209 protein-coding genes, 3 tRNA genes and 1 pseudogene (1 of these 213 cut by a window edge) are annotated in these 227,883 nt (G+C 70.6%); 75 read left to right on the forward strand and 138 right to left on the reverse strand.

The genetic code is table 11. From position 1 onward, the window contains the following. Positions 1–164: 164 nt before the first annotated feature. Positions 165–1,916, reverse strand: coding sequence for an acid phosphatase (locus BBA86_RS10520; RefSeq protein ID WP_223247070.1), 1,752 nt, complete (start codon positions 1,914–1,916; stop codon positions 165–167). A gap of 237 nt (positions 1,917–2,153) precedes the next feature. Here BBA86_RS10520 and BBA86_RS10525 point away from each other — a divergent pair, with 237 nt between their 5' ends. Next, the gene (locus BBA86_RS10525) at positions 2,154–2,582 is read left to right on the forward strand and encodes a MarR family winged helix-turn-helix transcriptional regulator (RefSeq protein ID WP_018185507.1); all 429 of its coding nucleotides are present in this window, start codon (positions 2,154–2,156) and stop codon (positions 2,580–2,582) included. Positions 2,583–2,651: 69 nt separating this feature from the next. On the opposite strand, the gene BBA86_RS10530 is transcribed toward BBA86_RS10525, so the two are convergent. Then, entirely contained in the window at positions 2,652–3,101 is a 450-nt protein-coding gene (locus tag BBA86_RS10530) for an Hsp20/alpha crystallin family protein (protein ID WP_065571520.1), read from the reverse strand. A gap of 139 nt (positions 3,102–3,240) precedes the next feature. Between BBA86_RS10530 and BBA86_RS10535 the strand changes: the two genes are divergently transcribed. Next, positions 3,241–5,292: a prolyl oligopeptidase family serine peptidase gene (locus BBA86_RS10535; protein WP_065571521.1), complete on the forward strand. Its 2,052-nt coding sequence runs from the start codon at positions 3,241–3,243 to the stop codon at positions 5,290–5,292. A 45-nt stretch (positions 5,293–5,337) separates the two neighbouring features. Beyond that, positions 5,338–6,768 carry a DUF3459 domain-containing protein gene (locus BBA86_RS10540; protein WP_065571522.1) on the forward strand — a complete coding sequence of 477 codons (1,431 nt, stop codon included), beginning with the start codon at positions 5,338–5,340 and terminating at the stop codon, positions 6,766–6,768. A 12-nt stretch (positions 6,769–6,780) separates the two neighbouring features. Here BBA86_RS10540 and BBA86_RS10545 read toward each other — a convergent pair whose 3' ends face one another. Together BBA86_RS10545 and BBA86_RS10550 are read right to left on the reverse strand one after the other, a co-directional pair. Next, positions 6,781–7,203, reverse strand: a complete 423-nt coding sequence (locus BBA86_RS10545) for an organic hydroperoxide resistance protein (protein WP_020097977.1) — start codon at positions 7,201–7,203, stop codon at positions 6,781–6,783. Positions 7,204–7,216: 13 nt separating this feature from the next. Beyond that, positions 7,217–7,639, reverse strand: coding sequence for a MarR family transcriptional regulator (locus BBA86_RS10550; RefSeq protein WP_065571523.1), 423 nt, complete (start codon positions 7,637–7,639; stop codon positions 7,217–7,219). A gap of 94 nt (positions 7,640–7,733) precedes the next feature. Here BBA86_RS10550 and BBA86_RS10555 point away from each other — a divergent pair, with 94 nt between their 5' ends. Next, on the forward strand, positions 7,734–8,384 hold the full coding sequence (locus BBA86_RS10555; protein WP_065571524.1) for a DUF6584 family protein: 651 nt from the start codon (positions 7,734–7,736) through the stop codon (positions 8,382–8,384). Continuing rightward, positions 8,385–9,014, forward strand: a complete 630-nt coding sequence (locus BBA86_RS10560; RefSeq protein ID WP_065571525.1) for a ThuA domain-containing protein — start codon at positions 8,385–8,387, stop codon at positions 9,012–9,014. A 63-nt stretch (positions 9,015–9,077) separates the two neighbouring features. Here BBA86_RS10560 and BBA86_RS10565 read toward each other — a convergent pair. From BBA86_RS10565 to BBA86_RS10585, 5 genes are all read right to left on the reverse strand, one after another. Continuing rightward, positions 9,078–9,150, reverse strand: a tRNA-Arg gene (locus BBA86_RS10565). Between the two features lie 64 nt (positions 9,151–9,214). Continuing rightward, positions 9,215–9,865, reverse strand: a complete 651-nt coding sequence (locus BBA86_RS10570) for an asparagine synthase (protein ID WP_223247072.1) — start codon at positions 9,863–9,865, stop codon at positions 9,215–9,217. 43 nt (positions 9,866–9,908) lie between these two features. Then, positions 9,909–11,384: a serine hydrolase domain-containing protein gene (locus BBA86_RS10575; protein WP_065571526.1), complete on the reverse strand. Its 1,476-nt coding sequence runs from the start codon at positions 11,382–11,384 to the stop codon at positions 9,909–9,911. 26 nt (positions 11,385–11,410) lie between these two features. Further along, the gene (locus BBA86_RS10580) at positions 11,411–12,367 is read right to left on the reverse strand and encodes an aldose 1-epimerase family protein (protein ID WP_065571527.1); all 957 of its coding nucleotides are present in this window, start codon (positions 12,365–12,367) and stop codon (positions 11,411–11,413) included. Next, positions 12,364–13,398, reverse strand: a complete 1,035-nt coding sequence (locus BBA86_RS10585; RefSeq protein WP_065571528.1) for a zinc-binding dehydrogenase — start codon at positions 13,396–13,398, stop codon at positions 12,364–12,366. The genes BBA86_RS10580 and BBA86_RS10585 overlap by 4 nt, the downstream gene beginning before the upstream one ends. Positions 13,399–13,450: 52 nt before the next feature. On the opposite strand from BBA86_RS10585, the gene BBA86_RS10590 reads away from it, so the two are divergent. Further along, positions 13,451–14,695: an NAD(P)/FAD-dependent oxidoreductase gene (locus tag BBA86_RS10590; RefSeq protein WP_065571529.1), complete on the forward strand. Its 1,245-nt coding sequence runs from the start codon at positions 13,451–13,453 to the stop codon at positions 14,693–14,695. Here BBA86_RS10590 and BBA86_RS10595 read toward each other — a convergent pair. From BBA86_RS10595 to BBA86_RS10605, 3 genes are all read right to left on the reverse strand, one after another. After that, positions 14,686–15,528 carry a sulfurtransferase gene (locus BBA86_RS10595; RefSeq protein WP_065571530.1) on the reverse strand — a complete coding sequence of 281 codons (843 nt, stop codon included), beginning with the start codon at positions 15,526–15,528 and terminating at the stop codon, positions 14,686–14,688. The genes BBA86_RS10590 and BBA86_RS10595 overlap by 10 nt on opposite strands. A gap of 189 nt (positions 15,529–15,717) precedes the next feature. Beyond that, a complete protein-coding gene (locus BBA86_RS10600) occupies positions 15,718–16,263 on the reverse strand; it encodes a hypothetical protein (protein ID WP_065571531.1) in 546 nt (181 codons plus the stop codon). A gap of 257 nt (positions 16,264–16,520) precedes the next feature. Continuing rightward, a complete protein-coding gene (locus tag BBA86_RS10605) occupies positions 16,521–17,141 on the reverse strand; it encodes a TetR/AcrR family transcriptional regulator (protein ID WP_065571532.1) in 621 nt (206 codons plus the stop codon). A gap of 66 nt (positions 17,142–17,207) precedes the next feature. Here BBA86_RS10605 and BBA86_RS10610 point away from each other — a divergent pair, with 66 nt between their 5' ends. From BBA86_RS10610 to BBA86_RS10620, 3 genes are read left to right on the forward strand one after another with little or no spacing between them, the layout of a single operon-like run. Continuing rightward, on the forward strand, positions 17,208–18,242 hold the full coding sequence (locus BBA86_RS10610; protein ID WP_065571533.1) for an agmatine/peptidylarginine deiminase: 1,035 nt from the start codon (positions 17,208–17,210) through the stop codon (positions 18,240–18,242). After that, entirely contained in the window at positions 18,239–19,951 is a 1,713-nt protein-coding gene (locus BBA86_RS10615) for an amidase (RefSeq protein WP_065571534.1), read from the forward strand. The genes BBA86_RS10610 and BBA86_RS10615 overlap by 4 nt, the downstream gene beginning before the upstream one ends. Next, entirely contained in the window at positions 19,948–21,309 is a 1,362-nt protein-coding gene (locus BBA86_RS10620; protein WP_065571535.1) for a pyridoxal phosphate-dependent decarboxylase family protein, read from the forward strand. The genes BBA86_RS10615 and BBA86_RS10620 overlap by 4 nt, the downstream gene beginning before the upstream one ends. 15 nt (positions 21,310–21,324) lie before the next feature. Here the strand turns inward: BBA86_RS10620 and BBA86_RS10625 are convergent, their stop codons facing one another. Genes BBA86_RS10625 through BBA86_RS10635 form a run of 3 tightly spaced genes read right to left on the reverse strand, consistent with a single transcriptional unit; the run spans position 21,325 to position 25,516 of the window. After that, a complete protein-coding gene (locus BBA86_RS10625; protein WP_065571536.1) occupies positions 21,325–24,186 on the reverse strand; it encodes an ABC transporter permease in 2,862 nt (953 codons plus the stop codon). Continuing rightward, positions 24,183–24,902: an ABC transporter ATP-binding protein gene (locus BBA86_RS10630; protein WP_065571537.1), complete on the reverse strand. Its 720-nt coding sequence runs from the start codon at positions 24,900–24,902 to the stop codon at positions 24,183–24,185. Before BBA86_RS10630 ends, BBA86_RS10625 begins: the two co-directional genes overlap by 4 nt. Then, positions 24,899–25,516, reverse strand: a complete 618-nt coding sequence (locus BBA86_RS10635) for a PadR family transcriptional regulator (protein WP_065571538.1) — start codon at positions 25,514–25,516, stop codon at positions 24,899–24,901. Before BBA86_RS10635 ends, BBA86_RS10630 begins: the two co-directional genes overlap by 4 nt. A gap of 93 nt (positions 25,517–25,609) precedes the next feature. Here BBA86_RS10635 and BBA86_RS10640 point away from each other — a divergent pair, with 93 nt between their 5' ends. Then, positions 25,610–26,185, forward strand: a complete 576-nt coding sequence (locus BBA86_RS10640) for a DUF1992 domain-containing protein (protein ID WP_065571539.1) — start codon at positions 25,610–25,612, stop codon at positions 26,183–26,185. A gap of 3 nt (positions 26,186–26,188) precedes the next feature. Here the strand turns inward: BBA86_RS10640 and BBA86_RS10645 are convergent, their stop codons facing one another. The 3 genes from BBA86_RS10645 to BBA86_RS10655 all read right to left on the reverse strand — a co-directional run bounded on the left by BBA86_RS10645 (position 26,189) and on the right by BBA86_RS10655 (position 29,446). Continuing rightward, entirely contained in the window at positions 26,189–27,172 is a 984-nt protein-coding gene (locus tag BBA86_RS10645; protein WP_065571540.1) for a Gfo/Idh/MocA family protein, read from the reverse strand. Positions 27,173–27,302: 130 nt separating this feature from the next. Beyond that, positions 27,303–28,460, reverse strand: a complete 1,158-nt coding sequence (locus BBA86_RS10650; RefSeq protein WP_065571541.1) for a cystathionine gamma-synthase — start codon at positions 28,458–28,460, stop codon at positions 27,303–27,305. After that, positions 28,457–29,446: a pyridoxal-phosphate dependent enzyme gene (locus BBA86_RS10655; protein ID WP_065571542.1), complete on the reverse strand. Its 990-nt coding sequence runs from the start codon at positions 29,444–29,446 to the stop codon at positions 28,457–28,459. Before BBA86_RS10655 ends, BBA86_RS10650 begins: the two co-directional genes overlap by 4 nt. 223 nt (positions 29,447–29,669) lie before the next feature. Between BBA86_RS10655 and BBA86_RS10660 the strand changes: the two genes are divergently transcribed. Next, positions 29,670–30,215 carry a flavin reductase family protein gene (locus BBA86_RS10660; RefSeq protein ID WP_065571543.1) on the forward strand — a complete coding sequence of 182 codons (546 nt, stop codon included), beginning with the start codon at positions 29,670–29,672 and terminating at the stop codon, positions 30,213–30,215. Positions 30,216–30,233: 18 nt separating this feature from the next. Here the strand turns inward: BBA86_RS10660 and BBA86_RS10665 are convergent, their stop codons facing one another. Both BBA86_RS10665 and BBA86_RS10670 read right to left on the reverse strand, forming a co-directional pair. Next, complete coding sequence (locus BBA86_RS10665; protein WP_065571544.1) at positions 30,234–30,740, reverse strand: MarR family winged helix-turn-helix transcriptional regulator; 507 nt, start codon at positions 30,738–30,740, stop codon at positions 30,234–30,236. Positions 30,741–30,773: 33 nt separating this feature from the next. Beyond that, a complete protein-coding gene (locus tag BBA86_RS10670; protein WP_065571545.1) occupies positions 30,774–30,998 on the reverse strand; it encodes a hypothetical protein in 225 nt (74 codons plus the stop codon). Positions 30,999–31,108: 110 nt separating this feature from the next. Between BBA86_RS10670 and BBA86_RS14600 the strand changes: the two genes are divergently transcribed. Both BBA86_RS14600 and BBA86_RS10675 read left to right on the forward strand, forming a co-directional pair. Continuing rightward, positions 31,109–31,264: a hypothetical protein gene (locus BBA86_RS14600; protein WP_189318456.1), complete on the forward strand. Its 156-nt coding sequence runs from the start codon at positions 31,109–31,111 to the stop codon at positions 31,262–31,264. A 35-nt stretch (positions 31,265–31,299) separates the two neighbouring features. Continuing rightward, positions 31,300–31,653, forward strand: a complete 354-nt coding sequence (locus tag BBA86_RS10675) for a hypothetical protein (protein WP_065571546.1) — start codon at positions 31,300–31,302, stop codon at positions 31,651–31,653. Between the two features lie 191 nt (positions 31,654–31,844). Here BBA86_RS10675 and BBA86_RS10680 read toward each other — a convergent pair whose 3' ends face one another. After that, positions 31,845–32,168, reverse strand: a complete 324-nt coding sequence (locus tag BBA86_RS10680; RefSeq protein WP_065571547.1) for an ATP-dependent DNA ligase — start codon at positions 32,166–32,168, stop codon at positions 31,845–31,847. 59 nt (positions 32,169–32,227) lie between these two features. Here BBA86_RS10680 and BBA86_RS10685 point away from each other — a divergent pair, with 59 nt between their 5' ends. Beyond that, on the forward strand, positions 32,228–32,557 hold the full coding sequence (locus BBA86_RS10685; RefSeq protein ID WP_065571548.1) for a hypothetical protein: 330 nt from the start codon (positions 32,228–32,230) through the stop codon (positions 32,555–32,557). A gap of 78 nt (positions 32,558–32,635) precedes the next feature. Here BBA86_RS10685 and BBA86_RS10690 read toward each other — a convergent pair whose 3' ends face one another. The 4 genes from BBA86_RS10690 to BBA86_RS10705 form a co-directional block, all read right to left on the reverse strand. Next, positions 32,636–33,184: a Dps family protein gene (locus BBA86_RS10690; protein WP_065571549.1), complete on the reverse strand. Its 549-nt coding sequence runs from the start codon at positions 33,182–33,184 to the stop codon at positions 32,636–32,638. A gap of 108 nt (positions 33,185–33,292) precedes the next feature. Continuing rightward, entirely contained in the window at positions 33,293–33,532 is a 240-nt protein-coding gene (locus BBA86_RS10695) for a hypothetical protein (RefSeq protein ID WP_065571550.1), read from the reverse strand. Between the two features lie 69 nt (positions 33,533–33,601). Continuing rightward, the gene (locus tag BBA86_RS10700) at positions 33,602–33,919 is read right to left on the reverse strand and encodes a hypothetical protein (protein ID WP_065571551.1); all 318 of its coding nucleotides are present in this window, start codon (positions 33,917–33,919) and stop codon (positions 33,602–33,604) included. Between the two features lie 103 nt (positions 33,920–34,022). Further along, the gene (locus BBA86_RS10705) at positions 34,023–34,313 is read right to left on the reverse strand and encodes a hypothetical protein (RefSeq protein ID WP_065571552.1); all 291 of its coding nucleotides are present in this window, start codon (positions 34,311–34,313) and stop codon (positions 34,023–34,025) included. Between the two features lie 380 nt (positions 34,314–34,693). On the opposite strand from BBA86_RS10705, the gene BBA86_RS10710 reads away from it, so the two are divergent. After that, positions 34,694–34,882, forward strand: coding sequence for a hypothetical protein (locus BBA86_RS10710; protein ID WP_065571553.1), 189 nt, complete (start codon positions 34,694–34,696; stop codon positions 34,880–34,882). A 46-nt stretch (positions 34,883–34,928) separates the two neighbouring features. Here the strand turns inward: BBA86_RS10710 and BBA86_RS10715 are convergent, their stop codons facing one another. Continuing rightward, on the reverse strand, positions 34,929–35,735 hold the full coding sequence (locus BBA86_RS10715; protein WP_065571554.1) for a lytic transglycosylase domain-containing protein: 807 nt from the start codon (positions 35,733–35,735) through the stop codon (positions 34,929–34,931). 145 nt (positions 35,736–35,880) lie between these two features. Here BBA86_RS10715 and BBA86_RS10720 point away from each other — a divergent pair, with 145 nt between their 5' ends. Further along, the gene (locus BBA86_RS10720) at positions 35,881–36,624 is read left to right on the forward strand and encodes a manganese catalase family protein (RefSeq protein ID WP_223247121.1); all 744 of its coding nucleotides are present in this window, start codon (positions 35,881–35,883) and stop codon (positions 36,622–36,624) included. A gap of 42 nt (positions 36,625–36,666) precedes the next feature. Here BBA86_RS10720 and BBA86_RS10725 read toward each other — a convergent pair whose 3' ends face one another. The 16 genes from BBA86_RS10725 to BBA86_RS10800 all read right to left on the reverse strand — a co-directional run bounded on the left by BBA86_RS10725 (position 36,667) and on the right by BBA86_RS10800 (position 53,121). Continuing rightward, complete coding sequence (locus tag BBA86_RS10725) at positions 36,667–36,993, reverse strand: ATP-dependent DNA ligase (protein ID WP_065571555.1); 327 nt, start codon at positions 36,991–36,993, stop codon at positions 36,667–36,669. A 186-nt stretch (positions 36,994–37,179) separates the two neighbouring features. Continuing rightward, on the reverse strand, positions 37,180–37,755 hold the full coding sequence (locus BBA86_RS10730) for a hypothetical protein (RefSeq protein ID WP_065571556.1): 576 nt from the start codon (positions 37,753–37,755) through the stop codon (positions 37,180–37,182). Positions 37,756–37,768: 13 nt separating this feature from the next. Beyond that, positions 37,769–38,914, reverse strand: a complete 1,146-nt coding sequence (locus BBA86_RS10735; RefSeq protein WP_065571557.1) for a zinc-dependent alcohol dehydrogenase — start codon at positions 38,912–38,914, stop codon at positions 37,769–37,771. A 79-nt stretch (positions 38,915–38,993) separates the two neighbouring features. Next, positions 38,994–39,695: a response regulator gene (locus BBA86_RS10740; RefSeq protein ID WP_065571558.1), complete on the reverse strand. Its 702-nt coding sequence runs from the start codon at positions 39,693–39,695 to the stop codon at positions 38,994–38,996. Beyond that, complete coding sequence (locus BBA86_RS10745; RefSeq protein WP_065571559.1) at positions 39,692–42,175, reverse strand: ATP-binding protein; 2,484 nt, start codon at positions 42,173–42,175, stop codon at positions 39,692–39,694. The genes BBA86_RS10740 and BBA86_RS10745 overlap by 4 nt, the downstream gene beginning before the upstream one ends. Positions 42,176–42,177: 2 nt before the next feature. Continuing rightward, on the reverse strand, positions 42,178–42,792 hold the full coding sequence (gene kdpC, locus BBA86_RS10750) for a K(+)-transporting ATPase subunit C (protein ID WP_065571560.1): 615 nt from the start codon (positions 42,790–42,792) through the stop codon (positions 42,178–42,180). A 17-nt stretch (positions 42,793–42,809) separates the two neighbouring features. Continuing rightward, positions 42,810–44,957, reverse strand: coding sequence for a potassium-transporting ATPase subunit KdpB (gene kdpB / locus BBA86_RS10755; protein ID WP_065571561.1), 2,148 nt, complete (start codon positions 44,955–44,957; stop codon positions 42,810–42,812). Positions 44,958–44,960: 3 nt separating this feature from the next. After that, a complete protein-coding gene (gene kdpA, locus BBA86_RS10760) occupies positions 44,961–46,634 on the reverse strand; it encodes a potassium-transporting ATPase subunit KdpA (protein ID WP_065571562.1) in 1,674 nt (557 codons plus the stop codon). Next, entirely contained in the window at positions 46,634–46,723 is a 90-nt protein-coding gene (gene kdpF, locus BBA86_RS10765) for a K(+)-transporting ATPase subunit F (protein WP_065571563.1), read from the reverse strand. The genes kdpA and kdpF overlap by 1 nt, the downstream gene beginning before the upstream one ends. 318 nt (positions 46,724–47,041) lie before the next feature. Continuing rightward, positions 47,042–47,641 carry a DUF1349 domain-containing protein gene (locus BBA86_RS10770; RefSeq protein ID WP_065571564.1) on the reverse strand — a complete coding sequence of 200 codons (600 nt, stop codon included), beginning with the start codon at positions 47,639–47,641 and terminating at the stop codon, positions 47,042–47,044. 22 nt (positions 47,642–47,663) lie between these two features. Further along, positions 47,664–48,641 carry a Gfo/Idh/MocA family protein gene (locus BBA86_RS10775; RefSeq protein ID WP_065571565.1) on the reverse strand — a complete coding sequence of 326 codons (978 nt, stop codon included), beginning with the start codon at positions 48,639–48,641 and terminating at the stop codon, positions 47,664–47,666. Between the two features lies 1 nt (position 48,642). Next, positions 48,643–49,029: a DUF1304 domain-containing protein gene (locus BBA86_RS10780; RefSeq protein WP_065571566.1), complete on the reverse strand. Its 387-nt coding sequence runs from the start codon at positions 49,027–49,029 to the stop codon at positions 48,643–48,645. 12 nt (positions 49,030–49,041) lie between these two features. Next, positions 49,042–49,971 carry a glycoside hydrolase family 68 protein gene (locus BBA86_RS10785; protein ID WP_065571567.1) on the reverse strand — a complete coding sequence of 310 codons (930 nt, stop codon included), beginning with the start codon at positions 49,969–49,971 and terminating at the stop codon, positions 49,042–49,044. A gap of 1 nt (position 49,972) precedes the next feature. Then, entirely contained in the window at positions 49,973–50,797 is an 825-nt protein-coding gene (locus BBA86_RS10790) for a carbohydrate ABC transporter permease (protein ID WP_065571568.1), read from the reverse strand. Further along, positions 50,794–51,753 (reverse strand): carbohydrate ABC transporter permease, encoded by a 960-nt coding sequence (locus BBA86_RS10795; RefSeq protein WP_065571569.1) that lies wholly within the window; start codon positions 51,751–51,753, stop codon positions 50,794–50,796. The genes BBA86_RS10790 and BBA86_RS10795 overlap by 4 nt, the downstream gene beginning before the upstream one ends. Before the next feature lie 3 nt (positions 51,754–51,756). Further along, positions 51,757–53,121 (reverse strand): ABC transporter substrate-binding protein, encoded by a 1,365-nt coding sequence (locus BBA86_RS10800; RefSeq protein WP_065571570.1) that lies wholly within the window; start codon positions 53,119–53,121, stop codon positions 51,757–51,759. A gap of 213 nt (positions 53,122–53,334) precedes the next feature. Between BBA86_RS10800 and BBA86_RS10805 the strand changes: the two genes are divergently transcribed. Together BBA86_RS10805 and BBA86_RS10810 are read left to right on the forward strand one after the other, a co-directional pair. After that, positions 53,335–54,363, forward strand: coding sequence for a LacI family DNA-binding transcriptional regulator (locus BBA86_RS10805; RefSeq protein ID WP_065572266.1), 1,029 nt, complete (start codon positions 53,335–53,337; stop codon positions 54,361–54,363). Between the two features lie 83 nt (positions 54,364–54,446). Then, complete coding sequence (locus BBA86_RS10810) at positions 54,447–55,430, forward strand: alpha/beta hydrolase (RefSeq protein ID WP_065571571.1); 984 nt, start codon at positions 54,447–54,449, stop codon at positions 55,428–55,430. A 65-nt stretch (positions 55,431–55,495) separates the two neighbouring features. Here BBA86_RS10810 and BBA86_RS10815 read toward each other — a convergent pair whose 3' ends face one another. From BBA86_RS10815 to BBA86_RS10850, 8 genes are all read right to left on the reverse strand, one after another. After that, positions 55,496–56,089 carry a fasciclin domain-containing protein gene (locus BBA86_RS10815; RefSeq protein ID WP_223247074.1) on the reverse strand — a complete coding sequence of 198 codons (594 nt, stop codon included), beginning with the start codon at positions 56,087–56,089 and terminating at the stop codon, positions 55,496–55,498. Positions 56,090–56,204: 115 nt separating this feature from the next. Next, positions 56,205–57,593, reverse strand: a complete 1,389-nt coding sequence (locus tag BBA86_RS10820) for an LLM class flavin-dependent oxidoreductase (RefSeq protein WP_065571573.1) — start codon at positions 57,591–57,593, stop codon at positions 56,205–56,207. A 38-nt stretch (positions 57,594–57,631) separates the two neighbouring features. After that, a complete protein-coding gene (locus BBA86_RS10825; RefSeq protein WP_065571574.1) occupies positions 57,632–58,825 on the reverse strand; it encodes an acyl-CoA dehydrogenase family protein in 1,194 nt (397 codons plus the stop codon). Next, the gene (locus BBA86_RS10830; protein WP_065571575.1) at positions 58,822–60,003 is read right to left on the reverse strand and encodes a hypothetical protein; all 1,182 of its coding nucleotides are present in this window, start codon (positions 60,001–60,003) and stop codon (positions 58,822–58,824) included. The genes BBA86_RS10825 and BBA86_RS10830 overlap by 4 nt, the downstream gene beginning before the upstream one ends. Beyond that, positions 60,000–60,665, reverse strand: coding sequence for a methionine ABC transporter permease (locus BBA86_RS10835; RefSeq protein WP_065571576.1), 666 nt, complete (start codon positions 60,663–60,665; stop codon positions 60,000–60,002). Before BBA86_RS10835 ends, BBA86_RS10830 begins: the two co-directional genes overlap by 4 nt. After that, positions 60,658–61,716, reverse strand: a complete 1,059-nt coding sequence (locus BBA86_RS10840; RefSeq protein WP_065571577.1) for a methionine ABC transporter ATP-binding protein — start codon at positions 61,714–61,716, stop codon at positions 60,658–60,660. Before BBA86_RS10840 ends, BBA86_RS10835 begins: the two co-directional genes overlap by 8 nt. Positions 61,717–61,758: 42 nt before the next feature. Continuing rightward, entirely contained in the window at positions 61,759–62,745 is a 987-nt protein-coding gene (locus BBA86_RS10845) for a MetQ/NlpA family ABC transporter substrate-binding protein (protein ID WP_065571578.1), read from the reverse strand. Positions 62,746–62,934: 189 nt separating this feature from the next. Beyond that, positions 62,935–63,639, reverse strand: a complete 705-nt coding sequence (locus BBA86_RS10850) for a TetR family transcriptional regulator (protein WP_065572267.1) — start codon at positions 63,637–63,639, stop codon at positions 62,935–62,937. Between the two features lie 68 nt (positions 63,640–63,707). On the opposite strand from BBA86_RS10850, the gene BBA86_RS10855 reads away from it, so the two are divergent. After that, entirely contained in the window at positions 63,708–64,022 is a 315-nt protein-coding gene (locus tag BBA86_RS10855) for a hypothetical protein (protein WP_065571579.1), read from the forward strand. 95 nt (positions 64,023–64,117) lie between these two features. On the opposite strand, the gene BBA86_RS10860 is transcribed toward BBA86_RS10855, so the two are convergent. From BBA86_RS10860 to serS, 5 genes are all read right to left on the reverse strand, one after another. Continuing rightward, positions 64,118–64,209: transfer RNA gene (locus BBA86_RS10860), tRNA-Ser, on the reverse strand. 74 nt (positions 64,210–64,283) lie between these two features. Further along, positions 64,284–65,606 (reverse strand): LCP family protein, encoded by a 1,323-nt coding sequence (locus tag BBA86_RS10865; RefSeq protein ID WP_065571580.1) that lies wholly within the window; start codon positions 65,604–65,606, stop codon positions 64,284–64,286. Positions 65,607–65,626: 20 nt separating this feature from the next. After that, positions 65,627–65,711 (reverse strand) — tRNA-Ser (locus BBA86_RS10870). 100 nt (positions 65,712–65,811) lie between these two features. Then, the gene (locus BBA86_RS10875) at positions 65,812–66,681 is read right to left on the reverse strand and encodes an HAD family hydrolase (protein ID WP_065571581.1); all 870 of its coding nucleotides are present in this window, start codon (positions 66,679–66,681) and stop codon (positions 65,812–65,814) included. Continuing rightward, the gene (gene serS / locus BBA86_RS10880; protein WP_065571582.1) at positions 66,678–67,943 is read right to left on the reverse strand and encodes a serine--tRNA ligase; all 1,266 of its coding nucleotides are present in this window, start codon (positions 67,941–67,943) and stop codon (positions 66,678–66,680) included. Before serS ends, BBA86_RS10875 begins: the two co-directional genes overlap by 4 nt. Positions 67,944–68,045: 102 nt before the next feature. Here serS and BBA86_RS10885 point away from each other — a divergent pair, with 102 nt between their 5' ends. Next, complete coding sequence (locus BBA86_RS10885) at positions 68,046–69,215, forward strand: diacylglycerol/lipid kinase family protein (protein ID WP_065571583.1); 1,170 nt, start codon at positions 68,046–68,048, stop codon at positions 69,213–69,215. A 74-nt stretch (positions 69,216–69,289) separates the two neighbouring features. After that, entirely contained in the window at positions 69,290–70,654 is a 1,365-nt protein-coding gene (locus BBA86_RS10890; RefSeq protein WP_065571584.1) for a cryptochrome/photolyase family protein, read from the forward strand. 78 nt (positions 70,655–70,732) lie between these two features. Here the strand turns inward: BBA86_RS10890 and BBA86_RS10895 are convergent, their stop codons facing one another. From BBA86_RS10895 to BBA86_RS10910, 4 genes are all read right to left on the reverse strand, one after another. Beyond that, positions 70,733–72,070, reverse strand: coding sequence for an extracellular solute-binding protein (locus tag BBA86_RS10895; RefSeq protein ID WP_065571585.1), 1,338 nt, complete (start codon positions 72,068–72,070; stop codon positions 70,733–70,735). An 80-nt stretch (positions 72,071–72,150) separates the two neighbouring features. Then, the gene (locus BBA86_RS10900) at positions 72,151–73,050 is read right to left on the reverse strand and encodes a carbohydrate ABC transporter permease (protein WP_065571586.1); all 900 of its coding nucleotides are present in this window, start codon (positions 73,048–73,050) and stop codon (positions 72,151–72,153) included. Then, positions 73,047–73,982, reverse strand: a complete 936-nt coding sequence (locus BBA86_RS10905; protein ID WP_065571587.1) for a carbohydrate ABC transporter permease — start codon at positions 73,980–73,982, stop codon at positions 73,047–73,049. The genes BBA86_RS10900 and BBA86_RS10905 overlap by 4 nt, the downstream gene beginning before the upstream one ends. Further along, positions 73,979–75,994, reverse strand: coding sequence for a beta-galactosidase (locus tag BBA86_RS10910; RefSeq protein WP_065571588.1), 2,016 nt, complete (start codon positions 75,992–75,994; stop codon positions 73,979–73,981). Before BBA86_RS10910 ends, BBA86_RS10905 begins: the two co-directional genes overlap by 4 nt. Before the next feature lie 224 nt (positions 75,995–76,218). Here BBA86_RS10910 and BBA86_RS10915 point away from each other — a divergent pair, with 224 nt between their 5' ends. The 3 genes from BBA86_RS10915 (at position 76,219) to BBA86_RS10925 (ending at position 81,020) form a co-directional block, all read left to right on the forward strand. After that, positions 76,219–77,253: a LacI family DNA-binding transcriptional regulator gene (locus BBA86_RS10915; protein WP_065571589.1), complete on the forward strand. Its 1,035-nt coding sequence runs from the start codon at positions 76,219–76,221 to the stop codon at positions 77,251–77,253. Between the two features lie 196 nt (positions 77,254–77,449). After that, positions 77,450–79,924, forward strand: coding sequence for an alpha/beta hydrolase-fold protein (locus BBA86_RS10920; protein ID WP_141677861.1), 2,475 nt, complete (start codon positions 77,450–77,452; stop codon positions 79,922–79,924). Between the two features lie 52 nt (positions 79,925–79,976). Then, a complete protein-coding gene (locus BBA86_RS10925; protein WP_065571591.1) occupies positions 79,977–81,020 on the forward strand; it encodes an LLM class flavin-dependent oxidoreductase in 1,044 nt (347 codons plus the stop codon). Between the two features lie 9 nt (positions 81,021–81,029). On the opposite strand, the gene pheA is transcribed toward BBA86_RS10925, so the two are convergent. Both pheA and BBA86_RS10935 read right to left on the reverse strand, forming a co-directional pair. Further along, positions 81,030–81,992: a prephenate dehydratase gene (pheA, locus tag BBA86_RS10930; protein WP_065571592.1), complete on the reverse strand. Its 963-nt coding sequence runs from the start codon at positions 81,990–81,992 to the stop codon at positions 81,030–81,032. Next, entirely contained in the window at positions 81,989–82,912 is a 924-nt protein-coding gene (locus BBA86_RS10935; protein WP_065572268.1) for an EamA family transporter, read from the reverse strand. Before BBA86_RS10935 ends, pheA begins: the two co-directional genes overlap by 4 nt. Before the next feature lie 73 nt (positions 82,913–82,985). On the opposite strand from BBA86_RS10935, the gene BBA86_RS10940 reads away from it, so the two are divergent. The 3 genes from BBA86_RS10940 (at position 82,986) to galE (ending at position 86,664) form a co-directional block, all read left to right on the forward strand. After that, positions 82,986–83,921: a LysR family transcriptional regulator gene (locus BBA86_RS10940; RefSeq protein ID WP_065571593.1), complete on the forward strand. Its 936-nt coding sequence runs from the start codon at positions 82,986–82,988 to the stop codon at positions 83,919–83,921. A 63-nt stretch (positions 83,922–83,984) separates the two neighbouring features. Then, complete coding sequence (gene pgm / locus BBA86_RS10945; RefSeq protein WP_065571594.1) at positions 83,985–85,625, forward strand: phosphoglucomutase (alpha-D-glucose-1,6-bisphosphate-dependent); 1,641 nt, start codon at positions 83,985–83,987, stop codon at positions 85,623–85,625. A gap of 61 nt (positions 85,626–85,686) precedes the next feature. After that, on the forward strand, positions 85,687–86,664 hold the full coding sequence (galE, locus tag BBA86_RS10950; RefSeq protein WP_065571595.1) for a UDP-glucose 4-epimerase GalE: 978 nt from the start codon (positions 85,687–85,689) through the stop codon (positions 86,662–86,664). A gap of 84 nt (positions 86,665–86,748) precedes the next feature. On the opposite strand, the gene BBA86_RS10955 is transcribed toward galE, so the two are convergent. Continuing rightward, a complete protein-coding gene (locus BBA86_RS10955; protein ID WP_065572269.1) occupies positions 86,749–87,687 on the reverse strand; it encodes a LacI family DNA-binding transcriptional regulator in 939 nt (312 codons plus the stop codon). Positions 87,688–87,806: 119 nt separating this feature from the next. Here BBA86_RS10955 and galT point away from each other — a divergent pair, with 119 nt between their 5' ends. From galT to BBA86_RS10970, 3 genes are all read left to right on the forward strand, one after another. Then, a complete protein-coding gene (gene galT / locus BBA86_RS10960) occupies positions 87,807–88,991 on the forward strand; it encodes a galactose-1-phosphate uridylyltransferase (RefSeq protein ID WP_065571596.1) in 1,185 nt (394 codons plus the stop codon). Beyond that, entirely contained in the window at positions 88,988–90,166 is a 1,179-nt protein-coding gene (galK, locus tag BBA86_RS10965; protein ID WP_065571597.1) for a galactokinase, read from the forward strand. The genes galT and galK overlap by 4 nt, the downstream gene beginning before the upstream one ends. An 80-nt stretch (positions 90,167–90,246) precedes the next feature. Continuing rightward, complete coding sequence (locus tag BBA86_RS10970; protein WP_065571598.1) at positions 90,247–91,908, forward strand: ABC transporter ATP-binding protein; 1,662 nt, start codon at positions 90,247–90,249, stop codon at positions 91,906–91,908. Positions 91,909–92,118: 210 nt separating this feature from the next. Here the strand turns inward: BBA86_RS10970 and BBA86_RS10975 are convergent, their stop codons facing one another. The 3 genes from BBA86_RS10975 to BBA86_RS10985 all read right to left on the reverse strand — a co-directional run bounded on the left by BBA86_RS10975 (position 92,119) and on the right by BBA86_RS10985 (position 95,835). Beyond that, positions 92,119–93,078: an ABC transporter permease gene (locus BBA86_RS10975; protein ID WP_065571599.1), complete on the reverse strand. Its 960-nt coding sequence runs from the start codon at positions 93,076–93,078 to the stop codon at positions 92,119–92,121. Beyond that, positions 93,075–94,079 (reverse strand): ABC transporter permease, encoded by a 1,005-nt coding sequence (locus tag BBA86_RS10980; protein WP_065571600.1) that lies wholly within the window; start codon positions 94,077–94,079, stop codon positions 93,075–93,077. The genes BBA86_RS10975 and BBA86_RS10980 overlap by 4 nt, the downstream gene beginning before the upstream one ends. Before the next feature lie 85 nt (positions 94,080–94,164). Beyond that, positions 94,165–95,835 (reverse strand): ABC transporter substrate-binding protein, encoded by a 1,671-nt coding sequence (locus BBA86_RS10985; RefSeq protein ID WP_065571601.1) that lies wholly within the window; start codon positions 95,833–95,835, stop codon positions 94,165–94,167. Positions 95,836–95,983: 148 nt separating this feature from the next. Between BBA86_RS10985 and BBA86_RS10990 the strand changes: the two genes are divergently transcribed. The 3 genes from BBA86_RS10990 to BBA86_RS11000 all read left to right on the forward strand — a co-directional run bounded on the left by BBA86_RS10990 (position 95,984) and on the right by BBA86_RS11000 (position 97,995). Next, entirely contained in the window at positions 95,984–96,847 is an 864-nt protein-coding gene (locus BBA86_RS10990) for a spermidine synthase (RefSeq protein ID WP_065571602.1), read from the forward strand. An 88-nt stretch (positions 96,848–96,935) separates the two neighbouring features. Beyond that, entirely contained in the window at positions 96,936–97,463 is a 528-nt protein-coding gene (locus BBA86_RS10995; RefSeq protein WP_065571603.1) for a hypothetical protein, read from the forward strand. A gap of 43 nt (positions 97,464–97,506) precedes the next feature. Beyond that, positions 97,507–97,995 (forward strand): SprT-like domain-containing protein, encoded by a 489-nt coding sequence (locus BBA86_RS11000; RefSeq protein ID WP_065571604.1) that lies wholly within the window; start codon positions 97,507–97,509, stop codon positions 97,993–97,995. On the opposite strand, the gene BBA86_RS11005 is transcribed toward BBA86_RS11000, so the two are convergent. Continuing rightward, complete coding sequence (locus BBA86_RS11005; protein ID WP_065571605.1) at positions 97,982–98,641, reverse strand: 2-phosphosulfolactate phosphatase; 660 nt, start codon at positions 98,639–98,641, stop codon at positions 97,982–97,984. The two genes, BBA86_RS11000 and BBA86_RS11005, sit on opposite strands and share 14 nt — an antisense overlap. Next, a complete protein-coding gene (locus tag BBA86_RS11010; protein WP_065571606.1) occupies positions 98,638–101,097 on the reverse strand; it encodes a glycoside hydrolase family 3 C-terminal domain-containing protein in 2,460 nt (819 codons plus the stop codon). Before BBA86_RS11010 ends, BBA86_RS11005 begins: the two co-directional genes overlap by 4 nt. A 91-nt stretch (positions 101,098–101,188) precedes the next feature. Between BBA86_RS11010 and BBA86_RS11015 the strand changes: the two genes are divergently transcribed. Further along, entirely contained in the window at positions 101,189–101,695 is a 507-nt protein-coding gene (locus BBA86_RS11015) for a hypothetical protein (RefSeq protein WP_065571607.1), read from the forward strand. Between the two features lie 54 nt (positions 101,696–101,749). Here the strand turns inward: BBA86_RS11015 and BBA86_RS11020 are convergent, their stop codons facing one another. The 6 genes from BBA86_RS11020 to BBA86_RS11045 form a co-directional block, all read right to left on the reverse strand. Next, the gene (locus BBA86_RS11020) at positions 101,750–103,216 is read right to left on the reverse strand and encodes an ABC transporter permease (RefSeq protein ID WP_065571608.1); all 1,467 of its coding nucleotides are present in this window, start codon (positions 103,214–103,216) and stop codon (positions 101,750–101,752) included. Then, positions 103,213–103,974, reverse strand: a complete 762-nt coding sequence (locus BBA86_RS11025) for an ABC transporter ATP-binding protein (RefSeq protein WP_065571609.1) — start codon at positions 103,972–103,974, stop codon at positions 103,213–103,215. Before BBA86_RS11025 ends, BBA86_RS11020 begins: the two co-directional genes overlap by 4 nt. An 89-nt stretch (positions 103,975–104,063) precedes the next feature. Then, positions 104,064–104,705: a response regulator gene (locus BBA86_RS11030; protein ID WP_065571610.1), complete on the reverse strand. Its 642-nt coding sequence runs from the start codon at positions 104,703–104,705 to the stop codon at positions 104,064–104,066. After that, a complete protein-coding gene (locus tag BBA86_RS11035; protein WP_065571611.1) occupies positions 104,702–105,901 on the reverse strand; it encodes a sensor histidine kinase in 1,200 nt (399 codons plus the stop codon). Before BBA86_RS11035 ends, BBA86_RS11030 begins: the two co-directional genes overlap by 4 nt. Positions 105,902–105,959: 58 nt before the next feature. Beyond that, a complete protein-coding gene (locus BBA86_RS11040) occupies positions 105,960–106,901 on the reverse strand; it encodes a diacylglycerol/lipid kinase family protein (protein ID WP_065571612.1) in 942 nt (313 codons plus the stop codon). Positions 106,902–106,966: 65 nt separating this feature from the next. Beyond that, on the reverse strand, positions 106,967–107,425 hold the full coding sequence (locus BBA86_RS11045) for an Lrp/AsnC family transcriptional regulator (protein WP_083199544.1): 459 nt from the start codon (positions 107,423–107,425) through the stop codon (positions 106,967–106,969). 118 nt (positions 107,426–107,543) lie between these two features. On the opposite strand from BBA86_RS11045, the gene BBA86_RS11050 reads away from it, so the two are divergent. Further along, on the forward strand, positions 107,544–108,953 hold the full coding sequence (locus tag BBA86_RS11050) for a DUF6421 family protein (protein ID WP_065571613.1): 1,410 nt from the start codon (positions 107,544–107,546) through the stop codon (positions 108,951–108,953). A 71-nt stretch (positions 108,954–109,024) separates the two neighbouring features. On the opposite strand, the gene BBA86_RS11055 is transcribed toward BBA86_RS11050, so the two are convergent. After that, the gene (locus BBA86_RS11055) at positions 109,025–110,452 is read right to left on the reverse strand and encodes an MFS transporter (protein WP_083199546.1); all 1,428 of its coding nucleotides are present in this window, start codon (positions 110,450–110,452) and stop codon (positions 109,025–109,027) included. Positions 110,453–110,517: 65 nt separating this feature from the next. On the opposite strand from BBA86_RS11055, the gene BBA86_RS11060 reads away from it, so the two are divergent. Next, positions 110,518–111,585, forward strand: coding sequence for a threonine aldolase family protein (locus BBA86_RS11060; RefSeq protein WP_065571614.1), 1,068 nt, complete (start codon positions 110,518–110,520; stop codon positions 111,583–111,585). Positions 111,586–111,599: 14 nt separating this feature from the next. Here BBA86_RS11060 and BBA86_RS11065 read toward each other — a convergent pair whose 3' ends face one another. Further along, positions 111,600–112,226 carry an NUDIX hydrolase family protein gene (locus BBA86_RS11065; RefSeq protein WP_065571615.1) on the reverse strand — a complete coding sequence of 209 codons (627 nt, stop codon included), beginning with the start codon at positions 112,224–112,226 and terminating at the stop codon, positions 111,600–111,602. A gap of 96 nt (positions 112,227–112,322) precedes the next feature. Here BBA86_RS11065 and BBA86_RS11070 point away from each other — a divergent pair, with 96 nt between their 5' ends. The 4 genes from BBA86_RS11070 to BBA86_RS11085 all read left to right on the forward strand — a co-directional run bounded on the left by BBA86_RS11070 (position 112,323) and on the right by BBA86_RS11085 (position 120,575). Next, positions 112,323–112,982 carry an alpha/beta hydrolase gene (locus BBA86_RS11070; RefSeq protein WP_083199548.1) on the forward strand — a complete coding sequence of 220 codons (660 nt, stop codon included), beginning with the start codon at positions 112,323–112,325 and terminating at the stop codon, positions 112,980–112,982. Between the two features lie 282 nt (positions 112,983–113,264). Beyond that, positions 113,265–115,043, forward strand: coding sequence for an ABC-F family ATP-binding cassette domain-containing protein (locus BBA86_RS11075; protein ID WP_065571616.1), 1,779 nt, complete (start codon positions 113,265–113,267; stop codon positions 115,041–115,043). A 59-nt stretch (positions 115,044–115,102) separates the two neighbouring features. Continuing rightward, positions 115,103–119,809: an ATP-dependent helicase gene (locus tag BBA86_RS11080; protein WP_065571617.1), complete on the forward strand. Its 4,707-nt coding sequence runs from the start codon at positions 115,103–115,105 to the stop codon at positions 119,807–119,809. Then, positions 119,802–120,575: a DNA-formamidopyrimidine glycosylase family protein gene (locus BBA86_RS11085; RefSeq protein WP_065572273.1), complete on the forward strand. Its 774-nt coding sequence runs from the start codon at positions 119,802–119,804 to the stop codon at positions 120,573–120,575. Before BBA86_RS11080 ends, BBA86_RS11085 begins: the two co-directional genes overlap by 8 nt. A gap of 12 nt (positions 120,576–120,587) precedes the next feature. Here BBA86_RS11085 and BBA86_RS11090 read toward each other — a convergent pair whose 3' ends face one another. Then, the gene (locus BBA86_RS11090) at positions 120,588–120,887 is read right to left on the reverse strand and encodes a putative quinol monooxygenase (RefSeq protein ID WP_223247075.1); all 300 of its coding nucleotides are present in this window, start codon (positions 120,885–120,887) and stop codon (positions 120,588–120,590) included. After that, positions 120,887–121,534 (reverse strand): YitT family protein, encoded by a 648-nt coding sequence (locus BBA86_RS11095; RefSeq protein WP_065571619.1) that lies wholly within the window; start codon positions 121,532–121,534, stop codon positions 120,887–120,889. Before BBA86_RS11095 ends, BBA86_RS11090 begins: the two co-directional genes overlap by 1 nt. 114 nt (positions 121,535–121,648) lie before the next feature. Here BBA86_RS11095 and BBA86_RS11100 point away from each other — a divergent pair, with 114 nt between their 5' ends. From BBA86_RS11100 to BBA86_RS11115, 4 genes are all read left to right on the forward strand, one after another. Beyond that, positions 121,649–122,056, forward strand: coding sequence for a UDP-3-O-(3-hydroxymyristoyl)glucosamine N-acyltransferase (locus BBA86_RS11100; RefSeq protein WP_018185630.1), 408 nt, complete (start codon positions 121,649–121,651; stop codon positions 122,054–122,056). Positions 122,057–122,136: 80 nt separating this feature from the next. Next, positions 122,137–122,649, forward strand: a complete 513-nt coding sequence (locus BBA86_RS11105; protein WP_065571620.1) for a thermonuclease family protein — start codon at positions 122,137–122,139, stop codon at positions 122,647–122,649. A 59-nt stretch (positions 122,650–122,708) separates the two neighbouring features. Then, positions 122,709–123,443 (forward strand): LysR family substrate-binding domain-containing protein, encoded by a 735-nt coding sequence (locus BBA86_RS11110; RefSeq protein ID WP_065571621.1) that lies wholly within the window; start codon positions 122,709–122,711, stop codon positions 123,441–123,443. A 42-nt stretch (positions 123,444–123,485) separates the two neighbouring features. Continuing rightward, positions 123,486–124,211 (forward strand): glutamine amidotransferase-related protein, encoded by a 726-nt coding sequence (locus BBA86_RS11115; RefSeq protein ID WP_065571622.1) that lies wholly within the window; start codon positions 123,486–123,488, stop codon positions 124,209–124,211. A gap of 3 nt (positions 124,212–124,214) precedes the next feature. Here the strand turns inward: BBA86_RS11115 and BBA86_RS11120 are convergent, their stop codons facing one another. Beyond that, positions 124,215–125,033 carry a hypothetical protein gene (locus BBA86_RS11120; RefSeq protein ID WP_065572274.1) on the reverse strand — a complete coding sequence of 273 codons (819 nt, stop codon included), beginning with the start codon at positions 125,031–125,033 and terminating at the stop codon, positions 124,215–124,217. Positions 125,034–125,236: 203 nt separating this feature from the next. On the opposite strand from BBA86_RS11120, the gene BBA86_RS11125 reads away from it, so the two are divergent. Continuing rightward, complete coding sequence (locus tag BBA86_RS11125) at positions 125,237–126,553, forward strand: HNH endonuclease signature motif containing protein (protein ID WP_065571623.1); 1,317 nt, start codon at positions 125,237–125,239, stop codon at positions 126,551–126,553. Positions 126,554–126,583: 30 nt separating this feature from the next. On the opposite strand, the gene treZ is transcribed toward BBA86_RS11125, so the two are convergent. The 6 genes from treZ to BBA86_RS11155 all read right to left on the reverse strand — a co-directional run bounded on the left by treZ (position 126,584) and on the right by BBA86_RS11155 (position 135,189). Further along, the gene (treZ, locus tag BBA86_RS11130) at positions 126,584–128,302 is read right to left on the reverse strand and encodes a malto-oligosyltrehalose trehalohydrolase (protein WP_065571624.1); all 1,719 of its coding nucleotides are present in this window, start codon (positions 128,300–128,302) and stop codon (positions 126,584–126,586) included. Then, entirely contained in the window at positions 128,299–130,647 is a 2,349-nt protein-coding gene (treY, locus tag BBA86_RS11135; RefSeq protein ID WP_065571625.1) for a malto-oligosyltrehalose synthase, read from the reverse strand. Before treY ends, treZ begins: the two co-directional genes overlap by 4 nt. Next, positions 130,647–132,857, reverse strand: coding sequence for a glycogen debranching protein GlgX (gene glgX, locus BBA86_RS11140; RefSeq protein WP_065571626.1), 2,211 nt, complete (start codon positions 132,855–132,857; stop codon positions 130,647–130,649). The genes treY and glgX overlap by 1 nt, the downstream gene beginning before the upstream one ends. A gap of 69 nt (positions 132,858–132,926) precedes the next feature. Continuing rightward, a complete protein-coding gene (locus tag BBA86_RS11145; RefSeq protein ID WP_189318457.1) occupies positions 132,927–133,394 on the reverse strand; it encodes a glutaminase in 468 nt (155 codons plus the stop codon). A 2-nt stretch (positions 133,395–133,396) separates the two neighbouring features. Further along, positions 133,397–134,080, reverse strand: coding sequence for a GTP pyrophosphokinase family protein (locus tag BBA86_RS11150; protein WP_065571628.1), 684 nt, complete (start codon positions 134,078–134,080; stop codon positions 133,397–133,399). 47 nt (positions 134,081–134,127) lie between these two features. Next, complete coding sequence (locus BBA86_RS11155; protein WP_262981984.1) at positions 134,128–135,189, reverse strand: LacI family DNA-binding transcriptional regulator; 1,062 nt, start codon at positions 135,187–135,189, stop codon at positions 134,128–134,130. Positions 135,190–135,304: 115 nt separating this feature from the next. Between BBA86_RS11155 and BBA86_RS11160 the strand changes: the two genes are divergently transcribed. From BBA86_RS11160 to BBA86_RS11175, 4 genes are read left to right on the forward strand one after another with little or no spacing between them, the layout of a single operon-like run. Next, a complete protein-coding gene (locus BBA86_RS11160) occupies positions 135,305–136,576 on the forward strand; it encodes an ABC transporter substrate-binding protein (protein ID WP_083199550.1) in 1,272 nt (423 codons plus the stop codon). Between the two features lie 2 nt (positions 136,577–136,578). Continuing rightward, on the forward strand, positions 136,579–137,592 hold the full coding sequence (locus tag BBA86_RS11165; protein WP_065571631.1) for a carbohydrate ABC transporter permease: 1,014 nt from the start codon (positions 136,579–136,581) through the stop codon (positions 137,590–137,592). An 8-nt stretch (positions 137,593–137,600) separates the two neighbouring features. Continuing rightward, positions 137,601–138,476 carry a carbohydrate ABC transporter permease gene (locus BBA86_RS11170; protein WP_065571632.1) on the forward strand — a complete coding sequence of 292 codons (876 nt, stop codon included), beginning with the start codon at positions 137,601–137,603 and terminating at the stop codon, positions 138,474–138,476. Between the two features lies 1 nt (position 138,477). After that, entirely contained in the window at positions 138,478–140,775 is a 2,298-nt protein-coding gene (locus tag BBA86_RS11175; protein ID WP_065571633.1) for a glycoside hydrolase family 3 N-terminal domain-containing protein, read from the forward strand. Here BBA86_RS11175 and BBA86_RS11180 read toward each other — a convergent pair. The 3 genes from BBA86_RS11180 to BBA86_RS11190 are packed head-to-tail and all read right to left on the reverse strand — an operon-like array spanning position 140,765 to position 147,497. Next, positions 140,765–143,218 carry a glycoside hydrolase family 3 C-terminal domain-containing protein gene (locus BBA86_RS11180; protein ID WP_065571634.1) on the reverse strand — a complete coding sequence of 818 codons (2,454 nt, stop codon included), beginning with the start codon at positions 143,216–143,218 and terminating at the stop codon, positions 140,765–140,767. The genes BBA86_RS11175 and BBA86_RS11180 overlap by 11 nt on opposite strands. Continuing rightward, positions 143,218–145,491 (reverse strand): alpha-xylosidase, encoded by a 2,274-nt coding sequence (yicI, locus tag BBA86_RS11185; RefSeq protein ID WP_065571635.1) that lies wholly within the window; start codon positions 145,489–145,491, stop codon positions 143,218–143,220. Before yicI ends, BBA86_RS11180 begins: the two co-directional genes overlap by 1 nt. Continuing rightward, positions 145,488–147,497 (reverse strand): beta-galactosidase, encoded by a 2,010-nt coding sequence (locus BBA86_RS11190; protein WP_065571636.1) that lies wholly within the window; start codon positions 147,495–147,497, stop codon positions 145,488–145,490. The genes yicI and BBA86_RS11190 overlap by 4 nt, the downstream gene beginning before the upstream one ends. A gap of 183 nt (positions 147,498–147,680) precedes the next feature. Between BBA86_RS11190 and BBA86_RS11195 the strand changes: the two genes are divergently transcribed. Continuing rightward, positions 147,681–148,673, forward strand: coding sequence for a LacI family DNA-binding transcriptional regulator (locus tag BBA86_RS11195; RefSeq protein WP_065571637.1), 993 nt, complete (start codon positions 147,681–147,683; stop codon positions 148,671–148,673). Between the two features lie 3 nt (positions 148,674–148,676). Next, positions 148,677–149,291 carry a YesL family protein gene (locus tag BBA86_RS11200; protein ID WP_065571638.1) on the forward strand — a complete coding sequence of 205 codons (615 nt, stop codon included), beginning with the start codon at positions 148,677–148,679 and terminating at the stop codon, positions 149,289–149,291. A gap of 45 nt (positions 149,292–149,336) precedes the next feature. Here the strand turns inward: BBA86_RS11200 and BBA86_RS11205 are convergent, their stop codons facing one another. The 9 genes from BBA86_RS11205 to xylA form a co-directional block, all read right to left on the reverse strand. Further along, complete coding sequence (locus BBA86_RS11205; protein ID WP_065571639.1) at positions 149,337–150,194, reverse strand: hypothetical protein; 858 nt, start codon at positions 150,192–150,194, stop codon at positions 149,337–149,339. Further along, positions 150,187–150,330 carry a hypothetical protein gene (locus BBA86_RS14605; protein ID WP_189318458.1) on the reverse strand — a complete coding sequence of 48 codons (144 nt, stop codon included), beginning with the start codon at positions 150,328–150,330 and terminating at the stop codon, positions 150,187–150,189. The genes BBA86_RS11205 and BBA86_RS14605 overlap by 8 nt, the downstream gene beginning before the upstream one ends. Positions 150,331–150,724: 394 nt before the next feature. Next, positions 150,725–152,476 carry an ABC transporter substrate-binding protein gene (locus tag BBA86_RS11210; RefSeq protein WP_065571640.1) on the reverse strand — a complete coding sequence of 584 codons (1,752 nt, stop codon included), beginning with the start codon at positions 152,474–152,476 and terminating at the stop codon, positions 150,725–150,727. A gap of 37 nt (positions 152,477–152,513) precedes the next feature. Beyond that, positions 152,514–153,452 carry a carbohydrate ABC transporter permease gene (locus BBA86_RS11215; protein WP_065571641.1) on the reverse strand — a complete coding sequence of 313 codons (939 nt, stop codon included), beginning with the start codon at positions 153,450–153,452 and terminating at the stop codon, positions 152,514–152,516. A 16-nt stretch (positions 153,453–153,468) separates the two neighbouring features. Continuing rightward, positions 153,469–154,452 carry an ABC transporter permease gene (locus tag BBA86_RS11220; RefSeq protein WP_065571642.1) on the reverse strand — a complete coding sequence of 328 codons (984 nt, stop codon included), beginning with the start codon at positions 154,450–154,452 and terminating at the stop codon, positions 153,469–153,471. 202 nt (positions 154,453–154,654) lie between these two features. Then, the gene (locus BBA86_RS11225) at positions 154,655–155,758 is read right to left on the reverse strand and encodes a Gfo/Idh/MocA family protein (RefSeq protein ID WP_065571643.1); all 1,104 of its coding nucleotides are present in this window, start codon (positions 155,756–155,758) and stop codon (positions 154,655–154,657) included. Beyond that, a complete protein-coding gene (locus BBA86_RS11230; protein WP_065571644.1) occupies positions 155,737–156,435 on the reverse strand; it encodes a ThuA domain-containing protein in 699 nt (232 codons plus the stop codon). Before BBA86_RS11230 ends, BBA86_RS11225 begins: the two co-directional genes overlap by 22 nt. After that, positions 156,432–157,832, reverse strand: coding sequence for a xylulokinase (locus tag BBA86_RS11235; RefSeq protein WP_189318459.1), 1,401 nt, complete (start codon positions 157,830–157,832; stop codon positions 156,432–156,434). Before BBA86_RS11235 ends, BBA86_RS11230 begins: the two co-directional genes overlap by 4 nt. A 1-nt stretch (position 157,833) precedes the next feature. Next, positions 157,834–159,021 carry a xylose isomerase gene (xylA, locus tag BBA86_RS11240; protein WP_065571645.1) on the reverse strand — a complete coding sequence of 396 codons (1,188 nt, stop codon included), beginning with the start codon at positions 159,019–159,021 and terminating at the stop codon, positions 157,834–157,836. A 95-nt stretch (positions 159,022–159,116) separates the two neighbouring features. Between xylA and BBA86_RS11245 the strand changes: the two genes are divergently transcribed. After that, positions 159,117–160,286, forward strand: a complete 1,170-nt coding sequence (locus BBA86_RS11245; RefSeq protein WP_065571646.1) for an ROK family protein — start codon at positions 159,117–159,119, stop codon at positions 160,284–160,286. 170 nt (positions 160,287–160,456) lie between these two features. On the opposite strand, the gene BBA86_RS11250 is transcribed toward BBA86_RS11245, so the two are convergent. The 8 genes from BBA86_RS11250 to BBA86_RS11285 all read right to left on the reverse strand — a co-directional run bounded on the left by BBA86_RS11250 (position 160,457) and on the right by BBA86_RS11285 (position 167,503). Beyond that, positions 160,457–160,894, reverse strand: coding sequence for a GNAT family N-acetyltransferase (locus tag BBA86_RS11250; RefSeq protein ID WP_223247078.1), 438 nt, complete (start codon positions 160,892–160,894; stop codon positions 160,457–160,459). Between the two features lie 11 nt (positions 160,895–160,905). Continuing rightward, on the reverse strand, positions 160,906–161,601 hold the full coding sequence (locus BBA86_RS11255; RefSeq protein WP_065571648.1) for an SDR family oxidoreductase: 696 nt from the start codon (positions 161,599–161,601) through the stop codon (positions 160,906–160,908). A gap of 27 nt (positions 161,602–161,628) precedes the next feature. After that, entirely contained in the window at positions 161,629–162,204 is a 576-nt protein-coding gene (locus BBA86_RS11260; protein ID WP_065571649.1) for a TetR/AcrR family transcriptional regulator, read from the reverse strand. Next, positions 162,201–162,992 (reverse strand): HpcH/HpaI aldolase/citrate lyase family protein, encoded by a 792-nt coding sequence (locus BBA86_RS11265; protein ID WP_065571650.1) that lies wholly within the window; start codon positions 162,990–162,992, stop codon positions 162,201–162,203. The genes BBA86_RS11260 and BBA86_RS11265 overlap by 4 nt, the downstream gene beginning before the upstream one ends. Then, the gene (locus BBA86_RS11270; RefSeq protein ID WP_065571651.1) at positions 162,989–163,480 is read right to left on the reverse strand and encodes a MaoC family dehydratase; all 492 of its coding nucleotides are present in this window, start codon (positions 163,478–163,480) and stop codon (positions 162,989–162,991) included. Before BBA86_RS11270 ends, BBA86_RS11265 begins: the two co-directional genes overlap by 4 nt. Beyond that, positions 163,477–165,450, reverse strand: coding sequence for an acetyl-CoA carboxylase biotin carboxylase subunit (locus BBA86_RS11275; protein ID WP_411267692.1), 1,974 nt, complete (start codon positions 165,448–165,450; stop codon positions 163,477–163,479). Before BBA86_RS11275 ends, BBA86_RS11270 begins: the two co-directional genes overlap by 4 nt. A gap of 5 nt (positions 165,451–165,455) precedes the next feature. Next, on the reverse strand, positions 165,456–167,018 hold the full coding sequence (locus tag BBA86_RS11280; RefSeq protein WP_065571653.1) for a carboxyl transferase domain-containing protein: 1,563 nt from the start codon (positions 167,016–167,018) through the stop codon (positions 165,456–165,458). An 89-nt stretch (positions 167,019–167,107) separates the two neighbouring features. Next, positions 167,108–167,503 carry a polyketide cyclase gene (locus BBA86_RS11285; RefSeq protein ID WP_065571654.1) on the reverse strand — a complete coding sequence of 132 codons (396 nt, stop codon included), beginning with the start codon at positions 167,501–167,503 and terminating at the stop codon, positions 167,108–167,110. A 58-nt stretch (positions 167,504–167,561) separates the two neighbouring features. On the opposite strand from BBA86_RS11285, the gene BBA86_RS11290 reads away from it, so the two are divergent. Then, a complete protein-coding gene (locus tag BBA86_RS11290) occupies positions 167,562–168,137 on the forward strand; it encodes a nitroreductase family protein (RefSeq protein WP_065571655.1) in 576 nt (191 codons plus the stop codon). A gap of 18 nt (positions 168,138–168,155) precedes the next feature. Here BBA86_RS11290 and BBA86_RS11295 read toward each other — a convergent pair whose 3' ends face one another. The 4 genes from BBA86_RS11295 to BBA86_RS11310 all read right to left on the reverse strand — a co-directional run bounded on the left by BBA86_RS11295 (position 168,156) and on the right by BBA86_RS11310 (position 171,502). After that, positions 168,156–169,262, reverse strand: coding sequence for a fatty acid desaturase family protein (locus BBA86_RS11295; RefSeq protein WP_065572276.1), 1,107 nt, complete (start codon positions 169,260–169,262; stop codon positions 168,156–168,158). 155 nt (positions 169,263–169,417) lie between these two features. Next, positions 169,418–170,398 (reverse strand): cation diffusion facilitator family transporter, encoded by a 981-nt coding sequence (locus tag BBA86_RS11300; protein ID WP_065571656.1) that lies wholly within the window; start codon positions 170,396–170,398, stop codon positions 169,418–169,420. Continuing rightward, positions 170,395–170,889 carry a transporter substrate-binding domain-containing protein gene (locus BBA86_RS11305; protein ID WP_065571657.1) on the reverse strand — a complete coding sequence of 165 codons (495 nt, stop codon included), beginning with the start codon at positions 170,887–170,889 and terminating at the stop codon, positions 170,395–170,397. Before BBA86_RS11305 ends, BBA86_RS11300 begins: the two co-directional genes overlap by 4 nt. A 73-nt stretch (positions 170,890–170,962) precedes the next feature. Then, positions 170,963–171,502, reverse strand: coding sequence for a YaeQ family protein (locus BBA86_RS11310; protein ID WP_065571658.1), 540 nt, complete (start codon positions 171,500–171,502; stop codon positions 170,963–170,965). A gap of 91 nt (positions 171,503–171,593) precedes the next feature. Here BBA86_RS11310 and BBA86_RS11315 point away from each other — a divergent pair, with 91 nt between their 5' ends. Beyond that, complete coding sequence (locus tag BBA86_RS11315; RefSeq protein ID WP_065571659.1) at positions 171,594–171,965, forward strand: hypothetical protein; 372 nt, start codon at positions 171,594–171,596, stop codon at positions 171,963–171,965. After that, positions 171,965–172,771 carry a hypothetical protein gene (locus BBA86_RS11320; protein WP_065571660.1) on the forward strand — a complete coding sequence of 269 codons (807 nt, stop codon included), beginning with the start codon at positions 171,965–171,967 and terminating at the stop codon, positions 172,769–172,771. The genes BBA86_RS11315 and BBA86_RS11320 overlap by 1 nt, the downstream gene beginning before the upstream one ends. On the opposite strand, the gene BBA86_RS11325 is transcribed toward BBA86_RS11320, so the two are convergent. Next, positions 172,732–173,553: a methyltransferase family protein gene (locus BBA86_RS11325; RefSeq protein WP_223247122.1), complete on the reverse strand. Its 822-nt coding sequence runs from the start codon at positions 173,551–173,553 to the stop codon at positions 172,732–172,734. The two genes, BBA86_RS11320 and BBA86_RS11325, sit on opposite strands and share 40 nt — an antisense overlap. 122 nt (positions 173,554–173,675) lie before the next feature. Beyond that, complete coding sequence (locus tag BBA86_RS11330; RefSeq protein WP_065571661.1) at positions 173,676–173,978, reverse strand: DUF1540 domain-containing protein; 303 nt, start codon at positions 173,976–173,978, stop codon at positions 173,676–173,678. A 310-nt stretch (positions 173,979–174,288) separates the two neighbouring features. Here BBA86_RS11330 and BBA86_RS11335 point away from each other — a divergent pair, with 310 nt between their 5' ends. After that, the gene (locus BBA86_RS11335; protein ID WP_065571662.1) at positions 174,289–176,742 is read left to right on the forward strand and encodes a helix-turn-helix transcriptional regulator; all 2,454 of its coding nucleotides are present in this window, start codon (positions 174,289–174,291) and stop codon (positions 176,740–176,742) included. Between the two features lie 250 nt (positions 176,743–176,992). On the opposite strand, the gene BBA86_RS11340 is transcribed toward BBA86_RS11335, so the two are convergent. After that, positions 176,993–178,741: a DUF4012 domain-containing protein gene (locus BBA86_RS11340; RefSeq protein ID WP_065571663.1), complete on the reverse strand. Its 1,749-nt coding sequence runs from the start codon at positions 178,739–178,741 to the stop codon at positions 176,993–176,995. Further along, positions 178,738–179,436, reverse strand: a complete 699-nt coding sequence (locus BBA86_RS11345; RefSeq protein ID WP_065571664.1) for an LPXTG cell wall anchor domain-containing protein — start codon at positions 179,434–179,436, stop codon at positions 178,738–178,740. The genes BBA86_RS11340 and BBA86_RS11345 overlap by 4 nt, the downstream gene beginning before the upstream one ends. A 633-nt stretch (positions 179,437–180,069) precedes the next feature. On the opposite strand from BBA86_RS11345, the gene BBA86_RS11350 reads away from it, so the two are divergent. The 5 genes from BBA86_RS11350 to BBA86_RS11370 all read left to right on the forward strand — a co-directional run bounded on the left by BBA86_RS11350 (position 180,070) and on the right by BBA86_RS11370 (position 185,457). Further along, on the forward strand, positions 180,070–181,509 hold the full coding sequence (locus BBA86_RS11350) for a sugar transferase (RefSeq protein WP_065571665.1): 1,440 nt from the start codon (positions 180,070–180,072) through the stop codon (positions 181,507–181,509). Further along, positions 181,509–182,357, forward strand: coding sequence for a WecB/TagA/CpsF family glycosyltransferase (locus BBA86_RS11355; protein ID WP_065571666.1), 849 nt, complete (start codon positions 181,509–181,511; stop codon positions 182,355–182,357). The genes BBA86_RS11350 and BBA86_RS11355 overlap by 1 nt, the downstream gene beginning before the upstream one ends. 154 nt (positions 182,358–182,511) lie before the next feature. Beyond that, entirely contained in the window at positions 182,512–183,171 is a 660-nt protein-coding gene (locus BBA86_RS11360) for a hypothetical protein (RefSeq protein WP_065571667.1), read from the forward strand. 1 nt (position 183,172) lies between these two features. Beyond that, complete coding sequence (locus tag BBA86_RS11365; protein ID WP_083199555.1) at positions 183,173–184,432, forward strand: MFS transporter; 1,260 nt, start codon at positions 183,173–183,175, stop codon at positions 184,430–184,432. Then, on the forward strand, positions 184,429–185,457 hold the full coding sequence (locus BBA86_RS11370; RefSeq protein ID WP_141677862.1) for a hypothetical protein: 1,029 nt from the start codon (positions 184,429–184,431) through the stop codon (positions 185,455–185,457). The genes BBA86_RS11365 and BBA86_RS11370 overlap by 4 nt, the downstream gene beginning before the upstream one ends. Here BBA86_RS11370 and BBA86_RS11375 read toward each other — a convergent pair. Next, positions 185,411–185,854, reverse strand: coding sequence for a VanZ family protein (locus BBA86_RS11375; protein WP_065571669.1), 444 nt, complete (start codon positions 185,852–185,854; stop codon positions 185,411–185,413). The genes BBA86_RS11370 and BBA86_RS11375 overlap by 47 nt on opposite strands. Before the next feature lie 63 nt (positions 185,855–185,917). Here BBA86_RS11375 and BBA86_RS11380 point away from each other — a divergent pair, with 63 nt between their 5' ends. From BBA86_RS11380 to BBA86_RS11400, 5 genes are read left to right on the forward strand one after another with little or no spacing between them, the layout of a single operon-like run. Then, positions 185,918–186,874, forward strand: coding sequence for a glycosyltransferase family 2 protein (locus tag BBA86_RS11380; RefSeq protein ID WP_065571670.1), 957 nt, complete (start codon positions 185,918–185,920; stop codon positions 186,872–186,874). Further along, positions 186,868–187,563 (forward strand): polysaccharide deacetylase family protein, encoded by a 696-nt coding sequence (locus BBA86_RS11385; RefSeq protein WP_083199557.1) that lies wholly within the window; start codon positions 186,868–186,870, stop codon positions 187,561–187,563. Before BBA86_RS11380 ends, BBA86_RS11385 begins: the two co-directional genes overlap by 7 nt. Further along, the gene (locus BBA86_RS11390) at positions 187,560–188,726 is read left to right on the forward strand and encodes a hypothetical protein (RefSeq protein ID WP_141677863.1); all 1,167 of its coding nucleotides are present in this window, start codon (positions 187,560–187,562) and stop codon (positions 188,724–188,726) included. The genes BBA86_RS11385 and BBA86_RS11390 overlap by 4 nt, the downstream gene beginning before the upstream one ends. Continuing rightward, positions 188,723–189,502 carry a PHP domain-containing protein gene (locus BBA86_RS14465; RefSeq protein ID WP_065571672.1) on the forward strand — a complete coding sequence of 260 codons (780 nt, stop codon included), beginning with the start codon at positions 188,723–188,725 and terminating at the stop codon, positions 189,500–189,502. Before BBA86_RS11390 ends, BBA86_RS14465 begins: the two co-directional genes overlap by 4 nt. Next, complete coding sequence (locus BBA86_RS11400; protein ID WP_065571673.1) at positions 189,499–190,401, forward strand: glycosyltransferase; 903 nt, start codon at positions 189,499–189,501, stop codon at positions 190,399–190,401. Before BBA86_RS14465 ends, BBA86_RS11400 begins: the two co-directional genes overlap by 4 nt. Positions 190,402–190,412: 11 nt before the next feature. Here the strand turns inward: BBA86_RS11400 and BBA86_RS11405 are convergent, their stop codons facing one another. Genes BBA86_RS11405 through BBA86_RS11425 form a run of 5 tightly spaced genes read right to left on the reverse strand, consistent with a single transcriptional unit; the run spans position 190,413 to position 195,508 of the window. After that, entirely contained in the window at positions 190,413–191,813 is a 1,401-nt protein-coding gene (locus BBA86_RS11405; protein WP_065571674.1) for an O-antigen ligase family protein, read from the reverse strand. Next, on the reverse strand, positions 191,813–192,721 hold the full coding sequence (locus BBA86_RS11410) for a hypothetical protein (RefSeq protein ID WP_065571675.1): 909 nt from the start codon (positions 192,719–192,721) through the stop codon (positions 191,813–191,815). The genes BBA86_RS11405 and BBA86_RS11410 overlap by 1 nt, the downstream gene beginning before the upstream one ends. Beyond that, positions 192,718–193,410, reverse strand: coding sequence for a hypothetical protein (locus tag BBA86_RS11415; RefSeq protein ID WP_065571676.1), 693 nt, complete (start codon positions 193,408–193,410; stop codon positions 192,718–192,720). Before BBA86_RS11415 ends, BBA86_RS11410 begins: the two co-directional genes overlap by 4 nt. Further along, a complete protein-coding gene (locus tag BBA86_RS11420; RefSeq protein WP_065571677.1) occupies positions 193,407–194,444 on the reverse strand; it encodes a glycosyltransferase family 4 protein in 1,038 nt (345 codons plus the stop codon). Before BBA86_RS11420 ends, BBA86_RS11415 begins: the two co-directional genes overlap by 4 nt. Beyond that, positions 194,441–195,508 (reverse strand): glycosyltransferase family 4 protein, encoded by a 1,068-nt coding sequence (locus BBA86_RS11425; RefSeq protein WP_065571678.1) that lies wholly within the window; start codon positions 195,506–195,508, stop codon positions 194,441–194,443. Before BBA86_RS11425 ends, BBA86_RS11420 begins: the two co-directional genes overlap by 4 nt. 194 nt (positions 195,509–195,702) lie before the next feature. On the opposite strand from BBA86_RS11425, the gene BBA86_RS11430 reads away from it, so the two are divergent. Next, positions 195,703–196,920: a glycosyltransferase gene (locus BBA86_RS11430; protein ID WP_065571679.1), complete on the forward strand. Its 1,218-nt coding sequence runs from the start codon at positions 195,703–195,705 to the stop codon at positions 196,918–196,920. A 5-nt stretch (positions 196,921–196,925) separates the two neighbouring features. Further along, positions 196,926–198,011, forward strand: a complete 1,086-nt coding sequence (locus BBA86_RS11435; protein WP_065571680.1) for a glycosyltransferase family 2 protein — start codon at positions 196,926–196,928, stop codon at positions 198,009–198,011. A 28-nt stretch (positions 198,012–198,039) separates the two neighbouring features. On the opposite strand, the gene BBA86_RS11440 is transcribed toward BBA86_RS11435, so the two are convergent. From BBA86_RS11440 to BBA86_RS11480, 9 genes are read right to left on the reverse strand one after another with little or no spacing between them, the layout of a single operon-like run. Continuing rightward, positions 198,040–199,464, reverse strand: a complete 1,425-nt coding sequence (locus tag BBA86_RS11440) for a lipopolysaccharide biosynthesis protein (RefSeq protein ID WP_065571681.1) — start codon at positions 199,462–199,464, stop codon at positions 198,040–198,042. Beyond that, positions 199,457–200,662 (reverse strand): glycosyltransferase, encoded by a 1,206-nt coding sequence (locus tag BBA86_RS11445; RefSeq protein WP_065571682.1) that lies wholly within the window; start codon positions 200,660–200,662, stop codon positions 199,457–199,459. The genes BBA86_RS11440 and BBA86_RS11445 overlap by 8 nt, the downstream gene beginning before the upstream one ends. Next, positions 200,659–201,798: a DegT/DnrJ/EryC1/StrS family aminotransferase gene (locus BBA86_RS11450; RefSeq protein ID WP_065571683.1), complete on the reverse strand. Its 1,140-nt coding sequence runs from the start codon at positions 201,796–201,798 to the stop codon at positions 200,659–200,661. The genes BBA86_RS11445 and BBA86_RS11450 overlap by 4 nt, the downstream gene beginning before the upstream one ends. Then, positions 201,795–202,433: a NeuD/PglB/VioB family sugar acetyltransferase gene (locus tag BBA86_RS11455; RefSeq protein ID WP_065571684.1), complete on the reverse strand. Its 639-nt coding sequence runs from the start codon at positions 202,431–202,433 to the stop codon at positions 201,795–201,797. Before BBA86_RS11455 ends, BBA86_RS11450 begins: the two co-directional genes overlap by 4 nt. Then, complete coding sequence (locus tag BBA86_RS11460) at positions 202,430–203,584, reverse strand: DegT/DnrJ/EryC1/StrS family aminotransferase (protein WP_065572280.1); 1,155 nt, start codon at positions 203,582–203,584, stop codon at positions 202,430–202,432. The genes BBA86_RS11455 and BBA86_RS11460 overlap by 4 nt, the downstream gene beginning before the upstream one ends. A gap of 16 nt (positions 203,585–203,600) precedes the next feature. After that, a complete protein-coding gene (locus BBA86_RS11465; protein WP_065571685.1) occupies positions 203,601–204,629 on the reverse strand; it encodes an NAD-dependent epimerase/dehydratase family protein in 1,029 nt (342 codons plus the stop codon). Further along, positions 204,626–205,696, reverse strand: coding sequence for a Gfo/Idh/MocA family protein (locus BBA86_RS11470; protein WP_065571686.1), 1,071 nt, complete (start codon positions 205,694–205,696; stop codon positions 204,626–204,628). The genes BBA86_RS11465 and BBA86_RS11470 overlap by 4 nt, the downstream gene beginning before the upstream one ends. Positions 205,697–205,743: 47 nt before the next feature. After that, positions 205,744–210,699, reverse strand: coding sequence for a DUF4082 domain-containing protein (locus BBA86_RS11475; protein WP_141677865.1), 4,956 nt, complete (start codon positions 210,697–210,699; stop codon positions 205,744–205,746). After that, entirely contained in the window at positions 210,696–211,655 is a 960-nt protein-coding gene (locus BBA86_RS11480) for a glycosyltransferase (protein ID WP_223247079.1), read from the reverse strand. Before BBA86_RS11480 ends, BBA86_RS11475 begins: the two co-directional genes overlap by 4 nt. 188 nt (positions 211,656–211,843) lie before the next feature. Between BBA86_RS11480 and BBA86_RS11485 the strand changes: the two genes are divergently transcribed. After that, complete coding sequence (locus BBA86_RS11485; RefSeq protein WP_223247080.1) at positions 211,844–212,473, forward strand: acyltransferase; 630 nt, start codon at positions 211,844–211,846, stop codon at positions 212,471–212,473. A gap of 12 nt (positions 212,474–212,485) precedes the next feature. Here the strand turns inward: BBA86_RS11485 and BBA86_RS11490 are convergent, their stop codons facing one another. Next, a complete protein-coding gene (locus BBA86_RS11490) occupies positions 212,486–213,742 on the reverse strand; it encodes a glycosyltransferase (protein ID WP_065572283.1) in 1,257 nt (418 codons plus the stop codon). Continuing rightward, entirely contained in the window at positions 213,739–214,773 is a 1,035-nt protein-coding gene (locus tag BBA86_RS11495; RefSeq protein WP_065571688.1) for a hypothetical protein, read from the reverse strand. Before BBA86_RS11495 ends, BBA86_RS11490 begins: the two co-directional genes overlap by 4 nt. Positions 214,774–214,922: 149 nt before the next feature. On the opposite strand from BBA86_RS11495, the gene BBA86_RS11500 reads away from it, so the two are divergent. The 5 genes from BBA86_RS11500 to BBA86_RS11520 are packed head-to-tail and all read left to right on the forward strand — an operon-like array spanning position 214,923 to position 219,671. Beyond that, positions 214,923–216,044, forward strand: coding sequence for a glycosyltransferase (locus BBA86_RS11500; RefSeq protein WP_065571689.1), 1,122 nt, complete (start codon positions 214,923–214,925; stop codon positions 216,042–216,044). Further along, a complete protein-coding gene (locus BBA86_RS11505; protein WP_065571690.1) occupies positions 216,041–217,147 on the forward strand; it encodes a glycosyltransferase in 1,107 nt (368 codons plus the stop codon). Before BBA86_RS11500 ends, BBA86_RS11505 begins: the two co-directional genes overlap by 4 nt. After that, the gene (locus BBA86_RS11510) at positions 217,144–218,139 is read left to right on the forward strand and encodes a glycosyltransferase (protein ID WP_065571691.1); all 996 of its coding nucleotides are present in this window, start codon (positions 217,144–217,146) and stop codon (positions 218,137–218,139) included. The genes BBA86_RS11505 and BBA86_RS11510 overlap by 4 nt, the downstream gene beginning before the upstream one ends. 17 nt (positions 218,140–218,156) lie before the next feature. Then, on the forward strand, positions 218,157–218,945 hold the full coding sequence (locus BBA86_RS11515; RefSeq protein ID WP_223247123.1) for a glycosyltransferase family 2 protein: 789 nt from the start codon (positions 218,157–218,159) through the stop codon (positions 218,943–218,945). Between the two features lie 42 nt (positions 218,946–218,987). Continuing rightward, positions 218,988–219,671: a hypothetical protein gene (locus BBA86_RS11520; protein WP_141677866.1), complete on the forward strand. Its 684-nt coding sequence runs from the start codon at positions 218,988–218,990 to the stop codon at positions 219,669–219,671. A 22-nt stretch (positions 219,672–219,693) separates the two neighbouring features. Here the strand turns inward: BBA86_RS11520 and BBA86_RS14315 are convergent, their stop codons facing one another. The 7 genes and pseudogenes from BBA86_RS14315 to BBA86_RS11550 all read right to left on the reverse strand — a co-directional run bounded on the left by BBA86_RS14315 (position 219,694) and on the right by BBA86_RS11550 (position 225,004). Beyond that, entirely contained in the window at positions 219,694–219,819 is a 126-nt protein-coding gene (locus tag BBA86_RS14315) for a hypothetical protein (RefSeq protein WP_317614749.1), read from the reverse strand. Between the two features lie 9 nt (positions 219,820–219,828). After that, on the reverse strand, positions 219,829–221,028 hold the full coding sequence (locus BBA86_RS11525) for a glycosyltransferase family 4 protein (protein WP_065571694.1): 1,200 nt from the start codon (positions 221,026–221,028) through the stop codon (positions 219,829–219,831). A gap of 35 nt (positions 221,029–221,063) precedes the next feature. Beyond that, entirely contained in the window at positions 221,064–221,399 is a 336-nt protein-coding gene (locus tag BBA86_RS11530; RefSeq protein WP_065571695.1) for a hypothetical protein, read from the reverse strand. 62 nt (positions 221,400–221,461) lie between these two features. Continuing rightward, positions 221,462–221,920: a GNAT family N-acetyltransferase gene (locus BBA86_RS11535; RefSeq protein ID WP_065572284.1), complete on the reverse strand. Its 459-nt coding sequence runs from the start codon at positions 221,918–221,920 to the stop codon at positions 221,462–221,464. Between the two features lie 32 nt (positions 221,921–221,952). Next, a pseudogene (locus BBA86_RS11540) lies at positions 221,953–222,882 on the reverse strand (APC family permease); the annotation flags it as partial. Positions 222,883–222,890: 8 nt separating this feature from the next. After that, complete coding sequence (locus BBA86_RS11545) at positions 222,891–224,279, reverse strand: cytochrome P450 (RefSeq protein ID WP_065571696.1); 1,389 nt, start codon at positions 224,277–224,279, stop codon at positions 222,891–222,893. A gap of 71 nt (positions 224,280–224,350) precedes the next feature. Beyond that, complete coding sequence (locus BBA86_RS11550; protein ID WP_223247081.1) at positions 224,351–225,004, reverse strand: hypothetical protein; 654 nt, start codon at positions 225,002–225,004, stop codon at positions 224,351–224,353. Positions 225,005–225,095: 91 nt separating this feature from the next. Between BBA86_RS11550 and BBA86_RS11555 the strand changes: the two genes are divergently transcribed. Next, positions 225,096–226,340 (forward strand): maltokinase N-terminal cap-like domain-containing protein, encoded by a 1,245-nt coding sequence (locus tag BBA86_RS11555; RefSeq protein WP_065571697.1) that lies wholly within the window; start codon positions 225,096–225,098, stop codon positions 226,338–226,340. A gap of 25 nt (positions 226,341–226,365) precedes the next feature. Here the strand turns inward: BBA86_RS11555 and BBA86_RS11560 are convergent, their stop codons facing one another. Both BBA86_RS11560 and treS read right to left on the reverse strand, forming a co-directional pair. Continuing rightward, positions 226,366–226,623, reverse strand: coding sequence for a DUF3072 domain-containing protein (locus tag BBA86_RS11560; protein WP_065571698.1), 258 nt, complete (start codon positions 226,621–226,623; stop codon positions 226,366–226,368). Positions 226,624–226,678: 55 nt separating this feature from the next. After that, positions 226,679–227,883, reverse strand: partial view of a maltose alpha-D-glucosyltransferase gene (gene treS / locus BBA86_RS11565; RefSeq protein WP_065571699.1) — the 3' portion only. 1,084 nt of this gene lie beyond the right edge of the window; only the last 1,205 of its 2,289 coding nucleotides appear in the window; the start codon falls outside the window, past its right edge; it ends in the stop codon at positions 226,679–226,681.

Below are 227,883 nucleotides of genomic sequence, written 5' to 3' on the forward strand. Positions count from 1 at the left end.
TGATAACAGGAATCTCTTGCCACCGTTATCTCGTCGTTATACAGTCATTGCACGGTAGTTGTTTTGCTGTGGCAGCTACCGACATGTGATTGCAGGACACTCTTGGTGCAAAGGGACAAGGGCCGGCTGGATGCCTCTCCAGCCGGCCCTTACTGCGTGACGCGTCAGGCGGTTCCGCTCCGGCGACGACGAATCGTCAGCACTGCACCGAGGGCGAGGAGAGCCGTTCCGACGCTTCCCGCGATCCACAGCGGAGCCGACTGACCTCCGGCCGAGGCTAGCTCCCGGTCGACGATCGCGGCAGCTTCGCCGTCGGCGACCGTCACCGCAGCCCAGCCGACGAGCTCGCCGGACTCATCGACGACCGCGACGCGATGCGTCCCCGCTTCGAGGTCGGCCGGCAGCGCGAAGGTAACGGAACCCGAGGCATCCGCCGTCACCTGTCCGAGTGCAGTCGGTGTCGAGTAGATGAACCCGTAGTACTTCTCGCCCGCCGTCAGCCCGGAGACCACGATGCGATCGCCGCGCACGGATGCCCGGATCCGCCCCTCCGCCGCGGTGGGGAGGTTGTCCCCGTTCGCGACGGGGGCGCTCGGCGCGCCTCCGGCCGAGGGCAGCGTGGGCTGAGGGGCAGGGGTCGGCTCCGGTTCCGGTGCGGGATCGGGGTCCGGGGTCGGCTCGGGGTCGGGGGTGGGCTCGGGATCCGGCGTGGGCTCGGGGTCGGGCGTAGGGGTGCCGTCGCCTTTTACGATCACGACGGAACCGTCCTCGCGAACGGTGACCTTCGCGGCCATGGCGGCGGCGAGGTTCATCCGCTGCCAGCTCTCCTGCTCACCCACGTCGAGCGGGTTGCCCGAGTCCGTCGCGGTCAGGGCGAGCACCTGGCGGCGCTGCTCCGGGGTCAGTCCGGGGTGGGCCGAGACGAGCAGCTCCTCCGCACCCGCAGGCACGACGACGGGAACGCCCTTCGGGCCGGTGGCGGGGAATCCGTAGCCCAGGTGCTCCTGGTAGTAGGCGAGAGCCTTGTCGGTCGTCAGGTACGGGACGTCCTTCGAGATGCAGTTCGCGAGAGTGTCGCCGCAACCGCGCTCGAGGACGCCGCGGAGCTCGTCGGCGGCCTCGTCCACGAGCTTGCGCATCGCGGGGTCGGCGAGACGGAGTGCGATGATCTTCTGGCCCATCATGCGGCCGCTGATGACGTCGAGCGGATAGTGAGCCGCCATCACGATGCGGTTGTTGCCGGCCTCGGCCGTGCGCGCGAGGATCTGCGGCGCGAGCTCGGGCAGCATCTCGGCGAGCGCCGTGCCCTGCCAGTACGCCTGCGACGTGTGCCCCGACGGGAACGACCCGCTCTTGGAGCCCCACGCGTCGCCGCCTTCCTTGTCCCGGTAGACGAGGTCCTTCGTGGTGTCGAGCCGCAGATAGGGACGCTTGTAGTCGAAGTAGTTCTTCGGCGGGTTGCTCGACGAGGTCGATCCGAGCTTGCCGCCTTCCTTGTTCAGGAGCCACGTCAGCTTCGGCAGCTCGCCGTCGGCGATGGCTTCGGCGTAGATCGCCCCGAGCTTCTCGCCGAAGGCGTCGCCCATGCTGACGGACATGTCCTGGTACTGGTCGACGATGGCGCGCTGCACCTGAGCATCGGATGCGGTGAGGTTGATCTCGCTCGTCAGCTCGTCGTTGTAATCCATGACGGCTGCGTTGCCGCCCTCGCCGCGATCCGTGCGGAGATCCTCGAAGACGTCCATCATCTGCACCGACCAGTTGTCGGCGCTGGGTGCCTTCGAATCGCCGGTCGACGCGGTGGCGTCCGACGCGTAGGTCGCGGTCTTCTGCTCTTCGGTGAAGCCGGCGGCCGCGAACGCGGGCCCGGCCGTCAGGGTGCAGGCGACGAGGACGCCGAGTCCGCCGATCGCCATTCCGGCACGAGTGCCTCGTCGTCTTGTCTGTGTCATCACGCTCACGGGCGCGCCTCACTTCCATCGGTTGCGGGAGTCGTCGCAGACTATCGATGACAGGGGTATTTGTCAGGACATAGCTACAACGCGGTTCATGAGAATGCTCTCCTCAAGGGGGAAACGCGATGTGACGTGCGAGTGACCGCGAGGCGACCGATGGCGCTCGTCGCGGGGGCACGCGGCGATACAGTTGACGCCATGACCGATCGACGCCTCGCCATCGCCGCGTGGGAGAGCCTCTTCCGCGCGCAGCACGAGGTCATGGCCGAGATCTCCCGGGACTTCGACGACGATCAGCTGTCCGGTGCCGAGTACGACGTCCTGCTGACGGTGACGCGCTGCGATGAGCACACCGCACGCCTGCGCGACGTGACCGCCAACATGCTCATCAGCCAGCCCAGCGTCTCGCGGCTGGTCGACCGGATGGTGGCACGCGGGCTCGTCTCCAAGCAGCCCGACCCGCAGGACGGCCGCGGCGCGATCCTCCGCGCTACCGACAAGGGCGCGACGATGTTCCGTCGGCTGGCGACGGTGCACGGCCGGACGATCGCCGAACGGATGTCGGTCCTCACCGACGACGAACTCGCACAGCTCGAGAAGCTGACCGCGCGCCTCCGCGGCGTGTGACGCACGCGAATCGCCCCGCATCCGAGACGGGATGCGGGGCGATTCGTCACAGCGGGAGCGCCGAACCGATCACTGGTCGATCGGCTGCGGCTCGCTCTCACGGGCGGCGATGGTCGGGGCAGAGCCCTCGGCGACCACCTCGACCTTGCGCGGCTTGGCCTTCTCGCTCACCGGGATGGTGACGGTGAGCACACCGTTGCTGTAGGTCGCCGTGATGGCGTCGGTGTCGATGCCCTGGCCGAGGTTCAGCTGGCGCAGGAAGCTCGCGGTCTCACGCTCGCGCGTGATCCACTTCACCCCGTCGGCCGCCCCCACGGTGCGCTCGGCGCGGATGGTGAGCAGCTGGCCGTCCACGTCGATGTCGACCGAGCCCGGGTCGATGCCCGGCAGGTCGGCGTTCAGGACGTAGTGGTCGCCGTCGCGGAACAGGTCCATCGGCATCCGTCGCGGGCCGCGGCGCGTGTCGAAGAGGGTCGACGCCAGGCGGTCGATGTCACGGAACGGGTCGTAGGTCGCCATGATTCTCTCCTTCGGTGATGTGGTCTTAAAGTTGAGCCCCTGCGGCTCAAGTACGTTCAGATTAGCACTCTGACCCTCCGAGTGCCAACGGTTCTCGCACGGCGAACGCCCACGTCGGAGACGGCCTTAGGCTGGCGACATGAGCGCCCACGAGACCGCCCCCGAGCCCGCCGACCCGTTCCTCTGGTTGGAGGAGATCGACGGACCCGAGGCCCGCGCCTGGGCAGCCGAACGGACCGCCGAGACCGAGGCGGCCTTCTCGGGCGACACCCGCACCGCGCTCGAGCGCCGCTTGACAGGCATCCTTCAGGACCCCGATCGACTCGTCGTCCCGAGCCGCCACGGCGATCTCATGTACGACCTGTGGCGGGATGCCGCGAACCCCCGCGGCCTGTGGCGTCGAGCTTCGCGCGCCTCGTTCGCGGCGGGAGCCCCGGTGTGGGAGGTCCTGCTCGACGTCGACGCGCTCGGCCGCGAGGAAGGCGTCGCCTGGGCGTTCGCGGGCGCGGCTCACGGACCTGCGGGCAGCGGCCGAGCGCTCGTGCGCCTGAGCCCCGACGGCGGCGACGCCGCGGTGGTGCGCGAGTTCGATCTCGAGGCGGGTCGCTTCGTCGACGACGCCCCCTTCGTCCTCGACGCGGAGAAGTCCATGATCGCGTGGGTCGACCGCGACACGCTGCTCGTCGCCACCGCCCTGCACGGCGGCGGCGTCACAGACTCGGGCTATCCGATCAGCGCCCGTGCGTGGCGACGCGGTGAGTCCCTCGATGACGCACCGCCCATCGTGACGGGCGTCGCGTCGGACGTGGGCGTGTTCGCGCACGTCGACCACACCGGCGGCACGGCGACGCCGATGGTGGTCGTCGCGCACGACTTCTTCCGCTCCGAGTCCTGGGTCTGGCACGGCGATGAGCCGCGGCTCATCGCCGTGCCGCAGGATGCGAACGTCGACGTCCACGGTGAGCTCGTCACCGTTCGCACGACGACCCCATGGCAGATCGGCGACACGACGCATCCATCGGGCACCCTCCTCATCGGACCGCTCCACACCGTCACGGAGGGCGACGGATCGGGACTCCGCGTCGCGTTCGCGCCCACCGACACCGCCGTCCTCGAGACGTGGACCTGGACGCGGAACCGACTCGTCCTGACGATCCTCGACCGCGTGCAGAGCCGCCTGGTGTCGCTCGACCCCGACACGCTCGTCGGTGTCGACATCGATCTGGGTCTCGGCGACGCCGACCTGTTCAGTGCGACGATCGCGACCGCCGACGACGACGAGGACGACGAGCTCTGGGTGGTCGCCCGCGGCTTCCTCACTCCCCCGACACTCCTGGTCCTCGCGCCCGGTGCGCAGCCCCGCGTCGTCGACCGCAGCCGTCCCACCTTCGACGCGTCGGGGCTCGTCGCGGAGCAGCACTGGGCGACGTCGGCCGACGGCACGCGTGTGCCGTACTTCGAGGTCGGCCCGCGCGAGCGCTCCGGCGCCCTCCCCGTCCTCATGAACGGCTACGGCGGGTTCGAGCACGCGCTGACGCCCGAGTACCCGACGATCGTCGGCCCGGCCTGGCTCGAGGAGGGACGCGTCTACGTCGTCGCGGGCATCCGCGGCGGGGGCGAGTTCGGTCCGGAATGGCACCTCGCCGCCCTGCGCGAGAACCGCCATCGTGCGTACGAGGACTTCGCCGCTGTCGCGCGCGACCTCGTCAGCCGGGGCGTCTCGACGTCCGACCGCATCGCCTGCCACGGCCGCAGCAACGGCGGGCTGCTCGTCGGAAACATGCTGACCCAGTACCCCGACGACTTCGGTGCGATCGTCTGCGGCGTGCCCCTCCTCGACATGAGGCGGTACACGCGGCTGTCCGCGGGGGCCAGCTGGATCGCGGAGTACGGCGACCCCGACGACCCGGCCGACTGGGAGTTCGTGAAGACCTTCTCGCCGTACCACCTGATCGAGCCCGGGCGGCGGTACCCGGCATCCCTCATCTACGCGGCCGCAAGCGACGACCGGGTCGGTCCCGTGCAGGCGCGCAAGATGGCGGCGCGGTTGGCGGACGAGACGGATGCCGAAGTGCACTACCTCGAGCCCATCGAAGGCGGACACTCCGGGGCGATCGACGCGGCCTCGACCGCCGCACTGCACGCGACGATCCACGCGTTCCTCGACCGCACGGTGGCGCGCGCCGACTGAGCGGCGGGGGCCCGCCCTCTACGCTGGGGGCGGGAGGTCCACCGCATGAGCACCATCGGGGCCGTCGAGGATGACCTCGCGGCGACGCTGTCCGCCGTCGCGGAGCGCGTCCGCATCGACGACGCCGCGGCCGAGCGGATCCGCCGGCACGTCCCGGATCTGCGCACGGCGCTGGCCCGACGCGGATCGTCTGCCGATCTCGTCGACCTCGTGACGGCGGCGGTCATCGCCGCGAACGGTCGCTCCCTCGACCTCAAGGTGCACGGCGAGCAGCGTGCCGCGAACCCCGCGCGCACGAGTTCGCGGTTCGCCCTCGGTGCCGCCTGCTACGCCGACCGGTACGCCGGCAACCTCGCCGGTCTCGGTGACGAGATCCCCGCGCTCCGCGACCTCGGCGTGAGCGTCCTGCACGTGCAGTCGCCGTTCGCCCGCCTGGAGGACGGCACGATCGACCTCCGCCGCGGCGACCCGGGCCTCGGATCGATCGACCGCCTCTCCGACCTGACGGGCCGGCTTCGGCTGTCGGGCATCTCGCTCGCGGTCGACGTCCCCGCGCGCGACGATCTCGCAGGGCTCGTGGACGATCTCCTCTTCCTCGCCGGACGCGGTGTCGAGGTCTTCCTCCTCCCGGCTCGCGACACGGTGGACGTCCTCGCCCCCGTGCTCGCGATCGGTGCACCGGGGGTCGATGTGCTCCCGGCATCCCCCGGTTCCGCTCCCCTCTGGCACGCGCTCGCCACGGGCGACGCGGCACCCCTGCAGCGCGCGCTCGAGGCACGCGACGGCAGTCTCGACGTCGCCGCGGTGCGGGATGCGGACGCGGTCGTGTGGCAGACGGATGCCGCCGAGCTCACCACCCGCTACACGGACGGCTCGTCGTTCGGCCGCGGCCTGCCGACGGCGGACGGCGTGGCCGGGACGACCGCGTCGCTCGCCGGGGTCGAGGCCGGCGACCCGCTCGGCGAAGCTCGCGTGGCCCTCGCGCACGCGTTCGTGCTGAGCGTGCCGGGCCTGCCCATGCTGTGGCTGGGCGACGAGGTCGGGCAGCTGAACGACCCGACGTTCCGCGACGATCCGGAGCGTCGTGACGACCCGCGATGGACGCACCGAGGTCAGAAGCCGCGCGATCGCTACGCGCAGCGGACGGATGCCGCAACCTCGGCCGGCCGCATCCACCGCGACCTCACGAAGCTCATCGCCGTCCGGCACACGACCCCGGAGTTCGACGGGTCGCGCCTGGTCGGTTTCGGGGTACCCGCGGCATCCGTCATCGGGTACCAGCGCCCAGGGAACGGCACCGTCGTGCTGGTGCTCGCGAACGTCGGCGCAGAGCCGGCGCACGTCCCCGCGGTGACACTGTCGGGCTTCGCCCATGTGGCTCTCGACCTGGTCGAGGGTGTCGAGGTCGGAATCGACGAAGGGCTCACGCTGCCCGCCTGCGGTTTCCGCTGGCTGCGCGTGAGCCCTGTCGTCTGAGTCAGGCGGAGGTCAGTCCTCGACGACCGTGACGGTGACCTCGATGTTGCCGCGCGTGGCGTTCGAGTAGGGGCACACCTGGTGTGCGGCGTCGGCGAGCGCCTGCGCCTGGTCGTGCGGGAGGTTCGGGATGACGACCTCGAGCTGGACGGCGAGACCGAAGCCACCCTCGCCGTTGGAGCCGATGCTGACGCGCGAGCCGACGCTGGTGTCCTCGAGGGTCACCTTCTGGGCGCGGGCGACGGACTGCAGGGCGCTGTGGAAGCACGCGGCGTAGCCCGCGGCGAAGAACACCTCGGGGTTCGGAGCGCCACCGGCGCCGCCCATCTCCTTGGGGACGCGCACGTCGGTGTCGACGAGGCCGTCGACGGTGCGGACGTGACCGTTACGGCCGCCTCCGGTAGCGAGTGCTTCTGCGGTGTAGAGAGCTTCCATGATGTCCTTCGGGTCAGGAGGCGATTGCCTCGTCGGTGGTACGCATGACGCGGTTCAGGTCGTGGACCACGTCGAGCAGCATCCGCGCCTTCTCCTCGTCGAGTCCGGTGCAGCGCGCGATCTCCGCGCCGACGACGGACAGCTCCGAGCGGAGCGCACGGCCGTCGTCCGTCAGCGAGACCTCCACGACGCGGTCGTCGTGAGGGCTGCGCGAACGGGAGACGATGCCGCGCGCCTCGAGGCGGCGGATGAGCGGCGACAGGGTGCCCGAGTCGAGGAAGAGCTCTGCGCCCAGCTCCTTGACCGACCGGGGCTCCTTATCGCCGAGAGCGACGATGACGAGGTACTGCGGATACGTCAGCTTCCACGGCGCGAGCACGCGCCGGTACGCCTGCCCGAAGGCGTGGCTGGCCGAGTACACCCCGAAGCACACCATCTGGTCAGTCGCTCTCATACCGATATGGTTGCACGCAATCGAGTTGCTCACAACTTAACTGAGGGTGAACGACGGTCGCGGCCATACTGAGGTCATGGGGACGACGGATGCCGCGATGGCCGACGCGTTTAAACGGGCGGAGATCGTCGGCACCGGCCGCGCTGCCCGGCCGTTGCGGTCCGCCCTCGAACGCGACCCTCACGACGCCGACCTGAGAACCGCGCTGGTGGTGCTCTACCGCGCCGGCGGAGCGCGCGAGCAGGCCGGTCGATACTCCGTCGCCGCACCCGACGCGGACCCCGACGAGGTGTCCGCCTACCTGCGCTGGGCGATCGCACAGGGAGCCGATGAGGCGCGCGTCCGGCGCCTCAGCCTCCTCGATGACAGCCAGCCGCTGCCGGAGGGCTTCGTCGCGGATCTCGCGGCCGGCAGGGCACGACGCACGCCCGCCGAGGCGTGGGACGCGCAGGGCGGTACCGGGATGTTCGTTTTCGGAGCACTGATCGCCGTCACGTTGGTCGCGACGTTCGCGGCCGTGATCTTCTGGGCACCGGCCGCGCCCTTCATCGCTCATCTGGGGTCGCGCCTGGTCGCGCTGGCGTGGGCCGTCGCCTTCGCCTGCTTCACTGTCGGCGACGCCCTCCGACACCGGAGGTGGGATGCCGCGTGGAAGGGCGTCGCATCCGTGGTGCTGTTCACCTTCGGCGCGGCGGGTCTGGTGAGCCTGTTCACCGGTGGGGTCTGAGTGAGCCGCGTCCTCGTCTTCTCGGGCGGAACGGATTACGCCGACCCGTGGCATCCGTTCGCCGAAACGAGTGCGATCGTCGCGGACGTGCTCCGGGAGGAGGGTGACGCCACGGTCGTCGACACGCTCGAGGACCTCGCCGCGCGGATCGACGCTGCGGACCTGCTCGCGATCAACGCGGGCGGCGGCACCGCGCCGCATCCGCTCGACGCGCGCCTCGCCGAGATCCTCGTGCGCTACAGCGGTCCGCTGCTCGCCCTGCACGTCGCGGCGACGCTGCTGCCGGAGCACGCGGCGTGGGAGGCGCGTCTCGGCGGACGCTGGGTGCGCGACGTGACCTTCCACCCCGAGCGTGGACCGCTGCGCGTGCGTGCCGTCTCGGCATCCGTGGCGGATCTCACTGCTCTCGACACGGTGGACGAGGCGTACACGGCACTGCGGGTCTCCCCCGAGGCCGAGGTCCTCCTCGTGCACGACGACGCCAACGGGGTCGCGCACCCGCTCGCCTGGACGCACGAGAACAACGGATGCCGCGCCGCCTACAGCGCGCTCGGTCACGACGCAGAGGCCTACGCGTCGCCGCTCGCGCCGGAGATCGTCCGACGGCTCACCCGCTGGCTACTGGGCTAACGGGCGGAGAACAAGAAAAGCCCCGCCGAAGCAGGGCCTTTCTCAGACTGTCTCAACACAGTGTGCGCCCGAAGGGACTCGAACCCCTAACCTTCTGATCCGTAGTCAGATGCTCTATCCATTGAGCTACGGGCGCATGGCCTGTTTCCGGGCCGAGGAAAAGCATACGTCACGACCGGCCCCAATCCGAAATCGAGCCGCTACTCCAGTTCGCCCGGGTCGATCCCGGCGGGATCGGACTCGAGGATCGGCTCGGGTTCGGCGCCGCCGTCGCGGAGCGCCTGCTGCTTCGCGACGCTCCGACGGTGCGCGCGGAGCTTCGGCAGGTCGACGAGGCGCAGCGCCTGCATCCGGGCCACCCGCATCCGCTCGTAGTCGGCGTCGAGGTCGGGACGGGCGGCAGCGATCCGCAGCGAGCGGTCGATGTTCTTCGACACCTCGGCCCAGGCGGCATCGCGTGCATCGGCGATGAGCTTGCGCAGCTCGTCCTGATCCTCTGATCGGGCGCGCAGCTCCTTCGCGACGTGGAGCGACTGCTTGCGGCGTCGGCGCAGGTTGCGGACGTCTCGGCTGCGGTAGTCGTGCGTCCCGCTCGAGTCGGAGTACCGGTTGCGGGCGGCCTTGCGCTCGCGCTCGGTGCGCGCGGCATCCGCTTCGGCTTCTTCGGCGAGCGAGATGAGGATGTCGCGGGCATCACCGAGGAAACGATCCGAATCGAAGTCGTCGCCGTCGACGAGGATGTCGACGAGGATGCGGTTCTTCAACGCCAAACGTGTCGCCGCGGACGCGATGTAGAGCCCCTCGGCGACGACCTCTCGGGTCTTGACCCGTTCGTTGTCCGTCACGCTCACCCCTCGCCTCCCAGTCTATCGAGACAGGGGTGTCGGATGCCGGTCAGCCGAGCGTCGGCAGCGCGTGACCCGCCGGCCCGTCGCCGCGCAGCGGCGGGAACCGCCAGGCGAGGGATGCCGGGCCGTTCGGAGCGATGTCGACGTGAAGGGTGTGCGGGGTCTGGATCATGCGCAGCCGTGCGTGCCACGCGCCGTCGGCACCGACGCCGGCGACAGAGCGGAACGGCACCGCGTCGAGCCCCTCGGCGGGCGCGGGCCACTCCCCCGCGGCCCAGTCACCTCGCCCGACCGGCAGCGTCACGTCGACCCCGGCGCCCAGGAATCGGACGTTCCAGCCTCCGTCCGCCTCGGACACCTCGACGCGCTCAGCGCCGGGAACCGGCCCGTTGCTCGTGAAGGGTCCGGGAGGGTAGACGGCCGCGTCCACGTCGAACGTTCCCGAGAAGCCCGTGCCGCTGTCATCGGGCAGCGGCAGCGCCAGCGACGACAGCCGCTCCGCGAGGGCGGCATCCGCGTCCGCGGACCCGGCACCGGCCATCGCCGGACGCAGGTGCTCCGTGATGAGGTTCAGGAGCGTCTGCATGTCGATCGTCTCGGCCGTCGTGATGATGACGGCATCCTCTTCGGGCCACACGACGATGAACTGCCCGTACGCGCCGTCGCCGCGGAAGCCGTTCCGGTTCATCCAGTACTGGAAGCCGTAGCCCTGCTGCCAGTCGATCGGATCGGGGGCTCCGGGACCGCGGTGCGCCGTGTCGTTGTCCATCTGCTTCGACGTCGCGGTCGCGACCCACTTAGGGTCGAGGATCTGCTCGCCCTGCCAGCGGCCGCCGTCGAGCATCAGCTGCCCGGTCTTCGCGAGCGACTCCGTGAACACGTGGATGCCGCTGAAACCCATCTCGACGTCGCCGAGCATCATCCACTGGGCCTCGTGGATGCCGAGCGGCTCGAGCAGCCGCGGCCGCAGGTAGTCGAGGATCGTGCCACCGGTCGTCTTCGCGACCAGACGCCCGACGCCGTAGATCGTCGGCTGACTGTAGGCGAAGACCGTACCGGGCTCGCGGTCGGGCGCGACGCGGAAGAACCCGCCGAGCACGTCGCCGCCGACCTCGCGCGAGGCGGCAGCCGCACGATCGAGCGCTTCGCTCTCGTGGCCGCTCGCCATCGTCAGCGCATGACGGACGAGGTAGCGGCGGTACTTGTCGTCGAGGTCATCGGGGACGAGCTCGGGGAAGTGATCGACCATGACGTCGTCGAGCCCGAAGCGGCCCTCCGAGATCGCGAGGCCCGCGGCCGCCGAGGTGAACGTCTTCGACAGCGAGTAGACGAGGTGCTTCAGGTCGGGCGCGAACGGCGCCCACCAGCCCTCTGCGATGACGTGCCCGTGCCGGAGCACCATGAGGCTGTGCATCTCGGTGTCGGTCTGACCGATCGCGTCGATGAGGCGGTCGACACCGGCGGCATCCACCCCCTGCGCGGACGGAGTGGACCGGGGCAGGGAGGAGGACGTCGACGTCATGCGTCCATCGTAGGGACGGCGGGCTATCAGACCGCCGAGATCCGCCAGGATGCCGCGAACGTCGCCCCGGGCGCCAGCACGAGCAGTCCCGCGTCGTAGTCGTAGGCGCTCGCGTTGAACGCATCGGGCGCGCACGTCATCGGCTCGACGGCGAGTCCCTTCCGGTGTCCCGGGTGGGCGGCTCCGGTCGGCTTGTCGGCGGTGTGCACCTGCACCCACGGGCACTCGGCGCCCCACGAGACCTCGACGCCGACACCCGACGGGTCGGTGACGCGGACCGTCGCGGTGCCGTCGGCATCCGTCTCGATGCCGGTGAACGCGTGGTCGAGCTCCACCTCGCCGAGGACGCGCGGCGAACGACGGTCGAACCGGTCCGGCTCGTAGTCGGTGACGGCGTGAACGGCGACGGGGCTGAGCCGGTCGGGCGTGACCTCGAGGACGGATGCCGCGGGCAGCGCGAGCGTCCATTCGTCCAGTGGCGCCGGGCCGGCGACGACGTAGGGGTGCGGGCCGGTGCCGAACGGCGCCGGCGACGTGCCGAGGTTGCGCGCCCGGACGGTCTGGGTCAGGCCGTCGGCGGCGAGCGCGTACGTCGTCTCGACGCGGACCCGCCACGGATAGCCGGTCTGCGGCTCGATGACCGCGGCGAGCGTCACGCTGTCCTCGGAGCGCTCGACCTCGGCGAACTCGAGCCACGCGACGAGCCCGTGGAGCGCGTGCGAGCGGTTCGGCTCGGTGAGCGCGGTGACGAACTCCTCGCCGTCGAAGGTGTAGGTGCCGTCGACGATGCGGTTGGGCCAGGGCGCGAGGGTCGCACCCCGGTAATCGGGTCGCACCTGGTCGGCCTCGAACGGAACGACGAGGTCACGGCCGTCGTGGCGCAGCTCGCGGAGCGTCGCTCCCACCGAGGCGATGACGGCGTCGTAGGCGCCGGAGCGCAGCGAGAACTGGACGCCCGAGAGCGGGGCGGGGGCTGAGGTCACGGGCGGAGCATCACTTTCAGGGCGGCGCGGTCATCCATCAGGCGGTAGCCGTCGGCGGCCTCGCCGAGGCCCAGCTCGCGATCGAAGACGGCCCCGGGGTCGACTGTACCGTCGAGGACTCCGGGCAGGAGGCGGTCGATGTAGGCGCGGACCGGAGCGACGCCGCCGGTGACGGTGATGTTCTTCTCGAACTGCACGCGCTGCAGCGGAGCGTCGGCGTACTGCGGCACACCCACCCGCGTCACAGTGCCCCCGGCGCGCACGGCGCCGAGCGCCTGCTCGTAGGCGGGGAGGTGCCCGACGGCGTCGATGACGACGTGCGCCCCGAGGCCGCCGGTGAGCTCGCGGACGGCGGCAACACCCTCGTCACCGCGCTCGGCGACGACGTCGGTCGCGCCGTACCGGCGGCCGAGGTCGGTGCGCGCCTCGTGCCGCCCCATGAGGATGATGCGCTCCGCGCCGAGTTGCCGCGCCGACAGGACGGCGAGCAGGCCCACGGCGCCGTCGCCGATGACGACGACGTCCTTGCCGGGGGCTGCGCCGCCCGTGACGGCGGCGTGCCATCCCGTGCCGTACACGTCGCTCAGAGTGAGGAGCCCCGGCATCCGCTCGTCGTCCTCGGCGACGTCGACGCGGTAGAGCGTGCCGTCCGCGAAGGGCGCGCGGCGGCGCTCGGCCTGCGCACCGCCCGCGCCGGTGGGCTTCGTGGTGCCCGCGTGGACGCAGGAGGTCTGCAGACCCGCGCGGCAGAACTCGCACTCACCGCACGAGAAGACGAACGGGACGATGACGACGTCTCCGGGCGACACGGTGCGGACCTCCGCACCGACCTCTTCGACGACACCGACCATCTCGTGCCCCATCGAGCGGCCCTTCTCGCTGGGGTTCATCGAGTGGTACGGATGCAGGTCGCTGCCGCACACGCAGGCCACGACGGTGCGGAGCACGGCGTCGGTGGGCTGTTCGATCCGGGGTTCGGGTGCGTCGACCACTCGGACGTCGCCGGGGCCGTACATGTAAGCAGCTCGCATCCTCCGATTCAACTACGGATGCCGCTTGCGCGGGCTGTGCGAGTCTGTCGCCATGACCGCTCCCCACGATGTCGCGATCGTCGGTGCGGGCCTCGCGGGGCTCCGCGCCGCGACCCTGCTCGCCCGTGCCGGACGCGACGTCGTCGTGCTCGAGGCCGGCGACGACGTCGGCGGACGGCAGCGGACCGACGTCGTCGACGGTTTCCGTCTCGATCGCGGGTTCCAGGTGCTGAATCCCCGCTATGACGCGCTGGCGCGAGCGGTGGACCCCGCAGACCTCGATCTGCGCCCGTTCCCCGTCGGCGTCCGCGTGGTGCGCGGTTTACGCTCGGACGTCCTCGCGCACCCGCTGCGGCATCCCGGGATGCTGCCCGCCACCGTCGCGGGCGCGTTCTCAGGACTCGTGTCGTCGGCGGACGTCGTGGCCGCGGCGCGGTGGCTGCTGCCCGCGATCGTGCGACCGGCATCCGTCGTGAACGGACCGGACAAGACGCTGCACGAGGCGTGGGACCGCGCCGGTCTCACCGGGCCGCTCCGCCGTGCGGTGCTCGAGCCGTTCCTGACCGGGGTGCTCGCCGACGACGGCGACGCGACCTCGGCGGCGTACGCGACACTGCTCGCGCGGCTGTTCGCGCTCGGACGGCCGGGTGTTCCGACGGCGGGCGTCGCCACGCTGCCGCGGCGGCTCGCCGAGCTCGCCCGCGCGGCGGGTGCGGACATCCGGCTGTCACGGCCGGTCGAGAGTGTGACGGTGCGCGGCGACCGCGTCGACCTCGGCGGAGCGGAGCCTCTGTCGGCGCGCGAGGTGATCGTCGCGGTCGGCGGCGAGGCCCTCTCGGGGCTGACGGGCGAACCGGCGCCGCCGATGCGTGGGCTGCAGACGTGGTGGTTCGGAACGGGGGCGGAGGCACCGGCATCCGCTCTGCTCACGGTCGACGGCGAGCGCTCGGGTCCGATCGTGAACAGCGTCGTGATGTCGCGCACCGCTCCCGGGTACGCACCCGCGGGGAGGCACCTCGTCGCGGCGAGCTGTCTGCTGCGGGATGCCGCCGATGAGAGGACCGTGCGGGCGCAGCTCACGCGCATGTGGGGCGGCGAGGCCGCGTCGTGGGAGCTGCTGCGCCGCGACGACATCCCGCACGCGCTGCCCGCGCTCGCGCCGCCGATGCGGCACGCGTCGCCGGTGAGACTGACGGAGCGGGTGGTCGTCGCGGGCGATCACCGCGAGACGCCGTCGATCGCAGGCGCGCTCGTGTCAGGCGAGCGGGCGGCCGCAGCGGTGCTCGGTCAGGGCTGATCGCCGGTCGCGACGGGTCGGTCGGGGTGGTTCGACCACTGGCTCCACGAGCCGCCGTACAGCGCGGCGTCGATGCCCGCGAGGCTGAGCGCGAACGCCGCCTGCGCGGCCGAGACCCCCGAGCCGCAGCTCACGCCTACGGCGGTGTCGCCGGCGACCCCGAGCGCCTCGTAGCGCGCACGGAGCTCGTCGGGTGAGCGGAACCGCCCGCGCTCATCGACGTTGCCGCCGGTGGGCGCGTTCACCGCGCCGGGGATGTGGCCCGCACGCGGATCCATCGGCTCGACGTCGCCCCGGTACCGCTCCGGCGCGCGGACGTCGAACAGGATGCCGGTGGTCGGCAACGCGGCGGCCTCGTCGATGTCGAGGCGGGTGAGGTGTCCCGGGGTGAGGGCGACGTCGCCGCGGGCGGCGTGGACGGGTCCCTCCTCGAGCGGCAGACCGGCGTCGCGCCAGGCCTGCAGACCGCCGTCGAGAACGCGGACGTCGGGCACACCGGCATCCGTCAACACCCACCAGGCACGCGCGGCGCCGAACGTCTGCCAATCGTCGTAGACCACGACGGTGTCGCCCTTGTCGACGCCCCACCGCCTCGCCGCCGTCTGCAGGTCGGCGATCTCGGGGAGCGGATGCCGCCCGTCTTCCGGCGCGCCGTGGGCGGCCAGTTCGTCGTCGAGACTCACGTACACCGCGGTCGGGATGTGTCCCGCCTCGTAGTCGTCGCGTCCGTCGGGTCGGTCGAGGCGCCACCGGACGTCGAGGACCGTGAGCGCAGCGGCATCCCGGATCAGGTCGTCGAGCTCTGCGGGGGTGATCAGTCGCGCACGCGTCATGCCCCGACCCTACGTCGGCGGCCATCGACGCGGCGGTTCGGCTCGGCTCGGGAACCTCGACACGTCTCGGATGGTCGCTCCCGGCCCGGCGCGGCGACCACCTGCGACGTCTCGGCGACATGACGATGCCGGGACCCCGATAGCGGGGCCCCGGCATGTCGGGGATGCGGGATCACCGCATACGGGTGATCAGTTGCCCAGGACGCCGTCGACCAGGTCGTTCACGCTGGAGGACACGTCACCGACCGTGCTGTCGACATCGCTCGTGATGTCCTTGACGAGGTCACCGGTCTTCGACGAGACGTCGGTCTTGGGAGACACGTCCGTGTTCGGCGAGACGTTCGTGTCGTTGCCCGAACCCACGTCGTTGCCGTTGCCGACCTCGTTGCCCGAACCGACGGGTGCGTCGACCGAGGTGTCGTTGCCCGAACCGACCGGCGCGTCGACGCTGTTGCCGGATCCGATCGGCGCGTCGTTGCCGGAGCCGATGTCGCCGACCGACAGGTCACCCGTCGACACGTCGCCCAGCAGCTGGCTGTCGAGGAGCGACGAGACCGACGCCGCGAGATCGTTGTTCGCGTTGAGGAAGTCGGTGAAGCCCTCCGCAGCGGTGGTGGTCGTGGTGGTGTCCTCGCTCTGCGCGGCGTTCGCCGGAAGGGCGAATCCCGCGGTGAGGGCGACGGCCGCGAGGCCGGTCGAGCCGAGGACGATCGTCCGCTTCAGGTTGGTACGCATGATCTGTTTTCCTTCCTTGAGTGCGGCTTTCGCACGATGGGTTGTCCGGACAGCCCCCGAGATCGGATTGGATCGGATGCCGATTCATCGCCCGCTGAGCTCGTCGCACGCCCCCGCGATCCGCGTCGAATCGGGGCTGAACGGGGAAACCTGGAAGGTTCTTATGAGTGCCGTCGGGCGGCATCCGTCGACCCGACGCGATGTGCGCGAACGGATGCCGAATGACAGCAGTTCGCGTCGGGTCGAGACGTCGCAGGTCAGGCGAGCGCGCCGGGCGACACGCCCAGCAGGGCCGCGAGCGCGCGGCGGGTGAGGTCGGTGCGGGCCGGATCGGCGCGCCACCGCACGAGCCCCTGAGCACCGAGCCCATCGATGACGGCGAGCAGGTGCCAGGCGATCGCGTCGGCGTCGACGGCACCGAACTCGCCGCGCTCGCGCCCCCGCTCGATCTCGGCGGCGAGCGCGCGCTGCCACGCGTCCATCTCGGCACGCACGCGCGTGGCGAGCTCCTCGTTGCGGGTACCCAGCGCCCACCCCTGCACCCAGACGAGCGTGACGTCGTTCGGCTCCTCACCGAACACGGTGTCGAGCAGGATGCCGAGACGCGTCGTCGCGGCATCCGTCACCCGCATCGCGGCCAGCACCGTCCGCAGCTCCTCGGCGACGACAGCACCGAACGTGTCGGCCACGAGCGAGTCCATGCCGCCGACGTGGTGCGCGACGAGCCCCGGGGCGACGCCCACGCGGGCGGCGACGGCGCGCAGAGTGACGGCGTCGAGACCCTCGATGAGGGCGATCTCGCGCGCGGCGACGGCTATCTCATCGCGCCGCTCGGCGGGGCTCTTACGGGCCCGGCGGACGGTTGACGCCTGCGTCATGGACTCGATACCCTCCCCTTGTTGATCAAACGATCAATAAACTACCCGACACCCGAGGGGGACGCCATGGCCTGGCGCATGCCGAGCGAGACCGCCCCTCACGAGCGCACCTGGATGGCCTTCCCCCGCGAGGGCTTCACCCTCGGCGGCACCGACGCCGCCCGCGACGAGGGCTACGCCGCCTGGACGGCCGTCGCCGCCGCGGTCGCCCGCTTCGAGCCGGTCACCATGGTCGTCGATCCGACCGAGACGACCCGCGCGCGTCGCATGCTCCCGGGCGACGTGACGATCGTCGAGGCTCCCGTCGACGAGTTCTGGATGCGGGACCACGGCCCCACCTTCGTCGTCGACGACGAGCGGCCCGGCGCCCTGGGCGCCGTCGACTGGATCTTCAACGGCTGGGGAGCGCCCGACTGGGCCGAGTGGCAGAAGTCCGCCGCGCACGCGCGCCTGATCGCCGGCGAGGTCGGCGCGGAGCTGATCCCCTCCGACATCGTCAACGAGGGCGGCGGCATCCACGTCGACGGTGAGGGCACCGTCCTGCTCACCGAGACCGTGCAGCTCGACCCGCGCCGCAACCCCACCGCCGACCGCGCCCGCATCGAGGCCGAGATGGCCCGCACCATCGGCACGACGCGAGCCGTCTGGCTGAGCCGCGGCCTCACCCGCGACTACGACGACCTCGGCACCAACGGCCACGTCGACATCGTCGCGACGATCCCCTCACCCGGCCGAATGCTGCTCCACGATCAGCGCGACGCATCGCACCCCGACCACGCCGTCACCGCGCAGCTGCGCACCGAAGTCGAGGCGCAGACGGATGCCGTCGGCCGCCGCTTCGAGATCGTCGCCCTCCCCGCACCCGAGGCCCTCACCGACGCCCACGGTCCCGTCGACTGGAGCTACGTCAACCATCTCGTCGTGAACGGCGGGGTCATCGCGTGCGGTTTCGGCGAGAAGAAGGCCGACGCGCGGGCCCGCGCGATCCTCGCGGAGGCGTACCCGGGACGCGAGGTCGTGACGGTCGACGCCCGTCCGCTGTTCGATCGCGGCGGCGGTATCCACTGCATCACGCAGCAGCAGCCGAAGGTCACCCGATGATCGACGTCGTGGAGGCGCCGATCGCCGACCTGCGCGCCGCCCTCGAGTCCGGCGAGGCCACGGCGGTCGAGCTCGTCGACGCCTACCTCGCGCGCATCGACGCGTACGACGGGCCCGCCACCGAGACGGCGTTGAACGCCGTCGTGGTGCGGAACCCTGACGCGCGCGCCGAGGCCGCGGCATCCGATGATCGTCGTGCTCGCGGCGAGACCCTCGGACCCCTCGACGGCATCCCCTACACGGCGAAGGACAGCTACCTCGTGCGCGGACTGACCGCCGCGGCCGGGTCGCCCGCCTTCGCCGACCTCGTCGCGCAGCGCGACGCGTTCACGATCGAGCGCCTGCGCGCGGGCGGCGCGATCTGCCTCGGCCTCACGAACATGCCCCCGATGGCGAACGGCGGCATGCAGCGCGGGGTCTACGGCCGTGCCGAGAGCCCCTACAACGCGAACTGGCTCACCGCTCCGTTCGCGAGCGGCTCGTCGAACGGCTCGGGCACCGCGACGGCCGCGAGCTTCGCCGCGTTCGGTCTCGGCGAGGAGACCTGGTCGTCCGGCCGCGGCCCCGCCTCGAACAACGCGCTCTGCGCCTACACACCCTCGCGCGGTGTCATCTCGGTGCGCGGCAATTGGCCGCTCGTCCCGACGATGGACGTCGTCGTGCCGCACACCCGCACGATGGCCGACCTGCTGGAGGTGCTCGACGTCGTCGTCGCCGACGATCCCGAGAACCGCGGAGACTTCTGGCGGGCGCAGCCGTGGGTCGAGCTCCCCGCAGCCTCGCAGGTGCGGCCCGCGTCGTACCCGGCGCTCGCGCAGGACGCCTCGCTCAACGGGGTGCGCCTCGGCATCCCGCGCATGTACGTGAACGCCGATCCGGATGCCGGGACCGGCACAGGCATCGGCGGCCCGACCGGTCAGCGCATCGAGACCCGGGAATCGGTGCTCGAGCTCTGGCGCGCGGCGCGCGAAGACCTCGAGGCCGCCGGAGCGACCGTCGTCGAGGTCGGCTTCCCCGTCGTGAGCGACTACGAGGGCGACCGATCCGGTGCGCCGACGATCGCCGACCGCCTGCCCGAGGGCTACCTCGACCGCGAGATCCTCGACCTGTCGGCCTGGGCGTGGGAGGACTTCCTCGCGGCGAACGGCGACCCAGCACTGTCGACCCTGGCGGGCGTCGACGGCGCGACGATCTTCCCGCTTCCGTCCGGCACCCTGCCCGACCGGTACACCGGCTTCGATGACGACATCTCCGAGTACCCCGACTGGGTGCAGTCGCATCCGGACGCCACGCTCGACGACATGCCCGAGCTCGCCGACGGCCTCCGCGCCCTCGAGAACATCCGCCGCACCGACCTCGAACAGTGGATGGATGCCGCCGGCCTCGACGCCGTCGTCTTCCCCGCCGTCGCCGACGTGGGCGCCGCCGACATGGACGTGAATCCCGCCTCGGCCGACCTCGGGTGGCGCAACGGCGTATGGATCGCGAACGGCAACCTCGCGATCCGACACCTCGGCATCCCCACCGTCACCGTCCCGATGGGCACGATGACCGATATCCGGATGCCGGTGGGCCTCACCTTCGTCGGGCGCGCCTACGACGATTCCGCCCTGCTCCGCCTCGGCGTAGCCTTCGAACGTCTGGGTACCCGCCGGACGCCGCCGCCGCGCACACCCGCGCTCCCCCGCACCACCTCGGAGACCCGATGACCCAGCCTGCACGCATGCACGACGTGACCGACGAGACCCGTCAGATCGTCGACCTCGTCCTCGACTACTCCCGGCAGCGGCTGCTCACAGACGACAACCCGCTCGACAAGCCGCTGCCCCCGGCCGAGCTCGCCCGCCTCGCGGGTGTGACGATCAGCGAGCAGGGAATCGGCGCGCGCAAGGCGCTCGGCATCTTCGAGCACGTGCTGGCGCCGGCGTGCATCACGACCGACGATCCGCGGTACCTGTCGTTCATCCCGAGTGCGCCGTCGAAGGCCGCAGCCGCATTCGACCTCGTCGTCTCGGCGAGCGCGCTCTACGGCGGATCCTGGCTCGAGGGCGCGGGCGCTGTCCACGCCGAGAACGAGGTGCTCCGCTGGCTCGCGAACGAGTTCGGTCTCCCGGCGACGGCGGGTGGAGTGTTCGTGCAGGGCGGGACGCTCGGCAACCTTTCGGCGCTCGTCGCCGCGCGGGAGACCGCCCGGGAACGCGGCATCCGTCCCGACCGCTGGCGTGTGGTCTGCTCGGCCGAGGCGCACTCCTCGATCGCGTCGGCGGCCCGCGTCATGGATGTCGAGGTCGTCCCCGTCGCTCCGGATGCCGGGGGTGTGCTGCGCGGAGATGCGGTGCGCGCCGCGCTCGAGGAGCACGGCGACAGCGTGTTCGCCGTGGTCGCGACCGCCGGGTCGACGAACTTCGGGATCGTCGACGACATCGCGTCGGTCGCCGAGGCGACCCGGGAGTTCGGCGTGTGGCTGCACGTCGACGGCGCCTACGGACTCGCGGCAGCGCTGTCGCCCGAAGCGCGGCACTACTTCGCCGGGTTGGAGCACGCCGACTCGCTCATCGTCGACCCGCACAAGTGGCTGTTCGCGCCGTTCGACGCGTGCGCGCTGCTCTACCGCGACCCCGAGCTCGGCCGCCGCGCGCATACGCAGCACGCCGAGTACCTCGACACCCTCACCGAGACGAGCGACTGGAGCCCGTCGGACTTCGCCGCGCACCTCACGCGCCGAGCACGCGGCCTGCCGCTGTGGTTCTCGCTCGCGACCTATGGCGCCGAGGTCTACCGCGAGGCGATCACGTCGTCGATCACCCTCGCCGAACGGATCGCCGCCGAGATCGAGTCGCGCGACGAGTTCGAGCTCGTGCGGCATCCTCAGCTGAGCGTCGTCGTCTTCGAACGGCGCGGGTGGACGAAGGACGACTACACGGCCTGGTCGAACCGCCTGCTCGACGACCAGCACGCCTTCGTCACGCCGTCGAGCCACGCCGGCCGCACCAACGCCCGCTTCGCGATCCTGAACCCCCGCACGACGTTCGAGGACCTCGTCGGGATCCTGAACACGATGCGCTGAGCGGAACGACTCGGCTCAGGCGATGACGTTGCGGCGCGTGAGCTCGGGCTCGCGCGGAGGCACGAGCCAGTTCACCGCCGCGATGCCGAGCGGCAGCGCGACGGCGAGCGCCGCGAGCAGCCACCACGGGATGTCAGCGAGATCCAACGGAAGCCCGGCGGTCTGCGACTGCAGCCAGAACCCGATGGGCGGAAGGATGCCGGCGGCCGCCCCCGCGAAGGTGCCGAACCCCGCGATCACGAGACCCTGCCACAGTCCGATCCGGCGCCGAAGCCCCGGCGTGCCGCCGACCGCGGCGAGCGTCGCATCATCGGGCCGCCGCTCGAAGCGGGCAAGACCGAGGGCCACGGCACTCGCGCCGAGGACGAGGACGGCGACGGCAGCCAGGAGCGGGACGAGCCAGACTGCCGGACTACCGGGTCCGGTTTCGCGCCAGAGTGAGACCTGATAGTCCTCAACCATGAGACCGTCGGAGAGCTCGTACAGATGGTCGTTCGAGTTCATCTCCGATCCCTCGGGGAACGCGGCGAGCACCCGCCTCGGCACTACGTCCACGCCCCAGGCTCGGGCGGTCTCCGGGGTGATGGCCGCGACGATGCCCTGATGAGGCGCGGTGACCGCGATCGCCGGGGCCGTGCGTTCCCATTGAGGGTCGGAGACGCCGTCTTCGGCCCGCCAGATGTTACTAGGCACTTTGCCTTCGAGGTACTCGCGCGCCCTCCAGGACGCCGCGGTGATCCGGCCACCGGTGATGTACCTGCTATCACTGACGATCACCGCACCAGCGACGTAGTCGGCGCGCTGAGCCGGATCCAGAGTTACGTGCATCGCTGTCTCGAGATCGTCCACGGCCACGATCGAGAGGTTCTCAGAGGGGTAGCCGTTGTAGGAGACCGCTCGCCCGTCGTCCTCGCCGGGCGGCAGCAGCGATTGTTCGGGCGCGACGAGCATCGCGCGATCGAGATCGGCAGGGAGGTCGGAAGGCGCCCCGACGTAGATGTCCGGCTGTGCGCTTACCAGTGCCGTGGATGTCGCACCCGACGCGATGAACATGCGCTCGACGTCGTTTGCGGCCTCCTGGCCGACTTCTGCGGTCAGGAGTGGTTCGGACATAGGGGAGATATCGCCGACGATTGTGCCCGAGGGTGCGGTGTACGTGTAGCTCCGGGCCCCCTGCTCAGCCGACATCGTGCCCATGGAGACCGCGAAGACAGCGACGAACACGGTCGCCCCGATAGCGGCGAAAGCGGGGACGGTGCGAGCCCCATTCGCGACGGCGTCCCGAGAGGCGAGACGGGCAGCGAGTCCTACGCGCGATAGTGCCCGTGACGCGAGCCAGAGCAGCCAGCGACCGGAGAGGAGGATACCGATCTGGGCGAGCACCGGGCCGCCGATGATCCCCACGATCGGAATCCAACGGAGCGCTGAGTCCCAGGCGATCGTTGAGCTGACGGCCACGGCGCCCGCCGCGATGCCCGAGACGACTGTCAGTGCCACGCCGACCAGGATCAGCAGCGACCCCCACAACGGCCGCGAGGCTGTGACAGTCAGGGGGCGGCGCGCTCCGCGCAGAGCAGAGATCGTGTCCGACTTACCGACCGCACGTGCGGGCATCCAGGCTGACGCCGAGCCGACAACGACCGCGAACATGAGGACGCCCCCCAGCAGTAGCCACGGCACATGGAATCCCCAGAACCTCGTCGCGGAACCATCATCGAAGACAGGAATCAACACGGCGGCAAGCCCGACACCGAGCCCCAGGCCCGCACACCCGCCGACAAGCCCCAGAACCGCCCCCTGGAGGAGGACGACTCGGCGAAGGTCGCGCGGCTCCGCGCCGACGCTCGCGGCGATAGCGAGGGCTCGCTGTTGACGCCGAGCGCTGACAGCAAAGGCCGCGCCAGCGAGCAGGACCACCATGTACCCCGAGGCGAGACCGCCGGCCCCGATGGCGCCCGCTAGAGCGAACTTTTGTTGCTGCTCCTGCTCCGCCGCGGTGGGACTTCCGTAGTCGTCCCCCACGGGAGAAGTGAACGGCGGTGGGGTCAACACGAGCTGCCGCGAGTAGACGCCGAAGCCCGACGCATTCAGCGCCTTGAGCTGCGAGATCCCGATGTCGGCTTCGGGCAGATAAAAACGCACAGGGGCGTATCGATCGGAGTCGGCGAACGCGAGGGCGACCTCGTCGGCGGCCACTTCGGCATCGCGGAACGTCCCCGTGATCGTGAACTTCTGACCACCGGCGAGCGACAGCGTCTCGCCGATGCCGACGCCCGCGCGGGTCAGAGTGGCGGGCGTGACGAGCACCTGTCGGTCATCAGTCGGCGCACGTCCCTCAGCGAGAGCGAAATGCCCCACGAAGCGTGGGTCCGTGACGTCGCCCGCCCACGCCTTCACTCGGGCGATCCCCGCGACGGTCTCGACACGTTCCTCCCCTGAGGAGAGGGGCACGATCTCCGTCCCCGCAGCCAGCGCATTCGTGGGGTCCGTCGGCATCTCCCCCGTCTCGTCACCCATCGCCCCAGAGCCCCAGGTGGACTCGTTGCCGTGCGTGTACGGATCGTCCGGCACCTGCCAGAACCCGGACTCGGCCGGCCACATCGGTTCGACCCAAGCCGACATCCGCCCGAGTTCGACATTCACCCGCTCGGCAGCGGTCGAAAACGTGCTCGAGACCAACACCGCCATCCCCGCCATCCCGGCGATCGGCAGGGCGATGAGCGACATGATCAGCAGCGATGACACCCACGCCCGGCGCACCTGACGCCGCGCGATACGGACGGACACCCGCACGCGCGCCGCGCGCGAGGGCTTCGGCTTCTCGGCGCGACGCCGCGCCCCGGCATCCGCTCGGGGTCGGTCATGCACCGCGGTCATCGCACGTCCGACAGGAGCGCGTCGGCGCCGCGGCGCTGGGACTCGTCGACGATCCGGCCGTCGCGGAGGAAGACGATGCGGTCCGCCCACGCCGCGTGCCGTGGTTCGTGTGTGACGAGGATGCCGGCTGCCCCTTGGTCGACGCGGTGCCGGATCATCTTCATGACCGCCTCACCCGTCACTGAGTCGAGGGCGCCCGTCGGTTCGTCGGCGAGGATCAGCCGGCGGCCGCCGACCACGGCACGGGCGATCGCCACGCGCTGCTGCTGGCCTCCCGACAGGTCGTCGGGGTAGGAATCGAGCTTGTCCTCGAGCCCCACCGAGGCGAGGGCATCCCGACCCGCACGGCGCGCCACCCGGGCTCGGAAGCCGTCGAGCTCGAGCGGCAGCGTCACGTTCTCGACCGCCGTGAGGGTCGGGATGAGATTGAAGTCCTGGAAGACGAACCCCAGGGAGCGCCGCCGGAGCTGCGCGAGATCGCGACGTGTCGCCGTCGAGAGGTAGGTCCCCTCGACGACGACTTCGCCGCTGGTGGGCTTCTGCAACCCGCCTGCGATCGACAGGAGCGTGGATTTGCCCGAACCGGACGCTCCCATGATCGCGACGAGCTCACCCTTGTCGACCGTCAGATCGACGCCCGACAGTGCTGAGACGCTCGTCTCGCCCTCGCCGTACTGCTGCGTGACCCCCACCAGCTGCAGGACGGCGGCGCTCATCCGACGACCGCCTCGGTGTCGCTCGCCTCGGATTTGGCGGGCCTCCCCCGTTTGGGAGTCTCTGTGGACAGCTCGAGCCCCATCGTGCGGTGCGGATGCCGCGCGAGGCGCTGCTCGGTGTGATCGAGCCATCGGGTCTCGGCCTCGGCCGCGAAGATCATCGAATCGACGACGAGCGACCAGGCGAGTTCTTCGGGACCGTCCGGATTCGAACCGGCGTACTTCGCCCGGTTCAACTCCTGGAGCTGGCGCAGCGACGCGGAACGCTGTCGCTGGATGACGGCGCCGAGGTCGACGCCGGGCAGGGTCGCGGCGACCGCGAGCTTGATCGCGAGTTCGTCGCGGGTTCCCTGCGCACGCTCGACGGGCGCGTCGAGCCAGGCCTGCACCTCGGCGGATCCGGCATTCGTGATCTGCCAGTAGACGTGGCCCTGCTCGTCGACGTCGCCCTTCTCGACGAGGCCGTCGCGCTCGAGTCGGTCGAGGGTGTTGTAGATCTGACCCACGTTGAGGGGCCAGGTCGACCCGGTGCGGCGGTCGAACTCCGCGCGCAGCTGGTAGCCGTAGCAGGGACCCTGATCCAGGATCGCCAGCAGGCTCTGTCGTACCGACATCGGAACTCCTCGCTGCATACCGGGTATGTGTTTTCTGAGTATATGCATACCGAGCAACATCCACGCAACGCCGTGCCGCCCTACGCTGGAGGCATGGCCGATGACCGCGCCGCGAGCGACGACCCCCGCCTCCGTGCGGCGCGGTATCGCGTCGAGCAGGCGGCACAGGAGAACGGCGAGGAGCCGCCTGTCGAACCGGAGCGTCACACAGGGACGCCGACCGGCACGGAACGGGCGATGTACGTCGAGACTGCCATCCAGCAGGCGATCCGTCGCGGCGAGTTCGACGACCTGCCCGGCGCCGGGAAGCCCCTCGAGGGCCTCGGCGGCTCGCACGATCCGGACTGGTGGATCAAGCGCAAGATCCAGACCGAGCAGCTCTCGGGCCTCGGCCCACCGGCGCTGCGTCTGCGCATCGAGCACGCCGAGTTCGAGGACCGGGTCGACGCCCTCCACCGCGAGGAGGACGTCCGCGAGTACACCGCCGACTTCTCCCGCCGCGTCGTCGAAGCGCGTCGGCAGCTGCAGGGCGGACCGCCCGTCGTCACCCCGACGCGCGACCCCGACACCGAGGTCGCCGCGTGGCGGGAACGCCGCGCGGTGCGGGCCGCGGCATCCGCTCCTCCCGAGGAGACCGCGAAGCCGCGCCGTCGCTGGCGGCGTCGGTGAGACTCAGCCGATAGCGGCGCGCCACTCGGCAAGCAGCCGCGCGATCGTCTGGGTCTCGGCCCAGGGCACTTCGGGCGCCTCGGTGCGCCCATCGCGGAGCGCGCGGATCGTGGCATCCGCCTCGGCCGCCATCGGCTGCACCGTCGGCACCTCGATCTCCTCGCGCGTGCCGTCGGTGCGGATGAGGGTCGCCGCCTCGGTGCTGTCGGTGCGACTCCCCCACACGTTCGGGATCTCGAGCGTCGCATCGCGCCCGACGATGCGCGTCAGCCGCGGGAGGTCGTGCACGATCGCGGTGCGGATGTTCGCCGACGCGCCGCCCAGATCGATGGATGCCGCCGCGCTCACGTCGACGCCGGTCTCGCCGATCGTGCCCGCCGCCGCCGGCACGGCCAGCTCCGACAGGTCGCGCCCCGTCCAGGCCGCGACGCCGACGACGAGCGACAGCGGGTAGCAGCCGACGTCGAGGATCGCACCGCCCGCCGTCGCGGGGTCGAACAGCCTCCCGGTGTGGGACCCGGCGGCAAACCCGAGCGAGGACTCGATCTCGACGAGGTCGCCGAGCGCACCCCCGCCGACGAGGTCGCGCAGACGGTCGGCGAAGGGGCCGAAGCGGTACTTGAACGCTTCGACGAGCGGGAGTCCCGCGTCGCGCGCGGCGCGGATCGCGGCATCCGTCTCCGCCGGCGAGACGCCGAGCGGTTTCTCGCAGAGGACGGCTTTGCCTGCGGCCAGGGCCTGCTGCACGAGCTCGGTGTGCGTCGTGTGAACCGTGCCGATGTAGACGGCGTCGATGTCGTCGCGGTCGAGGATCTCGTCGTACGTGCCGACGACGGCTGCGCCGTGAGCTGCGGCGAACTCCTCCGCCCGCGAGATGTCACGCGCGCCCACGGCGTAGAGACGCCCGAGCTCCGAATCGGGGAGCGCGTGGGCGAAGTCCCCGCTGATCGCTCCGGCACCGAGGATGGCCCAACGTGCGTGTGTCATCCGGCCACGCTATCGCTCGCGCGGCGGACCGAATGCAGGTTCAGGAGCGCTTCGGATGCCGGTGGCGCCGCGATCACACCGTTCTCCCTGCACTCGGCACACGTGGCACCACGCCGCCGCGCCGCCGTCGTCAGGCCTCGAGCGCCTGCTGAATGTCGGCGAGCAGGTCGTCGATGTCCTCGATGCCGACCGACAACCGGACGACCTCGACAGGTACGGCCGCCTCGGTGCCGCGCACCGAGGCATGGGTCATCGCATCGGGATAGTTGACGAGCGACTCGACGCCGCCGAGCGATTCGGCGAGAGTGAACAGCCGCAGCGACTCAGCGAAGCGCCGCGCCGCCTCGCCCGATTCGAGCGCGAGCGACACGATTCCGCCGAAACCCGACATCTGCCGCGCCGCGAGCTCGTGGCCGGGGTGCGACGCCAGGCCCGGGTAGTAGACCTTCGCGACCCGGTCGTGTCCGTCGAGGAAGGATGCCACCGCCATGCCGTTCTCGCTGTGACGCTGCATGCGCACGGCGAGCGTCTTGATGCCGCGCGTCGTGAGCCACGCGTCGAGCGGGCCCGACACGGCGCCGACGGCGAACTGGATGAAGCCGACCTTCTCAGCCAGCGCGTCGTCGTTCATGACGAGCGCGCCGCCGACGACATCGGAGTGACCGCCGAGGTATTTCGTGGTCGAGTGCACGACGACGTCGGCGCCGAACGAGAGCGGACGCTGCAGCGCGGGCGTCGCGAACGTGTTGTCGACGACGACGAGGGCTCCGACGGAGTGGCCGACCTCGGCGAGGCCGGGGATGTCGGTGACGCGAAGCAACGGGTTGGACGGCGTCTCCACCCACAGGATGCGAGGCGCCTTCTCGGCGACGGCGGCACGGACGGCGTCGAGGTCGCTCATGTCGACGACGCGGAGCTTCACTCCCCAGTCGCCGAGGACGCGCGAGATCAGGCGGAAGGTGCCGCCGTAGACGTCGTTGCCGAGGAGGACCTCGTCTCCCGGGCGCAGCACGGCGCGCAGCAGCGCGTCCTCAGCCGCGAGGCCGGAGGCGAACGACAGGGCGTGCGAGCCGCCCTCGATCGCGGCGAGCTGCGTCTGCAGCGCCGTACGGGTCGGGTTGCCGCTGCGGCCGTACTCGTACCCGCCGCGGAGGCCACCGATGCCGTCCTGCGCGTAGGTCGTCGAGAAGTGAACCGGGGGGATGACGGCGCCGGTGGCGGCGTCGGGCTCCTGACCGGCGTGGACGGCGAGGCTCGCGAAGCCGCGAGCGGAGGACTGTGCACTCATGCGAGGCTCCCTGTGGTCTCGGTTTCGGTGGCGACGGAGAAGCCGTGGGAGGTCATCCACTCGTCGTCGTAGATCTTGCTGAGATAGCCGCGGCCGTGGTCGGGCAGGAGCACGACCAGGACGTCGTCGGCGCGCAGGTCGCGGGCGACGCGGAGCGCCGCCACGACCGCCATGCCCGACGAACCGCCGACCATGAGCCCCTCTTCACGGGCCAGTCGTCGCGTCATGGCGAACGCCTCGGCATCCCCCACCCGCTCGTACGCGTCGACGACGGTCGGATCGAAGGTTGCGGGCATGAAGTCCTCGCCCACCCCTTCGACGAGGTAGCCGTGGATGTCGCCGCCGGAGTAGATCGACCCCTCCGGGTCGGCTCCCACGACAGTGACCCGCCCCGACGACGCCTCTTTGAGGAACCGCCCGGTGCCGCTGATCGTCCCGCCCGTGCCGACGCCGGCGACGAAGTGGGTCAGTGCGCCGTCGGTGTCGCGCCAGATCTCGGGTCCGGTCGTCTCATAGTGTCCGCGCGGCCCGTTGAGGTTGGCGAACTGGTTCGGCTTGAACGCGCCGGGAATGGATGCTGCGAGCCGATCCGACACGCTGTAGTAGGAGTCGGGGTGCTCGGGCGGAACGCTCGTCGCCGTCATGACGACCTCGGCACCGTACGCCTTGAGGACGGCGACCTTCTCGCCGGCGAACTTGTCGGGGACGACGAAGATCATGCGATAGCCGCGCTGCTGCGCGATGAGGGCGAGGCCGACACCGGTGTTGCCGCTCGTCGGCTCGACGATCGTGCCACCGGGTTTCAGATGACCGTCACGCTCGGCGGCGTCGATGATGTTCCGCGCGATGCGGTCTTTCGCCGAGCTACCGGGGTTGAAGTACTCGACCTTCGCGAGGACCGTGGCGGCGATGCCCTCGGTGACCTTGTTCAGGCGGACGAGCGGTGTGTTGCCGACGAGATCGGCGATGGAGGTGGCGTAACGCACGAGTTTCTTCCTGACGGGATGCCGCACGCGCAGAGGTGCGGTCGCTGTGTGGGGTCGCGGATATCGCCGGGGATCCGGCGGTCAGCGACGACAACAGCGAAGGGTCAGCACCCGACCAGAGTAGCGGACCCCCGGCATCCGCGGCGGTCGTCATCTGCCGCAACAGAAGGAAAGGTTCGGACACATGACCCTCGCTGCCGCTGCGCGAACGTAGGTTCGTCGTATGACTTCTCCCGCACACGCCGCACCGGACGACCGGGCCGTCTCCGGGTTCTCGGAGTCGCTGTCCCCCGACGAGTTCAAAGCCGTGTTCCGCGGTCACCCGGGCGGCGTCGCCGTCATCACCGCTGACGCCGGGGACGGTCCCGTCGCACTCACGGCGACGTCGGTGTCGTCGGTCAGCGCCGACCCGCCCCTGCTCATCTTCTCGGTGTCCGCGCAGTCGTCCGCCGCGCCCGTACTGGCCGCGGCGGAGACCGTCGTCGTCCACCTCCTCGATTCGGACGACCTTCGGGTCGCCGAGGTGGGCGCCACGAGCGGGATCGATCGTTTCGCCGAACTCCCCTGGTCGCGCCTCGTGACGGGCGAGCCTGTGTACAACGGGGTCCGCGCATGGGTGCGGTGCGCCGTCATCGATCGAATGGATGCCGGTGGCTCCACCGTTATCGCGGCTCACGCCATCCAAGCCAACATCGCGCGCGAGACGTCGGCGCCGCTCGTCTACCACAGCCGCACCTGGCACCGGCTGGGCCCCGACACCGCCCTGTGACCGGGCCCTAGGCCGTCGTCACGAGCGTCGTGCGAGCTCCTCGAGAGCCGCGGCGATCCGGCGAATGGTGTCCGCCGTCGTCGCGGCGTCCTTCTCGTCGAGGTTGTCGATCACCGAGACGACGGCCGCATGGTGGGCGCCGTACACCTCGTCGACGAGATCGCCTGCCGACTCGGTCGGCACGAGGTAGTGTGCCCGGCGGTCGGTCGGGTGCTGCTCGCGCAGGACGTATCCCTTGCCGACCAGACGCTCGATCACGTTGGTGACGGTGGCGCTCGACGTACCGAGCATCACGATGAGGTCCTTCGGGCTGATCTCGCGCTCTTCGCGACGGGCCTGCACCAGATAGCGGAGCGCTGTGAGGTCGATCCCACCGAGACCGGAGATCCGCTGCGACCTGTCGGCTTGGACCTGCTCGGCGTGGCGGAGCTCGAGGATGGCACTGCTGAGACGCCGGCCCGACTCTGTCTGAGGCTGGGCAGCGTAGAGGTGGGTGTGCTCGTGTCGCACGATGGATTGAGGCATGTCAGCTCCTCGGCTCGTGACGGGTGTCCAACATCATCCGATCGCCGCCCGAGCCTCGGCCGCGTCCGGATATGTTCCCACGAGCCCCCCGGCGTGATCGCGGGCGATCCAACCGGTACGACCTTTCTCGACGGTTCCTACGAACCGTCCGTGGGTGTTGCCGACCCAGAAGCCCTTCTCCACTTCGTGCCACGTCGCGGTCTCCTCACTGACGTCCACGGAGCTGAACAAGTCGAGCACCTCCATCGGCTTCACCACCTTACATGTCTAAGTCTGTGACAGTTCGTGTCCTTGTCGAAATCAATGATAGACATGACTTATGAAATCTACTAGATGTATTGTTTAGCTAGTAAATAAGGAACGGATCGATGACACCCACACCCGCACACCCCATCCCGGCGCCGTTCGCGGCGATCGGCGTCGCGCTCATCCCCGAGCCGCGTACGGGCCTGCGGGACCGCATCTTCGATGCGCTTTCACGACAGCGCCCGCACCGCACAACGGCTCGGGCCGTCGACCACTAACCCTCACCCACCCGCACCCACACCAGGAGAACGTCATGGGAAGCCTCTACTACGGGAACGTCGAATCCCCCATCGTCATGCCCGACCGCATCCTCGCCCACCTCGCCGCGATCGCGACGACCAAGCTGCGCCGGAGCGAGAGCTTCGTGGTCTCCTGGAAGGGAACCGGGGACGACGGCGAGGGACGCACCACGCTGTGGTTCCAGCCCGCTATCCCCCTGCGTTTCGTCTACGAGCAGTCGGCAGCGATCGCTCTGAACCCTGCGACGCTGCGAGAGATGGCTGACCAGGCGACATCCAACGGCGGACTCGTCCTCGACGCCGATCTCGACATTCCCGAGATCTCCGCGGCGCGCGCCGAGACGCGACGCGCGGTGGTGGCCGCATGAGCCATCCCGACCTCACCGACGAGGCGGATGCATACGAAGACGCGCTCGCCGCGGACTTCACCGAGCGATTCGGAACTCCGCCGCTACTCGTCTGACCCGGTCGTCGGCCAATGACTCGTGCCGCCCCGTCCACCGCCCCCCCACGGTGTCGACGGGGCGGCATGTTTTTTACGCGAAGCGGATGCCGCGCCTCAGGCGCCGGCGTCTGCCTCTCCCGCGTCCGCGGGCTCGGGCACCAGATGAAGACCCGCCGGTGAGTTGGCTGCGTACATGAGCGCCTCGGACCACGCGCGGTTGATGCGCGACTGACGGCTGCCGTAGTACTTGAAGACGAGCGACGCGTGCGGGTGAAGCCAGACGGAGGTGCGCCCCTCGCCGATGCTCTTGTCATCGCGCCACGTGAAGTGGAACGACTCGCCGCGACGGAGCTTGTTGCCGATCACCTGCTGCAGGTGCGCCAGCGTGCGGTCTTCGAAGTCCACCTTGATGGAATCCTCATAGATGAACTTGCCCACAACGGCTCCTGTCTTGTCATCTCGATCGCGAGACGACGCCCTCCCATTATGGTGTCCCCATGGGCCTGATCTACTACGGCGGCTCGGCGATGCCCATCCGCATCAACGACCGGGCGCTCGCTCACCTGAAGGTCGTGGTGGCGACCAAGCTCCGCCGCGCGGAGAGCTTCACACTGTCCTGGCAGCACCCGGACGACTCGCCGGTCGGGCGGACCACCATATGGCTGCATCCGGCGATCCCGCTCCGGTTCGTCTTCGACGAGGCTGAGCCGCCGACACTCGACCGTGCGTGGATCGAGGAGCTCGCGGCCTCGGCCAGTTCTTCCGGGGGAATCCAGCTGACATCGCGGATGTTCGACGACGAGGCGGACACCAGTCGCACGGAATGACAAAACGCCATCGCGGCGAGTCCCCGTGCGGTGGGGGCTCGCCGCGATGTGAGTGCTACAGGCCGTGGAGTCCGGGGGTCACCGGGGCGTGCGGTTCTCCGCACTGATCATCCACGCGAACTGCTCGAGGCTCTCGAGGATGCTGTGCAGGATGTCCGCGCTCGTGGGGTCTTCGTCGTCGACCTCGTCGTGCACCTCACGGCATGTGCCGATGACGGCCTCGAGGCGCTCTGTCACCAGATCGATGACGTCGGCGGTCAAGACCTCGCCGTGGGGGAACTCAGGAAGCGTGGTCGTCTCGGCGACCGTGTCGCTGCGACCGTCGGGAACGGCGTGGAGCGCCCGCATCCGCTCGGCGACCGTGTCGCTGAACTCGCGCGCCGCGTCGATGATCTCGTCGAGCTGGAGGTGCGTGTCGCGGAAGTTCTTGCCGACGACGTTCCAGTGGGCCTGCTTGCCCTGGATCGCCAGTTCGAGGAGGTCTACGAGGACTGCCTGCAGGTTGTCGCTCAGCTTCTTCGAGGCGGTGAAGCCGCGTTCGGCGTTCTGCTCGTCGGTCAGCTGCGCACCCGACTTCGCGGGGCGGCGCTTGTTTCGGGTGGCGGGCTTCGTCTGCGTGGTCGTCATGGGACACACCCTTCTGTCGCGGAACGTGGTGATCCCACGCTAGATCGAAGGCACGGGGTCGTCAGCGGGTTGCGCGGCCTCGGAACCGGTGATAATTCGGAGTCTGGATCAGGCCTGGACGCGGGCGACGGCGGCAGCCATCTCGTCGTCGGTGAGGTCGAGGCCGGCATCCTCAAGCCGCTGTACGAGCACGCTCGCACCATCGAGCCCTTCCTGACCGGCGAGGTCCGCACGCGTCTGGACGACGATGCCGTCGAGCTTCTGCGCGGCGTCAGCGGGGTTCTGCGACATGGCGGGCTCGGATTGGACCGCTTCGCCGGGACGACCGGCGTCTTGTGGATCGCTCATGACGCCAGTGTGGGCGTAGGCATGAGCAGCGGTCATCCCCTTGACCGGTGCCGTGGAGGTGGATATGCCTCAGTGGAGGCGGGGCCGGTCGGGGTGGATGGTCGGGCCGTTCCACAGCGGCGCGAACCCTTCGTGCTCCGTGTCCTCGAAAGCGGCGACGTGTCCCTCCGCGGGGGTCTCGCGGGATTCCGGCACGGGGATGACCGCGATGGGTACGCCGGGGGTGATGAACAGGTAGGCCGGGCTGGCGCTTCCTTCACCGTCGTTGACGGCCAGCCAATGCTGGCCATCGCGAGCGCCCTCTTGAATCTCACGGTGCACGTCCTCGAGGGTCCGGTCGCCGACGCTGTACCACTGGCCGCCGTAGGAGATGTCGATGCGGGTCATCTCGTCCTTTCGGCTTCCGTCGGGTTTCCGGCATCCAGCTTCCGGCCTCTCCGGCCGCGTGTCACCTTCTTGACAGGTCACGGGGCTCGGGGTTAGGGCGACCTCACAAGGCCGCGAGAGGCGGCCGATGAGCGATCGGCTTCGGCTTCCGTCGTCGCGACGCGCAGGCGGCGAGGTGCTGGGCCGCACCCACCAACAGCTCGTCCATCCCGCGGAACCATGCGGTTCCTGCACCGCCGTGGACCCATGTGACGTCGTAGCCGCCGCGTTGCGACTCCTCCACGTAGGCGAGCACACTCGTGGCGTCGGAACGGGCGACACGCGTGTCGCAGAGACGCCACGTCGTCGGCGACAGCGGCTCCAGAGAAAGGTGAGGGACGGGGTCCGCACTCATGATGCACCTCCGAGGTGACGCGCGCAGGGGTCGACGATGACCACCGCAGGGCGAGGCTTGTATGGCCCTCACCATCTCCCCGCATCGCACGGGAACTGAGGGGCTTGACACCGCGCGAGAGCGGGGTTAGCTGCGCGGATGAACTAGCAGATTGCTGCTGCCGGAGTCAATGGCCCCGTCGGGATTTCCTGGCGCACGTACGGTGATAACCGCAAGGTAAGTAGGCGAACGGTCGAGACGTGAGGTGTTCGGGTCACCGATCCTCTCCCGCGCTTATGACAGGCCCCGGCGATCGGGCTTATCGCCGGGGCCTCACCTTCGCAAGGCCCTCCGCCTCGAACGCTCCGCCGCATACGTTCGGGGGAACGAGAGGAGCACTCATGACCGATCACGAGGCCGTGCCCGACCCGGACGCCCCCATCCCGGGCGGCGACCTGCCCGACGAGGATCCCATCGAGGCCGTGTCGCACGCCGCCGCGAACGACGACGCCGTTCCGATCGAGCAGGTGGAGCCGGGGGTCGACCCCGACTCGGCGGACTCGAGCAGATCACTCAACCGCAGAGACTGACGACCTCGACCGAAGGCCGCACCTCGAAGGTGCGGCGTTCGGCGCGTCAGCTGACGGCGACGCTCTGCGCGTACTGGTTGGCGCGGGTCGCGACGTCGTCGATGTAGCGGGTCAGCGGGTTGTACGTGAACACGGCATCCCGCCATGCGGCCTCGGTCGTCATCGGACCTCGGCGACAGAGATAGCGCGCGGCGGCGAGCGCAGCGTCGTCGATCTGGTTCGGGTCCCGAACACCGTCGGCGTTACCGTCCGCGCCCCATCGGCGCCAGGTCTCCGGGATGAACTGCAGCGGGCCGACGGCCCGATCCCACTGGTCGTCGCCGTCGAGGTCACCGCCGTCGGTGTCGTCGATCGCCGCCACCCCGTCGCCGGTCAGGCGCGGCCCGAGGATGCGCGGCGACACCAGGCCGTCCTCGCCGAGCCGAGCACCTCCGTAAGACCCGTGCCGGGATTCCACCGACCCGATTCCGGCGAGGGTGTTCCAGGCGATGGCGCACGAGGGCTGTTCGTGCGCGACGGTGAGATCAGCTGCCGCGTAGGCGATGACGGCACGACGGGGGATGCCGGTGACCTCCGCGACCCGCGACGCCCACGCTCCGTCGACGAGGTCGACCGCCGGCGCGTGTGAGGGGTCCGCTCCCGTGACCGCGAGCGCCGGGGACGGGGTGTCGGCCCACCGCGAGGACACCGGCGGGAGCGGGGTTCCCTGCGGTTCGGATGAGCCCCCCGCTGCGGGCAGGCACGCGGCGAGGAGGATGATGATCGTGGCCGGCGCGACGCCGATTCCGACGGCGAGCGCCGCGAGTCGTCGCCTCCCCGTGCGCGCAGAGGAGCGCGTCCGGCGTCGTGCCATGCGCGTCCTCCCCGGGTTCGATGCCCGTCAACGCTAACCCGCATCCCTGTGCACGCGTCGCACGCGACGGTTAGCCCGCCAAGGCCCCTCACCGACTTTGTCGCGGGTGCCTACGGTCCCGAAACGCGACGTCGATGCATCCGGCATCCTCCTGCGTCGCTCGGACCGGACAGGAGACCGCGACCTGCTCTACGGCATCGGCGCGGAGGAGTTCGGACACGTCGAGATGCTCGCGATCATGATCGCGCAGCTGCTCGAGAAAGCCCCGGTCGAGCAGAGCGAGGCCGCTGCGGCATCAGACCCGGTTCTCGGCGCCGTGATCGGCGGCATGGATGTGCAGGCGGCCATCGTCGCGGGCGCAGGCGTCAGGCCGGTGGACAGCAACGGCAACCCCTGGCAGGCGTCGTACGTCACGGCGAGTGGCAACATGCTCGCCGACTTCACGGCGAACGCGAACGCCGAGATGCAGGGTCGCCTGCAGGTCGCGCGGATCTACAACATGACCGACGACCACGGCGTCCGCGAGATGCTCTCATTCCTGCTCGCACGCGACACGATGCACCAGAACCAGTGGATCCGGGCCGCGCAGGAGCTCCGCGAGGAGGGGGTCGAGGACATCCCCGTGCCCCTGAACTTCCCGCTCTCCAACGAGGCGCGCGAGCACTCGTACGAGTACATCACCTTCTCCGACGGGCATGCGGCCGCGGAAGGCTCGTGGGCGAGCGGCCCGACCCCCGACGGCAAAGGCGAGTTCACCTACCTCGACGGTCCCGATACCTCCGCGCCGATGCCGCCGCCGACGCAGCCCGACCCGCGCTTCTACGGAACGGACGCGAAGCCGAATCTCCTCGACAAAGCCGAGGGCGTCATCAAAGACAAGCTGTCCTGAGGCGTCAGGGATGCCGGGCGGCGTGGCCCGGCATCCCTCGGCTCAGATCGTCTCGATCGCGCCCGTGCCTTCGTCGTGCGGTTCGGACATGATGAACAGCCCGCCCGTCGAGTTCGCCGCGTGCGCCAGCTTCTCGAGCCACGTCCGGTTCAGGGCCGGCGCGCGGGACCCGTAGTACTTGAAGTCGAGGTCGGCGGACGGGTGGATCCAGACGGATCGTCGTCCGTCGCCGATGCTCGCGTCGTCTCGCCACGTGAAGAAGAAGGATTCGCCGCGGCGGAGCTTGTTGCCGATGACGACCTGGAGGTGGGCGAGCGCCCTGTCCTCGACTTCGGCCTTCACCTGGCTGCTGTAGTTGAATCGGCCCATGGGCGGCCCTCCGGCCGAGGAGCCCTCTACCGACCGCGAACACACCGCGCCAGCAGCGCTGCGGATCCGCGGGGCGGCGCTCCTCCGTTGAACAGCCACGTTCCTCGCCTCCGGCGCACCCCGCAACCCCCGGCGCGTCATGCGCCGGGAGTTGATGTCGGCCCGGGCGTGTCGCCCGGGCCGGCGTCAGCGGCGGGATGCCGGTACGAACGCCGCGCGCGCGATCCGGACGACGACGACTGCGGCCACAACCCACGGACCCACGACGAGGAGCGGGTCCATCCAGGTGTGCTTCACGTCGACGCGGCGTCGCCCGAACCTCGACGCGATCGGGCGCCGCCCGCGTTCGCCGAACACCCCCGACTGGGAGAACGGATCATCGGGATGCCGCGAGAACAGCGATCTCACGTGCGCACCGGCCGACTCGACGCGATCGCCGAGGATCAGCAGCATCCAGTGCGGGGTCTGCCCCTCGCTGTAGCGCGCGTACGCGATGCGACGGATGACGCCCGACAGACCGTGGAGCGGTTGGGCGGTGCCGAACACCGGCGTGAGGCGTCGGTGTTCGATCGAACGCTCGCGACCGGCACCGCCGGGCTGCTGCTCGGGGATCTCCCAGTGCGCGCCCGTCTCGATCCCGGGCTGCTCGCGCGGGAAGGCGGGTCGGTCCGCCGGGTCGAGGTCCGCGCCCCACCCGGGGATGCGACGACTGAGCTCGTCAGGATCGGGGGTCTGGCCGGGCTTGTCTGCGGTGTACGGCATGGTTCCTCCTCGCTCAGGCGCCGAACGTGACGACGGGCTTGACGATGCCGTCGAGTTTGGACGAGAACACGTGGTACCCCTCGGCGATGTCCTCGAGGTCGAAACGGTGGGTGATGAGTTCGCGAGGGGCGATGTGACCCGCTCGGATGTGCTCGAGCAGCCGTGGCCACTGCCGCTTGACCGGCGCCTGATTGGCTCGGATCGTGAGTCCCTTGTTCATCGCGTCGCCGAATTTGATGGCGCTGAAAAGCGGACCGTACGCCCCCATGACCGAGACGGTACCGCCCTTTCGGACCGCGTCGATCGCCCAGTTGAGCGCCACGGGCGAACCGCCCTGGAGCTTGAGCTTCGCGGCCGTGACGTGCTGCAGGACGTGTCCGTCCGCCTCGGCGCCGACGGCATCGATGACGGCGTCCGCGCCGAGCCCGTCGGTCATCTTCTTCAGCGTCAGCACGATGTCGTCGACCTCACCGAAGTGCACGGTCTCGGCGAACGCGAACTCGCGTGCCTTCTGGAGGCGGTAGTCGAGGTGGTCGACGACGATGACGCGTCCGGCGCCCATCAGCCAGCACGAGCGAGCGGCGGCGAGACCGACCGGGCCCGCTCCGAGCACGACGACGGTGTCACCCTCGACGATGTCGGCGAGCTGCGAACCGAAGTACCCGGTCGAGAACGCGTCGGTGAGCAGCAGAGCATCCTCTGACGCGATGTCGTCGGGGATCACCTGGGGGCCGACGTCGGCGAAGGGCACGCGCACGAGCTCCGCCTGACCGCCGTCGAACCCGCCGGTGGAGTGCGAGTACCCGTAGATCCCGCCGATCGCCGTCGCGTTGGCGTTGACGTTGTGGCAGTTGGAGTACAGCCCACGCGCGCAGAAGAAGCATGAGCCGCAGTAGATGTTGAAGGGGACCATGACCCGGTCGCCGGGCTTGAGGGTCTGCACGGAGGACCCGACCTCCTCGACCCACCCGATGAACTCGTGCCCGAAGGTGTGGCCCACCCGGGTGTCGGGCATCATGCCGTGGTACAGGTGCAGGTCGGAGCCGCAGATCGACGCGAGCTCGACGCGCACGATGGCGTCGTTCGGATGCGCGATCACGGGGTCGGGCTTGCGGTCGACGCGGATCTTGTACGGTCCGCGATAGGTCATGGCCTTCATCGGTCCTCCTCAGGTTCCGGGCGAGCCTGGTCGCCGGGCACGCGAGGAGGGAGGGGGTTGCGCAGTGCGCGCGGACGTGTCAGCCCGCCGAGTACGCCCCGAGCTCGAAGCGGTATCCCATGCCGGCCTCTGTGAGGATGTGCCGCGGCTGGGCCGGATCCTCCTCGAGCTTGCGCCGCAGCTGCGACACGTACAGGCGGAGGTACCCGGTGTCGCTCACGTGCTCGCTCCCCCAGATCGTCGTGAGGATGGTCTGCCGGGTGACGAGCTTGCCGGGGTTGCGCAACAGGATCTCCAGCAGTTGCCACTCCGTCGGGGTCAGTCGAACGCGCTCCGTGTGATCGCCTGTCGTCTTCGTGACGCTGCGCGCGGCGAGGTCGACCGAGATGGCACCGAACTCGGTGATCGGGTCGGGCTCCTGCTGCGGCGCCCGGCGCGTCAGGGCGCGGATGCGCGCGAGCAGCTCATCGATCGAGAAGGGCTTCGTGACGTAGTCGTCGGCGCCGGCATCGAGAGCGTCGACCTTGTCGGCTGCTCCGGTGCGGCCCGAGACGACGAGGATCGGCGCCTCGGACCAGCCTCGGATCGCGTGGATCACCTCGATGCCATCGAGCTGCGGCATGCCCAGATCGAGCAGGAAGATGTCGGGATGGTGATCCACGGCGGCGGAGATCGCCTGCGCGCCGTCGGCTGCCGCGAACACCTCGTAGCCGCGGGCCGAGAGCGTGATGCGGAGCGCCCGGACGATCTGCGGATCGTCGTCGGCGATGAGGATTCTCATGCGTGCTCCTCCTCGGCGGCGAACGGCAGCGAGACCACCATCGTCAACCCTCCGCCCGGCGTGTCCTCGGGGGTGAGAGTACCGCCCATCCCCTCGACGAATCCCTTCGAGAGAGCGAGACCCAGACCGAGACCGGTGCTGTTGTCCGTGTCACCGAGACGCTGGAAGGGCACGAAGACGTCATCGCGCCGCTCGGGCGGGATCCCCGGGCCGTGGTCGATGATCCGGATCTCGACGACGCCACCGAAACTGCTGGTCGCCACCCGGACCTTCTCCCCCTCGGGAGAATGGCGGAGCGCGTTGGCGAGCAGGTTCACCACGACGCGCTGCAGCAGGACGGGGTCGGCGAGGACGGCGGCATCCGGTTCGAGATGTATGTCGACGGATGCCGGGCCGGCATCCAGCTCCTCGAGAGCCGGGAGGATCGCGTCGGCGGGATCGATCGCGAACAGCGAGACGGCGAGCGCTCCCGCCTGCAGGCGGCTGACGTCGAGGAGGTCGGTGACGAGCGAGGCGAGCGTGCCGAGGGACTCGTCGGCGGTCTGCAGCAGCTCGTCGCGATCACGGTCGCTGTAGGTGCCGCTGCGGAGACCGCCGACGGCGGCTGTCGCGGCCGCGAGGGGACGGCGCAGGTCATGGCTGAGGGCGGACAGCAACGCGCTTCGCACCCGGTCGGACGCCTCGAGGGGCGCGAGGCCGCTCGCGACCTCGGCGAGATCCTGACGCTGCAGCGCGGCATCGAGCTGAGAGACGATCGCGGCGATGATGCGGCGCTCGGAGGCCTGCAGATCGTGCCCGTGCAGCTCGAGCACCGCCCGCTCACCGATCGGCAGCGCGGTGTGATGTCCGTCGCGCAACGGCTCTCCGCTCGACGCGAGCGTCGTCTCGCCCGCCACCAGGCGGACCCCGGCCAATCGGAACGCCTCCCGGGTCCACTCCACGAGCGCCTCGATCGCGCCGCCGCCGCGCAGGACGCTGCCGGCGACGGCCTGCAGGAGCTCGGCCTCGGCCGCCGCCCGTCGCGCGACGCGTGTCGTCCGGGCGGCCCGGTCGACGACGACGCTCACGAGGATGCCGATGATGACGTAGAGAGCGAGGGCGAGCACCTCGCGCGGCGATTTCACCTGCACCGTGTAGAGCGGGTCGACGAAGAAGTAGTTGAGGGTCACGCCGCTGAGCACGGCGGCCCACAGAGCCGGCCACATCCCGCCGATGAGGGCGACCACGACGACGAGCAGCTGATAGCTGAGCACGTCGCTCGTGATCGACTCGGCCGAACGGAACGTCACGAGGAGCCACGTGAGCAGCGGCCCGCCGAGGAAGGCGAGCGCGAAGCCGGCGACCCGTCGGCGCATCGAGAGGGCGCCGCCCAGCCGCGGCAGAGCGAACCGGCCGCCCGCGGCGGAGTGGGTGACGATGTGGACGTCGATGTCGCCGGATTCGCGGATGACGGTGGCACCGATGCCCGGACCGGTGACGAGCGCCGCGAGTCGACTGCGGCGGCTCACTCCGAGGACGAGTTGCGTCGCATTGACCGACCGCGCGAACTCGACGAGCGCCGTCGGCACGTCGTCCCCCACGACCTGGTGGAAGGTGCCGCCCAGTTTTTCGACGAGCGCCCTCTGCTCGGCGAGGGCGCTCGGGTCGGCGCTGCGCAGGCCGTCGTTGGTCGTGACGTGCACGGCGAGCAGCTGGCCGCCGGCGGATCTCGCCGCGATGCGAGCACCCCGGCGCAGCAGGGTCTCGCCCTCGGGACCGCCGGTGAGGGTGACGACGACACGCTCGCGCGCCTCCCACCGACTGTCGATGCCGTGTTCGGCACGGTAGGAGGTGAGCGCCTGGTCGACTTCGTCGGCGAGCCACAGGAGCGCGAGCTCGCGGAGGGCCGTGAGGTTGCCGAGGCGGAAGTAGTTCGAGAGGGCGGCATCCACCCGCTCCGCCGGATAGACGAGCCCGCCCGAGAGCCGGTCGCGGAGAGCCTGCGGAGCGAGGTCGACGACCTCGACCTGGTCTGCGGTGCGGAGCACCTCGTCGGGAACCGTCTCCCGCTGCGGGGCACCCGTGATCTGCTCGACGACGTCGTTGAGGGACTCGATGTGCTGGATGTTGACAGTCGAGATGACCGAGATCCCGGCATCCAGCAGCTGACGCACGTCCTCCCAACGCTTCTCGTTCACCGACCCCGGCGCGTTGGTGTGGGCGAGTTCGTCGACGAGGGCGACACCCGGACGCCGGGCGACCACCGCGTCGAGATCCATCTCCGTCAGCGTCACGCCGCGGTGAGTGACCTCGCGCCGGGAGATCTGCTCGAGGCCCTCGGTCATGCGCGCGGTCGCCGCGCGGCCATGCGTCTCGACGACGGCGATGACGACATCGGTGCCCTCGGCGGCCAGTCGCCTGCCCTCCTCGAGCATCGCGTAGGTCTTGCCGACACCGGGGGCGGCGCCCAACAGCACGCGCAAGCGTCCCCGTCCACCCACTGTCAGCCTCCTAGCCGGTCGAGGGCGAGATTGAGCTCCACGACGTTGACGGTCGGATCCCCGAGGTACCCGAGATCGGGTCCCCGGGTGTACTCCGCGACCAAGTCGCGGACCTCCGAGACCGGGAGCTTCCGGGCGGTGGCGACGCGCTCGACCTGGATCGAAGCGTACGCGGGGCTGATGTCGGGGTCGAGTCCGGATGCCGAGGCCGTCACCGCGTCGGCGGGGACCGCGGACTCGGGGACGCCCTCGAGCTCGGCGACGACCTCCGTGCGCTCCTCGATGGCAGCGACGAGGTCGGCGTTCTCGGGGCCGAGGTTCGAGCCCGACGACGCACCGGCGTCGTAGCCGTCACCGGCTGCGGACGGCCGGGTCTGGAAGTACTGCGCGAGCGCGGCACCGTCGGCATCCGTGAAGGACTGACCGATCAGGGACGACCCGACGACTTCGCCCGAGGCGCCCCGCAGGAGCGAACCGTTCGCCTGTCCCGGCAGGGCGACCTGCCCGACGAGGGTGATGAGCGCGGTGTAGCCGACCCCGAGGACGACGGTCAGGACGGCCATGGCGCGAACGGCGACGAGGACGGTGCGCCCGGTGGCGCGGGAGGAGCTGTTCATGATGGGGAGTCCTTGTCTCAAAAACCGGGGAGGAGGCGGACGAGCAGGTCGATCAGCCAGATCCCGACGAAGGGGGCGACGACGCCGCCGAGGCCGTAGACGGCGAGGTTGCGGCCGAGGATCGATGAGGCGCCGCCCGCCCGGTAGCGCACGCCGCGGAGGGCGAGCGGGATGAGGACGATGATGATGAGCGCATTGAAGATGATCGCCGACAGGACCGCGGATGCCGGTGAGTGCAGGCCCATGATGTTCAGCGCCCCGAGCTGGGGGAAGACCCCCATGAACATCGCCGGGATGATGGCGAAGTACTTGGCGATGTCGTTCGCGATCGAGAACGTCGTGAGAGCGCCGCGTGTGATGAGCAGCTGCTTTCCGATGCGGACGATGTCGATCAGCTTCGTCGGGTCCGAATCGAGGTCGACCATGTTGCCGGCCTCCTTCGCGGCCGACGTCCCCGAGTTCATCGCGACGCCCACGTCCGCCTGCGCGAGCGCGGGAGCGTCGTTGGTGCCGTCGCCCGTCATCGCGACGAGGTTCCCGCCCTCCTGCTCGGTGCGGATGTAGGCGAGCTTGTCCTCGGGCGTGGCCTCGGCGAGGAAGTCGTCGACACCGGCTTCCTTCGCGATCGCCGCCGCGGTCAGCGGGTTGTCTCCCGTGATCATGACGGTGCGGATCCCCATCGCGCGAAGCTCGGCGAAGCGCTCGCTGAGCCCATCCTTCACGACGTCCTTCAGGTGCACGACGCCGAGCACACGCCCTGCGCCGGCGGCATCCTTCGTCGCGACGACGAGAGGAGTGCCGCCCGACTGCGAGATCGCCTCGGCGCGCGCGGTCAGATCGGCGCGGATATCGGAGGCCAGCAGCGTTCCGCCCTGTTCGAGCCACCCGATGATCGCGGAGCCGGCGCCCTTGCGGATCGACGAGCCATCCGGCAGGTCGAGGCCGCTCATGCGGGTCTGCGCCGTGAACGGGACGATGACGCCCTCGGTCTCCCCGGTCACGTCGACGCCGCGACGGGTGGCGAGGTCGACGATCGAGCTGCCTTCCGGGGTCGGGTCCGCGAGCGAGGAGAGGGCCGCCGCGCGGGTGAGCTCGGCCTGGGCCATCCCGTCGAGCGGGACGAACTCCGCTGCCTGACGGTTGCCGTAGGTGATGGTGCCCGTCTTGTCGAGGAGCAGCGTCGTCACGTCGCCGGCCGCCTCGACCGCACGGCCCGACATGGCGAGGACGTTCCGCTGCACGAGACGATCCATGCCGGCGATGCCGATGGCCGAGAGCAGCGCGCCGATCGTCGTGGGGATGAGGCAGACGAGGAGCGCGACGAGGACCGGAATGCTGACGGGTGCCGCCGCGTAGGACGCGACCGGGTTCAGGATCAGCGCCACGACGACGAAGATGATCGTGAGGCTCGCGAGCAGGATGTTGAGGGCGATCTCGTTCGGGGTCTTCTGGCGAGCCGCCCCCTCGACGAGCGCGATCATCCGATCGACGAACGTCTCGCCGGGCTTCGACGTGACCCGCACCACGATGCGGTCCGACAGCACACGGGTGCCGCCGGTGACCGCGCTGCGGTCGCCACCGGATTCGCGGATGACGGGGGCCGACTCGCCCGTGATGGCGGACTCGTCGACTGACGCGATGCCGTTGACGACGTCGCCGTCACCGGGGATGAGGTCGCCCGCCGCAACGACGACGACATCACCGAGGGCGAGTTCCGCCGACGAGACGTCGTCGATCGTGACGCGCTCGGCCGCGGCATCCGTCTGCTCGTCGTAACCGGCGACGCGGTGGGCCACGGTGCTCGTGCGGGTCTTGCGGAGCGTCTCGGCCTGGGCCTTGCCCCGCCCCTCGGCGACCGATTCCGCGACGTTCGCGAACAGGACCGTGAGCCACAGCCACACCGCGATGATCGCGGTGAACGAGACCGGGACCGGCGTGCCGCCCGACTCCCCCGGTCCGCCCAGGAGGGGTTCGGCGACCGCGAGGACGGTGGTGAGGGCCGCACCGAGCCAGACGACGAACATGACGGGGTTCCGCCACTGCGCGCGGGGGTCGAGCTTGCGGAGAGCACCGGGGAGGGCGGCCGCGACGGCGGCGCCGTCGATGCCGCGCCGAGCAGCGGGGGTGGTTCCGGCTGCCAGTTCGGAGGTGGTGAGTGTGGACATGGGTCAGATCAGTCCTTCTGCCAGGGGACCCAGCGCGAGTACGGGGAAGTAGGTGAGAGCGGTGACGATGACGATCACGCCGACGAGCAGGCCCACGAACAGCGGCCGGTGCGTCGGGAGGGTGCCCGCCGTCGCCGGGACCTTGTCCTGCGCGGCGAACGATCCCGCCAGGGCGAGCACCAGCACGATCGGCAGGAAACGGCCGAGCAGCATCGCGACCCCGAGAGCCGTGTTGAACCACGGCGTGTTCGCCGTGAGGCCCGCGAACGCGGAGCCGTTGTTGTTCGCCGCGGACGTGAAGGCGTAGAGCACTTCACTGAAGCCGTGGATGCCGGGGTTCCAGATCGACGTCGACGTGACGTCCTCGCGGACCCCGGGGATCGCGAAGCTGAGCGCGGTGCCGGAGAGCACCAGGATCGGGGTGACGAGGATGTAGATGCTCGCGAGCTTGATCTCACGGGGACCGATCTTCTTGCCCAGGTATTCGGGAGTGCGTCCGACGAGCAGACCCGCGATGAACACCGCGATGACCGCCATCACGAGGATGCCGTAGAGACCCGATCCGACGCCGCCGGGAGCGAGCTCCCCGAGCATCATGTTGAGCATCGGCATCATCCCGCCGAGCGCGGTGTACGAGTCGTGCATGGAGTTGACGGCGCCGGTGGAGGTCAGCGTGCTCGTCGACCCGAAGATCGTCGAGCCGACGATGCCGAACCGGACGTCCTTGCCCTCCATCGCCGCTCCGGCGAGTTGGGGCGCCGTGCCGCGACCGGCGAGTTCGAAGGCGGTCAGCGCGAGCGTCGACGCGAGGAAGAGCACGCCCATCGCGCCGAGGATCGCGTAGCCCTGCCGCGCGGAGCCGAGCATCGTCCCGAACGTGCGGGGCAGCGAGAACGGGATGATCAGCATGAGGACGATCTCGAAGAGGTTCGTCCAGCCCGTCGGGTTCTCGAAGGGGTGAGCCGAGTTCGCGTTGAAGAAGCCGCCGCCGTTGGTGCCGAGGAGCTTGATCGCCTCCTGCGAGGCCACCGGACCGCCGGGGATGCTCTGCGTCGCGCCGGCGACCGTCGTCACGTCGGTGAAGCCCGCGACGTTCTGGATGACACCGCCCGCGAGCAAGACGATCGCAGCGATGACCGAGAGGGGCAGGAGGAGACGGAGGGTGCCACGGGTGAGGTCGACCCAGAAGTTGCCGATCGTGCCGCTGCGCCGGAAGGCGAGACCGCGGACGAGGGCGACCGCGACGGCGAGACCGACGGCGGCCGACACGAAGTTCTGCACCGCGAGGGCGGCGACCTGCACCGTGTAGCCGAGGGTCGCCTCGGGCGAGTAGGACTGCCAGTTTGTGTTCGTGACGAAGGAGACCGCGGTGTTGAACGACAGCGCCTCGCTGGGAGCCGGGAGCCCCAGCGACCAGGGCAGCCACTGCTGCACGCGCTGCAGGCCGTAGACGGCGAGGACACCGATCGCCGAGAACGCCAGCACGCTGCGCGCATACGCCTGCCACGTCTGGCCGGACGCCGGGTCGACGCCGATCAGCCGGTAGAGACCGCGCTCAGCCCGGGCATCCTTCGGCGCACTGTAGACCCAGGCCATGTAGTCGCCCAGGGGGCGGTACGCCGCGGCGAGGATGAGGGCGAGAGTGGCGAGGGTGAGGACCGCGGGAAGCCACGCCATCAGAACTTCTCCGGCTTCACGAGAGCGACGAAGAGGTAGGCGAGGACGGCCACGCCGAGGACGGCGGCGGTGATGTCGAAGATGCTCACAGCCGGTCCACCGCCTTGGCGAACAGACCGATGATCACGAACAGGGCGAGGACGCCCAGGACGTAGACGATGTCGAGCACGAGGGAGGCTCCGTTTCGAGGACCGCAGGCCCTACTCGGGCCGTCGCGCCGGTGTGGCGCATCCCCGATGGAACACCTCGGCGAGGGCCCGTCCCGCGGTCCTCACGGAATCCATACGCCCCCGGGCGCGCTCCTCACGGGATCCTCATGCGAGCTCCGCTTCGCTGCCGAGCTCGACTCAGTGCACGTCGACTCAGTGCACGTCGACTCAGCGCCCGTCGACTCAGCGCAGGTCGACTCAGTGCAGGTCGGCGTCGGCGTCGCCGCGGCGCCAGGCGGTGAAAGGCACCGTCAACCCCGCTCGGGAAGGCGCACACACGAACGGACCCGCCGACGCCTCGAGATCCGTCGCGAACGGGACGACCCGCACGAGACGCAACGCCTCCCCCGCGGCACCCGCCCGGACCGTCAGCGCAGTCCCGTCGCGGCTGATGCGCACGGTGATCCTCCGCCCGCTCCACTCGGGGACGGGGGCGAGCGACCAGTCCGACATGCCGTCCGTCACCACGGCGCCCAGCTGGAGAGCGCCGTCCGCGTACTCGATGCCCGCCTTCACCCAGCGGGTGTCGTCGACGCGGACGAAGAGCCCCGCCTGATCGAACTGCGCCTCGAACGGGATCTCGAACTCGACCTCCATCGCCGAGCCGTCCGGCAGCGGGGCGACCAGCGCGTGCTCGGTGTCGTGCACGAACCCGTACGAGGTGAGCCGCCACGCGTCGCTCCCCGCCGCAGCGGTGACGAGCAGCATCCCGTCGCGCGCCTCGACCGCTGCGGGCGGCGTCGTCCAGGCGCCTTCGGACCTGTCGATGGACGCGGTGGCTCGGGCGATCTCGCTCATCCGGCCAGGCTAGCGGGGCCGGTCAGCCCAGCCGGATACCGGCGGACTCGAGTGCACGGACCGCGGTGTCGAGCACGGCGGCGCTGTGGTCGAGACGCCGATCGCGCTCGGCGACGTCGTTCTCTTCGATCATGCGGACGAAGGCACGGAACTCCGCCAGCATCCGATGCGGCTCGTCGTCGAAGGTGAGGCGCTCGCTCGATCCGTCGCGCAGCTGCACCTCGACCGCCGGGATCTCGTTCGGCGGGCCCTCGAACACCATGACGCCGTCCACGCCCTGGATCTTCGTGCGAGAGGGACCCGGAGAATCCTTGGCGCATACGCACACCGCCGTGAGATCGCCGTAGCCGAGGACCGCCACCCCCGAGGTGTCGACACCTCGCTCCCAGCGCGGCGTGTACGCGACCGTGTCGGGTGCGCCCAGCAGACCGACCACGAGGTGCAGCGTGTAGATGCCGAGGTCCATCAGCGCCCCGCCGCCCGCGGCGGGGTCGAAGGCCGGGGCGACCGTCCCGGCACGGAAGGCGTCGTAGCGGGAGGAGTACTGCGAGTACTCGCACTGCACGAGCCGGAGCTCGCCGAGGCGCGGAAGGTTCTCGCGCATCCATTCCACGCTCGCGAGGTATTGGTTGTTGATCGCCTCGACGAGGATGAGTCCGCGCTCAGCGGCGAGCGAGTGGAGCTCGGCGAGGTCGTCGGTGCGCAGCACGAACGGCTTCTCGCAGATCACGTGCTTTCCCGCCAACAGCGCCCGACGCGCGACGTCCGCGTGCAGCACGTTCGGCACCGCGACCCACACGGTGTCGATGCGGCCGTCGGCGAGGCACTCCTCGAGGTCGGTGAAGACGAGAGGGATGCCGTGCGCGGCCGCCAGATCGTCGAGCTTCTCCCGGCTCGCCTCGCGACCGACGATCGCCGCGACCGTCAGCCCGGGAATGCCGGAGGCGTGGGGAAGGAACTCGGCGACGATCTTCCCCGCGCCGACGACGGCGAGCTGCACGTCAGACGGCCAGCCCGATGGCGAGCAGCACCACGCCGATGAGGGGCGCGGCGAGCTGGATCAATGCCGCGCGCGCCTTCGAACGGTCCGACAGGAGGAGCACGAGACCCGCCGCGACCATCGACCCCGCGCCCACGAACACCAGGGTCGCACCGACGGCGGTCGACCCGGTGGCGACGAAGACGATGCCGAGGAACACCGCGATCGCCAGGAACAGGTTGTAGAAGCCCTGATTGAAGGCGAACGGTTTCGTGATGTCGACCGTCGCGTCGGTCGTCCCGAAGGTGCGCCGCGCAGCAGGCCCGGTCCAGGCGATCGACTCGAGGAAGAAGATGTAGACGTGGATGGCGGCGCCGAGCGCCGCGAACACCAACCCGGCGATGATCATGGCGTCATCCTCTCAGATGACAGCCGCGGCCTCCAGGAGAGCTCGTGCCGGCAGCGGGTCGGTGATTCCCATCGGCTCCGCGCCGGTCCCGGGAGATCCGAGGAAGGCCAGCACGACCGGCTCGCCCGCGCGGTCGCGGACGACGCGGCCGGCATAGTGCGGCGCGGCGAGAAGCAGACTCGCCTCGTCGACCGGGGCCCCGCGGGGCACGGCATCCGTCCGGACGGCCCAGACGCCCTCGGCACCGTCCGTCGTCCTGGGGGCGCAGAAGAGCAGGACGGGCGTGCCGTCGACCTCCGTCACCTGGAAGACCTCGAGGTGGGCGAAGGTCTGCGCCGGGCCGCTCAGCGGGGGCTGCACCGTCCAGGTGTCGAGATCGGGCGACCAGGCGTGCCCCACGACTCCCCCGGTGGACGTCGTGCCGCCGGCGCCGCGGGCGGTGATCAGCATGTGCCAGCCGTCGCCGGCGGGGTCGCGGAAGACCCACGGGTCGCGCCAGGCCTCTTCGGGCCACGCCGTGTCGCCGAGTTTCTCGTAGTACTCCCCCGCGGCGCGCAGGACGAACGCCTCGCGCTTGTCCCACCGGTGCAGGTCGGTCGAGGTCGCCATCCCGATCGACTCGATGTTCCGGGTGGAGCCTTCCTCGAGGAAGACCGAGCCGGTGTAGAACATCCGCCACAACCCGTCGTCTCCCTGGACGACGCAGCCGGTCCACGTGGCGGTCGCGTCGAAAGCGCCGGGTGCACCGGGGCCGAGCACTTCGCCGTGATCGGTCCAGTCGGTCAGATCCGTCGAGGTCGCGTGGCCGATGCGCGCGTGCCGATGACGCAGCTCCGGGTCGCCGAGCGACGTCGGCGCGCGCAGGTAGTAGAGGTGGAAGATCTCCCCGTCGTCGGCCACCCAGAAGTCCCACACCCAGTGGGTGTCCAGCGCAAAGGCCACCTCAGCCCTTCAGCGAGCCCTGGAGCAGCGCCGAGACGAAGTGGCGCTGGAAGACGAGGAAGATGATGAGCGTCGGCGTCAGGATGAGGAGCGACCCGGCGCACAGGAGCGGGATGTCCGTCCCGTACTGGCCCTGGAATGCTCCCAGCGCCCCGGCCATCGTCCGCTTCTCGGGATCGTTGACGAGCACGATCGCGAGCAGGAACTGGTTCCAGGTCCACAGGAACAACAGGATCGCGAGCGAGGACAGCGCCGGCACCGACAGCGGGATGTGGATGCGCCAGAAGAGCTGCCACGTGGTGGCACCGTCCATGCGCGCCGCCTCGGACAGGTCCTGCGGCATCGTGATGAAGTGCGCGCGCATCCACATGACCGCGAACGGCATGAAGAGGCCGATGAGCGGCAGGATGATCGCCCAGCGGGTGTTGAGGAGGCCCATGTCGCGGATCTGGAAGTACAGCGGCGTGATGATCCCCTCGAACGGGAGGGTCAGCCCGAGGATGAACGCGACGAAGACGATCCGACCGCCCGCGGGGCGCAGCTGGCCGAGGGCGAATCCGGCGAGCGTCGCGAAGAGGACGGCGGCCGGGACGACCGCGATCTCGATGAGGAAGCTCGATCCGAGGAGGGCCGCCATGTTCGCGGACTGGAACGCGGTGACGAAGTTGTCCCACCGGGGTTCGGCCGGCCATTCCAGACCGCTCGGGTAGGTCCCGGGTGCGTGGAGCGCCGTCACGAAAAGGCTGACGAACGGCATGACGGTGACGAGCATGAGGACGACCAGCAGGATGCGGCCGACCCATTTCTCGCGGGCGCGGACGATCACGATTCTTTCCCTCGGAGGATGCGCTGCAGCGGGAGGACGATGAGCAGGACGAGGGCCATGAGGACGATCGCGAACGCCGACGCCGTCCCGACCTCTCGCTGGTAGAACGCGAGGTAGAAGATCTGGAGGCCGGGGACGAGCGTGCTGTCGCCCGGACCGCCCTGCGTCGCGATGTAGATGATGTCGAAGCTGGCGAGCGCGGCGATGACCGTGACCGTGACGCAGACGGCGACCTCCTGGCGGACGCCGGGCAGCGTCACGCTGAGGAACTCGCGGAGGGGGCCGGCGCCGTCGATGCGCGCCGCTTCGTAGAGAGCGGGGTCGATCTTCGTCATGCCCGCGAGGATCAGGACGAGGCAGAGCCCGACCTGCACCCACGCGCCGATGACGCCGACGGCGGGCAGCGCGGTCGAGAAGTCGCCGAGCCAGGCGCGGGTGAGTTCACCGAGGCCGAAGAGCCGAAGGAACTGGTTGACGACTCCGTTGGTCGACAGCTGCCAGCTCCACATGATGCCCGCCGCGACCAGCGGGATGACCTGCGGCAGGAACAGGACGGTCCGCGAGATACCGGCCAGACGGCTCGCGGCGATCGCGCGGATCATGTTGGCCGCGATCAGCGCGATGCCAACCGGGATGATGCTGAAGTAGATGATCAGCTCGAAGGCGTTGAGGATCGCTCCGGTCAGCTTCGGGTTGCTGAACACCTCGACGTAGTTGGCGAATCCGACCCAGGTGGCGGGGCCGATGCCGTTCCAGTCGTAGAACGAGTACTGCGCCGAGAGCGCGATCGGGCGCAGCACGAAGAAGACGTAGAAGCCGGCGGCGGGGAGCACCAGGAGGTACGCCGCGAGGCTCGCCCGGAGCTTGCGCCGGCGGCGGCGCTGAGCCGCCGCCGGGTCGAGCGCTGCTGCGCCGGTGGCGACCACCGGCGCAGCAGCGGGAGGAGCAGAGACCATCACTCAGTTCCCGATTTGGCTCTCGTAGTCCGACTGCACCGACGACAGGAGACCTTCCGGCGTCTGCTCACCGGCGACGAGCTTCTGCAGGTTGGGCGTCCAGCTCTGCGCGTAGATCGCACCGGTCGCGTTGGCGATGAAGTCCATCGCGCCGTTGGCCTTGCTCAACTCGGCGCCGGCGGCGAGGGTCGCGGCGGTCGTCGATCCCTCCTCGACGGGCGGCATGAACGCGTCGGCCGGGCCCATCGGGTGCGAGCCGCCGACCTCGACGCCGATCGTGCGCGCCTTCTCATTGGTCGCGGTCCAGTTGAGGAAGAACGCGGCGCAGTCGGCGTGCTTGGCCGTGGCGGCGACGCCGAAGGTCAGCGGCGCCGACATGGCGCCGATCTGGCCGCCCTCTTCACGCGGGGGCATGAGGAAGAAGCCTGCCTCGCCCGGCATCTGCGTGTCGAGGTTGCCCGACTCCCAGTCACCGTCGAACATGAACAGCGACTCGCCGCCGATGAAGCGGCTCATCATCTGGGAGTAGTCGAGCGAGTTGATGTCGTCGGCGAAGAAGCCCTCGTCGATCCACTTCTTCAGGTGCGTCGTCGCTTCGAGGTTCTCGGGGGTGTCGATCGTGGCGTCCGGCTGCTGGAAGATCCAGTCGTTGATCTTCGCGGGGTCGCCGTACGAGGCCATGAGCGCCTGCAGCGGGAAGGCGAGGCCACCGGTCGCGCCGCCGTTGAACTGGGTGATGGGGGTGATCCCGGCATCCTTCGCGGCCTTAAGGTCCGCGTCGAACTCGTCGAGCGTCTTCGGCGCCTCGGTCATGCCGATCTTCTTGGCGAGGGTCTTGTTGTAGAAGACCCCCGTCATCGAGTAGTTGAGACCCAGTGCGTAGAGCGGTCCGTTGCCGCGACGACCGTCGGCGTCGACGCGCAGCTGCTGCAGCTGCGAGGCGGGCCAGTCCGTCCACCCGAACGCCTCGGCGTACGGGTCGAGGTTCAGGAGCAGACCGTCCTTCGCGAGCTCGGACATCTGCGGCAGGCGCATGAGGTCCGGCGGCGAGTCCTGCAGGACGCGCGGGGCGTTCTGGGTGATGACGGCGAACTGGTCCTCGCGGATGTCGAAGGTCACGTTCGGGTACTGCTTCGTGAACTCGGCGGTCAGGTCCTTCGGGAGCGGGAAGCCGGTCTCGAAGTAGCCGCTGAGGACGACGTCCTCGTCGCCGCACGTCGGCCCGTTCGCGCCGAAGTCAGCGGTGGAGGATGCCTGGGGTGCGGCGGTTCCCCCCGGAGGGGCGCACGCGGTGACGGCCACCGCGAGCGAGGTCAGGACCCCGGCGAGGATCAGCGGACGGAGAGGGCGCTGTGTGAGGCGAGACATCACTGTCTCCTTTCGGAAAACCACGGTGTTCGGGACGGAGACTCCGACGAGTCTCGGTGCTAAATCGCGTTAGCAAGGTCATGATGCGGCACACCGCCCGGCTGTGTCAATGGGCGCGGGGCGTGTCCTGCCTGCGACTTCCCGGCTCGGTCGGCCGTCCCGGCACCCCGTTAGGATCGCGGGAGACAGGAGGTCGCCGTGACGAAGAACCGCGTGACGCTCGCCGACGTCGCGCGCGCCGCCGGCATATCGCGGACGACGGCGTCGCTCGTCCTCTCGGGTCGCGGCGACGAGATGCGGATCGCCGAAGCGTCGCAGGAGCGCGTGCGCCTCGTCGCCGCCGAGCTCGGCTATCGCCCGAACATGATCTCGGCCGGGCTGCGGAGCGGGACGAGCCGGACGCTCGGCTTCATCTCCGACTCGGTCGCCACCTCGCAGCTCGCGGGCGACATGATCAAAGGCGCCCTCGAGGGGGCGCGACGCCACGGGCACATGCTGTTCATCGGCGAGTACGAGGGCGACGAGTCCGAAGCCGAGCGCCTCGTCCACGCGATGCTCGACCGCCAGGTCGACGGCGTCATCATGGCCTCGATGTTCACGAGGGAACGAGCCGTACCGGCAGCACTCGCCCACCGGAACGTCGTCCTGCTCAACACGCTCCCCGACGGTCCGACGACCCGCGCGCACGCGATCCTGCCCGACGAATTGGATGCCGGTCGTCGCGCCGCGCGCCTCCTGCTCGACCACGGGCATCGGGACATCCATCTCATCGGCGCCGGCCCCACACTGGCGGAGGTCCCCCGCGAGACGGTCGCGGGGCGCGAGCGGCTGGAGGGGATCCTCGAGGAGTTGGCCGGGGCGAACGTCGCACCGGCATCCGGTCGCATGCTGAGCATCTGGCTACCGGCCGACGGGTGGAAGGCGACCGCAGACCTCATCTCCTCCGGCGTGCGTTCGGGCGCCATCATCGCCTTCAACGACCGCATCGCGTTCGGCGCGTACCAGGCGATAGCCGAAGCGGGCCTGACGGTACCGGGCGACTTCTCGATCGTCTCGTTCGACGATCATCAGTTGGCGAGCTGGGTGCACCCGGGTCTGACCACGTTCGCCATCCCCCACTTCGAACTGGGGCTGCAGTCGGTCGAGACGCTGCTGACCGCCTCTCCCGACGCGCTCGCCTCCGTCGAGCGGGTCCCCATGCCGCTACGGACCCGCGGGTCGGTGCGCTCCGCCTCCGCCTGAGCGCACGTGGACACGCGTGATCCGCTATCGTCTCAGCTAACGCGATTTAGCAGGGCTGCTCGGGTCGCGTCGAGAGGACCAGCATGGAGCATCGGAGCCCCCACTCGACCGGCATCCGGCACCCCCGCCCACCCTTCGACCCGGACGTCGAGCGCGCGCTCGACGAACGCGACGACGTCGTGACGGGCCTCGCACCGGAGGACATCGCGGCCCTCCGCGCGACGGCTGTCCTGCCCTCCCGAGACGCGTACACGCTCGGCGGCAGCTTCGAGGACCACGAGCACGAGACCGTGGCCGCCGACGGCGCTCGCGTGCGACTCGTCGTCCTCACCCCGGCTGGTCGGCCCGGGCCGTTCCCGGTGCTCTTCCACATCCACGGGGGCGGGATGATCGTCGGCAGCGCCTACGACGTCCTTCCCGATCTCGGCATCTCAGCTCTAGAGCTCGGCCTCGCCATCGTCTCCGTCGAGTACCGGCTGGCTCCCGAGCACCCCTACCCCGCCGCCCTGGACGACGTCTTCGCGGGCTGGGAATGGGTCGCCCGCGAGGGGGCGGCGCACGGGTTGGAGCCCGACCGGGTCATCGTGCAGGGCGTGAGCGCCGGGGGCGGGCTCGCCGCCGGCGCGGTCCTGCTGGCCCGGGACCGCGGGGGCCCTGCGGCGATCGGCCAGATGCTCGTCTACCCGATGCTCGATCACCGCAACGATTCGGCATCCGCCCGTCAGATGGAGGGTGCCGGCGCGTGGGACCGCCGCGCGAACGCAACCGGCTGGGCGGCCTATCTCGGCGGCCTGGATCGGGGAGCAGTGCCGGCCTACGCCTCGCCCGCCCTCGCCCAGGACCTGGGCGGACTTCCGCCGACCTTCCTCGAAGTCGGCTCGGCCGAGACCTTCCGCGACGAGGACGTCGACTACGCGCGGCGCATCTGGGCAGCCGGCGGCGACGCGGAACTGCACGTGTGGCCGGGCGGAGCGCACGCGTTCGACGCCCTCGTACCCGACGCACCGCTCTCGCACGATGCCCGTGAGGCCCGCGTCCGCTGGCTTCGCCGCGTGCTGGGACGCTGACCGGCCCGAACGGCCGGACCGAACGGCCCGCCTCGACGACGCCGAGGCGGGCCGTTCCGGATCGATCAGGACGCCGGGACGAGGACGCGGTCGATCGTGTGGATGACCCCGTTGGAGGCCTTGATGTCGATCGCGCGGAGGACGAGCTTCGGGTTCTTCAGATCCGGGGTCTCGTCGCGGAGCACGATCCCGCGCGGCTCGATGGTGCCGCCGTTGGCCATCTCGATCTCGTGCGAGAACAGCACCTTCACCGGCGACAGCTTCTTACCGGCGACCACGTGGTAGAGCAGGATGTCCGTGATCTGCTCGCCCGTGAACGTCGAGGTGATGGTCTTCAGCGCGGCGGCCTCCGAGGCAGGGGCCTTGCCGGTCAGGTCCGTCACCAGCCGCTCGAAGGCGCGGTCGTTCGGCGCGAAGACCGTGAACGTCGACGACGGGTCGTCGAGCGTCTCGTCCAGGCCGGTGGCCACGAGCGCCTGCACCAGGATGTCGTAGTCCGAACCGTTCGCGTCGGGGGTGCCGCCTCCGGATGCCGCGACTGCGACATCCACGACGGTTCCCTTCGGCGCGGCGGCCTGGTGGGCGGATGCCGGCGAGGCCGTGAAGGCGAGCGCGCCTGCGACCACGGTGGCCAGAGCGGTTCCGAGCTTCTTGTTCATCACGTTGCTCCTTCGATGAGAAGAGTCGCGCCCGGCGGACATGTCGGGCGCCAGTGATGTATTCGTGCCGATCCACCCGAACGGATGCACTCTCCGCAAGATTTCTCGTGCGCGGTCACCCGAACAACGGCGCCACCGGCACATCGAGGTTCGCGCCGCCTCGATAGCGCGCGGCGACGTGGTTCTCGGGCAGGCGCGGTCCGCGCTCGAACAGACGCTCGCGCAGGGTCGGGCCGCCCTCGAGGAGTCGCCCGCGCCGGCGCAGCTCGGGCACGACCAACTCGGCGAAATCGCGTGCCGTGTCGAAGGAGTGGTACTGCCGGAGGTTGATGCCGTCGATGCCGTCCTCATCCAGCCACCGCTCGATCTCGTCGGCGACGACGGTGGGAGTACCCGCAACGAAGAAGCGACCCTCCCGTCCCGTCGCGATCCCGTCGAGGAGCTCGCCGATCGTCGTGCGGGGACCGACCGTCGGCACGGCGTCCGCGGCGACCCCCGACTGCGCCAGGGCATCGCGGACGAGGGTGTCGCGGGCGAAGGGGGTCGGGTCGAACGGGAATCCGGCGTGGGCGAGGATGCCGTCGACGCTCGTGTTCTCGCGGTAGGTCCGCCACTTGTCGGCCGCTTCCTCCTCGGTGCGCCCCACGACGACTCCCGCCTGCACGATGAAGCGCAGGTCGTCCGGGCCGCGGCCGTGTCGAGCGGCCGCGGCGCGCATCTGCTCGACGTTGCGGACGAAGTCCGCCGTCGTGCGCCCGCCCGTGAAGACGAGCTCCGCATGGCGCCCGGCGAACTCGATGCCGGCGGGCGATCCCGTGGCCTGGTAGAGCACGGGAGTGCGCTGCGGCGACGGCTGGCTCAGGTGAGGACCCGCGACGCGGAAGTTCTCGCCCACATGGTCGACGTACCGGACCTTCGACGGATCCGTGTACGTCCGGGTCGTGGCATCCGCGATGACCGCGTCGTCGTCCCAGGACCCCTCCCACAGTTTGTAGACGACGTCGAGGAACTCGTCGGCGATCGCGTAGCGGCGGTCGTGCGGGATCTCCTCCGCCAGACCGAAGTTCCGGGCCGCGTTGGGCAGGTACGAGGTGACGATGTTCCACCCCACCCGCCCCCGGGTGAGGTGGTCGAGCGTCGACATGCGGCGCGCGAACGAGAACGGCGGCTCGTAGCTGGTCGAGAACGTGACCCCGAAGCCCAGGCGCTCCGTGACGGCGGCCATCGCGGGGATGACGAGGAGCGGGTCGTTGGAGGGGATCTGCAGCCCCTCGCGGATCGCGGTCTCGGGGCCGCCTCGGAAGACGTCGTACGCACCGACGACGTCGGCGAGGAAGACCCCGTCGAACCCGCCGTGCTCGAGGATCTGCGCGAGCTCGATCCAGTACGAGATGTCGTTGATCCGGTGCCGGTTGTTGCCCGGCAACGACCACAGCCCGTGGGTGATGTGGCTGACCGTGTTCATCTCGAACAGGTTGAGGATGAGCTTCTTGCGCTCCGCCATGCGGGTCCCTTCTGGACGGTTCGGGCTTCTTTGCGACTTCAGGCTTCGCCGGTGCTCCACCACCCGGGGACGGGGGTGTCGTTGAGCAGCAGGTCGCCGAGTGCGCGCGCTTTGAAGGCGAGCGGGTTGTGGGATGCCAGGGTCCGGGCGTTACGCCAGTGTCGGTCCAGGGCGAGGTCGGTGTCGACCGCACTGGCCCCGCCGACCTCGAAGAGCAGAGTGGCCGCCTCGAGCACGGCGGGGAGGACGACGAGCTGCGCGCGGGCGGTCGCCGCCTCGACGGGGGCGATCACGGCGCGCAGGGCATCGCCCGAGACGCCGGCCGACTGGGCGGCGGCCGACTCGTCGAGTCCTGCGACGGCGACCGTGAGCGCGGCATCCGCCGTGAACGACAGCGCCGACAGCCGGCCGACGGTCTCCTGCACGAGCGGATCCTCGCGCGCCGTCGCCGCCGAGGCGTGACTGTAGGTCCGAGTGCGTTTCCGGACGAAGGCGACCGCGTCGTCGACGATCGCGCGCCCGATACCCGCGGCAGCGGCCAACAGGACCAGCTGGACGAACGCCCCACCGTGCGACGGACCGTCGACGGTGCGGCGGGCGACGGCATCCTCGTCGACGACGACCGAGCGGAAGACGGTCGTCCCGCTGCCGGTGAGGCGCTGACCGAAGCCGCGCCAGTCGTCGAGGACATCGACACCCGCAGCCGCCGTCGGCACGAGCGCCGCGACGAGAGCGCCGTCGTCGTCCTGGGCGGCGACCGAGACGAGGTCGGCGAAGAGCGTTCCGGTGCTGTAGTACTTCGTACCGTCGAGCCGGAGTCCTCCGGCCGACTCCGTCAACGTCGTCGACAGCGTGCCGACTTTCGCCCCCGACCGCTCGTGCGTCGCGTTGCCGATGATGGCGCCGCCGGCGACCAGGGCGAGTCTGCGCGAGCGCTCCCCGGAGCCGGGTGAGAGGACTGTCCGATCGACGAAGGAGAAGTGCGAACGCAGCAGCTGTGCGAGGTTCGGATCGCGCCGACCGAGTTCGGCGAGCAGGGCGAACAGGACAGAGGGCGGCTCGCCGCCACCGCCGAACTCCGTCGGCACCGTCACCCGCGTGAACCCGGCATCCCGGAGCAGGGCGACCTCGTCGTGAGGCAGCCTGCGCGCGAGTTCGCGGGCGACGGCATCCCGTCCCACCTCGTCGAAGACGGGGGCGAAGCGTTGCACCGCATCGGCGATCCGGGTCATACGAGCGCGACCTCCGCAGGACGGGAAGCCTCGGCGCCCGGCGCCTGCCACCCTGGCAGCCTGCCGGTGAGAGCGACCTGACCGAGCGCCCGCGTGCGCTGGATGACGGGATTGTGCGAGGCGATCGTGCGGACGTTGCGCCAGTGACGGTCGAGCGCAGGGCCCCTGCCCACCGCCGATGCGCCGCCGACCTCGAACAACCTCGTCGTCGCGTCGAGCACGAGCCGCGGCACGAGCTCCTGCAACCGGAAGACGTCGAACTGGATCTCGCGCATCTCCGCTGCGGTCGCTCCACGATCGGCGGCCGCGCCCAGGTCGGCGGCGACCGAGAGTACGAGCCGACGCGACGTCGCCGCCACGACGTCGAGCTCCCCCACCACGAGCTGCACGAGTGGGTCCTCGCGCGGGAGCGTCTCGCCCGCGAAGCCGAAGGTCCGCCGCCGCGGGGTCACGAACTCCACCGTGTCGTGGAGGGCTCGCTGGGCGACGCCGGCGATGACCGCGAGGAGGGTGAGTTGCAGGATCGCCCCCAGGTGATGTCCGCGCGCCTCAGCGCCTTCGGCCGGCGACACGAGGATGCCGTCCTGGCCCATCGGCACACGGTCGAACACCGTCGTCCCGCTTCCCGTGAGCAGCTGCCCGAACCCGTCCCAGTCGTCGGTCGACCGAACGCCCGGGTGGTGGGCCGACACCGTGACCGCGACCCGCTCGTCCCCGTCGAGAGCGGCGAGGTGGATCCAGTCCGCGTAGATGCTGCCGGTCGTGTAGTACTTCGTCCCCGACAGCAGCGGCTCGCCGCTCGTGCGGTCGATCCGGGTTTCGAGGTGCGCCGTGGCGTGCCGCTCGGACTGCGCGTTGCCGACGAAGTCCCCCGCGAGGACACGGTCGAACCACGGCTGCGCCTGATCGATCGGTTGCAGTCGGAGCGACTCGACGAACGCGAGGTGACCGCGCCAGACGTGGCCGAGGCTGGGGTCCGCGGCGGACAGCCGGATGAGACGGGCGAACTGCTCTTCGAGCGCGATCGGCGATCCGCCGGATGCCGCGGGCACCCGCCACGTGCCGAAGCCGATTTCGCGCAGCTCGGCGAGCTCCGCGGTCAGCAGGCGCCGCTCGCGCTCGCGCTGCGGCGCGTCGACCGCGATGCGCGCGAGGAGGTCGTCGAAACCCCGGGTCACCGGTGCATCACTTTCCGCGCCACAGCGTTGCCGAGGAACTGGGCGAGCTGGACGAGCACGATGAGGGCGAGGACGACGATACCGACCGAGATCCAGTCGAAGCGCTGGTAGCCGTAGTTCATCGCGAGCGACCCGAGCCCGCCGCCGCCGAGCACCCCCGCTACTGCCGTCGCGTCGACGAGTGCCACCAGGATGTAGGTCAGCCCCAGTGTGAGTGGGCCGAGCGCCTCGGGCACGACGATCGTGAACAGCACCCGTGCGGGGCTCGCCCCCATGGCCGCACCCGCCTCGATCGACCCGGGACTGACCGCCACCAGGTTGGATTCCGAGACACGGGCGATGGCGACGCACGCGACCATGATGAGCGGAATGGTCTGCGGCAGGGGGCCGAGCCCCGTGCCGAAGAGGGAGCGCGTCAGCGGGATCAGGGCGATGGCAACGATCAGGAACGGGATGGGCCGGATGACGTTGATGATCAGGTTCAGAATGGCGAAGATCGCCCGGTTCTGGAGGAGGTTGCCGGGGCGGCTCGCGTAGAGCAGCAGCCCGAGCAGCACGCCGATGACGGCGGCGCCGGCGAAGGCGACGACCACCATGATCCCCGTCTCGCCGACGGCGACCCAGAAGCGAGGGAAGAAGGCGTTCGGGTCGAAGTCACGCATGGACGACCTCCTTCCGGGCCGCTTCGGGCCCGGGGATCTCCGAGACGGTCGCCGTCCGGCGCAGACCCTCGATGGCGGCCTCCACGGCGGCATCCGTTCCGAGCAGCTCCACGGTCAGACTGCCGAACAGACGCCCCTGCAGCTCGTCGACGCCGCCGAAGACGACGTTGACGTCGACGTCGTGCTCGCGCGCGACCCGCGAGAGGAACGGGTGGTTGGTGTCGCGGTCCTCGACGTGCAGCTGAACAAGCCTGCCGTGATGGACGGCACGGATCTTCTCCAGCGCCGCGGCCGACGGCAGGTGGTGCAGCACCGACGCCACGAACCGCCGGGTGGTGGGATGCCTCGGCGACGAGAACACGTCGTAGATCGAACCCTGTTCGACCACCGCGCCGTCCTCCATGACCGCCACTTTGTCGGCGAGTTCGCGCACCACGTCGATCTCGTGCGTGACGAGCAGGATGGTGACGCCGTACTCCTCGTTCACCCGCCGGAGGAGGGCCAGGACCTCCCCGGTCGTCTGCGGGTCGAGCGCGCTCGTCGCTTCGTCCGAGATGAGGACGTCGGGTCGGGTGGCCAGCGCGCGGGCGATGCCGACGCGTTGCTTCTGGCCGCCCGACAACTGCGACGGGTAGGCGAGGGCCTTGTCTGTGAGTCCGACGAACCGCAGCAGCTCCTCCACGCGATCGAGGGTCTCCGCCTCGGACAGGCCCGCGAGCCGCAAGGGGTACGCGACGTTCTTGTAGACGTTCCGCGACTCGAGCAGGTTGAACTGCTGGAACACCATGCCGATGCGCTGGCGCGCGGCGTAGAGGGCGCGGCCCTGCAGGGCCGAGATCTCGCGCCCGTCGACGACGACCCGGCCGCTCGTCGGCCGCTCCAGCGCATTGACTGTGCGCAGCAGGGTCGACTTGCCGGCGCCCGAGAAGCCGACGATCCCGAAGATCTCCCCCTTCTCGACCGTCAGGCTGACGTCGCGGAGGGCATCGACCCTGCGTCCCTTCGCTGTGAAGGACTTGGAGACGTTCTCGAAAGCGATGGCGGTGCTCATGGGTTCCTCATCTCAGCCGGTCGCGGTCGCGGAGGGCGGCCGTCAGTTCTTCGCGGCCTGCGTCTCGAGGTCGGCGAGCTTCGTCCGGAGCTGCTCGACCGGGACGTCGACGAGCACGACGGAGCCGTTGTTCTCCTTCTCGTTGGCCGCCGCCACGCGCTCGTCGGCGTAGACCTCCTTGAGGATCTTCCACGCGGGGTCGTCCTTGTTGTCCTCACGGGTGGCGATGACGTTCACGTAGGGCAGGTTCTGCTCGGAGAGCGCCTTGTCGAGGAAGAGCGCATCGTCGGAGCCGATGTTCTGGCTCGGGTCGAAGTACGACGTGCCCACGACGACCGCGGCCAGGCTCGGGTCGGTGAACTGCTGCGCGATGGACTTCGCGGGGATCTCGGTGAACTGGAGCTTCTTCGGGTTCGCCGTGATGTCCTCGACGGCGGGGAAGTCGCCCTTGTCGGCCGAGAGGGTGATGAGGCCGGCGGACTCGAGGATGTTCAGGGCTCGGCCTCCGTTGGAGGGGTCGTCGGGGATGGCGATCTTCGCGCCGTCTGCGATGTCGTCGAGGGACTTCGCGGTCGCGGAGAAGATCCCCCACTGCGTGATGATCGTGGAGAAGACGGGAGTGAGATCTGCGCCGTTCTCGGTGTTGAAGGCGCTCAGGTACAGGATGTGCTGGAAGGCGTTGGCGTCGACCGTGCCGGCGGCGAGTTCGGTGTTCGGCAGGACCCAGTCCTGAACGTTGACCCACTCGATGTTCAGGCCCTTCTCGGCGGCGACTTCTTTGATCGCGTCCTGGAACGGGCTGTCCTCCGACACGGCGATCTTGACGTCGATCGGCTCGGTCGGGACGGCACCGCCGGCCGCGGCGGCATCGGCGGGCCGGAGCGCCGGGAGCGCGAGGGCGACTCCGCCGACGATCGCGCCGACCGCGACGACGGCGATCGCGATCGCGATGCCGATGCGGGTGCGCTTCTTGTCACCCGCGACAGCGGCGCGGAGGTCGCTCTGCGGGGTCTGGTTCTGGTCGGACATGGGGTGGTCTCCTCGTGGTGAGTCGGGCGGGGATGTTCGCTGTGACTGCGACATTCCTAGCCCGACGCGACCTCGACGACGACGTGCGAGACGCTCCGTGACCGGTCGTTACCTTCCTTGACGCGCACGCACGCCAAGGGTCGACATCCGACCCCGCATCGTGGTAATCGCGTGCGCGCTCCAACGGGGTTACAGCGAGAGATCGACCTCGAGCCGGTCGAGGAGGATCTCGAGGGCGGTGTCGAACTCCGCCTTGCTGTGGTCCTCGCTGAGCAAGGGGCGAAGACGACGCACCTCGGGCGCGTCGTCCAAGGAGGACATCTGCGCCTCACCGGCGGGGACCGGACCGGTCTCCGTCTGACCCGCGACGGTTCCACCGACGTCGGCGCCGCGGACGGCGGCTTCCAGCAGAAGCTGGCCGATGAGGAAGCTGCTGAAGCCCCGGTAGGCGCCGACGGCCTGCTCGTCGGTGAACCCCTGCGCCAGGAGAACCCGCAGGAAGATGTCGACGGCTTCGATGCTCCGCAGCGGCGGCCGGAGCCACGGTGCGGCAGGATGCCTCGTCGCGATCAGCGGGAACGCTTGGGGGTGCGCGACGGCGATGTCGCGCACGGCATGAGCGACGTTCTGCAGGAAGGTCTGCCAGTGGGCCTCCGCCTCGCGCTCCATGACGGCGACGAGCTCGGTCGTCAGCTCATCGACGACGCCTTCGAGGAGATCTTCCTTCCCGTGCACATGACGGTAGAGCGACATCGCCTCGACACCCAGCTCGCTGCCCAGCGCGCGCATGGAGAGCCCCGCAGGTCCCTTGCGGTCGACGAGACTCAGCGCGGCGTCGATGATCGCGTCGCGACTCAACCTCGACCCGGACGGTCGATCAGACTGACTGCTCATGGGAGCCTCCACTCCGATCCTCCCCCCTCGTACGCTCTTTTGTCTGCTTACGCCGTAAGCTTGGTGGAATGGGACGCTTGGCCTTCGGCAGCGAGACGGTCACGCTCGATGACCGCCTCCTCGGTCATCTCGAGGTCGTGATGGTGACGAAACTCCGGCGTCGTGAGCCGTTCATCCTCACGTGGACCGTCGACCCCAGCCTCGGCAGCGGGCGCGTCTCGCGCTGGGTCGGCGTGTCGACGAGCTGGGATATCCGCTATCACTCGCGCGCGATCGGACCACTCAACCCCGAATGGATCGACGCGCTCATGTCGACGGCCAACTCGCCCAGCGGGCTGCGGATCGTTCCCGAGCCCGGTCAGGACGACGCCGCCACCGGCTGATCCGACTGCCGACCACCGACGCGCGCTCAACCGGAGTCGGTGACTCACGAATCTCAAGAACAGAAAAGCCCCGGCGAACCGGGGCTTTTCTCGTATGGCGGAGACGGAGGGATTTGAACCCTCGGTCCCCGTGAGGGGACTCCACCTTAGCAGGGTGGTGCACTAGGCCTGACTATGCGACGTCTCCAGGCATCCGACCGCGAACGGCGCGAACGCACCACGCAAGCATAACGGGTGCGGGACGCGGATCCGAACCGGGCGTCACTGCTGCGCGACGGTGCAGGTCACCTCGTTCGCCGACTGGCCCGTGATCTGGCTCGGAAGGTCGACGGTGCCGGCCTCCTCACCCGAACCGGGTGCGTCAGTGGCGCCGGGCGTCGCCTCACCCGAGGCTTCGCCGGTGGCTTCCGGTGTCTGCGTCGGCTTCGAGCCGCCGGGCTCACCGGCCTCTCCGACGACCTCGACGCCGTTGCCGCCGCTGGCTTCACCCGTCACTCGGATGGGCTTGTTCTCGGACAGCGCCGTGAACAGCACATCCGCTGCCGACGTGACGGGCAGGACGCGCCCGCCGCCGGGGGCGTAGACCGTCGGGTACTGCACGAAGACGATGTCCTTGTACGGGACGTCGGCGACGGCCATCGCGATCTGGACCATGCGCTGCGGGTTGGCGAGAGACTCGCTGAGGACCAGCTGCTTCTCGTTCACCTGCCGAACGGCGGTGTTGGCGAGGTTGAGCAGCGCGGGGTAGTCCGAGAGCACCGCACCGGACTGGAGCTTGCGCACGAGCGAGCTCATGAACTGCTGCTGGTTGGAGATGCGACCCAGGTCGGAGCCGTCGCCGATGCCGTGTCGGATGCGCAGGAACTGCAGCGCCTGCGCTCCGACGAGGTTCTGCTCGCCCTTCTTCAGGTGCAGTCCGGTGTGCCGGTCGTTGATGTCGGCGCTGAGGCAGACGTCCACGCCGCCGATCGCGTCGGACATGTTGATGACCCCCGTCCAGCGGATCGCGCCCGCGAACTGGATGTCGACGCCGGTCAGGGACTCGACGGTCGCGACCGTGCAGCCGAGTCCGCCGTAGCCGTAGGAGGCGTTGATCATCTGCGCGCTCATCGCCGAGTACGAGCCGCCCTCGGGGTTCTTGCACGACGGGATCGGCACGATCATGTCGCGCGGGAACGACACGACGGTGACCCGTCGAGGCGCATCGCTGATGTGCACGAGCATCGTGACGTCGTTGCGTTCGCCGCCCTTGTCGTGCGCACAGCGCGGGAACAGCTTCAGATCCTGGCCCTCGCACGAGTCGGTGCCGACGATGAGCATGTTGACGCCGCCCTCGATCTCGCCGATGTGCGGCGGGAGGGGCTTGTCCTCATCGCCGATCGAGACACCGTTGTCACTGAGGCTGCGCGCGGCATCCCACACGTAGAACCCGCCGATCGCGGCGGTGCTGACGAGCACCACTGCGACGACCGCGGCGAGGATTGTGAAGACCTGACGAAGCGGATGCGGGGAGCTCAACGCTCCGTGACGGGCTACGGGTTGGCGGCGGAACTTCGTCGCCTTCGCGTCGTGCCTTGCGCTCACGGATCACCTTTCGGAGTATGCGGAGGGTGTGGGATTCGAACCCACGGGACATTGCTGCCCACCGGTTTTCAAGACCGGATCCTTCGGCCGCTCGGACAACCCTCCCGACGGCGCCGAACGGCACCAGTCGAACAGGCCGAGTCTAGCCGACCCCAGAACCCGTCCATTCTCGCGGGATCGCCTGGATGAGCCCTGAACGAGCCGATCAGAGGGCCTTCAGCACCGCCGTGACGCCACCCTCGGTGACGGATGCCGTGAGCTCCGACGCCTCCGACAGCACCTCGTCGGGACCCTGGCCCATGGCGATCGCGCGACCGCCGTGGGCGCGCGCCCATCGGAACATGCCGATGTCGTTGCGTCCGTCGCCGATGACGACGACGTTCTGCGGCTCGACGCCGAGCCAGTCGCGGACGAGTTCGAGGCCGGTCGCCTTGTCGACGCCCTGCGGGGCGATATCGAGCCACGCGGACCAGCCGACGGCGTACGACACCTTGTTGAGTCCGATGCGGGAGACCAGGTCGACGAAGTCCTCATCGGTGTTCTGCTCCGACACCACGACCACGCGCGAGACGGGATTCGCCGACAGCTCTTCGAAGCTCACCCGGTCGGCCTTCGCGAGGCTCCAGTCGTCCATGTGGTGCGTGAAGAGGCGACGGCCGCTCGGGAGCTCCACCATGTAGCGCGCCGTGGGGAGGTGGTCGCGCAGAAGGGTGAGGACCTCGGTCGCGTCGAACTGCTCGGTGTGGAAGCGTTCGTACGCAGGGGACTCCGCCGGGCCGGTGCGCTTGAGGATCACCGCACCGTTGGAGCAGACGACGTACTCGGGCGAGATCGCGAGGTGCTCGACGATGCGCCCCGTGCTCTCCCACGACCGGCCCGTGGCGAGCATGACTTCGTGGCCGGCGCGCTGGGCGTCGGCGATCGCCTCGACCACGCCGGGGCTGTACGTCTCGTCCTCGAGGAGAATCGTGCCGTCGACGTCGAGCGCGATGAGGAGGCGCTCGCGCGGAGGCTCGGCGGCATCCGTCGCGATCTCCTCGACGACCTCGGCCGCCTCGTCCGCAGAGAGACTCACGCGATCGGCTCCGCCACCTCGAGGCCGCCCAGGTAGGGGCGCAGGACCTCGGGGATGACGACCGAGCCGTCTTCGCGCTGGTGCGTCTCGAGCAGCGCGACGATCCATCGGGTCGTCGCGAGCGTGCCGTTCAGGGTCGCGACAGGAGCCGTGCGACCGCCCTCGGGCCGGTAGCGGATGTCGAGACGGCGCGCCTGGTACGTCGTGCAGTTCGACGTCGAGGTGAGTTCGCGATACGCGCCCTGCGTCGGGACCCACGCCTCGACGTCGTACTTGCGGGCGGCAGAGGAGCCCAGATCACCGGCGGCGACGTCGATGACGCGGTAGGAGAGACCGAGATCCTGCAGCATCCGCTCCTGCATCTCGACGAGACGCAGGTGCTCGGCCTCCGCGTCGTCGGGCGTCGTATAGACGAACATCTCGAGCTTGTTGAACTGGTGGAGCCGGATGATGCCGCGGGTGTCCTTGCCGTACGAACCGGCCTCACGGCGGTAGCAGGTCGACCAGCCGGCGTAGCGCCTGGCGCCGGGCTCGAGGTCGAGGATCTCGTCCATGTGGTAGCCGGCGAGCGGAACCTCGCTCGTGCCGACCAGGTACAGATCGTCGTCGTCGAGGTGGTAGACCTCGTCGGCGTGCTGGCCGAGGAATCCGGTGCCGCGCATGACCTCCGCGCGCACGAGGGTCGGAGGGATCATGGGGATGAAACCGGCCTCGAGGGCGCGCTGCATGCCGAGGTTCATGATGGCGAGCTCGAGGCGCGCACCGATCCCGGTGAGGAAGGCGAACCGAGCGCCGGAGACCTTCGCGCCCCGCTCGGTGTCGATCGCACCGAGCATCTCGCCGAGGGCGAGGTGATCGCGCGGCTCGAAGTCGAAGGCGGCGGGCTCGCCGTGGGTCCGGAGGGTGACGAAGTCGTCCTCGCCGCCGGCGGGGACACCCTCGATGACGATGTTCTCGATGCGCGCGAGCGCAGCCGACGCGGCATCCTCCGCGGCGGTCACGGCCTGCTGCGCGGCCTTCACCCGCTCGCTCAGGTCCTTCGCCTCGGCGACCAGCGCGGCCTTCTCGTCCTTCGGGGCTTTCGCGACGCGCTTTCCGTGCGCGTTCTGCTCGGCGCGGAGCTCCTCGAAGGCGGTGATCGCGGTACGACGCTCCCGGTCGGCGGCCAGGGCCTCGTCGACCGTGTCGGGCGACTCGCCGCGAGCCTCCTGCGAACGCTTCACGAGGGCAGGGTCGTCACGGAGGAGGGCGAGATCGATCACCCGTCGAGTCTAGTCGCGGCCTTCCCGCCCCTGCCCTGGTGCGCAACGGACTCGAGCGCAAGGGGTCTCCGACAGGCGGATGCCGAGCCCTATCCTGTACGCATGGCGACCGACCCCGGCACGACGCACCGCTCCGACGACGCGCACGATCCGGCCACCACAGCCGAACCCGACGGGGTGATCCGCGAGCCGGACGACGTCTCCCCCGACACGCAGGACGGCGAGACCGGAGAGGCGCGCCGCGTCGACCGGAGCGGGTCGACCGAGCCACTGCCGGACACGGACGGCCGACCGAGCCCCAAGGCGGCTCTGGTGTACAACCCGATCAAGGTCGACGGCGACGAGCTGCGCGAACAGGTGGCCCAGGCGGCGAAGGAAGCCGGCTGGTCCGAGCCCCTCTTCTACGAGACGACGGTCGACGACCTCGGCGACGACGTCGCGCGTCAGGCGCTGGCGGAAGGCGTCGATGCCGTGCTCGTGGCGGGTGGCGACGGCACGGTCCGTGCCGTCAGCGAGGCGATGACCGGCTCGAGCGTGCCCCTCACGATCGTCCCGAGCGGCACCGGCAACCTCCTCGCCCGCAACCTGCGGCTCCCCCTCACCGACCCCGCGGCGATGATCGCCGCGACCTTCGATGGCGACACCCTCGCGATCGACGTGGGCCTCGCGCAGTTGCGGCGACCCGACGGCGAGACCGCCGAGCACGCCTTCGTCGTCATGGGCGGCATGGGTCTCGACGCCGCGATGATCGCCAATACGAACAGCGACCTCAAGAAGAAGGTCGGCTGGGTCGCCTACGTCGACGGCGCCGCCCGCTCGATCGCGCAGGCGAAGCCGTTCCCCGTCGTCTACCAGGTGCCCGGGCACCGCATCCACCGCGCGGACGTGCAGAGCGTCCTGTTCGCGAACTGCGGTTCGCTGCAAGCGGGGCTCGAGCTCATCCCCGAGGCATCCATCACCGACGGTGAACTCGACGTCGCCATCCTGCAGCCGCGCTCGGCCTTCGGTTGGCTCCTGGTCTGGCGCCGACTCGCGTGGGACAACAGCGTGCTGCGCAAGTTCCGCGCCGGGCGCAAGATCCTCGCGGTGCGCACGGCGGATAATTCCGTTCGCTATTCGCGCGGCAAGGGCATCGATCTCGCCGCCGAGGAGGCGCACCCGGTACAGCTCGACGGAGACGAGTTCGGCGAAGCGACCCGGATCGCCGTGCGCATCGTCGCCGGCGGCCTCACCCTCGCCATCCCCCGCGGGCATTCGGTCGAGGCCGTTTGAGTCCCGGCGCTGGGAGACTCGGCGCCGGATTGCAAGGGGCGGAATCTCGACGCCCCGACGGTCAGGATGAGGGGATGCCGTCCCCTTCGATCGTCTGGTTCCGCGACGACCTCCGCCTCGCCGACCATCCGGCGCTCCGCGCCGCCCTCGACCGGGGCGAGCCGGTCATCGGGCTCTACGTGCTCGACGAGGAGAGCGACGGCATCCGTCCCCTCGGCGGTGCGGCGCGCTGGTGGCTTCATCATTCGCTCGCGTCCCTGGCCGACCGACTCGCCGACCGCGGTTCGCGGCTGATCCTCCGCCGTGGTCCGGCCCACCGGGTCGTGCGCGAGGTAGTGGAGGATGCCGGTGCGGGGGCGGTCTTCTGGAACCGCCGCTACGGCGGGCCCGAGCGCGAGATCGACGCGGCGCTCAAGTCGGACCTGCGGGACGGCGACGTGGAGGTGGCGTCGTTCGCGGCATCCCTCCTGTTCGAGCCGTGGACGATCACCACCGGAGCGGGGAAGCACTTCTCCGTGTACAGCCCGTTCTGGCGCGCGTGCCTCGCCCAGCCGGCTCCCCGCGCTCCGCTACCTGAGCCACGCGAGGTGCCGGGACCGTCGCGGTACCCCGCGTCGGACGACCTGGACGCCTGGGAGCTGCTGCCGACCGAGCCGGACTGGGCGCAGGGCCTGCGCGACACGTGGGAACCGGGCGAGCCCGCCGCGAAGGCGCGGCTGAGGGAGTTCCTTGAGGAGGACCTCGGCCACTACGACGACGCGCGCGACCGCCCGTCGGCGGGGGCGACCTCGTTGCTGTCGCCGCGACTGCGCTGGGGCGAGCTGAGCCCGTACAGCGTGTGGCACGCGGCTGTCGAGGCACCGGGCGCCTCGGGCTTCCTCTCGGAGATCGGGTGGCGCGAGTTCGCCTGGCACACGCTGTACCACTTCCCCGATCTCGCGACGAAGAACCTCCGGCCCGAATTCGACGCCTTCCCGTGGCCGCGCCTCAAGCCGGCCGCTCTTCGGGCCTGGCAGAAGGGACAGACGGGGTACGCGATGGTGGATGCCGGAATGCGCGAGCTCTGGGAGATCGGCTACATGCACAACCGCGTGCGGATGATCACGGCATCCTTCTTGATCAAGAACCTGCTCATCGACTGGCGCCGTGGCGAGGAGTGGTTCTGGGACTGCCTGGTCGACGCCGACGGCGCGAGCAACACGTTCAACTGGCAGTGGGTCGCGGGCTCGGGCGCCGACGCCGCCCCGTACTTCCGCGTCTTCAACCCCGAGCTGCAAGCCGACAAGTTCGACAAGCGCCGCGAGTACATCGGGCAGTGGGCACCCGAGTACACGGATGCCGACGGCCAACCCCCCATGCCCATGGTCGACCTGAAGGCGACCCGGCAGAACGCGCTCGCCGCCTACGAGAAGGTCAAGCAGGCCTCGCGGCAGGCGTGATCCGCACACGCGACCGCGCCGCGGATCGGAGCCCGAAGGCCCGACCCGCGGCGCGGATGAGTGGGTGTCAGCGAGCGGTCACTCGGCGACGGGGATGGACTGCGCCTTGAGGGCGTCGACCGTCTTGGTCTGCGCGGACTGCAGCGCCTCGAGCAGGGTTCCCTGGCCGCTGGCGGCCTTCTGGAAACCGTCCGAGACGTCGGCGTAGGTCTGCGTCATGGTCGGGCCCCAGACGAAGTCGGGGTTGACCTCGGAAGCCGCCTGAGCGAAGACGTCGTAGATCTTCTGTCCGCCGTAGAACTCCACGCCCTCCTGCAGCGAGGCGAGCTTGAGGCCCTCGGTGGTGGCGGGGTAGATGTTCGCCGACTTGTTGAGCGCCGTGAGGGCCTCCTCGGACGTGTTCAGCCACAGGGCGAACTTCGCAGCTTCGTAGGGGTGCTTGGAGCCCTTGAAGACGGCGACGGACGAGCCGCCCCAGTTGCCGGAGGCCTTCTCGCCTGCAGCCCACTGCGGGGAGGGCGCGACCGACCACTTGCCCGAGGTGTCAGGAGCGCCGGACGAGATGGAGTTGGCACCCCAGACGGCCGAGTTCCAGCTCCAGACCTTGCCCGAGTTGTAGGCGTTGTTCCACTCCTCGGTCCAGGCCGGGTAGGTGGAGACGAGGTCTTCCTTGATGAGGTCCTGCCAGTAGTCGGCGACCTTCTTGGACTCGTCGCCCGTCAGGTTGACCTTCCACGCCTCGCCGTCGTTGGAGAACCAGTCGCCACCGGTCTGCCAGACGAGACCGGCGAACTGGTTGATGTCAGCGGTCGAGAAGTTGGTGATGTAGCCACCGGCCTTGCGGACCTCCTTGGCGGCTTCCTTGTACTCGGCCCACGTCGTCGGGACGGCGATGTTGTTCTCCGTGAACAGGTCCGAGCGGTAGAACAGCGCCATGGGGCCGGAGTCCTGCGGGATGCCGTACACACCGTCGGTGCCGAGGGTGACCTGGTTCCAGGTCCACGGGATGAACTTCTCCTTCGCCGCGACGACGTCCTCGCACGCGGACAGGTCCTCGAGACCGTCCTGCACGCGGAAGCTCGACAGCGCGTCGTACTCGATCTGGCCGAGGTCGGGCGCGTTGCCGGCCTCGAGCTGGCTGAAGAAGCTCGCGTAGGTGCCGGAGTTGCCGTTGGGGCCCGTCTGGACCTTGACCTGGATGTCGGGGTTCTCCTCGTTCCAGATCTTGGCGACGTCCTCGATGCCGGGGATCCACGACGTGAAGTCGAGGGTCACCTTGCCGTCGGAGGGAGCGCACGCGGCGGGGTCGGCTGCGGAGCCTCCGCCGGTGTTGCCGCTGCCGCCGGCGCAGCCGGCGAGGGTGAACGCAGTGAGCAGTGCGACGCCGGCGACGACTGCCTTCTTGGTGTGCTGCATGGGTTTTCCAATCTGATCGTTGATCGGGTGACAGGTAGTGGTACTGCAGGGATGCCGCGGGGTGCGCCCACGGCAGGAGCTCACTTCACGGAACCGGTGCCGAGTCCGTTGCGCCAGAAGCGCTGAAGCAAGAGGAAGGCGATGATGAGGGGCACGATCGAGAGGAACGCGCCGACCAGGACGTAGGTGCGCAGCTCGGGGATCTGGTTGAGCTGCGTGTTCCACGTGTAGAGGCCGTAGGTGACCGGGAACAGGTCCTGGCTGCGGAGCATGATCAGCGGCAGGAAGAAGTTGTTCCAGATGGAAACGAACTGGAACAGGAAGATCGTGACGAGGGCCGGGGCCATGAGCCGCGTCGAGACGGTGAAGAACGTGCGGACCTCACCCGAGCCGTCCAGGCGTGCGGCTTCGATGAGCTCGTCGGGCACCGACGACGAGGCGTAGATGCGGGCGAGGTAGACGCCGAACGGGCTCACGATGCTCGGCAGGAGGACCGCCCAGAACGTGTTCGTCAGGTTGACCTGGCTGAACAGCAGGAACAGGGGCAGCGCGAGCGCCGTCGCCGGAACGAGCACGCCGCCGAGGACGATGTTGAAGAACGCCTCGCGGCCGCGGAAGCGGTACTTGCCGAGTGCGTAGCCCGCCATGCCGGCGAACACGGTCGCGAGCAGTGCACCGAGCCCGGCGTAGCCGAGGCTGTTGAGCAGCCAGCGGAAGTAGATGCCGTGGTTGTAGGAGATCAGATCGCCGATGTTGGCGAACAGGTTCCAATCGGCGAACCACAGCGCGTTGGTGGTCAGGAGCTGACCGCGGTCCTTCGTGGAGGCGATGAACAGCCACCAGATCGGGACGAGGAAGTAGAGGGTGAAGATGCCCATGATGAGCAGGGCCGCACCCCGCGACAGGATGGACTCCCGCGGCCCGCGGGTCTTCGGGAGGTCGGTCGCCAGGGCGCCGTTGGTACGGGTGAGGAGGCTCATTGCTCGGCCTTCCGCTGGGTGAGCTTCAAGAACGCGAACGACAGGACGCAGGTGGCCAGCGCCAGGACCACGGAGAAGGCCGCAGCGAGGTACGGGTTCGGCACCGCGCTGGTCGCGTAGATCGTCATGTTCGGCGTGAACGAGGACGAGACCGCCGTGCTGAACGAGCGGAAGACCTGCGGCTCGGCCAGCAGCTGCAGCGTGCCGATGATCGAGAACACCGCGGTCAGGATGATGGCGGGCGCCACCATGGGGATCTTGATCGACCAGGCGATCCGGATCTGCCCGGCGCCGTCCAGGCGCGCGGCCTCGTAGACCTCGGCGGGGATCGCGAGGAGGGCGGAGTAGATGATCAGCATGTTGTAGCCCACGAACACCCACGTCACGACGTTGGCGATCGACCAGAGGACCATCTCGGGCGAGAGGAAGTCGACCGAGTTCGTGAGGCCGGTGAACGGCGACAGGTTCGGCGAGTACAGGAAGCCCCACATGATCGCCGCGATGACGCCGGGGACGGCGTACGGCGCGAAGAAGGCGAGACGGAAGAACCGCTTGCCCTTGAGGACCGGCGAGTCCAGCAGCAGCGCGAACAGCAGTGCGAGGCCGAGCATGACCGGCACCTGCACGACACCGAACAGCAGCACCCGGCCGACGGACTCCCAGAACGGCGCGTTCTGGAACACCTGGATGTACTGCGTCAGTCCGCCGAACACCTCGGTCGGCTCGCCGTACAGTCCGTCGCGCTGGACGACCAGCAACGACTGCCAGATGGCGTAGCCGATGGGCAGCAGGTAGAAGAGCAGGAAGAGGATGCCGAACGGTCCCAGGAAGACCGCGATCGCCCCCTTGTGCGGGGTCTTGGCCCGCGGGATCCGCTTCGCGCGCGGCGGCTTCGCCGACGAACGCGTCACGAGGACTTCCGTGGCGGTCATGCAGCCGCCTCCTCTCTGATGATGCGCACCGCACCGGCGGGCACGGTGGCGCGACCGGCGACGGGCGTGCCGGTCACGAGGTCCACGCCGTCGGAGTCGACGTGGACGTCGGTCTCGCCGTGGTTGATCACGAAGAGATAGGACGCGAGCTCCCCGCGTCGGCGGACGATCTCGAGATCGCGCGAGCGGGGCTCGACGACTGCGGCAGGAGCCACTCCGGCCGCCGCGGCGACACGCGCGACGAGGTCACGGTAGTCGGCTTCGCTGGGAAGCGTCGCGAGGTACCATGCGGCACCCTGCCCCCAGTCGTTGCGGGTGAGAGCAGGCATCCCCGCAGCGGGACCGTCGGTGAAGGATGCCTCGACCTCGGCGGTGACGGTGCGCGAGCGCTCGGACCACAGCCGGGCCGTCGAGCCGTCGCTCAGGGTCAGCGAGACCTCCGGAGCGACCGGCGCGAACTCCTCGATGTGGAGACCGAGCGCCTCGCGGAGCGGACCGGTGTAGCCGCCGGTGTAGACCCGATCGTTCTCGTCGACGATGGCCGTCGAGAAGGTCACGAGGGCGGTACCCCCGTCGCCGATCCAGGCGGTCAGGACCGCGGCATCCGCTTCGCTCATGAGGTGGAGCCCCGGGACGACGACCATGCGATAGTCCGAGAGGTCCGCGCCCGGCGCCACGACGTCGACGGTCAGCCCGTTCGCGTGCAGCGCGCGGTACGAGGCGTGCACCTGGTCGAGGTAGCCGAGAGCCTGGCTCGGGCGGGTCTCGCTCTGGGTCGCCCACCACGACTCCCACGAGAAGAGGACGGCGACCTCGGAGACGACGCGGGAGCCGGCGACCTCGGCGAGTCGCTCGACGATGCCGCCGAGCTCGACGACCTCGCGCCACACGGCGGAGTCCGTCCCGGCGTGGGGAAGCATCGCGGAGTGGAACTTCTCGCTCCCCTGCACCGACGCGCGCCATTGGAAGAAGCAGACGCCGTCGGCGCCGCGCGCGACGTGGGTGAGCGAGTTGCGGATCATCTCACCCGGTGCCTTGGGCTTGTTGAGCGGCTGCCAGTTGACGGCGCCGGTCGAGTGCTCCATGAGGATCCACGGGGATCCCTGCGCGAGGCCGCGGGAGAGGTCCGCGGCGAACGCGAGCTCGGACCGCGGGTCGCCGAGGCGGTGATCGAGGTAGTGGTCGTTCGCGATGACGTCCATCTCGCCCGCCCACGACCAGTAGTCGAGGTTCTCGATGTGGGCGGTCACCATGAAGTTCGTCGTGATCGCGATCTCACTGTGAGCGCGGATGGCCGCCGCCTCGGCGCGGTAGTGCGCGAGCAGGGCGTCGCTGCTGAAGCGGTGGTAGTCGAGCATCTGCCCGGGGTTGCGGCTGGACAGCGTCGCTTTCGGGGTGAGGATCTCATCCCACTCGTAGTAGCTCTGGCTCCAGAACGCGGTCCCCCACGCACGGTTGACGGCCTCGACGGTGCCGTAGCGGTCCTGCAGCCACGCGCGGAAGGCGGCGGCGCTCTCGTCGCAGTGGCAGAGGGCGTTGTGGCAACCGAGCTCGTTGGAGACGTGCCAGAGCGCGACGGCGGGGTGCGAGCCGTACCGCGCCGCGACGGCGTCCACGAGCGCGAGAGCGGCGTCGCGATAGACGGGTGAGCTCGGGCACCACGCCTGACGCCCGCCGGGGTACCGGCGCGTGCCGTCCTCGACGACGGGGAGGATCTCGGGATGGGCGGTCGTCAGCCAGGCCGGAGTCGAGGCGGTGCCGGTGCCCAGGTTGATCCGGATGCCGGCGGCGTGCAGCCGGCCGACGATGTCGTCGAGGCGGGCGAAGTCGTATTCACCGGCGCGAGGCTCGATGTGCGCCCAGCCGAAGATGTTGATGGCGACCAGGTCGACGCCGGCGTCGCGCATCAACGCGATGTCCTCGTCCCAGACGTCGGGCGTCCACTGTTCGGGGTTGTAATCACAACCGAACGCGATGCCGTCGTGCGCGAAGGGGCGGGCGGGGACCGACATGTTCTCCTCTGAATCCTGTGAACGTGCACAGGATCAAGCGGTGTTCCTCCGCGTTGAGGCTCTGTGAACGTGTACAGAGTAGGCAGAGCAAATCGCGGATGTCAACACGACCCACGCCCCGGCCCGGATTTGCGCGGAATCGCGGGAAGAGGGGTATCCGCTCCGCAGCGACTCGCTCTCCCCGGGGACCGCGGAGAGTGTGTGCGTGCACATACGATGAACGCGTGAGCAGCGACCGCACGGATGTCATCGGCCGACGTCGTCGCGCGACCGTCAAGGACGTGGCCACCGAGGCGGGGGTCTCGCGCGGGACGGTCAGTCGCGTGCTGAACGGCCAGCCCTATGTCTCGGACGAGGCCCGCGAGGCCATCGAGGCGGCGATCGCGAAGGTGGGGTTCGTCCCGAACCGCGCCGCGCGCAGCCTCGTCATGCAGAGCTCGCAGGCGATCGGGCTCATCGTCCACGAGCCCCATTCCCTCTTCGTCGAGGATCCGAACATCGGCTCGATCCTCCTCGGCGCGAACGCGGCGCTGTCGGAGGCGGACTACCAGTTGTCGTTCATGATCGCCGACACCACCCGCGACATCGAACGTCTCGCCCGCTACCTGAGCGGCGGTCTCATCGACGGCGTCATCATCGTCTCGGCGCGCGTAGGCGATCCGATCACACGCGCGGTGGCCGAACTCGGCCTCCCCGCCGCCTTCGTCGGTCACCCTCGCGACATCGGCGACGCGGCGTACGTGGCGATCGACAACCGCGGCGCGGCGCGCGAGATCACGAACCGCCTCGCTGCGACGGGCCGCCGCCGCATCGGGATGATCGCCTCGGCCCTCGACCGCGACTCGGGCTCCGACCGACTCGCCGGCTTCGTCGACGCCCTCGGCAACCGGTTCGACCCGCAGCTCGTCGAGCGGGTGCCGCTGTACTCCTACTCCGACGGACAGGACGGCATGCGCGCGCTGCTCGAACGTGCGCCCGACATCGACGGCGTCTTCGCCTCGAGCGACGCCGTCGCCGCCGGGGCGATGGACGTCCTGCAGGCGGCCGGCCGCGTCGTGCCGGACGACGTCGGCATCGTCGGATTCGACGACAGTTCGTGGGCTCTGCGGTGCGACCCGCCGCTCTCGACCGTGCATCAGCCCGCCGGGGAACTCGGCCGCGCGGCGGCGGAGTCCGTGCTCCGTCAACTCCGCGGCGAGGCCCCGGGGACGAGCGGGCGCGTGCTCGACTGTCCCGTCGTCTGGCGCGCTTCCGCCTGACATCCGTCGCGGCTTGACGCCCGTCGGTGGTGGAGGCGTGCACATATGCGCACGTTGCACGCGTCCCGTTGACAGTGCCGACATCGCGGTGCCACTCTCTGTGTGCACGTTCACAGCACATTCATGCTCGATGCCGTGAACGTGCACAGTCACACCGGGCAGCGACGCCCGGCATCCCACAAGGAAGTAGGAGTCCGTGAATCCTCACGCCCCTCGACGGCGCCGCCTGGCCGCCGTCACCGCCGCGGCCGCGGTGGCGGCATCGCTCTGCATCGCGACCCCCGCTCTGGCCGCCCCCGCGGTCGGACCGACGGCCGCCAGCACCTCGACGACGAGCGCCAGTGTGTCGCTCGACCTCGGCGGTACCTGGAAATTCGCGACGGGCGACGACCCGTCCTACGCCTCGCCGGAGTTCGACGACTCGTCATGGCAGGACATCACCGTGCCGGGGGACGGCACCCCCTTCGCTGATTACGACGGCTTCGGCTGGTACCGCCTGACGTTCACCCTGCCCGCGGATGCCGCCGGCACGAACCTCGTCGCATCGCTCGGCTTCCTCGACGACGTCGATGAGGCGTACCTCAACGGAAAGCGGATCGGCGGCTCCGGCACGATGCCGCCGGCCGCGAGCAGCCAGTGGTTCGAGAAGCGGCTCTATCCCGTCCCCGCCGACGCGCCGAACTTCGGCGGCGAGAACACCCTCGCGGTCCGCCTGTACGACATGAACGGCGGCGGCGGCTGGTACGAGGGTCCCGTCGGGATCTATTCGAAGGATGCCGTCCGCGCGAACGTCTACGGCATCACCGGAGCGCGCGCCTCGGCCGCGCAGTCCGAGGCGGTCGCGGCCGTCCTCGACGCCCAGCGGAAGGCCCTCGCCGCCGGCGACGTCGACGCCTACCTGAAGACGCTCGACAAGACCTACTTCCACGACGGCCGGTCGAAGGATCGCCGCGCCCGCGAACTCCGGGACTGGATGACCGAGTCCGGCACGCTGACCCTCACCGACAGCGAGGTCGAGGTCGTCATGGGGGAGGACGGCGCTCTCGTCGTCGACACGAACCGGACGATCTCCGGCACGCGCGACAGCGAGCCCTACACGTTCCAGCCCTCATCGCAGCAGTTCCTCCACATCGACGGGTCCACGCTCCGCGAGACCGGAAACGATTCCCGGTTCTTCCGCGAGACGGTGGACTCCGAACTCGAAGGACAGCCGCGCGAGTTCGCGACATACCTGCCCCCGTCCTACCTGAGCGAGCCCGACCGCGAGTACCCGGTCGTCTACCTGCTGCACGGTATCAACGGCGGCAGCCGCGAATGGGAGCCGCGCGACATCGACGACGTCCTCGACGGCCTGTGGAAGCAGGGTCTCGCCGAGTCGATCGTCATCATGCCCGACGGCGAATCGCTCTGGTACTCCGACCAGCCGAACGGCGGCACCCCGTGGCGCAGCATGTTCCTCACCGAGATGGTGCCCCTCGTCGACAAGGAGTACCGCACCCTCGAGGGGCGCGACTTCCGCGCCCTGACGGGTGTCTCGATGGGCGGCTTCGGCGCCTGGTCGCTGGGGCTCTCGAACCCCGGCATGTTCTCGTCGATCGCCTCGCACATCGGTTCGCTGAGCTACTCCGGCTCGGCTCTGCCCACTCCGCTGAAGCAGGCCGGTGACATGACGGCGGCGCAGCTGAAGAAGTTCGACCTCTACTTCGACGCGTGCGAGTTCGATGAGTACCGCTTCGACGACGCGGCTCGCTCGATGGACACGATCCTCACCGGCAAGGGTGTGCCGCACACGTGGGCCGTCTACCCCGAGGGTCGCCACAACGACGCCTGCTGGATGCCCCACCTAAAGGATTCGTTCGGCGTGCACTCGACGCACTTCCGCGAGGCCGGCCTGCGCGAGGACTACGTGAAGCCCGAGATCAGCGTCCCGGCATCCACCACCGTCCGCTTCGGTTCGACTTTCGACCCTCTCGCGGGGGTGACCGCCCGTGACGCCGTCGACGGCGACGTCACGGCGTCGGTGAGGGTCCGCGGCACGGTCGACACGACGACGCTCGGCACGTACACGCTGCGGTACGTCGTGAAGGATGCCGCGGGCAACCGGGCCCGTGTCGACCGGGTCGTCACGGTGACACCCGCCGCGCTGGCCGCCGGCACGCCGACGGTCTCGGGGACGGCGAAGGTCGGCTCCACGCTGACGGCGAAGCCCGGCACGTGGACGAAGGGAACGGTGTTCGCGTACCAGTGGATGCGCGACGGCTCGCCGATCCGCGGCGCGGTCACGGCGACGCACCGACTGACCGCTTCCGACGCGGGGGCGCGCATCTCGGTGCGTGTGACCGGCACCCTCACCGGGTACGCGACCGCGGCGAAGACCTCGGCTGCGACGGGGAAGGTCGCCAAGGGGACCCTGCGCACCGCGCCGCCGATCATCACGGGCACGGCCAAGGTCGGCAAGACCCTCACCGCGCGCCCCGGCTCGTGGACCGAGGGAACGCGGCTGGCCTATCAGTGGCTGAACAACGGCAAGCCGATCGCCGGTGCGACGAAGGCGACCTACACGGTCGCACGCGGCGACCGCGGCGACGGGATCTCGGTGCGCGTGACGGGCAGTCTCGGCGGCTACGACACGGCGAGCCGGACCTCCGGAACCGCCCGCATCGCCCGCTGAATCGGCAGCGGCGCGGAATGCGCCGCGCCCGGCCGGGGTTGCAGTGTTCGTTATGAGCACCGCGACCCCGGCCCTTTCCGTTCTCGACCTCGTCCCCGTCCGCACGGGGCAGACCAGCAGCCAGGCGATCTCCGCGTCGATCGCGGTGGCTCAGCGAGCCGATGAGCTCGGCTATCGGCGGTACTGGTTCGCGGAGCACCACAACATGCCGGCCGTGGCCTCGACGACGCCCCCGGTCCTCATCGCGGCCACCGCCGCTCGGACCCGCCGCATCCGCGTCGGTTCCGGTGGTGTCATGCTGCCCAACCACTCCCCGCTCGTCGTCGCGGAGCAGTTCGCGGCGCTCGAAGCCCTCGCGCCGGGACGCATCGACCTCGGCATCGGGCGGGCACCGGGCTCGGACCCGGTCATCACTCAGCTGCTCCGCCAGTCGGGGACCACGAGCGATGTGGAACGCTTCCCGAACCACGTCACCGACATCCGCTCGCTGGTCTCGCCCGACGGGGCGACGCTTCGCTTCACGTCGGGCGGCACCTACAACGTGACCGCCACGCCCGCCTCGACGAGCGCTCCCGAGGTGTGGCTGCTCGGGTCGAGCGACTACTCAGCGCAGCTCGCGGCGGGCATGGGCCTCCCCTACGTCTTCGCCAACCACTTCTCCGGCGATGGTCTCGAGCGCGCTCTCGACCTCTACCGCGGCCAGTTCCAGCCGTCCGAGACGCTCGACGCGCCTCGGACCTTCGTCACGGCCAACGCGGTCGTCGCCGACACCGATGACCAGGCTCGCGCCGCCGCCCTGCCGCAGGCCCGCATGATGGCCCGGCTGCGGGGCGGAAAGCCGCTCACCGCGCTCGAGACCGTCGAGCAGGCCGCGGCAGCCGAGGCATCCGATTCCCTCGCCGCGCCCGTCTTCGACGCGATGATGACGCGCTGGTTCGTGGGGACCGGGCCTGACGTCCGCGCGCGTCTGGCGGAGTTCGCGGCCCGCCACGGCGTCGACGAGGTCATGGTGTCGCCCGTCGCCGGCGCGACCGATGCCGAGCCGATGGACGCTGCGCCGTCCCGCATCCGGACGTTGGAGCTCCTCGCCGCCTGAGGCGCCGGGTCAGGCGCCGGGTTCGCCGGAGACGAGGCCGCGGAGCCAGTCGCGGGCCTCGACGAAGACCTCGTCGGAGTACCGCTCGGGGTAGCGGACGATCGCGCGGTCGGCGCGCGGGTACGACCCGAGGTACAGGACCCGCGGCGAGAAGCGGCGCAGGCCCAGGAGGGCGTCGGCCATCCGCTCGTCCTCGATGTGCCCGTCGGCGTCGATGACGAACCGGTATCGGCCGAGTTCATCGCCGATGGGCCGCGATGCGAGCAGCGACAGGTTGATCCCGCGCGTGGCGAACTGTTCGAGGAGCTCGAGCAGGGCACCCGGGTGATCCTCGGGCAGCTCGACGATGAGCGAGGTCTTGTCGGCGCCGGTGGGCGCGGGCGGCGGCGCGGTGCGGCTCACGAGGACGAAGCGCGTGACGGCGTGGGCGTTGTCGCCGATCTTCTCGGCGAGCAGCTCGAGGTCGTACAGCTTCAGGATGCCGGGCGGGGCGATCGCGGCGTCCGCGTCGATCACGCCGTCGACGATGCCGACGGCGGCGGCGACGTTGCTCGCGGCGGGGATGTGCGAGTGCTCGGGCAGTGCCTGGGTCAGCCAGGTGAGGCACTGCGCGTAGGCGACGGGGTGAGCCGCGATCACCGAGACGTCCTCGAGACGGACGCCGGGCTTCGCGACGAGCACGAATTCGACGGGCACGAGGTACTCCCCCACGATCCGCAGGCCCGGGACGGTCGCAAGGGCGTCCTGGGTGGTCGAGACGCCACCGTCGACCGAGTTCTCGATCGCGATCATCGCGGCATCCGATCGACCCTCGATCACGTCGGCGAGTGCCTCGCCCACGTTGCGGACGGGTCGCCAGTTCTGGTCGCGCGCTTCGGGAACCTGCGCGAGAGCGGCTTCGGTGAAGGTGCCGGCGGGGCCGAGGAAGCTGTACGTGCGACGGGTGGGGGCGGCCAGGGGCTCGGATGTCACGCGGACAGCCTAGTGGGCACCCCCATGAGCCCGATTGCCCGCGGCACACGCTGACGACGCCGGATGCCGCTGACCAGCACGCCCCCGACGAGGACCGCCCCGCCGATCACCTCTCCGAGGCTCGGGGCCTCGCCGCGCAGCAGCGCAGCCGAGGCCATCGCGACGACGGGTGCGAGCAGGATCCAGGGCACGACGGCTGCCGACGGGTTGCGGCCGAGCAGTCCGTTGAAGACGGCGTACGCGAACAGCGTGCACAGGCCCGCGGTGTAGAGGGTCGAGATGACGGCCTGGGGCCCGATGGCGGCGAGTCCTGCTCCGATCGCGGCGGGACCGTCGACGACGAACGACAGGGCGAGCGCGGGGATCGGCACGACCAGCGACGACCAGACCGTCAGCGACAGCGTGCCGCCGCGGCCGATCCCGGTGACGACGCCCGCGCGGCGCGAGATCACGTTGCCGACGGCCCACGACAGCGCAGCGGCGAGCGCGAGGCAGACGGCGAGGACGGGAGCGTCGCCGCCGCGGAAGAGCGCGACGATGGCGAGACCGACGACGCCGAGTCCCACCCCGATGATCTGCATCGCGGAGGGGCGCTCGCGCAGCGCGATCGCGGCGATCACGATCGTGAAGACCGCCTGCGCCTGCATGAGGAGCGCGGCGAGTCCGGGGCTCAGCCCCAGGGCGAGGGAGGTGTAGAGCAGCGCGAACTGGCCGAGGCTCATGAACAGACCCACTCCGACGATCACGCGCCACCCGGTCTGCGGCCGGGGCACCACGAGGACGGCGAGCGCGACGACGGCGAACCGGATCGCCGCGAACAGCAGGGGCGGGATGCCGCTCATCCCCCAGTCGATGACGACGAAGTTCAGGCCCCACAGCGAGGCGACGAGAGTGGCGAGGAGCATGTCACGGCGGGTCACCGGACCAGTCGACCGCACTGCATCCATGAAGGACAAGCGATCATTTGACCACGCGAATCGGTAGCATCGCTTCATGATCGATCTCGAGGCCGTCGTCTCCCTCCGCGCCGTCGCCACGGAGGGGAGCGTCGCCGCCGCTGCGACCTCGCTGGGCTTCACACCGTCGGCCGTGTCCCAGCAGATCAAGCGCCTCGAGCGCGACACCGGCGTGGCGCTGCTCGAGCGGGTAGGGCGGGGTGTCGTGCTCACCGAGTCCGCGACGCGCCTCGTCGTCTCGGCGACGCCGATCCTCGCCGATCTCGAGCGCGTGCGCGCCGATCTCCACGGGGGCGGCGAGCCCGACCGGGTCGCCGGCGAGATCCGCATCGGCGCGTTCTCCACCGTCGTCCGCGGCGTGATGGTGCCCCTCATCGCGGACCTCGGCCGGCGGCATCCGGATCTGCGGGTGCCCCTGCGAGAAAGCGAGCCGTGGGAGACGGTCGCCCTCGTCGCGTCCGGTCAGCGCGACCTCGGCATCGTGCACCGCTGGGGGAACGTCGCCCTCTCCATCCCCGACCACCTCGTCGAGACCCCGCTGTTCACGGATGTCGCCGACGTGATCCTGCACCGGAGCCACCCGCTGGCGGACCGTACCGAACTGCGCCCCGAGGAGATCGGCGGCGAGCCGTGGGTCGCGACCTTCGAGTCGACCATCTGCCGCCAATGGCTTCGACGCCTGTTCGACGGCGTCGGCGGAGCGCCTCGGATCGTGCACGAGTCGATGGAGTTCGAGAACCACCTCGAGATCGCCCGGGCCGGGATCGCCGTCGCGCTCGTCCCCCGGCTCGGCCGTCCTACCCTGGGGCCCGACCTCGTGGCGATCCCGACCGTCTCGCCGGAGTCCATCCGCGAGGTGTCGGCGATCCACCGGCGGACTATGTCGGACTCCCCCGCCCTCCTGACGGTTCTCGACGCCCTGGCCGAGCGGGCCGAGGGGATGACGACGGATGCGGGGCGCCTGCCCGCCTGAACAACCGATACGGATCCGCGACACGCAGGCGCTCACATCCCACTTCCCTGGCAGACTGGGCGGATGAGCCGCGCAGGACAGCCCGCCGAATCCTCTGATCTCATCGATGTGGACGCGCTGATCAACGCGTACTACGACCTGAAGCCCGATCCGGCGGTCACCGCCCAACGGGTCGCGTTCGGCACGAGCGGCCACCGCGGCTCGTCGCTGTCGCGCGGCTTCAACGAGGCGCACATCCTCGCCACGACCCAGGCGATCGTCGACTACCGCGCGGCGCAGGGCATCTCGGGCCCCCTCTTCCTCGGCCGCGACACGCACGGCCTCTCACTGCCGGCGGAACAGACCGCGATCGAGGTCCTCGTCGCGAACGGCGTCGACGTCCGCGTCGACAGCCGTGATTCGTGGGTGCCGACGCCGGCCCTCAGCCACGCGATCCTCACGTACAACAAGGGACGCGATGAGGCGGATGCGGGTCGTGCGGACGGCATCGTCGTCACCCCCTCGCACAACCCGCCGCGCGACGGCGGTTTCAAGTACAACCCGCCGCACGGCGGTCCGGCCGACACCGACGCCACCGGCTGGATCGCCGACCGCGCGAACGAGCTCATCGAGGCCGGCCTCGAGGGCGTCAAGCGGGTCCGCCACGCGGACATCGACGACGCGACGCTCGGCAAGTACGACTTCCGCGAGGGCTACGTCGCCGACCTCGCCTCGATCATCGACACCGAGGCGATCGCCCGTGCGGGCGTCCGGATCGGCGCCGACCCGCTCGGCGGCGCCTCGGTCGAGTACTGGGCCCTCATCGGCGAACGCTACGGCCTCGACCTCACCGTCGTGAATCCCGAGGTCGACCCGACCTGGAAGTTCATGACGCTCGACTGGGACGAGAAGATCCGGATGGATCCGTCCTCGCCCTCGGCAATGGCCTCCCTCGTCGCCCGACGCGATCAGTTCGACATCCTGACGGGCAACGACGCCGACGCCGACCGCCACGGCATCGTCACGCCCGACGCGGGCCTCATGAACCCGAACCACTTCCTCGCCGTCGCGATCGACTACCTGTACGCGCACCGCGAGGGGTGGCCGAAGGATGCCGCGATCGGCAAGACCCTCGTCTCGTCGATGATCATCGACCGCGTCGCCGCCTCGCTCGGCCGGACCCTCCTCGAAGTCCCCGTCGGCTTCAAGTGGTTCGTCCCGGGGCTCCTCGACGGCTCCGTCGCCTTCGGCGGCGAGGAGTCCGCGGGCGCCTCGTTCCTCCGCAAGGACGGCACGGTCTGGACGACCGACAAGGACGGCATCCTGCTGTGCCTGCTCGCCGCTGAGATCCTCGCGGTCACGGGCAAGACGCCCTCGCAGCGCTACGCCGAGCTCGAGGCCGAGTTCGGGGCATCCGCCTATCAGCGCGTCGACGCCCCCGCCTCTCCCGAGCAGAAGGCCGCGCTGTCGAAGCTGTCGGGCGACGCCGTGTCGGCGACCGAGCTCGCCGGCGACCCGGTGACGGCCAAGCTGTCGCACGCCCCGGGCAACGGCGCCGCGATCGGCGGCCTCAAGGTGCAGACCGAGTTCGCCTGGTTCGCCGCGCGCCCCTCGGGCACCGAGGACGTCTACAAGCTGTACGCCGAGAGCCTCAAGGGCCCCGAGCACCTCGCGCAGGTGCAGGAGGAGGCCCGCGCCGTCGTCGCGGCAGCGCTGGGATCCTGACCGCTCGCAGCGCTGGGCTCGAGGGCAGGAGGGTCGGTCCCGCGCCAGTAGGCTCGGGACCATGAGTTGGCTCGTCACCGGAGGCGCCGGGTACATCGGCGCGCACATCGTCCGCGCTCTCGCTGAGGCGGGTCTCGACCCCGTCGTCCTCGATGACATCTCGAGCGGGGATGCCTCGTTCGTGCCCGAGGGGGTGCCCTTCGTCCAGGGAACGATCCTCGACCAGGAGCTCGTCGCGAACACCCTGCGCGAACACCGCGCCGAGGGTGTCATCCACGTCGCGGGCTTCAAGTACGCGGGCGTCTCGGTCCAGCGTCCCCTCCACACCTATGAGCAGAACGTCGAGGGAACCCGCGTCGTCCTCGCAGCGATGGCGGATGCCGGTGTCTCGAACCTCGTGTTCTCGTCCAGCGCCGCCGTGTACGGCACCCCGGATGTGCCCCTCGTCACCGAGGACCTGCCCAAGCGCCCCGCATCGCCGTACGGCGAGTCCAAGCTCATCGGCGAATGGCTGATCGCAGCTCAGGGCGTCGCGACCGCGGCATCCGATGCGCCCCTGCGTCACACCTCGCTCCGGTACTTCAACGTCGTGGGCTCCGGCGACCCGTCCGTCTACGACATGAGCCCGCACAACCTGTTCCCGATCGTCTTCGAGATGCTGATCGAGGGCAGGACGCCGCGCATCAACGGTGACGACTACAACACCCCCGACGGCACGAATGTCCGCGATTACGTTCACGTCGCCGATGTCGCCGCCGCGCACGTCGTCGCCGCGCAGCGCCTGCGCGCGGGCGAGCCCGTCGAACCGGCGTACAACCTGGGATCGCAGAACGGCCTGTCCGTCCGCGAGATCATGGATGCCGTCGCCCGCGTCACGGGCATCGAGTTCACGCCCGCGGTCGGCCCGCGCCGGGCCGGCGACCCCGATCGGATCGTCGCGACCGGCGAATTGGCCGCACGCGACCTCGACTGGAAGATGCGCTACACCCTCGACGAGATGGTGAAGAGCGGCTGGGAGGCTCGCCGCAACGCCGGGTGACGCCCCCCCGCCTCGTTCCGACCCCACCCCCCTGCGCTCCGCGCGGGCAGGGTGGGGTCGTTCGTTTCAGGCGAGTTCGCGGCGTCAGCCCGAGGCGCGCGCGATGAGCGCCGTCGGGACGACGGTCCGGGTCGCGGGGGCGCCGTCGAGGGTCGCGGCGAGGGCGGCGACGGCCGCTTCGCCGAGGGCATCGAAGTCCTGCCGGACGGTGGTCAGCGGCGGGCGGTAGTCCGCGGCGTCCGCGACGTCGTCGAACCCGATGACGGCGACGTCGTCGCGGCCCGCCTCGGCGAGGGCGCGCAACACTCCGAGCGCCATCTGGTCGTTCGCGGCGAACACGGCGTCCACGGCGGGGTCCGCGGCGAGGACCTGTCCTGCCGCGTGCCCGGATGCCGCGCCCCAATCCCCGCGCAGCGGCTCCAGCGTCGTCGCGCCGTCGTGCGCCGCGCGCCACCCGCGCTCGCGCTCCGCCGCCGCGAACGAGCCTGCGGGACCGGCGACGTGCGCGACGGTGCGACGCCCGGCATCCCGCAGCCGACGGGTGGCTGTTTCGGCGCCACCCGCGTGATCGGACTGGACCGTCGCGAAGGCGCTGCCCGGCGAGTCGATGGCGACGAGGGCGAGACCCGCGGGCGGCGTGACGCCTGCGGCGATCGCGGTCGCCTCGTTGAGCACGATGGCGCCGTCCACACCGAGGTCGTGCAGCCGGTCGAACGCCGCGGCGATGTCGGCCCGCGCCGTGAGGGCGACGAGCGTGACGGCGAGATCGCGCTGAGCGGCCGCGGAGGCAACCGCCTCCAGCATCCGCGAGTTGCCCACGGTCGCGAGGGTCGCCACGATCACGCCGATCGTGCCGGAGCGCCCGGTACGCAGGGCGCGGGCGGCGCGGTGCGGCCGGTAGCCGAGGACGGCCATCGCCGACTCGACACGGGCCCGGGTCTCCGGATCGACGCGCGGACTTCCGTTGACGACGCGCGACACGGTCTGACCCGAGACACCCGCAACCGCGGCCACGTCGGCCATCGAGACGCGTCGCTGCACGGCATCCTCCCTCCCCCGGATCTCGGCCCGCGAATGCGTACTCAACTCCGGAGAATCGCGCGATGTTGACGATAACATAGCGGTTCGGTTACCGTGTTGACGTGAACACACCGGAGAACGGCACGCCCGCGCCTGCCGAGACGAACCACCTCGGCGCCGGCGTCGTCAAGCGCAGTACCCGCCTGGCCGACGGCCGGGAACTCATCTACTTCGACGACCCCGGGACGACCCTCGGCGCCGACCGCGCGGTCGACACGCGCGACCTGGGCGGTCGGCCCGAGACCGCCACCATGCGCCAGGACGTCCTGACGGGCGACTGGGTCTCGATCGCCGCGAACAGACAGAACCGCGCCTTCCTGCCGCCCGCCGAACTCGACCCGCTCGCGCCGCAGACGGCGACGAACCCGTCCGAGATCCCCTCGGTCTACGACGTCGCCGTCTTCGAGAACAAATCGCCGTCGTTCGGCCCCGCCCTCGCCGAGGCCACGGCCGACGTCCCCGCCGCGATCGACCCGCCCCGCGGACTCGACGACCTCGCGCACCTCGGCCTCGGCCGCACGCGCACGAGCGTCGGCCGCACCGAGGTCGTCTGCTTCTCGCCCGAGCGCACCGGCTCGTTCGGCACGCAGACCGTCACGCGCGCACGCACGGTCATCGAGGCGTGGGCCGACCGGACCGCGGCGCTGTCCGCCCTCCCCGGCATCGAGCAGGTGTTCCCGTTCGAGAACCGCGGCGAGGCCATCGGGGTGACGCTGCAGCATCCTCACGGCCAGATCTACGCCTACCCGTACGTCACCCCGAGGACGACCCGCCTGCTCGACTCGATCGATCGGACCGCCCCCGATCTGTTCCAGCGCATCCTCGAGTTCGAGCAGGCCGGCCCGCGCGTCCTCCTGCGCGGCGAGCACTTCACCGCGTTCGTGCCGTTCGCCGCGCGGTGGCCGCTCGAGATCCACATGCTCCCCCACCGCCACGTCGCCGACTTCGCGGGGCTCTCCGACGCCGAGAAGGACGAGCTCGCCCCGATGTACCTGCGACTACTACGCGGTGTCGACGCGCTGTACGAGTCCGAGACCCCCTACATCGCCGCCTGGCACCAGGCCCCCGTCCACGTCGGCCGCGACAGCGTGCGCCTCAGCCTGCAGCTGACGAGCCCGCGCCGCGCCGCCGACAAGCTCAAGTTCCTCGCCGGATCCGAGGCCGCCATGGGCGCCTGGATCGGCGACGTCCCCCCGGAGGACGCCGCCGCGCGTCTTCGCACCGCCATCGAAGGAGTCACGCTGTGACCGCTGCCGCCGAGGCCCAGGGCCTCTTCGCCACTCTCACCGGTTCGTCGCCGGCCGGCCTCTGGTCGGCGCCCGGTCGCGTCAACCTGATCGGCGAGCACACCGACTACAACGACGGCTTCGTCTTCCCGTTCGCGACGCCGCACCGCACGCACGTCGCGCTCGGCCGCCGGACGGACGGTCGCATCCGCGTCGCGTCGACCTTCGACACCGAGCCGGTCGAGGTCGCCCTCGCCGACCTCGACGACCTCTTCCCCGAGCGCCGCGACGAGATCGTCGAGTGGGCCCGCTACCCGCTCGGTGTCGCCTGGGCGCTGCTGCAGGCGACGGGGACGGATGCGGCATCCGTCACCGGTGTCGACCTCGCGTTCGCCTCGGACGTCCCCGTCGGCGCAGGGCTGTCGTCGTCGGCGGCCATCGAAGGCGCGACCGGTTCGGCGCTGAACGACGTGTGGGGGCTCGGCCTCGACCGCGTCGCGCTCGCGCAGGCCGGCCGCCGAGCCGAGAACGAGGCCGTCGGGGCCCCGACCGGGATCATGGACCAGATGGCGTCGATGCTCGGTGCGACGGATGCCGGGACCTTCCTCGACTGCCGGAGCCTCGAGGCCCAGGTGGTCGAACTCGGCTTCGACGCGGCGGGCCTCGAGCTCATGGTGATCGACACCCGCGTCGCCCACGCCCACTCGACCGGCGGGTACGGCGAGCGCCGTGCGGCCTGCGAGCGCGGCGCCGAGGCGATGGACGTCCCCGCGCTCCGCGACGTGAGCGTGGATCAGCTCCCCCGCGTCGAGGAGCTCGTCGACGAGCAGACCTACCGCCGCGTGCGCCACGTCGTCACCGAGAACCAGCGCGTGCTCGACACCGTCCGCACCCTCCGCGAGAAGGGCCCGCGCGCGATCGGCGAGCTGCTCTACGCCTCGCACGCCTCGATGCGCGACGACTTCGAGATCTCGGTACCCGAGCTCGACCTCGCCGTCGAGACGGCGCGCGCGAACGGTGCGATCGGCGCCCGTATGACCGGCGGCGGCTTCGGCGGCTCGGCGATCGCCCTCATCGAACGCGACGCCGTTCCCGCGGTGCGCGAGGCGATGCTCGCGGCGTTCGCGGCAGCGGGCCACACCGAGCCGCACGTGTTCACGGTCCGTCCCTCCGCGGGCGCCCGCCGGGACGGCTGACGGACCCCGGGTCGTTACGGCTGGGTAAAGCCGTGCGATCCACCGGTGCGCCGGCGGCGGGTGGAGGGCAGGATGGGTCCATGCCCTTCGAGACCTCCCCTGCCCCCGGCGCGCCTCTTCTGCAGGTCCGCGACCTCGCCGTCGAGTTCCAGACGATCGACGGACCCGTGCGGGCGGTCGAGGGCGTCGACCTCGACCTTGCCGCGGGTGAGACGGTAGCGATCGTCGGTGAGTCCGGCTCGGGCAAGTCCACGACGGCGATGGCCGTCATCGGACTCCTCGCCGGGAACGGCCGCGTCGCACAGGGCAGCATCCGCCTCGACGGGCAGGAGCTCGTCGGCGCGTCCGAGTCGACGATGCGCGGCGTCCGCGGTGCGCAGATCGGACTCGTCCCGCAGGACCCGATGTCGAACCTCAACCCGACCTCGAAGATCGGCACGCAGGTCGCCGAGACGCTGCTCGCCCACGGTCTCGCGACGAAGAAGGACGTCGATCGCAAGGTCGTCGAGACCCTCGCCGCCGCAGGCCTGCCGAACGCCGAGGACCGAGCGAAGCAGTACCCGCACGAGTTCTCGGGCGGCATGCGCCAGCGCGCGCTCATCGCGATCGGTCTCGCCTGCAACCCGCGCCTGCTCATCGCCGACGAGCCCACGAGCGCGCTCGACGTCACCGTGCAGAAGACGATCCTCGACCAGCTCGGCCGCATGACGACCGAGCTCGGCACGTCCGTCCTCCTCATCACGCACGACCTGGGACTGGCCGCCGAGCGCGCCGCTCGCGTCGTCGTCATGCACCGCGGCCGCATCGTCGAGCAGGGCCCCGCGCGGCAGATCCTCGAGGACCCGCAGCATCCCTACACGCAGTCCCTCGTGCAGGCGGCGCCCTCGGTCGCCGTCGCGCGGTTGCGTCCAGAGGCCTTCACCGCGCCGACTCCGGATGCCGCGCCGAAGCCCGTCGACAACATCGTCGAGGTCGAAGGGCTCACCAAGCTCTACAACGTCCGTGGGCGGAAGGAGGACTTCGCCGCCGTCAAGGACGTCTCGTTCTCGATTCCGCGCGGCGAGACCGTCGCGATCGTGGGCGAGTCCGGCTCCGGCAAGACGACGACGGCGCGGATGCTGCTGAAGGTCGTGGACCCCACGGAGGGTGTCATCCGCTACGACGGCTCCGACGTGGCATCCCTCAAGGGACGACAGCTGCGCGAGTTCCGTCAGAAGGTGCAGCCGATCTTCCAGGACCCGTACTCGTCGCTGAACCCCATGTTCACGATCGAGCGGATCGTCCAGGAGCCCCTCGACTTCTACAACCGCGGGTCGGCGAAGGACCGCGCGGCGCGGGTGCGGAAGCTCCTCGACGACGTCGCCCTGCCCGAGTCGGCGCTGCGCAGGTACCCGTCGGAGCTCTCGGGCGGCCAGCGTCAGCGCGTCGCGATCGCGCGCGCCCTGGCCCTGTCGCCGGAGCTCATCGTCTGCGACGAGCCGGTCTCGGCGCTCGACGTGCTCGTGCAGGACCAGATCCTGACGCTCCTGCGGGACCTGCAGACCGAGTACGGCCTCAGCTACCTCTTCATCTCGCACGACCTCGCCGTCGTGCGGCTGATCAGCGACTACGTCTGCGTCATGAAGGACGGCGCACTGGTCGAGGCAGCCTCCAGCGAAGAGATCTTCACCAACCCGCGCGACCCGTACACGCGGAACCTGCTGTCCTCGATCCCCGGCAACGAGCTCGACATCGCCGTCTGACCCGCGGGTCCCGCGCCGATACGCCCCTACGCGCGTTCCGTATTCAGTCTCGCGACGATCGGCGAGGACGTTTTCGCACGTCATCTCGAGCCCTTCGTCCCCTCTCCGCGCCGCAGACACTGAATACGGAACACCGGCACACCCGCCCACTCGCGATCCCCGAGCAGCGAAGCGCGGTACCAGCGGTGTCAGCCGCGCTCCTGCAGAAGGTCAGCGCCCGCGGGTGCGCGGGTCCATGGCCTCGCGCAGCGCCTCACCGAACAGCGTGAAGCCGAGCGCCGTGATGGCGATGCAGATGCCGGGGAGGAACGCCAACCACGGCGCGATGGCGAGCTCCGCCTGCGCGTAGGTGAGCATGCGCCCCCACTCCGCGGTCTCGGGGCGTCCGCCGCCGAGTCCGAGGAACGACAGCGCGGCCGCGTCGATGACGGCCGTCGCGAGCGACAGGGTGCCCTGCACGATGACCGGTCCGACCGCGTTGGGCAGGACGTGGGTCATGGTGATGCGGCCGCGACCGAGGCCGAGGGTCTGCGCCGAGAGGACGTAGTCGGCCGAGCGCTGCTGCAGCATCGAGGCGCGCAGCAGGCGCGCGAAGATCGGCACCTGCGCGACACCGATGGCGATCATGACCGAGTTCTGGTTCTGGCCGAGGATCGCGGCGATCGAGACCGCCAGCAGCAGGCTCGGCACCGACAGCAGGATGTCGACGAGGCGCATGATGACGTTGTCGACCCAGCCGCCGAACGTGCCGGCGACGAGGCCCAGCAGCATCCCGCCGATGAGGCCGTAGGCCGTCGACACGACGCCGATGAGAAGGGATGCCTGTGCCCCCCAGATGAGCTTCGACACCACGTCTCCGCCGAAGCGGTCGAGACCGAGCGGGAACGCGGCGATCTCGCCGGGGCCCGGGATGTAGGTCGGGGTGATTTCGCGCGCTCCCGGCAGCGCCGTCTCGGGATAGGGCGCGAGCAGGGGTGCGAGGAGGGCGACCACCACGAAGAGCAGCACGATGGCGAGCCCGACCCACGCGGTGGGGCTGCGGCGGAGCCTGCGGAAGACGTCGTGCCAGAAGCCGCCGCGCGGGGCCCCGCCGGTGCCCGCGGTGAGGACGGCGACGGTCGAGTCGTCGGCGGCGCTGCCGCCTGCGGCGGGGGGAAGGACGGTGCTCATGAGACCCTCACTCTCGGGTCGATCAGGCTGTACGAGACGTCGACGAGCAGGTTGATGAGCGCGTAGACGATCGCGATGAAGATGATGAATCCCTGCAGGACCGCGAAGTCGCGGTTGAAGATCGCTCCCGAGAGGAACGATCCGATGCCGGGGAACGCGAAGACCGTCTCCGTGAGGATCGCGCCCGACAGCAGCAGGCCTGCCTGCAGGCCGATCGTCGTGATGACCGGGAGCATGGCGTTGCGGAGGATGAAACGGTTCCGCAGGAGTGCGCCGGGGACGCCCTTCGCCTTGCCGGTGCGGACGTAGTCGGCGTTCTGCACTTCGAGGACGGATGCCCGCGTGATGCGCACGATGATCGCGAGGGGGATCGTGCCGAGGGCGATCGCCGGCAGGATCAGGTGCAGGATCGCGTCCCACGCGGCGTCGAACTCACCGGTGATGAGCCCGTCGAGCACGTAGAAGTTCGTGTAGTGGGTCGCTTCGATGCGAGGGTCCTGGCGGCCGTCCGACGGGAGCCACCCGAGCTGGACCGCGAACACGTACTTCAGGATGAAGGCCAGGAAGAACACCGGCACGACGATGCCGAGGAGGCTGAAGACGACGGCGGTGCTGTCGGCGGCCTTGCCGTGGCGCCGAGCGGCCCAGTAGCCGAGGGGGACACCGACGCCGACGGCGATGATGAGCGCCGCGACCGAAAGCTCGATCGTTGCCGGGAACCGGCGGAGGAATTCGTCGAGCACGGGCTGGCTGGTGCGCAGCGACGTACCGAAGTCGCCCGAGAGCAGCCGCCCGATCCAGGTGAAGTACTGCTCGATAAGAGGACGGTTGAAGCCGTAGAGCTCGTTGATCCGAGCAACGGCTTCGGGAGTGGCCTTCTCACCCAGGAGAGCCTGGGCGGGACCGCCGGGGAGGGTTCGGACCCACCAGAAGAGCAGGATGCTCAGGCCGAGGAGGGTGGGGATCAGCAGCAGGAGCCTATTGCCGATGGTTCGCAGCACGGGTGTCGCTTTCGTGGAGGTCGGTGCGGGGCGGGAGGTCTTCCCGCCCCGCACCGGTCAGGCGGCTGGGGCCGCCTCGATCGGCTTACTTCGTGAGGACGATCTGGTTGAACACCTCATCGTTCACGGGGCTCGCCGGGTAGCTCTCGACCCGGGAGTCGAAGGCCAGCGTGGGAGCCGGGTGCGCCAGCGGGACGCCGGGGATGAACTTCGCGACCTCCTCGTTGATGTCCGAGTAGAGCTTCGTCTGCTCGTCGAGGTCCGCGATCCCGCGGGCGTCGGTGAGGTCCTGGAAGAGCTCGGGGTTGTCGAAGCCCCACTCCGCCGACTTCTGACCGAAGAAGACACCGAGGAAGTTGTCGGTGTCGTTGTAGTCACCGGTCCAGCCCAGCAGGTGGATGCCGTGATCCGTGCCGCCCGTGATGAGGTCGAGGTACTCGCCCCACTCGTTCGACTTCGGCGTGGCCTCGACTCCGACGTCCTTCAGCTGCGAGGACAGCACCGTGAAGATCTGCTCGGGGTCCGGCATGTAGGGACGCGAGACGTTGACCGGGTAGTTGAAGGTCAGCTTCAGGGGGTTGGCCTCGGTGTAACCGGCCTCGGCGAGGAGCGACTTGGCCTTCTCCGGGTCGTAGTCGTACGTCGTGACGTCGGCGTTCCAGCCGTTGACGCTCGGCGGCATGAACTGGGTCGCCTTCTCGGTGCCCTCGGGGAGGACCTGGGAGATGAGGGCGTCCTTGTCGACGGCGTACGAGAGCGCTTCACGGACCTTCGGGTCCTGCAGTTCCTTGACCGCCTGGTTGAAGGCGAGGTACAGGATCGTGAAGGGCGGGCGCGACACCATGGTGAAGCCGGCGTCCTTGAGCGCGCCGGTGTCGGCGGGGCCGACGAGGTCGTACCCGTCGATCGAGCCGGACTCGAGCGCCTGGCGACGCGCGGTGGGGTCGTCGATGGTGCGGAAGATGATCTTGTCGATCTGACCCTTGTCGCCCCAGTAGTCGGCGTACGAGCTCAGGGTGACCTGCTCGCCGCGGGACCACTCGTCGAACTTGTAGGGGCCGGTGCCGACGGGGTGCCCGGTCGCGTACTCGCTGAGGGTCGGAGCCTCGGCGGTGCCGCCGACCTCATCGGCCTTGTACTCCTCGAGCGCCTTCGGCGACTGCATCCCGAAGGCGGGGAGCGACAGCGCGGCGACGAAGCCGGCGAACGGCTTCTTGAGGGCGATGGTGACGGACGAGTCGCCGTCGGGCGTGCACGAGTCGTACACGGCGGTGTCGGGGCTCGACGCGTAGCCCTTGAAGAGCTTGTTGTAGTAGTAGCCGAGCGCCTCGCTGGCGGCCAGCCCCTCCCAGTTGTACCAACGGTCGAAGTTGACGCAGACGGCCTCGGCGTTGAACGGAGTGCCGTCGTGGAACGTGACGTCCTTCTTGAGGGCGAACGTGTAGCTCAGCCCGTCATCCGACGGCTCCCACGACTCGGCGAGGAGCGGCGCAGGGTCGGCCGTGCCGGGCTTGGTGCCCACGAGGCCCTCGAAGATCTGACGCGAGACGCGGAACGTCTCGCCGTCCTGGGCGAAGGCCGGGTCGAGGCTGGCGGGGTCGGACGAGGCCGCGAAGACGAACGTGCCGTCGACGTCCGCGGGTCCTTCCGCGTTGTCGTCGCCGCCTCGCTGACTGGCGCACGCGCTGAGCGCGAGCGCACCGATGACGAGGGCCGCGGCGCCCGCGACCACCCGCTTCCGGGAAATGGGGAGCATTGCTGTGCACCTTCCGATGGGGCTCGTCGGCGGCGCGCCGGGAGGCGGCGCTGCCGAAGGGATGCGGCTGACGCTACCGTCCACACTGCCGGTAAGCGGTTACAGCTGTATCTCGATCGTGTTTCTTCCTGCGGGCTACCGTAGTCGGATGGCCCGTTCCCGCGCCCCCCTCGACCCGCCTGTCGCCAGACTGTCCGACGGGAGGCAGGCGCGCATCATCCCGGGCCGGTTCGCCGGCGGCTGGGAGCTGGTCGTCGAGACCACACCGCAGTCGCACGTCGATCTCGACGATCCGTCGCACCTCCACTTCGAGTACGTCGCCCGCATGGGGGCCGTCATCGACCAGATGGGGATGCCGGGGGAACCCCTCACCGCGGTGCATCTCGGCGCGGGCGCCATGACCCTCCCCCGGTACGTCGAGCACACCCGACCGGGGTCGCGGCAGCAGGTCATCGAACTCGAGCAGGCGCTCGTCGACCTCGTGCGGGAGCACCTGCCGCTCCCCCGCACGGGTCAGCTGCGCGTACGCATCGGCGACGCCCGCGACGTCGCGGCACGCCTCCCTCCGGGCATCGTCGGCAAGGTGGACCTCGTGGTCTCGGACGTGTTCGCCGGCGCGCAGACGCCCGCCCACATCACGAGCGCGGAGTACTACAGGATCCTCGCGGGGCTCCTCGCACCGACCGGCATCCTGCTCGTCAACATCGCCGACGGCAGCGGGCTCGCCTTCGCTCGTCGGCAGGTCGCGACGGTCCGCTCCGTCCTCGAGCACGTGGTCGTCCTCGCCGAGGTGCGTACGCTCAAGAGCGGTCGCTTCGGGAACATCGTCATCGCGGCCTCGCCGTCGGAGTTGCCGATGGAATGGCTGCCGCGTCTGATGGCGGCCGGTCCCCACCCCGCGAAGGTCGCGCACGGCGCGGAGCTGGAGGCATTCGCGCGCGATGCGCGGATCATGACGGATGCCGATTCCACCCCGTCTCCGGCACCTGCGGCATCCGTCTTCGACCGCTGAGGCCACGACGCGCGGCGCGCCCTCAGCGCATTCCGGGCGAGCCGCGGCGACACTGGAGGCACACGTTGCAGGGTCGGAAGGAACAGCTGTGGGCTTCATCAAGGGATACGACCCGGAGACTCTCCGAGAGATCGTCGACCTCGACGAATGCCAGGCCCGCCTCGTCGAGCTCGGCGAGCAGCGGAGCCTCGCCGCGATGCTCGAGAAGGTGTGGCTGCTGAAGGTCCTCGGACGCCTCGACGACGCGCTCGTCGTCTCGGAGGAGTCCGTGCGCGTCGCCCGCATGGCGGGCACCCGCAAGGATCTGCTTCGCGCCCGGATGCTGCACGCGACCGTGCAGCAGTTCCGCGGCGCCTACGCCGCCGCGATCCACGAGCTGAACACGTGCGTCGAGGAGGCCGAGGGGCAGGGCTGGTCGGCGGTCGCGGCCTTCGGGTGCCAGCACCGGGGCAAGGTCCACTTCGACGCGGGCGACGACGCCGCCGCGCGCGCCGATTTCAAGAAGGCGCTGTTCCTGCGACAGGAGGCGGGGGCGCCCGAGGATCAGCTCGAGTCGACGCTGCTCGCCATCGACGCCGTCGACCGCCGTCGCAACAGCGCGACGGTCGCCGGCTGAGGCCTTCGACCCGAGTGTCGTACCTGGGTTCTATCGTGCTGGCATGAGCGACCTCATCGACGTACGCCGCGAGGCGGAGTCGCTGCTACGGCAGCTGCTCGACGACTCGTGGAGCTTCGCATTCGACAACGCCAAGCGCCGCGCCGGTGCGTGCGACTACCTGCGCAAGCGCATCACGCTGTCGCGATACCTGGCCGCGCGCTACGACACCGAGACGAACCGCCAGACGATCCTGCACGAGATCGCCCACGCGATCGCGGGCTCAGCCGCGGGGCACGGTGCAGAGTGGAAGCGCATCGCGCGATCACTCGGATACACCGGCGGCGTCACCCATCGCGGCGAGACGGCGACGGAGCTCGCGCCGTGGGTCGGCGAGTGCCCCGCCGGTCACGTCGCCTACCGCCACCGCGCGGCGACGCGGGCCACCTCGTGCGCGCGGTGCGCGCCGACGTTCGACGAGCGCTACCTGATCACCTGGCGGCGACGCGAGATCACCGCTGCCACCCGACGCGAGGCCCTCACGCCGCGCTGATCGCCTCGTAGGCGCGCCACACGCCGTCACGGAGGACGGGAACCGTCTCGTCCGCGTCATGGACCGCAGCGGCGAGCACCTCGTCGCGGCGGCCGGCGTCGAGGAGCTCTTGGCCCGAGCCGCTCGCCGTGAGGAGGTGGCGGACGGCGGACCGAAGCCCACGGAACGCCTCGGATGCCGCTGCCGCCTCCGGCGACGAGTGGTCGAGGCCTATCGTCTCGAGCGCTGCGAAGACCGCCCCGGCACCGAGGTGGTCCTCGACGGAGAAGCGCAGGACCGCGGCATCCCCCGATCCGTGCAGTTCGCCGGCGGCGACGATGCTCACGCTCGTGCGTGCCGCGCGGCGGTTCTGCTCGGCGAGGACTGCCTGCGCGACCGCGGTCGCATTCCGGAGGCTTCCGAGGAAGACGGTCGCGCCCGTTTCGGCCGCAGCCGACGCGACGGCAGCGCCGTTACGCGACACGGCACGAGCGGCGTCGTCGTGCGGCACCGTCTCACCGGCGGCGACGCGCGCCGAGACCGTCGACGAGAACCGCAGCACGTCGACGACGACGATCACGTCCGCGGGCGCGAGCCGGGTCAGCCCGTCCCGCCCCCAGTCGAAGCGCAGCTGGTAGCGGGACTGATCGAACGGGCTCGCGGTCATCCCTCCAGCGTACGAGCGTCGACGACCGGCTTCAGCGAGATGACGAGGCCGAGGACGTTCCGTGCGGTCCGCTGGAGTTCGCCGCGCGTGATCCCGTCCTCCCGGGCGAGCGAGTCGAGGATCGTCGTGTCGGCCTGCGCCTGGGGCGCGGCATCCCGTTTCACACCGCCGGGCATGAGGACGTCGACCTGGGCACGGACGCGGTAGGCGTTGTCCTCGAGGGCGGGGAAGTCGGGATCGACGGCGTTCTCGATCCACCAGTCGGTGATGACGGCGCCCTCGTAGCCCCACTCCTCGCGGAGGATGACCGTGGCGAGGTCGTAGTGATAGTGCGCCCACACGCCGTTGATCTGGTTGTACGACGTCATGATCGTGCGGGGCGCCGCCTCGCGGACGCAGATCTCGAACCCGCGGAGGTAGATCTCGCGGAGAGCCCGTTCCGAGACGCGCGAGTCGTTCCGCGTGCGGTTGGTCTCCTGGTTGTTCGCAGCGAAGTGCTTGGGGCAGGCCGACAGGCCCGTGCTCTGCACCCCGCGCACGACCGCTGCGGCGATCCGCCCCGTCACGACCGGGTCCTCGCTGAAGTACTCGAAGTTCCGCCCGCACAGCGGGTCGCGGTGGATGTTCATGCCCGGGCTCAGCAGGACGTCGGACCCCTTCCGCAGCATCTCCTCGCCGTGGAGCGCGGCGAGCTCCTCGATCAGGGCGGTGTTCCAGGTCGAGGCGAGCGCCGTCCCCGAGGGAAGCAGCGACGCGTACGCCGAGAGACGGATGCCGCTGGGTCCGTCCGTCGTCGTGACGGGCGACACGCCCTTCGCGCGGAGCGACTCCGAGACCCCGCCGAGTACGCCGGCGTTGCCGGCGGCGCCCAGCGGGCTGTCCATCGTCACGTCGCCGCGGGCGAGGAGCGAGAGCTCCTCGTCGGTGAGCTGAGCGACGAAGTCGTCGAGGGATGCCGCGCCGCGAGCGACGTCGGCGAGGTCGATGCCCCGGTCGCCGGTCTGCGGGATCTCCACCGGCAGGGAACCGAGGACGCGTTCGGCGCGGAGGACGGTGCGGGTGGGAACGGTCTCATGCGAAACGAGGGCGGAACCGTCGTCCGCGCGGGCCACGGTGAGGCGCTCGAACGCGCGCACCGGGGCTGCGACCTCGGTCGCGGTGCGGACGACGCGCGTCTCGGGCACCTCGAACGCGGCGACGCGCGAGGCCGATCGGACGTCGGTCCCGACGTACACGGGGTATGCGCCCGCCTCCAGGACCCAGGCGCTCCGGGCACCCGTCGCGCCGCCGTCGTCGTACGACGCGAGCTCGTCGAGGCGGACCTCCAGCCGGATGGTCTCGCTCTCACCGGGGGTGAGCAGACCGGTCTTGGCGAACGTCGCGAGGTGGCGGGCGGGCTTGCCGAGGGCACCGTGGGGCGCCCCAGTGTAGACCTGCACGACCTCTTTGCCGGGGCGCGCGCCGGTGTTGGTCACGACGACCTCGAGTCGGACCGTCTCGGCATCCGTCGTCGCCGCGGTCGCGAGATCGAACGTGGTGTACGAGAGTCCGTGCCCGAAGGGGAACAGCACCCGGTCGGGAGCGAAGGTCTCGAAGTAGCGGTAGCCGACGAAGACGTCCTCGGCGTACACGTTGACGTGGAGGTCACCGAAGTTGGGTGCGCTCGGATAGTCCTCGTAGCTGCGCGCGATCGTGTCGGTGAGCTTGCCGCTGGGGCCCGACTCTCCTGCCAGGACGCCGGCGACGGCGCGGGCGCCCTCCATTCCGCCCTGCCACGCGAACAGCACGGCGCCGATCCTGTCGCCGTAGTCGACGACCCAGGAGAGGTCCATGACGTTGCCTGCGTCGACCACGACGACCGTGTGGGCGAAGTGTGAGGTCACGGAGTCGAGCAGCGTCCGTTCTTCGGCTGTGAGGTAGTAGCTGCCGGGCTCGAGGATGCTGTCGCGCGCTTCACCCGCGGCGCGACCGATCGCGACGACGGCGGTGTCCGCACGGGATGCCGCGGCTGCGACGTCGGCGTCGGCGATCGCCATCTCGGGGAAGTGATGCGGCCACTCGCCCCACGTGGCGGCGAAGGCGGGGCGGTTCGCGGCGGACCACGTGGAGTAATGCGCCGCCAGCTCGTCGTCGACGCGGACGCCCGCGTCGCGCAGGCCCGCGAGCAGGTTCCAGATGTAGGGCACCTTGACGTCGCCGCCCGAGCCGTAGCCGACGGCGAACCAGTCGATCTGCACGCGCCCGAAGACCGCGACCGGACGCTCGCCCAGCGGGAGCGTGCCGTCGTTCGTGAGAAGGACGACTCCTTCGGCAGCCGCCGCCCGCGCCGCTTCGGCGAGCACCGGGTCGAGGGTGGGATCGGTGTCGAGCAGCATCGAGGAGATCTGCGCGACCGACTCGACGGGGGCCAGGGTGTGCGAGCGGTCGCCGGATTCGATGGCGGGTTCGAGAGGCATAGCGGTCTTTCCGAGGGGTCGACGATGACGCCGAGAGGATGGGAGCGCTCCCAACGTATCGAGTGCCGCCGAGGAATGCGAGAGTGGTCCGATGCGGATCCTCCTGAAGCTCGAACTCGACTGCACCGCGGATGCCGCCTGGCGAGCCCTCCACTCGCCTCGCGCGGTCACCGAGCTCTACGGTCCACTGCTCACCATGTCGCCGATGGCCGGCGAACTCCCGACGTCGTTCGAACCGGGAACCGATGTGCCGGTCGAAATCCGCGCTCTCGGCGTCATCCCCGCCGGCCAGCAGCTCATCCACGCGAGCGACCGTGTCACGGAGGACGCGAACGGTCCGGTGCGGATCTTCCGAGACAGCGGCATCCCGCTCACCGGCGCACTGGCGACCCTCGATGTCTGGGACCACCAGATGGCGGTGAGCCCCCTGCCGGGCGACCCGACGAAGACGCTGTGGCGCGACCGTCTGACGATCGGTGGACCCGCTGCCCTGCCGCTGTGGCCCGTGCTGTGGGCGGCGTGGCAGTACCGGGGGCTCCGCCTGCGCGCGCTGGCACCCACGTGGTCGTACGACCCGCCCGCCGCCGAGACCGACTGATGAACGGAGGCCGCCCCGCCACGTCCGTCGAGGGCGTGGCGGGGCGGCGCCGCGTCACTCCGACAGCGCCTCGACGGGAGCCGTGCGCGTCGCGATCCGCGTCGGAGCGACCGCTGCCGTCAGGGTGAGCGCCGCGGTCGCGACGATCACGATCGCGACCGGGAGCAACGGGATCGCGGGGGCGACGAAGGTCGGCGACATCCACAGCGGCGGCATGGCGACGGATCCGAGCAGTGACTGCGCCGCGACCCAGCCGTACAGGACGCCGAGGGTCAGGCCGAACAGCAGTGCCGTGACGGTGACGTGCGCCGCCTCGATGAGGACCATCCGGCGGATCTGCGCGGAGGTCAACCCCAGGGCGCGCAGGAGACCGAGCTCCCGCTTGCGCTGCACGATGCCGATCGTGAGGAGGTTCACGAGGCCGACGGCGGCGATCACGGCGCTGACGGCGACGAGGCACATCATGACCGTCGAGAACACGTCCATCATCTCGTTGAAGCTCGCGTCGGGCTCACCGCCGGCGGATGCCGCCACGAGGGCCTTGGCCGACTCCGCCGCGACGGCGAACATCACGACGAGCGCAACACCCATGACCACGCCGATCGCCATGCGGCTCGAACGCTCCGGGTAGCGGACCGCGTTCTCCGCGGCCAGGCGCGCGGTCACGGACTTCCCGAACAGTCGTCCGGTGGCCTTCAGAAGCGGCGGCATGACCGATACCGCGCTGATCGACACGGCCGTGAAGGAGAAGAGTCCGCCGAAGAACGCGACGAGCACGCCGGCGGGGCTCAGCAGGCCGAGGAGGAGTCCGCCGACAAGGAGCACGACACCGATCGACCCGAGGACGACGGCGCCCGCCCGGCGTCCCCGCTTCTCGGCGATCTCCTCGCGCGAACGCTCGACCGAGCCGCCCAGCGCCTCGAGTGGCGTGACCGTCAGAACGCGGCGCGACCCCGACCACGCGGCGATCCAGGTCGTGAGTGCGACGGCGACTGCCGGCAGGAGCAGCACGGGCTGCACGGGCGACCAGTCCGAGGTGACCTCGAGGGCGCGGTCGAGCATGGGGACGGCCACGACGACGCCGACCGTCGTCACGACGAGACCGAGGACCGCGCCGATGGCTCCCACGATGAGCCCCTGTGTCGCGACCTCGCTGCGCTGCGAGCGCGCGGTCGCCCCGATGAGGCGCATGAGGGCGATGCGGCGGGTGCGCCCCGCGATGATCGTCGAGAACGTGTTGGCGGTGACGATCGCGGCGACGTAGACCGCGACGGCGAGGAGGATGCCGCTCAGCAGCGCCAGCACGACGATCATCGTGTCGGACGACCCGTAGTCCGGATTGGAGCCGAGAGCGACGCCGAGGTACCCCGTGGCGGAGAGGAGAACGACGCCGAACGCCGTCGAGATGGCCGAGACGAGGATCGTCGCACCCATGCCGCGCTCGCGCAGCCAGGCGAAGCGAGGCGTCCGCGCGGCTTCGGGGACGATGGTGTTCACGGCGGACGGGGCGAGGGCGGTCACGCGGTCACCTCCGTGCTGAGCATGTGAGCGGAGATCTGCTCGGCGGTCTGCCGGGGCTTGTCGGCGACGATCCGACCGTCGCCGAGGAACAGGACGCGGTCGGCGTACGAGGCCGCGACAGGGTCGTGGGTGACCATGGCGATCGACTGGCCGTGCTCGCGGCTGGCGGCGGCGAGGAGCGAGAGCACCTCGCGCCCCGAGCGGGAGTCGAGGTTGCCGGTGGGCTCGTCGGCGAAGACGAGGTCGGGCGCGGTCGCAAGGGCGCGGGCGATCGCGACGCGCTGCTGCTGGCCGCCCGAGAGCTGGTGCGGGCGGTGCCGCAGCCGGGGCCCGAGACCCAGCGTCTCGACGAGACCGTCGATACGGGTCCTCTCCTGAGACGTGGGACGACGTCCGTCGAGGTCGAAGGGCAGCGTGATGTTGCCGATCGCGTCGAGGGTGGGAACCAGGTTGAAGGACTGGAAGACGAAGCCGACCCGGCGGCGGCGCAGGATGGTGAGCTCGACGTCTGACAGGCCGGTGATCTCGGTGTCGCCGATCCAGACGGAGCCGGAGGCGGGGGCGTCGAGGCCGGCCATGATGTGCATGAGCGTCGACTTGCCCGATCCCGACGGGCCCATGATGGCGGTGAACTCGCCACGACGGATGCCGACGGTGACGTCGTCGAGCGCGCGGACGGCGTTCTCGCCGCCGCCATAGGTCTTCGTGAGGTTCTGGACGCGGGCGGCGAGGCCCATCTCGGTGGTCGTGATCTGCATGTCTCCGACGCTACGGAGCACCCCCGGGGCGCCGCGTCGGTCGCTCGTCTCGACCGACTACATCGCGAGGATGATCCCGTGTGCGCCGATCAGGCGAGACCGTGCTCGAAGGCGAAGACGACCAGCTGGACGCGGTCGCGGAGCGAGAGCTTCGCGAGGATCCGGGAGACGTGCGTCTTCACCGTCGCCTCCGAGAGGAACTCGCGCGCCGCGATCTCGGCGTTCGAGAGCCCGCGGGCCGCGAGCGCGAAGATCTCGCGCTCGCGGTCGGTGAGCTCACCGAATGCCGGCGGGACGGCGCGGACGGGCTCGTTCAGCTGCGCGAACAGCTCCCGCGTCGCAGCAGCGGCGATGACCGACGACCCGGCGTGGACCGTCCGGATGGCGGCGAGCAGGAATTCGGGATCGGCGTCCTTCAACAGGAATCCGCTGGCGCCGCGCTGGATCGCGCGGGCGGCGGCCTCGTCGAGGTCGAAGGTCGTCAGCATGACCACCTTGGGCGGATCGGCGTCGACCAGCAGAGCCTCGGTCGCGGCCAGCCCGTCCATCACCGGCATCCGGATGTCCATGAGGACGACGTCGGGTCGCGTCTGGCGGACGACCTCGATCGCCTGTGCGCCGTCGGAGGCCTCGCCGACGACCTCGAGGTCCGGTTGAGAGGCGACGACCATCCGGATGCCGGCGCGGAACAAAGCCTGGTCGTCGACGAGGACGACGCGGATGACGCTCACCGAGCGCTCCTCTCGAGGGGGTCGGGTTTCTCGGACGCGGCGCCGGTCGGCAGCGACGCTTCGACGGTGAAGACGCCCCCGGCGGCCGCGGCATCCAACCGACCGCCGATCAGCTGCGCGCGCTCACGCATGCCGATCAGGCCGTGGCCGCCGGTGCGGCGCTCCGTTCCTTCGGGGATCGGAGCGATGTCGTTGCGGACCCGCAGGTCGACACGGTCCGGGTGCCACGCCAGCGTGACGTCGACACCCGTTCGGGCGCCGTGTCGGAGGGCGTTCGTGAGGGCTTCCTGCAGGATGCGGTACACCGAGAGCTGCACGGATGCCGCGACCTCGCCGCGCGGGGCCGGATCGACGTCCACGCGCAGCTCGACACCCGCCGCGCGCACCTGCGCGTACAGCTGCTCGAGATCGGCGAGGGTCGGTTGGGGGCCCTCGGCCTGCGAGTGGCGCAGCTGGGTGAGGAGCAGGCGCACGTCCGACAGGGCCGACCGCGCAGTGGACGAGATGGTGCCGAGCGCCGCGGCCTGCGCGGCGGGATCGGATGCCGCGGCGTACCGCGCACCGTCGGACTGGGCGATGATGACGGCGAGGGAGTGCGCGACGATGTCGTGCATGTCACGGGCGATGCGGGTGCGCTCCTGCTCGGCGACCGTCTGCTCCTCGGCGCGTGACTGCGCGGCGCGGTTCGCGCGGGCGCGCATCGCGGTGCGGACGAGGGCGCCGGCGGTCCACGAGAGACCGAGTGCGAACAGTGCCGCCAGCAGGACGAAGATCAGCGTCGGGACGTCGGAGAGCGACCCGCTGCCGAGGAACGCCCATCGGAAGAGGTAGATCGTGATCGTGCCCGAGCCGACGACGACCGACGCGAGACCGAGCCAGAACACCAACCTCGTGCCGTAGGCGGCAGTCGCGAAGAGCACCGCGAAGATCGCCATGTCGGCGAACCCGGGTCCGCGTCCGAGTCCCATCTGCACGATCGCGCCACCCCAGGCGACGGCGAGCGCGAGCCCCGGCGAGAACCGGCGGAGTCCGAGCGCGGCGGAGAGGAGCAGGACGACCGGGATCGCTCCCCATCCGCCGATGTCGTAGGACGAACTGGTCGACGTTCCCAGCTCGTACGGCAGGGACACCAGCGCGAACAGCACCGCGACGGACGCGTCGACGGCGACCTGGTACGGGCGGAGCGAGCGGAACACCCTTGAACGCTACGCGGTCACGGCAGGGCGGGACATCCGTCTCGGGATGTATCCGCGCTCACCGGGCGGGCAGGTAGACCCGCAGCCCGTCGGGGACCGCCCGGACCCGCAGCCGGAAGCCGTCCTGGCCCACGTCCTCGAGTTCGCCGTCGTGGACCCAGATGTCAGGAGCACTGCCGGCGCGGACGTCGATCTCGAAGTCGTCGTCGAGGATGCGTTCGATGTCGGACGCCGGGGGCATCACGCGGAGCGCCCGGAGGACGGTGACCGTCTTCCGGCCGAAGGCGAGCGAGGCGATGGCCCGAGCCCGCGTGCCGCGCGCATGGTGCACGCGGATGTCGATGGTCGGATCGCCGAGGGTCGCCCGCTGCATCGTGGCGATGCGGCCGGGATCGTTGCGGCCGACGCCGGCGAACACCGACCAGACCGAGGCGCGCCTGCCGCCCCGGGCGATCTCGACGGCGTGCGCGTCGTGCATCTCCCGCCACGCGGCGACGGCGCCGCCCCACCACTTGCCGAGGCTCGTGCGGCGCTCGCGCTCGGCCAGGAACTCGGGATAGGCGCCGAGCGAGACGGCGTTGAGCACCGTGATGGGCTCCGCCCCGTTCACCGACGCCTCGGCGACCGCCACGGACCGGATGTCCGCCGCCGCGTAGGCGTCGAGTCCGGCGTCGACATCGGGGATGCCCGCCGACCGTGCGAAGTGGTTGAACGTGCCGTTGGGCAGGACGAGCAGGGTGAGGTCGTGCCGCCGGGCCAGGTGCGCCGCGCGCGAGACCGACCCGTCGCCGCCGAGGATCGCCAGCACGGTGGGCGGGTTCTCCCCGGTCATCGCGTCCGCCACGACGTCGTCGAGGGTCTCATCCCCGGCGAGCTCGTGGACGGTGGCCCCCGGCATCCGCCGACGCACGTCGGGAACCCGGTCGGGCCGTCCCAGCGAGGCGCCGGATCGACTGTTGGCGACGACGAGGACCTCGCGGCCGATGGGGGTGTCGCTCATGCCTCCACGGTAGGCAGGCCGAGCGGGGCGCGCCGCCTCTTGACAGCGCGCCTCGTGCTCTGCGGTCAGGCGGGCGAGATCGGGCGGTGCTCGAAGAAGGTCTGCAGCACGACCGTGGTCCGGGTATTGACCGATGCAGCGGACCGGATGTCGCGGATCAGCCGCTCGAGGTCTCGCGGGGTGGCGACGCGGACGAACAGCATGTAGGCCGCGTCGCCCGCGATCGAGTGACAGGCCTCGATTTCGTCGAGGTGCGCGATGAGTTCGGGGGCGTTGTCGGGCTGACCGGGGTCGAGCGGCGTGATCTCGACGAAAGCCGCGAGCGGCTTGCCGGCGACCTCGGGATCGATGACGGCGCGGTAGCCCGCGATCAGCCCCCTCGCCTCGAGCCGACGCACGCGCGCCTGCGTCGCGGATACGGACAGACCCGCAACGGCCGACAGCTCTGCGAGCGTCGCCCGGGCGTTGCTCGACAGCGCGGCGATGATCGCGGAATCGGCGGGGTCGGTCTCGTCTGCGGGCACGCTCCGACGGTACCGCAGACAGGTTGCACACGAGATCCTTACGGCCTTACGCTGAAATCACCGGAAATCTTCCCGCACTATCGCGAGGAGACCGTGAGGAACCGATAGGAGGTCCGCCATGAGCACCGTCACCACATCGACGATCATCGGAATGCCCGAGGTCGTCGAAGACGCCCGCCGGGCCGAGACTTCCGCCGCCTGGGTGATGCTGCGGGATGCCGCGACCGCCCTGCAGGATCTGCAGATCGCCGACGGCTCGGTGCCCGACACTGCCGACCGCGACGCGGCCCGCGAGCACGTCGAGGCGATCACCGCCGGCATCCGCGCCCTCTCCCCCGCCTTCCCGCACGACACCGCCTACCTCGAGGCGAGCATCGCCGATTTCGACCGCTGGGTGTCGGAGGGCTTCGGCGTCCCGGACTTCCTCGACTCGCTCATGTCGTTCCAGCCGCAGGAGAACCGCGTCGACGGGCTCCGCCACCTCGTCGTGTTCCCGATGTACACGCAGAACGGAACTCGCGACCGCAAGGTCGAGGCCGTCCTCGTCGAGACGATCTGGCCGGAGTTCATCGCCGAGCTCGAGCAGACGTACACGAACCGCCTGTTCGTCTCGTTCCGCCTGCTCGACTTCACGCCCGGGTACGACACGAACTCCGCCGTCCTCTTCCCCGAGACGGTCGCCATGCGCGAGGTGCCGACCTTCACGTGGGGCGCGATCTTCCAGGACCGCGAGGCCGCTCGCTACCGCCGCGTCGTGCGCGCGGCATCCGAGATCACCCGCCTCGAGCTGCCGGAGGCCGCCGCCCGTCTGCTGGGCGATCAGCGTCTGGCCGAGAAGACCTTCGTCATGTGGGACCTCATCCACGACCGGACGCACATGCGCGGCGACCTGCCGTTCGACCCGTTCATGATCAAGCAGCGGATGCCGTTCTTCCTGTACTCGCTCGAAGAGCTGCGTTGCGACCTCACCGCGTTCCGGGAGTGCGTCGCGATCGAGAAGGAACTCTCGGCGAAGGCGTCGCTGACGGATGCCGAGGGCGAGATGCTCGAGCACGCCGGACTCGTCCAGTACGCCGTGATCTTCGACCGCATCTTCCGCTTCGCCATCACCGGAACCCGCGTCCGCAACTACGACGGTCTGGGCGGTCAGCTGCTGTTCGCCTGGCTGCACCAGCGCGGCGTGCTGCACTGGACCGACACGTCGCTCGCGTTCGAGTGGGACCGCGTCGCCGACGCCGTCATCGCGCTCAGCGACGCGATCGACCGGCTCTACTGGGAGTCGATCGATCGACCCAAGGTCGCGCACTGGCTCGCAGCGTACGACCTCGTCCGCCGGACCGTGACGCCGCACCCGGCCTCGCAGTGGGCCCGGGGGCTGTCCGACGACATTCTCGGCGGACCTCCGAAGGGGTACACCGACGCCGTGCTGGACGACGAGTTCCCGCTGTCGATGTTCTTCGAGGCGCTCGAGAAGAAGATGCGCCCCGTCATCGCCGGCGTCGCCGGCATCCGCGCTTCCGACGCCTGAGGCGTTCGGAATCCACTTCGGCGCCCGGGCTCTGGGGGACTCGGGCGCCGAAGCCGTCTCGGCCCACGCCGTCAGTCGCCCGCGACACCTCCCGCCGCTTCCCGGGACGACGAGGGGATGCCGGGTGCGGCGTCCGGGACCGCGGCATCCGCTTCGGCCGTCTGGGGTGCCTCCCGATACTCGTCAGAAAGCGTTCGATACGACCGCGTCAGGAATGCGGCGAGCGCTGCAGCGACCATGATCAGTCCACCGACGAGGAAGATCAGCGCGATCCCGCGCATCTCACCCTCGCCGAGCAGCCACGACCACGTCCGCTCGCCGTCGTCGGTACGGAGGTACGGGATGATCCAGAACTCCGCGATCGGGGCGATCGCGAACGAGGTGATCGGACCGGTGGAGACCTCGAGCGCGGTGGCCGCCCCGAAGACCCGGCCCTGACGTTCGAAGGGGACGACCTTCTGGATGACCGTCTGCTCCGCCGACTCGATCACGGGGACGAGTGTCATGTACGCCCAGATCCCGACGGCGTAGAGCCACCACCACTCCCGCAGCGTGAAGACGGCGCCCAGCAGGCCCATGACCGCGACTGCGAGCAGCAGGGTCCGGATGGGGTTCCTGCCGAGACCCTTCGCCGCGACGATGCCGCCGCCGATGAGGAAGCCGGTGGCGGTGATGGCGAGGACGACGCCCCACATCTTCACGTCGAACAGTTCCAGACCGTAGGGATCCATCAACGCCATGTAGAGGCCGCCGATGAGGTTGTTGAAGGTCGAGAAGAGAATGAGTGCGAACAGGCCCGGCACTGCCCGGATGGCCGCCGCGGCCCCGCGGATGTCGAGGATCTTCGACCCGGGATCGGGCGTCGGCGCATCCTCGCGGATCCGCACGAACAGCAGGTGGACGAGTGGTACGGCGGTGAAGGCGATCGCGACCCCGAGGGTCCAGCCCATGCCGACGAGTCCGATCGCGAGGCCCGAGAGCGCGCTCGTCACGATGAAGGCGATGCCCTGCACCGTGCCGACGAGACCGTTGGCGTTCGCGTGGCGCTCGGTCGGCACGAGGAGGGTGACCGTCGTCGACAGGGCGATGTTGCGAAGGTTCTCGACGACGGCGCCGGTCAGGATGATGCCGGAGAACAGCCAGAACCACGGGCCGCCGAGGTCGAGGATGGCGGACTCCGGCTGCGAGACGTAGATCGCGCCGGCCGCGAGGAAAGCCGCAAGCGTGAAGACCCCGGAGAACACCATGACGGCGTGCTTGCGGAACCGGTCGACCAGCGTGCCGAAGACCATGCCGAAGATCGCCAGCAGCAGCATGTAGGCGCCGCCGATGATGCCCGTGGCGAGAACGGATTTCGTCTCGAGGTACACCCAGAAGGTGAGGGCGAACCACAGGAAGCTCGTCGTGACGTTCGCGACGGCGGTGTTCACCAGGACGTGCAGGAACGTGCGCATCCCGCCCGGAGGAACGGTGCGCGACGGCCGTGTCGCTTCGCTCATGCGGCGAGGGTATCGCCGGGCTCCGACACGGGAAAGGGGGACCGCGCGCAACCTAGGCTTAGGGGGTGACGACGCTCCACGACCCGACGATCCGTTCCTTCGCCAGCGACAACTACTCCGGGGTCCACCCCGAGGTGCTCGCGGCCATCGCCGCCGCCAACGACGGCCACCAGATCGCCTACGGCGAAGACGTGTACACCGCACGCCTGCAGGAGGTCTTCGCGCGCCACTTCGGCGACGACGCGCAGGCGCTCCCCGTCTTCAACGGCACCGGGGCGAACGTCACCGGCCTCCAGTCGATGCTCCCGCGCTGGGGCGCCGTGGTCGCGGCATCCACCGCCCACATCAACGTCGACGAGGGCGGCGCTCCCGAGAAGGTCGCGGGCATCAAGATCCTGAACGTGCCGACCGACGACGGGAAGCTGACGCCGGAGCTCGTCGACATGGAGGCCTGGGGCTGGGGCGACGAGCACCGCGCGCAGCCGCTCGTCGTCTCGATCACGCAGTCCACCGAGCTCGGCACCCTGTACACGCCCGACGAGATCCGCGCCCTCGCAGACCACGCGCACTCCCGCGGCATGCGCCTGCACCTCGACGGCGCGCGCCTCTCGAACGCCGCCGCGGCCCTCGACCTGCCGATCCGGTCGTTCACGAAGGATGCCGGCGTCGACCTCGTCAGCGCGGGCGGCACGAAGAACGGCGCACTCGCGGCCGAGGCGATCGTCGTGCTCGACCCCGCGGCATCCCAGGGCCTGCCCTACCTGCGCAAGCTGAACATGCAGCTCTCGTCCAAGATGCGTTTCGTGTCGGCGCAGCTGGTCGCCCTGTACGAAGGCGACCTCTACCTGCGCAACGCCCGCCACGCCAACGCCATGGCGGCACGACTGCGTACGGCCGTCGAGGCGGGGCTGGCGGACGGCTCCATCTCGGGCGTGCGCTTCAGTCAGCCGACGCAGGCGAACGGCGTGTTCGCGGTCCTTCCCGACGGCGTCGCTGAGAAGCTCCGCGAGTCGTTCCGCTTCTACGACTGGGACGCTTCGAAGAACGAGGTGCGCTGGATGTGCTCCTTCGACACCACCGAATCCGACGTCGACGCGTTCGTCGAAGCCCTGTCACGCCTCACGCGCAGCTGACGCGGCGGAACGGGTCAGCGCAGGGCGCCGACGGAGGCGAGGGCCTGCCGCACGAGAGTCGAGCGGCCGCCCTCCATCTCGGCCGCGAGGGCGTCGGACGAGGCCTCTTCGGGCGACATCCACGTGACCTCGAGGGCGTCCTGACGCGGCTCGCAGGTGCCTGTGACGGGAACGACGAACGCGAGCGAGACGGCGTGCTGCCGGTCGTCGTGGTAGGCGCTCACACCGGGGATCGGGAAGTACTCCGCGACCGTGAACGGAGCCGGCTGCGGCGGCAGCAGCGGGAACGCCATCGGCCCCAAGTCGTTCTCGAGGTGCCGGAACAGCGCATCGCGGACCGTCTCGCCGTACCGCACACGCCCCGACACGATCGTGCGGGAGATCTCGCCCATCGGCGTCGCTCGCAGCAGGATGCCGACCTCGGTCACGGCGCCCATGCCGTCGAGACGCACGGGCACGGCCTCGACGTACAGCATCGGCAGGCGGCGTCGCGCCTCGGCGAGCTCGACGTCGCTCAGCCACGCGGGGTTGCCCGCGGACCCCGGACGGCCCATCGACGACCCCAGCCCGCGGAGCGGATCACGCGAGGCGCCCTCGTCGCCCTGCTCGTTCGGGTCGGGGTCGGGAGTGCGGACGGCCATGCCTCATGTATACCCGAGCGGATGCCGGGGCGCCCCGCCCGTGCGACCTCGTCCGTTTCCCTCGCCCGTGTCGGGGGGCTGGGGCAGGATGGACGCATGGTGGCCGCCTCCTCGCTCGATCCCGATGTCGTCCTGTGGTCCGCACCCGCCGAGGAACGGGCCGACCGTCCGCTCCTGGTGCTGCTGCACGGGTACGGGTCGAACGAGGCCGACCTCTTCGGCCTCGTGCCGCACCTTCCCGACGAATTCGTCGTGGCGGCGGTCCGCGCGCCGCTCGCGCCGCGTTTCCCGATGCCCGGCTACTCCTGGTTCACGATCGACGGCGTCGAGAGCCGGGACCACAGCGAGGTCATCGCGTCGACCGAGGCGGTCTGGCAGTGGGTCGACGACGTGCGGGGAGGCGCGGCATCCGTCGGTCTTCTCGGCTTCTCGCAGGGCGCGGTCATCGCTCTGCAGATGATGCGCAGGCGACCGCAGGGTGCCGCGTTCGCCGTGAACCTTGCCGGTTACGCCTTCCCCGAACCCGCCGACGGGGACGCGGAGCTCGCCGACGTACGCCCGCCGGTGTTCTGGGGGCGCGGCGCGCGCGACGAGGTCATCCCGCCCCGGTTCGTCGATCACACCGCGCAGTGGCTGCCGAGCCACGTCGACCTGAGCGGGCGGGTCTACCCGGACCTCGCACACAGCGTCTCGACCGAGGAGCTCGGCGACGTCCGGGTGTTCCTCGAGAAGCAGGTGGCGAAGCCGAAGGACTGACCGGACCCCTGGCATCCGCTCGCCGACGTGGCTAGCATGGTCGACGTCCTGTCCCGAGTGTGAGGAAGAGCCGTTGAAGGCAATCGACGCGATCGCGCTGTGATCCCGCGCTGACCCGTCGACCCTCCTCGAGGACGATTCGACGGTCCGCCCGGTGATCGATTCACCGACCGGCGCGGACCGTCCCCTTCGACGCAGCACATCGTGCTGCCCGGCCGCACCGAGCGCTGCGGATCGGGTCGTCGACGCCGGCGTCCGCGCACCCCGAACAGGGAGGCGCCCATGCCCACCACCCTCACCTCCGCGGTCACCCTCGACCGCGTCACCTTCGCCTGGCCCGACGGCACGGTCGCGCTGAGCGACGTCACGGGAGCCTTCGGCGGCGGCCGCACCGGCCTCGTCGGTCGCAACGGCTCCGGCAAGTCGACACTGCTGAAACTCATCGCCGGGACCCTCGACCCGGCATCCGGATCCATCACGACCGCCGGACGCGTCGATCTGCTGCCCCAGCAGCTGACGCTCGATACGGCGCGGCGCGTCGCGGACCTCCTCGGTATCGCCACGATCCTCGACGCGGTGCGCGCGATCGAGCGCGGCGACGTCGACGAGCGCCACTTCGACACGGTCGGCGACGACTGGGACGTCGAGGCGCGCGCGACCGCGGCTCTCGCCGAGGTCGGCCTGCCCGACGGCGCACTCGACCGCTGCGTCGGGGAGCTCTCGGGAGGCGAGGCCGTCCTCGCAGCCCTCGTCGGCGTCCGACTGCGCGGCGCCGAGATCGCCCTGCTCGACGAGCCGACGAACAATCTCGACCGCGACGCGCGTGTGCGGGTGCACGACCTCGTCCGCTCGTGGCGCGGGACGCTGATCGTGGTCAGCCACGACACCGCGCTGCTCGACGAACTCGACGACACCGCCGAGCTCTACGGCTCAGAGCTGTCGGTCTTCGGCGGCCCGTACTCGGCCTGGAAGGCGTGGCTCGACACCGAGCAGGCCGCGGCGGCGCACGCGGAGACGGCTGCGCGACAGGTGCTGCGGCGTGAGAAGCGCGACCGCCAGCAGATCGAGTCGGCGATCGCCACGCGCGACGCGCACGGCAGGAAGCTCGCGGCACGGAAGGCGGCGCCGAAGATCGTGCTGGGGGCGATGAAGCGGTCCGCGCAGGTGACGGCGGGCAAGCTGCGCGTCGAGGCGAACGAGAAGGTGGATGCCGCGCGCGCCGCCGTCGACACCGCCGGACGCCGTGTGCGCGACGACGACACGGTTCGCATCGACCTGCCCGATCCGGACGTCGGCACGGGCCGCCGCATTGCGACGCTCGGCGACGGCGAGCGCTCCTGGATAATCCAGGGGCCGGAGCGCGTGGCGCTGATCGGACCCAACGGTGCCGGCAAGACGACGCTGCTCGAGCGACTCGTCGCGTCGGCGGACGGCAGGGTTGTTCCGTATTCAGTCTTCCCGGTCTCATCATCGGCGGCTGCCCCCGAAACAGCGGGGATCCCAGCCGTCCCGAGATCGCCGAGACTGAATACGGAACGCGCGGCGGCAGCGACCTCGGAGCCGTTCTCCGGTCAAGAGGGTTCGGGCCCGGCTCGAACGGGTGCGGATGCGGCGTTCTTCCGGAGTTCGATACGCGCCGAGGCGCACACCGATCGGATCGGCTACCTGTCGCAGCGGGTGGACGGTCTGGACGAGGGTGCCGCGGTGCTCGAGAACATTCGCGCCGCCGCGCCCGGGGTGGGTGACGTCGAACTGCGGAACCGACTGGCGCGGTTCCTCATCCGCGGCGACACGGTGCACCGCCCCGTCGCGGCACTGTCGGGCGGCGAGCGGTTCCGCGTCGCACTGGCACGCCTGCTGCTGGCCGACCCGCCGCCGCACCTGCTGGTGCTCGACGAGCCGACGAACAACCTCGATCTCGACACGGTCGACCAGCTCGTCGATGCACTGTCGGCCTATCGGGGCGCGGTGCTCGTGGTGAGTCACGACGATGCGTTCCTCGAACGCATCGACCCCGACCTCACCCTGGAGCTCCGAGCCGGTCGGATGACGGAGGTCTGACGACCGGGCCGGGGCGCAAGCCCCGGCCCGGTGTCGGTGGTCCGCGCGATGATGGGACCATGGCGGACGTCCTCGAGCGGTTCAGCCCTGCGACGCAGGACTGGTTCCGCAGCGCCTTCCACGCGCCCACGGCTGCGCAGGCCGGCGCGTGGCAGGCGATCTCCGCCGGCAAGCACGCGCTCGTGGTCGCCCCGACCGGCTCCGGCAAGACGCTCTCGGCGTTCCTCTGGGCGCTCGACCGCATCTTCCGCGACCGGGTGGCCGAGAAGCCCGCTGCCGACGACGAGAAGCCCGCTCGGGGCAGGAAGAAGCGAGCGGATGCCGCGCCTCCCCGCACGCGCGTCCTCTACGTCTCGCCGCTCAAGGCGCTCGGCGTCGACGTCGAGCGCAACCTCCGCTCCCCGCTGGTGGGCATCGGGCAGTCGGCCCGTCGTCTCGGCATGCCCGCGCCCGATGTGACCGCGGGTGTCCGCTCCGGCGACACGCCTTCCGGGGACCGTCGGCGCCTGCTCGCCGATCCCCCGGACATCCTCATCACGACGCCTGAGTCCCTGTATCTGATGCTGACCTCGCAGGCGGCCGAGACGCTCCGCGGCATCCACACCGTCATCGTCGACGAGGTCCACGCGGTCGCCGCGACCAAGCGCGGTGCGCACCTCGCCGTGAGTCTCGAGAGGCTCGACGCGCTGCTCGACACCCCGGCGCAGCGCATCGGCCTCTCGGCGACGGTCCGCCCGATCGATGAGGTTGCCCGGTTCCTCGGTGGAGCGGCTCCGGTCGACATCGTGGCGCCGAAGGCGACGAAGGCGTTCGACCTGTCCGTCGTCGTGCCGATCGACGACCTCACGAATCCCCCGCCCCCGCCCGGTGCGCCCGAGGAGGAGGAGCCGGTGGCCGTCGACCCGGACGACGACGACGGCGACGGGGGCAACTGGTACACGCCGCCGCAGTCGTCGGAGATGACCGGGTCGGTCTGGCCGCACGTCGAAGAGGCGATCGTCGACCGCATCCTCGCCCACCGCTCCACCATCGTCTTCTCCAACTCGCGGCGTCTCGCAGAGCGTCTGACGGGGAGGCTCAACGAGATCTACGCGGAGCGGGTCGGCATCGACGTGCCGGACCAGACGGTGCCGGCGGCGATGAGGGTCCCGGTAGCAGAGGCTCCGGGTGTCGAGGCGATCCTCGCGAAGGCGCACCACGGCTCGGTGTCGAAGGAGCAGCGCGCGCAGGTCGAGGACGAGCTGAAGTCCGGGGCGCTGCGCTGCGTCGTCGCGACGAGCAGCCTGGAGCTCGGCATCGACATGGGCGCCGTCGACCTCGTGATCCAGGTCGAGGCGCCGCCCTCGGCGGCATCCGGTCTGCAACGCGTCGGTCGCGCCGGTCACCAGGTCGGCGAGGTCAGCCGCGCCGCACTCTTCCCCAAGCACCGGGGCGACGTCCTTCATACAGCGGTCGTGACCGAGCGGATGCTCGCGGGGCAGATCGAGGCGATCTCGGTGCCGCAGAACCCACTCGACATCCTCGCCCAGCACACGATCGCCGCGTCCGCCGTGGCCGTCCTCGACGTCGAGGGCTGGTTCGAGACCGTCAAGCGCTCGGCCCCGTTCCGCTCCCTGCCGCGGTCCGCGTACGAGGCGACGCTCGACCTGCTCGCGGGGCGGTATCCCTCCGATGCCTTCGCCGAGTTGCGGCCCCGCGTCGTGTGGGATCGGGATGCCGGCACCATCACCGGCAGGCCGGGTGCGCAGCGCATCGCGGTCACCAGCGGCGGGACGATCCCGGACCGGGGGCTCTTCGGCGTCTTCATCTCGGGCGAGGCGCGCAACGCACGCGTCGGCGAGCTCGACGAGGAGATGGTCTACGAGTCCCGTGTGGGCGACGTGTTCACTCTCGGCACGACGAGCTGGCGCATCGTCGAGATCACCCACGACCGGGTGAACGTCCTCCCCGCCTACGGTCAACCGGGAAAGCTGCCGTTCTGGCACGGCGACGGACTCGGCCGACCCGCGGAACTCGGCGAGGCCCTCGGCAAGTTCTCGCGCGAGCTGTCGACGGCGAAGCCCGAGAAGGCGACCGCGCGGCTGCGCGAGTCCGGCCTCGACGACAACGCGATCGGCAACCTGCTCGCCTACATCGGCGAGCAGCGCGAGGCGACCGGCAGCCTGCCGACCGACAAGACCCTGACCGTGGAGCGGTCGCGCGACGAGGTGGGCGACTGGCGCGTCATCCTGCATTCCCCGTACGGCATGCACGTGCACGCCCCGTGGGCACTGGCCGTCAACGCCCGGATCCGCGAGCGTCTCGGTGTCGAAGGCTCGGCGGTCGCGAGCGACGACGGCATCATCGCCCGCGTGCCCGACACGGATGCCGAACCGCCCGGAGCCGAGCTGTTCGTCTTCGACGCCGACGAGCTCGAACAGCTCGTCACGTCGGAGGTAGGCGGGTCGGCTTTGTTCGCTTCGCGGTTCCGCGAGTGCGCGGCGCGGGCGCTCCTGCTCCCCCGCCTCGACCCGAACAAGCGCTCGCCCCTGTGGCAGCAGCGACAGCGTTCCGCGCAACTGCTGGAGGTCGCGAAGGAGCACCCCACCTTCCCGATCATCCTCGAGACCCTGCGCGAGGTCCTGCAGGACGTCTACGACCTCCCGGCCCTGCTGCGGATCGCACGGAGCATCGCGGACCGCCGCATCCGTCTCGTCGAGACGACGACCAGCTCTCCATCCCCGTACGCGCGCGACCTGCTCTTCGGATATGTCGGCGCGTTCATGTACGAGGGCGACTCGCCCCTCGCCGAGCGCCGAGCGGCAGCGCTGTCGGTCGATCCCGCCCTGCTGAGCGAGCTGCTGGGCAAGATCGAGATGCGCGAGCTGCTCGATCCCGGCGTCATCGAGCAGTACGAGCGCGAACTCCAGCGACTCGAGCCGACGAGGCGCGTGCGCGGGGTCGAGGGCGTCGCCGATCTCCTGCGCCTGCTGGGCCCTCAGTCCGTCGTCGAGGTCGCCGAGCGGCTCGAAGGGGCATCGACAGACCCCGATGCTCCCGCCCCCGCGGCCACGGAAGCGGATGCCGCGGCCCTGCTCGACGAGCTCGTCGACGCCCGCCGCGCGATCCGCGTCACGTTCGGCGGCGTCTCCCGCGTCGCGGCGATCGAGGACGCCGGGCGCCTGCGCGACGCGCTCGGAGCGGCGCTGCCCGTCGGCATCCCGACAGCCTTCCTCGAACCGGTCGCCGACCCGCTCGCCGACCTCGTCGCCCGCTACGCGCGCACGCACGGCCCGTTCCGGACGGCCGACGTCGCGACGCGCCTCGGCGTCGGCGGCGCCGTCGCGCGTCAGACCCTGCAGCGCCTCGAAGCACAGGGCCGTCTCGCGAGCGGATTCTTCCTCCCCGCGGACTCCGCGCACTCGGACGACCTCGAGTGGTGCGACAGCGAGGTGCTGCGCCGCATCCGGATGCGTTCGCTCGCCGCGATCCGCGGGAGCGTCGAACCCGTCGAGCCCGAGGCGCTGGGGCGGTTCCTGCCCGTCTGGCAGCACCTGACGCGTCCGCTCGAGGGAGTCGACGGCGTGCTCGCCGTGGTCGAGCAGCTGGCCGGCGTGCCGCTCCCCGCAAGCGCCTGGGAATCGCTCATCCTGCCGTCGCGCGTGCGGAACTACTCTCCCGCCCTGCTCGACGAACTCACTGCGACGGGCGAGGTGCTCTGGTCGGGTCACGGGTCTCTGCCCGGACGCGACGGCTGGATCGCGCTGCACCCCGCGGATGCCGCGACGCTCACGCTGCAGATCCCCGAAGACGAGGTGACGCCGTTCGAGCAGTCGCTCCTCGACGCGCTCGGCGCCGGCGGCGCTTACTTCGCCGGTCAGCTGGTCGGCATGGTCGAGGCGCCGAACGAGCAGTCCGTCATCGACGCGCTCTGGAACCTGACCTGGTCGGGGCGCGTCACGAACGACACGTTCGCGCCCGTCCGAGGGCTCCTCGCCGGCGGATCCCAAGCGCATCGGGTGACGCGGCGGACACCCCGCACCCGCATGTTCCGCGGCACGCCGATCGCCGCCGCGGCGCGGCCCGCACCGCAGCGCCCGGCGATGGTCGGCGGCCGCTGGTCGCTGCTGCCCGTCCCCGATGACGACGCGACCCTGCGGGTGACCGCGACGGCGGGCATGCTCCTCGAGCGCTACGGCGTCGTCACCCGCGGCTCGGTCCAGGCCGAGGGGGTCCCGGGCGGCTTCGCGCAGGTGTACCGGATCCTGGCGGGATTCGAAGATGCCGGGCACTGCCGGCGCGGCTACTTCGTCGAGAAGCTGGGTGCCGCCCAGTTCGCGACCTCGGCGACCGTCGACCGGCTCCGCGAGTTCGCCTCGGTGCCCGAGCCCGCTCCCCTCACCGCGCGGACGCTCGCCGCGACCGATCCCGCCAACCCCTACGGCGCGGCGCTGAACTGGCCGTCGATCGAGGGAGTGAACCACCGCCCCGGCCGCAAAGCCGGCGGACTGGTCGTGCTCGTCGACGGCACCCTCGTGCTCTACCTCGAGCGCGGCGGGCGCACCGCGCTCGCGTTCACCGACGACGAGGACGTCCTGGTCGCCGCCGCGCGCAGCCTCGTCGAGACCTCGCGCGCCCGTGGCCTCGACACCCTCACGATCGAGCAGGTGAGCGGCGCGTTCGTCTACACGACCGCCGCCGGCCGCGCCCTCCGCGACGCCGGCTTCGTCGAGTCGCCCAAGGGTCTCACCCTGCGGCGTGGCGCACGGGAGCCGCAGCATGCCTGAGGGCGATACCGTCTTCCGCGCTGCGCGGAAGCTGGACGAGGCGCTCGCGGGCCATGAGGTGACGCGCTTCGAGGTCCGTGTGCCGCGGAGCGCCACGGTCGACCTGCGCGGTGAGACGGTGCGCGAGGTCGTGCCGCGCGGCAAGCACCTGCTCATGCGCATCGGGACGCAGACCCTGCACTCCCACCTCAAGATGGAGGGCCGCTGGCACGTCTACCGACCCGGACAGAAGTGGCGCGCCCCCGCGTTCCAGGCGCGGGCGATCGTCGGCACGCGACCCGCGAATGCCGTCGGCTTCGAGCTCGCGATGGTCGAGGTCCTGCCGACCGCCGAGGAGGACCGCGTGGTCAGGCACCTCGGGCCCGATCCGCTCTCCGCCGACTGGGACGCGGCGCAGGCGGTGGCGAACGTCGCAGCCGACGAGCGTGCGATCCACGTGGCGCTCCTCGATCAGCGGAACGTCGCCGGGTTCGGCAACGAGTACGCCAACGAGCTGCTGTTCGTGCGCGGCATCCGTCCCACCGCCCTCGCGAAAGAGGTCGACGTCGCGGGTCTCATCGACACGGGCGTGCGGATGATCCGCGCGAACCGGGATCGGCAGGGACGCACGTTCACAGGCGACAACCGCCCGGGGAAGCAGACGTGGGTCTACGGACGCGGCGGCAAACCGTGCCGACGCTGCGGCACGCTCATCGAGGGATCGGAGCTCGGGGCGCGTGCGACGAGCGAGCGGATCGTGTTCTGGTGCCCCGTCTGCCAGCCGTGACCGGCCGACCGGTCACTCGTCCGGCGTGAGTCCCTCGACGCGGTAGCGGCGCTCGATCCCCGCCGTCGCGCGGCCCCACTCGCTGTCGGCGGCGCGTCGCTGGTGCTCCCGGAAGGCCGGGGCATCGGTCCAGAGCTCCTCGACCGACCACGCGCGGCCGCCCCCGAGCGGCCTGATCTCGAACAGCAGGCAGCCGTCTTCGGCCCGCGTGCGCTCGATGTGCGCGTCGAGGTGGCGACGCACGGCATCCGCTTCGTCCTTCGACGCGCAGATCATCCTGCCCGACAGGCGTACTCCTCCGATGTCGACCATCAGTGGCCGATGTACCGGCCGGGCCGGTGGTTCAGAGCGAGGACGAGGTTCAGCACGACGGCCCCCGCCGCGCTGAGCAGAACGAACTGCCAGGGGACGACCAGGAGGGCGAGCAGGATGACGAGGACATCGAAGACCATCATGGTCCACCCCACGCGGATTCCGGTCGCATCCTGGATCACGAGGGCGACGACGTTGATCCCACCGAGGCTCGCGCCGTGCCGGAAGACGATCAGCAGGCCGATCCCGGCGAGGAGGTTGCCGGCGATGGTCCCGAAGACGGGATCGATCCGTTCGACGAGGAAGAAGTGCTCGATGAGGACGGAGAAGCCCGACACGGCCCCGATGCAGACGAGGGTGCGGAGGGCGAAGTTCCACCCGCGCTTCCAGACCGCCAGGACGCCGAAGGGCAGGTTGACGACGGCGAACAGTGCCGCGAACGGCCAGTCGAGCGCATAGTTCAGCAGCAGGGACAGGCCCGCGGTGCCGCCGGTGACGGCCATGCTCATGTGCAGCAGGAACAATCCCAGGGAAACGGTGAACGTTCCGGTCGCGAGTCCGACGATGTCGTCGAGCCAGGTGTGCGGAGCGGCCTTCTCCTCGAAGACGAGCGACGGGCCCGTCTCGGGGGCGGCGGGGTCGACCATCTCTTCGTGCGCTGTCACCGAATCAGGTTACCCAGCCGCGGTCAACCCCGTGATTTCGGGTGCCATTCGGGAATGAAATGCCCTGTGGGACGTTGTATCCGTCAAGGAGGACCCGTGGGCAAGAACTACATCGACATCGAGAACGACCGAGGCGAGACGCTGCGCTACCGCAAGCACGCCAACGGACGTGGCTTGATCGCGAACGGAGCCAAGGTGCACCCGAGCGCGATCGTCGAAGCAGGAAGCTACGTCGAACCCGGAGCGCAGATCGCCGCAGGCGCCCGCATCGGACGCGGAGTGTGGATCGAACCGGAGGCCGTCATCGGCCCGAACGCAGAGATCGCACCCCACGCGCACATCGGACCCGGAGCAGCCATCGGTGCCGGCGCGAAGATCGGCGTCCGCTGCTTCGTCGGCGCCGGAGCGCGGGTCGCACCGGAATCCCTCATCGGCGACGACGAGAGCATCCCCGAAGGCGAGCGCGTCGCGACCGACCGTCGCGGCCTCCGCTTGGCGGCCTGACCGCCCCCTCACACGTCTGCAAGGCCCGATCCCTCTCCAGGGGTCGGGCCTTCGTCTGTGGCTGGGGTTAGCCTCGGCGCATGACCACCCCGCGCCGCTCGACCCGCGCCGTCGTCGCGGGGTTCGTCGGTGCGCTCCTGCTGGCGGGGATCTGGGTCGCGGCATCCGCTCTGCGCGGGTCGACGGGTGAGGGGATGCCGGCGGGAGCCGACGTGATCACGGTGCAGCGCGTGGTCGACGGCGACACCCTCGTGACTGCGGACGGTACTCGAGTCCGTCTGATCGGCATCGACGCTCCCGAGGCGCATCCCGAACCGGAATGCGGAGCGGATGCCGCGACCGCCCGGCTGCGCGACCTCGCGCCCGAGGGCGCCCGCCTCCGGGCCGTCGCCGACCAGGAGGACCTCGACCGGTACGACCGCGAACTCCGCTACCTCTGGACCGAGGGCGGGACCTTCGTCAACGAGGCGCTCGTCGCCGAAGGTCACGCCGAGACGATTCGTGTCGCACCGAACACCCGGTACGCCGAGAGATTCGCCGATGCCGAAGCCGCCGCTCGGGCCCAGGGCGCCGGACGGTGGGGCACCTGCTGAGCCGCGGCATCCCCGTGGCATCCCGAAGCGTCCCGAGGCGCGCGGCTACGCTGGCAGGCATGGCGACACGCGGCGGACCCCAGCGCAAGGGCGGCCGTCCAACGCCGGGGAAGGGCCGCGCGGGGGGCACCAAGCCGACTCCGAAGCCCACGGCGAAGCGGAAGCCGGCACCCACGCAGGCCGCGCCGGTACCCGCACCGCCGCCCGGCCCGTTCCGCCTCGGCGCGATTCCTGGCGCGACGCCGGGTAAGTGGATCGACATCTGGAAGACGCGGATGCCGCGCAATCCGCTCGAGCTCGTCCCCCTCACGGTCGCGGAGCAACACGCGGCGTTCGCGCGGGGTGACGTGGATGCGGCGATCGTCCGGCTGCCGATCGACCGCGACGGTCTGAACGTCATCCCGCTCTACGAGGAGACGACGGTCGTGGTGTGCGCTGCCGACTCCCACCTGACCGCGGCGGACGAGCTGACGGCCGACGACCTGGTCGGGGAGGTCCGGATCGTGCCTGACGACGACGTCCTGTCCTTCGAGGTCGCGGGGACCGAGGCGCCGCGCTTCGCGGCGCCGGCCACGACCGGCGAGGCGGTCGAGATCGTCGCCGCTGGCGTCGGGATCGTCCTCGTCCCGATGTCCCTCGCGCGTCTGCATCACCGCAAAGACGTCGCGTTCCGGCCGCTCGCGGAGGCCCCGGCATCCGCCGTCGCGCTCGCCTGGCCCGTCGACGGGGCGAGCGAGCTGGTCGACGCGTTCGTCGGAATCGTCCGGGGGCGCACCTCGAACTCGTCGCGCTGACGCGCGGCGTACGGCCTCGGACCGGGCATTTAGACTCGAGGAATGGCTCCGCTCGTCTACCTGTGCGTTCGCCCGCAGGTGGATGCCGCGGACGGCGAGTACGCGTCGTTCCATCAGGCGATGGGCGTCGGCGAGAGCGGCCTGGAACGATGGAACCTCGTCGACGACGATCTGCCCGCCGAGGCGTTCGATCGCTGGCGCAGTTTCGTCGTCGGCGGCAGCCCCTTCAACACGACGGATGCCGACGACTCCAAGTCCGCTCAGCAGGTGCGGATCGAGGCGGGGCTCAGGGCCGTGGCGCAGGCGGCCGCGGCGGGGCGGACCACGGCGCTGTTCACGTGCTTCGGGATCGGCGTCGCCTCACGCGCCCTCGGCGGCGAGGTCACGCGCGAGTACCCGGAGGGGACGGGGCCCACCGGCATCCACCTCACCGACGCCGGTCGGAGAGATCCGCTGTTCGGCGGGCTGGCGGCGGAGTTCACCGCCCTGACGGCGCACAAGGAGGCCATCGAGCGTCTCCCCGAGGGCGCGGTGCTCCTGGCGACGAACGAGGACTGCCCCGTGCAGGCCTACCGGTTCGGTGAGCGCCTGTACGCGACGCAGTTCCACCCCGAGCCGACCGGTGTCGCGTTCACGGAGCGGATGACGACCTACCGCAACCACGGCTACTTCGACGCGGACGAATACGACACCGTCGCGGCGCGCGTGATCTCCGCAGACCTCGACGAACCGCAGCGGCTCCTGCGCCGGTTCGCCGAGATCTTCTGAGGCTCAGCTGCGCGCGAGGGCGAGTTCGCCGCGGCGTCCGCGCGCCCAGAGAACGAGCGGGACGATGACCACGATCGCCGCGGCGATCCAGGCGGTGATGGCGATCGGGGTGGATTCGGGCTCGGTCGCGAAGCGGCCGATGCCGATCCACAGCAGTCCCCAGGCCGAGGCCAGGGCCGGGGCCAGGCGCCCACCGGTCCGGACGGCGGTCGCCGCGGCGATCAGGACCACCACGATGATGACGGCGATGCCCCACGCGGTGGCCGCGTCGCCCCACGATCGCGGGGCGACCTCGGCGGTGAGCCACGCCGTCGTGTTCGCGACGGTGGCGAGGGTGACCCAGCCGAGGTGGAGGCCGACGGAGACGTCGGTGAAGAACGTCTCGGCGACGGTGCGGGGCGGGGTGAGCACGAGGATGCGGATCGTCCACCCGAGCGCGACGAGGAGCGCGACGATCGTCAGGACGGTGATGAGAAGCGTCGTGTACTGGGCGGCGAGCAGCCACAGTCCGTTGAGGACGGCCGTGACGGCGATCGGGTAGCCGACCTTGCGCTGGCGATCGCTCCCGCGCTGCGACGGAAGCGCCTGCCAGATCGTGTACGCGATCATGAACAGGTAGATGACGCTCCAGATCGAGAAGGCCTGCGCCGCGGGAGCGAGCACCGTCGACGTCGCGGAGAGCGCGCCGTTCTGCAGGTCCTGAACCGGAGTCCCGCCGAGGACGCCGGCCCCGAACAGGGCGGCGATCAGCATGAACGTCACCGCCGAGATCACGACGATCTGGCGGGTGAGGTCCGACGAACGGGATGCGGTGGAGCTCATCATGCCGTCACGGTACGTCCCCGTGGCGCGCGGCGGCGACCTCTTGACAGGCTTCGAGGGGTGGCTTGAGGGGGGGTGAAGGTCGGGTGCGGTGTCGGGTGCGTATTCGCGAGTGAGAGGTTTCTCATTTCGGATCTGTTCGCGGCGCCTGAGTTCCGCCGTTTTCGGGTCTCGATGTCGGAGGCTGGTGCGATAGTTCAGGTATGACAGAAGCGATGGAAACCCCCGGCGGCGAAGCATATCTCGCCGCCATTGCGGGCATCGTTGCGGACGTCGAGGACGTGGAGCGGCGGATGGCCGCGGTACAGGTCGCGCAGCTCCGTACGCTGGCCGCGGCGGGACGGCTGGCGGAGGCGCAGGGCGCGCACCCGAACGCGAAAGTGACCCTCCACGACATGGTGCTCCGGTCGGTTGCAGCAGAGCTCGGTGGGGCGATGCGGACGACCGACCGGACGGTGCAACGCCGGATCGGGGAAGCCCGGGTGACGATCGAAGGATTCCCGGCGGCGGTGGCGGCCTGGGAGGCCGGACGGATCGTCCGCGGACACGTGAAGGCGATCGTCGAGACCGGGCTGAACCTACCCGCAGAGATGTGGGCTGAGTTCGAAGCCATTGCGATCGAGCGATGCGAAGGCGAGACCCCGAACCGAGTGCGGGGTGAGCTGGAGATCCTGGCGCACCGGATGCATCCGCGATCGTTCGCCGAGCGGCATGAGGAAGCTGCGGCGCGGCGGTGCGTCAGGTTGATCCCGGGCCGGGACGGGATGTCGGATTTGATCGCGACCCTGCCGACCGTGATTGCGGAGGGGATCCACGACCGGCTCACACAGCAGGCGCGGGCGATCGTCGACACGAGAGACGAACGCTCCGAGAACTCGGAGGTCGTCGCGACCGACGCGCGATCAACCGATCAGGTCCGCGCCGACGTGCTCGCCGACCTGCTCCTTGCCGGCACGCCGTCGCTTGATGACACGCGCGACACGACCGCCGGGCCACTGGGCGCGATCCGCGCGCGCGTGCAGGTGCTGATTCCCGCAGCGACTCTGACCGGTGCCGATGATGGACCGTGCGATCTGACCGGCCGCTCCCCCATTGACCCTGCGACCGCCCGCCTTCTCGCCGGTGCGACGCACACGTGGGAGCGCCTGTTCCACGACCCCACCACCGAAGTCACCGTCTCCACCGACTCGTACCGTGTCCCATCCGGGATGCGACGGTTCCTGCAAGCCCGCGACCAGCACTGCCGGTTCCCCGGCTGCCGCGTCGCCGCCATCCGGTGCGAAGTCGACCACACCCACGACCACGCCCTCGGCGGCAAAACCGAACTCTCCAACCTCGCCCACCTATGCCAACGACACCATTCGATGAAGCAGTTCACCGCATGGCGGGTCCGACAACTGTCGGGTGGCGTCCTCGAATGGACCTCACCCCTCGGCAGGACCTACCGCGAAGACGCACCCACCCCGGCCGTCGCCTTCACCCCTGCCGCCACACATCCCGGAGACCCGGCACCCTTCTGAGCACGGCGCGTCGCGACAGGGGAACGCGGACTACGCCCCGACGACGACCGCGGAGTCCGGGGCCACGACAAGCTGCTCGCCGGCCGACGTCGGCTCGACGGACGCGATCCAGACGTCCCCACCGGCGACCTCCCACGGCTCGGACGACAGGTTCACGAGAACCCGCGCCGCGCCGCGGTGCAGAACGTACCGGGGACCTGTCGAGGTGGTCTGCACCTCGGCATCCCGCCCACCGGGACCCGGGTGCGTCAGCTCGGGCCGCGAGCGCCGCAGATCGGCCAACTGCCGGTAGAGATCCAGCAGCCGCGCGTGATCACCCTGCGACAGCTCCGACCAGTCCAGCTTCGACCGCTCAAACGTCGCGGGGTCGTTGGGGTGCGGCACGATGCTCTCGTCCCAGCCCATCTTCACGAACTCCGCGATCCGGCCCTTCGCCGTCGCCTCGGCGAGCTCCGGCTCGGGGTGCGAGGTGAAGAACTGCCACGGCGTCGACGCGCCCCACTCCTCGCCCATGAACAGCATCGGCGTCCCCGGCGCGGTCAGCGTCAGCACCGCCGCGATCGCCAGTCGATCCGTCGACAGCGTCGCCGTCAACCGGTCGCCCGCCGCACGGTTGCCGATCTGATCGTGATCCTGCGCGTACGTGACGAGCCGCCAGGATGCCGCCTCATCGGGCACCGGCTGGCCGTGATCGCGCTCACGGAACGACGAGTAGGTGCCGTTGTGGAAGAAGCCCTCCGTCCACACCTTCGGCAGCGCCTCAGGATCGGCGAAGTCCTCGTAGTACCCGACCGCCTCGCCCGTCAGCGCGACGTGCACGGCGTGGTGCCAGTCATCCGACCACTGCGCGGTCAGGCCGTAGCCGCCCGCCTCGCGCGGCAGGAACATCACCGGGTCGTTCAGGTCGCTCTCGGCGATCAGCGTCAACGGCCGCCCGACGTGCGCGCTCAGCGCGTCGGTCCGCTCCGCGATCTCCTGCAGGATGTGCACGGGCTGCTTTCCCGACTCGTGCAGCGCGTGCACGGCGTCGAGCCTCAGACCGTCGACGTGGAAGTCGCGCATCCACATCAGCGCGTTCTCGACGATGAACGACCGCACGGCCGCCTCGTCGAGGTTGAGGCTGTCGCCCCACGTGTTCCGCGACCCGTCGCGCAGGTACGGACCGTACTCGGGCAGGTAGTTCCCGCTCGGCCCCAGGTGGTTGTAGACGACGTCCTGGATCACCGCGAGGCCCGCCGCGTGCGCGGCATCCACGAAGCGCTGATACGCGGCCGGACCGCCGTACGTCTCCTGCACGGCGTACCACAGCACGCCGTCGTAGCCCCAGTTGTGGGTGCCGTTGAAGGCATTCACCGGCAGCAGCTCGATGTGCGTCACGCCGATGTCGATCAGGTGGTCGAACCGGGCGATCGCGGCATCCAACGTCCCTTCGGGCGTGAACGTCCCGAGGTGCAGCTCGTAGATCAGCCCGCCGGCAAGCTGCCGGCCGGTCCACGCCTCATCCGTCCACGAGAAGGATGCCGGGTCCACCCACGCCGACGCGTCGTGGACGCCTCGCGGCTGCCGCCGCGACCGCGGGTCGGGACGGAGGTCGTCGCCGTCACCGAGGACGAAGCCGTACTCGTCGCCGTCCGCCAGCGCGACGTCGGTGCGCCACCAGCCGTCACCGGCGGCGGTCAGCGCGACGTCGTCCGCATCGGGGCGGCGCAGCCGCACCCGCTCGACACGCGGAGCCCAGACCTCGATCACGATGCGTCCCCTTCGATGACGTCCGCCGGCGCGAGCAGCGCGACGGGGTAGGTGTCCAGCAGGTCGGCGAGCCGCAGACGACCGCCCTCGAACCGGCGCCCGGTCAGCACGTCGACCGTCGGGCCGACGTGCGTCAGCACCTCGGTGTCGCCCCAGCCGCCGCGAGCGGCGAGCCCGGCCGGCAACCGCGTCGCCACCGCCACGACGCCGCCGCGGTCGAAGGCGACCGCGTGGTCCGCGGCCTCCCCCGCGACCGTCATCGGCGTGTACCGCGTGAACAGCTCCGGATGGTCGCGCTTCAACCGCAAGGCGCGCGACACCACGAGCAGCTTCGCCGCGCCCGACGCGTCGACCGGCGGCATCCACCCCTCGTCGAGACGTGCGAGCAGGCGCCGGCGTTCCGCAAAGTCGACCTCGCGACGGTTGTCGGGGTCGACGAGCGAGTGGTCCCACAGCTCGGTGCCCTGGTAGACGTCCGGGACGCCCGGGCCCGCCAGCTGCAGCAGCTTCAGCGAGAGCGAGTTCGACCGGCCGAGCGGCGTGATCTCGTCGACGAAACCCTCGACGATCGCCCGCGCATCGCCGAAGGCGGCATCGACGAGGTCGTGCATCTTCTCTTCGAAAGCCTCATCCGGGTCCGACCAGGTCGTGCTGTTCCCCGCTTCGCGCGACGCCTTCTCGGCGTACGCGTGCAGACGCTCTCGCGATGCGGGCCACGCGCCGACGATCGCCTGCCAGAGCAGGTTGTCGAACGGGCCGTCACCGGTCGAGGCGACCTGGCGCAGCTCGCCGAGGACCTCGGTCCATCGATCGGGCATCTCGGCCAGCACGGACAGGCGCGCCCGGACGTCCTCGCTGCGCTTCGTGTCGTGCGTCGACAGCGACGTCATCGCCGCCGGCCACGAGGCCTGACGACGAGCGGATGCCGCATGGAACCCGTCGACGTCGACCGCGAATTCGGTCGGGTCGCCGCCCACCTCGGTGAGCGTGCCGAGCCGGGTCCAGCGGTAGAACGTCGTGTCCTCGACGCCCTTCGCCATGACGGGACCGGTCGACTGCATGAACCGCCGCGTGAACTCGCTGTCGGGGCCGGCCGTCAGGCGCGCCGCGATCGTCTCGAACGCGTCGCCCAGCTCGGGACGGCGCGACGACGCCAGCGCGACCGCCTCACCGACCTCTTCGACGCCGGCGGGAAGGTAGGCGCGGTACACCGGGAACGCCGCGAGCAGCTCGGCGAGCGCGTCGAGCCACTGCTCGTCGGACGCGCCGTTCCGCTCACCGGCGGGGACGAGCGCCGCGAGCCGCAGCACCTCGGCATGCAAGCCGTCGGTCGCCCACGCGAGCTTGGCCTCGTGCATCATGTCGGCGTAGTCGGCTGCCGCACCGTCTCGCAGCTGCGTGTCGAGCAAGGTGAGGCCCTGCTCGCCGGACGGGTCGACGAGCACGCGGTCGAGGACCGCCATCGCGTCGTATCCGGTCGTGCCCTCGGTCGCCCACCACGACGGCAGGTCCTCGCCGTGCTCGAGGATCTTCTCCACCAGCACGTACGCGCCATCCGTGGCATCCGCCAACAGGTCGAGGTACCCGCCCGGGTCGGCGAGGCCGTCCGGGTGGTCGACCCGCAGACCGTCGGCGAGACCCTCGTCGATCCACCGCACGATCTCGACGTGGCTCGCATCGAACACGGCCGGGTCCTCGACGCGGACGCCCGCGAGCGTCGTCACGGCGAAGAAGCGACGGTAGTTGAGTTCCGCGTCACCGCGGCGCCAGAACAGCAGCTCGTAGTGCTGCGCCGCGAGGACGTCGCGGACGTCCCCCTCGCCGGTGCCGTCCGCGAGCGGGAACTCGTGGTCGAAATACCGGACGACGCCCGCCTCGGCGTCGATCGTGATCTCGCCCGCCTCGACGGCGGCATCGAGCTCCGACCCGAGCACGGGCAGCCGCAGCCGTCCGCCGAGCGCCCAGTTCACGTCGAACGCCGCCGCGTGGGGCGACGCCTGTCCCTGGCGCAGGACGTCCCACCACCACGGGTTCTGCCGCGGATCCGACACGCCCTGGTGGTTCGGCACGATGTCGATGAGGATGCCGAGTCCCGCCTCGCGTGCCGCGGCGGCGAACCGCGTCAGCCCCTCGGCGCCGCCGCGCTCCGGGTCGACGACGGTCGGGTCGACGACGTCGTAGCCGTGATCCGACCCGCTCGTCGCGGCCAGGATCGGTGACAGGTAGGCCCAGTCCACGCCGAGGTCGCGCAGGTAGTCCGTGAGTTCGGCCGCGGCATCCAGGTCGAATCCGGTCCGGATCTGCAGCCGGTACGTCGAGCGCGGCGTCGCGTGCGCGTTGGCCATCAGTGGGGCAGTTCCGTGTGGGGCGCCTGCGCGGGGATGACGTCGATCGTGCCCGTCATCGCGGCGAGCGAGGCCGCGACCGATGGGTCGGACTCGACCGTGTCCTCCTCGTGGTCGCGCAGCACGACGAGCGCGCGACCGCCGACGGAGACGCTCGCGCCCTGCTCGACGACGGGCGAATCGGCCGCCCCGCCGGCGGTGTCGACGATGATCTCCCATGTCGGGCTCGCCGACGCGGTCGGCACCGTGAACTCGACCGTCTCGTCGCCCGCGTTGAAGAAGACGAAGAAGTGGCGGTCGTGGATCTCCTCGCCGCGGCGGTCGCGTTCGCGGATGCCGTCGCCGTTGAGGAACACGCCGACCGCACGGCCGAAGCCGGAGTCCCAGTCCTCGGGCTGCATCTCGGAGCCGTCGGGACGGATCCACGCGATGTCGGGGAGCGGCGCCCCCTCCTCGCGTCGGACCGGACGGCCGTCGAAGAAGCGGCGACGGCGGAACGTCGGGTGGTCGCGGCGCAGGCGGGCGAGCACCGAGGTGAACTCGATGAGCGGCTGGTCGATCGAGGTCCAGTCGATCCAGGTGAGCTCGTTGTCCTGCGCGTACCCGTTGTTGTTGCCGTTCTGCGTGCGGCCGAGCTCGTCGCCGTGCGAGATCATCGGCACGCCCTGGCTCAGCAGCATCGTCGCGAGGAAGTTCCGCTGCTGCCGCGCCCGCACCCGCAGGATGTCGGGGTCGTCGGTGGGGCCTTCGACGCCGTGGTTGTACGAGCGGTTGTGCGATTCGCCGTCGTTGTTGTCCTCGCCGTTGGCCTCGTTGTGCTTCTCGTTGTAGGAGACGAGGTCGCGCAGGGTGAACCCGTCGTGCGCGGTGACGAAGTTGATGGATGCCACCGGCCACCGCCCGTCCTGCTCGTACAGGTCCGCCGAGCCCGTGAGGCGCAGGGCGAACTCGCCGAGCGTCGACGGCTCGCCGCGCCAGAAGTCGCGGACGGTGTCGCGGTACTTGCCGTTCCACTCGGTCCACTGGGGCGGGAAGTTGCCGACCTGGTACCCGCCGGGGCCGATGTCCCACGGCTCGGCGATCAGCTTCACCTGGCTGACGATCGGGTCCTGCTGCACGAGCTCGAAGAACGCCGACAGCCGGTCGACGTCGTAGAACTCGCGGGCGAGGGTCGAGGCGAGGTCGAAGCGGAAGCCGTCGACGTGCATCTCGAGCACCCAGTACCGTAGCGAGTCCATGATCAGCTGCAGGGTGTGCGGGTTGCCGACGTTGAGGCTGTTGCCCGTGCCGGTGTAGTCCGTGTAGTACCGCTTGTCGTCATCCTCGAGCCGGTAGTAGGCGAGGTTGTCGATGCCGCGCATCGAGAGCGTCGGGCCCATGTGGTTGCCCTCGGCGGTGTGGTTGTAGACGACGTCGAGGATGACCTCGATGCCCGCGGCATGTAGGGCGCGCACCATCGCCTTGAACTCCTGCACCTGCTGACCGACGCCGCCGGCAGCCGAGTAGGTGTTCTGCGGCGCGAAGAAGGCGATCGTGTTGTACCCCCAGTAGTTGGAGAGGTCCTTCTCCTGGAGGGTCGAATCGTTCACGAACTGGTGCACCGGCATGAGCTCGAGCGCCGTGACGCCGATCTTCTTCAGGTGCTCGATGACGACGGGGTGCGCGATCGCGCTGTAGGTGCCGCGGATGTCCTCGGGGATGTCGGGGTGCGTCATCGTGAGGCCCTTGACGTGGGCTTCGTAGATGACGCTCTCGGCGTACGGCGTCTTCGGCTGGCGGTCTCCCTGCCAGTCGAAGTACGGGTTCACGACAACGCCCTTCATCATGGCGGCGGCGGAGTCGTCGTCGTTCGTCGAGTCGGGGTCGCCGAACGTGTAGCTGAAGACCGACTGGTCCCACTCGATCTGACCGTCGACGGCTTTCGCGTACGGGTCGAGGAGCAGCTTGTTCGGGTTGAACCGCTGACCGTTCTCGGGGTCGTACGGACCGTGGACGCGGTAGCCGTAGCGCTGCCCCGGCTGCACGGAGGGCAGGTAGGCGTGCCAGACGAACGCGTCCACGTCGATGAGCTCGACGCGGGTCTCCTCGCCGTTCTCGTCGAACAGGCAGAGCTCGACTTTCTCCGCGCACTCGCTGAACAGGGCGAAGTTCGTCCCATTGCCGTCGAAGGTCGCTCCCAGGGGGTAAGCGGAACCGGGCCAAACCTGCATGCGAACTCCTGTGATAGGTGGAAGGCAACAGTACCCAGGCAGGGTTTCCGGCCCCGGGCCCTTGACAGTTCAGCGCAGCGACAGCATGTCGTCGAGGTAGTCGGCGAGGGGTCTCGGCGGCCCGGTGTGACTCCACGCGACGTGCGGCACGCCGCCTCGCAGCGACAGGATGCCGGAACTCTCGCCACGGTCGACGGCGGCGGCATCCATCTCGGTCCAGCCCAGGTGGAGCACCTCCCCCTCGGCGAACCCGCCGCGGAAGGCGGCGGCGGCCCGCTCCGACCGCGCGCGCTGGGCCTCGGCGGTGTATCCGCGGACCGCATCGTGTCGCGCGCGGAGGACCTCCCCGGTCGCGAACACCCGGTCCTCGCTGATCAGGAGCGCGCCGAGGTGCCAGGCCTCCGTGACGGGAACGATGCGGGGAGCGCGCCCGATGCCCAGGATGCGGCGGTTCGCGGCCCACTCCCCCAGGCGCTCGCGCGGCGAGCCGGCCAGGCGCTCCCGTGCCGCCTGCAGCAGGCTGGTGACGGTCGCCACCGTCAGACGAGGCGCGTCGGCGCGGTCGCCCCGGCGCCGCGGATCTGCTGGTGGAGGCGCGTCATCCGGGCGTCGAGCTCGGCGGCCGCATCGGCGGCATCCTTCAACTGCCCCAGCAGACCGTCGGGCACCTGTCGCTCGTACTTGTAGTAGATCTTGTGCTCCAGGCTCGCCCAGAAGTCCATGGCGATCGTGCGGAACTGCACCTCGACGGGCACGTCGACGCGGCCGGTCGAGAGGTAGACGGGGACTTCGAGGATCGCGTGCAGGCTCTTGTAGCCGTTGCCCTTGGGGGTCGCGATGTAGTCCTCCACCTCGCGCACGGTGATGTCGTCCTGCGCGCTCAGCAGGTCGAACAGGCGGTACACGTCGTTCACGAAACTGCAGGTGATGCGGATGCCGGCCACGTCGGTGATGTGCGCACGCACCGACTCGAAGTCGGGATCGATGCCGCGGCGCTGGATCTTCTCGACGAGGCTGTCGGGCGACTTCACGCGGCTCGAGACGTGCTCGATCGGGTTGTAGTCGTGCATCTCATGGAACTCCTCGCGGAGGATCGAGATCTTCGTCTCGATCTCCTGCAGGCCGAACCGGTACTCCATGAGGAAGCGCTGGAACTCATCGCGCATGCTCCGAAGAGAGGAGGCCGACACCGTGATCTGCTGCTCGTCGAGCGGAGTGGACATGAGGCGACGCTATCGGGAACCACTCCGAGCGCGCTGGGAAGGATTTCTCACCCCGCCGTGGGCGCCGCCGTCGTCGCTCGGGGTACGAGCGCGGTCGGCAGTCGCAGGTGGGTCGCCGCGGGCGTTCCGCCGCCCATGAGCTCGAGCAGCATCGTGACCGCTTCGGCGCCGAGACGCTGCATCGGCTGACGAACGGTCGTCAGAGCGGGCACCGACTGCGAGGCGTCCGGGACGTCGTCGAACCCCACGACCGAGAGGTCCTCGGGCACCGACAGACCGTGCTCGTGCGCGACGCGGATCACCGTGAGCGCAGAGACGTCGTTGGCGGCGAACACGGCGGTGGGCCGATCGGGTCGTCGCAGCAACCGCGTCGCCGCCTCGCGCGAGATGTCCTCGACGTAGCGTCCGACACCGACGAGACCCGGATCGAACGGGATGCGGGCGTCTTCGAGTGCGCGCCGGTACCCGCCCTCGCGGAGCATCGAGGAGCGGAGGTCCGGGCGGCCTGCGACGAAACCGATGCGGCGGTGCCCGAGCGAGACGAGGTAGGCGACCGCGTGCCGGGCGCCGGCGAAACTGTCGGACTCGACGGTCGGGAGATCGGCGGGTCCCGTGTGCGGATCGATCGCGACGACGGGGACCTCCGCCGTGACGTTGACGACCGTGGGGGTGACCATGATGACGCCGTCGACGAGGGTGCCGCTGAGCCGACTCAGCGATCGCCGCTCCCACCCGTCGCTCGAGACCGCCCGCGACCCGCTGTAGGCGAGGAGGTCGAGCCGGGAGTCGCGGAGAGCGGCGCCGACGCCCTTGAGGACCTCGGCGGAGAAGGGCTCGAAGTCGGCGACGAGGACCCCGACGACGCCGGTCTGCCGGGCGCGCATGCTGCTGGCGACGAGGCTCGATTCATAGCCGAGTTCCTCGACGGCGGTGAGCACGCGCTGCACGGTCGCAGGCGCGACGCCGTATCTGCCGTTGACGGCCTTCGACACGGTCGCCACCGAGACACCGGCGGCGGCGGCGACGTCGTGGATGGTGGCTCGGGTTCGCATGCGTCGAAGCGTATCGCCATGGAAAACATTTTCGAAAACGTTTGACGTGGCCGACAACAATTCCGACACTGGGGACCGAACCCCGGCACGCACCGCCGGGACCACCCGCACCTCGAGGACCGAGCGTGCACTCAATGAGGAGATTGGTGATCACATGAGGACCAGAAGGATCATGGCGGGGCTCGCGGCGATGGCCGCGGCGACACTCGCGCTCAGCGCCTGTTCCGGCGGCACCGGCGGCGGCAGCGGCGACGGCACCGTCGAGATGACGCTGTGGCAGAACTCGACCACGGGCCCCGGTCAGCAGTTCTGGAAGGACGCGATCGCGGCATTCGAGAAGGAGAACGACGGCGTCACGATCAAGATGCAGTCCGTCCAGAACGAGGACATGGACGGCAAGCTGCAGACGGCGCTCAACGCGGGCGACCCGCCCGACATCTTCCTGCAGCGCGGCGGCGGCAAGATGACCGCCATGGTGAACGCCGGCCAGCTGATGGACCTGACGGGCCTCATCTCGGACGACATCCGCGGCGAGATCTCCGAAGGCTCCTTCGCGGCCGAGACCTACCAGGACAAGGTCTGGGCGATGCCGCTCTCGGTGCTGCCCGGCGGCTTCTTCTACAGCCAGGACGCTTTCGACGCGGCCGGCATCTCCGACACCCCCGCCACCATCGATGACCTGAAGAGCGACGTCGAGGCCCTGAAGGGCACCGGTATCGCGCCCATCGCCCTCGGCGCGAAGGACGCGTGGCCCGCCGCGCACTGGTACTACTTCTTCGCCATCCGCGAGTGCAGCCCGAAGGTCATCGAGGAGACGGGCGACTCGAAGGACTTCAGCGACGAGTGCTGGACGCGTGCGGCTCAGGACCTCGTCGACTTCGCCGCCGTCAAGCCGTTCAACGAGGGCTTCCTCACCACCGCCGCGCAGCAGGGCGCCGGCAGCTCGGCAGGTCTCGTCGCCAACCGCAAGGCGGCGATGGAGCTCATGGGCGCGTGGGACCCGGGCGTGATCGCGTCGCTGACCCCGGACGAGAAGCCCCTCCCCGACCTCGCCTGGTTCCCGTTCCCGGAGATCTCGGGCGGTGACGGCGAGCCCGGTTCGATGATGGGCGGCGTCGACGGCTACTCGTGCTCCGCACAGGCACCCAAGGAGTGCGCCGACTTCCTGAACTTCATCGCCGGTTCCGAGCAGCAGACGAAGTACTACGAGGCCTTCCAGTCGCCGCCGGTGAACTCCGTCGCGCAGAAGTCCGTGAAGGAGCCGTACCTGCAGCAGATCCTCGAGGCCTACAACAGCGCCCCGTTCGTCTCGCAGTGGCTCGACACCGTCCTCGGCCAGAACGTCGGCAACGCGCTGAACGTCGCGGTCGTCGACATGCTCGCCGGTGGCAGCGACCCGCAGAAGTTCATCGCCGCCGTCAACGCCGCAGGCGCGCAGGGCTGAACATGACCGTTCGCGAGATGTCCGCTTCGGACACCCCTGTTCTCGCGGCGCACGCCGGGGGCGGCGACTCGTCGCCCCCGGCTCGGCCGCGGTCCCGCCGCCGGCGGGGCCTCGGCTGGTCGGGGCGCCTGGAGGTCCTCCTCCTCGCCGGACCCGCCGTGATCTTCTTCGTCGGGTTCGTCATCCTGCCGGTTCTGATGGCCGCCTACTACGGCTTCTTCCGGTGGTCCGGGTTCGGGCCCGCCACCGACTTCGTCGGTCTGAAGAACTACATCACGATCTTCAGCGACCCCAACTTCCAGAGCGCACTGCTGCACAACGCGTTCATCGTCGTGATGTCGCTCGTCCTCCAAGGACCGATCGCGATCCTCCTGGCCCTCTTGCTCAACCGCAAGATGCGGGGCCAGTCCGTCATCCGCGTCCTCATCTTCGTGCCGTACGTCATCGCCGAGGTCGTCGTCGGCACCGGGTTCAGCCTGCTGCTGTCGACCAACGGCGCCGCCAACGGGATGCTCGACAAGCTCGGCCTCGGCGGCCTGACCCAGGACTGGCTCGCCGACCCGGCGATCGCGATCTGGACGCTCATGGCGATCCTCACCTGGAAGTACGTCGGCTTCGCCGTCATCCTCTTCCTCGCGGGGCTCCAGGGCATCCCCGAGGAGCTCTACGAGGCCGCCGCCATCGACGGCGCGTCCTACTGGCAGATCCAGCGACAGATCGCCCTGCCGCTGCTCGCACCGACCCTGCGCATCTGGGCGTTCCTGTCGATCATCGGCGCCCTGCAGCTGTTCGACCTCGTCTACATCATCTGGGGCCAGTACGTCTCGTCGGTGGCCGGCACCAACACGATGGCGATCTACATGGTCGTCACCGGCCGCAACGCCGGCAACTTCGGCTACGGCAACGCGGTCGCCGTCGTCATCTTCGTCATCTCGCTCATCGTCGCGCTGTTCTACCAGCGCTTCGTGCTCCGTCGCGACACCGCGGGAGCCATCACAGAGAGGGGCGTGCAGTGAGCGCCACCATGACCCTCGTCACCGCGCCGCCGGCCAAGACCCGTGCCCGCCGCGCTCCGAAGCCGACGCTGCCGTGGGGCTCGCCCGTCGTCTACTTCGTCGCCCTCGCCGTCATCGCGCTCATGCTCGGCCCGGTGATCTACATCATCATCGGAGGCTTCCGCTCGAACTCGGCGATCACCGTCGACCCGGCCGGATTCCCCGACCCGTGGAACGTCGACAACTACGTCGGCGTCATCACGAGCGGCCAGTTCTGGGGACAGGTCGGCAACTCGACCTTCGTGGCCCTCGCCACCACGATCGGCGCGGTCGCCCTCGGCATCGCCGCGAGCTACGTGATCGCCCGGTACAGCTTCAAGGGACGCGGGTTCCTCTACGCCCTGTTCGCGTCGGGCCTCATGTTCCCCATCACCGTCGCGATCACGCCGCTGTACATCGTGATCCGCTCGCTCGGACTCATGAACACCCTGCCGGGCATCATCCTCCCGCAGATCGCGTTCGCGCTGCCGACGACGATCATCATCCTCGTCCCGTTCCTGCGAGCGATCCCCGACGAGATCCAGGAGGCTGCATCCATCGACGGCTGCAGTCGTCTCGGTTTCTTCTGGCGGATGGTGCTGCCGCTGGCCGTGCCGGGGGTCATCACCGTCGGCATCCTCGCCTTCATCGGCAGCTGGAACGCGTACCTGCTCCCCCTGTTCATCCTCAACAACGAGGCGTCCTTCACGCTCCCGCTCGGGGTGCAGGCGTTCTCGTCGCAGTACTCCGTCGACACGGCGCGCGTGCTCGCGTTCACCTCGCTGTCGATGCTCCCCGCACTGCTGTTCTTCAGCCTGTTCGAGCGGCGCATCGTCGGCGGTCTCACCGGAGCCGTGAAGGGCTGACATGACCGTTCCCCACCCGCAGGCCTCGGCCCGCGTGCACGATCTGCTCGCGCAGATGACCCTCGAAGAGAAGGCCGCGCAGCTCGTCGGCTACTGGGTCGACCAGGGCGGCGAGGTCGTCGCTCCCCTGGCCGACGAGATGGTGACGACGACGAAGTACGCGGATGCCACGGCTCATGGCCTCGGCCATCTCACCCGTGTCTACGGCACGCGTCCCGTCGACCCGGTCGAGCGGGCGGCCTGGCTCTGGGAGGAGCAGCGGCGTCTGCGCGCCGACACCCGGCTCGGGATCCCCGCGATCGTCCACGAGGAGTGCCTGACCGGACTCGCCGCGTGGAAGGCGGCGACGTATCCGACGCCGCTCGCGTGGGGCGCGTCGTTCGATCCGGAACTGGTCGCCGAGATGGGCGCCGCGATCGGCGACTCGATGCGCGAACTCGGCATCCACCAGGGTCTCGCCCCCGTGCTCGACGTCATCCGCGACCCCCGCTGGGGACGCGTCGACGAGTGCATCGGCGAAGACCCCTACCTCGTCGGCACGGTGGGGACGGCGTACGTGCGAGGGGTCCAGTCGGCGGGTGTCGACGCGACGCTGAAGCACTTCGTCGGGTACTCCGGCTCGCAGGCGGCGCGCAACCACGCCCCCGTGCACGCCGGTCCCCGCGAGGTCGCCGACGTGCTGCTGCCGCCGTTCGAGATGGCGATCCGCGACGGCGGCGCGGCATCCGTCATGAACTCGTACGCCGAAATCGACGGCGAACCCGTCGGCGCCAGCTCGCACTACCTCGACGAGGTGCTGCGCGGCCGGCTCGGCTTCTCGGGCCCGGTCGTCTCGGACTACTTCTCGGTCGCGTTCCTGCAGACCACCCACGGCGTCGCCGGCGACCTCGGCGAGGCCGCCGAGCTCGCCCTCCGCGCCGGCATCGACGTCGAGCTGCCGACGGGCGACGCGTTCGCCGCGCCGATGCTCGAGCGCATCCGCTCGGGTGAGATGGACGCCGCGCTGCTGGATGCGGCCGTGCTCCGCGTCCTGGCGCAGAAGGAGCGCCTCGGCCTGCTCGACGAGACGTTCGAGACCCCGCCGACCGAGGTCGACCTCGACGACGACCGCCACCGCGACCTGGCGCGCAGGCTCGCGGCCGAGTCGGTCGTGCTCGTGAGCAACGACGGGACGCTGCCGGCGGCATCCGCTCGTCGCATCGCCCTCATCGGTCCGAACGCCGACTCATCCGAGGCGCTGATGGGCTGCTACTCGTTCGTCAATCACGTGCTCGCGCACCACCCGGGGACACCTCACGGGATCGACCTGCCGACCGTCCGCGAGGCCTTCGTCGCCGAATACCCGGACGCCGAGATCACCTACGCCCGCGGCTGCGGCGTGGCGGACGACGACGAGTCCGGCATCGGCGACGCGGTCGACGCCGCAGCGGCGGCGGACATCGCCGTCGTCGTCGTCGGCGACCGGGCGGGCCTGTTCGGGCGCGGCACCGTCGGAGAGGGGAACGACGTCGACGACCTGGAACTCCCCGGCCTGCAGCGGCAGCTCGTCGAGCGCGTCGTCGCAACGGGCACCCCCGTGGTCCTCGTGATCCTGTCGGGCCGCCCGTATGCGATCGGGTGGGCCCTCGACGGCGAGCGCCGCGTGGCGGCCGCGCTGCAGTCCTTCTTCCCCGGGGAGGAGGGCGCCGACCCGATCGCGGGCATCGTCTCGGGGCGGCTCTCCCCCTCGGGCCGGCTCCCCGTCACCCTGCCGCGGTCGGCCGGTGCGCAGCCGTACAGCTACCTGCACCCGCGGCTCGGCGGACCGATCGACGTGACGAGCGCCGACCCGACGCCGGTGCGGCCGTTCGGACACGGGCTGACCTACACGACGTTCACGCACGAGGATCTCCAGTCCCCTGCGACCGCCGCCGCCGGCGACACCCTCGAGGTCTCGGTCGTCGTCCGCAACACCGGCGAGCGGGCCGGCGCCGATGTCGTCCAGCTCTACGCGCACGACCCGGTCGCGAGCCTCACGCGCCCCGTCGCGCAGCTGATGGCCTACCACCGCGTCGACCTCGAGCCGGGCGAGAGCGCGCGCGTCGTGTTCTCACTGCCGACGGCGCGCTTCGCGTTCACGGGGCGCGACGGCCGCCGCATCGTCGAGCCAGGACGGATCGACCTGTGGGTCGGCTCCTCCTGCGACGACCGCGAGACCGTCGCCGCCGTCGAGGTGACCGGCGAGCACGTCGTCACCCCCGACGACGCCCGGATCGTGCCCGTGCGCGTCGTGGCGGCCGCCGAGCTCGTCAGTCCGTGACGGTGAGGGTCGTGCTCGCCTCGAGCGCGTCGGCCGAGGGACCCGCCGCGAGGCGGTAGTCCCCCGGTTGCACCCGCAGCGCCTCGCCGTCCCAGACGGCGAGGCGCTCGACCGTGAAGCGCACCTCCGCCGTCCGCGTCTCGCCCGGCTCGACCCGCACCCGGGCGTACCCGAGCAGCAGCCGGCGCGGCGCCGCGACCGGCAGCTCCGGTGCGATCGCGTAGAGCTGCACGAGCTCCTCGACCGCGCGCTCCGACGGGTTCGCGACGGTCACCCTCGCGGTCACGATGAGCTCGTCGTCGCGAGGGTCGAGGGCGGGATGCCGCCGGGTGGGCGCCGGGGCCGTCACCCGTCCGGCATCCGCCTCGACGGTCTCGTAGACGACGTGGCCGTAACCGAGCCCGTGTCCGAACGCGAAGGCGTACCGCTCGGGCTGGTGGCGGTAGGTCGCCTGCTGGCGCTGCGTGTCGTAGTCGAAGAGGTCCCCCGCCTGATCCGGGTGCGCCGGCCAGGACTGCGCGAGGCGACCGGTCGGCTCGCGGTCTCCGCTCAGGACGTCGAGCAGGCCGTGTCCGAGCTCCTGCCCGGCGTGACTCGACCAGACGACGGTCGCCGCATCAGCGGCATCCGCCAGCACGTAGGGGAAGCTCGAGACGATCGTGAGGACCGAGCGCGGATTGGCCGAGCGCGCTGCTCGCCAGAGGTCGGTCGCCGCGGTCGGCAGCAGGAGGTGCGGGCGGTCCGCGGTCTCGCGCCCCGACAGGTGCGGGTCGTTGCCGACGGCGACGAGGACGACGTCGGCGGATGCCGCGGCCCGGGCCACCTCGTCGAGGCCCGACGCCACCGTGTCGATCCCGAAGCGCGCGGCGTCGTCGAGGATGACCCCCTCGGCCACGAGCAGACCCACGTCGCGGACGACGCGCACCCACCGGCCCGAGCCGAGGTGCAGCAGCGACCAGGATCCGTCGTCGTGGACGTGGCGGCGGAAGCTCTCCTGCACGACCCAGCCGCCCACCCGCTCGGCGTCGGCCCGCATCGGCCAGACGCCGCCGGTGAGCAGGCGTCCGCTCGCGCGGGACCGGAGCGTCAGGATGCCGTCGCCCCAATCCGTGACGTCGAACAGGGCGGCGTCCGTCCGGGTGTCCGCCACGGCGTCGACGACTCCGTCCGCCGTCGCGGCGACGTAGCCCGACGAGGCTCTGAGCACGACGGTGTCGGCGCCGGTGACCACCTCGACGGCGGCGGTCGGGTAGCGGTCGCGCACGCCCTGAGCGAGGCCGACCGTGTACGGCGGGGTGCCGGAGTACCAGTCGGTGAGCACGACGTCGGCGAGCGGACCGATCACGGCGACGCGAGCGGGGTCGATCAGCGGCAGGATGCCGTCGTCGTTCCGCAGCAGCACGACCTGACGAGCGACCGCCTCGCGGGCGAGCTCGCGGGCGGCGGAGGTGTCGATCTCGTCCGCGCCGATCGCGGCGTACGGATCGTCGTCGCCGTCGAACTCGCCCGTGCGGATGCGCATCTCGAGGAGTCGCAGCACAGCGGCATCCACGTCGTCGTCGGTGAGGAGCCCCTGCGCGAGTGCACCGCGGACGGCGTCGAGGCTCGGTGTCGGGTCGGGGCCGTCGTCGGTGAAGGAGTCCATGCCGCTTCGCACGAGCGCGGCGGCACCGTGGATCTTGTCGGGCTGCGCGCGCTGGATCGACACGAGGAAGCTCGGGGCACCGGCATCCGAGACGACCGCGATCGACTCGTCGCTCCAGCTGCGCGCCTCGGCGACGAGCTCGGGCTGGGTGTGCGCCGGCACGCCGTTCACACGGTTGTAGGCGAGCATCATGCTGCCGGCGACCTTCTGCTCGATCGCCGGACGGAACGCGGGCAGCTCCTCTTCGTGGAGGGTGCGCGGCGACATCTCGGACGAGGTCGTGGAACGGTCGGTCTCGTTGCTGTAGCCGAGGAAGTGCTTCAGTGACGGCACCGTCTTCCACACGCGCGGGTGGTCCCCGCGGAGCCCGCGGCTGTAGGCCGCGCCGAGCTGACCCGTGTAGTGCGGGTCCTCGGAGTACCCCTCCTCATTGCGGCCCCAGGCCGGATGCCGGAGGGTGTTCACGACCGGCGCCCACACGTTGAGGTCGACGTCCGCACCCGAGGCGCGCTCGGCCCGCACCTCGGTCGCGACGAGGTCACCGACCCGCGTGACGAAGTCCGGGTCCCACGTCGCCGCGAGCCCCACCGGCTGAGGGAACACCGTCGCGACGCCCACCCACGCGAGCCCGTGCAGGGCCTCGCACCCCGTGTGGAACGGACGGATGCCGAGACGCTCCACCGGCGGCATGGCCTGGTGGAGCATCGCGATGCGCTCGTCCGGGGTGAGCCGCTCGAGCAGGTCGCGGGAGCGCTCGGGCAGCGGCAGGTCGGTGCGCCGGAAGGCCTCGATCACCATCAGACGACCTCGAGCGAGACCGTCCCCGCCCCCACGACCGACGCCGTCCGCTCACCGATCTGCAGGCTCCACGGCGCTCGGGCGTCCGTCGACTCCGCGACGATACGGCCGCCCTCACGACGCACGCGGAACACCGTCGCCGCGGCCCCGTCGTGCCCCGGAACGACCGTCTCGGCGTCGTACCCGTCGGGCAGCTCGAAGCACCGGAGCGTCACACCGTCCGCCCAGTCGTAGTCCGGCCGGTCCTCGCGTGCGCCCCACGGCAGCACCGTCCCCGGGCGCACCCGCAGGGGGACCGACTCGTAGCCGTGACGCTCCGCGTGCCACGTCCGCCCCTCCGCCACGTCGTGGGTCAGGAGCGAGGTCCACCGCCCCTCGGGCAGGTAGTACTCGACGCTCCCGTCCTCGGCGAACACAGGCGCCACCATGAGCGAGTCGCCGAGCATGTACTGGACGTCGGCGTCGTGCGTCGACCGGTCGCCGGGGAACTCGAGCACGAGGGGACGCATCATCGGGATGCCGCCCGTGTGCGCCTCCTCCGCGATCCGGGCGAGGTACGGCATGAGCCGCAGCTTCAGCCGTGTGAAGCGGCGCGTCACCTCGACCGCTTCGTCGTCGAACGCCCACGGCACGCGCACGGTGCCGGAGCCGTGCAGGCGCGAGTGGGAGGACAGCAGACCGAACGCGAGCCAGCGCTTGAAGACACCGGCATCCGGTGTCCCCTCGAAACCGCCGATGTCGTGGCTCCAGTAGCCGAATCCGCTCATCGCGAGCGAGAGTCCGCCGCGGAGCGTCTCTGCCATCGACAGGAGGGTCGAGTCGTTGTCGCCGCCCCAGTGCACCGGGAACTGCTGTCCCCCGGCCGTCGCCGAGCGGGCGTAGAGGACCGCCTCGCCGACGCCGCGCTCCTCCTCGAGCACGCGGAAGACGATCTCGTTGTACAGCTGCGGGTAGTAGTTGTGCATGCGCTGCGGATCGGAGCCGTCGTGCCACACGACACCCTCCGTCGGAATGCGCTCGCCGAAGTCGGTCTTGAAGCTGTCCGCTCCCTGTCGCACGAGACGGCGCAGGTGCTCGGCGTACCACTCGGCGGCCTCGGGGTTCGTGAAGTCGACGATCGCCATGCCGGCCTGCCACATGTCCCACTGCCAGACGCCGCCATCCGTCGTCTTCAGCAGGAACCCGCGCTCCGCTGCCTCGGCGAAGATCGCGGAGCGCTGCGCGATGTACGGATTGATCCACAGCGAGACCTTCAGCCCCCGCTCCCGCAGCCGCGCGAGCTGCCCGTCGGGGTCGGGGAACATCCGCGGGTCCCAGGTGAAGTCGGTCCACTGGAACTCGCGCATCCAGAAGCAGTCGAAGTGGAAGACCGACAGCGGCAGGTCGCGCTCGGCCATGCCGTCGACGAACTCCGTGACGCTCGCCTCGTCGTACGCGGCGGTGAAGGAGGTCGTCAGCCAGAGCCCGAACGACCATGCCGGCACGCGGGCGGGACGCCCCGTGAGCGCCGTGTACCGCCGGAGCACGTCCTTGGGCTCGGGCCCGGCGATCACGTAGTAGTCGAGGGTCTCGCCGGGCACCGAGAACTGCACACGCGAATTGATCTCGGACCCGACCTCGAACGACACCGCATCGGGGCTGTCGACGAAGACGCCGTAGCCGCGACTGGTCAGGTAGAACGGGACGGACTTGTAGGCCTGCTCGCTCGAGGTGCCGCCGTCCGCGTTCCACGTCTCGATCGACTGCCCGTTCTTCGTGAAGGCGCCGAAGCGCTCTCCGAACCCGTAGACACGCTCCCCCGGTTCGATCGACAGCTGCTGGTGCACCCAGGTTCCGTCCGGCCCCGTCATGTGCCCGATCGAGCGCGGCAGCGACGTCGTGAGCACGCGGTCGCCCTGCTCGAACGCGACCCGCCACGCGCCGTCACGCGAAACGCGGACGCGGAGGTCACCGGCATCCAGCACCGCCTCCGCGTCGTCGACCGACACGGTCGGCGTGTACCCCTCCTCGCCGGTCACGGCGAAGTCCGGACCGCGGTGACGCGCACCGGCGTGACGCTGCACCCGCACCTTGACGACCCCCGGCGCGGGAGCCGAGATGGTCATCGTGATCATGGCGCGGTTGAGCGTGTCGCCACGGTGGCGGATGAGGGCGGTCGGAGCGAAGACCGTGAGGCTGCCCGCCTCGGAGTCGACGCGCACGTCGTCCACGGTGCTCGCGTACAGGCCGGTCACTCCGGGCCGCATGAGCCAGTAGCCGTCGGTGAACTTCATGTCCTTCGCCTTTCTGTCACGACGCGCGCATCCCCCCGGGGAATCGTCACGCGGTCGTCGATCTCGTCATTCGTCAACAGGTCGATCCAGGCTCCAGGCAGCGGGATCGTCGCATCGTCGTGGCCGCGGTTCAGCAGGAAGAGCGCGTCCCCCCGGCGGACGGCCTCGACCCCGTCGACCGGGTCGGCGAGCGCACCGTCGACACCCGCGGCATCCAGGACGTCCGCGATCACCGCGTCGAGCAGGTCGCCGGCGACGACGGCGCCCACGTACCAGGCCGCGCCCATCCGGGTGACGACAGGGCGCCCCGCGAGGTCGCCCGAGGCGAAACTCGCCAGCACCTCGGCACCGTCGGTGCGGAGGTTCTCGCCGAGGGTGTGAGCGACGGATGCCGCCCACCGCCCGTCCGTCGACGCGACGGCGACGCCGCCGTCGGGGAGCCCGACCCACTCCTCGCCGCTCACACCCAGGAGGTCGCGCAGCAGGACGGGCGACCGGCCGGCCAGGATGTGCCCGCGCTCGTCGGCGACCCCGCTGAACGGGCCGACGACGACCTGCGCACCGCGCGCGGCCGCCTCGCCGAGGCGGGCGGCGTCCTCGGGACGCAGGACGTAGCCGTGCGGCAGGAGCACGAGGTCGTAGGCCGACAGGTCCGCGCCGAAGGGTACGACGTCGACCGGGATGCCGCGCCGCCACAGCGGGCGATAGAACCGTCGCATCTGCTCGAGACCGTCGAAGCGCGACGTCGGCCGGGCGGGCTCGCCCGACGCCCACCACGACGGCCAGTCGAAGAGCACCGCCGTTCGTGCGGCGATCCGGCCGCCCACCACGGGCCGCAGCCGCTGCAGGTCGCGACCCTGACGGCAGACGCCCTCGAAGACCTCGGTGTCGGCCCCCGCGTGGGGCAGCATCGCGGAGTGGAACCGCTCCGCTCCCGCAGTAGATTGCCGCCACTGGAAGAAGCAGATCCCGTCGGCGCCGCGCGCAACCGCCTGCAGCGTGTCGAGCCGCGCCCGGCCGGGCGTCTTCGGGAGGTTGTGCGCCCGCCACTGGACGGCGCTGATCGCCTGCTCCATCAGCATCCACGGCCGGCCGGCGCCGAGTCCGCGCATGAGGTCCTGCACGAAAGCCGCGTCGAGCGGGCTGTCGGGGTCGGCGGGGTCGGGGTACTGGTCGTCGCTCACCACGTCGACGTCGTCCGCCCACGACCAGTAGTCCACGTGCGCGAACGCACCCATGAAGTTGGTCGTGATGGGCTGCGTCGCGCCCGCCTCGCGGATGGTGTCGCGGAGCTCGCGATAGCAGTCTCGGAGCTCGTCGGAGGTGAACCGGCGGAAATCGAGCGACTGGGTCGGGTTGATCAGGTACGGCGCGCGCCGGGGTGGCAGGATCTCGGCGACGTCGGAGTATCGCTGCGCCCAGAACGCCGTGCCCCACGCGCGGTTGATCTCGTCGATCGATCCGTAGCGGCGCAGCAGCCATTCGCGGAAGGCGCGCGCGGCCTCGTCGCCGTGGTCGATCTGCCCGTACTCGTTGCCGACGTGCCACATCCGCACGGCCGGGTGCTGCTTGTAGCGCGACGCGAGATCCGCCGTGATCGCGCGGGCCGCCTCGCGGTACACCCGTGACGACGGCGAGAACTGGTTCCGGGAGCCGGCGACGAGCCGTACGCCGTCGCGGTCGACCGGGAGGGTCTCGGGATGCCGGATCCCGAGCCACGGCGGCGGCGAGGCGACCGGCGTCGCGAGGTCGACGGCGATTCCGCCCGCATGCAGGAGGCCGAGGACCTCGTCGAGCCACGCGAACTCCCGCGCTCCCGGGGTGGGTTCGATCTCGGCCCAGCTGAACACGCCGACGGTGACGAGGTTGACACCGGCGCGCTGCATCAGGGTGATGTCCTCGCGCCAGACCTCGGGCGACCACTGCTCGGGGTTGTAGTCCCCACCGAAGAGGATGCCGCGCTCGGCCGGCAGGGCGCCGAAGGCCGAGTCGGGGGCGGATTTCATACGGGACGGGCCCTTCAGCGATTGTGGACGACAGTGTCGAAGCGCTTCAACGATCTCAACCTATACTAGCGATAACGACCGTGTCCATCGGCCCGCAGGGGCCACCTCGGAGCGGCCGAGCGAGCCGATACGCTCGATCCATCCGCGGTGTCGAGGTCGACGCCGCGGGAGAAGGAGGGGTCCATGACCACGATCGCCGACGTCGCTCAGGCCGCGGGGGTCTCGATCTCGACGGTGTCGTACGTGATGAGCGGTAAGCGTGCGATCTCGCAGGAGACGCGCGAGCGCGTAGAACAGGCGATGGCCGACCTCTCCTACAGCCCGCAGGCCAGCGCGCGCTCGCTCGCCTCGCGGTCGACGAGCATCCTCGGGCTCCAGGCGCCCATTCGAGCGGGCGTCGACGTGCACGTCGTGATGCAGGTCGTCGCAGGCGCCCTGAAGGAAGCCCGGGCGCACCACCACGACATCCTGCTGCTCACGAGCGACGACGCCGCCGGTGTCGAGCGCGCGGCACGGGCGGGCATGGTCGACGGAGTGCTGATCCTCGACGTCGAGACGAGCGATCCGCGTGTCGGTTCGCTCGCCGACCTCAGCATCCCGAGCGTCCTCATCGGTCTCCCCGACGCGGCCGACCAGCTCATCTGCGTTGACTTCGACTTCGAGGCCGCCGGCCGCCTCGCCGCCGAACGCCTCGCGGAACGGGGACACCGAACCGTCGCCCTCCTGGGCGCCCCGCCGCAGGTGCAGGCGCGGCACACCTCCTACTCGGACCGCTTGACCCGGGGCTTCCTCGCGCGGAGCCGCGAGGTGGGGCTCGCCGCGACGGTGTATCCGTGTCCCGCCGGCCCCGGAGCGACCGAGGTCGTCGACACCCTGCTCGCCGGCGCTCCCGCGACGACGGCGCTGTTCGTCCACAACGAGGCTGCGCTGCCGTTCATCGCGGCACGGTTGATGAGTACCGCTTCCGCGTCGCCGATCGAGATCGTCGCCCTGAGCCCCGCCGAACTCGCCTTGCACGTACCGGGGGTCTCCGACGTTATCGACCTCCCCGCCGAAGAGCTGGGCGCCGCAGGCGCCCGCACCCTGCTCGCCGCGATCCGCGGTGAGCGGCCCCTCGGCCCGGAACTCCTCGCCCCTCGATTCGCGCACGCGCCGGCGGAACCGGCGACGGTCTGAGATATGAAGATCGACCCCGAGAACCGCGCCGTCCAAGGCCTGTCATCGTTCCTCGAGTTCGTCGCCCTCAACATCCTCTTCCTGCTCTGCTGCGTCCCCGTCATCACGATCGGAGCGGCCACGAGCGCACTGTTGGAGGTGACCCGACGCTACGCCGACGAGGAGGGCGGTCGGCCGCTGCGCGACTTCCTCCCCGCCCTGGCGCGGAACTTCCTGCCCGCGACCGGACTCAGCCTCATCCTGCTGACGGCGAGCGTCGCACTCGCGTTCAGCGGCGTGTTCTGGCTGTCGGCACCCGAGCCGCTCCTCACCGGTCTCGCCGCCCTCGCGTTCGCCGGAGCCGCCTATGCCGTCGCTGCCTTCATCCACGCGATGGGGCTCGTCGCCGCATACCGGGCCCCGTTCCCCCAGACCCTCAAGAACGCCGTGCTCCTCCCGGCCGCGGAGCCGCTGCGCACGCTCGCGCTCATCGTGATCCCCGTCACCGTCGTGTGCCTCGTTATCGTCTTCCCGCCCACGATGTTCCTCGTCGCGACGATCGGCTTTTCGGTCGGGGCCTACGGCTGCGCGTTCCTCTTCCGGAGCATCTACCGCCGCCGCTCCGGCACCGTCGCCTGACGCCTCGCCGCGCTCAGAACCGCCATCGCTTCCAGGATGGTTGCCCTATCGCTCCTGACGTTGGCTCACAGGGAGCCACAGCATCGTCTGCTCCTGGATGATGAACCCACCGGGGGGAGTATCGGGGTCGTCGGCCTGCATCGAGCCGCCACCTGAGCGGAGCTGGGCGATCGCCGCGCTGCGCCGCCGGACCAGCTCGGCGCCGTCGGGGCGCTTCTCGAGCTCGCGCGTGAGCTCGGCAGTCATCCGCTCGCGCTCGGTGGCGATCTCCGCCGCGACGTCGAGATGCGCCATTTCCACCCCGTGGTCGATGTCCGTCGTCATCGAACGACCGCGTGCCCGCACGACACGGACGACGATCGCCGCGATCGCCGCGAGCGCGGCGCCGACGAGATAGGCGATCCGCACCCAGCCGTCCGCGACCACCCAGGCCACGCCCGCGGCGACGATCAGCAGGATGGCGAGCAGCGTGCTCTGCAAGGCGACCGGTCGTCCGAGCGGTCGCCCCCCAGCAGCTGCCACCGCCGCGACGACCCCGGCTCCCACGACCACGCTGACGATCGCGCCGGGAACCACGGTGTTCTCGATCCCGAGGCGGATGCCGTTGAGCATGCCGATCGGTAACACGGAAAGCAGCAGCAGGACGAACACGACGCGCAGGATCGCTCCACTGTGCGGGTCGCGCGCGCCGAAGCGCTCACGAAGATGCGCTGTGACGCTCCGCCGTGCCGCGCTGCTGGCCGCCGCGCCTTCGCGCCAGAGCCGGTCGACCAGGTCGCCGAGTCCCGCCGAACGCAGAACCGCGGCATCGACGTCCGCCCGGGTGAGTCGCTGGGGTGCGCGTGCACCGAAATCGAGGCCGGAGAGGCCGTCGGGCGACGAATCGGAACGTGACTCAGGCATCCGTGGCCCCGATGCTCGCGAGGAGCTGTTCGGCCACCGGCATCGCGAGAGCCAGCACAGGAGCGGAGAGAGGCGACATCCGTGCGACCGCGAGTTTGCCGTCGAGCGCGAAGACATACATGGTGCGGAGCGACATCGGAGACCCTTCTGAGAGGTGGCGCAGTGGAGCCTATCGAGCTTGCGATGCGGGTCCGGCCAGCACTTGTTTCCCCAGTTGCCCGTCCACGTGATGGTCTGCCACGCCGCCTGCGGCCCGAGGACATTCGGAACATGTTGCGGGTGTTCACCCCATGATGTGTGAACGCGTCCGGCAGACGGGTGCGGAACAGGAGATCGTCGATCTGAGCGAAGCCTGCACGGGCATCGATGAACTCCGAGAACGTGAGGCGCATCGTGCGGGTGAACCAGGAAACGTCTCCGGCGGCGTCGAAACAGGCCTTCGAGCGCTGCGGCGAGCAGGAAGCGATCCGCCACCGAGATGGGCCCCGCCGAAGCTCAGCGGGGCCCATCTCTTTCGCGTCGGTGTGCGGTCAGCCGCCGAACTCCGCCGAGACCGCCTTGCGGGCGGCATCCTGCGCTTCGGCGTTGGCCATGTCGACCTCGAGCACCTTGTCGTACCCGAGCCCCTTCGCGGTCTCCTGCATCGAGGCGAGAAGCGAATCGAACTGCGCGTCGCTCTCGGCGAAGACCATCTGCCACGAGGTCTGCACGATCGTCGCCTTGACCTGGTTGCGGAGCGTCTCGATCTCGGAGGAGTCGGTCGGCGCGGTGAAGCTGGCGCCGGCGCCGACCATGAGCTGGTCCTTGTCGCGGAGGTAGTCCATCGTCGTCGGAGCGCCCATCTTGGCCGTCCAGTCGTCGGTGAGCGGGTTGCTCGTCTCGGCCTGGTAGCTCGGCCACATCTTGTAGCTGTAAGGGAAGCCGGTGTTCGGGTCCGTGTCGATCGGCAGGACCGCGCTGATGTTCAGCTGCGATGCGCCGTCGATGTAGCTGCCGCCACCCCACTCGGCCGGAACCTCGGCGTCACCCTCGAAGAAGATCTTGTGACCGAGCTCGGTGAGCTCGGGCTCCTTGTCGGCGTTCAGCTCCCACGTCAATCCCTCGGGACCGGCGGCACCCTGGGTCTGGCTGTTGTTGGCGAGGGCGCCCTCGGGCGAGAAGAGCCAGTCGACGAACGCCGCGATGCGTTCGGGGTCCTCGGCCTTGGCGCCGATCGCGAACACCTGCTTGCCGCCGTACGCCTCGGCCCCGTACGAGAAGATGTTCATGTCGTCCATCGGCGCCATCATGAAGCCGCGACCCTCGTCGACGTTCTTGTCGGTGTTGTAGGCGGCCTGCCCCAGCCACGGCCAGAACGAGAAGAGCACCTGGCCGTTCTGGTACTTGTTCCAGAGGGTGTCGTAGTTCTGCGTCGTCGAGTCGGGGTCGAGGATGCCGAGCTCGTTCGCCTCGTGGAAGAAGCGGAGCGCGCGCACGTACTGTCCGTCCTCGTCGAGGATGCCCTGGAACTGCGATCCGTCGCCCTTGGCGAGGGCGAAGCCGACCTCGTCGAAGCCGTAGTAGGTGGTGGGCTGCTTGGCGTTGTTCAGCATGTTGCCGTCCCAGTCCTTGAACAGCGAGACCGCGTAGGTCTTCTGCCCGTTGGGAGCGGTGGGCTCGGCATCCTGCATCTTCTTCAGCACCGGGAGGAGGTCTTCGAGCGTGCCGACCTCGGGGTAGCCGGCCTCTTTGTAGAGGTCCCAGCGAAGGTAGGGGCCGAACGTCGGATCGAGGCCCTCGGAGGGCTCGGTCGGCTTCAGCGAGGAGACCTGCGAGGGGAAGGCGTACGTGCCGTCGGCGCCCTCGTTGATCTTGTCGACGGCGGCGTCGAAGCGGCCGACGTTCTTCATGGCCGGGTAGAAGCTCGCCGAGTCGAGGAGCAGGCCGCCCTCGCGGAGCTCCTCGAGACGCTGGCCCTTGTCGGTGATGATGAGGTCGCCGAGATCTCCCGCAGTGACGCGCGTGTTGAAGAGCGTGTCGCCGCCGCCGGCGACGTTGGGGGCGATGATGTTCAGCTTCATGTTGAACTTCTTCTCGACGAGGTCGCCGAACCACCCCTCCTGCATGCCCATGTAGTTGGCGAGGCCGTCGAAGACGTCGATCGTGATGGGTTCGTCCCACGAGGTCGGGAACGCGGTGATCTCCTCGCGTTTCTCGGTGGGCGCGGGACCGGTGCAGGCGCTCAGCAGCCCGACCGTCGCCAGAGCGGCGACGGCGCCGATGGCCTTGCGTGATAGCTTCATTGCTTTCCTCTCGGTGGTGTGACCGTGATGGTCGGGTTCAGCCCTTGACCGCGCCGAGCATGATGCCCTTGACGAAGAAGCGCTGGAACAGCGGGTAGACGAAGATGATGGGCAGGATGACGATGACCGAGATCGTCATCCGGATCGAGGTCGGCGTCTGACTCGTGGCCGCGTCGACGATCGAGCTGATGTTGCCGCCGTTCTGCATGGCCTGAGCCAGGCTGTTGGCCTGGTTGATGAACATGTAGAGCAGGTACTGCAGGGTGTAGAGGCTCTGGTCGGTGATGTAGATGAGGGTGTCCTGGAAGCTGTTCCACTGCGCGACGGCCGAGAAGATGGCCACGGTCGCGAGGATCGGCGTCATGTTGGGCAGGTACACCCGGAAGAAGATCTGCAGGATGTTCGCGCCGTCCATCTCGGCCGCTTCCTGGAGTTCGCTGGGCATCGCCTCGACGTAGGTCTTCACGAGGATGATGAAGAACGGCTGCACCACGAACGGCAGCACATAGACCCAGAAGTTGTTCGTCAGCCCGAGGTTCCGGATGATGATGAACACCGGGATGAGGCCCGCACTGAAGTACATCGTGATGATGACGAAGCGGTACCAGAACCGGCGCCCCCACATGCGGCTCTGCGTGAACATGAAGCCGAGGAAGGCCGAGGCGAGCACCGCGGCGACCGTGCCGAGGACGGTGCGACCGACCGAGACGATCGCGGCCTGCGTGAGCCCGCCGAGCTGGAAGACCTGTTCGTAATTGGAGAGGTGGATGCCGGTGGGCAGCCATCGGACCTGGCCGAGGGCGGCGAGGTCGTTCGAGCTGATCGAGTTGATGATCAGGTAGTAGAACGGGTAGGCGCAGATGAAGGCGAGCGCCAGGAACACCGAGTAGTTGACGATCGCGAAGACGACGCGACCCGACAGATCGGCGTCGCGCCGCACGACACGGCGGCGGCGGGTGGGAGTCGTGGTGACCATGGTCGGGGCTCCTGACTCAGACGATGGATTCGCCGCGGACGCGCTTGGCGATGCCGTTGACGGTGAACAGGAGGATGACGGAGATGAGGCTCTTCAACATGCCGATAGCCGTCGCCATCGACAGGTTGTTGCCCGTCATGCCGATGTTGTAGACGTACAGGTCGAGGACCTGGATGTACTCCTTGTTGAAGGCGTTCTGGAAGACGAAGTACTGCTCCATGCCGTTGTTGAGCAGGTTCGCGATCGACAGGAGCAGCAGCACGAGGTAGGTCGGCATGAGCTGCGGCACCGTGATGTACCACATCTTCTGGAAGCGCCCGGCGCCGTCGATCTCGGCCGACTCGTAGAGCGACTGGTCGATGCCGGCGATCGCGGCGAGGTAGATGATCGCACCCCAGCCGAGCCCCTTCCACACCGACCAGAGGGTCATCGTGAGCCACACGTTCTGATCGGTGTCGAGGAACTTCACCGGTGTCGTGATGAGCCCCGCATCGCTGAGCACGCCGTTGACGAGCCCGGAGCTCGAGAAGAGCGAGAAGGCGATCATGTAGACGAGCACCCACGAGATGAAGTTCGGCAGGGTGGTCAGGGTCTGCACCGCGTTGCGGAACCACGGCGCCCGGATCTCGTTGAGGAAGATCGCGAAAGCCAGCGGCAGGACCGAGGTCGCGATGCCGAGGAAGCTGATCGCGAGCGTGTTGGTGAGGACCTGCCCGACCTGCGCGACCTGGGTGGGCGAGCTCACGAGGAGCTGGAACCACTGCAGCCCGACGAAGTCGCTGCCGGCGAGCCCGAGCGCCGGACGGTAGTCGTACAGCGAGTAGATCCACCCGTAGAGCGGGAAGTACGAGAAGAGGAACACCAGCGCCAGGAACGGCACGATGCACAGGAACATCCGGAACGAGCGACGACTCTTGGAGGTTCGGCGCTCGGCGCGCGGGGGCGTCTTGTCTTCGATCGTCGTGGCCGCGACCTCGGTGACGATCGCCTGCTGCGTCATCGGTCGCGCCGTTCGAGGCGCTCGCAGGTATGCCGGGTCATCTCACTCCTTCGTGATCGAAGCGCTTCCGCGACGGGCAGTCGAACCGCTTCGATATGAAGATAACGCCCCCGGGTGAGGGCGTCAAACATCACGTTCCGGTCACACGAGAACGCCGCCCCTGCCAATGGGCGGGGCGGCGTTCTCGAGACGGCGGGGCGGGTCAGCCGCCGATGCGCGTCCACTCGGCGGCAGCGGTGAGAGGCACCAGCGGCGGCCGTTCCACCGTCGTGCCGATCACGAGACGGCGTCCGTCGGCGGAGGAGCGCAGCAGGCTCTCCATGATGTCGAGCACGTGGAGCGCGACGGCGCCGCTGGCCCGGCCCGCACCGCCGGACGAGACGGCGTCGATCAGTCCGACACCCCGCCCGGCACTCTCGTAGCCGGCCGACGCCGGGACCAACCGCCAGCCGTTTTCACCGAGCGCGGCGAGGCGGACCTCGCCGTCGAACATGTTGGGATCGGGCACCGCCAGCGACCCCTGCTCGCCGTGCACCTCGATCGGCGGGGCGGCCGTCCGGGCGGCGTCGAAGCTCGTGACGATCGTCGATACCGCGCCGCCCGCGTGCTCGAGGAGCCCGCTCACGTGGGTGTCGACCTCGACCTCGATCCGCTCGCCGGCCCGCGGACCCGTCGCGATCGTCCGCTCGGCTCGGGCGCGGCGGGCGGCTCCGGTGACGGCGACGACCGGTCCCAGGAGATGGATGAGGCTCGTCAGGTAGTACGGCCCCATGTCGAAGAGCGGCCCGCCGCCGGGCGCGTAATAGAACCCGGGAGCGGGATGCCACAGCTCGTGACCCGGCGACACCCATGTCGCGCTCGCCGCGACCGGCCGCCCGATCGCACCGTCGTCGACGAGGCGGCGGGCGGTCTGGATGCCGGTGCCGAGCACCGTGTCGGGCGCAGCGGAGACGTGCACGCCGGCCGCGGCGGCGGCATCCATCACCGCACGTCCTTCGGCGACCGTCAGCGCGAGCGGCTTCTCGCCGTGGACCGACTTGCCGGCGACGATCGCGGCGTGAGCGACCTCTGCGTGCGCGGCGGGGACGGTCAGGTTCAGGACGGTCTGCACCTCGGGGTCGGCCATGAGCTCGTCGACCGTCAACGCCCGCGCGCCGGGGATGGCCTCGGCGACCTCCGCAGCCCGGCCCGGCATCAGGTCGGCGACCGCGGACACCCGGATCGAGGGGCTCTGTGCGAACAGGTCGAGGTACTGACGCGAGATGACGCCGAGTCCGACGATCCCTACGGCGTGCGGGCTGCCCACAGGAGTCCCCTTTCGACGATGGTGCGGACGTTCGGATCGGCGAGGACCTCGGGCGCGTGACCCGGCGTCGCGACGAAGACCCGACCCGCACCCCAGAGCCGGGTCCAGACAGCGGGACTCACGATCGGCCGGTGCCAGGGGTGGTACTCCTGCGTCGGATGCGTCGTCGTCGCGAGGACGTCGATCAGGTCGTCGTGGAGCACCCAGTACTGCTCCGTGTGCAGCGTGAAGTCCTCGATGCCGGCCGTGATCTCGTGCGTCCGGCCGAGCTCGCTGATCTCGACCGTGTAGTCGAGGTAGTTGTCGCGCTCGTCGCCGGGACGCTCATCGGGACGGCGTCCCGGATGCGTCGCGAACTGGCCGCCGACCAGCTGCAGGTAGTCCGAGCTGTTCCGGTACGAGTCGGCGATGCCGCCGTGCCACCCGGCGAGCCCGGTGCCCGCCTCGACCGCAGCGCGGAGCCCGCGGAGGGCATCATCCGAGATCGACGACATCGTCACCGCCTGCACGATGAGGTCGACCCCCGGCATCCGTTCGACGTCGGCATAGACCTCGTTCGATTCCTCGACGTCGACGTCGAACCCGTTCTGCCGGAGGAACGGAACGAACATCTCGGTCGCAGCAATCGGATGGTGACCGTCCCACCCGCCGCGGACGATGAGCGCACGACGGGTCATCGTGCTTCCTCCGCCCGCCGGGCGGCCACGGCGTCGTAGCGCTCGCGGACTTCCGGACGGGGGTCGGATGCCGCGTCCCGGTCCATCGCGACGGCCCAGTCCGGCCAGGCACCCGCGAGCACCGCGGCCGCCTGGCGCGCGGCGCCCTGCGCGACGTACTCTCCCGGCGCGGGGACCGCCACCGGAACGTCGAAGACCTGCGCCGCGACGGCCGCGACCGCGGCGTTGCGCGCCGCGCCCCCGACCAGCAGCACGCGTTCGGCGGTGACACCCAGACTGCGGATCGCGTCGAGACCCGTCGCGAGCCCCGCGAGCATGCCCTCGATCGCGGCGCGCGCGAGGTTCTCGCGCGTCGTGTTCCCGAGCGAGAGCCCGTCGATCGACGCACGCGCCGCCGGCAGATTGGGTGTCCGCTCGCCCTCGAACCACGGCACGAGCACGACACCGCCGGCACCGGGCTCGGCCGCCGCGGCGAGCTGGGTGAGCCCGTCGTGATCGACGCCGAGGAGGCGTGCCGTGGCATCGAGGACGCGCGCGGCGTTCAGGGTCGCGACCAGGGGCAGGAACCGTCCCGTCGCGTCCGCGAAGCCCGCCGCCGTTCCGGTCGGATCGATCGTCCGGGTGTCGCTGACCGCGAAGACCGTCCCCGATGTGCCGATCGACACGACGACGTCGCCCGCCGTCGCGCCGACACCGAGGGCGGCCCCCGCGTTGTCGCCCGCACCGGGACCGACGCGGCGACCACCGGCATCCGTCACCCACTCGAGGGGACCGAGCACCCGCGGCAGGACCGCGTCATGGCCGAGCGCCGCGGCGAGCAGCTCGCGGTCGTACTCGCCGGACTCGGGGTTCCAATACCCTGTGCCCGACGCGTCCGAGCGGTCGGTGACGAGCTCGTCGAGGTTCGGGTTCTCGGGTCCGAAGCCGCGGAGCCGCCAGGTCAGCCAGTCGTGCGGCAGTGCGACGGCGGCCACGCGCGCCGCGTTGTCCGGCTCGGCATCTCGCAGCCACCGGAGCTTGGTGATCGTGAACGACGCGACCGGCACGAGTCCCGTGCGCCGCGCCAGTTCCTCAGCGCCGAACTCGATCGCGAGATCGGATGCCGCCGGCCCCGAGCGCGTGTCGTTCCACAGCAGCGCGTCGCGCACCACCGCGCCGGAGGCGTCGAGCGCGACCATACCGTGCTGCTGGCCCCCGATCGACCACGCCTCGACGTCGTCCAGACCCCCGGCATCCGCGATCGCGCTCTGCAGCGCGGACCACCACGCCTCGGGATCGACCGAGGTCCCATCGGGATGCGACGCGCGACCGGAGCGGACGATCGCCCCGGTCGCGATGTCGACGATGACGACCTTGCAGGATTGCGTCGACGAGTCGACGCCCATCACGAGGGTCACGTCAGCGCGCGCCCAGCAGGTGCTCGGTCGCCAGCTGCTGCAGACGCACGAACCCGGCGCCCTTGCCGCCGAGGTAGGCGCCCGCGTCGAAGTCCTCGTAGGCCGACCGGTCGGCGAGGAAGTCGTCGTAGCTCTCGCCCGGGTTCAGGGTCGGGGTGGAGAGCTCATCGACCTTGGCGGCGGCGAGTGCCTCCTGCACCTCGGGGTCGGCACGGAACGCCTGCGCGCGCTCCTTGAGGAGCAGGTAGGTGCGCATGTTCGCGGCGGCGGAGTCCCAGACTCCGGTCTCGTCCTCGGTGCGGCTCGGCTTGTAGTCGAAGTGGCGCGGGCCGTCGTAGGCCGGCACACCGCCGGGGCCGCCGTTCTCGAGCAGGTCGACGAGCGAGAACGCGTTGTGCAGATCGCCGTGACCGAACACGAGGTCCTGGTCGTACTTGATGCCGCGCTGACCGTTGAGGTCGATGTGGAAAAGCTTGCCGTGGTACAGCGCCTGGGCGATGCCGGCGGTGAAGTTGAGCCCCGCCATCTGCTCGTGGCCGACCTCGGGGTTCACGCCGAACAGCTCGGGACGCTCGAGCGAGTCGATGAACGCGATCGCGTGGCCGAGGGTGGGAAGCAGGATGTCTCCGCGCGGCTCGTTCGGCTTCGGCTCGATCGCGAAGCGGATGTCGTAGCCCTTGTCGGTGACGTACTGACCGAGCAGGTTGACGGCCTCGCGATAGCGCTCGAGCGCCTGGCGGACGTCCTTGGCGGAGTCGTATTCGGCACCCTCGCGGCCGCCCCACATGACGAAGGTCTTGGCGCCGAGCTCGGCACCGAGGTCGAGCTGACGGAAGACCTTGCGGAGGGCGAAGCGGCGCACGTCGCGGTCGTTGGCCGTGAAGCCGCCGTCCTTGAAGACGGGCGCGCTGAAGAGGTTCGTCGTGACCATCGGGACGATCATCCCGGTCGATTCGAGCGCGCCCTTCAGGCGGTCGATCTCGTGCTGACGGTCGGCGTCGCTCGAGCCGAAGGCGAACAGGTCGTCGTCGTGGAATGTGAGACCGTACGCGCCGAGCTCGGCGAGCTTCTCGACGGCGTGGACGACGTCGAGCGGGGGACGGGTGGGGCCGCCGAACGGGTCGGTGCCGTTGTAGCCGACGGTCCACAGACCGAAGCTGAACTTGTCTGCGGGGGTGGGGGTGACCATGACGCTCCTTCGCGAGCCGGACAAAATGTTGTTATCAGCAACGTATACCAGGCGCGCCGCCGCGACAAACCCCTTCCGGTGGCTATGGTGGGGTCGTGAGCGAGCAGGGGCGAACCGTCGAATCCGTGCGACGCGCGAACCTGGGCAGCATCCTCGGCATCGTGCATCGAGAGGGCCCGCAGTCGCGCGCCGCCCTCACCGAGTCGACCGGGCTCAACCGCTCGACGGTCGCCGACCTCGTCGGCTCGCTCGTCTCGTTCGGACTCGTCACCGAGCGCGCACCGGACCCCTCGCGCCGCGTCGGACGCCCCTCCCCCGTGGTCGCCGTCGACCCGGCCGTCGTCGCGATCGCCGTCAACCCCGAGGTCGATGCGCTCGAGGTCGCCGCCGTCGGCCTCGACCGCGAACTCCGCGCCGTCGTCGTCCTGTCGCAGGACCACCTCCTCACCCCCGAGCGGACCGCGGAGCTCATCGCGACGCAGATCGTGACATGGCGCCGCGGCGATCTCGCCGACGCCCGCATCCTGGGCGTCGGCCTCGCCGTGCCGGGCCTCGTCCGCATCGAGGACGGCCTCGTCCGCGACGCACCCCACCTCGGGTGGGTCGACGTGCCCCTGCGTGACCTCGTCGCGGCGGCCACCGGCATCCCCGTCGTCGTCGGCAACGATGCGACCCTCGGCACCATCGCCGAGCACCTGTTCGGCGCCGCGCGCGGCATCGACCACGCGGTCTATCTCAACGGCGGCGCGAGCGGCATCGGCGGCGGGATCATCGTGAACGGGATGCCGGTGGTCGGCGCCGGCGGCTACGCCGGCGAGATCGGGCAGAACCGACCCGGCATCGCGACCCTCGCCGACCGCCGCGCGCGGGACGGCGTACTCGAGGACGAGGTCAGCCGCGCCCGGCTCCTGTCGGTCGTGGGGCTGACCCGCGGCGACGACCGCGAGCTCGCCGATGCGCTCGCGGCGCACAGCGACACCCCGTCGGTCGCGGGAGAGGTCGACCGGCAGCGCCGCATCCTCGCCACCGCTCTCGCGAACGCGGTCAACGCCCTGAACCCCTCGGCGATCGTGCTCGGCGGGTTCCTCGCCGTGCTCGCAGGCCTGGACGTCGCCGCGCTCGAGCAGGCTGTGCGGGCGCAGGCCATGCCCGCCTGCGGCGAGGACCTGCAGATCCTGCCCGCCGCCCTCGCCGAGCACCGGCTGCTCATCGGCGCCGCCGAGGCCGTGTTCGAGGGTGTGCTGGCGAACCCGCAGGCCGTCTGAGCGGCGCGTGGTTCCCGTGGAGGGCAGAACACGTTCCGTAATCAGTCTCGAGCGATGATGCAGGTGCGCGAACTCGCGCATTCGCGGTGTCGAGAGATCCGTACCGCGCCTTCGAGACTGAATACGGAACGTGGGCCGGGCCACATCCCGGCGACACTCACCCGACTGCATCAGTCGCCGAGACGCCAGGTGACGAACGCGATGCCGGCGACGCCGTCACGCGTGCGGTCCGTCGCCCGCCAGCCGCGCGCGGCGTAGAAGTCCTTCGCCCGCGCGTTGCCGTCCCAGACCTCGAGCTCCGCCGGGCGACCGCCGCGTATCTCCTCGAACCGGTCGTGGAGTGCCGACCCGATCCCGCGACCGAACATCTCCGGCAGGACGTAGATGCTCACCAGTTCGAGGGTCTCCCCGAGCCGCACGTGCAGGAACCCCGTCGGCCCCTCATCCTCGGCGACGACGGTGACCCGCCCGTCCTCGCCGACGAGTCGGCGCCACATCGGCTCGCGATCGCGCGCCGCGTCCGCCGGATCGAGGTGCTCGCCGTAGTACGCGGCGCGCGAGGTGACGTGGATCGCGGCGATCGCCGCGGCATCCGCCACCGTCGCCATCCGGAGCATCGTCAGCGCGGGCCGGGCTTGACCGACAGGTCGGTGATGGCGGCGTCGCGCGGCAGGTCGAGGGCGGTGAGAACGGCGGTCACGACGGATGCCGGCTGGATCCAGGCATCCGCGTCGTAGTCCTTGCCCTCCTGCGCGTGCACCTGCGCCTGCATCGGGGTCGCGGTCCGGCCGGGGTAGACGGTCGTGACGCGCACGCCGTGCTCGGCCTCTTCGCCGCGGAGCGCATCGGCGAGCGCCTTGAGCCCGTGCTTCGACGCGGCGTACGCGGCCCACTGCGGGTGCGCCGTCAGCCCCGCGCCGGAGTTGACGAACAGCACCTGCCCGCGCGCGGCGCGCACGCGCGGCAGCAGCAGGCGCGTGAGCTCGGCGGGAGCGACGAGGTTGACGGCGAGCTGGTCCTGCCAGGACGCCACCGTCAAGTCGGCGACGTGCCCGAGGTCGACGACTCCCGCTGCGTGCACGATCGCGTCGATCTCGTCGGGAAGATCGGATGCCGCGACCGCCGCCGCCAGCGATGCGGGCCGCGCGAGGTCGGCGACGATCGCGCCGGCGCCCGGGTGCCGGGCCTGCAGGTCGGCGGCCCGGTCGGCGTCGCGCGCGACGAGGACGAGCCGGTCCCCGCGCTCGGTCAGGCGCTCGGCGAGGAGCTGTCCGATGCCCGATCCGGCACCGGTGAGGACGATGGTGTGCGGCATCCCCTCATCCTGTCATCGCGGCCCGCGTCAGTCGCCCAGCAGCGCGCGACGGGCCATGCCGGCCAGGATGCCGCCGGCCCGCTCCCCGCTGGGCGCGGCCGAGTGCGGGGTCGAGTTCAGCAGCCCGAACGCGGCGAGCAGCCGGGTCTCGCGCTGGGCGTCGTCGAGGTCCGGCCGGAGCGCGGCGAAGGGTCGATCCCACTCCTGCACGTACTCGCGCTGCAGACGGCGCACCTGCTGATTCACCTCGGCGGGAAGGTTGGCGAGCTCGCGGTCCTGCACCCGGATGACGTCGGCGTCGCTCGTCGCGAAGTCGAGGTGGAACGCGATCAGCGCGTCGAAGACCTCGCGCGCCTCACCTTCCGAGGCCGTCAGCGCACGCCCGCCCTCGAGCAGCCGGTCGCTCGCATCGACCAGCAGGTCGCACAGCAGTGCCTCTTTGCTCGCGAAGTGTCGGTAGAGGGCCGGACCGCTCATCCCGACGGCGTCGCCGAGGTCGGCGGTCGACACGGCCGCGAAGCCGCGCTCCGCGAAGAGGCGTGCCGCCGCGGTCATGAGCTCGGCCCGGCGGTTCGCCTTCTGCGTCGCCCGCCAGGTGGTCATCGCGACAGGGCCCGCCGTGCCTGCCGCAGCACCGGCTCGTCGATCATCCGGCCGCGGAACCGGAACACCCCGGGCTGCCGCGTCGCCTCGTCGAGCACCGCCTCGGCCCACTCGAGCTCGTCGGGCGTCGCCGCGTAGGCACGCCGGATGACCTCGACCTGGGACGGATGGATGCAGGCGGTCGCCGCGAACCCCGAGGCCGCGGCATCCGTCGCTTCGGCGAAGAGCCCCAGGGTGTCGGCGATATCGAGGTGGACCGCGTCGATCGCGTCGATCCCCGCGGCCGACCCCGCGATCAGCACGCGCGAGCGGGCGTAGCGTGCCACGTCGCGATACCGGCCGTCGCCCGTGCGGCTGGACCGCCCGCCGATCCCGGCGACGAGATCTTCGGCACCCCACATGAGTCCGTCGACGAGCGGATGCCGCGCCAGTTCGCCCGCGTTCTCGACCCCGCGCGGCGTCTCGCACAGCGCGATGACCCGGTACCCGTCGAGCGCGTCGACCTCGGCCGCCTCCTCGGCCTTCGCGAGCATCAGCCGGAGGAACGGCGTCCCCCGGAGCGCCGCGAGGTCGCGGTCGAGCTCGGGAGTGGCCGCCGGGTTCACCCGCACGATCACGCGTGAGGCGTCGACGTCCGCCGCCACGAGCGCCTCGCGCGCGCCGGCTTTGCCCTCCGGCGCGACGGCGTCCTCGAGGTCGAGGATCACGGCATCGGCCGCGGCGAGAGCCTTCGCGTATCGCTCGGGCCGGTCGGCGGGGCAGAACAGGAGCGCGGGACCGAGGCTCATGCGGGCGTCTCCGGCGACATCCGCATCAGGGTCGAGCGGCGCGCGGTCGCGACGACCTGGTCGTGCTGGTTGCGCATCGTGTGCACGAACTCGACGACGCCCTGGCCGGGCCGCGAGCGTGATTCCCGCTTCGCGGCGACGACGGTCTCGGCATAGAGCGTGTCGCCGTGACGGACGGGTGCCGGGAACGACACCTCGGAAAAGCCGAGGTTGGCGACGATGGTCCCCTGCGTGAGCTGCGCGACCGAGAGGCCGACGAGGGTCGACAGGGTGAACATGCTGTTGACCAGCCGGTCGCCGAACTCGGTCTGCTCCGACCACGCGGCATCCAGGTGCAGCGACTGCGTGTTCATCGTGAGGGTCGTGAACAGCACGTTGTCCGCCTCGGTCACGGTGCGGCCGGGGCTGTGGACGTAGACCGCGCCCTCCTCGAGCTCGTCGAAGTACAGTCCTCGCTGCACGATGCGCCGCGGGGTCTCCTCGCTCATCCGTCCTCCTCCTCGCGGTTCGGGCTCACGACGGCGAGCGTCTGCCCGCGGCCCACACTGTCGCCGGTCGCGACGCGCAGCGTCACGGTGCCGGCGACCTCCGCCCTCACCACATGTTCCATCTTCATCGCTTCGACGACCACCACGGCGTCACCGACGGCAACCTCGGCCCCGTCGGCCACCGAGGTCATCACGACGACACCGGGCATCGGGGACACGAGCTCCGGAACCGCCGACGCATCCGCGTCGCGACGGTGGTCGAGCCGCACCCGCCGCACCTCGTGCGCACGCCCGTCCGCCGCGAGCCGGACGACGTCGCCGTCGACAGCCGCGACGACCGAGACGCTCCGCTCCCCGATCCGCACGATGAACCGGTCGCCGGCGGAACGGACGGATGCCGGGACCTCCGCCCCATCGACGATCACCCGATCGCCGACCAGCTCCACGGTCCGCTCCTGCCCGCGGGACACCAGCCGGTATCGGCGCGCCGCAGGAGACCCCATGCGCCACCCGTCGGCGCGCCGCCAGGGATCGCCCGCGCGCGGGACCGCGGCATCCATCAGCAGCGCGGCCTCCACGAAGGGAACCTGCTCGTTCGTGGCGACGAGCGCGTCGAGTTCCCGCGCGATGAGCCCCGTGTCGAGATCGCCTGCCGCGACCGCGGGCAGCTCGAGCAGCGCCCGCAGGAACGGCACGTTGGTCTCGAAGCCGAGCACCGCCGTCTCGCCGAGGGCCGCGACGAGTCGGCGTCGCGCCTCGTCCCGCGTCGCGCCGGTGGCGATGATCTTGGCGAGCATCGGGTCGTAGTCCACGGACACGTCGAGTCCGTCCGCGAGGGCGCTGTCGACCCGGATGCCGGGACCCGCCGGGTGCTGCACGCGAACGACGTGCCCTCCGGTCGGCAGGAAGCCGGCGGCCGGGTCTTCGGCGTAGACGCGCGCCTCGATGCTGTGACCGGTGAGCACCACGTCGTCCTGCCCGAATCCGAGCGGCTCGCCCGCCGCGATCCCCAGCTGCGCGGCGACGAGGTCGATGCCGGTGACCTGTTCCGTGACGGGATGCTCGACCTGCAGACGCGTGTTCATCTCCATGAAGAAGAACTCGTCGGGGCGGTCGGCAGCGACGATGAACTCCACGGTCCCCGCGCCCCGGTAGTCGACGCTCCGCGCCGTTTCGCACGCCGCCTGCCCGATGCGCGCGCGGGTCGCCGCGTCGAGGAGCGGCGACGGCGCCTCTTCGATCACCTTCTGGTGCCGGCGCTGCAACGAGCACTCGCGCTCGCCGAGGTGCACGACGTTCCCGTGCGCGTCGGCCAGCACCTGCACCTCGATGTGCCGCGGGGTGTCGACGTACCGCTCGAGGAACAGGGTGTCGTCGCCGAAGCTCGACCCCGCCTCGCGGCGCGCGGCGGCGAGCGCGGCGGGAAGGGCCGCGGCATCCGTCACGACGTGCATGCCCTTGCCGCCACCGCCCGCGGACGGCTTGATGAGCAGCGGATAGCCCACCTCGGGGGCCGCCGCGATCAGCTCGTCGTCGGTCATGCCGGCGCGCGCGACACCCGGCACGGTCGGGACGCCGCGCGCCTCGACGGCGTGCTTCGCGGCGATCTTGTCGCCCATCGTGCGGATGGCGTCGGCGCTCGGCCCGATGAAGACGATCCCCGCCTGCTCGCACGCCGCGGCGAACGCGGTGTTCTCGGAGAGGAATCCGTACCCGGGGTGGATCGCCTCCGCCCCCGTGGCTCGGGCTGCGGCGATCACCGCGTCGATGTCGAGGTAGCTCTGCGCGGCGGGCGCGGGACCGAGCCGCACGGACTCGTCGGCGAGCGCGACGTGGCGGGCACCGGCATCCGCGTCGCTGTAGACGGCGACCGAGCGGATGCCGAGCTCCCGCAGCGTGCGGATGACGCGGCAGGCGATCTCGCCGCGGTTGGCGACCAGAACAGCAGAGAACAGGACTGTCGAGAACATGCGCATCACATCCGGAAGACGCCGTAGCCCGGCGCGTCGAAGGGGGCTCGGAGGCAGACGTCGAGGGCGAGACCGAGCGCGTCGCGGGTCTCGGCCGGGGCCAGGATGCCGTCGTCCCACAGGCGCGCCGTCGAGTAGTACGGGCTCCCCTGCTCCTCGTACTGCGCCCGGATCGGCGCCTGGAAGGCCGCCTCGGCGTCGGCGGACCACTCCTCGCCGCGCGCTTCGATCTGCTCGCGGCGGACGGTCGAGAGGACGGATGCCGCCTGCGGGCCGCCCATGACCGACACCCGCGCACCGGGCCAGAGCCACAGGAACCGCGGCGAGTAGGCCCGGCCGCACATCGAGTAGGTGCCGGCGCCGAACGAACCGCCGACGACGACAGTGAGCTTCGGGACGGAAGCGCACGCGACGGCGTTCACCATCTTCGCGCCGTGCTTGGCGATGCCGGCCGATTCGTACTCGCGGCCGACCATGAAGCCGGTGATGTTCTGGAGGAACACGAGCGGGATGCCGCGCTGATCGCACAGCTCGATGAAGTGGGCACCCTTGAGAGCGGACTCGCCGAACAGCACGCCGTTGTTCGCCACAACGCCGACCCGGTGTCCGTGCAGGCGGGCGAAGCCGGTCACGAGCGTGTCGCCGTACTCGCGCTTGAATTCGTGCCACGAACCGCCGTCGACGAGGCGGTCGACGATCTCGCGGGCGTCGTACGGCGTCGTCAACTCGACCGGAACGACGTCGACGAGGGTCGCCGGATCGGCGACGGGCGCGACCACGGGCTCCGGCTCCTCGGTGAGGGGAGCCGGCGCGGGGAACGTCGCGACGATGTCGCGGACGATCTGCAGCGCGTGCTCGTCGCTCTCGGCGAGGTGGTCGGTGACGCCCGAGACCTTCGTGTGCAGGTCGCCTCCGCCGAGGTCCTCGGCCGAGACGATTTCTCCGGTCGCGGCCTTCACGAGCGGCGGTCCGCCGAGGAAGATCGTGCCCTGGTTCCGGACGATGACCGTCTCGTCGCTCATCGCCGGCACGTACGCGCCCCCCGCCGTCGACGAGCCGAGCACGGCGGCGATCTGCGGGATGCCGTCGCGCGACATCCGAGCCTGGTTGTAGAAGATGCGCCCGAAGTGGTCGCGGTCGGGGAACACCTCGTCCTGCATCGGCAGGAACGCCCCGCCGGAGTCGACGAGATACACGCACGGCAGTCGATTCTCGGCGGCGATCTCCTGCGCGCGCAGGTGCTTCTTGACCGTGATCGGGTAGTACGTGCCGCCCTTCACGGTGGCGTCGTTAGCGACGACCATCACGTGCCGGCCGTGGACGACCCCTACGCCGGCGACGACCCCGCCCGAGGGACAGTCGTCCTCGTACAGATCGAGCCCCGCGAGCGCGCCGACCTCGAGGAAGGGACTCCCGACGTCGAGCAGAGTGTCGATGCGATCGCGTGCGAGGAGCTTGCCGCGCGCGGTGTGCCGCTCGCGCGCTCGCGCGGGGCCGCCGCGCGCAGCGTCGGCGCGACGGCGCTCGAGTTCGGCGATCAGGTCGGGATATGTCGTGGGGGCTGTCATCGTCGACCGCACCTCCGGGAGAGTGCTTCAGTTATCGATTGATAACTCAGACGAACGATAACACCGCGACCCGGGCACGGGAAGGCCGGTCAGCGATCCAGGATCGTTCGGAGCATCTCGAGGTCCGCCTCGATCGCCGCGGCATCGTCGGCGAACTCCGCGTCCGTGACCCCCCGGCGGCGGAAGAGCGTGAAGACGACCTCGCTCCCAGCGTCGTTCCGCAGGACGCGCAGCGGATTGTGCACGACCGTGCCGTCGGGAAGCGTCACTTCGTGATCGAGGACGCCTGCCTCGACCGGCCCGACGAAGGCGACCTCGATGTCCCCCAGGGGCGAGTCCGCGAGCCAGTGACCGCCCTCGTTCCGGATGCCGCTGCTCAGCCCCGCCGCCCAGCGCGGCAGGTTCGCGGGGTCGCCCGCGAAGGCGATCACCTCGCGTGGCGGGGACTCGATCGTGCGGGTCAGGTGCAGGACGGGCCATGTCATGCACCGGACGCTACTCCGCCTCGGCGACACCCGCCTCCGGAGGAGCGAGGATGGAGGGATGGCGACGTTCGACGATCCGGTCCTGCAGGCGATGGCGACGCGACGGTCGCTCGCGAAGGTCGGACCGGGCGCGCCGAGCGACGACGAGTTGCGGGAGCTGCTCGCGGCGGTGACACCGGTGGCCGACCACAAGGCCCTCCGACCCTGGCGTCTGCTGACGCTTCGCGGAGATGACCGAGCACGTCTCGGACGGGCCCTCGACGCCGCTGCGAACGTCGAGCGCGAGCCGGGCCAGGCCAACATGAAGCCCTTCCGCGCCGATCTGCTGATCGCCGTCGTCGCGAGCCCGAAGGCGCATCCTGCCGTCCCGGTCTGGGAGCAGCATGCGACCGCCGCGGGTGCCGCGCATCTCCTCGAACTCGCGCTCTGGCGCGCCGGGTGGGGTGTCATGTGGCGAACGGGCCTCGCCGTGAATTCGCCCGAGGTCCGCGCGCTGCACGGGCTCGCCGACCACGAACTGCTCATGGGCTGGCTCTACGTCGGCAGTGTCGACGCCGAGCTCCGCGCCCGGATCGACGAAGCGCCGAGGAAGACGCTCGATCCCGAACCCTTCCTCGGCGCTCTGCCCGGCTGAACCCCAGCCCTCGAGACGTCAGCCCCGGCGGAACTCCGCCGTCATGGGGCAGTCGAACGGGTCGCGGGCGGCCAGGCCGACGCGGTTCAGATAGTCGATCACGATCGCGTACGACCGGCCGAGGCTCGTCTCGGTGTACGGAACGCCGAGGGTCGCGCAATGCTCGCGGACGATCTCGCGCGCCTTCGACAGGTGCGGGCGGGGCATGTTCGGGAACAGGTGGTGCTCCACCTGGTAGTTCAGCCCGCCCATGAGCCAGGTGGCCCACCAGCCGCCGCGGATGTTGCGCGAGGTGCGGACCTGCTTGCTGAAGAAGTCGAGCTTCGCATCGGGGGCGATGACCGGCATCCCCTTGTGGTTCGGGGCGAACGACGCGCCCATGTACACACCGAAGACGGCGAGCTGCACGCCGACGAACGCGAAAGCCATCCCGAGGGGCAGGAGCAGGAACACGGGGACGAGGACGACAGCGAGGCGCAGGGCGATCATGCCGATCTCGAGCCAGCGAGCCTTCACGTCCTTCTCGGTGAAGAGGAACTTCAGCCCGAGGAAGTGCAGGTTGAGGCCCTCGAGGGTGAGGAGCGGGAAGAACAGCCACCCCTGACGCTTGGTGATCGCGCGGCGCAGGCCCCGGGCAGAGGCGGCATCCGTCTCGATGAACGAGATCGTGTCGATCTCGATGTCCGGGTCCTTGCCGACCCGGTTCGGGTTCGCGTGGTGCCGCGTGTGCTTGCCGGTCCACCAGGCGTAGCTGATGCCGACGACACCTGCCGCGAGGATGCGGGCGAGGCGATCGTTGGCGGGGCCCGAGCTCAGGATCTGCCGGTGCGCGGCCTCATGGGCGAGGAAGGCCACCTGCGTGAAGATGATGCCGAGGGCTCCGGCGATGAGCAGCTGGAACCAGCTGTCGCCGAGGAGGATGAATCCCGTCACCGCTCCGCCGAAAGCGAGCGTCAGCGCGATGCCGACCATGACGTAGAAGGCATGGGTCCGATGCAGCAACCCCGTCTCGCGGACGATGCGGGAGACGTCGGTGAACGCCTTCGCCATCGGGGGGAACTGCGCTGTTCCGGCGTAAGTCTGACGGACGGGACCGAGACGCGACTCGGTGGCGGTTGAAGCGATGAAAGCACCTGCTCGAGATCGGGGGTCCGCTGCGGCGGAGAGGAGCGACCAGCGGATGCCGATCACGTGAGGGCCACGCTACGGGGAGGCGCATCGCCGTGACGGCATGCATCGGCGATGCCCACGGGACTGCCAGGCCCCGTCCAGGCTCGGGCCTAGCTCTCACCCGACCGCGCGGACGCCGTCTCGGGGAATTCCTCCACCGGAACGATGACGACGTCGTGCATCTTCCAGTCCAGGTCGCGGCATTCGGCTCGCGCCTTCTCGAGCTGCGTGAGGCGCGGCATCCGACCCTTGCGCGGCCTGACGAAAGCCTCGACATGGAAGAACTGGCCCTGGTCGCGGGTGCGGGTGCGGACCTCATCGACCCATCGGAGCGACGACAGATGATCGTGGATCCTGTCGATGTCCGGATGCGGCTCCGCGTCGTCGAACGTCGTGGCGCGGGTGTCCATGAGGTCGGTGATCGACCCCTTCGTGTTCTTCACCCCGTCCCACAGGATGCTGCCCGAGATGAAGATGGCGGCCGCGGCATCCGCCCACCAGAGCCCCACCCCGATGCCCCCCACGCCGACGATCGAGCCGACGGCCGTCATCCAGTCGGCCTTGTTCATGTCGGCGTCGGCGTACAGGACCTTGTTGTGCAGCTGACGCGCGAGGCGCATCTTCACGCGCCCGAACCAGATCGGCAGCGGAATGGTCGCCGCCATGACGGCCATCATGAACCAGCCGAGCCACACCGACTGACCGAAGACCTCGACGGAACCGATGGGGGGACGCTCGCCCCGGACGAGAGTCGACGCGGACTCGATCAGCAGGAACGCGCCCATGGTGAGCAGCGCGACCCCTGCCACCAGGTGGGCGACGCCGACCGAACGGAAATAGCCGTAGGGGTAACGCGGGTTCGCCACGCGGGACATGACGCGCACAGCGACGAGGAAGGCGATCGGCGGGGCGAGCGAGAGCATGTCCTCGATCCACGCGGCGCGCATCGCCTGCGAGCTGCCGGTGACGATGCCGACGGCGGGAATCGTGACGGCGAGGAAGGCGATCGTCGCCCACTCCATGCGCACGGCCCGGCGCAGCGCCTTCCGGCCGGCCTCGTCGAGCCCCTGCCGCAACGCGGTCCGCGTCATCGCGGGCCCTCCGCACGGAGGAAGACCTCGAGGTCCATGAGGAACCCGTTCTCGCCGGCGCGAGTGAGCATGACGTGCTTCTCGATCTCGCCGGACGCGCTCGTCACTTCGCGGTACACGTCCGTGACAGCGGCCTCGTCGACCCACGGCGTCGTGTCGGTGAGGCCGCCCACGACGATGTCGAGCTCCCCCGCGTGGAGGGCGTCGACGAGCACCTCCTCGGTCCCCTCCCGCCATCGGAGCTCGGCGCCGTGCCGCGATGCGAACTCCTTGATGAGTGCCACCTCCGTGCCCGACGGCTGATCACCGAGCTCGGTCCAGGGCGGGTTCTCGGTCACGCCCACGCGCAGGACACCGCCCTCCGCGATGCGTTCGAGGGTGCTGTCGGCATCGGCCGGGCGCACTCCGCAGCCGGCCAGGGTGAGTCCGACGACCAGGGCGAGTCCGACGATGAGGGATGCGGCCGCGGCCGCACGCGCACGACGTGCCATGGGAACCTCCATCGGCACCCTACGAACGGGACCGAGCCTCCCCCACCGGGGTTGACAGTTCCCGCCGGTCGCGTCAGCCGACCCGCTGCTCCGCGATCGGCGAGGACGACGAACGCCCGTTGACGTCGAGGTACAGCTGGCGCTCGGTGACGGAGACCGTGACCGCGTTGCGGCGCTCGAGAGCGGATGCCGCATCCTCGACGAACTCGCGATCGAAGCTGAACACGGGGATGTCGGCCGCCCGGTGGATCGTCTTGCCCGCCCACGCCTGGGCGAGCCGGTTCGGCTCGCGCTGCGTGTACACGGCCACCCGGTCGGCCGCCTTGCTGCCGGCGTGAAGGCGTGCGGCGTCCGGAGCACCCACCTCGATCCACGCGGTGAGTCGCCCGGTCGCGTCGCGGACGAGCACGGCGGGCTCGTCCGTCGCCGAGATCCCCTCGCTGAACGCGATGCCCTCCTCGTACTCGAGGGCATACGCGAGCACGCGCAGCAGGACGTTCGCCGCCGTCTCGGACGCGTGCCGGGCGAGACGCAGGGAGAGTTCCTCGTAGACGCTGCGATCGACGTCGGCGAGCTGCACGGTGAAGGTGTGCATCGTGGATCCGATGGCCATCCTCCGAGCCTAGGCGGGGGATGACGCACCCCGACGCACGGGTCATAATGGTCGCACCCCCATCCGGCGCACTCAGTCAGGGAGTCCCGTCATGCCCTTCCACAGCAAGGAGATGCTCGAGCAGTGGCTCGAGGAGTTCGCCGCGCTGGGCTACTCGATCAGCGAGCGAGTGAAGGTCATCCCGCAGGACGGCGCCGACGGACTCGACACCGGGCTCATCTCGCTGAACCTGCTGGACTCGATGACCCTCACCTACATCCAGCCCGAGCCGCTGGGCTCGATCCACTGGGGGATCACCTTCGAAGCGCGCGACATCGACCTGAAGATGAACCCCGGGCGCACGCTCGAGCTTTCCGGCGAACTCGCGATGGTGTCGATCCTCTGCACATTCCTGCAGACCAAATCCCTCGCCGAAGTCGAAGCAGTGGCCGGCACGGTCGAACCCGGATCGCTCGGTCTCTGATGGACGACGACCTGCAGTCCGAGCTGCGCGCACTGCAGGCGAGAGCGTACGGCCCGGGCGGCGGCCTCGACGACGACCCGGTCGCGCGACGGCGCCTGAGCGAGCTCGAGGCCCGCGCCCGGGACGACCGACGCCGACCCCCGATGGTCGACCGTGTCCCCCCTCCGGAGCGCCCCGCACCGCCGGTGCACCTGCCGCCTCCGACCGTCCCCGCTGCCGTCGCCGCCACCGCTCGAGCCGCCCAGCCGAGTGCTGCGCCCACCGCCACGAGTTCGCGGAAGCGCCGGGTCCTGGCGGGCATCGCCTGGGCCGGATCGCTGGCGATGGTCGCGACCGTCGCCGTGGGCATCACCGCAGCCGCGAGTGCGCGGATGAGCGGAGCGGGCGCTCCGACCACCTCCGACGCGGCCGTCACTCACGTGGCGACGCTCGCCCTCGACTCCGACCGGGCCTGGCCGGAGGTGCTCAGCGCTCGACCCGAGGACGGCCGCATCTTCGCAGCCCTCGCCGGGATGACGCCGATCGTGGCACAGTACGACACCGGGTACGGCGACAAGGCGCGGTGCATCCAGATCCTCCCGGACGAGGCCTGGAGCGCCTCCCCCGAGGACGGCTGGTCCGGCGCCTGGTACACCAGCTGCGCCGCCGAGCCGTTCGCCCCGGCGTCGAGCGTCATCGTCTCGGAGGCGGCCCCGGACGGACTCCGCGAACGGTTCCCGGACGGCACCCGTCTGCAGTTCGTTCTCGGCGACGGAGTCGTCGAGGTCTACTCGGCCGACGCTCCGACCGGCGAAGCGGCGGACTGATCGATGGGCACGGGCGTCAGGCGCGGCACCCAGCACCGCACCTGAATGCGGTAGCGACGGAACTGCTCGCCGAATCGCGCCTCGAGGTCGCGCTCCTCGTGCGGGCGGATCGCTGCGTTCCACACCACTGAGCCGCACACCGCGTACAGCACGACGATCCACGACGAGAGCATCAGCCCGACGGCGATGCCCTGGGTGATCCCCGCGACGGCCATCGGATTGCGGACGAAGCGGTATGGCCCGCCGACCACCAGTCGTCGCGCCGTCGCGATCGGAAGGGGCGTACCGTCGCCGTGTGTGGACATGACCGCACCGGACCACAGACCGACCGTGCTGGCGGCGACGAACAGGACGATCCCCGTGATCCGCACCCCGGCAGGGAGCGGCACGTGCAGCATCCATCTCGTCTCGACCCAGACCAGCAGCGCGGGGACGAGACCGAGCGCGAGCCCCCAGAACACGACGATCTGACCGGCGGTCGCGCCGACATGGCGCCCCACCGACGCGCCGGCCGGTGCCGGTCGGATGCGGAAGGGACCGACCATGAGCCAGTGCGTCGGAACCGACCCGTGCAGGATCACGAGACAGGCGAGGACGGATGCCGCCGCTGCCGCCGTCATGAGCACCGCTCCCCACCCGGCCGTCATGGTGACGACGGCGAAGAGACCGAGGAACACCGTGACGGCGACGGTCCAGGCGGTCGCGACGATGACGGCGGTCCGCTGCCCCGTCGCCGCGATCGCCGACGCGAGGACGAACAGGGGCACGTCCCACACGGCCATGGCGACGGGATCGATGGTCGCGAGCGTCGCCTCCCGAACGGGAGGAACCGTGAACACGGCGACCCACCACAGCGCTCCTGCCGCCGCCTGAAGGGCGAAGTAGGCGCGCGCGACGGCGGGAGTCAGGCGGCCTGGTAGGTGAGGCAGTCTGCCGACTCCGCTCCGGGCCCGACGCGCACGGCGGCCGCCGTGCATTCGAGCGACGAGTTGAAGACGCACTCCGAGCGCTGGCACGCGCCGACGTGGCTGACGACCTTGTCGAGGCCGCCCTTCGTGCCGAGCGGGATGAAGGTCGCGCACTCGGCGTCGCCGGGCGCGCCGCCGATGGTGACAGCAGCCGCGTGGCAGTGCGAGTGGTCGTTGTACGAACAGCCGAGGGCGTTGCACTCGGACACGCGGGGCAGGTCATCGAGAGTCATGCTCATGGGAGCCTCCTTCAGTGGTCGTAGCACGAGGCTAACGCCGCACCCCCTCGGATTGGACAGCCTTAGTTCGAGAATTTCTCCCAGGTCAGCGGGACCATCGAGGTTAGGTGAGCCTTCCCTCGACGAGGCTGCCGCAGGGCGCCACTCCGGTGCCTACCACACGTACTCTGTTATCAACACCCCCGGAGCACCCGGGTGCGCCACCCTGGTATATTCCGTCCATTCCGTCGCGGGAGAACAGCCGGTCGAACCCGAATTTCGTCCGGCCGGGGCGGTGTCGACGCCTGCGTCGACGGGAAAGGGGGAACCGGTGACGCGTCCCGCGCTCGCTGACGAGGCGCCCCGCGGCCTGCGCCTGTGGCCCCGGCTCGCCCTCGCCCACGTCGATGAGGCTCTCCGGAACGACGAGGGCCCCCTGCGGCTCGTCATCGTCGGCCCGGCCGGCTCCGACAAGACTCCCCTTCTCGCCGAGGTCCAGCGGCGCACGAATGCGTCGGCGCAGACGCTGCTGGTCGACGACGCCCACCTCCTGTCGGACACCGAGGTCTCCAGCCTCGACGCCCATCTTGACGACCCCGACGCGGGTCTGGTGCTGGCCTGCCGGCCGTGGCCGTGGAGCGATGGACTGACCCGCCTCATCCGTCGCCTGGAGAGCTCCCGCCCGCTCCTCGTCCTCGGGCACGTGGACACCCAGGACGTGACGAGCGCCCTCGAACGGTCGGACTGCTCCATCACCCCCGGCTGCGTCGAATCGATCGTCGAGGTCGCCGCGTCGGTGACGTGGCTGACGAAGGAACTCCTCACGGCGCACGGCGGAGGGTATTGCCGCGACCCGGGACACGAAGCCGAGCTTCTCGCCGTCGGCGAGGTCATCGCAGTCCGCCTGGACACTCTCGAGCCCGAGACGGCCACCGTCGTCCGACAGACGAGCGTGAACGGGGACGGCGTGGACGCGGGCATCGAGGCCGACGCCCTTGCCCGCGCCCACGCCGCAGGGCTCCTCCTCCGCGGGGGGCACACCATCCCGATCGTCCGCAACACGGTCCGGCGCACGACGCCCGTCAGCGAGATGATCGATCTCCTCGCGCGGGCACCGCGGGGATCGCTCGACGTCGACCTCCTCGCAGCTCTCGGGAAACGCCACGACGAACGACTCGCCCTCGCGCTCCGTGCGCACGCAGACGAAGCGGCAGCGTACGACCCCGATCGCGCGATCGCGCTGTACGACGCGGCGCTCTCGGCCGGCGCCGATCGCACCGCGATCACGATCCGCAAAGCACGCCTGGCCTGGTCCCGAGGCGACATCGATGAAGCCGCGGCCCTCATCGACGGGGTCGGGACCTCCGCCGAGGGCAGCGAGCGCGACGAGGCGGTTCGGATCCTCGGGTCGGCGTGGAGCGCGCGCGGATTCCTGCGCGCGAGTTCCGCAGCGTATCGCGCACACGCCACCGAAGACGTGATCACGCGCGCTCAAGGGGCTGTCGTCGCACTGGGGACCGGCGACGCCGACCCGCTCCGCGTCGCCGTGCGCACGGATGACATCGAGACGAGCGGCCTTCCCACAACGGTGCGCGTCGCACACGCGACGATGCTGCGAGGACTCGCGGCGTCGCTCGCCTCCCCGCCGAGCGGCGCCTTCGACGATCTCGTGCGGGCGAGCGAGACCTACGGCGATTCCGGCGAGACCGGCCCCGTGCCCGAACTCCCTGCCGTCATCGCAGCCATCGCGGCCGTCAACATCGGCGAATTGGACACCGCTGCCAACCTCGTCAGCGACGCGCTCATGGACGAGCACGGCGGCCCGTGGGGTCGACCGCGCCTCCTGCTCTGGGCAGCCTGGATCGCGGTGCACCGACAGAATCCCACCGAGGCGTTCGCGCGTCTCGCCGACGTCGATGCGTCGGTGATCCCCTTGAGCGGCCGGGATGTGCTCATCCGCGACGCGGTCATGCTCGCTCACGTTCGACGCTACGGGTCTTTCGACGAACTCCACTCCATCTGGGAACGAGTCCGCGACGACGTCCGCCACATCGAGCCCGACCTCTATCTGCTCCACCCCCTCCGGGAGTTCATCGAGACATCCGCCCTCTTCGGAGAGGCCGACCGGGTCGCGCCCGTCCTCGAAACCCTGCGGAGCATCCTCCACCGACTGGGCGACCCCCCGCACTGGCGCATCCCTCTCCTCTGGACGAAATACCAGAAGTCGTTGATCTCCGGCGACGCGCACGGCTTGACGCACGCCAGCCGCGCCTTGGGGGCCGCCGCACGCGACTCGCGCATAGCCGATGCGATGTCCGCCGCCGTCGCAGAGTGGGCGCGTCCGCGTGTGGACGAAGGCGACCTCGACAGGATCGAACGCGTGGCGTCACGTCTCGCGTCGCTCGGGTACGCATGGGACGGCGCACGCCTCGCGGTCGACCTCTCGGATCGGGCCCGCGATCGACGCGCCGCCTCGCGGCTGTCCGGATACGCCCGGCAGCTGCACCCGCACGCCGCGTCTGCGACTGCCGCGAACGGAGCGTCGCCGAGCAACGAGAACGGCCTTCTGAGCGCTCGGGAACGGGAGGTCGCCGGCCTGGTCCTCAGCGGGATGACCTACGCCGAGATCGGCGAGACGATCTTCATCTCGCCACGGACGGCGGAGCACCACATCGCCCGGATCCGTCGCCGATTGGGAGCGACATCGCGGACGGATCTGATCGCGAAGCTGCAGGCGATCGTGGGGGTGAACGACGAAGGCTCGCCGGAGAACGACGCCCGGTGACACCCGGCGCTCGAGATGGCCGAGGAAGAGGCGGACCCTCTCAGGCCTGATCAGTGGGGACTGCGGCGGGAGAGGGTCCGCGTAGCCAACCCGGCCGCCGAAGAGACGCAAAGTTTGGGGACAGTGCGCGTCGAAACCGCTTGGGGAGCAGCCCGGAGGCCTGTAGGGGATGGCGCTCTCATGCTAATGGAAAGCCTTCTCCGACAACAGAGACAGCGCCCGATCTTCGCGAACCCCGAACGTCCGGTGTTCACGCCTTCGGACACGACACCGCGCCGGACCGCACGTCGACGGGTCCGAGCAGCGGCGTGTGCAGAAGGGTCGGGACGGATGCCTCCGACGGCACCTCCGGGCCCGCGACGAATCGGAAGACCAGGTCGCGTCCGTCGCCGGGCGGGATGTCGACTCGGCGGGTGATCGAGGCGCGTTCCCCCACGAGGGCGTCGGCCGACGGAACGGCCCGCCCGTCGAGCGTCAGACCACCCAGGTACCAGCCCGGCGGCGCGACGACGGTCACCGTCGGTGCGATGAAGCCCTTCGTCGCACCGAAGATCCCCCCGCCGGTGACGCTGATCGGCAGCGTTTCACCCTCCTGCGGGGTGAGCGTGCTCGCAAGGTCGACCTCGATTGCGACCTCGCGGAGGCCGTCGGCTCGACAGACACCGCTCCTGACCCCCAGCCCGACGGACAGGTAGGGGGTCAGCTTTCCCCCCGTGGCGTCGTTGAAGTAGGCCGCGAACGCGGTGGGGCCCGCGGCATCCTGCCGCGCGAGCGGACCGGCGAGCGGAGTCCGAGTCAGGATCGACTGTTCGTCGGGGTGCCGGCTCCACACCGACACGCGTCCCTCGGCGACGACTCCCGACACGGCCGTGACCAGTGAGACGGGTCGCGCTCGTTCCGTGACGGCGGAGAACACCGCGACAGCGGCATCCGCGAACCATCTGCTCTGCGCGTCCTGCCCGAGGGTGCGATAGGGCTCGACGAGCAGGCGGTCCACGACGTTCCGCTGATCGAGTTCGCCGCCCCGGGTCTGGACCGGCCCCGTGACGCCGAGCACAGCGGCGAGCACGACCGGGTCGACGGAGACGACGGCGTCGGGAGCCGGCATCCCACTCCGCTGCCACCAGGCAGAAGCGAGGCGCGCGGTCACGGTGAAGTCGGCCGTCATCGAAGCGTTCTGCACGAAGCGCCCGATGCCGTCCCCGAGGGCATGGACCTCGCCGTCCGCCACGGGCACGAGGGGCGTCGCGACCGGAGCGAAGTCGGATGAGTCCCGCTGCGCACCGAGGGTCAGGCGACCGTCGCGGGCGCGCAGCTCGAGGAACGTACCCGTGATCCCTCCCCCGGTGCGGAGCTCAGCGGGATTCTGAACCATGACCAGGATGCGGCGTTCGCCATCCGCCCCCAGGAGACCGGGAAGCACGGCCGCCGCCTGGGCCGCACCGTCCGTCGCGGGCTCCAGGCGATCGATGGCCTCGGCGACCTCGTCGATGCCATCGGCGAGCGACGGCAGGAGCGCCGACCGGTCGATGGATCCGATGTCGTCGGAGACCTCGCGGCGAACGGCGGCAGCGCTGTCGAGCGCGGACGCGCCGTCCCGCAGGATGCCAACCGCTGCCGGCGCATCGGCGTCCCGCATCCGGCGAGCTGTGTCGAGCAGCGGCGGCGCGACGTCCTCGCCCACCCGCTGCATCGCCGTCGCGGCCCGTCGCACGGCGGACAGGTTGGCCCCGACTCCAGGAAGGCCCTCCGCCGCGGACCACACCGGGTCGTCGGGAACGGCCGGGGCGATCACGCGGACGAGCCGATCGGTTGCATCCCGGGCGCCCTGGATGTCGCCACCGGCAATCGCATCGACGGCTGCGCGGGCGTCCGTGCGCGCGGTCTCCAGCGCCTGCTGCAGGTCGACTGCGGACCGCCCGACGTGCACGGCGGCAGCCACGCTGCCGAGGAGGAACAGGCTGCCGGCGACCAGGATCAGTCGACGGCGAGACCTCACGACTCGACCCGCCGCCGACGCCGCGCCACGAGGAGGGCGCCCACGAGAACAGCAGCCGTGCCGCCGAGGGCTGCGGCCACCGGCAGCTGCCCTCCGGTCATGGCCAAGCCGCCGGTCACGCCGTTCGAAGCGACCCCGACGGGGGTCGCGCACTCCTCCGAGTAGCCGGGGTACGCGAGCGGGACGTCGATGCTCAGCTCCCCGACCTCGAGACGAGCCGTGATGTCGCCCGTCGTCCAGGCGGCATCGTCGTCGCGAGGACGCCAGTCCTCGCCGGCTCGCTCCCACCCCGGAAGCGCGATGACCGTGCCCCCGTCATCCGTCACCACCCCGGGCCAGAGGACGGTCCCCTGACCGGTCCCATCGGCCGCGGTCGCGAGCGGGACGGTCAGACGCCGCCCCTCGCCGGACAGCACGAGCTCGGCTCGCGCACCGCGCGTGGCCGCGCCGCGGAAGACGAAAGCCGAACCGTCGTCGACACGACCGGCCTCAGCCGCATCCGTGTCGCCGACCCGGACGATCGAATAGCCGATCGTCGGAGCTTCGTCCACACACAGCGACTGCACCGTCGAGCCGTCGAGCCCAGGCTCCCGCGGTGTCTTCGGGACGTACGACCCCTCGTCCGCCGCTGCCGGCGCCGCCCCTCCGGCGACGACTGCCACCACGATCGCGGCGCGCCAGATACTCCCCCACATGTCAGCCTCCCCAATGGCCGTCGAGTCGGCGCGTTCAGGCGATCGCGCGCTCGATGTTGTGCGAAACGGTACCCGGAAACGCGTCGATCTCACTCCCATGTTCTCCCTGCGAATCCCCTAACCCACCCCGCAACGTGTCCCCCATTTGGGGGACGTGAGATTAGGTTTGTCCCCCTATTGGTGGACCTGGAGATGGCCGGTAGCGTTCCCGTTGTCGCCGCCGCGAAGCTTTGGGGAGCTGAACCGGCACACGGAGACAGCAGAAAAAGTGGGGGCGTCTTTGGGGGCCGCACTCATGTCTGACTGGGCTCTTCGTGCGGCTCGTTCACCCGAGCGAACCCGCGCGAAGAGCCCACACACGCACCGAAGGAATCGGTGCGTGAACGGCCGCTGAGCGGTCAGGGGCCCGACACATCGAGGGGTCGATGCGTCGGGAAGGCGGCGGTGCAATCCGGCGCCGGATGTTTGGGCAACGCGGATCGGATCCGCACTTGGGGGGCGCAGGTTCTGGGACCTGCGTCGATGTTTTGGGGACGGAACGTTCATGGGGACTGAACGGAACACGAGCGCGCGCCGCTACGGCGGCGCCACCGGAGCAGCGGATCGCTGCTCCGGTGCAGACGGAGCGCGGTCATGACGTCGGCAGCGATGCCTGCGCCGACGGCCACGCACCTCACCCTGGCGACGAAACCCCGGCCGACGGCCGAGGTTCTCCGCCGACTGCGCCAGCGCCGTCGGAGCCGCCTGTGGACGGCGGTCTCCGACGGGGCAGCGCTCACTCTCGCGGCAGGGTCAGCCCTCGCTGCCGCAACCGTCGCGGGAACGCCGGCGGGCCCGGACGTGGTCGCGCTCAGCGCGGTGACGGTCGGCATCCACGCCATCCTGCTCGGCGCTGTCCGATCGCGAGAGCACGGGATCGCCGCGCTCCGCGAGTATCGGCGGGTTCTCGCCGCCGGGGCCCTGACGTTCGCCGTCCTCGCCTGCCTGGACGTGTTCGCACCTTCCGCCTCGTTCCGCTCCGTGCTGCTCGGAGTCCTGCCGATCTCCGCCGCCGCGGTCCTGACCGTTCGCGTCTGGCGACGCCGGTGGATCACGTCGCGGCGGCCCGATGCCAAGATCCGAGCCGTCGTCGTCGGCGCGAGTCGCGTCGTCGACGCGCTGACGCCGGTTCTGGAGAGCTCCCGCCTGGGATACACCGTCGTGGGGGCGGCCGTCGAACACGCGGAGTCCGGAAGCGCCGTGACCGCCACGGCAGCAGCCGGGCTCGCACGAAGCGCCCGTGCCGACGTCGTCGTGGTCGCCGGCACCGCTCACGACTCGGACCTCGTCCGCCGGTTGAGCTGGGAGCTCGAGGGCACAGCAGCGAGCCTCGTGCTCGCCACGACGCTCACCGACGTGGCCGAAGGCCGAATGTCCGTCCGCACGACGGCGGGCCTGGCACTGGTCGGGGTGCGGATTCCGACCTACGACGGAGCGTCGCATCGCATCAAGCGCCTTCTCGACATCGTCTGCTCGATAGCCGCCCTCATCCCGATCTCGATCGTCGCGCCGCTCATCGCCCTCGCCATCCGGCTCGACTCGGCCGGTCCCGCGATGTTCCGCCAGCAGCGCGTGGGCTGCGACGGGCGGGAGTTCACGATGCTCAAGTTCCGCACGATGATCGTCGGGGCGGACAGTCAGGTGACGGACCTCGCCGGTCTGGACGAAGGCGCGGGTGCCCTGTTCAAGGTGCGCGCCGATCCCCGGGTGACCCGAGTCGGACGGTTCCTGCGGAAGTACTCCATCGACGAGCTGCCGCAGTTCTGGAACGTCCTCCGCGGCGAGATGAGCATCGTCGGGCCCCGGCCCCCGCTTCCGCGGGAAGTCCGGATGTACGACACCCCCGTCTTCCGGCGGCTGTACCTGCGACCCGGCATCACCGGACCGTGGCAGATCGGTGGTCGCAGCGACCTCTCCTGGGACGAGAGCGTCCGCCTCGACCTCCACTACGTCGAGAACTGGTCGGTCACCCGCGACCTGGCCATCATGATCCGCACCGCAGCAGTGGTGCTCCGTGCGAAGGGAGCCTACTGATGGCCATGCGTGTGATGACGACGCCGGTGCGCGTCCGAGGTGTCCGCTCCGAGCTCTCCGCCGGGAAGGTCGTTCCGCGGCCCTCCCCGCTCGGGCCGCCGACGATCCACATCGCCGGGACCGACGTCCACCTCACCGACACACCCGGCGCGTGCGATGTCATCGCGGACGCCGTCCACCGTCACAGCGGCTCTCCTCTCGCGGTGGTCTCGGTCAACCTCGACCACGTCCATCACTCGGCATCGCTCGAGCACGGACCGACGACGGTTCGCCATCTGAACCTCATCGACGGAGCCCCGATCGCCCGTCAGGCCGAGCGGCTCACGGGCGGCCACTGGCCTCGACTCGCCGGCAGCGACCTCATCGAGGACATCCTGAACCGCGCGCACACCGAGCGCTGGCGGGTCGCTGTCCTCGGCGGCGCGGACGAGGTGCGGGAATCCCTGCACCGCCGGGTCGAGGCGGAATGGCCGGGAGTGCGGTTGATCGGGCATTGGACGCCCGGTCGGACCGAGCTCTCCTCGGCGGAGTCCTCCGCCGAGATCGCGATGCAGATAAGAAGAGCTGATGCGGACGTGGTCATCGTCTGCTTGGGAAAGCCTCGCCAGGAGCAGTGGATCGACACGTACGGGGAGGCGACGGGCGCGCGCGTCCTCCTCGCCTTCGGCGCGGTCGTCGACTTCCTGGCGGGTCGGGTCTCACGAGCACCCCGCTGGGTGAGCGATTCGGGACTCGAATGGATGTGGCGGCTCATGCTCGAGCCGAAGCGATTGGCGAAGCGGTACCTCGTCGAAGGACCCCCGGCCTACCTGGCCGTACGCCGATCCTCGGGTCGACAGGATGCGTGAACCGTCGCCCGCACGCGGGCACGGCCGGATGTCCCCCCGTCCGTCCGTGCCCGCCTGGTGGATCGGGACCGGTGCTCCCTGAGCATCGACCCCGGTGAATTCACAACCGCTCAGAGGGGGTAGCGGAATGACACGGGATACGAAGAAGTCAGCAGTGACCGCATGGCGCGGACTGGTCGTGGGTGCCGTCGCGGTTGCCGTGATCGCTGCGGCGTCCGCGGTAGCGGTCGATGCGATGACCGACGGGATGCCGCCCGGTCACGGCGGTGGCGGGAGCACCCGCACCGCGGCGGCGGCACCTGACGCCGACGCGGCCGGCCCATCGCCGACCCGTGCCGTCGACGGCCCGCCGATCGACGCCGGCGCGCGAGTCGACGCGCCGGCGATCGACGGCAGCGAGGTGCAGGACCCGGGAACACGCGAAGACCGCCGAACGGCGGGTGTTCCGACCCTGCGACCGGTCGCGCCGGTGTTCGCCGGCCCCTTCCCGAAGTCCGGCGCCGCTGACGGCGCGCTCGTCGACGGCTACCCCGACGACATCGCAGGGCCGTTCCGCGGCGACACCGTCATCGAGAGCGCGATCGTCGTCGACGGCGACGTGATGCAGGTCACCCTCACGGCACGGTCGGCGGCATCCGCCGCGGACGTGCGCCGTGAGATCGACGCACGGTGGGCGGCGCTGACCCTGACACCGGTACCCGCGGACGGCGACGCCGTCACCTATCGGGGCTCCGGGATCGCGCTCACCCTGACGGCCGACGAGACCGGAACCGGCACGATCTACTCCGTCTTCGCGGTCATCCAGGCGGCCTGACGTGTACATCTCACTGACGAACTCACCGCCCGACGCAGCGGAGACGCGAGCACCGCGCGGCATCCGCACCGTGTCGTCGACCGTCGTCACCCTCGGCCTGGTCTCCCTCCTCACCGACATCTCCTCGGAGTCGGTCTCGGCCGTCCTCCCCCTGTATGTGACGGGGATGCTGGGGCTGTCGACGATCGCCTTCGGACTCCTCGATGGGCTGTATCAGGGGGTCAGCGCGCTCGTCCGCATCGCCGGCGGTTACACGTCCGACCGGCTCGGCAGACCCAAGTGGGTGGCTTTCAGCGGGTACGCGGTCGCCGCCGCGGCCCGTGTCGGGCTGCTGTTCGCGTCAAGTTTCGCCGCGCTCTCGGTCGTCCTCACAGCCGACAGGATCGGCAAGGGGATCCGGACCGCCCCCCGCGACGCGCTCATCGCCGCGTCCTCCGACCCGCAGAACCGCGGCGCAGCCTTCGGGGTGCACCGCATGCTCGACAACATCGGCGCGGCGATCGGTCCCCTTCTGGCTTTCGTCATCCTCTGGCTCATTCCGGACGGGTACGACGTCGTGTTCGCCGTCTCGCTCTCCTGCGCCGTGATCGGGCTCCTCATCCTCGGCATCCTCGTCCCCAACGTCCGCACCCGGCCCGAGGCTCCCGAGCGCGCGGCGCGTCGCCGCGACCGCCGCGACGCATGGACGACGCTTCGACGCGGACCCTTCCGTCGTGTGCTCGCGGCGGCAGGCATCCTGGGCATCGTCACGATCGGCGACGGGTTCGTCTACCTCGCGCTGCAGGGGCGCAACGACTTCGCCGCGCAGTGGTTCCCGCTTCTCTATGTGGGGACCAACGTCGCCTTCCTCGCTCTGGCCGTCCCGCTCGGCCGCCTCGCCGACCGTGTCGGGCGCGCCCGCGTCTTCGTCGCAGGACACGTCGGGCTGCTCGCGGCGTACGTCGTCGCCGCGCTGGCCATCGACGACCTGGTCGCGACGCTTCTGTGCCTCGCCTTCCTCGGCGCCTTCTACGCCGCGACCGACGGAGTTCTCGCCGCTCTCGCCGCCGATCTGACGACACCCGAGACCCGGGCCACCGGCATCGCTGCCGCTCAGACCGTCGTCGCGGTGTCGCGGTTCGGCTCCGCCGCCCTGTTCGGCGTGCTCTGGTTCGCGGTCGGGCGCGAGACCGCACTCGTCATCGCCGCACTGGTCCTCGCCGGGGCGGTCGTGGGTGCGGCGATCGCGTTGCGCCCCGTCATCCGGAAGGCAGCGTCGTGAGCGGGCGCGCGCGCATGGTCCTCGTGGCGGGGGCGAGTGCGGCGGTACTCGCCGCGACGATCGCGTTCGGCGTCACGGCGTGGGCGGACCGGCGTGAGGCGGACTCGAACCTCGGCACCGCCGACACCGCGGGGCTCGGCACGTGGGCCGGCGGCGATCGCATCGTCTTCCGCACCACGGAGTCGGGACGCGCCTACGGTCACGTCGCGAGCGTCCCCATCGACGCCCCGGACGGCGCTCGCCTCACGAGCAGCGACGTGTGCGACCGGCTCGACGCGACCGTCGCGCGACTGTCGTGCCTGAGGATCGTCCGAGGCGTCGTCCCGTCGTACACCGCGACGGTGTCGGATGCCGCCGGGGAGACGGCCGCCGAATGGCCGCTGCCCGGCATCCCCAGCCGTACCCGGTTCTCCCCTTCGGGCGAGCTCGTCGCCGAGACCTCGTTCGTGTCGGGCCACTCCTACGCCGCGGTCGGGTTCTCGACGGCGACGGTGATCTCGCGCGTGGACGGCACGTCCCTCGGGAACCTCGAGGAATGGTCGCTGACCCGGGACGGCGCCGCTGTCGCCGCCGCGGATCGCAACTTCTGGGGCGTCACGTTCGTCGACGACCGCACGTTCTACGCGACAGTCGGGATGACCCTCACGGGGACGACCTGGCTCGTCCGGGGGGACATCGACGCGCGCTCGATGACGATGCTCGCCGAGAACGTGGAATGCCCCTCCGTCTCACCCGACGGAAGATCCATCGCTTTCAAGCGGGTGACGGGCGACGACCCCGCCGGCCCGCACTGGACCCCGGCGATCTACGACGTCGCGACCGGCGCCGTCCGCGTCCTCCCCGAGGAGCGCGGGATCGACGATCAGATCGAGTGGCTGGACGACGACACGATCCTGTACGGGATGCCGCGGGCCCAGACCCGCGGCGACAGCGACGTCTGGGCTCTCGAGGTCGACGGCTCGTCCGACCCGCGGATCCTCATCGAGCACGCGTGGTCCCCCGCCGTCGTCGGGAGGGACGAATGAGCAGCCAGACGATGAGCACACCCGCGCCGGCGCCGGCGGCGTTCGCGAGGACGTCGCGGAGGCTCGGCATCCGCGCCGGAAGCAGCACCTGCACGAGCTCGGCCGACGCCGAGACGACGACCGCGATCGCGAGGGCCCGCCACGGGCGCCCCAGCCACAGCGTCAGCAGCGCACCGACGGGCAGGAACAGCACGATGTTCAACGCGAACTCGATCCACCCGGTCCCGAACCCTCCGCTCCCGAACCCGACGGCACCGAGGGCGCCCCGCACGACGCGATCAACCGCCTCGACGATCGCGCCCGGCGACAGCGGTGACACGAGCACGACGACGGCCAGCAGCGCATACGCCGCGAGCCCGATGAGCGCAGCGGTACGACGGGTTCCCGGAGCCGACATGCGAACACTCTGGCACGCGGCATCCGTCCTCGTCGCCTCGACGCGAGCCGAAGGAGCCGAACGATGAACGACCGCAGCCCCGCGGGGGTGACCGCGGTGGTCGTGACGTACAACAGCGCCGACACGATCGGCGCGCTGCTCGATTCCCTCGCGGCCGGGACGATCGCCCCCGCCGCCGTCGTCGTCGACAACGGGTCGCGCGATGAGACGGTCGCGATCGTCCGCGCTCGCGGCGACGCCACCGTCATCGCGACCGGCGCGAACCTCGGGTACTCGGGAGGCATCAACGTCGCCCTCCGACGCATCGACGCGGCGGAGCACGTCCTCATCCTGAACCCCGATCTGACGGTCGCGCCCACCACGGTCGCGCAGCTGATGGCCGAACTCGGCGACGGGAGCGTCGGCCTCGTCGCTCCACTCCTGCGCGAGAGCGAGACCGGGACGCGCTTCGACAGCCTGCGGCGCGAGCCGACGCCCCTGCGGGCGCTCGGCGACGCCGTGTTCGGATCGCGGTGGCGGTCGAGACCCGCGTGGTTCGGCGAGACGCTGCGCCGGGACGAGGACTACGCTCGCCCCTGCGACGTCGATTGGGCCGGAGGCGCCGCATTGCTCGTCTCTGCCGCCTGCCGGCGGGCGGTGGGCGAGTGGGATGCCGACACCTTCTTCCTCTACGCGGAAGAGACCGACTACGCGCGCCGCGTCCGTGCGGCCGGGTTCCGGGTGCGTTTCACTCCGGCTGCGCAGGCGCAGCACGACGGTTCGGGGTCGGGTCAGCCCGCCGCCCTTGTGGCGCTGCTCTCCGTTAACCGGGTGCGCGACTTCGCCCGTCACCACGGCACCGGCCGGACCGCTCTGTTCCGCGCGGCCGTCGCCGTTCAGCACGCCCTCCGCCCGCACGACGCGCGTCATCGCCACGCCCTTCCGATCGTGCTCGACCGGCGCCGCTGGGCGTCGCTCCCCGCCGGTGAACCCCTGCCGGAACGCCTTTCCACCCCGCTCGAGACGAGGACGACATGGTGATGTGGGATGCCGCCGATCACCGGCGCGTGATGATCCTGAACTTCCACGGGATCGGCACCCCCGGCCGGATGCTGGAGCCCGGCGAGGAGCGCTTCTGGGTCACGGCTGACCGGTTCCACGAGATCCTCGACACCGCCGTGCGACACCACCGGCGGGTGCAGATCACTTTCGACGACGCGAACGCGTCGGACCACGAGGTGGCTCTCCCCGCGCTGCGCGATCGCGGCATCCACGCACGCTTCTTCGTCATCACCGACAGGATCGGCGCCACCGGCTCCCTCGATGCCGCGCAACTCGTCGACCTGGCGCGGCACGGCATGAAGTTCGGCACGCACGGCGCGACCCACCGGCCGTGGCCGGAACTGGCGAAGGCGGGCACGCTGCACGGCGAGCTGATCGGGTCCGCCATGCGCCTCGGCGCGATCGTCGGCGAGCCGATCGCGCACGCCGCCTTCCCCCAGGGACTGTACGACCGGAGGGTGCTGGGAGAACTGCGCCGGAGCGGATTCCCGAACGTCTACTCGGTCGACGAAGGGTGGAACCGCGGGTCGGCAGCGATGCGTACGCGGTACTCGGTGATCCACAGCGATGACGCCGCCAGCATCCGTGCCCTCCTCGATCGCCCGACGCGCACGACCCGTCGGTGGCCCGCCCGCGCGCTCACCCGGGCGGTGAAGAGGTGGCGGTGACCGTGCTCATGGGGTTCGCGGACGCGTTCGCCGCGGTCGAGACAGCGTGGTCGCTGCGCCGGTCCGGAATGCGGGTCCTCGCGATGGAGCGTCGCGGGACACGCAGCCCGCTCCGACGCGTGGGCGGTGTGGAGATCGTGACGATCACTCCGCCCGAGACCGACGCCCGCGCGGCCCGGTCCGACCTCGCCGAACTCGTCCGCACACGTCAGCCGGATGCGATCCTCCCTCTCGATGACGCCGCACTGTGGCTCACCTCGCAGGTCGACCCGCGGAGCGCCGTCTTCGTCGGGCCGTCCCGCGCCGGCGTCGATCTCGCGCTCGACAAGTCGCGGCAGATGGATGCCGCCGCGCGAGCCGGTCTCGCGGTTCCCCCCACCGACGTGGTCACCGTGGACGCGGCGGCCGGCGACGCCGTGTGGCCGGTGGTCCTGAAGTCCGCCGCCGCGGTAGTGGAGGTCGACGGCAGGCTCGTCCGCCCCAGCGGCGCGATCTGCGGCGATCGCGGGGAGTTCGATCGGAGCCGCGACCGGCTGCGCGGCCCCCTGCTGCGCCAACCTCTCCTCGCCGGGGTCGGCGAGGGCGTGTTCGGGTACGTGGACGACACCGGCCCAGCGGTCCTCAGCGCGCACCGACGTGTGCGGATGGTGAACCCGCACGGGTCGGCGTCGTCGGCGTGCGCGTCGATCGACGTCGACGAGACTCTCGTGGAGCCCATCCGGCGGCTCCTGGCATCCGTCGATTGGCGCGGCATGTTCATGGTCGAGTTCCTTCGCGATGCGGCGGGCGTCCCCTGGTTCATGGAGCTGAACGGAAGAGCCTGGGGGAGCATGGCTCTCGCCCGGCGGCGCGGGCTCGAGTATCCGGCGTGGGCGACGCAGACCGCTCTCGGGATCCCGAGATCTCCCGAAGCCCCGGACGACCCGCCTCGGATCGTCGCACGACACCTCGGTCGGGAGCTCGCCCACCTGGCATTCGTCGTCCGCGGCCCGCAATCGGGTGCGGTCTCGGGGTGGCCGTCGCTCCGGGACACCCTCCGCGATCTTCTGACGATCCGTCGCGGCGACCGCCTGTACAACTGGTCCGCGCGCGAACCCGCCGTCCTGCTCGCCGACACCGTGGGAACCGTCACCGCACTGATGAGAGGACGGCGACGCGCATGACCGCTTCTGCCCGGACCGCACTGACCCTCGCGTCCCACATCCACACAGCGCACTCCGACGACTCCGAGTGGGGTCTCGACCGCCTTGTCACCGTACTGGGACGTGCGGGGTTCGACGGCGCGCTGGTCTGCGACCACGACCGCACGATGGATGAGAGCGGATGGGCCGCGCTCCAACGCGAGTGCGACCGCATCAGCGAGGCACGCGGGTTCCTCCTCGTTCCCGGGATCGAGTATCAGGACCCGGACCACGTCGTTCACCTCCCCGTCTACGGCCGGGCTCCGTTCTACGGCCGCTCCCCCGTCATCGGCGACGTCCTCGCCCGCGTTCGCGGCGACGGCGGCGCCGCCGTCTTCGCCCACCCCGGACGACGGGATGCCTGGCGCCGCTTCGACCCCGCGTGGTCGACGGGCCTGTCCGGCGTGGAGGTCTGGAACCGCAAGTACGACGGCATCCGCCCCGGCGCGTGGGCGTCGGAAGCCTCTCGTCGATACGGCATCCCGGCCATGGCCGCCCTCGACTGGCACGGGCCACGCCAGCTCTATCCGCTCGGCGTCCGGGTCCCCGCGCCCGCGGCGACACTGTCAGCCGCTGCGCGCGCCGACCACGTCGTCGACGCCGTGATGGCAGGGCGGATGCGAGCCACCGCGTTCGGAGCGGACATCGGCCACTTCTCCACGGGGCCTCTCGCCCGCGCGGCGGACGGCCTCGAAGCCGTGCGACGACGTGTCGCCCCGCTCATCCGGCGATTCGAGACAGGGATGCGTGCACGATGATCGACGACCTCTCCCGGACGGTGGACCACGTCATCCTCACCCGGTTCAACCTGCCGACCCCCGGACCCGAGAGCCTCATCCGCGCTCAGGACGGGTGGCTGCGCAACCGTGTCGCCCTGTTCGAGCGGTACACGGTGCCGTCGATGCGCGGGCAGACCGTGACCGACGTCACCTGGATCGTCTACCTCGACCCGGCCTCGCCGGACTGGCTGCTGACCCGCCTCGCGCCGTTCATCGACGAGGGCCTGTTCGTGCCGCTGTACCGCGAGCGGGTCGATTGGCAGGATGCCGCGGCCGACGCACGCGCGCTGACGGGAGCCGGCCGCCAGATGCTCCTCACGACCAACCTCGACAACGACGACGCCGTCGCGCGCGACTTCGTCGAACGCCTGCAGGGATGTGCGCGGCGCAGCATCGGAGCCGCGATCTACCTGCAGACGGGCGTGATCGTGCAGGGCGGCCGACTGTACCGTCGCACCGACCGGGAGAACGCGTTCTGCAGCGTCAGCGAGACGTGGGAATCGCCGAAGACCGCCTGGCGGGATTGGCACAACCGCCTGCACGACCACTTCCCCGTCACGGTCGTGAGCGGGCCCCCCGCCTGGCTGCAGGTCGTGCACGGGCAGAACGTCAGCAACCGGGTCCGCGGCCGCCTGGTCGCTCCCGCCCCGCACCGGGCCGGCTTTCCCGGGATGCTGGAGGAACTGCCGACCCCCGGAGCGATGGCACTCGCGGCCGACCTCCTCGTCCGCGGCCCTGCGCGGGCCGTGCGCGACGGCATCCGCTCCCGAGGGCGCGATCTGCTGCTGCGCGTGTGGGGGAAGGACGGCCTCGACCGCGTGAAGACGACTCTCCGCAGGATCCGGTCCGCACCCCGTGCCGGGGGCGTCGCCCGCTGACGCGGGGCCGGTCAGGATCGAGCGGGCACGGGAGCGGCGTCGAGCGACGCGTCTCGGCGGCCGGCATCCGCGGTCATTCCGCCGAGGGCCACCCAGCCGTCCGACAATCCCACCGTTCGCGCCGCTGCGCACAGGCCGACGACGAGGAACGCGGTGCCCGCCGAGATCGGGAAGGCCAGACCGTCGAAGAGCCCGAACAGCACGCCAATCGTCACGATGCAGGCGGTCACGCAGCGGCCGACGACCTGCAGATCCTCCAGATGCGACACACGACTGGCGCGCCACGCACTCCACGCCGCCGCCAGCAGCACTCCGGCGAACGCCAACGCTCCCAGCACACCGATCTCGACGGTCATCTGCGCCCACTGGTTGTCGAAGATGTAGTACCGCGGCAGGAATGTGCCGGTGCCCGCCCCGAGAAGAGGAGAGGACGCGAGGAACACGGGGAGCAGGTCGAGCGCCGCGGTCCGCGAGAGCGCGCTCGGGTCGTCGCCGACGCCCAGGAACATGCCGACGATCGTGCCGTAGAGCCCCGGGACCGCCGCCATCGCACCGGCGAAGGCGACGGTGATGACGGTGATGACCGCGGGCCGGAACCGCGCCGGCAGACCGGGGATGGCGGCGATGACGGCGATCCCGAAGCCGATGACGGCCGAACGGGAGACGGCGAGGAACGAAGCGAGCGTGACGATGCCGACGGGAGTCCACCATCGGGCGCGCTTGCGCCCGCCGTCGCCGACGATGGCGCAAGCGAGCGCGAGAGGCAGGGCGACCGCGATGGCTGTCGCGTACTCGAGCGGGTGCGTCGCCGTCCCCGCCGGGCGGATGAAGCCGCCGCGGCTGTCGATGCCGCCGGCGTCGCCGGTGAATCCCGGCAACCCGGTGAGGAAATCGATGATCGGCTGGTCGGTGAGGAACTGGACGAGGCCGAGGACGGCGACCGCGGCGCCCGCGAACGCGAGACGGCGGACCAGTTTCATGAGGTCGCTCATGCTCCGGATGCCGTCCATCGCGACGAGGACCACTCCGGTCCACGACAACAACCTGACGATCGCCGATGCGGCCGGGCTGATCTGGTCGAACGGCTGCCCCCGCAGCATCGCCTGCGCGAAGCTCAGAAGGCAGACGACGAGGAATGCGCCGAGCGCGATACGCGCCGGCTGCGGCACGGAGCGGATGCTCTGGGTCGGCTGCAGGCGAGCCAGCAGCCACCATCCGAGCAGGACCAGGCCCCACAGGAACTGCGGTCTGCCGAAGGACCCGAGGACGGCGATGGACAAGCTCGACGGGAATCCGTACAGCAGGACGATGTAGATCGTCAGCATCGTGACGGCATCGACGCCCGCGGGGCGCCAGCCCGTGTGACCCGTGGCGGCCACAGGAGCCGGCACGCGGTCGAGCCGCCGGAGCATCAGCCGGCTTCCCGCTCGATCTCGAAGGCGTCCATCCGGTCCTCACCGGGATCCTGCCAGCTGCCGCGACGCCGCGGTCGGGCCCGGCCGGCCGACCGGCCTCCCCTGATCGCCGACGGCGCGACCGTCTCCCGTACTCGCTCGTCGTCCGGTTCAGCGGATGCCGGGTGCTCCGCGGCCTCGATTGCATCGGGATCGGGGGCGTCGGCATCGGGTGCCTCGACCTCGGCGGACCCGGGCTCCTCGGACCCCTCATCGCCGTCGCGGAGTTCGTCCGCGGGGCCGCTGTCCTGCGGGTCGCGGAGGCTCCTCGCACGGCGGCGAGAACGCAGGAAGGTGTCGGCGAGCACGGCGGCGACGGCGCCCAGGGCGAGACCGCCGATGCCGACAGCAGCCGCTGTGAGCATCCGGGTCTTCTGGATGACGACGCTCTGCGTCGCGTTGGTGAGCGGGACGAGCTCGATGCGCTCGTCGCCGGGGATCGACTTCTCGTCCTGGAGCTCGCCCAGCCGCGAGGCCGTGAGCGCAGTCACGTTCTCGAGGACTGTGGCCGCGGCATCCTCGCTCGATGCCGTCACCGTCACGATCATGACGGCCCCCGCCGCCGTGTCCCGCGTCACGGCCACCGTCGCGTCGGGGTGCTCTGCGGTCGCCGCGGCGACGTCGTCGGGGCCGATCGCGCGCACGAGGATGTCCGCCACCTGGTACAGGCCCCCCACGAACAGATAGGGATTCGCATCCTCGGGGATCGTCGCCTTCCCCGGGAGGAGCAGCTGCGACGCCGTGCGCTCGTACTCGGGCGGCACCGTCATCCAGACGTACGTCGCCCCTCCCGCAGCGATCAGGATCCCGGCCAGCAGGACGTACCACCGTCGGCGCAGCGCGCCGACCACATCCGCGAGTTTCATGTTCTCTCTCTTCCCCCCAGCAACCGGCGGAGTCCGTGGACCCCTCCGGGACGTCTCCCGCCGGCCGACGCGCGGCGATCCCAGGCCACCGCGAGCCATCCCCCGACCAGCAGCGCGACTACCCCGAGCGCCGCCGCCGCGAGCGCCTGAGCCACGCGCGACGGCACCACGTCCTCGATCGTCTCGCTGAGCGGTGCCACCGAGACCGCGATGCGATTCGCAGGTGTGATCGACGCCTGCCGCGCCGACGCGGCGGCGAGCACCGCGGCGACCTTCGTGCGCTGCTGATCGAGGACCCACTGCCGGTTCGGCGAGACCGCATCGATCGTGATGGCCGCCTTGTTGTAGACGACCTCCCACTGCCCGCCGGTGTCGGGCACCGCGACGCGGACGCCCTGACGGATCCCCGCTCCGTAGAACGGTGCGTCGGCCGTGGAGTACGCCAGCGGAGAGCGCCCCCCGTTGACCTCCGTCGCCACCGCCGAGGCGAACACGATGATGCCCCGGTCGGCGCTGCCGCCGTCCTCCCAGGCACCGCTGTCGGGTGCGTCAAAGGCGATCAGGGTGCGCGTGACGTACAGACCACCGTCGCGGGCGAAGCCGACACCGGCAGCCGCGGTCGCCGCGATCACGAGCGCCAGGACGTACCACCGACGACGGAACACGCCCAGCAGACCGTAGAGGGTCATGTCGCCACCTGCTCGATCACGGTGGCGACGGCATCCCATTGCCGAGCGAGTCCGAAGCGGGCGCGGACGGCGCGGGCACCCGCCTGCCCCAGCTGCCTGCGGAGCGCGTCGTCGCGGAGCACGTGCTCGAGACGGCCGGCCAGCGCGTCCGCGTCGTGCGCCGGCACCAGGAGGCCGGTGACGCCGTCGTCGACGTAGTCGCGCATGGCCGCGGAGTCGGTCGTGACGGTCGCCGTCCCCATCGACATGGCCTCGAGGACGACCGACTGGCCGGACGGATACGCGGGCGCGGTCGTCGGTGTCACGACCACGTCGGCACGGTGCAGCAGGTCGCGGTAGTCCGCGTCGAACACGCTGACCATGCGGACGCCGGCGGGCACCGGCATCCCCGTCACGTTGCGCGGGTGGCAGGCGACGGTCATCGGGATGCCGGTGCGCTCGGCGACCGCGAAGAGGGTGGCGTAGTCCCGGCGGGAGTCGCTGCCGACCGCGACGACGCCACCTCCGCCGCGTGCCCCGGTCGCGGCCGCAGGGTCGTAGTAGTCGGTGTCGACGCCGAAGGGCACGACGCGGATCCGGTCCGAGGGGACGCCCAGTGCACCGGCGAGGATGTCCTGCTGATTCGCCGAGTAGACGCAGACGGCGTCGACCGACCGCAGCGACGTCCGCCAGGAGCCGACGGCCGAGGGGCGGTCGGCGACGTCCTGAGCCAGCCAGCAGGCGACCATGACGTGCGCGGGTCCGCGCCCCCGTCGACGCGCGTACGCGAGGCCCGCGTCCTCGAACACGGACAAGACGGCGCCCGAACGCGGGCGGCCGGCTGCCCGGGCGAGCTGCCATCCGCGACGTCCGGGCGAGAGCCGCCGGATCGCGCCGTCGACGCGACGCGACAGCGCATCCTGCCGCGGAGTCGGCCACCGCAGGTCGAACCGTCGGCCGAGCTCGGCCATGCCGTAGGGAAGCGCCCCGCCGGGCTTACGGACGCCGCCACCCGAACGGGGTGCGGCCGAGCACAGCACCGTGAGCGCCGTCATCGCAGCACCGTCACGGCGGAGAGGACGTGCGAACGCACCGCCGCGACGAAGTCCGCGGTCCGGTGCAGGCGGGTGACCGTCTCGCGTCCTCGTCGCCCGAGTTCCTCGGCGAACAGCGGGTCTCCCGCGAGGCGCAGGATCTTCTCGCGCAGGTCGTCGGCGTCGCCGGGGCGGACGTAGAGCCCGTTCACGCCGTCCTCGACGACGTCGACCTGGCCGACCGTCCGGCTCACGATGACGGGACGCCCCATCGCCATCGCCTCGAGGACGACGCTGATGCCCGCGTTGTTGTCGGCGGGGACGAGCGGGACCACGACCGCGACCGCGCTCGCGTACGCCTCGCGCAGGTCGGCCGGTGCCATCGGGCCGACCTGCACACCCTCGACCTCGCCGAGCGCCGTGCGCGCGTCGGTCAGCCGCGTGCGGACGCCTTGGAAAGACCCGACGAGATCTGCCGCGATGATCGTCGGCAGGCCGGTCCCCGCGACGGCGGCGACCAGGGTCGGGTAGTCGCGCTGCGTCTCACCCGCCGCGACGACGGACGTGCGCGTGTGCTCGACGGGTGCGAAGAACCGCTCATCGACCGGGTGCTCGATGCGGTGGATCCGCTCCGGCGGGAACCCGATGAGGCGCTCGGCGGCCGCTGCCTGGACGCTGCTCCACGTCAGGACGTCGTCGACGCCGCGCCGCACCATGCGCAGCGGCACGCGCACGACGGGCTTGGACACCCAGTCCAGGATCGCGACGTGTCGCGGACCGCGGCGGAGCAGACGCAGCGCCGTCGCGACCCCCACCGTGTACTTCTCCGCCCACGTGACGATGACGTCGTAGTCGCGCCCGCGCCGGGCGGCCTCGAGGCCGAGCGCGAGGAACGTCGGAAGGGAGCGCAGGACTCTGCCGCGCAGACCCGGGAGCTCGGTGAGGTCGGACTCGCCGAGCAGGTCGAAGCCGAACGCCTCCTCGACGAGGACGCGACGCGGCGCGAGACCGGCGACCTCCTGCTCACGGCGCGCGGCGCGCGAGATCGCTGCTCGTCCCTCCGTGCGGACGTAGAGGACACGCACGGCCCTATCGGTCGCGACGCGTCTTTCCCCAGCGGGCGCGCGAACGCCCATCCCCCAAAACATCACCGTAGGTCCCCAAACCACTCGGATCGTGCGGCAACTATACCCCTCCGCCGACGAGTGCGATACCCTCGCAGGGCTGGGGATCGTCTGGGGACGACGTGAGCCCGGCACGCACGCATTTTGGGGGATGCATGTCTGGTCGTCGTCACGTGTGGACTCGAATCCGAGGCCGCTCGCCACGCTATCTCGCGCAGTACGCCGCGCTCCGTCTGAGCGCGCGCCTGAACGCCCGTGAGCTCGAATTCCCGCTCCTCCCGGAGGACCTCGCGGACTCGCTCACCCACCGACCGCCGCCGCCGGCGCGTCCCGGCCCAGGCGAAGCGCTGCGCGTCGCGTGGCTCGCCATCCCACCGAGCGCGGGGTCCGGCGGGCACACGACCCAGTTCCGGATGATGCAGGCGGCAGTCGAGGCGGGGCAGGACACGACGCTGCTGCTCTACGACCGTCACGGCGGGGATTTCGAGCGGAACGCGGCGACCGTCCGCGAGGCGTGGCCGTGGCTGACCGCGGGCATCCGTCCGGTCGAGGAGCGCATCCGGGGATACGACGCGGTCGTCGCGACCTCCTGGCCGACGGCGCACGTCGCGGCATCCCGCGTGGACGAAGGGCGCATCCTGTCGTTCATCCAGGACTACGAGCCCTACTTCCTCCCCCGGGGAGCGGAGTACGCGCTCGCGGAGGACAGCTACCACTTCGGGTTCCGCCACATCGCTCTGGGACGCATGGTCGCGAGCGTCCTCGCCGGCGAGGCGGGGGTCTTCTCGGACGAGGTGCCCTTCGGATGCGACACCGAGACGTACCGGCTGCAGCGCGCGACCGGACCGCGCCGCGGCGTGGTGCTCTACGCCAAGCGCGGTAACGACCGGCGCGGCTTCGCGTTGGCGATGCGAGCCCTGGAGCTCTTCCACGACGCGTGTCCGGACGAACCGATCCACGTCTACGGCGACCGCGTCGACGACGCCCCGTTCCCCGTCGTCCAGCACGGCAGCGTGACGCCCGCCCGGCTCAACGAGCTCTACAACGGCGTCGTCGCAGGGCTCGCGCTGTCGTTCACGAACATCTCCCTCGTGGCCGAGGAGATGCTCGCCGCCGGCGTCGTGCCGGTCATCGGAGACTCACCGCTCGCGCGCGCCGACCTGCCCAACCCGCACGCGGCCTGGGGACGGGCGACGCCGTCTGGACTGGCCGGGCCGCTCATCGACGCGGTGCGTCGTGAGGGGCGGGATGAGTACGCGCGGCAGGTCGCGGCATCCGTCGTCGGTCGTTCGTGGCGGCGGACGCAGGAAGCCACCGTCGCGATCATCGCGGACGAAGTGATGCGCGCCCGTCTCACGAGCATCCGCCGGTGAATCGGATGCCGCCGCTTCCGGCCCGTCGACGCCACCGCGTCCGTCCGCTGTCCCGACGCCCGCTCGTGAGCGTCGTGATCCCGTGCTTCCAGTACGCCGCCTACGTGACGCAGGCGGTGGAGAGCGCGCTGTCGCAGCGCGGGGTCGAGGTGGAGGTCATCGTCGTCGACGACTGCTCGACCGACGGCAGCCCCGACGTCGTCGCCGCGATCGCGGCGCAGGACGAGCGGGTGCGCCTCGTGCGTCACACCGAGAACCTGGGGGCGGTCCGCACCTTCAACGACGGACTCGTCCACGCCCGCGGCGACTATCTGGTGCGCCTCGACGCCGACGACGCCCTGACGCCCGGATCCCTGGCGCGCGCGACCGCGGTCGCCGAGGCGTTCCCCACGGTGGGGCTCGTGTACGGGCATCCGCTGCACTTCACGGGAGACCGGATGCCGGCGGCCCGGCACCGGGCGCGGCGGTGGATCGTGTGGTCGGGCGCCCGTTGGCTGGAAGAGCGGTGCCGGACCGGGGTCAACGTCATCACGTCGCCCGAGGTCCTGTTGCGCCGGAGCGTCGTCGACAAGGTGGGCGGTCAGCGCGATCTGCCCCATACGCACGACATGGAGATGTGGCTGCGGGTATCGGCGATCTCGGACGTCGCCTACGTGCAGGGCGCGGACCAGGCCTGGCACCGTGAGCACGCCGGGAGCCTGTCGCAGTCCCTCGACCCGACCTTCGGCGACCTCGCAGATCGGCGGGACGCGTTCGAGACCCTCTTCGCCTGGACCGCGTCGAGACTGCCCGAGACCTCGCGGCTCCGCTCCCTCGCGGCGCGCGCTCTGGCCGACGAGGCACTCCGCACCATCGTGCACGCCGACGATCGCGGGCGCCTCGACGCGGACCTTCGGGCGCGCTACGAGGACTTCGCCGCCGAGGTCGACCCCGGTGACGGGCCGCTCCCGCACGCACGCGCCGCGGCACGCGTCGTCGACCGAGGGGGGCAGCGCCCGACGCCGATCCAGACGCTGCGCGCCGCGGTCCGCCGTGTACAGCGCGACGCCCGCGAGGCCCGCTGGCATCGGACGGGTGTGTTCACCCGCTAGGGCGACGTACGCGGTGTCACGGCGGGCGTCACGCGGATGCCGCGGCCCGGGTCCGCCGCATCCGCGTGAGCAGCCACGGTCCGCCGACCGCCGCGTAGGTCACGAGCGCCGCACCCCCGCCGACCAGGAGCGAGGGCAGCGGCTCGGTGAAGAAGAGATGCACGACGAAGGCGACGGCCATCGCCGCGACACCTGCGACGGTCGGCCACACGGCTTCGCGCAGCACGGGGCGGAGCGCGGTTCCCGCCCGGGTCAGGGCGAACAGGTAGGCGGGGAGGATGACGACGGCCGCGACCAGGACGTGCGCCCACCCGGCCCCGGCGATCCCGAACATCATCGCTCCGCCGAGGACGGCGGCCACGATGGTCACGAGCCAGACGATCTGGATCCACAGCACGGGACGCGACCGGCCTTTCGCGTACAGGAAGCCGGCGAACACGTCGAACACCACGCGAAGGGCTCCGTACACCCCGAGTGCCGCCAGAACGGGCGCCGCCGGGAGCCACCGCTCGCCGTACACCACCGCGATCACGGGTGCGCTCAGGACCGCGAGCACTCCGCCGGCGGGCAGCGCCAATGCCCACGCGAGCGCGGTGACCGTCGAGACGGCATCCGTCGCGCTGCCCGCCCGCGAGAAGTAGGGCAGCGAGATAGATCGGACCACGGAGGACAGCGCACTCATCGGCCAGTTGGAGATGTTGAAAGCGAGCACGTAGTACCCGAGCGCGGTCGCGCCCACCGCACGGGCGAGGATCACGTTGTCGGCGTTCAGGAGGGCCCAAGACAGCAGGTTCGCAGCGGCGATCGGGAGCCCGAAGGCGAGCACGGGGCGCACGACCGAGCGGTCGACCCCGAACCGGGGCAGGACGCGGGCGAACGCGAACTGCATGACGGTCGACACGATCTGGGCGCTCACGCGTCCCACCGCCAGGGCCAGCACGCCCCACCCGAGACCGATGAGGACGAGCGTCACGGTCGTGGAGACGATGAAGTCGGTCAGGAACACGAAGAAGAGCTCGCGCTGTTGGAATCTGCGCTGGAGCAGCGCGTACGGCACGACGGTCGCGCCCCCCAGGAGGAGCGTCACCGACAGCACCGCGATCGCCTGCGACGCGGCCGGGCTGCCGAGGAGCTCGGCGATCTGGCCGCTCCACACGAAGACGATCACCGTCAGCAGGCCCCCGCTCACCAGTCCGAGCGTCGCGACGGTCGGAGCGATGCGCATCGGGTCCTCGGACCGGATGAGGTCGGCCGAGAGGCCGAGATCGGCCACGGCCATGAGGATCGCCTGGACCGTCAGGGCGATCGCGTAGACGCCGAAATCCTCGGGGGCGAGCAGCCGCACGAGGACGATGCCGACGAGGAAGCTCCCCATCCGGAGCGCGATGCCTCCGGCGCCGCTCCACGCCGCAGCCCGCGTCGCGCGCCGCTCGAGGGTCACGGGCTCAGCCATCGCGCCGGGCCAGGCTTCGGAAGGCGTGATGTGCCCTCGGGTGAGTGAGGGCGAGTCGGAACCGCGCGTATCGCGTCAGCGCTCGGAGCACCGCACCACGGCCCGGGCGCACCGGATTGCCGGCCTCGCTCCGGTAGACGTCCTCGAGGCGGGCGGCGGCCTGCGCGAGCGCGAACCGGCTGACCACGACATCGCGTCCGAACGCGCCGAGCTCCGCGCGACGAGCCGGGTCGCGCTGCAGCCGGGCGACGATCGCCGCGAAGCCGGGGCCGCCGGCATCCCCTCGTCCGAAGAAGCCCTCGGCGAGGAACCGGGGCAGGCTCCCCGGGGTGAGTTCGCACCAGAAGCCCCCGGCACCCTGCACGATGACCGGTCGCGCGTGCGCCATCGCGCGGAGTGCGGAGCTTCCCATCCCGAACACCACGTCGGCGGCGGTGTAGATCGGCCGCGGGTCCGGGACGTTCCCCTCGACCCGCACCGTCAGCAGCGGGTTCCGGACCGCGCCGGCCGCCGCGCGGACCCGGTCGACGGCTTCGCCGTCCCCCGCGACCACCAGCGTCGTCGGAGCGATCAGCTCCGCCTCGTCGAGGGCGCGGATCGCACGGACGACCCCTTCCGCCTTCTCGTGTTCGATCGAGAGCCGCCCCACCACCGCGATCGTGAACACATCGTCCGGGATGCCGAGGGCGGATCGGGCCTCGGCCCGGTGTCCCGGGGCATCCCGATCCGTGTCGACGGGCGGTTCGATGAGAGTGACGGCGCCGCGGCGACCCGCCTGGCCGCGGACGAGATCCTGCGTGCCGACGATCAACCGGACGTCATCGGGGAGGAAGTCGGGGACGTCCATCGACAGCACCGTCACGACGCTCCGATGACGCGTCGCTCCCGACAGCGCGGCCGACGCGATCGCGGGCGGTGACTCGTAGGCGTGGACGATGTCGGGACGGAATCGGCGCACTTCGCGGCGGAGTTGTCGAAGCGTCGCCGACCGCAGCGCACGGGGGGTCATCGCCGGAGCTGGGTCGTACGGCAGGCCGTGCGCCGCAATCCGCGCCTCGAGCGGACCTCGCGGCGCGTACACGCGGACGTCGTGTCCGAGATCCCGGATTCCGGCGGCCAGGTCGATCGCGATGATCTGGCTGCCGCCGGTCACCAGTTCGTGCGGGCAGACGAGCACCCGCAGCCGTTCGCCGGTCACACCGCGCCCCCCTCGACCGCAGCTCGCAGGACCTCGGCCACCCGCTCCTGCTGCGACGCCGTCAGGTGAGGGAACATCGGGAGCGACAGGATGCCGCCCGCCGCCGCCTCGGCGACCGGGAACTGCCCCGCGCGGCCGCCGAGATCGGCATACGCGCCGGTCAGATGCACGGGGGTCGGATAGTGGATGCCGGCGCCCACCCTCGCCGCCGTCAGCTCGGCCAGCACGCGATCGCGATCGGCGACGCGGACGACGTACAGGTGCCAGACGTCGACGTTGCCGGGTCGGACCGACGGAAGCCGGACGCCCTCGATGTCGCCGAGCAGGTCGGCGTATCGAGCCGCGGCATCCCGCCTCGCTTCGTTCCACCGCTCGAGCCGGCGCAGCTTCGCCCGCAGGACAGTCGCCTGGATCGCATCCATCCGGGCGTTCATCCCGATGTGGTCGTGCACGTACTTGACGCGGCTGCCGTGCGCGGAGAGGGTGCGCACGAGCGAGGCGATCTGCTCGTCGCCGGTCAGGACCGCGCCGGCGTCGCCCGCTGCCCCCAGGTTCTTGCCCGGGTAGAAGCTCGTCGCCGCGACGAGACCCATCGCACCGGCGCGCCCGGCGAATCCGCTCGCCCCCTGCGCCTGGGCGGCGTCCTCGACCACGGCGAGACCGTGCCGTTGCGCGATCGCCGCGAGGGAGGACATCGGCGCGGTCTGCCCGAACAGGTGCACTGGGGCGATCGCCCGCGTGCGGCTCGTCACGGCCGCGTCCACCGCTTCCGGGTCGATGAGGAGGTAGTCGGGATCCACGTCGACGAAGACAGGCACGCCCCCGATCCGCGAGACAGCCTCCGCGGTCGCGATGAACGTGTTCGCCGGCATGATGACCTCGTCACCCGGCTGCACGCCGATGGCGCGGTAGGCGAGCTCGAGGGCGTCGGTGCCGTTCGAGACGCCGATGACGTGGGACACCCCGATGTAGTCGGCGTACTCGCGCTCGAACGCCTCGATCTCGGCACCGCCGATGAAGGCGGCGTCCGTCAATTGGCGCTGCCAGACGGGCAGCACCTCGTCGGCGACCTCCGCCTGCTGAGCGGCGAGGTCGAGGAAGGGGACGCTGCGGACTCCGGTCGGCGTGATCGTCATGCGAACACCTCCGTCACCCGCACCCGCGATGACCGCGCCGGAACACCGATCCAGGTCTCGCCTTCGGGGATGTCGGTCAGCGCGACCGCCCCCATGCCGAGGGCCGCGTCGCGCCCGATCCTCACGTGGGGGCGCACCGAGGCGTTCATGCCGAGGTAGGCGGCCTCGCCGATCCGCACGTCACCCCCCAGCGCCACGCCGGCGGCGAGCGTCGCGAAGTCGCCGACGACGTCGTCATGGGTGATGACGCTGTTGGGCATCACCACGACGTGGGCGCCGATCGAGACATCCGCGGTCGCGACCACACCGTCGAGGAGGATGCTCCCTCGCCCGACCGCCACTCCGCGCCCGACGCGCGCGGTGGGCGCGGTGAAGTCGGCGTAGCGCTCCGGCCCGACGCCTGTCGCGGCCAGCGCGCGCACGACGGCACGACGGCCGACGCCGGGGCCGATGCAGACGAGCAGTCGCTCGCTGCGGGCGGCGGCGAGCGAGACGGTTCCGAGCACCGGGACCCCGCCGACCTCCGTCCCGTGCCGGCCGGGATCGTCGTCGAGGATCCCCGTCACACCGGTCAGGCCCGCCGCCAGCACCTCGCGGGCCAGACCGCTGGCCCCGATGATCAGGATGCCGCTCAACGGGCGACCTCCGCGGCAGCCGCCGTCGCCAGAGCCGGGCTCCGCGGATCGCGCAGGACGGCGATCACGCGGTCCTGGTCCGCCTCCGAGAGGGAGTGGTACACGGGCAGGATGAGGGTGTTGTCGGTGAAGCGCTCGGTTCCCGGCAGGCCGCCTGCGGGGGTGAGCGCCCGGTAGGGCACCTGACGGTGGGCGGCCATGATGCCCCGTCGCGCCGAGATGCCGACTTCGGCGAGCGCTTCGAGCAGGCCGTCGCGGTCGACGGGGTACTCCTCTTCGACCTCGACCCAGAACGACTGCGCGTTGCCCGTGCCCCACTCGGGATCGGCGACGAACCGCAGCCCCGGGACGTCGGCGAGCTCGGAACGGTAGCGGTCGGCCAGTTCGCGACGGCGACGGACGATCTCGGGCAGACGGCCGAGCTGCACGAGCCCGACGGCCGCCTGCAGATCGGTCATGCGGAAGTTCCAGCCGACCTCGCCGTACTCTTCCGCCGGGGGCAGGATCGACGTGTGCCGGTCGGCGGCGGAGACGCTCATGGCGTGCTCCCGCAGCCGCTTGGCGCGCGCGGCCCAGGCGGCGTGCGTCGTGGTCAGCATGCCCCCCTCGCCCGTCGTCAGGATCTTGCGGGGGTGGAACGACCACGCGGTGATCTCCGCCGCCGCGCCGACCGGCCGGCCGTGATGCGTCGACCCTGCCCCGCAGGCGGCGTCCTCGATCACGACGATGCCGAGCGGATCCGTGATCCGGCGGATGTCCTGCAGATCGACGGGGACGCCGGCCTGATCGACGGCGATGACGGCGGCGGTGGCGGGGGTGAGCGCACGCTCGACGGTCGCAGCCGTCACGTTGCCGGTCATCGGGTCGACGTCCGCGAACACCGGCGTCGCGCCTACGTATCGGACGGCGTTGGTCGTCGCGATGAACGACAGCGACGGGACGACGACATCGTCCCCGGGCTGCACACCCGCGACGATGAGGGCGAGGTGGAGAGCGGAGGTGCAGCTCGTCGTCGCGACCGCATAGGTCGCCTGCATCGCGGCGGCGAACTCGTACTCGAACCGAGCGACGCGCGGTCCCTGCGCCACCCACCCGCTCGCGATCACTTCCGCGACGGCGTCGGTCTCCTCCTGCCCCAGCCACGGGACCATCACGTTGATGCGGGTGTCAGCCACGGCGCACCGCCTGAAGCAGCCAGTTGCGGTCCTCGACCTGCTCCAGGAGCGCGGCGGGGTCGGTGCCCGAGTCCCGCAGCAGTCCGTAGAGCTCGGCCACGCCGTCCTGAAGCGAGACGGTGGGCGTGAATCCGGTGAGCGAGTGCAGGAGCGAGGAATCCGCGAGGAGTCGGCGCACGTCGCCCGGGCGGGGTTCGAGGTGCACCGGTTCGAGGTCGTGCCGACCCGCGACCGCGAGCACGATGGCAGCCAGGTCGTTGATGGTGACGTCGGACCCGGAGCCGACGTTGATCGTCCGCCCGATCGTGGCGTCGGACTCGGTGATGGCGAGGATGCCGCGGGCCGTGTCCGTGACGTGAGTGAAGTCGCGCGACTGTTCGCCGTCGCCGTAGACGAGCGGCGTTTCGCCCGCCAGGACGCGGACGATCGTCCGGGGCAGCACTTCTCCGCTGTCTCCCTCGAAGTGGCTGCGCGGACCGTAGGCGTTGAACGGACGCACCACCGTCACGGGGAACCCGTGGGTGCGGAATGCGGCGCGCGCGTACGCCTCACCGGCGAGCTTCGCCCCGCCGTAGACGGTCTCGGGGAATGTCGGGTGCCGCTCGTCCATCGGCGCGTACAGCGCCGTGCCGTACACCTCGCTCGAGCTGATGTGCACGAAGCGACCGACCCCGGAGCGCCGTGCGTGCTCGAGGAGCTCGAGGGTCAGCGTCGCGTTGACCTCGTGGTTCTCCCGCGGATCGTGCAGACTGTGGCGCACCCCGAGGCACGCGAGGTGGAAGACGACGTCGGTGCCCGGCATCGAGTCGTCGAGGACGTCGACATCGCGGGCGTCCGCTTCGATCAGTCGAACGCGCGCATCGGTGAGCGCGCCATCGAGGTTCTCGCGGTGTCCCGTCGCGAGGTCGTCGATGACGGTGACCGCGGCGACGCCGCTGCGCAACAGGGCGTCGACGAGGTGGCTCCCGATGAAGCCGGCACCGCCGGTGACGAGCACTCGTGCGCCGTCGAGCCGGTTCATGCGGCGACCTCCGCCTCGGTGCGTCGCGGCTGAGCCAGCGGATGGGGGGCGCCGAACGCGGCCAGGCTGCCGGCCGCGGCATCGAGCACCGACAGGACTCGGAGCCCCGCGGCCCCGCTCGTGCGCGATGCGCGCTTCTCGCGGACGGATGCGGCGAATTCCGACACGACCGCGCTGAGGGCTTCGCGCTCCTCGAGGGCGGGCGCCCACGTGTCGCCCAGCCGGTAGGAGATGTTCGCCGCCCGACGGTCGGGCGCCGTGGCCTTGGAGACCGCGGCGATGTCGACACCCCGGTCGTAGACGCTCAGCCGCTGCTGCGGGTTGAGGTCGTCCCACACGAGCGTGCGGCGCGTGCCGCCGATCACCATCCGCCGGATCTTGGTCGGGCTCAGCCAGTTGACGTGCACGTGCGCCATCGCGCCGCATTCGAGCGGCATGGCGAGGTATCCGATGCAGGACTTGCCGGTGTTCAACGGATCGGATCCGTGCGCCGAGACACTGGTCGCCTGGAGACCGCCCGGGAGGACGAAGTCCATGATCGACAGGTCGTGCGGGGCGAGGTCCCAGAACACATCGACGTCGGGCTGGATGAGACCCAGGTTGATGCGGACGCTGTCGACGAACAGGATGTCGCCGAGCTCGCCGCTCGCGACCAGATCGCGCATCTTGAGCACTGCCGGCGTGTAGCAGTACGTGTGGTCGGCCATGAGGACCAGCCCCCGTTCCGCCGCACGGCGCACCATCTCGGCGCCCCGCTCCTGCGTGTCCGCGAGCGGCTTCTCGACCATGACGTGCTTGCCGGCGTCGAGGGCCGCCATGACGATCGCGTGGTGCGTGCGCGCCGGCGTCGCGACGGCGACGGCGTCGATCAGCGGGTCCGCCAGGACGGACTGCAGATCCGCGGTCACCGGCGCCCCGCCGACGGCGTCGGCGACTCGGCGCGCCCGATCGATGTCGAGATCGCAGATCGCAGCGAGATTGCACTCGCGGCTGGCCCGCAGGTTGCGCGCCAGATTCGGTCCCCAGTACCCGGCGCCGATGACGGCGACGTTCAGACGTCCGTTCACTTCTCCCCCAATGTCCCCATGTGATCCCCGAAGGGCGTGTCGACGGCTCAGGCCGTCATCCGGCCGACGCAGTCCCCAGCGTCGTCCGGAAGTCGTGCGTCTCGAAGAGTTCGGGCTCTTCGCGACGGTGCAGTCCGGCGCCCCTCGCTCGCGCGCGCGGCACGAGGGACGGAGAGTGGTTCGTAGCGACGCGCAGATCGGATGGGCGCGACGGTCGGCGTCGCCGCCACGGCGTCCCCGGCCGTCGCCGAGGGCGCGCCGTCGTCGGCGGAGAAGACGACCTCCGCGTCGACGAAGTACCCCGAGGCTGCCGCTGCGGCCGGGCGCTGACCGTCGGCCCCGTAGACGTAACGACCGCCTGTCTGCGCCGGGGCGGTGATCTCGTCCCGGACCACCCGGGAGTCGAAGTACCCGAGCGTCACGGCGTAGCCGCCCGAGGGGGCGAAATACGACACCGTGTAGGTTCTGCCCGGCTCGACGGCGACAGGGGTCGACAACGGGGCGCGCTGCCACCCGGTCGGGCTCTCCGCCGCGAACACGACCCGGGCGAGCTCCGTACCGTCGGGCGCCCACAGACGACCGACGTGGCGACCGGTGTTGCCCGCCCCCTTGTAGAACCGGATCGCGGTCACCAGTCCCGGCCGCTCGACGTCGAAAGCCGTTCCGAGGGTGACCGGCGCGGAATCGTTCGCCGAGGCGATCGCGGGCGTCTCGGACGCGAACAGCGTTTGCGCGGTTCCGGGAACCTCGGGGCCGCGCGTCGTGAACTCCCACGTGTCGAGCACCTGGCCGGCGCCGCCCTGCCCCGCGAGCCGAACCGACGCCCGGTAGGTCGTCGCGGCCGAGAACGCGGTGGTCGGCGTGAAACTGACCGTCCGCGAGGAGGCGTCGTAGGTCGACGGGCCCTCGACGACGTCGCCGTCCTGCGTGACGTGCAGGGTGGCTCCCGGCGCGTCAGCGGTGAGGGCCGCGGTCACCGGATCACCCGCGGGGGCGCCGGCGCCGACGGGTGAGCGCTCGGCGATCGCGGGGGTGGTTCCGTCCGAGGCGCCGGCGACCACCTCGACGTCGACGAGGTAGTCCGTCGACCTCCAGGACTGCGTCGGCATGCCGCCGTCCGCCCCGGAACGGAAGACGCCGTTGTCGGCGGTCGCTGCGGACAGAGGTCCGTTCTCGACAGAACGCGAGAAGCCCTCCGAGACGTAGGCGTACGCGCCGGTCGGTGCCGAGTACGACACCGTGTAGGTCGCGCCCGCGGCGAGCGCGACGGGTGCGGCGAGCGTCGCGCGCTGCCATCCCGCGCCCGTCACGGTGGGGAACTCGACGCTCGTGAGGCGTCGGCCGTCGGCATCCCACAGCGTCCCGGTGCGTGTCACGGAGTCGGCGGCGGGTGCGTAGAAGCGGATGCCGGTGACCCGGGCGGGCACCGCGGAGCTGAAGCGCATGCCCAGCTCGAGCGCGCCGCCATCGTGGGCGGTGCGCATCCCGGGGGGCGTCCCGCCATCGTGGAGCGAGAGCGCCACGGGAGCGTTCGGATCGGCGGCCGTGCGGAACGACCAGGAGCGCCGCGGAGGCGGCCCGGAGGCGGGCGACGGCATCACGACCGTCACGGTGACGTCGACGCCGAAGGGCAGAGGCGACACGGGGTCGAAGGTGACCCGGGTGCCGTCGGCCGATCGGCTGACCGTGCCCTCGACGGGCTCGCCGTCACTGCGGACCTCGACGCCGGGGGTCGCAGTGAGGGCTTCGGCGAAGGAGGCCGTGATGTCGGAGTCGGGGTCGACGCCGGTGCGACCCGGCGCGGGCGTCGCCGACACCAGGCGCGGTCCATCGGCGGTGCGTTCGACGATGGGATCGACGTAGTAGCTCGAGGTCGAGCGACGGTTCGGGTAGCCCGTGCCGTAGGTGAACGATCCCCCGCTGGCCGGAACGGTGAGCGGTCCCCTCTCGTTGGCCGCCGCGAAACGACCCGGCGTGACCGCATACCCGCCGGCCGGCGCGCGGTACGACACGACGTACGTCCGCCCCGGCGACACCGGGACCGGCGACGCGAAGGTCGCGGTCTGCCAGCCCGACGCGGTCTCGTCGTCGAAGTCGACGGCAGCCAACTCGGTCTCACCCGGTCCCCAGAGCGTGCCTGAGTGCGGACCCAGGTTCCCGGCGCCGCGGTAGTACCGGATGCCGGTGACGACCGCGTTCTCGCTGACCGTGAACGCGGTACCCACCGTGACCGGATCGCTGTCGGCGGCCGAGGCGATCGCCGGATCCTCGAGGTCGTCGTGCACCGTGCAGGGGCAGACGGCGTCGGGATCGATGAGCGCCGCCGTCCGGAACGACCACGATCCGTCGACGAGGGGCGCCGCCCGGGTGTCGGCGGCATCCGCCGACACCGTCACGGTGTACCGGGTCTCGTTCGCCAGCGGCTGCGAGGGAACGAAGCGAACCCGACGCGTCGCAGCGTCGTAGCCGATCGTCCCGGCTACGCGGGTGCCGTCCGGGCCCGTCACCGTCACGACGATCGAGGACGCGACGACGCGCTGAGTGAACACCGCCGAGATCGCAGAACCGACGGAGACTTTGAGCCCGTCGACCGCGGGGGCATGGTCGGTCAGTCGTACCGGCGACCCCGCGGACGGGTCGAAGAGCACGTCGACGTAGTAGTTGGCGTTCCGGTAGGGCTGAGTGGGCCACTGGCCCGCCTGACCGTGCACACCCGCGGCGGCCGCGCCCGATCCGGGTGCCGGCTCGATCGGGCTGCTGGATCGGGCAGCGTACGGCCAGTACTCCTCCTGGTAGGCGTACCCGCCCGCAGGCGCCGTGTACGACACCGTGTACGTGGTTCCCGCCGTCAGCTGCACGGGGGTCGCGAAACGCGCCGTCTGCCAGCCCGTCGCGCTCTCCTGTTCGAACGCGACCGTGGCGAGGCGCTCCCCGCGCGCGGACCAGAGCGCCCCCGAGTGAACGCCCGTGTTGGCGGCACCCTTGAAGAAGCGCACACCGGTCGCCGCGCCGTCCGTCGTGGTGCGGAAGCGGAGGCCGAGCTCCAGTGCCTGACTATCGGTCACGGAAGCGACGCGCGGTGCCTCGACACCGAACAGCGACGCGTCGCCCGAGACGGCGACGGTCCGCACGGTGCCGTCGGTCGAGAAGTTCGCACTGTCGTCGATCGCCCGCGCGCGGATCTCAGCGGTCGCTGTGCCCTGCTGGATGTAGCTGTACGACCAGTCTGTCGTGCCCTGAGCGGCGAACCACGTCTGCCCGCCGTCCGTGGACACCTCGACGCCGGCGATGACACCGTCCGCGTCCGCGGCGGTGCCGGTGACGGTCACCGCGCTGCCGTGGGTCACCGCGGCCCCCTCGGCGGGGCTGGTGATGACGGTCGTGGGAGGTGTGGCGTCGGCGCTCTCGGTCGCGGGGACGAGGTCGTCCATCAGGTCGCCCGGCAGTGCCCCCATGTCGGCGAGCAGGTTGACCTGCGCCTGTTGCATCCGGCGGTCGGCGGGCGCGCCGTCCCCGTCGTGCTCCGCGTCGAGTCCCCAGCCCCACTGGACGGAACCCGCCGAGAAGACGAGGGCACCGCTGGCCGCCTTGTAGAGGGTGGTGTGGTGTTGCGTTGTGCCGGCCACGAGCGTGTTGCCGTAGTCGGTCAGGTACTGGTCGACCGGGCCCACGGTGGTGGACAGACGGATGAGGCCCGCCGGAGTCCGCCCGTTGTCGACCACCTCGTTCGACTCGTACCCGACTGTGTGCGGCGCGAGTTCGGTGCGCGAGCCGAGGGGAGCCGTCGCCAGGTCGGTGCCACGCCACATCCGCAGGCGTCCCTCGGCCCCCGAGACGGTGAGCGGGAGGTCGCCGTCGTTGACCATGTACATCGTTCCGATGAGTTCGTTCTCGGGTGAGGCTGCGCCCGCGTCGGCGTCCGCGAAGCGGGGGTCGCGCCAGGTGCCGGTCCACTCGTCGGAGGGGTCGATCTTCTTGTCGTTCCACGTCTCCTTGTACGAGACGAGGGTCCGATGGTCGGTGGGCGACCCGTCGACGCCGGGGGCCCACCGTGTCCGCCAGTACATCTCGTTGCCGGTCAGGAACTGGAGATCGACGCCGGCGTCGCGGGCCGCCTCGACGTTGCGGCGTTGCGCACCCGTCCAGTACTCGTCGTGACCGACCGAGAGGAACACCTCGTGCTTCAGCAGTTCGTCGCCCCGACGGTCGGTGTCGGCGCCCGCCAGGTAGCTGACGTCGTAGCCGTTGCGCTCGAGGAAGCGGACGGTGGCGAATTCCGAGCTGAAGTAGAAGTCCCGCTGCGTCACGCCCTGTCGTGTCGCGAACGGGCGGTTGTAGCTGATCTCGTAGGCGCGCCCGGCGGCACCGCCCTGGTAGAAGTCGGCGCCGCCGTAGGAGTTGTAGGCCTGCCACGTCGAGTCGGAGGTCTGGAACAGGACGTCCGAGGTGTTGCCGTCGTTGCGGACCACGAAGATGATGTGACTCCGGCCGCCGGTGTCGTCGCGGTTCAGGACGGCGAGGTAGACACCGGAGACCGCCGTCGCCGGAACCTGCCACGACGCCGACACCCCCCAGGTCCCGCAGTCGTACAGCAGGGTCCTCGCATCGGTGAGGCACTCCGGCTGCGTCTGAGGCAATGCCGCCGACGGGGTGACCTCGTCGACGTGGCGCGCGCCGAGGCCCTGGTACCACCCGGTGCGGTAGATGTCGATCGTGTAGTCCGCGGCATCCGTGTCGATCTTGAAATCGATCGTGCTCCCGGCGTTGACGCTGATCTCGGTACCGAACCCCTGGAGGTCCGGATCACCGGCACCTTCGATGTCCCACACCGACGGGTCGGTGCCCTCCTGCGTGTTCTCGCACATGATCCGGTTGGCGTCGGGGGCGCACGTCTCGATCGCGGCCGCAGGCGGGACCGCGAGCAGCGACCCGATCGCCAGGGTCAGGGCCGCCACCACGGCTCCGGCTCGTCGCATCGGAACGGGACGTTCGCGCCGGATCACGCGACGACCCCGGGGATGCCGCGGCTCGAGAGGTCGCGCTCCCAGACGGCTCCCGCATCGCGGCGCGCCGCCCGAGCCACCCGCAGCCGTGTCCACGCGGTCAGCCCGATGTACCAGGCGGCGTCGGTCGCCTCGGAGATCCGACGGATGCCGCCGATGAGCGAGCGCACGCGGGCGGCGGCGGTGTCGCCCGTCGACGCCTGCACGTGACCGCGGTGCTGACGCGTCAATACCGCCAGGAGTGCGTGGACATCACGAGGGGTGCGCACCCGCATCCCCTCGGTCGCGACCACGCGCTTCTCCTCGTCGGCGAAGAGCGCGTCGAACCAGCAGTCGTCCGCCGTCAGCGCCGGGAACGCAGCGAAGCGGGAATGTCCCGCGGCGTTCGTGGCGTAGCCGCCGGCTCCCCACATCCGGCGCGCTGGGGCGGTTATCCGCGCGCGGGCACGGTAGTAGGCACGGACAGGCAGCGACGCACCCGACACGTCGTAGACGAAGCGGGGCCGTGCGGCGAGGACCCCCGGCTCGGCGAGTTCGGCGAACACCGCGGCCACGGCGGCCGGATCGACCTCGATATCGGCATCGAGGTACAGGCGGGGCCACGCGGTCGCGGCACGATCGCCGAGGTTCAGACCGGCTGCCTTCGACGCTTCGTCGGTTTCGACGACCGTGACGCCGGCGAATCCCCGAGCGATCTCGGCGGTGTCGTCGCGGCACCCGTTGCAGGCGACGACGATCTCGACCTCGCTGCAGCGGGTCAGCGGCGCGAGCGCACGGAGCGTACGGCCGATGACGGCCGCCTCGTCGTGCGCCGGAATGATCACCGCACCGCGTGTCGTCGCCCGTGCGTCACCCTCGGCATGGCCGCCGGAGCGTGCCCCGGCGCGCGTGATGGCGCCGTCCGCCGGCAGGCCGCCGTACGCCTGGTCCGCCGCGCGTGCGACGGCCGTCCCCACTGTCCCCATGCTCTTCCCCAGTCGCACACATCCCGAGCAAGAGATGCGTGCCGTAGACCGGTGCCGTCGACGATCCCACTCGTCGCCGTTGTGCTCGCCTCCCCAGGCGGGCACGACCGGTGTCCCCGCGGACATGAAACCAGATCCGAGCGGCGGACACAATACAATCCGTCACACGGATGCCGGGGATGCGTCCGCACCAGACCCTGGAGGACGTCATGTCCGGCACTGCAGCGACCGTTCACCCTTCGGCCGACATCGACGACGACGTCGAGCTGGGAGCCGGCACGAAGGTGTGGCATCTCGCCCACGTCCGCGCGGGAGCGCGCGTCGGCGACGACTGCACCATCGGTCGCGGGGCGTACATCGGTCCGGGCGTGGTCCTGGGTCGCGCCTGCAAGGTGCAGAATCACGCTCTCGTCTACGAGCCGGCCGTGGTGGGCGACGGGGTGTTCATCGGTCCCGCTGTCGTCTTCACGAACGATGAGTTCCCCCGGGCGGCGAACCCCGACGGCACGCCGAAGGGCGCGGAGGACTGGCAGGCCGTCGGCGTCGTCGTCGACGACGGCGCCTCGATCGGGGCCCGCGCCGTCTGCATCGCACCCGTCCGGATCGGCGCGTGGGCTCTCGTCGCGGCGGGCGCCGTCGTGACGAGGGACGTGCCCGCGCACGCGCTGTTCGCCGGGGTGCCCGCGAAACGGGTCGGCTGGGTCGGTCGTGCCGGTCGGCCTCTGAGCGCCACGGGCGACGAGGTGTGGGTGTGCCCCGAGACCGGCGAGCGTTACCTCGAGGACGGCGACTCGTTGCGTCCGATCTGACGCGGCGCTGTCTCAGCCCCAGCCGCCCAGGTACGCGGCGACGTCGGGTTCCCCGTCGATGGCGCGGATGCCGCCGACCCGTTCGACGACGTGGGGGAACAGATCGTTCCGCCCCCACCGTGCCTCGCGAGAGACCGCTCGGATCGAGCGGATGCGCAGGAGGGGGTCGCCCTCGTCGTCCACGACGGTGAGGGTGCCGAGCCCCTCACGCCCGAGCCGCTCGACGAGAGGTCGCAGGCCACCATCGACGCGGATCGGACGCACGATCTCGACGTGGACACGCACTCGATCGACGGGGGGCTGCGCCGCGATCAGATCCGCTGCCGCGACGCATGCCGATCCCGGCATATCGGCGACGACGGAGTCGACACTGACGAACGATGCCGCCTCCGACGCGTCCTGGGGAGGGGTCACGGCGATGTCGATGCGCGAGGACGGCAGCCCCCGCGGGCGGGTCCCGGGGACCGGGATCAGGTCGGCCAGCCGCATGGCCTCCGCGTTGCGGGTGACGCGGTCGTGGTCGTCGCGAGCCCCGGCATCCGGTCCGTCGTGCCACGCGACCGCGCCGGGAACATGAGCGAGGAGCGCCCCCGCCAGCCAGGCCCGGTACGTCCACTCCCAGTCCTCACCACCGTAGGTGCGGAAGGATTCGTCGAAGCCGCCCGCCGCGTCGAAGACGACACGACTGCAGGCGAGGACCGCGCCGATCGTGTGGCGGTAGCTCCGATCGTCGGCGTCCAGGAGGTTGCGGGAGCGGCGATAGGCGTCCGTCAACCACGCGGGCTCGGGCAGCTCGCGTCCCGCCACGACGGTGCGGACGTCTGCGGCCGGGGGAACGCCGGTCAGATCGGCGTGGCGCCGCCGCCCGACGGCGACGACGTCGGGGGCGAGCCCCGGCATCCTCGTCAGTTCACGGATGAACCCGGGCTCGGGAACCGTGTCGGCGTCGAGGAAGACCAGCACATCACCGGTCGCCTGAGCGGCACCGAGGTTCCGCACCGCGGCGAGCCGGAACCCTTCGTCCGCCTGACGGACGAGGCGGACCCCTCCGGGGACGACCGGCGCGAGGGCGGAACCATCATCGGCGACGATCACCTCGAGGCGGTCTGCGGGGTGGTCCTGGCCGGCGAGTCCCGCGAGGCACCTCGCGAGCTGCTCGGGCTGCTCGTAGTGGGCGACCACGACCGAGACCGCCGGTGCGACATCGGACGTGCGCCCGTCGAGGAGGTCCCAGCGGTTTCCGGGCAGCGCGATCCCGTGCGTCATCATGCGGCCCACCAGCGGAGGTAGGCGGCGGCGACGTCGTCGAGCGTCGGCGAGAGCGAGACGCCGGCGGCCAACCGAGTGGATGCCGGGTCGCGCCACGCGTCGACGAGCCGGTCGGCGAGGTCGTCGGCGCTGTAGCGCGCCAGGGTTCCGGGGCGCAGCGCGTCCATCTCCGCCGCATACCGCGAGTCGACGACGAGCGGACGCCGCCCGGCTTCGACCCAGTCGAGCATCGACCGCGAGGCCGACACGTGTTCGTGAGCCGCGAGCGGGATGCCGGGGGCGACGAGTTCTCCGGCGAAGGCGTCGTCGTCCAGGAACCCGGTGACCTCGAACGCGACGCCGAGGGCGGCGGCTTCTTCCCGCAGGCGCTCGACGTCCGCCTCGTGGCCGCGCGAAGGGGCGCCGATGGCGCGGACGGCGACGACCTGCGGACCGTCACCGTGCGCCCGGAGGATCTCGGCGGCCCGGGCCGCGGCGATGATCGCGGGGCGGTGTCCCTTGCCGGGGTAGACGAAGCCGGCGATGAGGACTCGGAGGGCGCGGCCCTCGGCGACGACTCCGCCGGGTGGGGTGCCGGTGCGGGCCCCGAGGGCGATGGCATGCGCGCGAGCGGAGTCCGGGAGGAACTCGTCCATGAGGTGCTGCTCGTGCCGGCTGTTGACGACGACCCGGTCGGCGGCGGCGATCATGCGCGCGTAGGCGGCACGGCGTCGTTCGAACATGGTGCCGTCGGAGGGCTGCGGCACGTCGTGGAGCGTCAGCATGAGGCGGCAGCGGCCGGCCCACCGCTCGACGACGTCGGCGGCGTCTTCCGGCCGGGAGCCGAACAGACGATCCGTCGCATGCAGATGGACGGGGGCCTCGCCGGGGACGCCGTCGAGCGCCCGCTCTGCGGCATCGACGTCCGCGACCCGGACGACCGTCGCGTCGGGGCGGGCCGCCGTGACCGCCACGGCGACGTCGTCGCCGTAACGGGTGACCCCGTGACCCTCCGGACCGAGGACGAGCAGGAGGGGAGGCGCAGAGATCACCTGGCATGGTTATCCGCCGGTGACGGCGAGGTCAAGCCCCCCTCTCCTCTGCCGCTTCGTTGCGTACGGTCGGGGCGTTCAGGCGCACCCATTCCACACTGGTCGGCGCGTTCCCCTCTGCTCGACGCGATGGCGTCGGAAGGAGCCACGTGGATACGACCATGCGCATCGATCCGCCGACGGATGCGGGTTCCACCGCCGTCGTGACGATCGTCTCCGTTCCCGCGGGGCACCCCTATGTGCAGCAGGCCACCGCGGATCCGCGCGTAGCGGTCCTCGACGACCCGATCGCGCCCGGTTCGGACCCCGCGGTCTGGTGGCCACCGGGAGCGCTCGACCCCGCGTGGATCCGCGCGTACGCCGGCGAGGCCTCCCTCCTCCACATCCACTTCGGTACGGAGTCGTTCCCCGCCGGACATCTGACCTCGTGCCTCGACGCGGCCCACGCCGCCGGGTGGCCGGTCGTGTTCACCCTGCACGACCTCGAGCACCCGCAGCTCGGTGACAGCTCCGACTACCTGGCGCAGCTCGACGAGATCATGGCGGGCGCCGACGCAGTCACAACCTTGACGGTGGGCGCCGCGCGCGCCGTGCGGGAACGGTGGGGCCGTCACGCCACCGTGATCCCGCATCCGTCGGTGCTTCCGCGCGACGCCGCGATCGAACCGGCCGTCGGCGCGGGACGCGTCGTCGGCGTCCACCTGAAGGATCTCCGGCCGAGCGTCGACGGACCGGGCACCGTGCGGACGCTCGACGCGGCACTCACCGCGCTCCGCGACGCGGGTCACGACGTCCGCGGCGAGGTGCGCCTGCACCAGCGCGTGCGCGACGCGGATGCCGCAACCGAGATCCGCGCGCTGTGCGCGGCATCCGACGCCCTCGACCTGGTCGAGCACGAACGACTCGACGACGCGGAGCTGTTCGCCGCCCTGGCGCGCCTGGACGCGTGCGTCCTGCCGTACCGGCACGGCACGCACTCGGGATGGCTCGAACTGTGCTGGGACCTCGGCGTCCCCGTCGCTGCTCCGAGGGTGGGCTTCTTCGCCGAGCAGCACGATGACGGCACGGTCGCCTCGTTCTCGCCGGGAAGCGCGGCCGAGCTCGCCGACGCCCTGTCCTCGCTGTGGACCGCCCCGGCGTCGCGACCGGCGAGTCCCGGGCGCGATGCGCTGGTCGAGCAGCGTCGGGGCGTGCGGTCCGTGATGGATGCCGCGATCGCCCAGCGTCACGCGGAGCTGTACCTCTCGTTGCTCGGAAGCCGCACCGCGTGAGCGCCCGCCCGCTCCGCATCGTCGTCATCGCACCGCTGCGCTTCCCGATCCGCCGTCCGCACGCCGGCGGTCTCGAATCCGCGGTCTGGTCGGAGGTCGACGCCCTCCGCCGTCGCGGACACGAGGTGACCTTCGTCGCCCCTGAGGGGTCGGACTTCCTCCCCGACGCGGATGTGTTCCGTCTGCCGCCGGTGGTGTGGCCCGAGGGTGCGCGCCCCACCGACAAGACCTGGCCCGAGAGCTACCACCACGACAGTGCACCCGCGCTCGGGCGCGCCCTCGACGAGATCGCGGCGCACCCCGAGCGTTACGACGTGATCTCCAACCACTGCCTCGACGCCCTGCCGCTGCGGCGCGCGCCACAGCTCGGTGTGCCCATGGTCACGACCCTGCACACCCCGGTCGACGGGTTCGCGGTCGCCGCGCACGCCGCGGCGGACGGCGCCGGGTCGCAGTTCCTGTCGGTGAGCACGCACACGAAGACCCAGTGGGATGCCGCCGGCGTCCCTTCGACTCTCCTTCCCAACGGCGTCGACCCCCGGGCGTGGCCGCTGGGCCCCGGCGGCGACGACCTCGTCTGGTTCGGGCGGATTGTGCCCGAGAAAGCCCCGCACGTCGCGGTGGAGGTCGCTCGGCGTCTCGGCCGGCGCATCGTGATCGCGGGTCGGATCGGCGACGAGGAGTATGCCCGCGACACCGTGTTCCCCCGGCTCGGCAGCCATGCCGAATACGCCGGCGAGCTGGCGCCCGAGCCTTTGGCGGGCCTCGTCGGACGCAGCGGCCTCGCCCTGGCGACGCCGGCGTGGGCCGAGCCGTTCGGGCTCGTCGGCCCCGAGGCCCTCATGTGCGGGACGCCCGTCGTCGGGTTCGCCGTGGGTGGCGTCCCCGAGATCGCCGCGGCCACGATGGGCATGCAGTTGGTCGCGGCGGACGACGTCGACGCGATGACGGAACGCGCGGCCGCGATGCTGCCGAGTGGAAAGGATGGCGCCTTCCGCGCCGTCGTTCGGGAGACCGCCGAGCGTCGATTCTCCCTGGACCTGCGCATCGACGCCCTCGAGGCGAGCTTCGCCCGACTGCTCGCGACGGAGAGCGCCGCGTGAACGCCGGCGTCCCCCGTATCGGGTGGTACGTGCATCACCACGGCCGGGGGCACCTCACCCGTCTGCTCGCCATCGCCGTGCACCTGGACGCCGAGGTCGACTGCCTCAGCAGCCTCCCCGCTCCCCGCGACCTGCCGGCCGGGTGGACCTGGACCGTCCTCGACCGGGACGATGACGGGGGCGACCCCGTCGACCCGACCGTGAGCGGGATGCTGCATTGGGCCCCCATCGGGCACGCCGGGCATCGCTCACGGCTCGCTGTCATCGCCGCCGCGGCGACCGAGCGCCGGTGGGACGGCATGGTCGTCGACACGTCCGTCGAGGTGACCCTCCTCGCTCGCCTGCTGGGGCTACGCACCGTCGTCGTCACCCAGCCCGGTCACCGCGTCGACCGCCCGCATCTGCTCGGCTTCGCGGCAGCCGACACCGTCCTGGCGCCGTGGGCGCGCGGCATCCTGTCTCCCCCGCATCTCGAGGTACTCGGCGACAAGGTCGTCCACACCGGTGGTATCAGCCGCTTCGCCGATCGTCCGACGGGGGGCGAGCGCACCGATCAGGTCGTCCTGCTGGCCGGCGCAGGCGGATCCGCCGTGGGGCCGGCGGCGATCCGGGATGCCGAGAAGGCGACGGGTCGGCCGTGGCGAGTCCTCGGGGGCAGCACGTGGGCCGACGACCCGTGGGAGGCGCTGACCTCCGCGGCGGTCGTCGTCTCGTACGCCGGTCAGAACGCCGTCGCCGACCTCGCCGCCGCGCAGGCACCCGCCATCGTCGTCCCGCAGGATCGGCCGTTCGACGAGCAGCGCGAGACGGGGCGCGCCCTGCGCCGCGCCGGACTCGCACAGGTGTCGGACGACTGGCCCGACGCGGCGCGGTGGCCCGAGCTCGTCGAGCGCGCGTCGACCGCCCGGCCGGAATGGGAGCGGTGGGAGGTCGCCGGGGCGCCGCAGCGGGCGGCTGCGGCGATCATCGACACCGTGCGGGGCGACCGGTGAGCGTCGCGGTCGTGAGCATGTGCTCACTGCCGCGTGTCGGGCATCTGCGCGCGCAGTTGCGGGCGCTGGCGGACATGCCGGACATCCGCCGCGTCGTCGTCTGGATCGGTGACGACGAGCCGCCGGAGCTGGATGCCGAGACGGTCATCCGGGTCCCGCCGGGCCCCGAGGGGCTGCGGCTGGCCGCCGGGCGGAACGCGGGCGCGGCCGCGGGAGCGGACGCGGACCTGCTCGTGTTCCTCGACGCGGACTGCATCCCGGGACCCGACCTGCTGCGCCGTTACCGCGAAGCGGCAGGGCGCCATGCGGACGCCGTGCTGTGCGGACCGGTCACCTACCTCGCGCAGGGGGTCACGGCATCCGATCCCGCCGACCTGGTCGCCTACACCTCACCGCACGCCGCTCGGCCGATGCCCGCCGAGGGCGCCGAACGGGTCGCCACCCCCGCGGAGTACCCACTGTTCTGGTCGCTCTCGTTCGCCCTCACGCCCGAGACGTGGCGGCGCATCGGCGGATTCGACGAGGCCTACGAAGGGTACGGCGGCGAGGACACCGACTTCGCGTTCCGGATGCGCTCACGCGGCGTCCCGCTCGTGTGGACAGGCGGAGCGCACGCGTACCACCAGTACCATCCGACGACCTCGCCCCCGTGGCAGCACGTCGACGACATCCTCCGCAACGGCGCCCTGTTCCACCTGCGCTGGAACGAGTGGCCGATGACGGGGTGGCTCGAGGCCTTCGAACGCGGCGGCGCGGTGGTGAGGGAGGCCGCCGGCTGGCACCGTGCCGACGACATCCGTTCGTAAACCGCCTGCGTGGGGTGACCCGACAGGTCGTATCCTTCGCTCATGACAGACGCGGGGGCGAGGAAATGGTCCCGGGGCCAGCGCACCCGGGAGCTGACGCGCGTGCTTCGACCGGCCGGCTTCGAGCGCCGCGGCGACGAATGGATCCTGGACACCTCTGAGCTCCGATGGTGGGTCCATCTCGGCACCGCGAAGGGGGACGCCCACGAGCACGAGCTGGCGGTGGGTTCCCTGATCCTCCGGGACGGGGAGCCCGACTACGACGCCCCTCACCCCGCCACCTTCGGTCTCGGCGACCTCCCCGGCGCGTCCCGCCGCCGGTATCTCGACACGGACGAGGCCGCCCATGATCCCCTCGTCCTCGACACCGAAGCCCTCTTGCTCCCGTTGCTCGCCAGGCTCCGGACGATCGATTCGGTGATCGAGATGTGGCTCGCCGGCGATGTCGCGGCGGGAACCGTCTCGGACAGCCGGCCCCTGCAGGTGTGGCACGCGTGGCTGCTCGCGAAGAGCACGGACCGATACGTGCTCGCCGACCGCGCGCTGATGATCGCCGAGACCGTGCGGTGGACGCCCGACGCCCGCCGGATTCTGGCCGACCTGGGAATGCCGGTCGACCGGCCGGCCCGGCGTCCCAAGAACCTCACGGCCGCCGACCGGTTGGTGCAGCGGGCCTACGTCCGCAGGTTCAGTCCGTACGCCGACGCGGAGCGCCTGCCGCTGTGAAGCCGGGGCCCCGATCAGCCCTTCAGAAGGCGTCGGCGCGCGCGATCTGCTCGGCGGCGTGGGCATGCGTCTGCGGATCGGGGATGCCGGCGAGGTGGTCGACGCATCCGTCGAGCGTGACGTCGATGGAGTAGCGGAGGGGGCGCACAGCGGGAGGCTACGCCCGGACCCCGGCCCCGCGCATCAGCCGAGCGACCGCCGCCGTGAGATCCGCGGCCACGGGCGCGGGAGCGAACCGCGCGACTCCGGCGGCGGCACGCCGCGCTCGGGCGAGAGCACCGTCTGGCTCGTCGAGGGTCCTCAAGACCGCAGCGGCGAGCGCACCGGGGTCACCCGGCGGCGCCATAAGACAGTCCGCACCGTCGACGCAGAAGTCGTCGAAGCCGCTGCCCGACGTCACGACGAGCGGCGCTCCGACGGCCTTCACCTCGACCGCTGCGTTGCCGAACCCCTCCCACCGCGACGGACACATCACGACGTCGGCCGACGCGATCGCGCCGTACAGGTCATCTTCGGCGACATGGCCGAGGAATGTCACGCGCCTCCGCGACGACAGGGGCACCCTTTCGAGGAGCGCCGCGCGCGACGGCTCGAACCGGTCGTCCCCACCCGCGCCCGCGAGGACCAGCCGCGCCGTCGGATGCCGATCCACGACCCGCGCGAACGCGTCGATGCCGTCGACCACCCCTTTGCGCCGCTCCGTTCGCCCGAGGAAGAGGACGATCGGTCCGTCGGCGTCCGGCCACCCCCGCGGACGGGCGGCACGGTCCGCCGCGCGTCGGATCGCCGCGACGTCGACGCAGTTGCGCACGACCTCGAGCGCGGGCAGTCGCCCCCAGATCCGCTCCGACCGTTCGGCCATCGCTCGCGAGATCGCCACGAGTCCCGCCGACCGCCTGACCTGTCTCGCCTCCAGCGACTCCTGCAGCCGCACCGCCGGCCGACTCCACGCCGGAAAGTCCGCGAGCCGCAGCCCTGACACCTCGTTCGCGAGCCGGATGCCGGTGGCGAGGTTCGTCACGAGCGGCGCACCCGGAGGAAGGAGCGAGCCCAGGCCCATCCACTCCGGCAGGAACACGCGGTCGTACGCACCGCGGCGGTAGGCCCGCCGCACGACGACCGCCCGGTGCAGCAGCGCGGCGAGGCGCGGCATCCCGTCGGTCCGGTGCACGAAGAGCCGACGGATGCCGGGAGTCGCCCGCACGTCGACGGGACCGTCCGCGAAGACCACGAGATCGACCTCGGCGCCCTCCGCCGCGAGCGCGGGAAGCAGAGCGGCGTAGTGCCGTCCGATGCCGCCGGTGTAGGTGGTCACCCCGGCGTATTCCGTCGTGGCGACGAGCCACCGCTCGGTCATCGGTACCGCTTCGGTGCGGTCCGATGACTGCCGCTTCAGAACGACTCCTCGAACCAGGGGTCGTCCTCCTCGTAGGGATACTCGCCGACCGACGCCGGCGGGTGGACGAGCCGGTCGTTGCGGCTGAGGAGATCCATGACGGCCGACTCGTCGTCCAGACGGACCGCGAACCCCGTGTGGGGGGTCGTGTAGAGCTGACTCGCCGGACCGATGAGCATCGACGAGGTGGCCGCACCCTCGGTGGTCGAGATCGGGACGGTGATGAGGTCGGAGGCCTTCTGCTCCGCGAGGCTCTTCGCGTACCGCATCACCGCATCGGCGATCGCGTCCGTCGTCACGACGTAGCCATCGGAGTAGTGCAGTTCGAGCATTGACCGATCGTGCGCGACGCTCACGTCACGCAGATGGGGGTCGCGCCCCCGGTATCCGTCTCCTACACTGCGGCGTCTGCGCGCCGGGTCATCGGCACGTGCGGAATGCGGTCCTCGACGTAGGACCGACCGGTGACCACGAACCCGAACCGGCCGTACCAGTCGGCGAGGTGCTCCTGCGCGTCGAGGACGAACGGCCGCGAAGCGTCCTGCGCGATCGCGTGGTCGATCGCGAGGCGCATGAGGTCGGCACCGACGCCGCGGCCCCGGGCGGCGGCACTCGTGACCACGCGTCCGATGCGCCACCGCGTGCTCTCGTCCAGCAGGCGGAGCGTGCCGAGGACGTCGCCGTCCTCCTCCGCCCACGCGATGAGTGCGCCGGTCTCGATGTCCCGGCCATCGAGCTCGGGGTAGGCGGCTTCCTGCTCGACGACGAACACGCTGACGCGCAGCCACAGGATCCGGTAGAGCGTCGTCGCCGGGATCTCGGCGAGCGGAGAGAGATGGATGCCGACGGTCACCGCTTCACGGTACGCGAACCGCGTTCCGAGCGTCAGCCGCGGTCGGTGACCCTGCGAACCGACTCCCCCGCCCGCGACCGCAACCACCGGGTGGCGAAGAACAGGGCGACGCCGACGACGAGCAGGCCCGCGCCGAACGGCCAGACGACGCCGGACTGTTGGGTCAGCAACAGGATGCACGAGGCGATGCCGAGGATCGGGATGACTGTCCAGACCCGGAAGTGATCATGCTCCACCCGGTCCCGGCGAAGGACGAGCACCGAGACGTTCGCGCTCAGGAAGACGAACAGCAGCAGGAGCACCACCGTCTCCGCGAGCAGACCGAGGTCCCCGATGAGGGTGAGCAGCATGGCGATGAGCGTGGTCACGAGGATCGCCACCCACGGAGTGCGTCGCTTCGGGAGCACCCGCCCGAGCACACCGGGGAGAAGACCCTGCTCCGACATCCCGTATGTCAGGCGGCTCGCCATGATCATCGTGAGGAGCGCCCCGTTCGCGACGGCGACGAGCGCGATCAGGCTGAACAGCCACGCGGGCACGCCGACCCCCGCCGCCGCGACCACGTCGAGGAGCGGGCCGCTGGACTCGACGAGGTCTTCGGGGGGCAGAGCGATCGCACTCGCAAGACCGACGAGGACGTAGACGATCCCCGCCGTGATGAGCGAGGCGAACAGGGCGCGCGGGTAGGACCTCCGCGGGTTCCGCACCTCTTCGATGACGTTCGCCGAGGTCTCGAACCCGACGAAGGAGTAGTACGCGATGATCGCGCCGCCGAGCACGGCGGTCGGCAGGGCGGCATCCGTCGGCAGCTGGGCGACCCGACCCGGATCGCCACCACCACCCGCGAGGAGCATCGCGACGACGACGATCACGATCACCAGGCCGCTCAACTCGATGAGCGTCATCACGAGGTTCGCCCCCATCGACTCCCGGATGCCGCGTGCGTTCAACGCGCCGACGATGCCGGGCGTCAGGCGCGGTGGAAGGGGCAGCGTGCGCCGCTTCCCGCTGATCCGGCCGCCCGGACGCGACCGCCCGAGCGGGGCCTGGTCGGCATCCGGCGCTCGTTCACGTCGAGGCCCGTCGGAAGGATCGTGAGACGCGGGTCGCTCATCGCGCTGATGGATGCCGCGAGCCCGGCGATCGCGAGCTTCTCACCCGGGCACCGGTGCCCCGTCGCGACGTCGGCACCGCCGTGGGGGACGAAGGCGGCGATCGCCTCGTAGTCGTCGACACCGACGAAACGCGCGGGGTCGAAGGTGTCGGCGTTCTCCCACGACCGCTCGTCGGTGTCGGTCCCGAGGATGTCGAGCACGATGCGTCCGCCGGCGCGGACGATGCGACCGTCGACCTCGATGTCCTGCGTCGCGAACGCGGGAAGCATCGGGACGAACGGCGACGTGCGGCGGATCTCCTGCGCGAAGGCGGTCGCGAGCGGTCCGTCGACGAGCGAGCCGCGCTCGGCGACCTCCGCAGCTATACGCTCCCGCCACTCGGGGTGCTCGTGCAGACGCTTCGCCGCGAAGGCCGTGAACCGGGCGACGGCGATCATCGGACGGAAGCTGTTCTGCAGCTCGATACCCGCCAGACGCGCAGGCAGCAGCCGCCCCTCGCGGTCGCGGTGCCATGCCCAGGCGTTCAGCGCCGTCCCGGGCTGCGCGTCGAGGCGTCCCGCGCGCACCGCCCGGATCAGCCGCTCGGCGTGACGGTCGGACCAGCGTCGGTTCGCGAACGCGAGCAGGTACTCGGGCGAGTACGGCACCCCGAACCCGTCGACGATCTGCGCCTGCCGACGAGCCCACCGGGTCTTGGCGTCGCCGGTGCCCGGCAACCCCGCCCAGCGCATGACGGCGCGTCCGAGGGCGCCGACCGCGGCGTCGTACGCCGACTGCCCGCCCCCGGCGATCCAGGCGTCGATCTCATGACGCCACTCACGCTCGAGATAGGGACGCAGCCGCGCAACCTGCCCGTCCTCGTACAGCGCCGAGACGAAGGTGGCCTTCCGGTGCCGATGCTCGTCGCCGTCGAGGCTGTGCACAGAGCCGTGCCCGAAAAGGGTCTCCTGGATGAACGGCGGCATGGCGCCGTGGCGTGCCACCCGCTCCTCGTCGTAGAACGCGGCCACGCCCTCGGCGCCCCTAACGAGCAGCGCGTCGGAGAACAGCAGGCGCAGAGGCGCGGACCGCGCACCCCGCGGCGCGCGCGACCAGATGCGTTCGCCGAACCGGTAGCCGCGGGTCAGGAGCGACGCCGAGTCGTCCCGCCAGGCAGGCCGCGAGACGACGCCGAGGGTCGGATCCGTGTTGCGCTCGGCGCGGGTCGAGGGGGCGGAGGTCGAGGGCTCATCGATGGTCGACATCCTCCGACGCTCGCAGCGAGCGGAAGACACGGCCAGGGGCATGCGCCCGGAGATGCCGTGTGGTACCGGCGTCAGTCGCAGGCCGCGCGCGCGCCTGCGTAGTAGCCGATCGCGGATGCCTCGGGCGATGCGACGCTGCGCTGAACCCCCAGGACCGACACGACCACCCGCGGCGCCCTCGGGATGAAACCGGAGCACGGCTCGTACCCATCGGCATCCTCCGCGTTCGCTTCGAGCAGGACGGTGAACGCCTGCTGTTCCCCAGCGGCGACGGGCATGCTCTCGATCGCGAAGACCGCGGCGTCGTCGGTGTCGGCGAGCCTCGTCTGACCGTTCGGATTCACCATCGTCGGACGGACGAGAGAAACGTACTCCTCCTGCATTCCCGGGAGGGCGACGGCCTGGGCATCGATGTCGCTCCAGCCGTCGTTGACGACGAAGAACCGGATCGCGCAGGTCATTCCGGGCTCGACACCCACGACGGACGAGTAGAACGTCTCGTCCCAGGCGAAGCCGCCGTCGCCCAGGAGATCGTCCGACGCACCCGGTGGTTCGAGCGTCACCTCGGCCCCCTCGCAGGCGACGGGACGGGCGTCGTAGACGATCCGCACCCCACCGACAGCCGACCACGCGGCGATCTGCCAGCCGGCAGTCACCACCGCGATCGCACCGACCGCGAGCGCTGCGATCAGAATCGCCCTGCGCCGAACTCGTGCTTCCCCCATGCGCCGATCATGGCAGGCGGATCCCCTAACCTGCGAACGAATCCCCGTCCACCCCTTCCGCGATCCCGCTTCGCCACGCCACAGTGATCGTGTGCGATTCGACGACGACCTCGGCGCCTGGGTGGCGCGACAGCGCTGGTACGCGGGCAAGAGTCACGATCCGCGATTCCGTATCCTCGATGCGCAGCCGGCGCCCGGCGGCGCCACGAGGTATCTCCTCATGGACGACGCCGGAGCGCTCCCCACGCTCTACAACGTGCCCCTCGCGGAGGCCGCCGACGCGCCGGACGAGGAGGTCGTCACCACGACCGAGGACGGACATCGGCTGATCGATGCGACGCGGCATCCCGGATTCACGGTCGGTCTCCTCGCCCAGATGGGCGTCGACACGAGCCGCGTCACCGGCTCGCGGGTGCTCACCGGCGAGCAGTCGAACACCTCGATCGTGTACGAGGTCGACGGGTCGCCCACGATCATCCTCAAGCTCTTCCGCACCCTGCACCACGGCGAGAACCCGGACGTGACCGTCCAGCGCGTCCTCAGCGACGCGGGGTCGCCCTACGTGCCGACGTTCTACGGCAGTGCGGATGCCGAGTGGCCCGACGTCGGCCGCGACACCGGCACCGCACAGGGCACCCTCGGGTTCGCGCAGGAGTTCCTACCCGGCGTCCGCGACGGCTGGGCGATCGCGCTGGATGCCGCCAGGGAAGGACGTGACTTCACCGACGCCGCGCGTGATCTCGGGATCGCCGTGGCCGGTGTGCACGGCGCACTCAGCGAGGCGCTGGAATCCGCCGATGCCACGCCCGACGAGGCCGCGGCCGTCGGACGCGCGTGGCGCCGGCGCCTGGCCATCGCCTCGGCCGAAGTGCCTGCCGTCGCCGACCGCCTCGCCGCGATCGATGCCGTGTACGCCGAGGCACTCGAGCGCCCGTGGCCACGACTGCAGCGGATTCACGGGGACCTTCACCTGGGACAGGTGCTCGCCGTGCCGAACGGGGGCTGGCGCATCGTCGATTTCGAGGGCGAGCCGCTCCGTCCGATGGCCGAGCGTGCGATCCCCGATCTGCCGCCGCGCGACGTGGCCGGCATGCTGCGGTCGTTCGACTATGCGGGCGCCGTGGGCGCCGGACCGGATGCCGCGGCCTGGGCGGCCTCCTGCCGCGACGCGTTCCTGTCGGCGTACGATGCCGCACCGGGCGCGATCGAGCTCGATCCGGCTCTCCTGCGGGCGCTCGTGCTCGACAAAGCCGTCTACGAGTCGATCTACGAGGCCCGCAATCGTCCGGATTGGCTCCCCGTACCCTTGGCCGGCATCGACGCCGCGCTCGCCTGACTCGGCGAACGCGACGTCAGTCGGGTCAGGCGGATGCGCCGCGGCCCGTCGCCTGCTGCAGGCGATCGATGTGCTCGGAGGCCTGGGCCTTCGTGAGGTTCGCAGGGATCTCCTCGCCCGCCTCGCGAGCGAGGGTGTCGAGGTAGCTCCGCTGGGCACCCGTCATCGGCTCGTCGCCGGTGACCCACTCCTCCGGGTCCTTCACCGCCGTGTCGCCGCTCGGGCCGCCCAGCATCTCGGGCTCGTCGATGTCGTTCTCGGGAACGTTGCTCTGATCGGTCATGACCCGACGGTACGCAGAGTCCCCGACATCGCGCGGGGGCTTGCGTTCCGTCTCGTCACTCCTCCTCGACCTGCGGCTGCAGGACGAGGAACCGCGCGCCGTAGGCGGGCAGCGACACCGAGAAGCTCTGCAGGTCGTCGACGCGTCCGATGACCGCGCCCTGAGCAGCGTCCAGGACGTCGCTCTGCGGGGTGAGGTGCTCCGAGCGCACCGTGCCCTCTATCGGCTCGGCCGAGAAGTTCAGGACGGTCACCTGGAGCGGCGCGTCGGCGTCCGGCATCCCCTCGTCGAGGCGGTGGACGAGCACGAGCATGCCCGCGTGCGCGACCTCGGGGATGTCGACGGCCGTCGCGGTCGCGATGCCGTACTCACGTCGCAGGTCGAGGATGGCCGACAGCCTCGACGCGAACGATTCGGGATCGTCGAGCTGAGCGGGAAGCGGACCGTACAGGGCGCGGCCGCGCGGCATGCCCGAGGTCGAGCGGGTGGCGGAGGGGTCGACATCGAGCAGGTCGTGAGCACCGCGCTCGATCCAGCGGGTGTCGCCGACGCGGATGAGGTCGGCCACCTCCTCGCCGGGGAGCGTCAGCATGCCGACGAGATCCCAGCCCGAGAGGGCGAATACCCCGGGCTGCCACGCGTTGTAGGCCGAGAGGAGCAGGTGGGCATCGCGGATGGCGGGGATCTCGGACTCGGTGATGTCGTCGAGGGTCGGGATGCCGCGGGTCGCCGCGATGAGCGACGTCGTCGTGCAGGCGATGCCGTTCTGCGTGAACACGCGGTTGTAGTCACCGGCATCCACCAGCTTCTCGGTCAGCTCCGCGCGGACGACCTCGGCGAGGTCGGCGCCCGTGATGGTCTCGCCGCGGAAGCCGTACTCCTCGTCGGCGTGACGCGTGGCCCAGTGGACGAGCTCGTAGGTGAGCTCGTCGTGGTTCTGCAGGCCGTGCACGAGCTGCACCGGCGCGACCCCGAGCGCGAGCGACGAGGTGAGCGCGAGGCGCAGGAACTCCGTCTGCCCGGTGGCGAGGGCGTGGTGGTAGCCGGGGCGCCCGATGAAGTCGTACGACAGGTCGGCGCCGACGGCACCGGTGTCGCGGATGTCCTCCATCGTCAGGTTCAGCTCCTGGAAGGTGAATCCGCCGACCTTCCGGACCATGCCCGCGATGATGTGGTTCGCGGCGTGCGAGAGCGGATGCCCCTCGGACCAGGCCGGGAGCCCCTCGGCGCTCTTCTCCACGCCGAGGAAGCCGTTCGCGT

The sequence above is a fragment of the Microbacterium oleivorans genome, assembly GCF_001691565.1.
GTDB lineage: Bacteria > Actinomycetota > Actinomycetes > Actinomycetales > Microbacteriaceae > Microbacterium > Microbacterium oleivorans_B.

What these genes read in the sequence shown, in the direction of transcription:
- BBA86_RS10520 (WP_223247070.1), bottom strand. Translation starts at nt 1,916, where the DNA reads ATGGCGATCGGCGGACTCGGCGTCCTCGTCGCCTGCACCCTGACGGCC.
- BBA86_RS10525 (WP_018185507.1), top strand. Translation starts at nt 2,154, where the DNA reads ATGACCGATCGACGCCTCGCCATCGCCGCGTGGGAGAGCCTCTTCCGC.
- BBA86_RS10530 (WP_065571520.1), bottom strand. Translation starts at nt 3,101, where the DNA reads ATGGCGACCTACGACCCGTTCCGTGACATCGACCGCCTGGCGTCGACC.
- BBA86_RS10535 (WP_065571521.1), top strand. Translation starts at nt 3,241, where the DNA reads ATGAGCGCCCACGAGACCGCCCCCGAGCCCGCCGACCCGTTCCTCTGG.
- BBA86_RS10540 (WP_065571522.1), top strand. Translation starts at nt 5,338, where the DNA reads ATGAGCACCATCGGGGCCGTCGAGGATGACCTCGCGGCGACGCTGTCC.
- BBA86_RS10545 (WP_020097977.1), bottom strand. Translation starts at nt 7,203, where the DNA reads ATGGAAGCTCTCTACACCGCAGAAGCACTCGCTACCGGAGGCGGCCGT.
- BBA86_RS10550 (WP_065571523.1), bottom strand. Translation starts at nt 7,639, where the DNA reads ATGGTGTGCTTCGGGGTGTACTCGGCCAGCCACGCCTTCGGGCAGGCG.
- BBA86_RS10555 (WP_065571524.1), top strand. Translation starts at nt 7,734, where the DNA reads ATGGGGACGACGGATGCCGCGATGGCCGACGCGTTTAAACGGGCGGAG.
- BBA86_RS10575 (WP_065571526.1), bottom strand. Translation starts at nt 11,384, where the DNA reads ATGACGTCGACGTCCTCCTCCCTGCCCCGGTCCACTCCGTCCGCGCAG.
- BBA86_RS10585 (WP_065571528.1), bottom strand. Translation starts at nt 13,398, where the DNA reads ATGCGAGCTGCTTACATGTACGGCCCCGGCGACGTCCGAGTGGTCGAC.
- BBA86_RS10590 (WP_065571529.1), top strand. Translation starts at nt 13,451, where the DNA reads ATGACCGCTCCCCACGATGTCGCGATCGTCGGTGCGGGCCTCGCGGGG.
- BBA86_RS10595 (WP_065571530.1), bottom strand. Translation starts at nt 15,528, where the DNA reads ATGACGCGTGCGCGACTGATCACCCCCGCAGAGCTCGACGACCTGATC.
- BBA86_RS10600 (WP_065571531.1), bottom strand. Translation starts at nt 16,263, where the DNA reads ATGCGTACCAACCTGAAGCGGACGATCGTCCTCGGCTCGACCGGCCTC.
- BBA86_RS10605 (WP_065571532.1), bottom strand. Translation starts at nt 17,141, where the DNA reads ATGACGCAGGCGTCAACCGTCCGCCGGGCCCGTAAGAGCCCCGCCGAG.
- BBA86_RS10610 (WP_065571533.1), top strand. Translation starts at nt 17,208, where the DNA reads ATGGCCTGGCGCATGCCGAGCGAGACCGCCCCTCACGAGCGCACCTGG.
- BBA86_RS10615 (WP_065571534.1), top strand. Translation starts at nt 18,239, where the DNA reads ATGATCGACGTCGTGGAGGCGCCGATCGCCGACCTGCGCGCCGCCCTC.
- BBA86_RS10620 (WP_065571535.1), top strand. Translation starts at nt 19,948, where the DNA reads ATGACCCAGCCTGCACGCATGCACGACGTGACCGACGAGACCCGTCAG.
- BBA86_RS10625 (WP_065571536.1), bottom strand. Translation starts at nt 24,186, where the DNA reads ATGACCGCGGTGCATGACCGACCCCGAGCGGATGCCGGGGCGCGGCGT.
- BBA86_RS10630 (WP_065571537.1), bottom strand. Translation starts at nt 24,902, where the DNA reads ATGAGCGCCGCCGTCCTGCAGCTGGTGGGGGTCACGCAGCAGTACGGC.
- BBA86_RS10635 (WP_065571538.1), bottom strand. Translation starts at nt 25,516, where the DNA reads ATGTCGGTACGACAGAGCCTGCTGGCGATCCTGGATCAGGGTCCCTGC.
- BBA86_RS10640 (WP_065571539.1), top strand. Translation starts at nt 25,610, where the DNA reads ATGGCCGATGACCGCGCCGCGAGCGACGACCCCCGCCTCCGTGCGGCG.
- BBA86_RS10645 (WP_065571540.1), bottom strand. Translation starts at nt 27,172, where the DNA reads ATGACACACGCACGTTGGGCCATCCTCGGTGCCGGAGCGATCAGCGGG.
- BBA86_RS10650 (WP_065571541.1), bottom strand. Translation starts at nt 28,460, where the DNA reads ATGAGTGCACAGTCCTCCGCTCGCGGCTTCGCGAGCCTCGCCGTCCAC.
- BBA86_RS10660 (WP_065571543.1), top strand. Translation starts at nt 29,670, where the DNA reads ATGACTTCTCCCGCACACGCCGCACCGGACGACCGGGCCGTCTCCGGG.
- BBA86_RS10665 (WP_065571544.1), bottom strand. Translation starts at nt 30,740, where the DNA reads ATGCCTCAATCCATCGTGCGACACGAGCACACCCACCTCTACGCTGCC.
- BBA86_RS14600 (WP_189318456.1), top strand. Translation starts at nt 31,109, where the DNA reads ATGACACCCACACCCGCACACCCCATCCCGGCGCCGTTCGCGGCGATC.
- BBA86_RS10675 (WP_065571546.1), top strand. Translation starts at nt 31,300, where the DNA reads ATGGGAAGCCTCTACTACGGGAACGTCGAATCCCCCATCGTCATGCCC.
- BBA86_RS10685 (WP_065571548.1), top strand. Translation starts at nt 32,228, where the DNA reads ATGGGCCTGATCTACTACGGCGGCTCGGCGATGCCCATCCGCATCAAC.
- BBA86_RS10690 (WP_065571549.1), bottom strand. Translation starts at nt 33,184, where the DNA reads ATGACGACCACGCAGACGAAGCCCGCCACCCGAAACAAGCGCCGCCCC.
- BBA86_RS10695 (WP_065571550.1), bottom strand. Translation starts at nt 33,532, where the DNA reads ATGAGCGATCCACAAGACGCCGGTCGTCCCGGCGAAGCGGTCCAATCC.
- BBA86_RS10700 (WP_065571551.1), bottom strand. Translation starts at nt 33,919, where the DNA reads ATGACCCGCATCGACATCTCCTACGGCGGCCAGTGGTACAGCGTCGGC.
- BBA86_RS10705 (WP_065571552.1), bottom strand. Translation starts at nt 34,313, where the DNA reads ATGAGTGCGGACCCCGTCCCTCACCTTTCTCTGGAGCCGCTGTCGCCG.
- BBA86_RS10710 (WP_065571553.1), top strand. Translation starts at nt 34,694, where the DNA reads ATGACCGATCACGAGGCCGTGCCCGACCCGGACGCCCCCATCCCGGGC.
- BBA86_RS10715 (WP_065571554.1), bottom strand. Translation starts at nt 35,735, where the DNA reads ATGGCACGACGCCGGACGCGCTCCTCTGCGCGCACGGGGAGGCGACGA.
- BBA86_RS10725 (WP_065571555.1), bottom strand. Translation starts at nt 36,993, where the DNA reads ATGGGCCGATTCAACTACAGCAGCCAGGTGAAGGCCGAAGTCGAGGAC.
- BBA86_RS10730 (WP_065571556.1), bottom strand. Translation starts at nt 37,755, where the DNA reads ATGCCGTACACCGCAGACAAGCCCGGCCAGACCCCCGATCCTGACGAG.
- BBA86_RS10735 (WP_065571557.1), bottom strand. Translation starts at nt 38,914, where the DNA reads ATGAAGGCCATGACCTATCGCGGACCGTACAAGATCCGCGTCGACCGC.
- BBA86_RS10740 (WP_065571558.1), bottom strand. Translation starts at nt 39,695, where the DNA reads ATGAGAATCCTCATCGCCGACGACGATCCGCAGATCGTCCGGGCGCTC.
- kdpC (WP_065571560.1), bottom strand. Translation starts at nt 42,792, where the DNA reads ATGAACAGCTCCTCCCGCGCCACCGGGCGCACCGTCCTCGTCGCCGTT.
- kdpB (WP_065571561.1), bottom strand. Translation starts at nt 44,957, where the DNA reads ATGTCCACACTCACCACCTCCGAACTGGCAGCCGGAACCACCCCCGCT.
- kdpA (WP_065571562.1), bottom strand. Translation starts at nt 46,634, where the DNA reads ATGGCGTGGCTTCCCGCGGTCCTCACCCTCGCCACTCTCGCCCTCATC.
- BBA86_RS10770 (WP_065571564.1), bottom strand. Translation starts at nt 47,641, where the DNA reads ATGAGCGAGATCGCCCGAGCCACCGCGTCCATCGACAGGTCCGAAGGC.
- BBA86_RS10780 (WP_065571566.1), bottom strand. Translation starts at nt 49,029, where the DNA reads ATGATCATCGCCGGGTTGGTGTTCGCGGCGCTCGGCGCCGCCATCCAC.
- BBA86_RS10795 (WP_065571569.1), bottom strand. Translation starts at nt 51,753, where the DNA reads ATGGTCTCTGCTCCTCCCGCTGCTGCGCCGGTGGTCGCCACCGGCGCA.
- BBA86_RS10800 (WP_065571570.1), bottom strand. Translation starts at nt 53,121, where the DNA reads ATGTCTCGCCTCACACAGCGCCCTCTCCGTCCGCTGATCCTCGCCGGG.
- BBA86_RS10810 (WP_065571571.1), top strand. Translation starts at nt 54,447, where the DNA reads ATGGAGCATCGGAGCCCCCACTCGACCGGCATCCGGCACCCCCGCCCA.
- BBA86_RS10815 (WP_223247074.1), bottom strand. Translation starts at nt 56,089, where the DNA reads ATGAACAAGAAGCTCGGAACCGCTCTGGCCACCGTGGTCGCAGGCGCG.
- BBA86_RS10820 (WP_065571573.1), bottom strand. Translation starts at nt 57,593, where the DNA reads ATGGCGGAGCGCAAGAAGCTCATCCTCAACCTGTTCGAGATGAACACG.
- BBA86_RS10825 (WP_065571574.1), bottom strand. Translation starts at nt 58,825, where the DNA reads ATGACCCGGATCGCCGATGCGGTGCAACGCTTCGCCCCCGTCTTCGAC.
- BBA86_RS10835 (WP_065571576.1), bottom strand. Translation starts at nt 60,665, where the DNA reads ATGCGTGACTTCGACCCGAACGCCTTCTTCCCTCGCTTCTGGGTCGCC.
- BBA86_RS10840 (WP_065571577.1), bottom strand. Translation starts at nt 61,716, where the DNA reads ATGAGCACCGCCATCGCTTTCGAGAACGTCTCCAAGTCCTTCACAGCG.
- BBA86_RS10845 (WP_065571578.1), bottom strand. Translation starts at nt 62,745, where the DNA reads ATGTCCGACCAGAACCAGACCCCGCAGAGCGACCTCCGCGCCGCTGTC.
- BBA86_RS10850 (WP_065572267.1), bottom strand. Translation starts at nt 63,639, where the DNA reads ATGAGCAGTCAGTCTGATCGACCGTCCGGGTCGAGGTTGAGTCGCGAC.
- BBA86_RS10855 (WP_065571579.1), top strand. Translation starts at nt 63,708, where the DNA reads ATGGGACGCTTGGCCTTCGGCAGCGAGACGGTCACGCTCGATGACCGC.
- BBA86_RS10885 (WP_065571583.1), top strand. Translation starts at nt 68,046, where the DNA reads ATGGCGACCGACCCCGGCACGACGCACCGCTCCGACGACGCGCACGAT.
- BBA86_RS10890 (WP_065571584.1), top strand. Translation starts at nt 69,290, where the DNA reads ATGCCGTCCCCTTCGATCGTCTGGTTCCGCGACGACCTCCGCCTCGCC.
- BBA86_RS10895 (WP_065571585.1), bottom strand. Translation starts at nt 72,070, where the DNA reads ATGCAGCACACCAAGAAGGCAGTCGTCGCCGGCGTCGCACTGCTCACT.
- BBA86_RS10900 (WP_065571586.1), bottom strand. Translation starts at nt 73,050, where the DNA reads ATGAGCCTCCTCACCCGTACCAACGGCGCCCTGGCGACCGACCTCCCG.
- BBA86_RS10905 (WP_065571587.1), bottom strand. Translation starts at nt 73,982, where the DNA reads ATGACCGCCACGGAAGTCCTCGTGACGCGTTCGTCGGCGAAGCCGCCG.
- BBA86_RS10910 (WP_065571588.1), bottom strand. Translation starts at nt 75,994, where the DNA reads ATGTCGGTCCCCGCCCGCCCCTTCGCGCACGACGGCATCGCGTTCGGT.
- BBA86_RS10925 (WP_065571591.1), top strand. Translation starts at nt 79,977, where the DNA reads ATGAGCACCGCGACCCCGGCCCTTTCCGTTCTCGACCTCGTCCCCGTC.
- BBA86_RS10940 (WP_065571593.1), top strand. Translation starts at nt 82,986, where the DNA reads ATGATCGATCTCGAGGCCGTCGTCTCCCTCCGCGCCGTCGCCACGGAG.
- pgm (WP_065571594.1), top strand. Translation starts at nt 83,985, where the DNA reads ATGAGCCGCGCAGGACAGCCCGCCGAATCCTCTGATCTCATCGATGTG.
- galE (WP_065571595.1), top strand. Translation starts at nt 85,687, where the DNA reads ATGAGTTGGCTCGTCACCGGAGGCGCCGGGTACATCGGCGCGCACATC.
- BBA86_RS10955 (WP_065572269.1), bottom strand. Translation starts at nt 87,687, where the DNA reads ATGGCCGACGTGGCCGCGGTTGCGGGTGTCTCGGGTCAGACCGTGTCG.
- BBA86_RS10970 (WP_065571598.1), top strand. Translation starts at nt 90,247, where the DNA reads ATGCCCTTCGAGACCTCCCCTGCCCCCGGCGCGCCTCTTCTGCAGGTC.
- BBA86_RS10975 (WP_065571599.1), bottom strand. Translation starts at nt 93,078, where the DNA reads ATGAGCACCGTCCTTCCCCCCGCCGCAGGCGGCAGCGCCGCCGACGAC.
- BBA86_RS10985 (WP_065571601.1), bottom strand. Translation starts at nt 95,835, where the DNA reads ATGCTCCCCATTTCCCGGAAGCGGGTGGTCGCGGGCGCCGCGGCCCTC.
- BBA86_RS10990 (WP_065571602.1), top strand. Translation starts at nt 95,984, where the DNA reads ATGGCCCGTTCCCGCGCCCCCCTCGACCCGCCTGTCGCCAGACTGTCC.
- BBA86_RS11000 (WP_065571604.1), top strand. Translation starts at nt 97,507, where the DNA reads ATGAGCGACCTCATCGACGTACGCCGCGAGGCGGAGTCGCTGCTACGG.
- BBA86_RS11005 (WP_065571605.1), bottom strand. Translation starts at nt 98,641, where the DNA reads ATGACCGCGAGCCCGTTCGATCAGTCCCGCTACCAGCTGCGCTTCGAC.
- BBA86_RS11010 (WP_065571606.1), bottom strand. Translation starts at nt 101,097, where the DNA reads ATGCCTCTCGAACCCGCCATCGAATCCGGCGACCGCTCGCACACCCTG.
- BBA86_RS11015 (WP_065571607.1), top strand. Translation starts at nt 101,189, where the DNA reads ATGCGGATCCTCCTGAAGCTCGAACTCGACTGCACCGCGGATGCCGCC.
- BBA86_RS11025 (WP_065571609.1), bottom strand. Translation starts at nt 103,974, where the DNA reads ATGCAGATCACGACCACCGAGATGGGCCTCGCCGCCCGCGTCCAGAAC.
- BBA86_RS11040 (WP_065571612.1), bottom strand. Translation starts at nt 106,901, where the DNA reads ATGAGCGACACCCCCATCGGCCGCGAGGTCCTCGTCGTCGCCAACAGT.
- BBA86_RS11050 (WP_065571613.1), top strand. Translation starts at nt 107,544, where the DNA reads ATGAGCACCGTCACCACATCGACGATCATCGGAATGCCCGAGGTCGTC.
- BBA86_RS11055 (WP_083199546.1), bottom strand. Translation starts at nt 110,452, where the DNA reads ATGAGCGAAGCGACACGGCCGTCGCGCACCGTTCCTCCGGGCGGGATG.
- BBA86_RS11065 (WP_065571615.1), bottom strand. Translation starts at nt 112,226, where the DNA reads ATGGCCGTCCGCACTCCCGACCCCGACCCGAACGAGCAGGGCGACGAG.
- BBA86_RS11070 (WP_083199548.1), top strand. Translation starts at nt 112,323, where the DNA reads ATGGTGGCCGCCTCCTCGCTCGATCCCGATGTCGTCCTGTGGTCCGCA.
- BBA86_RS11075 (WP_065571616.1), top strand. Translation starts at nt 113,265, where the DNA reads ATGCCCACCACCCTCACCTCCGCGGTCACCCTCGACCGCGTCACCTTC.
- BBA86_RS11080 (WP_065571617.1), top strand. Translation starts at nt 115,103, where the DNA reads ATGGCGGACGTCCTCGAGCGGTTCAGCCCTGCGACGCAGGACTGGTTC.
- BBA86_RS11085 (WP_065572273.1), top strand. Translation starts at nt 119,802, where the DNA reads ATGCCTGAGGGCGATACCGTCTTCCGCGCTGCGCGGAAGCTGGACGAG.
- BBA86_RS11090 (WP_223247075.1), bottom strand. Translation starts at nt 120,887, where the DNA reads ATGGTCGACATCGGAGGAGTACGCCTGTCGGGCAGGATGATCTGCGCG.
- BBA86_RS11095 (WP_065571619.1), bottom strand. Translation starts at nt 121,534, where the DNA reads ATGGTCGACCCCGCCGCCCCCGAGACGGGCCCGTCGCTCGTCTTCGAG.
- BBA86_RS11105 (WP_065571620.1), top strand. Translation starts at nt 122,137, where the DNA reads ATGACCACCCCGCGCCGCTCGACCCGCGCCGTCGTCGCGGGGTTCGTC.
- BBA86_RS11110 (WP_065571621.1), top strand. Translation starts at nt 122,709, where the DNA reads ATGGCGACACGCGGCGGACCCCAGCGCAAGGGCGGCCGTCCAACGCCG.
- BBA86_RS11115 (WP_065571622.1), top strand. Translation starts at nt 123,486, where the DNA reads ATGGCTCCGCTCGTCTACCTGTGCGTTCGCCCGCAGGTGGATGCCGCG.
- BBA86_RS11120 (WP_065572274.1), bottom strand. Translation starts at nt 125,033, where the DNA reads ATGAGCTCCACCGCATCCCGTTCGTCGGACCTCACCCGCCAGATCGTC.
- BBA86_RS11125 (WP_065571623.1), top strand. Translation starts at nt 125,237, where the DNA reads ATGACAGAAGCGATGGAAACCCCCGGCGGCGAAGCATATCTCGCCGCC.
- treY (WP_065571625.1), bottom strand. Translation starts at nt 130,647, where the DNA reads ATGGCCAACGCGCACGCGACGCCGCGCTCGACGTACCGGCTGCAGATC.
- glgX (WP_065571626.1), bottom strand. Translation starts at nt 132,857, where the DNA reads ATGCAGGTTTGGCCCGGTTCCGCTTACCCCCTGGGAGCGACCTTCGAC.
- BBA86_RS11150 (WP_065571628.1), bottom strand. Translation starts at nt 134,080, where the DNA reads ATGTCCACTCCGCTCGACGAGCAGCAGATCACGGTGTCGGCCTCCTCT.
- BBA86_RS11160 (WP_083199550.1), top strand. Translation starts at nt 135,305, where the DNA reads ATGGCGGGGCTCGCGGCGATGGCCGCGGCGACACTCGCGCTCAGCGCC.
- BBA86_RS11165 (WP_065571631.1), top strand. Translation starts at nt 136,579, where the DNA reads ATGACCGTTCGCGAGATGTCCGCTTCGGACACCCCTGTTCTCGCGGCG.
- BBA86_RS11170 (WP_065571632.1), top strand. Translation starts at nt 137,601, where the DNA reads ATGACCCTCGTCACCGCGCCGCCGGCCAAGACCCGTGCCCGCCGCGCT.
- BBA86_RS11175 (WP_065571633.1), top strand. Translation starts at nt 138,478, where the DNA reads ATGACCGTTCCCCACCCGCAGGCCTCGGCCCGCGTGCACGATCTGCTC.
- BBA86_RS11180 (WP_065571634.1), bottom strand. Translation starts at nt 143,218, where the DNA reads ATGGTGATCGAGGCCTTCCGGCGCACCGACCTGCCGCTGCCCGAGCGC.
- yicI (WP_065571635.1), bottom strand. Translation starts at nt 145,491, where the DNA reads ATGAAGTTCACCGACGGCTACTGGCTCATGCGGCCCGGAGTGACCGGC.
- BBA86_RS11190 (WP_065571636.1), bottom strand. Translation starts at nt 147,497, where the DNA reads ATGAAATCCGCCCCCGACTCGGCCTTCGGCGCCCTGCCGGCCGAGCGC.
- BBA86_RS11195 (WP_065571637.1), top strand. Translation starts at nt 147,681, where the DNA reads ATGACCACGATCGCCGACGTCGCTCAGGCCGCGGGGGTCTCGATCTCG.
- BBA86_RS11200 (WP_065571638.1), top strand. Translation starts at nt 148,677, where the DNA reads ATGAAGATCGACCCCGAGAACCGCGCCGTCCAAGGCCTGTCATCGTTC.
- BBA86_RS11205 (WP_065571639.1), bottom strand. Translation starts at nt 150,194, where the DNA reads ATGCCTGAGTCACGTTCCGATTCGTCGCCCGACGGCCTCTCCGGCCTC.
- BBA86_RS14605 (WP_189318458.1), bottom strand. Translation starts at nt 150,330, where the DNA reads ATGTCGCTCCGCACCATGTATGTCTTCGCGCTCGACGGCAAACTCGCG.
- BBA86_RS11210 (WP_065571640.1), bottom strand. Translation starts at nt 152,476, where the DNA reads ATGAAGCTATCACGCAAGGCCATCGGCGCCGTCGCCGCTCTGGCGACG.
- BBA86_RS11215 (WP_065571641.1), bottom strand. Translation starts at nt 153,452, where the DNA reads ATGGTCACCACGACTCCCACCCGCCGCCGCCGTGTCGTGCGGCGCGAC.
- BBA86_RS11220 (WP_065571642.1), bottom strand. Translation starts at nt 154,452, where the DNA reads ATGACGCAGCAGGCGATCGTCACCGAGGTCGCGGCCACGACGATCGAA.
- BBA86_RS11230 (WP_065571644.1), bottom strand. Translation starts at nt 156,435, where the DNA reads ATGACCCGTCGTGCGCTCATCGTCCGCGGCGGGTGGGACGGTCACCAT.
- xylA (WP_065571645.1), bottom strand. Translation starts at nt 159,021, where the DNA reads ATGGTCACCCCCACCCCCGCAGACAAGTTCAGCTTCGGTCTGTGGACC.
- BBA86_RS11250 (WP_223247078.1), bottom strand. Translation starts at nt 160,894, where the DNA reads ATGGCGACGGTGGCGGATGCCGCGGCGATCGCCGCGATCCACGTCACC.
- BBA86_RS11255 (WP_065571648.1), bottom strand. Translation starts at nt 161,601, where the DNA reads ATGCCGCACACCATCGTCCTCACCGGTGCCGGATCGGGCATCGGACAG.
- BBA86_RS11260 (WP_065571649.1), bottom strand. Translation starts at nt 162,204, where the DNA reads ATGACCACCTGGCGGGCGACGCAGAAGGCGAACCGCCGGGCCGAGCTC.
- BBA86_RS11265 (WP_065571650.1), bottom strand. Translation starts at nt 162,992, where the DNA reads ATGAGCCTCGGTCCCGCGCTCCTGTTCTGCCCCGCCGACCGGCCCGAG.
- BBA86_RS11270 (WP_065571651.1), bottom strand. Translation starts at nt 163,480, where the DNA reads ATGAGCGAGGAGACCCCGCGGCGCATCGTGCAGCGAGGACTGTACTTC.
- BBA86_RS11275 (WP_411267692.1), bottom strand. Translation starts at nt 165,450, where the DNA reads ATGTTCTCGACAGTCCTGTTCTCTGCTGTTCTGGTCGCCAACCGCGGC.
- BBA86_RS11280 (WP_065571653.1), bottom strand. Translation starts at nt 167,018, where the DNA reads ATGACAGCCCCCACGACATATCCCGACCTGATCGCCGAACTCGAGCGC.
- BBA86_RS11285 (WP_065571654.1), bottom strand. Translation starts at nt 167,503, where the DNA reads ATGACATGGCCCGTCCTGCACCTGACCCGCACGATCGAGTCCCCGCCA.
- BBA86_RS11290 (WP_065571655.1), top strand. Translation starts at nt 167,562, where the DNA reads ATGGCGACGTTCGACGATCCGGTCCTGCAGGCGATGGCGACGCGACGG.
- BBA86_RS11300 (WP_065571656.1), bottom strand. Translation starts at nt 170,398, where the DNA reads ATGACGCGGACCGCGTTGCGGCAGGGGCTCGACGAGGCCGGCCGGAAG.
- BBA86_RS11305 (WP_065571657.1), bottom strand. Translation starts at nt 170,889, where the DNA reads ATGGCACGTCGTGCGCGTGCGGCCGCGGCCGCATCCCTCATCGTCGGA.
- BBA86_RS11310 (WP_065571658.1), bottom strand. Translation starts at nt 171,502, where the DNA reads ATGGCCATCGGATCCACGATGCACACCTTCACCGTGCAGCTCGCCGAC.
- BBA86_RS11315 (WP_065571659.1), top strand. Translation starts at nt 171,594, where the DNA reads ATGCCCTTCCACAGCAAGGAGATGCTCGAGCAGTGGCTCGAGGAGTTC.
- BBA86_RS11320 (WP_065571660.1), top strand. Translation starts at nt 171,965, where the DNA reads ATGGACGACGACCTGCAGTCCGAGCTGCGCGCACTGCAGGCGAGAGCG.
- BBA86_RS11325 (WP_223247122.1), bottom strand. Translation starts at nt 173,553, where the DNA reads ATGGCCGTGTGGGACGTGCCCCTGTTCGTCCTCGCGTCGGCGATCGCG.
- BBA86_RS11330 (WP_065571661.1), bottom strand. Translation starts at nt 173,978, where the DNA reads ATGAGCATGACTCTCGATGACCTGCCCCGCGTGTCCGAGTGCAACGCC.
- BBA86_RS11345 (WP_065571664.1), bottom strand. Translation starts at nt 179,436, where the DNA reads ATGTGGGGGAGTATCTGGCGCGCCGCGATCGTGGTGGCAGTCGTCGCC.
- BBA86_RS11350 (WP_065571665.1), top strand. Translation starts at nt 180,070, where the DNA reads ATGACGTCGGCAGCGATGCCTGCGCCGACGGCCACGCACCTCACCCTG.
- BBA86_RS11355 (WP_065571666.1), top strand. Translation starts at nt 181,509, where the DNA reads ATGGCCATGCGTGTGATGACGACGCCGGTGCGCGTCCGAGGTGTCCGC.
- BBA86_RS11375 (WP_065571669.1), bottom strand. Translation starts at nt 185,854, where the DNA reads ATGTCGGCTCCGGGAACCCGTCGTACCGCTGCGCTCATCGGGCTCGCG.
- BBA86_RS11380 (WP_065571670.1), top strand. Translation starts at nt 185,918, where the DNA reads ATGAACGACCGCAGCCCCGCGGGGGTGACCGCGGTGGTCGTGACGTAC.
- BBA86_RS11385 (WP_083199557.1), top strand. Translation starts at nt 186,868, where the DNA reads ATGGTGATGTGGGATGCCGCCGATCACCGGCGCGTGATGATCCTGAAC.
- BBA86_RS14465 (WP_065571672.1), top strand. Translation starts at nt 188,723, where the DNA reads ATGACCGCTTCTGCCCGGACCGCACTGACCCTCGCGTCCCACATCCAC.
- BBA86_RS11400 (WP_065571673.1), top strand. Translation starts at nt 189,499, where the DNA reads ATGATCGACGACCTCTCCCGGACGGTGGACCACGTCATCCTCACCCGG.
- BBA86_RS11405 (WP_065571674.1), bottom strand. Translation starts at nt 191,813, where the DNA reads ATGCTCCGGCGGCTCGACCGCGTGCCGGCTCCTGTGGCCGCCACGGGT.
- BBA86_RS11410 (WP_065571675.1), bottom strand. Translation starts at nt 192,721, where the DNA reads ATGAAACTCGCGGATGTGGTCGGCGCGCTGCGCCGACGGTGGTACGTC.
- BBA86_RS11415 (WP_065571676.1), bottom strand. Translation starts at nt 193,410, where the DNA reads ATGACCCTCTACGGTCTGCTGGGCGTGTTCCGTCGTCGGTGGTACGTC.
- BBA86_RS11420 (WP_065571677.1), bottom strand. Translation starts at nt 194,444, where the DNA reads ATGACGGCGCTCACGGTGCTGTGCTCGGCCGCACCCCGTTCGGGTGGC.
- BBA86_RS11430 (WP_065571679.1), top strand. Translation starts at nt 195,703, where the DNA reads ATGTCTGGTCGTCGTCACGTGTGGACTCGAATCCGAGGCCGCTCGCCA.
- BBA86_RS11435 (WP_065571680.1), top strand. Translation starts at nt 196,926, where the DNA reads ATGCCGCCGCTTCCGGCCCGTCGACGCCACCGCGTCCGTCCGCTGTCC.
- BBA86_RS11440 (WP_065571681.1), bottom strand. Translation starts at nt 199,464, where the DNA reads ATGGCTGAGCCCGTGACCCTCGAGCGGCGCGCGACGCGGGCTGCGGCG.
- BBA86_RS11450 (WP_065571683.1), bottom strand. Translation starts at nt 201,798, where the DNA reads ATGACGATCACGCCGACCGGAGTCCGCAGCGTCCCCTTCCTCGACCTC.
- BBA86_RS11460 (WP_065572280.1), bottom strand. Translation starts at nt 203,584, where the DNA reads ATGGTCCCGTGGCTGGGGCAGGAGGAGACCGACGCCGTCGCGGAAGTG.
- BBA86_RS11465 (WP_065571685.1), bottom strand. Translation starts at nt 204,629, where the DNA reads ATGAACCGGCTCGACGGCGCACGAGTGCTCGTCACCGGCGGTGCCGGC.
- BBA86_RS11485 (WP_223247080.1), top strand. Translation starts at nt 211,844, where the DNA reads ATGCGTCCGCACCAGACCCTGGAGGACGTCATGTCCGGCACTGCAGCG.
- BBA86_RS11490 (WP_065572283.1), bottom strand. Translation starts at nt 213,742, where the DNA reads ATGATGACGCACGGGATCGCGCTGCCCGGAAACCGCTGGGACCTCCTC.
- BBA86_RS11515 (WP_223247123.1), top strand. Translation starts at nt 218,157, where the DNA reads ATGTGCTCACTGCCGCGTGTCGGGCATCTGCGCGCGCAGTTGCGGGCG.
- BBA86_RS11520 (WP_141677866.1), top strand. Translation starts at nt 218,988, where the DNA reads ATGACAGACGCGGGGGCGAGGAAATGGTCCCGGGGCCAGCGCACCCGG.
- BBA86_RS11525 (WP_065571694.1), bottom strand. Translation starts at nt 221,028, where the DNA reads ATGACCGAGCGGTGGCTCGTCGCCACGACGGAATACGCCGGGGTGACC.
- BBA86_RS11530 (WP_065571695.1), bottom strand. Translation starts at nt 221,399, where the DNA reads ATGCTCGAACTGCACTACTCCGATGGCTACGTCGTGACGACGGACGCG.
- BBA86_RS11545 (WP_065571696.1), bottom strand. Translation starts at nt 224,279, where the DNA reads ATGTCGACCATCGATGAGCCCTCGACCTCCGCCCCCTCGACCCGCGCC.
- BBA86_RS11550 (WP_223247081.1), bottom strand. Translation starts at nt 225,004, where the DNA reads ATGGGGGAAGCACGAGTTCGGCGCAGGGCGATTCTGATCGCAGCGCTC.
- BBA86_RS11560 (WP_065571698.1), bottom strand. Translation starts at nt 226,623, where the DNA reads ATGACCGATCAGAGCAACGTTCCCGAGAACGACATCGACGAGCCCGAG.